The 230,686-nt window shown below is 54.9% G+C and carries 207 protein-coding genes, 2 pseudogenes and 1 other annotated feature (1 of these 210 cut by a window edge); of the genes and pseudogenes, 97 read left to right on the forward strand and 112 right to left on the reverse strand.

The features are described 5' to 3' along the window. Positions 1 to 81: 81 nt before the first annotated feature. The 3 genes and pseudogenes from C8D90_RS14745 to C8D90_RS14755 form a co-directional block, all read right to left on the reverse strand. Positions 82 to 198: pseudogene (locus C8D90_RS14745) on the reverse strand (transposase); the annotation flags it as partial. Positions 199 to 364: 166 nt separating this feature from the next. Next, the gene (locus C8D90_RS14750) at positions 365 to 742 is read right to left on the reverse strand and encodes a putative T6SS immunity periplasmic lipoprotein (RefSeq protein WP_115459232.1); all 378 of its coding nucleotides are present in this window, start codon (positions 740 to 742) and stop codon (positions 365 to 367) included. An 84-nt stretch (positions 743 to 826) separates the two neighbouring features. Continuing rightward, positions 827 to 1,267: a type IV secretion protein Rhs gene (locus C8D90_RS14755; protein WP_115459233.1), complete on the reverse strand. Its 441-nt coding sequence runs from the start codon at positions 1,265 to 1,267 to the stop codon at positions 827 to 829. Positions 1,268 to 1,914: 647 nt separating this feature from the next. Here C8D90_RS14755 and C8D90_RS14760 point away from each other — a divergent pair. Further along, entirely contained in the window at positions 1,915 to 2,457 is a 543-nt protein-coding gene (locus C8D90_RS14760) for a hypothetical protein (RefSeq protein ID WP_115459234.1), read from the forward strand. 188 nt (positions 2,458 to 2,645) lie between these two features. Here C8D90_RS14760 and C8D90_RS14765 read toward each other — a convergent pair whose 3' ends face one another. Beyond that, positions 2,646 to 3,824, reverse strand: coding sequence for a sugar efflux transporter (locus C8D90_RS14765; RefSeq protein ID WP_115459235.1), 1,179 nt, complete (start codon positions 3,822 to 3,824; stop codon positions 2,646 to 2,648). A 315-nt stretch (positions 3,825 to 4,139) separates the two neighbouring features. Between C8D90_RS14765 and C8D90_RS14770 the strand changes: the two genes are divergently transcribed. Together C8D90_RS14770 and C8D90_RS14775 are read left to right on the forward strand one after the other, a co-directional pair. Beyond that, complete coding sequence (locus C8D90_RS14770; protein ID WP_162844409.1) at positions 4,140 to 5,336, forward strand: PAAR-like domain-containing protein; 1,197 nt, start codon at positions 4,140 to 4,142, stop codon at positions 5,334 to 5,336. A gap of 22 nt (positions 5,337 to 5,358) precedes the next feature. Further along, a complete protein-coding gene (locus C8D90_RS14775) occupies positions 5,359 to 6,315 on the forward strand; it encodes a hypothetical protein (RefSeq protein ID WP_115459237.1) in 957 nt (318 codons plus the stop codon). Between the two features lie 82 nt (positions 6,316 to 6,397). Here C8D90_RS14775 and C8D90_RS14780 read toward each other — a convergent pair whose 3' ends face one another. Genes C8D90_RS14780 through ttdA form a run of 3 tightly spaced genes read right to left on the reverse strand, consistent with a single transcriptional unit; the run spans position 6,398 to position 9,416 of the window. Then, the gene (locus C8D90_RS14780; RefSeq protein ID WP_115459238.1) at positions 6,398 to 7,861 is read right to left on the reverse strand and encodes an anion permease; all 1,464 of its coding nucleotides are present in this window, start codon (positions 7,859 to 7,861) and stop codon (positions 6,398 to 6,400) included. Positions 7,862 to 7,905: 44 nt separating this feature from the next. Beyond that, positions 7,906 to 8,511, reverse strand: a complete 606-nt coding sequence (ttdB, locus tag C8D90_RS14785; RefSeq protein ID WP_115459239.1) for a L(+)-tartrate dehydratase subunit beta — start codon at positions 8,509 to 8,511, stop codon at positions 7,906 to 7,908. Then, positions 8,508 to 9,416 (reverse strand): L(+)-tartrate dehydratase subunit alpha, encoded by a 909-nt coding sequence (gene ttdA, locus C8D90_RS14790; protein WP_115459240.1) that lies wholly within the window; start codon positions 9,414 to 9,416, stop codon positions 8,508 to 8,510. Before ttdA ends, ttdB begins: the two co-directional genes overlap by 4 nt. Before the next feature lie 257 nt (positions 9,417 to 9,673). Here ttdA and ttdR point away from each other — a divergent pair, with 257 nt between their 5' ends. Further along, positions 9,674 to 10,615, forward strand: coding sequence for an L-tartrate utilization transcriptional activator TtdR (gene ttdR, locus C8D90_RS14795; RefSeq protein ID WP_115459241.1), 942 nt, complete (start codon positions 9,674 to 9,676; stop codon positions 10,613 to 10,615). A 68-nt stretch (positions 10,616 to 10,683) separates the two neighbouring features. Here the strand turns inward: ttdR and torA are convergent, their stop codons facing one another. The 11 genes from torA to hisG all read right to left on the reverse strand — a co-directional run bounded on the left by torA (position 10,684) and on the right by hisG (position 22,192). Then, complete coding sequence (gene torA, locus C8D90_RS14800) at positions 10,684 to 13,233, reverse strand: trimethylamine-N-oxide reductase TorA (RefSeq protein ID WP_115459242.1); 2,550 nt, start codon at positions 13,231 to 13,233, stop codon at positions 10,684 to 10,686. Positions 13,234 to 13,245: 12 nt separating this feature from the next. Then, entirely contained in the window at positions 13,246 to 14,406 is a 1,161-nt protein-coding gene (locus C8D90_RS14805) for a NapC/NirT family cytochrome c (protein ID WP_115459243.1), read from the reverse strand. Positions 14,407 to 14,700: 294 nt separating this feature from the next. Continuing rightward, on the reverse strand, positions 14,701 to 14,967 hold the full coding sequence (locus C8D90_RS14810; RefSeq protein WP_115459244.1) for a DksA/TraR family C4-type zinc finger protein: 267 nt from the start codon (positions 14,965 to 14,967) through the stop codon (positions 14,701 to 14,703). Between the two features lie 117 nt (positions 14,968 to 15,084). Beyond that, positions 15,085 to 15,696, reverse strand: coding sequence for a bifunctional phosphoribosyl-AMP cyclohydrolase/phosphoribosyl-ATP diphosphatase HisIE (gene hisIE, locus C8D90_RS14815; RefSeq protein ID WP_115459245.1), 612 nt, complete (start codon positions 15,694 to 15,696; stop codon positions 15,085 to 15,087). Then, positions 15,690 to 16,466, reverse strand: coding sequence for an imidazole glycerol phosphate synthase subunit HisF (hisF, locus tag C8D90_RS14820; RefSeq protein WP_115459246.1), 777 nt, complete (start codon positions 16,464 to 16,466; stop codon positions 15,690 to 15,692). Before hisF ends, hisIE begins: the two co-directional genes overlap by 7 nt. Beyond that, positions 16,448 to 17,185 (reverse strand): 1-(5-phosphoribosyl)-5-[(5-phosphoribosylamino)methylideneamino]imidazole-4-carboxamide isomerase, encoded by a 738-nt coding sequence (gene hisA, locus C8D90_RS14825; RefSeq protein WP_115459247.1) that lies wholly within the window; start codon positions 17,183 to 17,185, stop codon positions 16,448 to 16,450. The genes hisF and hisA overlap by 19 nt, the downstream gene beginning before the upstream one ends. A gap of 6 nt (positions 17,186 to 17,191) precedes the next feature. Continuing rightward, positions 17,192 to 17,794 carry an imidazole glycerol phosphate synthase subunit HisH gene (gene hisH / locus C8D90_RS14830; protein WP_115459248.1) on the reverse strand — a complete coding sequence of 201 codons (603 nt, stop codon included), beginning with the start codon at positions 17,792 to 17,794 and terminating at the stop codon, positions 17,192 to 17,194. After that, entirely contained in the window at positions 17,794 to 18,861 is a 1,068-nt protein-coding gene (gene hisB, locus C8D90_RS14835) for a bifunctional histidinol-phosphatase/imidazoleglycerol-phosphate dehydratase HisB (protein WP_115459249.1), read from the reverse strand. Before hisB ends, hisH begins: the two co-directional genes overlap by 1 nt. After that, a complete protein-coding gene (hisC, locus tag C8D90_RS14840; RefSeq protein ID WP_115459250.1) occupies positions 18,858 to 19,967 on the reverse strand; it encodes a histidinol-phosphate transaminase in 1,110 nt (369 codons plus the stop codon). The genes hisB and hisC overlap by 4 nt, the downstream gene beginning before the upstream one ends. After that, on the reverse strand, positions 19,964 to 21,286 hold the full coding sequence (gene hisD / locus C8D90_RS14845; protein ID WP_115459251.1) for a histidinol dehydrogenase: 1,323 nt from the start codon (positions 21,284 to 21,286) through the stop codon (positions 19,964 to 19,966). Before hisD ends, hisC begins: the two co-directional genes overlap by 4 nt. 6 nt (positions 21,287 to 21,292) lie before the next feature. Then, entirely contained in the window at positions 21,293 to 22,192 is a 900-nt protein-coding gene (gene hisG / locus C8D90_RS14850; protein ID WP_115459252.1) for an ATP phosphoribosyltransferase, read from the reverse strand. Positions 22,193 to 22,261: 69 nt separating this feature from the next. Next, positions 22,262 to 22,393: a sequence feature (His leader region), on the reverse strand. A 315-nt stretch (positions 22,394 to 22,708) separates the two neighbouring features. Between hisG and C8D90_RS14855 the strand changes: the two genes are divergently transcribed. After that, a complete protein-coding gene (locus C8D90_RS14855; protein ID WP_115459253.1) occupies positions 22,709 to 23,536 on the forward strand; it encodes an SDR family oxidoreductase in 828 nt (275 codons plus the stop codon). Positions 23,537 to 23,594: 58 nt separating this feature from the next. Here C8D90_RS14855 and rimO read toward each other — a convergent pair whose 3' ends face one another. Next, positions 23,595 to 24,905, reverse strand: a complete 1,311-nt coding sequence (gene rimO / locus C8D90_RS14860; protein WP_115459254.1) for a 30S ribosomal protein S12 methylthiotransferase RimO — start codon at positions 24,903 to 24,905, stop codon at positions 23,595 to 23,597. A gap of 299 nt (positions 24,906 to 25,204) precedes the next feature. Here rimO and C8D90_RS14865 point away from each other — a divergent pair, with 299 nt between their 5' ends. The 3 genes from C8D90_RS14865 to C8D90_RS14875 all read left to right on the forward strand — a co-directional run bounded on the left by C8D90_RS14865 (position 25,205) and on the right by C8D90_RS14875 (position 27,955). Then, positions 25,205 to 25,864 (forward strand): hypothetical protein, encoded by a 660-nt coding sequence (locus C8D90_RS14865; protein WP_115459255.1) that lies wholly within the window; start codon positions 25,205 to 25,207, stop codon positions 25,862 to 25,864. Continuing rightward, positions 25,861 to 26,262, forward strand: a complete 402-nt coding sequence (locus tag C8D90_RS14870) for a hypothetical protein (RefSeq protein WP_115459256.1) — start codon at positions 25,861 to 25,863, stop codon at positions 26,260 to 26,262. The genes C8D90_RS14865 and C8D90_RS14870 overlap by 4 nt, the downstream gene beginning before the upstream one ends. A 421-nt stretch (positions 26,263 to 26,683) precedes the next feature. Continuing rightward, positions 26,684 to 27,955, forward strand: coding sequence for a RidA family protein (locus tag C8D90_RS14875; RefSeq protein WP_115459257.1), 1,272 nt, complete (start codon positions 26,684 to 26,686; stop codon positions 27,953 to 27,955). An 83-nt stretch (positions 27,956 to 28,038) separates the two neighbouring features. Here C8D90_RS14875 and C8D90_RS14880 read toward each other — a convergent pair whose 3' ends face one another. Beyond that, positions 28,039 to 28,491, reverse strand: coding sequence for a hypothetical protein (locus tag C8D90_RS14880; protein ID WP_147291371.1), 453 nt, complete (start codon positions 28,489 to 28,491; stop codon positions 28,039 to 28,041). Positions 28,492 to 28,922: 431 nt separating this feature from the next. Here C8D90_RS14880 and C8D90_RS14885 point away from each other — a divergent pair, with 431 nt between their 5' ends. Genes C8D90_RS14885 through C8D90_RS14895 form a run of 3 tightly spaced genes read left to right on the forward strand, consistent with a single transcriptional unit; the run spans position 28,923 to position 32,780 of the window. Beyond that, the gene (locus C8D90_RS14885; RefSeq protein WP_115459487.1) at positions 28,923 to 29,660 is read left to right on the forward strand and encodes a gluconate 2-dehydrogenase subunit 3 family protein; all 738 of its coding nucleotides are present in this window, start codon (positions 28,923 to 28,925) and stop codon (positions 29,658 to 29,660) included. 3 nt (positions 29,661 to 29,663) lie between these two features. After that, positions 29,664 to 31,448, forward strand: a complete 1,785-nt coding sequence (locus C8D90_RS14890; protein WP_115459259.1) for a GMC family oxidoreductase — start codon at positions 29,664 to 29,666, stop codon at positions 31,446 to 31,448. Between the two features lie 9 nt (positions 31,449 to 31,457). Beyond that, entirely contained in the window at positions 31,458 to 32,780 is a 1,323-nt protein-coding gene (locus tag C8D90_RS14895; RefSeq protein ID WP_196238517.1) for a c-type cytochrome, read from the forward strand. A gap of 66 nt (positions 32,781 to 32,846) precedes the next feature. Here C8D90_RS14895 and sanA read toward each other — a convergent pair whose 3' ends face one another. Both sanA and C8D90_RS14905 read right to left on the reverse strand, forming a co-directional pair. Further along, positions 32,847 to 33,581, reverse strand: coding sequence for an outer membrane permeability protein SanA (sanA, locus tag C8D90_RS14900; RefSeq protein WP_115459260.1), 735 nt, complete (start codon positions 33,579 to 33,581; stop codon positions 32,847 to 32,849). 147 nt (positions 33,582 to 33,728) lie between these two features. Continuing rightward, positions 33,729 to 35,426 (reverse strand): NAD-dependent malic enzyme, encoded by a 1,698-nt coding sequence (locus C8D90_RS14905; RefSeq protein ID WP_115459261.1) that lies wholly within the window; start codon positions 35,424 to 35,426, stop codon positions 33,729 to 33,731. Between the two features lie 396 nt (positions 35,427 to 35,822). Between C8D90_RS14905 and C8D90_RS14915 the strand changes: the two genes are divergently transcribed. The 8 genes from C8D90_RS14915 (at position 35,823) to C8D90_RS14950 (ending at position 44,667) form a co-directional block, all read left to right on the forward strand. Next, entirely contained in the window at positions 35,823 to 36,899 is a 1,077-nt protein-coding gene (locus tag C8D90_RS14915; protein ID WP_115459263.1) for a zinc-binding dehydrogenase, read from the forward strand. A 59-nt stretch (positions 36,900 to 36,958) separates the two neighbouring features. Then, on the forward strand, positions 36,959 to 38,335 hold the full coding sequence (locus tag C8D90_RS14920) for an MFS transporter (protein WP_115459264.1): 1,377 nt from the start codon (positions 36,959 to 36,961) through the stop codon (positions 38,333 to 38,335). Positions 38,336 to 38,360: 25 nt separating this feature from the next. Beyond that, entirely contained in the window at positions 38,361 to 39,404 is a 1,044-nt protein-coding gene (locus C8D90_RS14925) for an NAD(P)-dependent alcohol dehydrogenase (protein WP_115459265.1), read from the forward strand. A gap of 21 nt (positions 39,405 to 39,425) precedes the next feature. Continuing rightward, a complete protein-coding gene (locus C8D90_RS14930) occupies positions 39,426 to 40,262 on the forward strand; it encodes a ketose-bisphosphate aldolase (protein WP_115459266.1) in 837 nt (278 codons plus the stop codon). 5 nt (positions 40,263 to 40,267) lie between these two features. Beyond that, complete coding sequence (locus C8D90_RS14935; protein WP_115459267.1) at positions 40,268 to 41,227, forward strand: carbohydrate kinase family protein; 960 nt, start codon at positions 40,268 to 40,270, stop codon at positions 41,225 to 41,227. Further along, positions 41,224 to 42,204, forward strand: a complete 981-nt coding sequence (ydjG, locus tag C8D90_RS14940) for an NADH-dependent methylglyoxal reductase (RefSeq protein ID WP_115459268.1) — start codon at positions 41,224 to 41,226, stop codon at positions 42,202 to 42,204. The genes C8D90_RS14935 and ydjG overlap by 4 nt, the downstream gene beginning before the upstream one ends. 138 nt (positions 42,205 to 42,342) lie before the next feature. Continuing rightward, on the forward strand, positions 42,343 to 43,101 hold the full coding sequence (locus tag C8D90_RS14945; RefSeq protein WP_115459269.1) for a DeoR/GlpR family DNA-binding transcription regulator: 759 nt from the start codon (positions 42,343 to 42,345) through the stop codon (positions 43,099 to 43,101). Positions 43,102 to 43,311: 210 nt separating this feature from the next. Next, on the forward strand, positions 43,312 to 44,667 hold the full coding sequence (locus C8D90_RS14950) for an MFS transporter (RefSeq protein ID WP_115459270.1): 1,356 nt from the start codon (positions 43,312 to 43,314) through the stop codon (positions 44,665 to 44,667). Between the two features lie 65 nt (positions 44,668 to 44,732). Here the strand turns inward: C8D90_RS14950 and cdd are convergent, their stop codons facing one another. From cdd to C8D90_RS22000, 5 genes are all read right to left on the reverse strand, one after another. Beyond that, positions 44,733 to 45,617, reverse strand: a complete 885-nt coding sequence (cdd, locus tag C8D90_RS14955) for a cytidine deaminase (RefSeq protein ID WP_115459271.1) — start codon at positions 45,615 to 45,617, stop codon at positions 44,733 to 44,735. 223 nt (positions 45,618 to 45,840) lie between these two features. Then, positions 45,841 to 46,533 carry a CidB/LrgB family autolysis modulator gene (locus C8D90_RS14960; protein ID WP_162844410.1) on the reverse strand — a complete coding sequence of 231 codons (693 nt, stop codon included), beginning with the start codon at positions 46,531 to 46,533 and terminating at the stop codon, positions 45,841 to 45,843. Continuing rightward, on the reverse strand, positions 46,533 to 46,943 hold the full coding sequence (locus C8D90_RS14965) for a CidA/LrgA family protein (protein ID WP_115459273.1): 411 nt from the start codon (positions 46,941 to 46,943) through the stop codon (positions 46,533 to 46,535). Before C8D90_RS14965 ends, C8D90_RS14960 begins: the two co-directional genes overlap by 1 nt. A gap of 108 nt (positions 46,944 to 47,051) precedes the next feature. Beyond that, positions 47,052 to 48,287: an MFS transporter gene (locus tag C8D90_RS14970; protein ID WP_115459489.1), complete on the reverse strand. Its 1,236-nt coding sequence runs from the start codon at positions 48,285 to 48,287 to the stop codon at positions 47,052 to 47,054. Between the two features lie 240 nt (positions 48,288 to 48,527). Further along, complete coding sequence (locus C8D90_RS22000; RefSeq protein WP_147291372.1) at positions 48,528 to 48,785, reverse strand: hypothetical protein; 258 nt, start codon at positions 48,783 to 48,785, stop codon at positions 48,528 to 48,530. Positions 48,786 to 49,241: 456 nt separating this feature from the next. Here C8D90_RS22000 and C8D90_RS14975 point away from each other — a divergent pair, with 456 nt between their 5' ends. Further along, positions 49,242 to 50,063 (forward strand): DsbA family protein, encoded by an 822-nt coding sequence (locus tag C8D90_RS14975; RefSeq protein WP_115459274.1) that lies wholly within the window; start codon positions 49,242 to 49,244, stop codon positions 50,061 to 50,063. A 57-nt stretch (positions 50,064 to 50,120) separates the two neighbouring features. Here the strand turns inward: C8D90_RS14975 and rarD are convergent, their stop codons facing one another. Further along, positions 50,121 to 51,014 (reverse strand): EamA family transporter RarD, encoded by an 894-nt coding sequence (rarD, locus tag C8D90_RS14980; RefSeq protein ID WP_115459275.1) that lies wholly within the window; start codon positions 51,012 to 51,014, stop codon positions 50,121 to 50,123. Between the two features lie 108 nt (positions 51,015 to 51,122). After that, complete coding sequence (sbcB, locus tag C8D90_RS14985; protein WP_115459276.1) at positions 51,123 to 52,565, reverse strand: exodeoxyribonuclease I; 1,443 nt, start codon at positions 52,563 to 52,565, stop codon at positions 51,123 to 51,125. 120 nt (positions 52,566 to 52,685) lie between these two features. On the opposite strand from sbcB, the gene C8D90_RS14990 reads away from it, so the two are divergent. Together C8D90_RS14990 and C8D90_RS14995 are read left to right on the forward strand one after the other, a co-directional pair. Beyond that, entirely contained in the window at positions 52,686 to 53,744 is a 1,059-nt protein-coding gene (locus tag C8D90_RS14990) for an FUSC family protein (RefSeq protein ID WP_115459277.1), read from the forward strand. A gap of 65 nt (positions 53,745 to 53,809) precedes the next feature. After that, a complete protein-coding gene (locus C8D90_RS14995) occupies positions 53,810 to 54,211 on the forward strand; it encodes a YfeK family protein (protein ID WP_196238518.1) in 402 nt (133 codons plus the stop codon). A 51-nt stretch (positions 54,212 to 54,262) separates the two neighbouring features. On the opposite strand, the gene proX is transcribed toward C8D90_RS14995, so the two are convergent. From proX to C8D90_RS22005, 4 genes are all read right to left on the reverse strand, one after another. Next, positions 54,263 to 55,231 (reverse strand): glycine betaine/L-proline ABC transporter substrate-binding protein ProX, encoded by a 969-nt coding sequence (gene proX / locus C8D90_RS15000; protein WP_230473030.1) that lies wholly within the window; start codon positions 55,229 to 55,231, stop codon positions 54,263 to 54,265. Between the two features lie 141 nt (positions 55,232 to 55,372). Further along, positions 55,373 to 56,473 (reverse strand): glycine betaine/L-proline ABC transporter permease ProW, encoded by a 1,101-nt coding sequence (gene proW / locus C8D90_RS15005; RefSeq protein ID WP_115459279.1) that lies wholly within the window; start codon positions 56,471 to 56,473, stop codon positions 55,373 to 55,375. Further along, complete coding sequence (gene proV / locus C8D90_RS15010) at positions 56,470 to 57,669, reverse strand: glycine betaine/L-proline ABC transporter ATP-binding protein ProV (RefSeq protein WP_115459280.1); 1,200 nt, start codon at positions 57,667 to 57,669, stop codon at positions 56,470 to 56,472. Before proV ends, proW begins: the two co-directional genes overlap by 4 nt. Before the next feature lie 123 nt (positions 57,670 to 57,792). After that, positions 57,793 to 58,098 carry a hypothetical protein gene (locus C8D90_RS22005; protein WP_147291373.1) on the reverse strand — a complete coding sequence of 102 codons (306 nt, stop codon included), beginning with the start codon at positions 58,096 to 58,098 and terminating at the stop codon, positions 57,793 to 57,795. Here C8D90_RS22005 and dinG point away from each other — a divergent pair. The 5 genes from dinG to wzz(fepE) all read left to right on the forward strand — a co-directional run bounded on the left by dinG (position 58,098) and on the right by wzz(fepE) (position 64,072). Continuing rightward, the gene (dinG, locus tag C8D90_RS15015) at positions 58,098 to 60,284 is read left to right on the forward strand and encodes an ATP-dependent DNA helicase DinG (protein WP_115459281.1); all 2,187 of its coding nucleotides are present in this window, start codon (positions 58,098 to 58,100) and stop codon (positions 60,282 to 60,284) included. The genes C8D90_RS22005 and dinG overlap by 1 nt on opposite strands. Before the next feature lie 159 nt (positions 60,285 to 60,443). Then, complete coding sequence (locus C8D90_RS15020) at positions 60,444 to 60,761, forward strand: hypothetical protein (RefSeq protein WP_115459282.1); 318 nt, start codon at positions 60,444 to 60,446, stop codon at positions 60,759 to 60,761. A gap of 156 nt (positions 60,762 to 60,917) precedes the next feature. After that, positions 60,918 to 61,550 carry a DUF4225 domain-containing protein gene (locus C8D90_RS15025; protein ID WP_147291374.1) on the forward strand — a complete coding sequence of 211 codons (633 nt, stop codon included), beginning with the start codon at positions 60,918 to 60,920 and terminating at the stop codon, positions 61,548 to 61,550. A gap of 101 nt (positions 61,551 to 61,651) precedes the next feature. After that, complete coding sequence (gene ybiB, locus C8D90_RS15030) at positions 61,652 to 62,602, forward strand: DNA-binding protein YbiB (RefSeq protein WP_115459284.1); 951 nt, start codon at positions 61,652 to 61,654, stop codon at positions 62,600 to 62,602. 354 nt (positions 62,603 to 62,956) lie between these two features. Next, complete coding sequence (gene wzz(fepE), locus C8D90_RS15035) at positions 62,957 to 64,072, forward strand: LPS O-antigen length regulator Wzz(fepE) (protein WP_115459285.1); 1,116 nt, start codon at positions 62,957 to 62,959, stop codon at positions 64,070 to 64,072. 86 nt (positions 64,073 to 64,158) lie between these two features. On the opposite strand, the gene cycA is transcribed toward wzz(fepE), so the two are convergent. From cycA to C8D90_RS15055, 4 genes are all read right to left on the reverse strand, one after another. Then, the gene (cycA, locus tag C8D90_RS15040) at positions 64,159 to 65,559 is read right to left on the reverse strand and encodes a D-serine/D-alanine/glycine transporter (RefSeq protein ID WP_115459286.1); all 1,401 of its coding nucleotides are present in this window, start codon (positions 65,557 to 65,559) and stop codon (positions 64,159 to 64,161) included. Between the two features lie 377 nt (positions 65,560 to 65,936). Continuing rightward, positions 65,937 to 66,518, reverse strand: a complete 582-nt coding sequence (gene mepS, locus C8D90_RS15045; protein ID WP_115459287.1) for a bifunctional murein DD-endopeptidase/murein LD-carboxypeptidase — start codon at positions 66,516 to 66,518, stop codon at positions 65,937 to 65,939. A gap of 404 nt (positions 66,519 to 66,922) precedes the next feature. Beyond that, complete coding sequence (locus tag C8D90_RS15050) at positions 66,923 to 67,624, reverse strand: phosphatase PAP2 family protein (protein WP_115459288.1); 702 nt, start codon at positions 67,622 to 67,624, stop codon at positions 66,923 to 66,925. A 44-nt stretch (positions 67,625 to 67,668) separates the two neighbouring features. Then, positions 67,669 to 68,646 carry a CobW family GTP-binding protein gene (locus tag C8D90_RS15055; protein WP_115459289.1) on the reverse strand — a complete coding sequence of 326 codons (978 nt, stop codon included), beginning with the start codon at positions 68,644 to 68,646 and terminating at the stop codon, positions 67,669 to 67,671. A 401-nt stretch (positions 68,647 to 69,047) separates the two neighbouring features. On the opposite strand from C8D90_RS15055, the gene C8D90_RS15060 reads away from it, so the two are divergent. Both C8D90_RS15060 and C8D90_RS15065 read left to right on the forward strand, forming a co-directional pair. Then, positions 69,048 to 69,308 carry a hypothetical protein gene (locus tag C8D90_RS15060; protein WP_115459290.1) on the forward strand — a complete coding sequence of 87 codons (261 nt, stop codon included), beginning with the start codon at positions 69,048 to 69,050 and terminating at the stop codon, positions 69,306 to 69,308. Positions 69,309 to 69,447: 139 nt separating this feature from the next. Further along, positions 69,448 to 70,191 (forward strand): FCD domain-containing protein, encoded by a 744-nt coding sequence (locus C8D90_RS15065; RefSeq protein WP_115459291.1) that lies wholly within the window; start codon positions 69,448 to 69,450, stop codon positions 70,189 to 70,191. 72 nt (positions 70,192 to 70,263) lie between these two features. Here C8D90_RS15065 and C8D90_RS15070 read toward each other — a convergent pair whose 3' ends face one another. Beyond that, positions 70,264 to 71,730 (reverse strand): mannitol dehydrogenase family protein, encoded by a 1,467-nt coding sequence (locus tag C8D90_RS15070; RefSeq protein WP_115459292.1) that lies wholly within the window; start codon positions 71,728 to 71,730, stop codon positions 70,264 to 70,266. A 390-nt stretch (positions 71,731 to 72,120) separates the two neighbouring features. On the opposite strand from C8D90_RS15070, the gene uxuA reads away from it, so the two are divergent. After that, a complete protein-coding gene (uxuA, locus tag C8D90_RS15075; protein WP_115459293.1) occupies positions 72,121 to 73,311 on the forward strand; it encodes a mannonate dehydratase in 1,191 nt (396 codons plus the stop codon). A gap of 142 nt (positions 73,312 to 73,453) precedes the next feature. Here the strand turns inward: uxuA and fadL are convergent, their stop codons facing one another. After that, complete coding sequence (fadL, locus tag C8D90_RS15080; protein ID WP_115459294.1) at positions 73,454 to 74,737, reverse strand: long-chain fatty acid transporter FadL; 1,284 nt, start codon at positions 74,735 to 74,737, stop codon at positions 73,454 to 73,456. A 401-nt stretch (positions 74,738 to 75,138) separates the two neighbouring features. On the opposite strand from fadL, the gene C8D90_RS15085 reads away from it, so the two are divergent. The 4 genes from C8D90_RS15085 (at position 75,139) to sixA (ending at position 79,895) form a co-directional block, all read left to right on the forward strand. After that, positions 75,139 to 75,435 (forward strand): YfcZ/YiiS family protein, encoded by a 297-nt coding sequence (locus C8D90_RS15085; RefSeq protein WP_115459295.1) that lies wholly within the window; start codon positions 75,139 to 75,141, stop codon positions 75,433 to 75,435. A gap of 210 nt (positions 75,436 to 75,645) precedes the next feature. Continuing rightward, the gene (gene fadI / locus C8D90_RS15090) at positions 75,646 to 76,956 is read left to right on the forward strand and encodes an acetyl-CoA C-acyltransferase FadI (RefSeq protein WP_115459296.1); all 1,311 of its coding nucleotides are present in this window, start codon (positions 75,646 to 75,648) and stop codon (positions 76,954 to 76,956) included. After that, the gene (fadJ, locus tag C8D90_RS15095; RefSeq protein WP_115459297.1) at positions 76,956 to 79,121 is read left to right on the forward strand and encodes a fatty acid oxidation complex subunit alpha FadJ; all 2,166 of its coding nucleotides are present in this window, start codon (positions 76,956 to 76,958) and stop codon (positions 79,119 to 79,121) included. Before fadI ends, fadJ begins: the two co-directional genes overlap by 1 nt. Before the next feature lie 291 nt (positions 79,122 to 79,412). After that, complete coding sequence (sixA, locus tag C8D90_RS15100) at positions 79,413 to 79,895, forward strand: phosphohistidine phosphatase SixA (protein WP_115459298.1); 483 nt, start codon at positions 79,413 to 79,415, stop codon at positions 79,893 to 79,895. 84 nt (positions 79,896 to 79,979) lie between these two features. Here the strand turns inward: sixA and smrB are convergent, their stop codons facing one another. Next, on the reverse strand, positions 79,980 to 80,510 hold the full coding sequence (gene smrB, locus C8D90_RS15105; protein WP_115459299.1) for an endonuclease SmrB: 531 nt from the start codon (positions 80,508 to 80,510) through the stop codon (positions 79,980 to 79,982). A gap of 175 nt (positions 80,511 to 80,685) precedes the next feature. Between smrB and prmB the strand changes: the two genes are divergently transcribed. The 6 genes from prmB to C8D90_RS15135 all read left to right on the forward strand — a co-directional run bounded on the left by prmB (position 80,686) and on the right by C8D90_RS15135 (position 85,551). Beyond that, a complete protein-coding gene (gene prmB / locus C8D90_RS15110) occupies positions 80,686 to 81,618 on the forward strand; it encodes a 50S ribosomal protein L3 N(5)-glutamine methyltransferase (protein WP_115459300.1) in 933 nt (310 codons plus the stop codon). Between the two features lie 86 nt (positions 81,619 to 81,704). Beyond that, positions 81,705 to 82,790, forward strand: a complete 1,086-nt coding sequence (aroC, locus tag C8D90_RS15115) for a chorismate synthase (protein WP_115459301.1) — start codon at positions 81,705 to 81,707, stop codon at positions 82,788 to 82,790. A gap of 26 nt (positions 82,791 to 82,816) precedes the next feature. Next, complete coding sequence (gene mepA / locus C8D90_RS15120) at positions 82,817 to 83,650, forward strand: penicillin-insensitive murein endopeptidase (protein ID WP_170143780.1); 834 nt, start codon at positions 82,817 to 82,819, stop codon at positions 83,648 to 83,650. A gap of 139 nt (positions 83,651 to 83,789) precedes the next feature. After that, a complete protein-coding gene (locus tag C8D90_RS15125) occupies positions 83,790 to 84,590 on the forward strand; it encodes a sulfite exporter TauE/SafE family protein (protein WP_115459303.1) in 801 nt (266 codons plus the stop codon). 107 nt (positions 84,591 to 84,697) lie between these two features. Further along, complete coding sequence (locus C8D90_RS15130; RefSeq protein WP_115459491.1) at positions 84,698 to 85,255, forward strand: elongation factor P hydroxylase; 558 nt, start codon at positions 84,698 to 84,700, stop codon at positions 85,253 to 85,255. Between the two features lie 17 nt (positions 85,256 to 85,272). After that, positions 85,273 to 85,551, forward strand: coding sequence for a YfcL family protein (locus C8D90_RS15135; RefSeq protein ID WP_115459304.1), 279 nt, complete (start codon positions 85,273 to 85,275; stop codon positions 85,549 to 85,551). Positions 85,552 to 85,592: 41 nt separating this feature from the next. Here C8D90_RS15135 and mnmC read toward each other — a convergent pair whose 3' ends face one another. Further along, positions 85,593 to 87,611, reverse strand: coding sequence for a bifunctional tRNA (5-methylaminomethyl-2-thiouridine)(34)-methyltransferase MnmD/FAD-dependent 5-carboxymethylaminomethyl-2-thiouridine(34) oxidoreductase MnmC (mnmC, locus tag C8D90_RS15140; RefSeq protein ID WP_115459305.1), 2,019 nt, complete (start codon positions 87,609 to 87,611; stop codon positions 85,593 to 85,595). A gap of 170 nt (positions 87,612 to 87,781) precedes the next feature. On the opposite strand from mnmC, the gene fabB reads away from it, so the two are divergent. Next, complete coding sequence (gene fabB, locus C8D90_RS15145; protein ID WP_115459306.1) at positions 87,782 to 89,002, forward strand: beta-ketoacyl-ACP synthase I; 1,221 nt, start codon at positions 87,782 to 87,784, stop codon at positions 89,000 to 89,002. Between the two features lie 277 nt (positions 89,003 to 89,279). Here the strand turns inward: fabB and C8D90_RS15150 are convergent, their stop codons facing one another. From C8D90_RS15150 to C8D90_RS15165, 4 genes are all read right to left on the reverse strand, one after another. Continuing rightward, positions 89,280 to 89,783: a hypothetical protein gene (locus C8D90_RS15150; protein WP_115459307.1), complete on the reverse strand. Its 504-nt coding sequence runs from the start codon at positions 89,781 to 89,783 to the stop codon at positions 89,280 to 89,282. 780 nt (positions 89,784 to 90,563) lie between these two features. Next, positions 90,564 to 90,929, reverse strand: a complete 366-nt coding sequence (gene asr / locus C8D90_RS15155; protein ID WP_115459308.1) for an acid resistance repetitive basic protein Asr — start codon at positions 90,927 to 90,929, stop codon at positions 90,564 to 90,566. A 142-nt stretch (positions 90,930 to 91,071) separates the two neighbouring features. Continuing rightward, positions 91,072 to 91,431, reverse strand: coding sequence for a DUF4186 domain-containing protein (locus C8D90_RS15160; RefSeq protein ID WP_115459309.1), 360 nt, complete (start codon positions 91,429 to 91,431; stop codon positions 91,072 to 91,074). 110 nt (positions 91,432 to 91,541) lie between these two features. After that, complete coding sequence (locus C8D90_RS15165; RefSeq protein WP_115459492.1) at positions 91,542 to 92,462, reverse strand: DMT family transporter; 921 nt, start codon at positions 92,460 to 92,462, stop codon at positions 91,542 to 91,544. Between the two features lie 102 nt (positions 92,463 to 92,564). Between C8D90_RS15165 and C8D90_RS15170 the strand changes: the two genes are divergently transcribed. The 10 genes from C8D90_RS15170 (at position 92,565) to purF (ending at position 102,767) form a co-directional block, all read left to right on the forward strand. Then, the gene (locus C8D90_RS15170; RefSeq protein WP_115459310.1) at positions 92,565 to 93,344 is read left to right on the forward strand and encodes an AraC family transcriptional regulator; all 780 of its coding nucleotides are present in this window, start codon (positions 92,565 to 92,567) and stop codon (positions 93,342 to 93,344) included. Between the two features lie 141 nt (positions 93,345 to 93,485). Next, positions 93,486 to 94,613 (forward strand): 4-phosphoerythronate dehydrogenase PdxB, encoded by a 1,128-nt coding sequence (pdxB, locus tag C8D90_RS15175; RefSeq protein ID WP_115459311.1) that lies wholly within the window; start codon positions 93,486 to 93,488, stop codon positions 94,611 to 94,613. 55 nt (positions 94,614 to 94,668) lie between these two features. Continuing rightward, positions 94,669 to 95,679 (forward strand): aspartate-semialdehyde dehydrogenase, encoded by a 1,011-nt coding sequence (locus C8D90_RS15180; protein ID WP_115459312.1) that lies wholly within the window; start codon positions 94,669 to 94,671, stop codon positions 95,677 to 95,679. 20 nt (positions 95,680 to 95,699) lie between these two features. After that, positions 95,700 to 96,488, forward strand: a complete 789-nt coding sequence (truA, locus tag C8D90_RS15185) for a tRNA pseudouridine(38-40) synthase TruA (RefSeq protein WP_230473025.1) — start codon at positions 95,700 to 95,702, stop codon at positions 96,486 to 96,488. 46 nt (positions 96,489 to 96,534) lie between these two features. Beyond that, positions 96,535 to 97,203 (forward strand): DedA family protein, encoded by a 669-nt coding sequence (locus C8D90_RS15190; protein ID WP_115459314.1) that lies wholly within the window; start codon positions 96,535 to 96,537, stop codon positions 97,201 to 97,203. Between the two features lie 249 nt (positions 97,204 to 97,452). Continuing rightward, a complete protein-coding gene (accD, locus tag C8D90_RS15195; protein WP_170143781.1) occupies positions 97,453 to 98,367 on the forward strand; it encodes an acetyl-CoA carboxylase, carboxyltransferase subunit beta in 915 nt (304 codons plus the stop codon). Positions 98,368 to 98,449: 82 nt separating this feature from the next. Beyond that, complete coding sequence (gene folC, locus C8D90_RS15200; protein ID WP_115459316.1) at positions 98,450 to 99,721, forward strand: bifunctional tetrahydrofolate synthase/dihydrofolate synthase; 1,272 nt, start codon at positions 98,450 to 98,452, stop codon at positions 99,719 to 99,721. Further along, the gene (gene dedD, locus C8D90_RS15205) at positions 99,711 to 100,490 is read left to right on the forward strand and encodes a cell division protein DedD (protein ID WP_115459317.1); all 780 of its coding nucleotides are present in this window, start codon (positions 99,711 to 99,713) and stop codon (positions 100,488 to 100,490) included. The genes folC and dedD overlap by 11 nt, the downstream gene beginning before the upstream one ends. Positions 100,491 to 100,724: 234 nt before the next feature. Then, positions 100,725 to 101,228 (forward strand): colicin V production protein, encoded by a 504-nt coding sequence (gene cvpA / locus C8D90_RS15210; protein ID WP_115459493.1) that lies wholly within the window; start codon positions 100,725 to 100,727, stop codon positions 101,226 to 101,228. A 21-nt stretch (positions 101,229 to 101,249) separates the two neighbouring features. Next, positions 101,250 to 102,767, forward strand: coding sequence for an amidophosphoribosyltransferase (gene purF / locus C8D90_RS15215; RefSeq protein WP_115459318.1), 1,518 nt, complete (start codon positions 101,250 to 101,252; stop codon positions 102,765 to 102,767). Between the two features lie 73 nt (positions 102,768 to 102,840). On the opposite strand, the gene C8D90_RS15220 is transcribed toward purF, so the two are convergent. Together C8D90_RS15220 and C8D90_RS15225 are read right to left on the reverse strand one after the other, a co-directional pair. Beyond that, positions 102,841 to 104,289 (reverse strand): FGGY-family carbohydrate kinase, encoded by a 1,449-nt coding sequence (locus tag C8D90_RS15220; RefSeq protein WP_115459319.1) that lies wholly within the window; start codon positions 104,287 to 104,289, stop codon positions 102,841 to 102,843. Between the two features lie 27 nt (positions 104,290 to 104,316). Continuing rightward, positions 104,317 to 105,609 (reverse strand): MFS transporter, encoded by a 1,293-nt coding sequence (locus C8D90_RS15225; protein WP_115459320.1) that lies wholly within the window; start codon positions 105,607 to 105,609, stop codon positions 104,317 to 104,319. Between the two features lie 445 nt (positions 105,610 to 106,054). Here C8D90_RS15225 and C8D90_RS15230 point away from each other — a divergent pair, with 445 nt between their 5' ends. The 5 genes from C8D90_RS15230 (at position 106,055) to C8D90_RS15250 (ending at position 111,645) form a co-directional block, all read left to right on the forward strand. Beyond that, complete coding sequence (locus C8D90_RS15230; protein ID WP_115459321.1) at positions 106,055 to 106,840, forward strand: SDR family oxidoreductase; 786 nt, start codon at positions 106,055 to 106,057, stop codon at positions 106,838 to 106,840. A 109-nt stretch (positions 106,841 to 106,949) separates the two neighbouring features. Continuing rightward, positions 106,950 to 108,404, forward strand: coding sequence for an FAD-binding oxidoreductase (locus tag C8D90_RS15235; RefSeq protein ID WP_115459322.1), 1,455 nt, complete (start codon positions 106,950 to 106,952; stop codon positions 108,402 to 108,404). Between the two features lie 116 nt (positions 108,405 to 108,520). Then, positions 108,521 to 109,882, forward strand: coding sequence for an MFS transporter (locus tag C8D90_RS15240; RefSeq protein ID WP_230473026.1), 1,362 nt, complete (start codon positions 108,521 to 108,523; stop codon positions 109,880 to 109,882). Positions 109,883 to 109,894: 12 nt separating this feature from the next. Next, complete coding sequence (locus tag C8D90_RS15245; RefSeq protein WP_115459323.1) at positions 109,895 to 110,698, forward strand: electron transfer flavoprotein subunit beta/FixA family protein; 804 nt, start codon at positions 109,895 to 109,897, stop codon at positions 110,696 to 110,698. Further along, complete coding sequence (locus C8D90_RS15250; RefSeq protein ID WP_115459324.1) at positions 110,695 to 111,645, forward strand: electron transfer flavoprotein subunit alpha/FixB family protein; 951 nt, start codon at positions 110,695 to 110,697, stop codon at positions 111,643 to 111,645. The genes C8D90_RS15245 and C8D90_RS15250 overlap by 4 nt, the downstream gene beginning before the upstream one ends. Before the next feature lie 22 nt (positions 111,646 to 111,667). Here the strand turns inward: C8D90_RS15250 and C8D90_RS15255 are convergent, their stop codons facing one another. The 3 genes from C8D90_RS15255 to C8D90_RS15265 are packed head-to-tail and all read right to left on the reverse strand — an operon-like array spanning position 111,668 to position 113,859. Then, positions 111,668 to 112,240 (reverse strand): glycerol-3-phosphate responsive antiterminator, encoded by a 573-nt coding sequence (locus C8D90_RS15255; protein WP_115459325.1) that lies wholly within the window; start codon positions 112,238 to 112,240, stop codon positions 111,668 to 111,670. Between the two features lie 48 nt (positions 112,241 to 112,288). Next, positions 112,289 to 112,576, reverse strand: a complete 288-nt coding sequence (locus C8D90_RS15260) for a ferredoxin family protein (RefSeq protein ID WP_115459326.1) — start codon at positions 112,574 to 112,576, stop codon at positions 112,289 to 112,291. Beyond that, positions 112,573 to 113,859 (reverse strand): FAD-dependent oxidoreductase, encoded by a 1,287-nt coding sequence (locus tag C8D90_RS15265; RefSeq protein ID WP_115459327.1) that lies wholly within the window; start codon positions 113,857 to 113,859, stop codon positions 112,573 to 112,575. Before C8D90_RS15265 ends, C8D90_RS15260 begins: the two co-directional genes overlap by 4 nt. 328 nt (positions 113,860 to 114,187) lie before the next feature. Here C8D90_RS15265 and C8D90_RS15270 point away from each other — a divergent pair, with 328 nt between their 5' ends. Then, on the forward strand, positions 114,188 to 115,384 hold the full coding sequence (locus C8D90_RS15270; RefSeq protein ID WP_115459328.1) for a serine hydrolase: 1,197 nt from the start codon (positions 114,188 to 114,190) through the stop codon (positions 115,382 to 115,384). Positions 115,385 to 115,452: 68 nt separating this feature from the next. On the opposite strand, the gene C8D90_RS15275 is transcribed toward C8D90_RS15270, so the two are convergent. The 4 genes from C8D90_RS15275 to ybjG all read right to left on the reverse strand — a co-directional run bounded on the left by C8D90_RS15275 (position 115,453) and on the right by ybjG (position 120,657). Continuing rightward, positions 115,453 to 116,820, reverse strand: a complete 1,368-nt coding sequence (locus tag C8D90_RS15275; RefSeq protein WP_115459329.1) for an L-serine ammonia-lyase — start codon at positions 116,818 to 116,820, stop codon at positions 115,453 to 115,455. 87 nt (positions 116,821 to 116,907) lie between these two features. Beyond that, entirely contained in the window at positions 116,908 to 118,203 is a 1,296-nt protein-coding gene (locus C8D90_RS15280) for an HAAAP family serine/threonine permease (protein WP_115459330.1), read from the reverse strand. A gap of 834 nt (positions 118,204 to 119,037) precedes the next feature. Continuing rightward, complete coding sequence (gene deoR, locus C8D90_RS15285) at positions 119,038 to 119,802, reverse strand: DNA-binding transcriptional repressor DeoR (RefSeq protein ID WP_115459331.1); 765 nt, start codon at positions 119,800 to 119,802, stop codon at positions 119,038 to 119,040. A gap of 246 nt (positions 119,803 to 120,048) precedes the next feature. After that, positions 120,049 to 120,657, reverse strand: a complete 609-nt coding sequence (gene ybjG, locus C8D90_RS15290; protein WP_115459332.1) for an undecaprenyl-diphosphate phosphatase — start codon at positions 120,655 to 120,657, stop codon at positions 120,049 to 120,051. Between the two features lie 313 nt (positions 120,658 to 120,970). Between ybjG and C8D90_RS15295 the strand changes: the two genes are divergently transcribed. Continuing rightward, complete coding sequence (locus C8D90_RS15295; protein WP_115459333.1) at positions 120,971 to 121,594, forward strand: LysE family translocator; 624 nt, start codon at positions 120,971 to 120,973, stop codon at positions 121,592 to 121,594. Between the two features lie 61 nt (positions 121,595 to 121,655). Here the strand turns inward: C8D90_RS15295 and C8D90_RS15300 are convergent, their stop codons facing one another. From C8D90_RS15300 to C8D90_RS22510, 9 genes and pseudogenes are all read right to left on the reverse strand, one after another. Beyond that, a complete protein-coding gene (locus C8D90_RS15300) occupies positions 121,656 to 122,855 on the reverse strand; it encodes an acetyl-CoA C-acetyltransferase (protein ID WP_115459334.1) in 1,200 nt (399 codons plus the stop codon). A 27-nt stretch (positions 122,856 to 122,882) separates the two neighbouring features. Beyond that, positions 122,883 to 124,205 (reverse strand): TIGR00366 family protein, encoded by a 1,323-nt coding sequence (locus C8D90_RS15305; RefSeq protein ID WP_115459335.1) that lies wholly within the window; start codon positions 124,203 to 124,205, stop codon positions 122,883 to 122,885. After that, positions 124,202 to 124,867, reverse strand: coding sequence for a 3-oxoacid CoA-transferase subunit B (locus C8D90_RS15310; protein WP_115459336.1), 666 nt, complete (start codon positions 124,865 to 124,867; stop codon positions 124,202 to 124,204). Before C8D90_RS15310 ends, C8D90_RS15305 begins: the two co-directional genes overlap by 4 nt. A gap of 2 nt (positions 124,868 to 124,869) precedes the next feature. Continuing rightward, a complete protein-coding gene (gene atoD, locus C8D90_RS15315) occupies positions 124,870 to 125,529 on the reverse strand; it encodes an acetate CoA-transferase subunit alpha (RefSeq protein ID WP_115459337.1) in 660 nt (219 codons plus the stop codon). A 225-nt stretch (positions 125,530 to 125,754) separates the two neighbouring features. Next, the gene (gene atoC, locus C8D90_RS15320; protein ID WP_115459338.1) at positions 125,755 to 127,134 is read right to left on the reverse strand and encodes an acetoacetate metabolism transcriptional regulator AtoC; all 1,380 of its coding nucleotides are present in this window, start codon (positions 127,132 to 127,134) and stop codon (positions 125,755 to 125,757) included. After that, positions 127,134 to 128,951 (reverse strand): two-component system sensor histidine kinase AtoS, encoded by a 1,818-nt coding sequence (gene atoS, locus C8D90_RS15325; RefSeq protein ID WP_230473031.1) that lies wholly within the window; start codon positions 128,949 to 128,951, stop codon positions 127,134 to 127,136. Before atoS ends, atoC begins: the two co-directional genes overlap by 1 nt. Positions 128,952 to 129,371: 420 nt before the next feature. After that, entirely contained in the window at positions 129,372 to 129,815 is a 444-nt protein-coding gene (locus C8D90_RS15330) for an acetyltransferase (RefSeq protein WP_115459340.1), read from the reverse strand. 129 nt (positions 129,816 to 129,944) lie between these two features. Beyond that, on the reverse strand, positions 129,945 to 130,244 hold the full coding sequence (locus C8D90_RS15335; protein ID WP_115459341.1) for a DUF1493 family protein: 300 nt from the start codon (positions 130,242 to 130,244) through the stop codon (positions 129,945 to 129,947). Beyond that, a pseudogene (locus tag C8D90_RS22510) lies at positions 130,241 to 130,396 on the reverse strand (STM2901 family protein); the annotation flags it as partial. The pseudogene C8D90_RS22510 and the gene C8D90_RS15335, both read right to left, overlap by 4 nt. A 170-nt stretch (positions 130,397 to 130,566) precedes the next feature. Between C8D90_RS22510 and C8D90_RS15340 the strand changes: the two are divergent. From C8D90_RS15340 to C8D90_RS15350, 3 genes are all read left to right on the forward strand, one after another. Then, on the forward strand, positions 130,567 to 130,935 hold the full coding sequence (locus C8D90_RS15340; protein ID WP_115459342.1) for a tlde1 domain-containing protein: 369 nt from the start codon (positions 130,567 to 130,569) through the stop codon (positions 130,933 to 130,935). After that, positions 130,932 to 131,270, forward strand: coding sequence for a hypothetical protein (locus C8D90_RS15345; protein WP_115459343.1), 339 nt, complete (start codon positions 130,932 to 130,934; stop codon positions 131,268 to 131,270). The genes C8D90_RS15340 and C8D90_RS15345 overlap by 4 nt, the downstream gene beginning before the upstream one ends. 295 nt (positions 131,271 to 131,565) lie before the next feature. After that, positions 131,566 to 133,221, forward strand: a complete 1,656-nt coding sequence (locus C8D90_RS15350; protein WP_115459344.1) for a hypothetical protein — start codon at positions 131,566 to 131,568, stop codon at positions 133,219 to 133,221. A gap of 240 nt (positions 133,222 to 133,461) precedes the next feature. Here C8D90_RS15350 and C8D90_RS15355 read toward each other — a convergent pair whose 3' ends face one another. From C8D90_RS15355 to C8D90_RS15405, 10 genes are all read right to left on the reverse strand, one after another. Next, entirely contained in the window at positions 133,462 to 134,064 is a 603-nt protein-coding gene (locus C8D90_RS15355; protein ID WP_115459345.1) for a hypothetical protein, read from the reverse strand. 46 nt (positions 134,065 to 134,110) lie between these two features. Continuing rightward, a complete protein-coding gene (locus C8D90_RS15360) occupies positions 134,111 to 134,557 on the reverse strand; it encodes a hypothetical protein (RefSeq protein WP_115459346.1) in 447 nt (148 codons plus the stop codon). A 348-nt stretch (positions 134,558 to 134,905) separates the two neighbouring features. Next, positions 134,906 to 135,235: a TA system toxin CbtA family protein gene (locus tag C8D90_RS15365; RefSeq protein ID WP_115459347.1), complete on the reverse strand. Its 330-nt coding sequence runs from the start codon at positions 135,233 to 135,235 to the stop codon at positions 134,906 to 134,908. A 37-nt stretch (positions 135,236 to 135,272) separates the two neighbouring features. Next, on the reverse strand, positions 135,273 to 135,638 hold the full coding sequence (locus tag C8D90_RS15370; protein ID WP_115459348.1) for a type IV toxin-antitoxin system YeeU family antitoxin: 366 nt from the start codon (positions 135,636 to 135,638) through the stop codon (positions 135,273 to 135,275). A gap of 25 nt (positions 135,639 to 135,663) precedes the next feature. Continuing rightward, positions 135,664 to 135,885 (reverse strand): DUF987 domain-containing protein, encoded by a 222-nt coding sequence (locus C8D90_RS15375; protein WP_032680445.1) that lies wholly within the window; start codon positions 135,883 to 135,885, stop codon positions 135,664 to 135,666. Next, positions 135,882 to 136,424: a RadC family protein gene (gene radC / locus C8D90_RS15380; protein WP_115459349.1), complete on the reverse strand. Its 543-nt coding sequence runs from the start codon at positions 136,422 to 136,424 to the stop codon at positions 135,882 to 135,884. The genes C8D90_RS15375 and radC overlap by 4 nt, the downstream gene beginning before the upstream one ends. Positions 136,425 to 136,436: 12 nt before the next feature. Continuing rightward, positions 136,437 to 136,880, reverse strand: coding sequence for an antirestriction protein (locus C8D90_RS15385; RefSeq protein ID WP_115459350.1), 444 nt, complete (start codon positions 136,878 to 136,880; stop codon positions 136,437 to 136,439). Between the two features lie 30 nt (positions 136,881 to 136,910). Further along, a complete protein-coding gene (locus C8D90_RS15390; RefSeq protein ID WP_115459351.1) occupies positions 136,911 to 137,735 on the reverse strand; it encodes a DUF932 domain-containing protein in 825 nt (274 codons plus the stop codon). 674 nt (positions 137,736 to 138,409) lie between these two features. After that, positions 138,410 to 139,291 (reverse strand): hypothetical protein, encoded by an 882-nt coding sequence (locus C8D90_RS15400; protein WP_147291375.1) that lies wholly within the window; start codon positions 139,289 to 139,291, stop codon positions 138,410 to 138,412. 43 nt (positions 139,292 to 139,334) lie between these two features. Continuing rightward, positions 139,335 to 139,748, reverse strand: a complete 414-nt coding sequence (locus C8D90_RS15405; RefSeq protein WP_115459354.1) for a hypothetical protein — start codon at positions 139,746 to 139,748, stop codon at positions 139,335 to 139,337. A 599-nt stretch (positions 139,749 to 140,347) separates the two neighbouring features. On the opposite strand from C8D90_RS15405, the gene C8D90_RS15410 reads away from it, so the two are divergent. Next, positions 140,348 to 140,971, forward strand: coding sequence for an inovirus Gp2 family protein (locus tag C8D90_RS15410; protein ID WP_115459355.1), 624 nt, complete (start codon positions 140,348 to 140,350; stop codon positions 140,969 to 140,971). A gap of 352 nt (positions 140,972 to 141,323) precedes the next feature. On the opposite strand, the gene C8D90_RS15415 is transcribed toward C8D90_RS15410, so the two are convergent. Continuing rightward, positions 141,324 to 142,856: a YfjI family protein gene (locus C8D90_RS15415; protein ID WP_115459356.1), complete on the reverse strand. Its 1,533-nt coding sequence runs from the start codon at positions 142,854 to 142,856 to the stop codon at positions 141,324 to 141,326. Positions 142,857 to 143,002: 146 nt separating this feature from the next. Beyond that, entirely contained in the window at positions 143,003 to 143,215 is a 213-nt protein-coding gene (locus C8D90_RS15420; protein ID WP_115459357.1) for a helix-turn-helix transcriptional regulator, read from the reverse strand. 127 nt (positions 143,216 to 143,342) lie between these two features. On the opposite strand from C8D90_RS15420, the gene C8D90_RS15425 reads away from it, so the two are divergent. After that, entirely contained in the window at positions 143,343 to 144,053 is a 711-nt protein-coding gene (locus C8D90_RS15425; protein WP_115459358.1) for a hypothetical protein, read from the forward strand. A gap of 354 nt (positions 144,054 to 144,407) precedes the next feature. Here the strand turns inward: C8D90_RS15425 and C8D90_RS15430 are convergent, their stop codons facing one another. From C8D90_RS15430 to C8D90_RS15450, 5 genes are all read right to left on the reverse strand, one after another. Then, entirely contained in the window at positions 144,408 to 145,217 is an 810-nt protein-coding gene (locus C8D90_RS15430; RefSeq protein ID WP_115459359.1) for a hypothetical protein, read from the reverse strand. 76 nt (positions 145,218 to 145,293) lie between these two features. Continuing rightward, positions 145,294 to 149,145: a P-loop NTPase family protein gene (locus C8D90_RS15435; protein ID WP_115459360.1), complete on the reverse strand. Its 3,852-nt coding sequence runs from the start codon at positions 149,143 to 149,145 to the stop codon at positions 145,294 to 145,296. A gap of 40 nt (positions 149,146 to 149,185) precedes the next feature. Further along, positions 149,186 to 150,157 (reverse strand): reverse transcriptase family protein, encoded by a 972-nt coding sequence (locus C8D90_RS15440; RefSeq protein WP_115459361.1) that lies wholly within the window; start codon positions 150,155 to 150,157, stop codon positions 149,186 to 149,188. After that, entirely contained in the window at positions 150,138 to 150,428 is a 291-nt protein-coding gene (locus C8D90_RS15445; RefSeq protein WP_115459362.1) for a helix-turn-helix domain-containing protein, read from the reverse strand. Before C8D90_RS15445 ends, C8D90_RS15440 begins: the two co-directional genes overlap by 20 nt. A 51-nt stretch (positions 150,429 to 150,479) precedes the next feature. Further along, positions 150,480 to 150,719, reverse strand: coding sequence for a hypothetical protein (locus tag C8D90_RS15450; RefSeq protein ID WP_055317743.1), 240 nt, complete (start codon positions 150,717 to 150,719; stop codon positions 150,480 to 150,482). Positions 150,720 to 151,336: 617 nt separating this feature from the next. On the opposite strand from C8D90_RS15450, the gene C8D90_RS15455 reads away from it, so the two are divergent. Continuing rightward, on the forward strand, positions 151,337 to 153,676 hold the full coding sequence (locus tag C8D90_RS15455) for a KAP family P-loop NTPase fold protein (protein ID WP_115459363.1): 2,340 nt from the start codon (positions 151,337 to 151,339) through the stop codon (positions 153,674 to 153,676). 497 nt (positions 153,677 to 154,173) lie between these two features. Here C8D90_RS15455 and C8D90_RS15460 read toward each other — a convergent pair whose 3' ends face one another. The 3 genes from C8D90_RS15460 to C8D90_RS15470 form a co-directional block, all read right to left on the reverse strand. Further along, positions 154,174 to 158,691, reverse strand: coding sequence for a hypothetical protein (locus tag C8D90_RS15460; RefSeq protein WP_115459364.1), 4,518 nt, complete (start codon positions 158,689 to 158,691; stop codon positions 154,174 to 154,176). 434 nt (positions 158,692 to 159,125) lie between these two features. Beyond that, complete coding sequence (locus C8D90_RS15465; RefSeq protein WP_115459365.1) at positions 159,126 to 160,367, reverse strand: integrase; 1,242 nt, start codon at positions 160,365 to 160,367, stop codon at positions 159,126 to 159,128. A 542-nt stretch (positions 160,368 to 160,909) separates the two neighbouring features. After that, a complete protein-coding gene (locus tag C8D90_RS15470) occupies positions 160,910 to 162,598 on the reverse strand; it encodes an aspartate:alanine antiporter (RefSeq protein ID WP_115459495.1) in 1,689 nt (562 codons plus the stop codon). Between the two features lie 385 nt (positions 162,599 to 162,983). Here C8D90_RS15470 and ybjM point away from each other — a divergent pair, with 385 nt between their 5' ends. Further along, positions 162,984 to 163,355, forward strand: a complete 372-nt coding sequence (gene ybjM, locus C8D90_RS15475) for an inner membrane protein YbjM (RefSeq protein ID WP_115459366.1) — start codon at positions 162,984 to 162,986, stop codon at positions 163,353 to 163,355. Positions 163,356 to 163,464: 109 nt separating this feature from the next. Here ybjM and C8D90_RS15480 read toward each other — a convergent pair whose 3' ends face one another. Then, entirely contained in the window at positions 163,465 to 163,731 is a 267-nt protein-coding gene (locus C8D90_RS15480; RefSeq protein ID WP_115459367.1) for a GrxA family glutaredoxin, read from the reverse strand. 198 nt (positions 163,732 to 163,929) lie between these two features. Here C8D90_RS15480 and C8D90_RS15485 point away from each other — a divergent pair, with 198 nt between their 5' ends. From C8D90_RS15485 to rimK, 3 genes are read left to right on the forward strand one after another with little or no spacing between them, the layout of a single operon-like run. Beyond that, entirely contained in the window at positions 163,930 to 164,229 is a 300-nt protein-coding gene (locus tag C8D90_RS15485; protein ID WP_115459368.1) for a YbjC family protein, read from the forward strand. Further along, positions 164,213 to 164,935 (forward strand): oxygen-insensitive NADPH nitroreductase, encoded by a 723-nt coding sequence (gene nfsA, locus C8D90_RS15490; protein ID WP_115459369.1) that lies wholly within the window; start codon positions 164,213 to 164,215, stop codon positions 164,933 to 164,935. The genes C8D90_RS15485 and nfsA overlap by 17 nt, the downstream gene beginning before the upstream one ends. 12 nt (positions 164,936 to 164,947) lie before the next feature. Beyond that, complete coding sequence (gene rimK, locus C8D90_RS15495) at positions 164,948 to 165,829, forward strand: 30S ribosomal protein S6--L-glutamate ligase (RefSeq protein WP_115459370.1); 882 nt, start codon at positions 164,948 to 164,950, stop codon at positions 165,827 to 165,829. Between the two features lie 6 nt (positions 165,830 to 165,835). Here the strand turns inward: rimK and C8D90_RS15500 are convergent, their stop codons facing one another. Beyond that, a complete protein-coding gene (locus tag C8D90_RS15500; RefSeq protein ID WP_115459371.1) occupies positions 165,836 to 166,030 on the reverse strand; it encodes a DUF4250 domain-containing protein in 195 nt (64 codons plus the stop codon). A gap of 186 nt (positions 166,031 to 166,216) precedes the next feature. Here C8D90_RS15500 and C8D90_RS15505 point away from each other — a divergent pair, with 186 nt between their 5' ends. From C8D90_RS15505 to rlmC, 7 genes are all read left to right on the forward strand, one after another. Beyond that, positions 166,217 to 166,699 carry a YbjN domain-containing protein gene (locus tag C8D90_RS15505; protein WP_115459372.1) on the forward strand — a complete coding sequence of 161 codons (483 nt, stop codon included), beginning with the start codon at positions 166,217 to 166,219 and terminating at the stop codon, positions 166,697 to 166,699. A 401-nt stretch (positions 166,700 to 167,100) separates the two neighbouring features. Then, entirely contained in the window at positions 167,101 to 168,210 is a 1,110-nt protein-coding gene (gene potF / locus C8D90_RS15510; RefSeq protein WP_115459373.1) for a spermidine/putrescine ABC transporter substrate-binding protein PotF, read from the forward strand. Between the two features lie 190 nt (positions 168,211 to 168,400). Continuing rightward, positions 168,401 to 169,510: a putrescine ABC transporter ATP-binding subunit PotG gene (gene potG, locus C8D90_RS15515; protein ID WP_115459496.1), complete on the forward strand. Its 1,110-nt coding sequence runs from the start codon at positions 168,401 to 168,403 to the stop codon at positions 169,508 to 169,510. Positions 169,511 to 169,523: 13 nt separating this feature from the next. Beyond that, positions 169,524 to 170,486 carry a putrescine ABC transporter permease PotH gene (gene potH / locus C8D90_RS15520; RefSeq protein WP_115459374.1) on the forward strand — a complete coding sequence of 321 codons (963 nt, stop codon included), beginning with the start codon at positions 169,524 to 169,526 and terminating at the stop codon, positions 170,484 to 170,486. Beyond that, positions 170,486 to 171,331, forward strand: a complete 846-nt coding sequence (gene potI / locus C8D90_RS15525) for a putrescine ABC transporter permease PotI (RefSeq protein ID WP_115459375.1) — start codon at positions 170,486 to 170,488, stop codon at positions 171,329 to 171,331. Before potH ends, potI begins: the two co-directional genes overlap by 1 nt. A gap of 73 nt (positions 171,332 to 171,404) precedes the next feature. Then, complete coding sequence (locus C8D90_RS15530) at positions 171,405 to 171,878, forward strand: YbjO family protein (RefSeq protein WP_115459497.1); 474 nt, start codon at positions 171,405 to 171,407, stop codon at positions 171,876 to 171,878. 66 nt (positions 171,879 to 171,944) lie between these two features. Further along, a complete protein-coding gene (rlmC, locus tag C8D90_RS15535; protein ID WP_115459376.1) occupies positions 171,945 to 173,078 on the forward strand; it encodes a 23S rRNA (uracil(747)-C(5))-methyltransferase RlmC in 1,134 nt (377 codons plus the stop codon). Here rlmC and C8D90_RS15540 read toward each other — a convergent pair. Both C8D90_RS15540 and artJ (C8D90_RS15545) read right to left on the reverse strand, forming a co-directional pair. Next, positions 173,066 to 173,554, reverse strand: a complete 489-nt coding sequence (locus C8D90_RS15540; RefSeq protein WP_115459377.1) for a methylated-DNA--[protein]-cysteine S-methyltransferase — start codon at positions 173,552 to 173,554, stop codon at positions 173,066 to 173,068. The two genes, rlmC and C8D90_RS15540, sit on opposite strands and share 13 nt — an antisense overlap. A gap of 133 nt (positions 173,555 to 173,687) precedes the next feature. Further along, positions 173,688 to 174,422, reverse strand: coding sequence for an arginine ABC transporter substrate-binding protein (gene artJ / locus C8D90_RS15545; protein WP_115459378.1), 735 nt, complete (start codon positions 174,420 to 174,422; stop codon positions 173,688 to 173,690). A 264-nt stretch (positions 174,423 to 174,686) separates the two neighbouring features. Here artJ (C8D90_RS15545) and C8D90_RS15550 point away from each other — a divergent pair, with 264 nt between their 5' ends. Then, a complete protein-coding gene (locus C8D90_RS15550) occupies positions 174,687 to 175,643 on the forward strand; it encodes a DMT family transporter (protein ID WP_115459379.1) in 957 nt (318 codons plus the stop codon). A 58-nt stretch (positions 175,644 to 175,701) separates the two neighbouring features. On the opposite strand, the gene artM is transcribed toward C8D90_RS15550, so the two are convergent. The 5 genes from artM to C8D90_RS15575 all read right to left on the reverse strand — a co-directional run bounded on the left by artM (position 175,702) and on the right by C8D90_RS15575 (position 179,937). Beyond that, positions 175,702 to 176,370, reverse strand: coding sequence for an arginine ABC transporter permease ArtM (gene artM, locus C8D90_RS15555; protein ID WP_115459380.1), 669 nt, complete (start codon positions 176,368 to 176,370; stop codon positions 175,702 to 175,704). Beyond that, the gene (artQ, locus tag C8D90_RS15560) at positions 176,370 to 177,086 is read right to left on the reverse strand and encodes an arginine ABC transporter permease ArtQ (protein WP_115459381.1); all 717 of its coding nucleotides are present in this window, start codon (positions 177,084 to 177,086) and stop codon (positions 176,370 to 176,372) included. Before artQ ends, artM begins: the two co-directional genes overlap by 1 nt. Positions 177,087 to 177,243: 157 nt before the next feature. Beyond that, positions 177,244 to 177,975 (reverse strand): arginine ABC transporter substrate-binding protein, encoded by a 732-nt coding sequence (gene artJ / locus C8D90_RS15565; RefSeq protein ID WP_115459382.1) that lies wholly within the window; start codon positions 177,973 to 177,975, stop codon positions 177,244 to 177,246. Positions 177,976 to 178,035: 60 nt separating this feature from the next. After that, positions 178,036 to 178,764, reverse strand: coding sequence for an arginine ABC transporter ATP-binding protein ArtP (gene artP / locus C8D90_RS15570; protein ID WP_115459383.1), 729 nt, complete (start codon positions 178,762 to 178,764; stop codon positions 178,036 to 178,038). A gap of 204 nt (positions 178,765 to 178,968) precedes the next feature. Then, positions 178,969 to 179,937 carry a LysR substrate-binding domain-containing protein gene (locus C8D90_RS15575; RefSeq protein ID WP_115459384.1) on the reverse strand — a complete coding sequence of 323 codons (969 nt, stop codon included), beginning with the start codon at positions 179,935 to 179,937 and terminating at the stop codon, positions 178,969 to 178,971. A gap of 119 nt (positions 179,938 to 180,056) precedes the next feature. Between C8D90_RS15575 and C8D90_RS15580 the strand changes: the two genes are divergently transcribed. Continuing rightward, a complete protein-coding gene (locus tag C8D90_RS15580; RefSeq protein ID WP_230473027.1) occupies positions 180,057 to 180,434 on the forward strand; it encodes a helix-turn-helix domain-containing protein in 378 nt (125 codons plus the stop codon). Positions 180,435 to 180,459: 25 nt separating this feature from the next. Here C8D90_RS15580 and C8D90_RS15585 read toward each other — a convergent pair whose 3' ends face one another. Both C8D90_RS15585 and C8D90_RS15590 read right to left on the reverse strand, forming a co-directional pair. After that, positions 180,460 to 181,071 (reverse strand): DUF3828 domain-containing protein, encoded by a 612-nt coding sequence (locus tag C8D90_RS15585; protein ID WP_115459385.1) that lies wholly within the window; start codon positions 181,069 to 181,071, stop codon positions 180,460 to 180,462. An 11-nt stretch (positions 181,072 to 181,082) separates the two neighbouring features. Beyond that, positions 181,083 to 181,406: a heavy metal-binding domain-containing protein gene (locus tag C8D90_RS15590; RefSeq protein WP_115459386.1), complete on the reverse strand. Its 324-nt coding sequence runs from the start codon at positions 181,404 to 181,406 to the stop codon at positions 181,083 to 181,085. Between the two features lie 107 nt (positions 181,407 to 181,513). Between C8D90_RS15590 and C8D90_RS15595 the strand changes: the two genes are divergently transcribed. Beyond that, a complete protein-coding gene (locus C8D90_RS15595) occupies positions 181,514 to 182,341 on the forward strand; it encodes an N-acetylmuramoyl-L-alanine amidase (RefSeq protein ID WP_115459387.1) in 828 nt (275 codons plus the stop codon). 9 nt (positions 182,342 to 182,350) lie between these two features. On the opposite strand, the gene C8D90_RS15600 is transcribed toward C8D90_RS15595, so the two are convergent. The 3 genes from C8D90_RS15600 to ltaE all read right to left on the reverse strand — a co-directional run bounded on the left by C8D90_RS15600 (position 182,351) and on the right by ltaE (position 186,130). Further along, entirely contained in the window at positions 182,351 to 183,361 is a 1,011-nt protein-coding gene (locus tag C8D90_RS15600; protein WP_115459388.1) for an NAD-dependent epimerase/dehydratase family protein, read from the reverse strand. A 171-nt stretch (positions 183,362 to 183,532) separates the two neighbouring features. Beyond that, entirely contained in the window at positions 183,533 to 184,996 is a 1,464-nt protein-coding gene (locus tag C8D90_RS15605; protein WP_115459389.1) for a DUF2867 domain-containing protein, read from the reverse strand. Between the two features lie 81 nt (positions 184,997 to 185,077). Further along, the gene (gene ltaE / locus C8D90_RS15610) at positions 185,078 to 186,130 is read right to left on the reverse strand and encodes a low-specificity L-threonine aldolase (protein ID WP_115459390.1); all 1,053 of its coding nucleotides are present in this window, start codon (positions 186,128 to 186,130) and stop codon (positions 185,078 to 185,080) included. Between the two features lie 174 nt (positions 186,131 to 186,304). Between ltaE and C8D90_RS15615 the strand changes: the two genes are divergently transcribed. The 4 genes from C8D90_RS15615 (at position 186,305) to C8D90_RS15630 (ending at position 192,514) form a co-directional block, all read left to right on the forward strand. Further along, positions 186,305 to 186,847, forward strand: coding sequence for a LemA family protein (locus C8D90_RS15615; RefSeq protein ID WP_115459391.1), 543 nt, complete (start codon positions 186,305 to 186,307; stop codon positions 186,845 to 186,847). Between the two features lie 15 nt (positions 186,848 to 186,862). Then, positions 186,863 to 188,215: a DUF2207 family protein gene (locus C8D90_RS15620; RefSeq protein ID WP_147291376.1), complete on the forward strand. Its 1,353-nt coding sequence runs from the start codon at positions 186,863 to 186,865 to the stop codon at positions 188,213 to 188,215. A gap of 121 nt (positions 188,216 to 188,336) precedes the next feature. Further along, a complete protein-coding gene (locus C8D90_RS15625; protein WP_230473028.1) occupies positions 188,337 to 190,508 on the forward strand; it encodes a DUF2207 domain-containing protein in 2,172 nt (723 codons plus the stop codon). 104 nt (positions 190,509 to 190,612) lie between these two features. Beyond that, the gene (locus tag C8D90_RS15630; protein WP_162844411.1) at positions 190,613 to 192,514 is read left to right on the forward strand and encodes a DUF2207 domain-containing protein; all 1,902 of its coding nucleotides are present in this window, start codon (positions 190,613 to 190,615) and stop codon (positions 192,512 to 192,514) included. 44 nt (positions 192,515 to 192,558) lie between these two features. Here C8D90_RS15630 and hcr read toward each other — a convergent pair whose 3' ends face one another. The 3 genes from hcr to C8D90_RS15645 form a co-directional block, all read right to left on the reverse strand. Next, positions 192,559 to 193,560 carry an NADH oxidoreductase gene (hcr, locus tag C8D90_RS15635; RefSeq protein WP_115459395.1) on the reverse strand — a complete coding sequence of 334 codons (1,002 nt, stop codon included), beginning with the start codon at positions 193,558 to 193,560 and terminating at the stop codon, positions 192,559 to 192,561. Positions 193,561 to 193,650: 90 nt separating this feature from the next. Further along, positions 193,651 to 195,303 (reverse strand): hydroxylamine reductase, encoded by a 1,653-nt coding sequence (gene hcp / locus C8D90_RS15640; RefSeq protein ID WP_115459396.1) that lies wholly within the window; start codon positions 195,301 to 195,303, stop codon positions 193,651 to 193,653. 191 nt (positions 195,304 to 195,494) lie between these two features. After that, positions 195,495 to 196,394, reverse strand: a complete 900-nt coding sequence (locus C8D90_RS15645; RefSeq protein WP_115459397.1) for a lysine exporter LysO family protein — start codon at positions 196,392 to 196,394, stop codon at positions 195,495 to 195,497. Between the two features lie 149 nt (positions 196,395 to 196,543). Between C8D90_RS15645 and C8D90_RS15650 the strand changes: the two genes are divergently transcribed. Further along, the gene (locus C8D90_RS15650; RefSeq protein ID WP_115459398.1) at positions 196,544 to 198,211 is read left to right on the forward strand and encodes an ATP-dependent endonuclease; all 1,668 of its coding nucleotides are present in this window, start codon (positions 196,544 to 196,546) and stop codon (positions 198,209 to 198,211) included. A gap of 123 nt (positions 198,212 to 198,334) precedes the next feature. Here the strand turns inward: C8D90_RS15650 and cspD are convergent, their stop codons facing one another. Beyond that, entirely contained in the window at positions 198,335 to 198,565 is a 231-nt protein-coding gene (cspD, locus tag C8D90_RS15655) for a cold shock-like protein CspD (protein ID WP_115459399.1), read from the reverse strand. A 504-nt stretch (positions 198,566 to 199,069) separates the two neighbouring features. Between cspD and clpS the strand changes: the two genes are divergently transcribed. Continuing rightward, a complete protein-coding gene (gene clpS, locus C8D90_RS15660) occupies positions 199,070 to 199,390 on the forward strand; it encodes an ATP-dependent Clp protease adapter ClpS (protein ID WP_115459400.1) in 321 nt (106 codons plus the stop codon). A gap of 31 nt (positions 199,391 to 199,421) precedes the next feature. Next, entirely contained in the window at positions 199,422 to 201,698 is a 2,277-nt protein-coding gene (gene clpA, locus C8D90_RS15665) for an ATP-dependent Clp protease ATP-binding subunit ClpA (protein WP_115459401.1), read from the forward strand. A 241-nt stretch (positions 201,699 to 201,939) separates the two neighbouring features. On the opposite strand, the gene infA is transcribed toward clpA, so the two are convergent. From infA to trxB, 5 genes are all read right to left on the reverse strand, one after another. Further along, complete coding sequence (gene infA, locus C8D90_RS15670; protein WP_115459402.1) at positions 201,940 to 202,158, reverse strand: translation initiation factor IF-1; 219 nt, start codon at positions 202,156 to 202,158, stop codon at positions 201,940 to 201,942. Positions 202,159 to 202,277: 119 nt separating this feature from the next. Next, on the reverse strand, positions 202,278 to 202,985 hold the full coding sequence (gene aat, locus C8D90_RS15675; RefSeq protein ID WP_115459403.1) for a leucyl/phenylalanyl-tRNA--protein transferase: 708 nt from the start codon (positions 202,983 to 202,985) through the stop codon (positions 202,278 to 202,280). Positions 202,986 to 203,016: 31 nt separating this feature from the next. After that, positions 203,017 to 204,744, reverse strand: a complete 1,728-nt coding sequence (gene cydC, locus C8D90_RS15680) for a heme ABC transporter ATP-binding protein/permease CydC (protein ID WP_115459404.1) — start codon at positions 204,742 to 204,744, stop codon at positions 203,017 to 203,019. Positions 204,745 to 204,746: 2 nt separating this feature from the next. Beyond that, positions 204,747 to 206,513: a heme ABC transporter permease/ATP-binding protein CydD gene (gene cydD, locus C8D90_RS15685; RefSeq protein ID WP_115459499.1), complete on the reverse strand. Its 1,767-nt coding sequence runs from the start codon at positions 206,511 to 206,513 to the stop codon at positions 204,747 to 204,749. Positions 206,514 to 206,702: 189 nt separating this feature from the next. Continuing rightward, positions 206,703 to 207,653 (reverse strand): thioredoxin-disulfide reductase, encoded by a 951-nt coding sequence (gene trxB / locus C8D90_RS15690; RefSeq protein ID WP_115459405.1) that lies wholly within the window; start codon positions 207,651 to 207,653, stop codon positions 206,703 to 206,705. Between the two features lie 745 nt (positions 207,654 to 208,398). On the opposite strand from trxB, the gene lrp reads away from it, so the two are divergent. The 12 genes from lrp (at position 208,399) to C8D90_RS15750 (ending at position 224,063) form a co-directional block, all read left to right on the forward strand. Then, complete coding sequence (gene lrp / locus C8D90_RS15695) at positions 208,399 to 208,893, forward strand: leucine-responsive transcriptional regulator Lrp (RefSeq protein ID WP_115459406.1); 495 nt, start codon at positions 208,399 to 208,401, stop codon at positions 208,891 to 208,893. Positions 208,894 to 209,050: 157 nt separating this feature from the next. After that, positions 209,051 to 212,485 carry a DNA translocase FtsK 4TM domain-containing protein gene (locus C8D90_RS15700; RefSeq protein ID WP_230473029.1) on the forward strand — a complete coding sequence of 1,145 codons (3,435 nt, stop codon included), beginning with the start codon at positions 209,051 to 209,053 and terminating at the stop codon, positions 212,483 to 212,485. Between the two features lie 254 nt (positions 212,486 to 212,739). Then, positions 212,740 to 213,351 carry an outer membrane lipoprotein chaperone LolA gene (lolA, locus tag C8D90_RS15705; RefSeq protein WP_115459408.1) on the forward strand — a complete coding sequence of 204 codons (612 nt, stop codon included), beginning with the start codon at positions 212,740 to 212,742 and terminating at the stop codon, positions 213,349 to 213,351. 9 nt (positions 213,352 to 213,360) lie between these two features. Beyond that, positions 213,361 to 214,704, forward strand: a complete 1,344-nt coding sequence (locus tag C8D90_RS15710) for a replication-associated recombination protein A (protein WP_115459409.1) — start codon at positions 213,361 to 213,363, stop codon at positions 214,702 to 214,704. A gap of 112 nt (positions 214,705 to 214,816) precedes the next feature. After that, positions 214,817 to 216,109, forward strand: a complete 1,293-nt coding sequence (serS, locus tag C8D90_RS15715; RefSeq protein ID WP_115459410.1) for a serine--tRNA ligase — start codon at positions 214,817 to 214,819, stop codon at positions 216,107 to 216,109. A 556-nt stretch (positions 216,110 to 216,665) separates the two neighbouring features. Beyond that, positions 216,666 to 219,107, forward strand: a complete 2,442-nt coding sequence (gene dmsA, locus C8D90_RS15720) for a dimethylsulfoxide reductase subunit A (protein WP_115459411.1) — start codon at positions 216,666 to 216,668, stop codon at positions 219,105 to 219,107. A gap of 10 nt (positions 219,108 to 219,117) precedes the next feature. Then, on the forward strand, positions 219,118 to 219,735 hold the full coding sequence (locus C8D90_RS15725; RefSeq protein ID WP_115459412.1) for a DMSO/selenate family reductase complex B subunit: 618 nt from the start codon (positions 219,118 to 219,120) through the stop codon (positions 219,733 to 219,735). Between the two features lies 1 nt (position 219,736). Beyond that, positions 219,737 to 220,597, forward strand: a complete 861-nt coding sequence (locus C8D90_RS15730; protein WP_115459413.1) for a DmsC/YnfH family molybdoenzyme membrane anchor subunit — start codon at positions 219,737 to 219,739, stop codon at positions 220,595 to 220,597. Positions 220,598 to 220,690: 93 nt separating this feature from the next. Beyond that, a complete protein-coding gene (gene dmsD, locus C8D90_RS15735; RefSeq protein WP_115459414.1) occupies positions 220,691 to 221,305 on the forward strand; it encodes a Tat proofreading chaperone DmsD in 615 nt (204 codons plus the stop codon). Then, positions 221,305 to 221,883 carry a 4Fe-4S dicluster domain-containing protein gene (locus C8D90_RS15740; protein WP_115459415.1) on the forward strand — a complete coding sequence of 193 codons (579 nt, stop codon included), beginning with the start codon at positions 221,305 to 221,307 and terminating at the stop codon, positions 221,881 to 221,883. The genes dmsD and C8D90_RS15740 overlap by 1 nt, the downstream gene beginning before the upstream one ends. Positions 221,884 to 221,999: 116 nt before the next feature. Then, complete coding sequence (locus C8D90_RS15745) at positions 222,000 to 223,139, forward strand: MFS transporter (protein ID WP_115459416.1); 1,140 nt, start codon at positions 222,000 to 222,002, stop codon at positions 223,137 to 223,139. A 138-nt stretch (positions 223,140 to 223,277) separates the two neighbouring features. Further along, a complete protein-coding gene (locus C8D90_RS15750; protein ID WP_115459417.1) occupies positions 223,278 to 224,063 on the forward strand; it encodes a YaeF family permuted papain-like enzyme in 786 nt (261 codons plus the stop codon). 5 nt (positions 224,064 to 224,068) lie between these two features. Here C8D90_RS15750 and C8D90_RS15755 read toward each other — a convergent pair whose 3' ends face one another. From C8D90_RS15755 to pflB, 6 genes are all read right to left on the reverse strand, one after another. Beyond that, entirely contained in the window at positions 224,069 to 224,971 is a 903-nt protein-coding gene (locus C8D90_RS15755) for a LysR family transcriptional regulator (protein ID WP_115459418.1), read from the reverse strand. A gap of 144 nt (positions 224,972 to 225,115) precedes the next feature. Continuing rightward, positions 225,116 to 226,372 carry a nucleoside permease gene (locus tag C8D90_RS15760; protein WP_115459419.1) on the reverse strand — a complete coding sequence of 419 codons (1,257 nt, stop codon included), beginning with the start codon at positions 226,370 to 226,372 and terminating at the stop codon, positions 225,116 to 225,118. Between the two features lie 51 nt (positions 226,373 to 226,423). Further along, positions 226,424 to 227,257 carry a xanthosine phosphorylase gene (xapA, locus tag C8D90_RS15765; protein WP_115459420.1) on the reverse strand — a complete coding sequence of 278 codons (834 nt, stop codon included), beginning with the start codon at positions 227,255 to 227,257 and terminating at the stop codon, positions 226,424 to 226,426. 344 nt (positions 227,258 to 227,601) lie between these two features. Then, on the reverse strand, positions 227,602 to 228,060 hold the full coding sequence (locus C8D90_RS15770) for a PTS sugar transporter subunit IIA (RefSeq protein ID WP_115459421.1): 459 nt from the start codon (positions 228,058 to 228,060) through the stop codon (positions 227,602 to 227,604). Positions 228,061 to 228,527: 467 nt separating this feature from the next. Next, positions 228,528 to 229,271, reverse strand: coding sequence for a pyruvate formate lyase 1-activating protein (gene pflA, locus C8D90_RS15775; protein WP_115459422.1), 744 nt, complete (start codon positions 229,269 to 229,271; stop codon positions 228,528 to 228,530). A gap of 204 nt (positions 229,272 to 229,475) precedes the next feature. After that, a protein-coding gene (gene pflB / locus C8D90_RS15780; RefSeq protein ID WP_115459423.1) for a formate C-acetyltransferase crosses the window boundary here: on the reverse strand, positions 229,476 to 230,686 show its 3' portion. 1,072 nt of this gene lie beyond the right edge of the window; the window shows 1,211 of its 2,283 coding nt (coding positions 1,073-2,283); its start codon lies beyond the right edge, outside the window — the gene reads right to left on this strand; its stop codon occupies positions 229,476 to 229,478.

The following is a 230,686-nucleotide window of genomic DNA, read 5'->3' on the forward strand; positions in this document are numbered from 1 at the left end:
AGGTTTTCCTGATGCCGGATAGATGTAAGCAACAACCCAAAACCAGAATCAGTGCTTGCAAAACGGAGGTAGTCCATAGATGTAGTAGCTAGCTTTAGAAATACCGTTTTCACGGCAAATATCCTTCACATGCCGGCCACCTTCGACTTCTTTCAGAACTCTCTGAATCTTTAATTTTTGCTCCTCGCGGACTTTCAGATTTAACCGAGCCACCGTTAGACCTGGCCCGCAGCAATAGATTTGCCAGTCATCAGACCCGTCCTGATGTTTACCATGCCTGAGATACAACATATGCTGCTCACTGCATCCCCTGATATAGATAAAAAACGGACGGGATTGACTGGTCATTAATTGTACTATATTACTATTTCTCTAACCTGACTTCATCGCCGTCTTTGTTAAAGATAAACTTGGTTTTATATGGGTTTAGAGGTGTTTGGATGGTGATGCTATATATAGCTCCTGATACAAAATTAAAATCACTGATTTCTGGTATACATTTTCCAGCTTCTAAAGGAATTGGATTCATAGCATATGATTTATCATAAACATATTTGTTATTTCCGCCCTTCCAGATTCGTACATTTAGTATATTTTCATTTTTTACAACATTTTTCTGGTTAACAAATACACAGAGCTTACCGTTAATAACCTCTGCTTGTGCTGGATGTTGATTAATTCTATCTCCCATCGGGCAACCAGATAAGAATAAAGGAACAAAAAGGAGTAAATGTTTTTTCATAATGGCAGCCCTGCACTTTTTATAATTGGTTGAAATTTGGATAAAGTAGTTTTATCTACGACCCCAATATACCGTCTTTCAGGATTAGCAAAAAAAAACATTCACGCCATATGTTTTCAAATACCAATAATCGGCGATGATACTTGCCTGTTGTTCCATTCCATAATCGTTCAAACGTGTTTTTTCGAGTTTATAGTAGTAACTGACAAGTCCGCTAAAAAGGCCGCGTGTACGTACCCATATACCTTTTTGATGTTGCCATACATGAGCCATTTCATGAATGAATGTGTGTTGGTCTTCCTTATCTGCAAATGCAAAATCTTTCCAATACAGCTCTTTTCTAAACCAAAGTTCACCATTAGGTGCCATTGCTGTGTATTTTGGTTGTGCTCCAAATGGAAAATAGGAATCACAATGAACAACTATTTTGGTGTAGTTGATTATGTTGCCATATACAGACCGAGCCATTGTAATCTCGCCAAGTGTTAGCGCTCTTTTGATCCCTTCTTCTTGTTCCTGTCTCATCAATGTATCTCTCAATCCAGAACAATTGGTAATCAGACCGCTTTTTGACCAACAAATCAATAGGGTGCTTCTTAAACATAACTAATGGAATCAACTACTGGGAGCAGCTTCTCAAATTGCACGTGTGTGGATTTGCACGGCTTTACGGGATAAATGCAACACAGTATATGGATGGTAGATATCGATTGCTGACGCGATGACGAGTTGACCTCGCATAAAAGCCATATGAACGTGTTGATGTCGACACAATAATCTTTTTGTAATCAATTAGTTATCGTGGCATGATCTTTAGCTATCGCACAGGGTTACTTAGATCCTTATTCGGAATATTTAACACTGGGGCTGACGATTAATTAATGATGGCTGATGAGATGGGCCTTAGAGGAAAGGAGAACTATAAAATCTGATTATTGCGAATGGCTGCTTTGACGCCCATTTTTCGTTCTAAGATGTCTGATCGGGTTTCAGTCGACTATTTCGTGTCAAAAGAGTACTACAGAGGTATCTGTATTGTGATTAATGTTTTTGCAGAAAGCTATTTTCATTTTTTTAGTGAGAGAAATTATATTTATTAGCTCGCTAGAAGCATTTGTGGTATTGTTTCAGATCCATTGGTTTTATATGTAACTTTTACAAGGATTGAAATAATGCCATTGCCCGAAAGAATGAGACCAACCAAAGTCGGTAGCGAAATAATTAATGAGCTTGCAAAAAAAGCCGAGATGATACTTTCAAAAATTGATGAGGGTTCGGATCAAGAAGACCCTGTTTTAGTAGCCATGATGGCTGAATGGAACAGCCAGGTTACATGCCCCTATGCGTTTTCTGATTTCAGCGATTTCTCCTCCTGGACTTGTGCGAGGGAATTTACCAAAATGGCCTTTAATGTGGAGAAGTTTTATCCAGATTTTACATGGAATGAATTGATTCAAACAATCAAGTTTCTATGCGACTGCGAGGGCAACGAATCCGAACAAAATTTTGCGCTTTCATTGCTTAAGAAAAATTTTGATGGTAACCCTTCAGACCTTATTTTTTGGCCCAATAGCTGGTTCCAGAATCCTGAAATGTTGCATATTAATCTATCAGCTGAAGAAATTGCCGGGTATTTAATGGCCCGATCAGGCAGGGTTTTAACAGATGCTCCTGAGGTTGAGTTAAAATATCCAATGCCAGATACTGACTCTTAATAAAATATGCATCGTCATACTTTGGGGCGGATACATTTCGTTAAAGCTATGTGTAAGAATTAACTTCCGCTCCTCGCTCTCAGCGGACTTTCAGATTTAACCGAGCCACCGCCAGACCTGGTCCGCAGCAGATACAAATTACGCAGTTAGCGTGACCACCACTCACAACGCGTAAAACCATTCCCCCTTCACACATCTTTGATCTTCCACATACATCCCAACCCGGCAGCGATTAACCCCACTGACACGAAAAACACGCCATGATAGCTCCAGAACTCCGCTACCACCCCGGCGATCGACCCGGCAATAATCCACCCGACGCGGGTCGAGTTAGTAAACAGCGTAGTCGCTGCTCCAGCCTGCCCGGGCATTAAATCCTGAAAATAAAGCATTCCGATCCCGGCCAGAATGCCAATAAACACAGCGTTCATCGCCTGCAGGATCAGTAACTGCCAGGGCGCGGTGAACATCAGCATACCGACATAAAACACGATGCCTGCCACCAAAGCGATACGCATCATCAGGCGCTTACCGAAGCGCTGAGCGTAATAACCGGCGATCAGCATCGTCGGGATTTCCAACCCGGCAGCCGTTCCCATCATGACCCCGGCCAGTTTCTCCGGCAGTTGCAGTTCTCGCACCAGGTACAGCGGCATATTGATGATGTACATGCTGTTGCTGGTCCACATCAGGGAACAGGCGGCGAACAGCAACAGGGTATCGCGCCGGTTGCGGCGCGGGGCTTCAAGCGCCTCTGTGGTGCGGACTTTAGGCTTGGGCATGGAGGGCAGCAGATACCAGACGATCACGCCGCAGCCGAGGAACGTCACCGTAGCTGCAAGGTACATAAACGGAAAGCCGAAGCCCAGCGCCAGCGCAAAGGCGATAGGCGGGCCGATCACCCAGGCCAGGGAGACCTGCGCACGCAGGATGGAGCTGAACATCACCGCTTCTTTGCCGGTTTTTTCGGCGTATTCCCGCGCCAGGGCGAACATTTGCGGGTTGGCGGTGGAGCCGAAGCTGGTCAGGATCACCCCGATAAACAACAAAATGTAGTAATTACGGTTATAGGCATACAGCAGGCACCCGGCGGCGCCCAGCAGGCAGCAGAGCAGGATCAGACGTTTGCGGTCGCCGGCCCGGTCGGAGTAGGTCGCCAGCAGTTGGCTGACGATAATCCCGATCACCGCGCTGCCGGTGTAGAACAACCCCACCATAAACGGGCTGTCGATGACTTCTGTGGAAAGGAACAGGCTCAGGGTCGGCGTTTGCAATGCGCCGGCGATGCCGGTGAGGAACGCGACGATCAAAAACGCTGAGGAAGTGGTGTCCGGCAAGCGGCGGACTGCCGCAGAATGGATGCGCATAAACGTAATGACAACAATATAATAACAACAACGTTGTTAAGGATAAATTTTAAACAGAGGCGGAATAGTACGCCTGAATATGATAAATGAAAAGGTGTTTCAGACGGCTGGACGTAAAAATGTTATACAAGGAGTGACAAAGGAAAAGAAGGCTTTACTGGCGTTTGAAGGGATAAAAATCAGTTCAAGAAAACTTACTTCATGTTTCAGTTATAGCTGATTGCTTATTTTATTGAGTTATGATTCCATCAAGAATGGATCTTTATAAGGATTAAATAGCAATTTTCTATTTGGTAGATGGGCAGGAGAGAAGGAATGTCGACGCATGTGTATGCAAATGGAAATGAAGTTAGCTGTAAAGCCGCTGATGGAAAAACGTCAAGTGCATTTCCGGATCCTTGCTGGAGTCCGCCTCCCCCACCTACAGGGCCGATTGTTGTACCTTATCCAAATTTCGCCAAGCCTTCCTCTTTAAAGAAGGGGAGTTCAACGGTCTTGATAAAACGTAGCGCCGTTGCGTTGACTGACCGCTCCTATTTCTCTACGAGCACAGGGAACGAACCTGCGACTCCGGCATTTATGAAGGGGGTTCTTACCAAGAAAATTAAAGGTAAGACTTATTATAATCAGTGGTCAATGAACGTGAAGTTTGAAGGAAAGGGGGTATGCCGCAACTTTGATATCATGACACATAATCATGGTAGCTTCACGGGGAATACCCCACCTTTTCCATTCCTGGATGATAGAGCGAAGGGATCAACTGCAGGCGATCCTTGCGAGACAGAAAGGAAAAATATTAGGGATAGTTGTGACACACCAGATGAGGGAAAAAACTGGAATGAAACTAATTGTCCTCCTGTATTTGATGGTTATACGGAGGATGAGGGGAGGTTAAGTCAACAGATGAGGGCTGCAAAAGAAGAAGGATCTTGTGTTAAAGCTCTAAAGTGTCGACTAATACCTTATGATAATGGCGGAGAACAGGATGGTACAGGGTGTTGTAATGGTCAGACACCTCATCACCTTTTAGCTGATTCTATGTTTAAACCATGTGGCGTTAAGAGAACGCAGTCATCTCCATTCAGTTCTAAGTACAGTATAGGTGCGGCACCTAATATATGTATGGAAGGGAAAAGGCAACATATGGGCTCTCATCAGGAAATACATCATGATATAGCTAAAGAGTTTCTGAACTATATGACTGATAATATGGATCCTATGGGAAGTCCAAAATATCCGACAAAAATTCCACTAGATAAGTCAATAGAGTTGTCTTCGCGTTTTGTTGCGGCTGAATATGGATGTGAGCCGGATTGTATTCAGCAGCAATTAAAGAGTTATTATAATGAAGAATGCGGGATGGATCCAAAAACAGAAGTATATACCGTTGATCAGAGTGGTCATAAATATGCATGCAAAGGAGACAGTGATAGCTATGTAACGGCCAACCAAAATAAATTAGGCGTTAGCAGTAATAGCTCTGGCTCTTCAATGTCGGGTATTTTTGATTAATATTCTCTGAGGGGTATTATTTATGCAGGCAATGATCTCTAAACAATTTTGGTCTGAATTCTGTGAAGGCTATTCATTCAAAGACTGTGCGATTCATGGAGAAAATAAAATCTACCTTCTGGCCGAAGAAGACAGGAAGCATGAAGAGCAAATCGCCAAAATGCGGGTATTAATACTGGCGCAGGTCAATGAGAAAATAGAATACGGCTATGTGAATTTCGATGAGTCATTCTGGGCGACAATCGGCATTTCGGAACAACCGCTGAAGCAAGGCGTCATCATTCAGGTTTTAGGCGGCTCGGTTGTTCCTGTCGGTGGAGGCAGGAGCGTTTGGCCTACGGAGTCCATTAAGCGCGATGAGATGTGCGTCATTACGAAGTCAAAAAATATTGGTGGCTATATATGGGCGACGGGAAGTAAAAGGGAGATTTTCAAACGGACGGGTATCGATCAGTGGATCGCTGTAGATGCCGGGCTGGTTAAGAACCCTTCGTCCCCGCATCATGATGAGGTCGGTTTTCTCGGCATTGATGGTTTCAGCCAGAATGACATCTACGCGGTGGGTGGCCTGGGCGATATATGGCATTACGACGGCACTCTGTGGCATCAGTGCGGTTTCCCGACCAACGACAAACTGACCGCCGTATGCTGTGCAGAAGAGGGGTTTGTCTATGTGGCATCACGATACAAACTGTGGAAAGGGCGTCTTAATCAATGGGAAGCCGTTCATGAACTCAGTCTGGCGAATTACATCCATGATTTATGTTGGTTTGATAACCGGCTTTGGGGCTGCGGACCTTTTGATTTTTTCTGCTGGGACGGAAAGACGCTGGAAGAGAATGTCACCAGCCAGGATAGTGAGCTGACCCTGATGGGAAGTATGGACTGCAGCGCCGGTTTTTTATTGGTCGCGGGCAGTAAAAGCGTCAGGACCTTTGATGGACGACAGTGGCATACCATCGTACCCGGCCGTATGTAGCCCGATGGCGGGGAAGAGATAGCTGCGCGAATATCGAAATATAAAAAAACAGGCCGGTAACTCCGGCCCGTTACGGTAAAACTCACCCCAGCACCCACGGCATCCAAAACAGCCCGGTCAATATCAACAGGATCAAAAACAACCCGCCGAAAATCGCGCCCAGCCGCCAGTAATCGGCGGTGGGTAAGTAGCCACTACCATAGTAAATCGGGCTGGGGCCGGTAGCGTAGGGCGTCAGGATGCTGCCCAGGCCGATAGCTGCGCCGACCATCAGGCAGAAGACGGGCAGCGAAATACCCGGTATCGCCATCGCAGCAGCGATCATCATCGGCGCCAGAGCCGAGGTGTATGCAGTGGCGCTGGCGAAGAAGTAGCGCAGCAGGTAAAACACCGCAATCAGCGCTATCATCACCATCAGCGGCGGGAAACCTGCCAGCCCGTGTGCCAGTCGTTCGCCGAACCAGACGATAAAGCCGGTATTATTCAGGCCGGTTGCCAGCGTAATCAACGACGCCAGCCAGAAGAACACGTTCCAGGCAGACTTGTTGCTGACAATATCGTCCCAGCGAATGATTTTGGTCACCAGCATCAGCGCCACGACGCTATAGCCCACCATCGCTGCATCAATGTACTCCCCGCCGAATATCCACAACAACAGGGCGCCGACCATCAGCACCAGCATGCGCTTTTCACGGCCGCTGAGCGGCCCCATTGCGCTGAGCTCTTCCCGCGCCCACTTCGGCACCTGTTCCCCGGCTTTCAGCGTGGGCGGATACAACACGTAAGCCAGCCACGGCACCAGCAGAATCAGCAGAATGCTTAGCGGCAGCATGCCGAGAAACCACTCTCCCCAACTCAGGGCGCTGCCGGAGGCGCTTTTCATCAGCCCGACCAGCAGCAGGTTGGGCGCCATCGCGGTGAGGAAGACTGCGCTGGTAACGCAGTCGGCGGTGATGCCCATCCACATGATGTACGAGCCGATGCTGCGCGCGCTCGGTCCGTTGGGCTGAGAATCATACAGCGGTGGCAGGTTGCGGATGATGGGGTAGATGATCCCGGCCCCGCGCGCCGAGTTGGACGGCGTGACCGGCGCCAGCACTAGTTCGGACAGCATGACCGCGTAGCCGAGAAACAGCGTCTTGTGCCCCATCTTGCGCACCAGGTGCAGCGCGATGCGCCGGCCCAGTCCGGTTTTCTCATAACCGGTGCCGAACATGAAGGCGGCGAAAATCAGCCAGATGACGGAGTTGGAAAAGCCGGAAACCGCCCAGGAAAGGGCCTTTGAGGTAAATCTGAAGCCGTCCTGGGCCAGCTGCTGCGGGCTGAACAACAGCCAGGGTGAGAGAATGGCGATGATGGAAATGCCGATCATCGCCACCACGGCGCCGGGCAGCGGTTCGAGAATCAGGCCGACGATAACGCCCATAAAGACGGCGAAATAGAGCCAGGCGTGTGGTTCCAGGCCGGCGGGAGCCGGTATCAGCGCGATGACGATAATCACCGCGAGCGGCGCCAGATACCGCCAGACGTGACGAAGGGTATCCATGGTGACATCCTGTAAAAACGGGAGGCGAACCGCCTCCCGGCGGGCTACTTGATGTAATGCACGTGTTGGCAGATCTCTTCGACGATCGGCTCACGGCGTTCGGCAAACAGTTTTTTGTTTTCGGCGATCAGGTTGTTGCCTTGCGTATCGATAGAAACGATCAGCGGCCCGAACTCTTTAACCCGGCATACCCACAGTGATTCCGGCATGCCCAGTTCGGTCCAGTGCACTTCTTCGATCTCCTCTACCTGCGTGGCCGCCAGCACCGCGCAGCCGGCGGGGAAAATAACGTGCAGCGCCTTATGCTCGCGGCAGCCCGCTTCGGTCAGCGGCCCCATGCCGCCCTTGCCGACGATCAGGCGTACGCCGGTTTGCCCGATAAACTCTTTCTCAAACGCTTCCATACGCATGCTGGTGGTCGGGCCGATGGACACCATTTCCCACTTATCGCCGTTTTTACGCACGATGGGGCCGGCGTGGAAAATGGCTTTGCCGCGCAGGTCGTAGGGGATGGGGCGTTTAAGTTCTATCAGGCGGCGGTGGCACACGTCGCGGCAGGTCACCAGCGTGCCGGTCAGGTAAATCACATCGCCGGCGCGGATGTCGGCCAGATCGTCGGCGCTGATTGGGGTAGTCAGGATCTTTTTCATAACGCGCTCCGGGTGTGGGAAATGTTTTCGAAGGACAGATCGGCATGCACCAGCAGGGTGCCGCGGCGGTGCGCCCAGCAGCCGGTCGAAACCGCGACGCCGATGGTGGAAGGGTGGCGGGCGGCGGATTCGATATGCACCCCCATCACCGAGCTGTTGCCGGTCAACCCCTGCGGGCCGATTCCCAGGCGGTTCAGCCCCTCTTCCAGGCGCAGCTCAAGCTCCGCAGCTTTGGGGTTGGGATGGCGGCTGCCGATGGGGCGCAGCACGGCCTTGCGTGACAACACCGCCGCGGTTTCCACCGAGGTGGCGATACCCACGCCGACCAGCACCGGCGGGCAGGCATTGACCGCCAGCGTGGAGATATTTTCGAACACGAACTTCACCACGCCTTCATAGCCTTCCGAGGGCATCAGCACCTTCGAACGGCCGGGCAGGGTGCAGCCGCCCCCGGCCATATACACCTCGATTTCCGCTTCTTCGCCATCGGGGATGATATCCCAGGTCACCCAGGGCACGCCGCTGCCGGTATTCTTGCCGGTGTTAACCTCGTCAAAGATCTCCACGGCGTTGTGGCGCAGCGGCGCTTTCACCGTTGCGTCCTCAACGGCCTGCTTCAGCACGGCCTGCAGCTCGCCCAGATAGGGGAAGCGCGACCCTACCTTGACGAAAAACATGATTTCACCGGTGTCCTGACAGGCGGGGCGGTTCAAATCAATGGCTTTCTGCATGTTGTCGAACATCGTGTGATAGATGATCTTTCCCATTGCCGATGTTTCTGCCTCGCGTAGCGCTTTTAGCTTGTCCACCACATCGTCCGGCATGCGGGTGGATATCATGGCGGTGAAATCGGCGACGATCTGCGTCAGTTTGCCAATCTCTTCCTGTTTATTGAATTTGCTCATGGGGATGACTCCAGTATTTAATTGAATCTGGATAGGGCGAAAAATAAATAAAAGGTTCAAATTCAAACTAACACAAAGCGTGTGGTTTTATTCCGCTGGGCGGCGTGAATATTAAATTAACGATTCGTGAATTTAATATTTGAATAACGGGGTAAGAAAACAGATGCCGCTAACTTCATTACGGATTGTGTTTAATCAAAGTTAACGTCCGGAAAGTCGTTACACTGGCGGGAAATGGCTGCCGGAGTAAATCTATTATGCTGAACCTTTACCCTCTTCCCAAGGATCTTCAGGTCCTGGTGGAGATCGTGCACTGCGGCAGCTTCAGCGGTGCGGCGGAGAAGCTGGGGCAAACGCCGGCGTTCGTGACCAAGCGGATACACATTCTGGAATCGGCGCTGGGCACCACGCTGCTGAGCCGATCCGCGCACGGCATTGCGCTGACGGAGAGCGGGCGCTGTTGTTATGAGCATGGCCTGGAGATCCTCACCCGTTTACAGACGCTGATGGACGACGTCACGCTGATGAAAACCCGCCCGGCGGGGATGATTCGCATCGGTTGCAGCTTCGGATTCGGGCGGGCGCATATCGCGCCGGCGATCACGGAACTTATGCGTTTGTATCCGGAATTACAGATTCATTTTGAGTTGTTTGACCGGCAAATAGATTTAAGCCGTGACGAAATCGATCTCGATATCCGAATTAATGATGATATCCCGGAAAATTACATTGCCCGTCTGCTGGCGAAAAATCGCCGGATATTATGTGCCGCGCCGGCATATATAGAAAAACGCGGAATACCCGATTCACTGAATAAGCTGTCGGAGCATGATTGTTTAATTACCAAAGAACGGGATATGACGCAGGGCGTATGGGAATTAGATAATGGAAAAGAGAAAAGGTCGGTAAAAATATCCGGGCATCTTTCCTCCAACAGCGGCGAGATCGTTCTGCGCTGGGCGCTGGAAGGTAAGGGCATCATGCTGCGTTCGCAATGGGATGTGTTGCCGTTTCTGGAACGGGGTGAACTGGTGCCGGTGCTGCCGGAGTACGGGCAAAGCGCCAATATCTGGGCGGTGTATCAGGAGCCGTTGTACCAAAGCGTAAAGCTGCGGGTGTGCGTGGAGTTTTTGACGGAATATTGCCGGCGGGTGTTTGGCGCGCCGGAGGAAAAACAGCCTGCGGGTGAAACTCCGTAGAGATTGTCTTAAACCCAACAAAAAAGCCCCGCCATTGCATGACGGGGCTGCGTGTTTCAGCGGAAGGATTATCCTCCGGCCGGCACCGAGTGCGCGGTATTGGTTAATGCCGGCCCGGTGTATTTCTCTATTTCAAGCTGCGCCATCTGACCGCAGTTCCCCTGCGCCAGGCTGGACGAACCGATATCAAACGTTAAGCAGTTCACGTTGCCGTTTTTACACAGCGAACCGGGCTGAGACGGATCGGCCGGGTCAAACCATGCCCCCTCGCTGATACGCACCACGCCCTGACGCACGTTCTCCGTGACCACCGCGCCGACCAGAATCTGCCCGCGATCGTTAAATGCGCGTACCAGATCGCCATCCCCGATACCCCGTTGTTTGGCGTCCGCCGGATGCAGCCAAATCGCTTCGCGATCCGCAACGGCGTATTTCTTACGCAGCGGCGTATTGTCCAGCTGAGAGTGCAGGCGGTTAATCGGATGCCCGGTGTTGAGCGACAGCGGATACTTCTCCGCTTCCGGCCCTTTATACCACTCGTGGGGCGGCATCCAGGTCGGAATGGCTTTGCAGTCGTCGTAGCCCATTTTAGCGATGGTGTCGGAGTAGATCTCAATCTTGCCCGACGGCGTTCCCAGCGGGTTCAGCAGCGGGTTTTCGCGGAAGTCGGCGAAGCGCACCCACTGCTTGTTGGTTTCCGGCACCGGGAAACGCACGTAGTTATTGGAGGCCCAGAACATGTCGAACGGCGGCAGGGCCACCTTGGCGTTGCGCGCCTGAGACTTCAGATCGTCGTACATGCCCTTCAGCCACTGGGTTTCATCCTTGCCTTCGGTAAACTCCTGCAGGAAGCCCAGTTTTTCCGCCAGCCCGGCGAAAATGTCGAAGTCATTACGTGATTCATGCTGCGGCGGGACGCACTGATGCAGCGGGAACACGTAAAGCTGGGAGTAGTCGCCGCCCATGTCCATGTCGTTACGTTCATAGGTGGTGGTGGCCGGTAAAACGATGTCCGCATGTTTAGCGGTGGCGGTCCAGTAAGGCTCGTTGACGACGATGGTTTCCGGACGCTGCCATGCCTTCACCAGATTATTGATGTCCTGATGCTGGTGGAAGGTGTTGCCGCCGGCGACGTACACCATTTTCACATCAGGGTAGGTGATTTTGCTGCCGTTGAAATCGATGGTTTTGCCGGGGTTTGCCAGGCAGTCGGCGATGCGCGCTACCGGGAACGGCGTCAGGGCGCCGGTGCCGGTTGAGGCGGCCAGCCAGTCTTTGTCGCCGACTGAGTTCTGCCCGGCGGAAATACCGGCCAGAATACCGCCTTTGGCCGTCGGGCTGCCGCCGGAAGAGTAGTGATAGCTGAAGCCGAAGCCGCCGCCCGGCAGGCCGATCTGGCCCAGCATGGCCGCCAGCGTGACCAGCATCCAGTGCTGCTGTTCCCCGTGATGCTGGCGCTGGATGCCCCAGCCGCCCATCAGCATGGTGCGCTGTTTGGCCATATCGCGCGCCAGCTTACGCAGGGTTTCCGCGTCGACTTCGCAAATCTGCGCCGCCCATTCGGCGTCTTTTACCACGCCGTCGTTCTGGCCCGTCAGGTAGGCTTCGAACTTGTCGAAACCAACGGTGTAGTTCTTCAGGAACTCCGGATTGTGCAGGTTTTCCGTCAGCAGGGTGTGAGCGATACCGATCATCATCGCGCTGTCGGTATAGGGGCGCGGGGCGATCCACTCGGCGCCGAGGTGGCGGGCGCTGTCGTTATGCACCGGATCGATGCTGATCATGCGCGTGCCTTTCTTCTTCAGCGCTTCAAAGCCGGTCTGGCCGACGTGATCCGGCAGGTTCCAGCTGTTTTTCAGTGTGATCATCGGGTTACATCCCCACATGATCACCAGGGTGCTGTTGTCGATGACGTTCGGCCAGGCGGTTTGCTGTTCGTAAACTTCTACGGAGCCAACCACGTGCGGCATGATGACCTGCGCCGCGCCGGTGGAGTAGTCGCCGGAGTAGTTGAGGAAACCGCCCGCCAGGTTCAGGCAGCGCTGCAACAGGGTACGGCTGTTATGCAGCATACCGACGCTTTTCCAGCCGTAAGACCCCGCATAAATTGACTGCGGGCCGTGATCTTTTTCCAGACGGCGGATTTGATCAGCGACCAGCGTCAGTGCTTTATCCCAGCTGACCCGCACCCACTCATCGCGGCCGCGCAGTTCCGGGTGGCTGCCCGGCCCGCCTTCCAGCCAGCTTTTGCGCACCATCGGATATTTTATCCGGTTGTCCGCATGCACCTGATACGGCGCCATGGTGATCAGTTCGTTCGGATAGGGATCGTCGGCGATGGGCTGGACGTCGACCATTTTGCCGTCTTTCACGATGGCTTCAAACGCGCCCCAGTGGGCGCCGGTCAGGATGCCTTTTTGCGCCGGGCGCAGCGCGGTAAACTGCGGCAGGGCCTGGCTGATGGCTTCTGCCAGCGCGGATTTTGGCCACAGTCCGGCCAGCAATGGTGCGCCGGCCATCGCGCCGGCGCCGAGCAAAAAGCGGCGACGGCTAACGTACAGCGGCTGCTGTTCATAGGATTCGGAGTCCGCCGGCAGTGAAACAGGATGTTTTTTCATTATTTTTCTCCCTTAAAGAGCAGCTGCAGGTTGAGAAGGCATATCACTGGCGTGCTTCTGCACGTACTGCGTCAGGATGCGCAGTTGCTCCTCCGTCATGGAGGTGCGGGGCGCCATGCCTTTCACTACGCCGATCCACTGGTTGGCGTTAAAACGCTTCAGCTCGGTCAGACCGTGGCAGCCGGTGCAGTTGGCGGCCATCATGTCTGAGGCGTAATGCCAGATTTGCTGCTGATCGTCGATCAGCTGCTTTTTCGGCAACCACACCTGCAGGGAGACCTGATGCCAGGTCAGGCCGGTTTCGGCGTCTTTCGCCGCTGCGCCGGTTTTAAGCTGTTTACGTGCGTCTTCGCCCAGCAGCACGCTGAGAATACGCTTGCCCTGTGCGGCGTAGAAGACTTCGGTCACGCCGTCCTGCTGCCAGCCGCTGACGGTCGCCAGCACGCGATCGCCTTCGCGTTTATCGACTTTCACTTCGGTGGAGGGCATCAGGTTGCCGGCAGGGTGTTTATCGTCTGTGCCGAGGTAGAACGGCTCGGTACCGATGGTGTACAGGGTAGTGGCGGTGTCCGGCGTTTTGGCGGCAGCGCTGGCGAGTTGGCTGGCGCCTGCGGCGGCCAGTCCGCTCATGTCGGGCAGAATGTGGGCGACGCCTTTATGGCAGTCGATACAGGTTTCACCGTTTTTGATGGCGACCGGGTGCTGAATCCGGGCTTCCGGCGTCTGAGCAATAATATCCATCGCATTATAGTTATGGCATGAGCGGCAGGTGGCTGAATCATTTTTCTTCAGGTCATCCCAAACGCTTTGCGCCATGGCCAGTTTATGTGCGGCAAACTTTTCCGGCGTATCTATTTTTCCGGTCATTTCACCGTAAACATCTTTTAATGCGCCGATCTTGGTTAATAAGTAATCCACCGGTTCATGGGGAACATGGCAATCAGAACATTCTGCACGGATGCCTTTGGTGTTCTGGAAATGAACGCTGCCCTGATATTCCGCCAGCGGCTGTTCCATGGTGTGACAGGAAATACAGAACTCGGTGCTGCTGGTTTTATGCATCACGGTCGCAGTGCCCGCCAGCCCTGCCGCACCAATGATGATGCCCAGTAACAACAGCCACAGCCATCCTCTGCGACGACGTTTACCGTCGTGTTGATAATTATTGCTCATAGGTTTTGCCCGTTTAATTATAAATTAATATATATGTCCGCTTGCCTAAAACCCCATGATTCCGTCAGGAAAGTCCTTGTCGGAACAATACGATAAGAGTCGGAATGAGGTCGGTAGAAGTATAAGAAACTAATTGCAGATTTTCCTGCTTCTGTTCAAGGAAGAATATGGTATTTATTTGCTTTATGATTTAACGCAATAAAAAACATAATAAAAATAAGGTTAATTGTGAGGGAATATTTGTTAGGTCTATGATTGGGCCTTTTACCTGGGGAATACGTCTGATGGGGTAAGCTATCTCAGCTGACTGTCTTTACTTCCGCGGCGGTTATACCCGCTGTGGGCAGACTGCTTTTTGTCGAGCTTCTCCTGACAATTGACGCAAAACTGCACGCCGGGAAGCGCCTTGCGCCGGGCTTCGGGGATTGGCTCGCCGCACTCTTCGCAGAATTCGGCGCTTTCGCCCTGATGGAGCTGGCTGCGGGCGCGGGAGATGGCATCGTCGATGGTGGCGTCGATTTGATCCTGTACCGCGTTGTCGTTGGCCCAGCCGCTTGCCATAACGCACTCCGGAGATGAAGGGGGGATAAGGGTATTATTGGGGCAAACAGCAGGAAATCAAGCGGTGTACGCCGGGGTGTGAAGCCCGCCGCCCGGCGGGGCGGCGGGAGAGCGTGGTTATTTATGGCGCGCGCGCAGGTTGGCGATGACTTTGCTCAGGTCAAGATCCTGATCCTGTAACAGCACCAGGAGATGATAAATGAGGTCGGAGGCCTCATTCACCAGCTCATCACGGTCGCGCACCGTTGCCGCCAGCGCGGTTTCCACGCCTTCTTCGCCCACCTTCTGGGCGATGCGCTTGGTGCCGCTGGCGTACAGGCGTGCGGTGTAAGAGCTTTGCGGGTCCGCGCTTTTACGCGCGGCCAACAACTGCTCTAACTGATACAGAAACGTCCAGTCGCTGGCCGCCGGGGAGAAGCAACTGTCGGTGCCGCGGTGGCAGGTCGGGCCGTCGGGATGCGCCAGCACCAGCAGCGTGTCGTTATCGCAGTCGGGCGTGATGCTGACCGCGTTCAGGAAGTGGCCGGAGCTTTCCCCTTTGGTCCACAACCGCTGTTTGGTACGGGAGAAGAAGGTGACGTGCCCGCTGCGCTCGGTTTCCGCCAGCGCGTCCTGATTCATGTAACCCATCATCAGCACTTCGCCGGAAACGGCGTGCTGAACGATGGCCGGCATCAGGTTGTCGACTTTCTGCCAGTCCAGTTGCTGTTTCTGTTGCTCTGTTAACACACCCGTATCTCCACACCCTGTTCAGACAAATAGCGTTTCAGCTCGCCGATATTAATGATTTGCTTATGGAACACCGAGGCCGCCAGCGCGCCGTCAACGTCGGCGTCACGGAAGGCGGCAAGGAAGTGTTCCGGCGTACCGGCGCCGCCGGAGGCGATCAGCGGCACGTTGCAGACTTCGCGCACCATGCGCAGCTGACGGATATCATACCCGTTGCGTACGCCGTCCTGATTCATCATGTTCAGCACGATTTCACCTGCGCCGCGCTTTTGCACTTCCTCCACCCACTCCAGCGTTTGCCAGGTCGTGGCCTTGGTGCGCTTTTCGTCGCCGGTAAACTGATAGACCTGATAGCTGTCGCTTTCCGCGTCGTGCCAGGTGTCGATACCGACCACGATGCACTGCACGCCGTAGCGGTCCGCCAGGCGGGAAATCAGCGTGGGATCGGCCAGCGCCGGCGAGTTGATGGAAATCTTATCCGCGCCGAAGGAGAGGATCTGCCCGGCATCCTCCACGCTTTTGATCCCGCCAGCCACGCAGAAGGGGATGTCGATCACTTCGGCGACGCGGGATACCCAGCTTTTATCCACCACGCGTCCGTCGGAGGAGGCGGTGATGTCGTAAAACACCAGTTCGTCCGCGCCTTCCTGCGCGTAGCGCTGGGCGAGGGGCACGATGTCGCCGATGATTTCATGATTACGGAACTGAACCCCTTTAACCACCTGGCCGTCACGGACGTCCAGGCAGGGAATTATGCGTTTTGCCAGCATGCGATGGCCTCCCTGACGGTGAATTTACCTTCCAGCAGCGCGCGGCCGACGATTACGCCCTGCACGCCGCTGCCGCGCAGGCCGGCGATATCATCCAGGCTGCCGATGCCGCCGGAGGACTGGAACGCCACCTGCGGATACGCCGGGCAAACTTCCTGATACAGCGCCACATTGGAACCGCTGAGGGTGCCGTCGCGCGAAATGTCGGTACACAGCACGTGCTTCAGCCCGTACGGTTCAAAGTTGGCGATGACCTGCTCCAGCGTTACGCCGGAGTCTTCCTGCCAGCCGCTGACGGCGACGTTTTTACGGCCGTCGGCGTGGATGCGGACATCCAGCGCCAGCACCAGCGCGTCGGCGCCGAAGCGGGTGAACCACTGCTGAACGGTTTGCGGATCGCGCACCGCGGTAGAGCCGACCACCACGCGCGCGGCGCCGGCGTCGAGCAGGGCGCTGACGTCGTCGGCGCTGCGGATGCCGCCGCCGACCTGCACCGGCACCGACACGCCGGCCAGCAACTTACGCAGCAGCGGGATCTGGCGTTTGGCCGGATCTTTCGCGCCGGTGAGATCGACCAGGTGCAGCACTTCCGCCCCTTGTTGCTGGTAATCCTGCAAACGCGGCAGCGGATCGCTGCCGTAGTCGCGCTGTTGGCCGTAGTCTCCCTGGTGCAGGCGCACTACCTTGCCGTCAATTAAATCGAGAGCGGGAATAATCATCGTCGCTTACATCTCCAGGAAATTTTTCAACAGGCGCGCACCCGCGGCGCCGGAGCGTTCCGGGTGAAACTGAACGCCGAAAAAGTTATCTTGCTGCACCGCGGCGGTGAACGGCTCGCCGTAATTCGCTTCGGCGATGGTCGCGGCGCACAACGGCATGGCGTAACCGTGGACGAAATAGAAGTAACTGCCCTCGTCAATGCCGCGGAACAGATGGTTGTCGCGCTTGGGCGTGACCTGGTTCCAGCCCATGTGCGGCAGCGGCAGGCCGACGTCCGTCATCTGCTTAACCGGCGCGTCGATAATGCCGAGGGTTTTGGTGCGGCCTTCGTCGCTGCGGGTCGCGAGCAGTTGCATGCCGAGGCAGATGCCCAGCACCGGCTGGGTGCAGGCTTTAATCAGCGCGATCAGATCGCGTTCGTGCAGCTGCGCCATTGCCGCCTGGGCGGTGCCGACGCCCGGCAGAAACAGTTTGTCGGCGGTCAGGACGATGTCGGGATCGCGGCTGACCACCGGCTTATAACCCAGGCGCTGCACGGCATACATCACCGAGGAGAGATTGGCGCAGCCGGTGTCCAGAATGACGACGTTAGGTTTGGCTCCGCTCATCACAACACTCCTTTGGAACTGGGCAGGGTGTCGCCTTCCACGCGGATAGCCTGACGCAGGGTGCGGCCAAACGCTTTGAACAGGCTTTCTACCCGGTGGTGGTCATTCTTGCCCTTGGTTTTCAGGTGCAGGGTGCAGGCCATGGCGTAGGAGAGTGACTGGAAAAAGTGCTCTACCATTTCGGTGCTCAGATCGCCCACGCGCTGATAGTGGAAGTCGGCTTTGTACACCAGATAGGGGCGGCCGGAGATGTCCAGCGCACAGCGGGCCAGGCACTCGTCCATCGGCAGCACGAAGCCGAAACGCGCGATGCCGCGTTTGTCGCCCAGCGCTTTTTTCAGCGCTTCGCCCAGCGCCAGCCCGGTGTCTTCCACCGTGTGGTGATCGTCGATGTGCAGGTCGCCTTTGACTTCAACCTTCAGCCGGAAGCCGCCGTGAGTGGCGATCTGATCCAGCATGTGATCGAAAAAGCCCACGCCGGTGCGGATGTAGCTTTCGCCTTCGCGATCCAGCCAGACGTCGACGGCGATCTGCGTTTCGCGCGTGACGCGTTCCACGCGGGCATGGCGATCGCGGCGCGTCAGGTCGGCGGCGATCGTTTCCCAGCCCAGGGCGTTGCGATCGTAACGCAGGCCGCGGATGCCCATGTTCTCCGCCAGTTGCAGGTCGGTTTCGCGATCGCCGATCACCCAGGCGTTGGCGGGGTCGATGACGCCGGGGACCAGCCAGGGCTGCACCAGTTTGGTTTTGGGCTTGCGGCAGTCGCAGTTGTCCGCCGGCAAGTGGGGGCAAATCAGCACGTCGTCGAACACCACGCCCTGCGAGGTGAAAATCTGCATCATCAGGTTATGCGGACCGTCGAAGTCGGCCTGCGGAAAACTGCCGGTGCCCAGACCGTCCTGATTGGTGATCATCACCAGACGGTAACCGGCCTGTTGCAGCCTGAGCAGAGCCGGAATGACGCCCGGCTCCAGCGCCAGCTTGTCCATACGATCGACCTGAAAGTCTTCCGGCGGTTCGGCGATCAACGTGCCGTCGCGATCGATGAATAATGTTTTCTGGTTCACGGGGTCTCCTTGCTGAACGACGGGGCGGAAGCGGGCGTCAGGCCCGGCTGGGCGCGCAGCGCATCAATCACCTTCTGGTTTTCCTCACGGGTGCCGATAGTGATGCGCAGGCAGTTGGACAAGCCGGGTTGTTTACTTTGATCACGTAAAATAATGCCTTGATCCCACAACGATTTAAAGACCGAACTGGCTGCGGTGCAGCGGAAGATCATGTAATTGCCTTCGCCGGGGTAAACCGCCTCCACACAGGGGCAGGTCAGCAGCGCCTTTTGCAGTTCGGCGCGGTTTTCCAGCAGGGTTTGCACCCGCTGACGCATCGTGGCGATGCCCTGCGGGGAGAGCGCCTGCGCGGCGATGTCGGCGACCGGGGCGGAGAGCGGATAGGGCGCGATAATCTTCAGCAGCAGTTCAATCACCTCCGCGCTGGCCAGGGTAAAACCGCAGCGCAGGCCGGCCAGGGCGAAAGCCTTGGACAGGGTGCGCAGGACCACCAGGTGCGGAAACTCCTCCAGCCAGCTGACCACGCTGGCGTGCGGGCAGAATTCGATGTAGGCCTCGTCGGCCACGACGACGGCTTTACCGGCGGTCATCGCCAGCAGTTCGCGCAGGTCGGACGGATTGATCAGGTTGCCGGTCGGGTTGTTGGGGCTGCACACGTAAACCAGCTTCACGTTGGCAAGGTTGCGGGCGATGGCGGGCAGGTCCAGCTGCCAGTCCTCGCGCAGCGCTACGGTGCGGCGTTCCACGCCGTAGGCTTCGGCGCTGACGCCGTACATGCCGTAGGTCGGCGGGCAGAACAGCACGGCGTCCCGGCCGGGTTCGCAAAACGCGCGGATCAGCAGTTCGATGCCTTCATCCGCGCCGCGGCTGGTCAGTACCTGTTCCGGCTTAAGCCCGGCGTAGTCGGCGTAGGCGTTAATCACCGCTTTGGGCTGGCACTCCGGGTAACGGTTGAACGTTTCCTGGCTGAGCTGATAGGCGCTGCCGGTGGGGTATTCGTTGGCGTTGAGCCAGACATCCCCTTTGCCGCCCAGGCGGCGCGCGGACTGGTAGGGCGTCAGCTGGCGCACGTTGGCGCGGGCCAGATCGGTAATCGCTTTACTCATCGGGCATTCTCCTCGGCGGCGTTGCGCAGTTGTTCGACGCGCAGGGTAACGGCATTTTTGTGGGCGGTCAGCTGTTCGGCCTGCGCCAGGGTTTCAATCACCGGCGCCAGTTGCAGGAAGCCCTGCGCGCTCAGTTGCTGCACCGTCATGCGTTTCTGGAAATCCGCCAGCCCCAGGCTGGAGTAAGTGGCGGTGTAACCGTAGGTCGGCAGGACGTGGTTGGTGCCGGAAGCGTAATCACCGGCGGATTCCGGCGACCAGTCGCCGAGGAATACGGAACCGGCGCTGGTGATGGCGTCTACCCAGGCGCGCGGATCGCGGGTCTGGATAATCAGGTGCTCCGGTCCGTAGCGGTTGCTGATCTCGATGCACTGTTCAAGATCGCGCGTGACGATCAGACGGCTGGCGTCCAGCGCCTGACGGGCAATGTCGGCACGTGATAACTGGGCCAGTTGGCTTTCCACTTCGGCGGCGACGCGCTTGGCGATTTCCGCGTCGGGGGTCAGCAAAATCACCTGGGAGTCCGGCCCGTGCTCCGCCTGAGAAAGCAGATCGGCGGCGATAAACGCCGGGGTGGCGCCGGAGTCGGCGATCACCAGCACTTCGGACGGCCCGGCGGGCATGTCGATGGCCGCACCGTCCAGCCGTTGACTGATCTGACGTTTGGCTTCGGTAACGTAAGCGTTGCCCGGCCCGAAAATTTTGTCTACCCGCGGCACGGACTCGGTGCCGAACGCCAGCGCGGCTACCGCCTGCGCGCCGCCGATCTGGAAGACTTCGCTGATGCCGCACAGGGAGGCGGCGTAGAGGATTTCATCGGCAATGGGCGGCGGTGAACAGAGCACCACGCGGCGGCAACCGGCCACGCGGGCGGGAATGCCGAGCATCAGCACCGTGGAAAGCAGCGGCGCAGAGCCGCCGGGAATGTACAGCCCGACCGACTCCAGCGGACGGGTGACCTGCTGACAACGCACGCCCGGCTGGGTTTCGATATCGATAACCGGCAACTGCTGGGCGCGGTGAAAGGTTTCGATGTTGCGCGCCGCCTGCTGCATGGCCTGCTTCACCTCTTCTCCCAGGCGTTGACCGGCCAGCTCAATGTCGCGGGCGCCGACGCGCAGCGTGGTGAGCTCGGTTTTGTCGAAGCGCAGGCTCAGTTCGCGCAGGGCGGCATCGCCCTGTTCTTTCACCTGAGCGAGGATGGCGGCTACGCTGGCGCTGATGCGATCTGAAGCGCCGATCGCCGGGCGTTGCAGAATGTCCGCCTGTTGTTGCGGCGAGCACGTCTGCCAGAACGTAATGGTGTCAAATCGGCTCATGACGCGTTACTCCATCATCTTTTCAATCGGTAACACCAGGATTGAGCTGGCGCCCAGCGCTTTCAGTTTTTCCATTGTTTCCCAGAACAGGGTTTCGCTGCTGACCATGTGCATCGCGACGCGGTTTTGATCGCCCGCCAGCGGCAGAATGGTGGGGCGCTCGGCGCCCGGCAGCAACTGAACGATCTGATCCAGTTTGTCGCCCGGCGCGTGCAGCATGATGTATTTGGATTCGCGCGCCTGAATAACGCCCTGAATACGGGTCATCAGCTTGTCGATCAACTGCTGTTTTTCCGCAGGCATTTCGCCGTCGCGCTGAATCAGGCACGCCTTGGAGCGGTAAATCACTTCAACTTCGCGCAGGCCGTTGGCTTCCAGCGTTGCGCCGGTGGAGACCAGATCGCAGATGGAATCCGCCAGCCCGGCGCGCGGCGCGACTTCTACCGAGCCGTTGAGCAGGCAGGGTTTGAAACGGATGTTTTGCTTATCGAGATACTGTTTGAGCAGGTGCGGGTAAGAGGTGGCGATGCGGGAATCCTGGAGACACTGCGGGCCATCGTAGGGGACGTCCAGCGGCATCGCCAGCGACAGGCGGCAACTGCCGAAGTCGAGGCGGCGCAGGGTGAAATAGCGGGGATCTTCGCCCTGTGCGCGGCGGTTCAGCAGTTCTTCTTCCAGAACGTTTTCGCCGATGATGCCGAGGTCAACCACGCCGTCCATCACCAGGCCGGGAATATCGTCGTCACGGACGCGCAGAATGTCGATGGGCATATTTTCCGCGAAGGCGATCAGGCGCTGCTGTTGCAGGTTGATTTTAATACCGCAGCGCGCCAGCAGTTCCTGCGAGTCCTCGCTCAGGCGACCTGATTTTTGCATAGCGATGCGTAAACGATTTTTGTCCAACATGTGCTTCCCCTTTCCTTTACCTGTCTGTCGCCTGCTCGGCGTTGATTATCAGATGTAAAACATGCGCCAATAAAAAAGCCCCCGGAAGATATCTTCCGGGGGCTCTCTTGGATTACTGCGTTCCGCGCCGCTGGAAGATTCGTTACCCGTCTCCCAGCACTCATCGGCCTGAAAGACTAGTCAGGATGATGGTGATGATGGTGGCTGAACTGAACGCAAATAAACATGTTTGTGTGTTCCTGAATTCTTTGATAATTCCGGCAGGCGCTTCGCCTGCTGTCGTCTGTGGTTTAACCTAAACCAAAAATCACCCTGAAGGCAACCTCTTTTTTCCCCGGCGATATGAATATTTATTCAATAAACGGAACGCTTTGAGAGCGTTATTGGTTTTTTGAAACAATACAGCGGCAGAATTTAGTCTCTCTGACAATACTTTACCCTGATAGATAGCGCTCAAATTGTATAACGGTGAGGACTGGCGTAGCCTGATAACGAAAGGGTTACGAGGGGGTAAAAATGAAAAAAGTGGCCATTGTCGGACTCGGTTGGTTAGGTATGCCGTTAGCGCTTTCGCTGATGGCGCGCGGATATCATGTGGTTGGCAGCAAGACGACGCCGGACGGCGTGGAGGCGGCCAGAATGAGCGGCATCGAGTGCTACCCCCTGCTACTGGCGCCGGAGCTGCAATGCGAGCCTGATGACCTGGTGCAACTGTTGTCGGTGGACGTCCTGATCATCATTCTGCCGGCCAGCCGCGGGGCGGAGGATGGGGAACGTTATTTTCACGCGATACAGCTGCTGGTGGACAGCGCGCTGGCGCACTATGTTCCGCGCATTATCTTTACCAGCTCGACGTCGGTTTACGGCAAGCAGCCGGGCACGGTGACCGAACGTTCGCCGCTGAAGCCGGTTACGGCGGCGGGCAAGACTCTGGCGGAGCTGGAGAGCTGGCTGCACGATCTGCCGAATACGTCGGTGGATATTCTGCGCCTGGCCGGGCTGGTCGGGGCATCCCGCCATCCGGGGCGTTTTCTGGCGGGAAAACGCGGGCTGAAGGACGGGCATCACGGCGTGAATCTGGTGCATCAGGCGGACGTGGTGGCCGCTATCCAACTGTTGTTGCAACTGCCGAAAGGGGGGCATGTCTTTAATTTATGCGCAGCCCGGCATCCGGCGAAACGGGATTTTTATCCGCCGCTGGCGAAGTCCCTGGGGTTGGAGGCGCCGCAGTTTGCGTTGGATGATGACGCGACGGAAGGCTGCGTGATCGACGGATCGCGCATCTGCAAAGAGCTGGGATTCGAATATCAGTACGAGGACCCGGCGCGCATGCCGTGGAACTAAGAAAACGCCCCGCAGCCGGGTTTCCGGCGCACGGGGCGTTAATGCAGGATGATGCGGGTTATTTTACCCGGCTGCCCCACAGATCGTATTCGTCGGCATTTTCAATGACAACGTTGATGACGTCGCCGGCTTTCACCCCGGTTTCACCGTTCAGGTAAACCACACCGTCGATTTCCGGTGCGTCGGCCATGCTGCGGCCGATGGCGCCTTCTTCATCGACTTCATCGATAATGACCGGCAGCGTATGACCCACTTTTTCCTGCAGGCGTTCGGCGGAGATTTGCTGCTGCAGCTGCATGAAACGATGGAAACGCTCTTCTTTGACCTCTTCCGGCACCTGATCCGGCAGCGCGTTGGCGGCGGCGCCTTCAACCGGGCTGTATTTGAAGCAGCCGACGCGATCCAGACGGGCTTCGCGCAGGAAGTCGAGCAGCATCTGGAACTCTTCCTCGGTTTCACCGGGGAAACCGACGATAAAGGTTGAGCGCAGGGTCAGCTGCGGGCAGATTTCACGCCAGCGCTTGATGCGCTCCAGCGTGCGTTCCACTGCGCCAGGGCGCTTCATCAGCTTAAGAATGCGCGGGCTGGCGTGTTGCAGGGGAATGTCCAGGTAGGGCAGCACTTTCCCTGCGGCCATCAGCGGGATGACGTCATCGACGTGCGGATAAGGGTAGACGTAGTGCAGGCGTACCCAGACGCCCAGCGTAGCCAGTTGTTCGCACAGGCTGACCATACTGGTTTTCACCGGCTGGCCGTTCCAGAAACCGGTGCGCTGTTTGACGTCTTCGCCGTAAGCAGAGGTGTCCTGGGAGATCACCAGCAGCTCTTTTACCCCGGAATCGACCAGGCGCTTGGCTTCGTCCAGCACGGAGCCGATCGGGCGACTGTCGAGATCGCCGCGCATCGACGGAATAATGCAGAAGGTGCAACGGTGGTTGCAGCCTTCGGAAATTTTCAGGTAAGCGTAGTGACGCGGCGTTAACTTCACGCCCTGCGCCGGCACCAGGCTGGTGAACGGGTTGTGTTCCGGCTTGGGCACGTATTGATGAACATGGTTCAGCACCTGCTCATAGCTGTGCGGACCGGTGATTTCCAGCACTTTGGGATGTACTTCGCGAATTTGGTTCTCTTTGGCGCCCAGGCAACCGGTGACGATCACCTTGCCGTTTTCGTTCAGGGCTTCGCCGATAGCTTCCAGCGACTCTTGCACCGCGCTGTCGATAAAGCCGCAGGTGTTGACGATCACCAGTTCGGCGTCGTCGTAACGGGGCACGACCTGATAACCTTCGGTGCGCAGTTCCGTCAGGATGCGTTCGGAGTCCACCAGGTTTTTCGGGCAGCCCAATGATATAAATCCAATCTTAGTCATTTATCTTCGTACAATGCATTGCTCAGGGATCGGGAGAGTATACACAGGGTTCAGTGGTACAGCCATATCAGGCGGTCATCGGAAGAGCAGCCCAAAAGAGTGATGCAGTTGATGAACGTTCGGAGCTGCAAGGCCGCTTGTCCTGGGTTTGGGGTGGATCTTATTGATATTACAGATTCTGTCGTGAGGGCTTTTAGCCAGCTTATTTATGCAAGTAGAGCAAAGCGCCAGTTCTTCTGATAATATCAGCCATGAAATTTTTTCCTTCTGTATACGGTACATATGCAAAGGTAAATGGAATGACCAGCAGAATTAGTATCGAAAGAGGCAATCTCATATACACGCAGGATTTGGGATGGATCGATCAAGGCCATGCCAAAGGTGATGACGCCAGATTGTTATGGCGACAATTTACTGAAGAAAAAGAGTACGCTTTGCTTAAAGGGTATTTCTCTGTAAATTACGTTCAAAGTATGTCTAAGTATCGTGTTGCCAGTGGAGTTCAAACGCAGTGGTTTGTAAAAAGAGGACTGCCACTGAATATGAAACAGTCACTTGCGATGACGATTATGTATCATACGTCTCTGCGCTTTGAAACGCTGCAATCCAATCTTTTCTTAAATAGTGGTTTTAGCTGTGAGGATTTAATTTCCAATCTGCTGGGGTTTTACAAAACACTTATACCCCGAGATTATATGACGTTGATTAAACCTAAGGGAAAAGATTATTCATATAAAATATGGGATTATTATGGCGATGTGGGGAAGTATAAAAACAGTGAACTGAAGCCTTTGATCTTTCCTGATCCAGAACGCTTCCCTAACAATGCCCGACCTTATAGCAAACCGCTTCCTTTTTATATGTCATCAATCAAACCCTACCCCTTAAACATGGCGTTAAAAGATAAAGTTTTAATCAGAAATATTGACAGGTTTATGGGAGGTTTGTACATAAAATGATTAGGAAAATCTTAGCGGGTTTCATGGTGTTAATCCTTATAGGCTGGGTTTCTGTGTTTTTTATACCCGAAATGAATTATCGTGAAAGTGACTTTATCAGATATAATTTTTTTACACCTTCAGAGATAAAAAATATTCCCCGTATTTCTGATGAATATCATTTTGAGTATGTGCCTGAAGGCGTTGATCGGAAATCTTCGAGCAGTATCATTCGATTTTGTAACGTCGGGAATAAAGAAAAGGCATACGAAACATTGCAGGCATATGCGAGTAAACTCTCTATTCCAATGAAATATGATTACTCCCCGGAGGATGAACAGTCAGAGTCTGTCTTTTATGTCGTTAATGGCAGCGGTGTCTACTGGGCGTCATGTGTTAGTGTCATCTTTGATAAGTGATCGCTGATATATTATGGCTCCCATCTTTTCCCGGTATCGGACTAAACCGGAGAGCGGGGGAGAGAACAAAAAATGCAAATTTCGAAAGTGTGTGGAACTGAATCTCTGGTTGAGCATCGACTCACTGAGTCACGCATCCACTGCTGCAGGGTAAGATCATCACGATAAGCCTGCGGAGGAAGCGCCGGTAGGTTTGGCATCATTCCGTAACCTCTTGTTTATACCTCAATAACCCTGATTCTGTTTTGGAACCGTTACTGCGGGAGGAGACGGGTTCAGAACCTGATATCAGCGCGTCAGAATTAATGGCCTGCATTGTGCATATTACAACGCCGGGGACACCCGCATAACATCCCGGTTATTGGGATAGCGCTCATTTTATCATGCGATTCATTAAACTCTGATTCAAGGAAATATCATTATGAGAGGCTACAACGCCGTCTTAGCAAGGAATACGGAAAAAGCGCCGCGTAATACAGGGATTTGCTCACAAACCGTCGCTTTTTCTCATTATAATAATTTCTCAGCACAATTACCGATTGATCCAACATCAGGCAAGTTGGTGGCAGGCGGCGTCAAAAAGCAGGCTGAACAGTGTTTTAACAATATTAACGCCATCGTGGAGAGTATCGGCCATGTGATGAGCGATGTGATTCGAATCACCGTATTTGTTAAGAACATTAAAGATGTTGATGCCGTTGATGAAGTCTATAAAACCTTTTTCCCTACCTATGTCCCGGCACGGACGACAGCCGCCGTGGCGGATTTGCCGATGGGGGCTTTGGTGCAGGTAGAGGCGTTGATTTCAAACGGAGAAGGGACGATTCCGGACGCGCCGCAGGCAGGCGATCTGATTAAGCTGATAAATAATACGATAAATGCGCCACTCAGCCCGTTGTCCGCGCAGACGGTCTCTTTCTCCCACTATAATAATATTTCAGCGCAGTTGCCGGTTGATCCCCAAACGGGCAGGGTGGTTGAAGGAGGAGTAAAAGCGCAGGCGGCGCAGTGCCTGAAAAATATTAAGGCTATCCTGGCAAGTATCGACGTTCCTCTTGATGACATTGTTAAAATTAACATTTTCCTTAAGGATCTTGCGGATATTGACGCCGTAAACCAGGTATACACCACGTTTTTCCCGGATTCCGGCGTTGCCAGAACCCTGGGGTATCTTCCCGCACGCACGGTAATTGCTGCTGCTGCGTTGCCCATGGATGCGCTGGTGCAAATTGAGGCGGTGGTTTCCCATGGCGATGGCACGCCGCCACAGTTGGTTGAAGATCGTCACGGGCTGATTATCAAACCCGCCAATACCCCGAAAGCGCCCAAATGTTCCTTATCGACGCAAACCGTCGCGTTTTCTCATTACAACCACCTTTCCGCACAGCTGCCGCTTGACCCCAAATCGGGCAAGATCGTTGCGATGGGTATTAAAGAGCAAACCGGGCAGTGCTTACAAAATATGAAGGAAATTGTGGAAAGCATCGATCACGCCATGGCCGATGTGGTCAAGGTTAATATCTTCCTGAAAAATATTGCCGATATTGCCGCCGTGGATGAGGTTTACACGACCTTCTTTCCGGGCGGCGTTCCTGCACGCCGGGTTGTCGGCGTGTCGGCGTTACCCGGCGATGCGTTAATCCAGATTGATGCTGTGGTATCCAACGCGGAAGGCACGCCGCCGGAGGCGTAATATTTAAACGTTATGAGGGTAGGTACATAACGGCGGAGGCCGATCGCGGAAAAGGAAGTTGCGTATTACTGCCAACTTCCTTTTTAAAACTTACTCAAACACTCATCCAGATCTTTATTGATACTTTTGGCGTCGCGCAAATCAAACTTAATCGTCTGTCCAGCCGGTTCAGACAGCTTCACCGTCAGCGTTTTTCCCTGCGCGGTTTTGGCGAAAAATTCTTTTTTCTCCATCGGTAAGGTTACGGCGGGTCCGTTGAAGGTAAAGGAACCGTTGATAGTTTCCGCTTTGCTCCAGCTGATTTCACCGCCGACCTCTTTCCCTTTCAACTGATCGAAGACGGAAGAGAACATCATCACCTGTAAGCCGCTGCTTTTATCTTTCACTACCATCAGAATCACGGCGGGTACGCTGGAGGGCAGCATTGCGACGCAACGGTTTTGGCTCGGCAGGGGGCGGATTTCCGGCTTGGCGGCAAGTGCCTGAGCGGAGAGGGCTAAGCCGAGTACGAGCGGCAATACATTCATAACTCGCATGAGAATATCCTTATCAACAGATCCGTTGGCAGCACTGTAATCGCTTACTCCGTCGTAAACAAGCACATAGGCCATCTCTCCGGAATCAATCCGAATTTTCCTGTCTGCTTTGCGCCATTTCTTAATTACGTCATGTATCACCGCAAAGATGAATTGTTGACTATGCTTTTAACAGCGTATTCGTTGTCAGGCTGGTGTTTTTTCACTCACTCATCGGGCAAATCGTGCTATCCGCTTTTTGCCATTGGCAAAGAATGCGTGGCGAGAGTCCTGCAAAAATATCAGATAGTTACCGGTAACAAAGTGCGCTGATTCCCCAATCCATCAGTGTTTCTGGTTAATTTAACAAGTAACTGAATGTTTCAATTCAACACATTAATCAGGGGAATAGTGTTAAATGTGTGATAATTTTTTGTGAGATGGGCAATGTTATGGCAAATCAATCTAGTGGTAATTCCCGTCGGGAATTCCTTCTGAAAACCATTACCCTGGTGCCGGCAGTGGCTATCGGCAGCACGGGAATCGGTGCGTTGACGGCGTCTTCCGGCGCCATTGCGCAATCTGACAGCAAAACCCCGCCGCAGACAGCGAAAGAATACACGCCGGCCTTTTTCACCGCGGAAGAGTTTACCTTTCTCAAAGCGGCAGTGGCCCGGTTGATCCCTAATGACGCACGCGGTCCGGGCGCGCTGGAAGCGGGCGTGCCGGAATTTATCGATCGTCAGATGAACACCCCTTATGCAACGGGCGCGCAGTGGTACATGCAGGGGCCGTTCCACCCGGAAGCGGAGCGGGAGCTGGGCTATCAGCTGCCGCTGTCGCCGCGGGAAATCTACCGCTTGGGCATTCAGGATGCCAATAAGTTCGCCAATGCACAGGAAGGAAAAGCGTTTTCTGAACTGCCGTCGGACAAGCAGGATGACCTGCTGAGCCAGATGGAGGGCGGCAAAGCGGCGTTTACGCAGGTGCCGTCGAAGGTCTTTTTCTCCTTCCTGCTGCAAAACACCCGCGAAGGCTTTTTCAGCGATCCGATTCACGGCGGCAATCAGGGGATGGTGGGCTGGAAACTGATCAACTTCCCCGGCGCACGCGCCGATTTTATGGACTGGGTAGAGCGGGGGGAACGCTATCCTTTTCCGCCGGTTTCCATTCGCGGAGAGAGGGGATAACTCATGGCGACGACAATGAAAAAAGCGGATGCCGTGATCGTCGGATTCGGCTGGGCGGGCGCCATTATGGCGAAGGAACTGACCGAGGCGGGGCTGAACGTGGTCGCGCTGGAACGCGGCCCGCTGCGTGATACTTATCCTGACGGCGCTTACCCGCAGGTGATCGACGAGCTGACCTACAACATCCGGCGCAAGCTGTTCCAGGATCTGTCCAAAAGCACGGTCACCATTCGTCACAATGTGGCGCAAACCGCCGTGCCGTACCGGCAGCTGGCGGCGTTTCTGCCCGGCACCGGCACCGGCGGCGCCGGGCTGCACTGGTCCGGCGTACACTTCCGTATCGATCCGATGGAACTGCGTATGCGCAGCCACTATGAAGAACGCTACGGCAAAAACTTTATTCCGGAAGGCATGACTATCCAGGATTTCGGCGTGACCTACGAAGAACTTGAACCCTTCTTCGACAAGGCGGAGAAAGTGTTCGGCACTTCCGGCACCGCGTGGAGCGTGAAAGGCCAGGTGGTGGGCAAAGGCAAGGGCGGCAACCCGTTCGCGCCGGATCGTTCTGACGACTTCCCGCTGCCGGCGCAAAAACGTACCTTCTCGGCCCAGCTATTCTCCAAAGCGGCGGAGTCGGTCGGCTATCATCCTTACGACCTGCCGTCGGCCAACACTTCCGGCCCATACACCAACCCGTACGGCGCACAGATGGGGCCGTGTAACTTCTGCGGCTATTGCAGCGGTTACGCCTGTTACATGTATTCCAAGGCATCGCCGAACGTGAATATCTGGCCGGCGCTGCGCCAGGAGCCGAAGTTTGAGCTGCGCGCCAATTCTCACGTGCTGCGCGTTAATCTGACGGACGACAAGAAGCGCGCGACCGGTGTTACCTACATCGATGCGCAGGGGCGGGAAGTGGAGCAGCCGGCGGATCTGGTGATTCTGGCTGCGTTCCAGTTCCATAACGTCCACCTGATGCTGCTGTCGGGCATCGGCAAGCCTTACGACCCGGTGACCAACGAAGGCGTGGTCGGGCGTAACTTCGCTTACCAGAACATTTCCACCATCAAGGCGTTCTTCAATAAAGACGTATACACCAACACCTTTATCGGCGCGGGCGGCGCGGGCGTCGGGGTTGATGATTTCAACGGCGACAACTTCGATCACGCGCGTTACGGCTTTGTCGGCGGCTCGCCATTCTGGGTCAACCAGGCGGGCACCAAGCCGATTTCCGGCCTGCCGACCCGTCCGGGCACGCCGGCCTGGGGCAGCAAATGGAAAGCAGAGGTGGCTGACGTTTACACCCACCATGTCTCCATGGACGCCCACGGCGCGCACCAGTCATACCGTGCGAACTATCTGGATCTCGACCCTAACTATAAAGACGTTTACGGTCAGCCGCTGCTGCGCATGACCTTCGACTGGCAGGACAACGACATCCGCATGTCGCAGTTTATGCACGAAAAAATGCACAAGATCGCGGAGGCGATGAATCCGGTCGCCATCAGCGGCTCGCCCAAAATGCCGGGCACGCATTTCGACACCACGGTGTATCAGACCACGCATATGAACGGCGGGGCGATCATGGGGGAAGATCCCAAAACCAGCGCAGTAAACCGTTATCTGCAAAGCTGGGACGTGCCTAACGTCTTCGTTCCCGGCGCGTCGGCGTTCCCGCAGGGGCTGGGTTATAACCCGACCGGCACGCTGGCGGCGCTGACGTACTGGTCGGCGCGCGCCATCCGTGATCAATACCTGAAAAGTCCGGGTCCGTTGGTGCAGGCATAAGGAATGACGATGATGAAATATACAATTCCCGCCCTGCTGCTGGGGGCGCTGAGCGTTAATGCGATGGCGCAGGATTCCGCCGGCGTTGATCTGATCAAGCGCGGCGAGTATCTGGCGCGCGCCGGCGACTGCGTGGCCTGCCATACCAGCAAGGGCGGCACGGCGTTTGCCGGCGGGCTGCCGATGGCGACGCCGATCGGTACGATTTATTCCACCAACATTACGCCGGACAAGAAAACCGGCATCGGCGAGTACACCTTTGAGGACTTCGACAACGCCGTGCGTCACGGTATCGCCAAAAACGGCGACACCCTGTACCCGGCCATGCCGTACCCTTCCTACTCGGTGGTGACCGAAACGGACATGCGCGCCCTGTATGCCTACTTCATGAATGGCGTGAAGCCGGTGGAGCAGGCCAACAAAGAGAGCGATATTCCGTGGCCGCTGTCTATGCGCTGGCCGCTGGCGATTTGGCGCGGGATGTTTGCGCCGGACGTGCGCGACTTCAAACCGGCGCAGGGCGAAGATGCGGTGCTGGCGCGCGGTCGCTACCTGGTTGAAGGGCTGGGGCACTGCGGCGCCTGCCATACGCCGCGCAGCATCACCATGCAGGAGAAGGCGCTGAATGACGGCGAAGGGAGTGAATACTTGTCCGGCAGCGCGCCGATAGACGGCTGGATCGCCACCAACCTGCGCGGCGACTTCCGCGATGGCCTGGGAAGCTGGAGCGAACAGGATCTGACAGAGTTTCTGCGCACCGGCCGCAACCACAAAACGGCAGTGTTTGGCGGCATGACCGACGTTGTGGAACACAGCCTGCAATACCTGACGCCGGACGACGCCGCTGCCATCGCCCGCTACCTGAAATCCCTGCCGGCGGTGGATAAAAACCAAACGCCGTTCAAGGAAGATGACAGCGTAGCCAAAGCGTTGTGGAAGGGCGACGACAGCAAACCAGGCGCGGCGCTGTACGTCGACAACTGTGCCGCCTGTCACCGCACCGACGGCAGCGGTTATGCCCGTTTCTTCCCGGAACTGCGCGGCAATCCGGTGGTGATGAGCGACGATGCTACCTCGTTGATTCACATCGTGCTGACCGGCAATACGCTGCCGGGCGTACGGGGCGCGCCGTCTTCCATTACGATGCCGCCGTTCGGCTGGCGTTTGAATGACCAGCAGGTCGCGGACGTCGTCAACTTCATCCGCTCCAGCTGGGGCAACAGCGCACCGGCCGTCACGGCAAAAGACGTGGCGGAAGTCCGTGAAGATAAGGAATTAATTCCGGACCCCAAACTGCTGGGCAGCGCGGACATCGGTAAGCTGGCGCCTTGAGAACGGACGGCCCGGCGCCGTCAGACAGCACGTACGGCGGGAAGGGATTTCCCGCCGGTGAACGATTTACTCCTGGCTTTTTTCCTGCCCGAGCCTTTTTTCCATCTCATTTAACTGCTCCGGCGTTACGGCGGGGTAACTCTGCGCGTCCGTCGCAACCTTATGCACCGGCGGAATGGGGATCATCGGCCCGAGAAAGCGCGGCTGGCGCTTCAGGATATACAGATCGGTTAATGCGCCCACGCGCGCCACGATTTCCCGCATCCTCACCATCATCATGTTCTTCGGCGAAGGCACTGCCAGGCACTGCGCCTGAATGCCCATATGCATAGCGATGAACAGCGCGCGTTCACAGTGGAAACGCTGGGTGATAATGGTGAAATCGTTGGTGTCGAACACTTTGCGGGTGCGGACGATGGAGTCAAGGGTACGGAATCCGGCGTAGTCGAGCACGATGTCGCCGTTGGGGACGCCGGCATCGATCAGGTCGCGGCGCATGGTGACAGGCTCGTTGTAACTTTGCAGCGCATTGTCGCCGCTCAGCAGCAGGTAGCTGACCTTATTGCTGTTATAGGCGTTTTGCGCGCCCTGAATGCGGTAACGGTAATACTGGTTGATCCGGCCGGCGGCGACGTATTTGGCGGTGCCGAGCACCACGCCGACCTGGCGGTGGGGCAGATCCTGAACGTCTTCGTAAATGAACGGCGCGGTTTTCCAGCTTATCCAGCGGTCCAATGCAATAGCGGCCACCGTCAGCAGGAGAGCGACGATCAATAAACCGTAAATTGCTTTTTTCCACATAAGTCGGGGTCCGCCAGATGCCAGTAAATCCATTATTATGCTGAGGCTACTTTACCCGCTCCGGTGAAGCAAGATATTGGCAGGGGGATCGGTATCTGGCTGATGAAAATTTAGGCGCCGGATAGTCCGGCGCCTTTTTTCGGCGGATCAGAAGGATGTTCGCTTGTAGACCCGGTACTGCGGCTGCCAGAAGTTATTTTCAATCGCCTGCTGCAACGCTTCATCGGAGGTCAGCACCGCCACGCCCTGCAGCTGCGCTTCTTTGGCGACCTGGAACGCAATGATGCGCGACACGCGCTGAATGTCATTAACGTCGGGCAGCAAAGCGCCCTGACCTTCCTGCGCCAGCGGGGAACATGACGCCAGCGCGCGGCTGGCCGCCATCAGCATGCCGTCGGTGACGCGTTTGGCGCCGGAGGCCAGTACGCCCAGCCCGATGCCGGGGAAGATGTAGGAGTTATTGCACTGGGCGATCGGATACTGACGGTCTTTGTAGACCACCGGTGTGAACGGGCTGCCGGTCGCGACCAGCGCCGCGCCGTCGGTCCAGGTGATAATGTCCTCCGGGCGCGCTTCCACCCGCGATGTCGGGTTGGACAGCGGCATCACGATGGGGCGCGGGCAGTGGCTGTGCATCTCGCGGATGATCTCTTCGGTGAACAGCCCCGGCTGGCCGGAAACGCCGATCAGCACCGTGGGTTTGGCGTTGTGCACCACTTCCAGCAGCGAAATGGCGTCGCTGGCTACCTGCCAGTGGCTGAGCGCCTCGCTCTTTTGCACCAGCTTGCTCTGGAAGTCGAGCAGGTTGGGCAGCTTGTCGGTCAACAGGCCGAAGCGGTCAACCATAAAGATGCGCGCGCGGGCTTCTTCATCGCTCAGCCCCTCGGCCTTCATCTGGGCGATGATCTGCTCGGCGATGCCGCAACCGGCGGACCCGGCGCCCAGGAAGGTGATGGTTTGCTCGCTCAGCTTGCTGCCGGCGGCGTGGCTGGCGGCAATCAGGCTGCCCAGCGTGACGGCGGCGGTGCCCTGAATGTCGTCATTGAAGCAGCACAGTTCGTCGCGGTAGCGGGTGAGCAACGGCATGGCGTTTTTCTGCGCGAAATCTTCGAACTGCAACAGGACGTTAGGCCAGCGGCGCTTCACCGCCTGAATGAATTCGTCAACGAAGGCATAGTATTCGTCGCCGGAAATGCGCGGGTGACGCCAGCCCATATACAGCGGATCGTTCAGGCGCTGCGGGTTGTTGGTGCCGACATCCAGCACCACCGGCAGGGTATAGGCCGGGCTGATGCCGCCGCAGGAGGTATACAGGGAAAGCTTGCCGATAGGAATGCCCATTCCGCCGATGCCCTGATCGCCCAGTCCGAGAATGCGCTCGCCGTCGGTCACCACAATTACCTTCACGTTCTGCTTGGTGGCGTTTTGCAGCATGTCGTCGATGCGGTCGCGGTTGGGGTAGGAGATGAACAGACCGCGCGCACGGCGGTAAATGTCAGAGAAATGCTCGCAGGCTTCGCCCACCGTCGGGGTATAGATGATGGGCATCATTTCGCTCAGGTGAGCGTCCAGCAGGCGGTAGAACAGGGTTTCGTTGGTGTCCTGAATGTTGCGCAGGTAAATGTGCTTGTCGCTGTCGCTTTTGAAGTCGAGATACTGACGATAAGCGCGTTCGGTCTGTTCCTCGATGGTTTCCACCGCTTCAGGCAGCAACCCGTGCAGGTTAAAGTTGCTGCGCTCCTCTTCGGTGAAGGCGCTTCCCTTGTTCAGCAGGGGAAACTCAAGCAGGATCGGGCCGGCGTAGGGGATGTACAAAGGGCGTTTACTTTCGTATTCCAGTTCCATGAACGACACTCTTTTTATTTTATCGGTTTATGGTCTGCCATGCAGGTATGGCGGGGGGATCGTAAGAGATACTACGAGGTTGTTCAACGCTTATTCACGAATATCACTTTATCTTTCAGAAGATGCCGGTGATTTTGCCGGGGAAGATCCCGCTTTCCCGATATCTTTTCTTTGTTTGGAAAATCCACATTTCATCCTGATTTTTCTCTTTGTTTTTAAATTGTTGATATTCATTGATTTAATTATTATTCAATTTACCTTCATCATGAATTTTTGTGATCTGGTTAGCCTATCTTACACTTAAATCTGTGTTTCACAGATTTATCGTTGACTTCAAAATGCGTGTGTAGAATTATTGTGCTCAGTGAATCAAAAATAACCACCAGGAGAAATTCTATGAAAGCGTTGGCGCGGTTCGGAAAGCCATTCGGCGGTTACAAGATGATTGATATCCCTGAGCCGGTATGCGGGCCTGATGACGTGGTCGTCGAGATTAAGGCAGCGGCAATCTGCGGGGCTGATATGAAGCACTACAAGGTCGAGAACGGATCTGATGAGCTGAACTCCGTGCGCGGGCATGAATTCGCCGGCGAGATCGTCAGCGTCGGGCAGAACGTAAAAGACTGGAAGGTCGGGCAGCGCGTGGTTTCCGACAACAGCGGTCATGTGTGCGGCGTATGTCCGGCCTGCGAACAGGGTGATTTTCTGTGTTGTGCAGAAAAAGTGAATCTCGGGCTGGATAACAACACCTGGGGCGGCGGTTTTTCCAAATACTGCCTGATCCCCGGTGAAATCCTCAAAATTCACCGCCACGCCCTGTGGGAAATTCCCGCCAACGTGAAGTATGAAGAGGCTGCGGTGCTGGACCCCATCTGTAATGCCTACAAGTCGATAGCCCAGCAGTCGAAGTTTTTGCCGGGACAGGACGTGGTCGTGATCGGCACCGGGCCGCTGGGGCTGTTTTCCGTACAGATGGCCCGCATCATGGGCGCGGTCAATATCGTGGTCGTCGGCCTGGATGATGACGTCCGGGTGCGCTTCGGCGTGGCGAAAGCACTGGGAGCAACGGCAACGGTCAATGCGTCGAAGGAAGACGTGGTCGCCACCTGCCGGCAAATATGCGGCAAGGACAACCTGGGGCTGGTTATCGAATGCTCCGGCGCCAACATCGCGCTCAAGCAGGCGATCGAAATGCTGCGCCCCAACGGCGAGGTCGTGCGCGTCGGCATGGGGTTCAGCCCGCTGGACTTCTCCATCAATGACATTACCGCCTGGAACAAAAGCATCATCGGCCATATGGCCTATGACTCCACCTCCTGGCGTCACGCCATCAGGCTGCTCGCCTCAGGTGCGATTCAGGTGCAGCCGATGATCACGCACCGCATCGGCCTTTCTCAGTGGGAAAAAGGGTTTGATGCCATGGCGGATAAAAGCGCCATCAAAGTCATCATGACTTACGACTTCGACGAATAAAAACGCCGGAAAGACTTCTGCAAAGAAGGAAGCACACCGTAAAGAAGGAAGCAAATGTCATGGAACAAACACAAAAGCCCAACTGCGGCGCCAGGCTCGACCGCCTGCCGGACAGCAGCTGGCATTACAGTATGTTCGGTATGGTGGCGTTCGGGTTGCTGGTCTGCTGGAGCAACGCGGTCGGGGGGCTGATCCTCGCGCAACTGAAAGAACTGGGATGGACCGATAACAGTACCAGTGCGGCGTTTTCCGCCATCACGACGGCGGGCATGTTCGCCGGTGCGCTGATCGGCGGCATCATCGGCGATAAAATCGGCAGGCGCAACGGGTTCATTCTGTATGAACTGATTCATATTGCCGCGATGGTCGCGGGGGCGTTTTCGCCCAATATGGATTTCCTGATCGGCGCCCGTTTCGTGATGGGCTTCGGGCTGGGCGCATTATTAGTGACGTTGTTCGCCGGCTTTACGGAATATATGCCGGGGCGCAACCGGGGAACCTGGTCGAGCCGGGTTTCATTTATCGGTAACTGGTCTTATCCCGTCTGTTCGTTAATTGCGATGATGCTGACGATGTGGATTTCCGCCGAATGGAACTGGCGCGTGCAGTTATTAATTCCCGCCGTGCTGTCCGTGATCGCCACTTATATCGCGTATAAAAAGTTTCCGGAATCTCCCCGCTGGCTTGAAACGCAGGGGCGTTATGCAGAAGCGGAAGCGGTGATGGCGGAGATTGAAAAGAAGGTTGCCGAAAGCACGGGGAAAGCATTATCGCCGGTGATGAACGTCACACAGACGCCGCCGCGCAGCGTGCCTTATTCCGCCCTGCTCAAAGGCGCGCTGCTGAAAAGGGTTATCCTGGGCTCGTTCGTTCTGATTGCCATGAACGTGGTGCAATACACGCTGATTAACTGGCTGCCGACCATTTTCATGACACAGGGAATTAATTTAAAAGATTCCATTGTGCTGAATACGATGAGCATGTTTGGCGCACCGTTCGGCATTTTTATCGCCATGCTGATCATGGACAAAATTTCCCGTAAAGCGATGGGAATCGGACTGCTGCTGCTTATTGCCGCCCTGGGCTATGTTTATTCCCTGCAAAGCAGCATGTTTATGATTTCGTTAATCGGGTTCTTTCTGATTACCTTCGTTTATATGTATGTCTGCTATGCCTCGGCGGTGTATGTTCCCGAAATCTGGCCGACCGAAGCCAAGCTGAGAGGCGCGGGGCTGGCGAACGCCGTCGGGCGCATCAGCGGTATCGCCGCGCCATATGCCGTCGCCGTGCTGCTGGACGGTTACGGCGCACCGGGGGTGTTCGCGCTGCTTGGCACCGTCTCCGTCATCGTCGCCGCTGCCATATTCTTTATCGGTATTGAAACCAAAGGGGCCTCCGTAGAGAGCATCGCCCAGGGTGTCGTTGCCGGGAAATAACGGATAACTGTTCTGGAGAAATAGAATGAATAATTCCAAAGCTATATTGAAAACGCCGGGAACCATGAAAATTATTCCGGCTGATATTCCCGTGCCGAAAGATGATGAAGTCCTGATTAATATTGAATACGTGGGTATTTGCGGCTCTGACGTTCATGGCTTCGAGTCCGGCCCTTTTATTCCGCCGAAAGATCCCAATCAGGAAATTGGCCTGGGGCATGAATGTGCGGGAACCGTCGTTGCCGTCGGGCGCGGCGTTAAGAAATTTAAAATCGGGGATAAGGTCAATATTGAACCGGGCGTTCCCTGCGGTAAATGCCGTTATTGCCTGGAAGGCAAATACAATATTTGCCCCGACGTTGATTTTATGGCGACCCAGCCGAATTACCGCGGCGCGTTAACCCATTATTTATGTCATCCGGAAAGCTTCACTTACAAACTGCCGGAAAATATGGACACGATGGAAGGGGCGCTGGTGGAGCCTGCGGCGGTGGGCATTCATGCGGCGATGCTGGCAGATGTGAAACCGGGGAAAAAGATCGTGATCCTGGGCGCGGGCTGTATCGGCCTCATGACGCTACAGGCCTGCCGCTGCATGGGCGCGACTGACATTGTCGTTGTCGATGTGCTGGCAAAACGGCTGGAGATGGCGCTTAAGCTCGGCGCACGTCACGTTATCGACGGCGCTGCGGCGGATGTGGCGAGCCGGTGCCAGGAGCTGCTGGGCGACGCCGGCGCGGACATCGTGTTTGAAAGCGCGGGCGCGCAGGCGACGGTCAAACTGGCGCCTTATCTGGTAATGCGCGGCGGGAAAATTATGATTGTCGGGACGGTGCCGGGCGACACGCCGATCAATTTCCTGAAAATAAACCGGGAAGTTTCCATTCAGACCGTATTCCGCTACGCCAACCGCTTTCCCGTTACCATTGAGGCGATTTCCTCAGGCCGGTTCGACGTGAAATCCATGGTGACCAATATCTATGACTATGAAGACGTACAGCGTGCGTTTGAAGAGTCTGTGAATAACAAGAAAGACATTATCAAGGGCGTCATTAAAGTCGCCGGTTAATTTAAATTGAGGAGCTGTACTATGTTGGCGAGTATTCAATATTGGGAAACACAGGCACAGGAAAAGTATTACGCGATCCCTCATTTTAATGTCTGGAATGCGGAAATGCTGATGGGGACGATTGACGCGGCCGAAGAAGCGCGTTCACCGGTAATTATTTCTTTCGGCACCGGGTTCGTCGGTAATACCTCATTTGAAGATTTCTCTCACATGATGGTTTCTATGGCCGAAAAAGCGAGCGTGCCGGTGATTACGCATTGGGATCACGGCCGTAACCTGGAGATTATTCAAAATGCGTGGCGGCACGGCATGAATTCTCTGATGCGCGACGCCTCGGCATTTGATTTTGAAGAGAACATCCGCCTGACCAAAGAAGCCGTGGATTATTTCCACCCGCTCGGCATTCCCATTGAGGCGGAGCTGGGCCACGTCGGCAATGAAACCGTCTATGAAGAAGCGCTGGCCTCGTACCATTATACCGATCCGGCGCAGGCGGCGGAGTTTGTTGAAAGAACCCGCTGTGATTCGCTGGCGGTGGCAATTGGCAATCAGCACGGCGTTTATACCTCGGAACCGAAGCTGAATTTCGACGTGATTGAAAAAGTGCGCGCCGCCGTCTCCGTTCCGCTGGTGCTGCATGGCGCATCGGGGATCAGCGATGAGGATATCCGGGTCGCGATTTCCCTTGGAATAACCAAGATTAATATTCACACGGAGCTTTGTCAGGCCGCGATGGCTGCCGTTAATGAAAACTGCGGGCAGCCCTTCCTGCACCTGGAGCGGGAAGTCAGAAAAGCGGTGAAAGAGCGGGCGTTGGAAAAAATCCGTCTGTTTGGCTCCGACGGAAGGGCGGAATAGCGGCCATGAAAACGATAGACGTAATCTGCATTGGCGCCGCCATTGTCGATATTCCGTTACAGCCGGTGAGTAAGAACATTTTCGACATTGACTCTTACCCGCTGGAGCGGATTGCCATGACTATCGGCGGCGATGCGATCAATGAAGCGACGATTATTTCCCGGCTGGGCCATAAGGTTGCGTTGATGAGCCGGATTGGCCGGGATGCGCCGGGGCATTTTATTCTGGAGGCCTGCCGGCGCGAGGGGATCGATATTCAGAACCTGATCTGCGATGAGCATATCGATACCTCAATCAACGTCGGCCTGGTCACTGAAGACGGGGAACGCACGTTCGTTACCAACCGCAACGGCAGCCTGTGGAAACTCAATATTAACGATATCGACTTTTCCCGTTTCGGTGAGGCGCGGCTGCTATCGCTGGCCAGTATTTTTAACAGCCCGCTGCTGGATGGCCCGGCGCTGGTGCAGATTTTTACCCGCGCAAAGGCCGGGGGGCTGATTATCTGTGCCGACATGATTAAACCCCGGCTGAATGAAACTCTGGAAGATATTCGCGAAGCGCTGAGCTATGTCGATTACCTGTTTCCCAACTTCGATGAAGCCCGCACGTTAACCGGTGAAACGGAGCCGGAGGCCATCGTCGATGCGTTTTTACGCTGCGGGGTAAAAACGGTGGTAATGAAAACGGGCAAAAACGGGTGTTACATCAAAAATGCCCGCGAGACGTTGGCCGTTCCGGCGGTGCCGGGTATCCGGCCCGTGGACACGATTGGCGCCGGCGATAACTTCGCCTCCGGTTTTATTACCGGACTGCTGGAGGGCAAAACGCTGGATGAATGCGCCCGCTTTGCCAACGCCACCGCGGCGATTTCCGTGCAAAGCCTTGGCGCCACGACCGGGGTGCAGAACCGGTTGCAGGTTGAAACACTGTTGAAAAATAACGGGGAAGGGAAAGCAAAATGAAAATGATACCGCTGGGTAAAACGGGCCTGCAGGTATCCCAAATGGGATTGGGCACCTGGGCGATTGGCGGCGGTCCGGCGTGGAACGGCGATTTGGATACGCAGGTTTGTATCGACACCATCCGCGAGGCTTGCCGGTGCGGTATTAACCTGATTGATACCGCGCCCGGCTATAACTTCGGCAACAGCGAGGTGATCGTCGGCAAAGCGCTGAAAACGCTGCCGCGCGAAAAGATCGTGGTTGAAACCAAGTGCGGCATCGTTTGGGAACGTGAAGGCAGCCTGTTTAATAAGGTCGGCGATCGCCAGTTGTATAAAAATCTTTCTCCTGAATCGATCAGGGAAGAAATCGAGGCCAGCCTGGCGCGCCTTAACATCAGCCACATCGATATTTACATGACGCACTGGCAGTCCGTTCCACCTTTTTTCACACCGGTGGCGGAAACGATGGCAGTGCTGAACGAACTGAAGAAAAAGGGCAAGATTAAGGCGATCGGCGCGGCCAACGTCGATATTCATCATGTTGAAAGCTACCTGCAATACGGCGATCTGGATATCGTGCAGGCCAAATACAGCCTGCTGGATCGGGGTGTGGAACACGACTTGCTGCCGCTCTGCGCCAGGCATGGCATCGTTTTGCAGGTTTATTCGCCGCTGGAGCAGGGGCTGCTGACGGGAACCATCACCCCGGACTATGTCCCCGTTGGCGCGCAGGCGAACAAGGTTTGGTTCCAAAAGGAAAATATGCCCCGGGTGATTGATATGCTGGCGCGCTGGAAGCCCCTGTGCGACAAATATCAATGCTCCGTTCCGGCCCTGGCGCTGGCGTGGATCCTGGCGCAGGGGGAGAATATCTCCATTCTCAGCGGCGCAACGTCACCGCAGCAGGTGCGGGAAAACGTTGCTGCGGCGGCGCTGCGCATCAGCGATGCTGACTTGCGGTTAATGCGGGAAATGGCGCAGGCGCTGGATCGTTAAAGCTGCGGTGAAGAATACATCCGTTTGCCTAAAACACAGGTCAAATAATCTGTTTCGGATAGGATTTTTTGAAAACAAAGATGGCGTATGACATACTCGTTATCTGTTATCTAACGGACGTAAACAGGGGATAAGCACGTGTCAGCCAGAGATCGTCTTCAGGCCATCAAGCAGATGGTAACCAATGACAAAAAAGTTACCGTCGCGAATTTGAGTCAGATTTTCCAGGTCACTGAGGAGACCATTCGGCGCGATCTGGAAAAGCTCGAAGGAGAAGGCTTCGTGACCAGGACCTATGGCGGCGCGGTGCTTAATTCCGACACGCTTTCTGAGAACCTGCACTTTTATAAAAGAGCGAAGTCTTTTCTGGAAGAGAAAAAGGCCATCGCGTTAAAGGCATTGCCGTTCCTTAAAAATAAAACGACCATGTCCGCCGATTCCAGTACGACGGTTATGGCGTTGTTAAGGATGCTCAAAGATCGCGGCGAACTGACGGTGTTAACGAACTCGGCGGAGGCTTTTCACGAACTGGCGCATTCCGACGTGAACGTTGTTTCCACCGGCGGTGAATTTAATAAGAACACCCTTTCTTTGCAGGGAATACTGACGAAAGAGGTGATCGGTAAATATCACGTCGACATTATGGTGATGAGCTGTAAAGGGCTGGATATTGAAAGCGGCGCACTGGACTCCAACGAAGCCGAAGCGGAAATTAAGAAGGCGATGATCGGCCAGGCGACGGAGGTTGCTTTGCTTGTCGATCATTCCAAGTTTAATCGTAAGGCCTTCGTGCGTCTGGTCGAGCTGGATCACATTAATTATATCATTACCGATAAAAAACCGGAGGCGAAATGGATTTCATTATGCGAGCAAAAAGGGATTCAGTTAATATTTTAACGGATATTATCCGGCGCAGGTAAAGAAAGTATTTTCAGGAATCTTTTTATGATCCGGACGGCAGCATATTTATACTGCCGTTTATGACGTTTACCCTGATTCTGTCCTGAATAATTATAAATATATTACGTGAAGTTTTTGACGTTCGCCTGTTAATCGCAATGCGGCATCGCTCTGCTTAATGTCGGGTTAACCCATGGGACAACAGTAATGAATGATAATGATAATATTGGAGCAAGACTGGATCGATTACCTCTTTCGTCCTTTCACTATAAAATATTCGGCATAACCGGCATGAGCCTGCTGGTAACCGGCTTCCTCAGTTATTCCGGTAACGTCGTGCTGGCTAAGTTGGTGAGCAACGGCTGGTCGGATAACTATCTGAATGCGGCTTTCACCTCGGCGATGATGTTCGGGTATTTTATCGGTTCTCTGCTGGGCGGGTTTATCGGCGACAGCCTGGGGCGCCGTAAAGCCTTTCGCCTGAATCTGCTGATTGTCACCGTGGCGGCCATTGCGGCGTCTTTTTCTCCGAACATGTATTGGCTTATCTTTTTCCGCTGCCTGATGGGCACCGGAATGGGGGCGCTGATCATGATCGGATACGCCTCTTTTACCGAATTTATCCCGGCCAACGTCCGGGGAACCTGGTCCGCCAGGCTCTCTTTCGTTGGTAACTGGGCGCCGTTACTGTCGGCAGGTATCGGCGTTGTCGTCATTACCTTTCTCAGCTGGCGCATCATGTTTCTTTTGGGCGGCTGCGCCATGCTGATTCTATGGTTTCTTTCTTCCGGTTACTTTATCGAGTCGCCGCGCTGGCTGGCAAAGAAAGGACGAAAAACGCAGGCGGAAGAGAGCATCAGGGAAATTGAAGCAAGCATTGAGCAGGAAAAAAATATCCGCCTTACCGCGCCGTTGATCTCCGCAGAGAAAAAAGCGGATGCTGAAGAATCGGATTCTTTCTGGTTGCTGTTTAAGGGCAAAATGTTACGCAAAACGCTGGTGGCTATAACCGTGCTGATTGCGATGAATATTTCGCTGTATACGATTACCGTCTGGATCCCGACCATATTTGTTAACTCCGGTATTGACGTCACCCAGTCTATTTTAATGACGGCGATTATCATGATTGGCGCGCCGGCAGGAATATTTGTCGCGACGCTGGTGATTGACCGTTTTCCGCGTAAATGGTTTGGTTCCGGCCTGCTGATTATTATTGCCGCGCTGGGGTATTGCTATTCCATTCAGCAAACTGAACTCGGTATTATCCTGTATGGTCTGATCATGATCTTTTTCCTGTATATGTACGTGTGCTTTTCATCTGCGGTTTATATTCCGGAGCTGTGGCCGACGCATATGCGTCTGCGGGGTTCCGGATTCGTGAATTCCGTCGGGCGGATTATTGCCGTATTTACGCCGTATGGCGTTGCAGCGCTGCTGACGCATTATGGATCGATCACGGTGTTTATTACGCTGGGCGTGCTGCTGGTGTTTTGCGCGCTGGTCATATTGTTGCTGGGCGTGGAAACCCGGATGGTTTCGCTGGAAGAAATTGCCGGTCTGTAAGACGAATGGAAAAGGTTGGGGGAGAAAGAAACAGGCCGCTCTGGGAGCGGCCTGTTTCTTTGCTATCAAAGAAGATGATGTTCGCTGTTTTTGCAGCCCAGCGCCAGCAACGTAGCCTGCGTAGCGGGCCATTGGGTAAGGAGGGAGCCCTGGGTTTCCGCCAGCACCGCGCGGCGGATATGGCGAAGGTCGCGCCCTGACAGGTTCATCAGAATCAGGGCCGCCTGCAGCGGCGGCAGGCTGGGGTTGAACGCTGCGTTTTCGGCATAACGGCCGGTGAACACGGCGCCGTCTTCCGCTTCCAGCGCCACGCCGCTGTAGGAGCGGCTGTAAGGCGCATGGCTTTGGTCTGCGGCGGCAACGGCTTGCTGCGTCAGCGGGTCTTGGTTGCTGCTGCTCAAACCGTGGCGGGTTTCGTCCATCAGCAGGGTGGTGATGTTCAGGTCGCGCGGGCCAAAGGCATCCGGCAGGTAGTCGCCCAGCGTTGCCGGCGCCCGCCCCGGCAGACGGATCGTCAGCCCGGTGCCGCTGTTCAGTTCGTTCATAAACTGGCGGCAGTGTCCGCAGGGCGTGTAATTCACCGTGATTGACGCCAGGCCGCGCTCACCGCGCATCCAGGCGTGGGTGACGGCGCACTGTTCGGCATGAATGGTTTGTTGCAGCGGCGTACCGGCGAACTCCATATTGGCGCCGAAGTAGAGGTTGCCGCTAAGGCCGCGCGCAACGGCGCCGACGAAAAATTCAGACACCGGCGCCAGCGAACAGGCGGCGGCGAGAGGCAACAGGGCAAACGCCAGTGCGTCGTCGTCAAGCCCGGAGGCCTGTTTTACGGCTTCTGCCTGCGCGGCGGTTAAGAAGGCAGGGAATTCATCCTGCTCCAGCAGAGGAGCTAATGCGGTTTGCAAAGCGGCGGAAAGCTGGCTGAAGGCCGCAGTAAAACGTGCGTGCATGGAAAAGCCTCTGGTTGATAACGGACTGGTAGTTTAGGAAGGATTTCGAAGTTTTTTTGTGAAAATAGTCACTATTTTGATGTAATTAATGTAATGAAAATGACATTTTTGCGATTAGCCGCATATTTTTGGCCTGATGAGACAAATGTCTGAGCGACAGGCGATAAGAAAATGATAGCAACGCCGTTGCCTGAATGCCCGCAACGGCGTGGTATAACCCTGCTTATCCAAACATCTGCATCAGGAGCGGAAAAATAAACGGCGCCAGCAGCGATGTGATGATCCCGCAAATGACCAACGCCAGTGAACTGAACGCGCCTTCCTGATAATCCATCTCGGCGCAGCGTGCCGTACCCAGCGCATGGGAAGCCGTACCCATCGCCAATCCGCGTGAGGCCTTGGTTTTTATCTTCAGCGTATTAAACAGCGTATGACCGAACACGGCGCCAAGAATGCCGACGAAAATCACGCATACGGCGCTGATGGCCGGAATACCGTTAATCGACTGAGCGACGGCCATCGCGATTGGCGTCGTGACGGACTTCGGCAGCACTGAGGCTGCGATCTGCTCCGTCGCGCCGAGCCACAGCGCAATCGCAGTGCCGGTCACCATAGCGGTAACGCTGCCGATAAAGCAGATGGAGATGATGGACTTCCAGCGCGCGCGAATTTGATGCAGCTGTTCGTACAATGGAAAAGCCAACGCGACCACGGCGGGTTGCAGCAGGTCGTTAAGGATTTTGCTGCCGCTGAAGTAGTGCTCGTAAGGCGTATGGGTCAGCAGCAGGATGGGAATGATCACCACCATCGACACCAGCAGCGGATTCAGCAGCGGCATATTCAGCTTCTGCGCCAGACGACGGGCGGCGAAGAACACCAGCAGCGTCAGGGGCAGGGACCACCAGATGTAAGCCATCACTCTTTTCCTCCCGTTTCCTCATCCGCCGGCGCGCCGATGATGCGTTCGCGATGCACCATATGCGAGCTGTAGACCACGACCAACATAGTAATGAACGTACTGACCACGCAGGAAACCACCAGCGGGCCGAACTGACTGGTGAGTTCATCGTAATAGCTCATGACGCCCACGCCGATGGGAACGAACAGCAGCGCCATGTAACGAATCAGTACATGGCAACCGGGTTTTACCCAATGGGCCGGCAGGATCTGCGAAGCCAGCAGGGCGAACAGCAGCAGCATGCCGAGGATACTGCCGGGGATGGTGATCGGCAGTAATGCGGAGATCGCATTGCCGACGAACAGGCAGAGATAGATCAGCACGAAGGCTCTCAGATACTGCCAGCAAGCGGAAATGATAGTGGACATGAGGTTTTACCTAAGGAAGAAAACGTATTCATCATACAATTAAAGTCAAAAATGTGCTACCGATCACATCATGAAAAGAATACATACTGTTCATGCCATTCGCGATGGTTATCGGACGTCTTTGTTATCGTCACGCGCGCTGAGCGCAGGTACGCCGGGATGCGCCAGATGATAGCCGTAATAAAAAAATGCCAGGCTAAACAGGCACAGCGCGATCAGCACGTAAAACATGGTGGCCGGCGGCGTCACGGAAAGCAGAAAGCCGCACAGCACGGGGTTAACTGCGCCACCCAGGTTACCGAGGTTCTGAACGCCGTAGTAGCTGCCCTTGAGGTGCGGCGGCGCGATGAAATCGATAAACAGGTATTCCACCGGCACGACGATAATTTCACCCAGGGTGAAGATAGCCATGGCGATCATCCATATCGGTATGGAGTGACCGGCCAGCGCAAAACCCAGCAGGCCGCAGGCAAAAAACAGCGTACCGAATGCCAGCCAGCGCAGCAGGTTATCTTTGTTCATATTGCGGCTGAGCAAGTATTGCAGGGTGATCACCACCACGGCGTTTACCGTCATGACCGCGCCGATAACCTGATAAGCAAACGCCGCATTGCTGACGGTAATCAGGTACTGGGAAAGGTAGCCGGTGAACTGACCGGCTACCATCGCGCCCAACGTGCTACCCAGTGTAAAGTAAATCAGACGGCGGTCATGACTCAGAATGCGGAATGTCTCACGGAAGTTCAGCCGCTGTACGGGGGCCTGCGCCTCTTCAGGTTCCGGCGGCGTGCCGTAATGGCCTAGCCGGCAGGCCAGTACGCCCATCACGCTGAATGCCAGCAACCCTGAAAGAATGAAGGGCAGCATGGGAAAAAAAGAGGCGGAAAAAACGCCCAGCGCCGGACCGATCGCCCAACCGACGTTGACCAGGGTGTAGTTGAGTGAAAACCCGCGTATGCGCTGCTTTACCGGCAGCCACTCGGCGAAACAGGCTTTCAGGGCGATGCTGAATACGGAGTAAGCGGCATGCAACAGCGCCAGAACCGGTATGATCCACAGCGCATGGTTGAGCCAGGGCATGATGAAAAACGTACTGCCGAAGGCGGCGATACTGAGCAGAATAAGAGAGTGCTTGTTGAAGCGATCGACCAGATAACCGCCGTAAAAACTGCATACAATGCCGACACCCAGGCTGATACCGAGGATCAGGCCCACGGAGGCCGGCACCAGGCGAAAATGCTCCGTCATGTAAATGGTAATAAAAGGGAGCGTGATGGCTCGGCCAACGGTCAGCACCAGCGACGAGCATAATAAAGCCACAACCAGCGGCGGGAATCCTTTCAGTATCATAAGTTAGTTTTTCTGAATGAGGCGTAACGGAAGCACCGGTGCGTACCGGCAAAGCACGCATCTTATTGAGTGTAAACTAACCGTATAATATTGCTATGTTTATCAAGAAAAATGGACATGAAAAATTTAGCCTGGTGATAAAGGCATTTAATATAATTACCCGGTGAAAAAAATGGCATTAAGACAGACTTATTTTTATAGGAAAACTCCGTCCTGCAAGGGGTGCTGTATCGGCTATATCCTTGCCTCCTGTAATGTTTTTGCCCATTCGTTGATTTGATTTCTATAGATAAAAAGAATGGAATACGAGGAAATAAAAACCGGCCCCGGTGTAGCCAGGCAAACGCAAGGATAATCCAAAGGATGAGTTTGGGTGATGAAGTTATCAATATCGGCATCGTCAATAAGTTCGCTGCAGTCATTACTGGTGCTATTGAAACAGACCGCAATTATCCATTTTTTATATTCATCTATATTATAAATTAGTTCCATATAAATTCTCCGAATATATTGGCAAATGAAGTAGATAATATTTCTGCTGATTTATACCAGTATTATGGCGAAAGGGAAATATCAGATTGCAAAGACGATGAAAATTAAAGCGGGGATTAATTTAAATAATGTAACTACAAAAATATAAGCGCGTTTTTATTTAGGCCGACGTTGAGTAGGGATTTTCCATATTACTTAAGCAGTTGTGAAGTGAATCCTGCCATACTAGATTGATTAAGTACCCGCCGGCAGAAAAAACTCCAGACTATTCGTATTGATAGGATATTTCCTGTCTGACCTGTGAAGGCGTCTGTATTTGCTAAACTCAATAGTCAGTGAGGGTCAGAGCGTTCTTAAAGATACGTTAATACACGGTAATCGGTAGCAGGAATCCATCGTGTCCCGGCCGTAACGGAATGTCTGAATTGTTAACCTATTGATAGGGCTGAATATCCTATGAAAACGAGTTTTGCGGTTTCTTTTTTGTGCTTTGCGTTGTCCGCAGGCACCTTTCCTGCGCATGCCGAAACGTCAAAGACGTTGACCGACGAGCAGTTAGGGCAGATGGCGGAGCGCTACTTTGAACAGCACCCGGATAAACTCGGGCGCATTATGGCAACCTGGCTGAGCGAACATCCGGAGTTTCTGGTTACCGCCAGCCAGAACCTGCAGCAAAAGCAGGAGATGGAACAACGGCAGGTGATGCAGTCTTTAGCCTGGAAAGAGCGGGCCACGCTGCTGGACCCGGCCACGCCGTCGGTCGGGCCGAAAGACGCCAAAGTGGCGCTGGTGATGTTCTTCGACTACCAGTGCATTTATTGCAGCAAAATCAATCCGGTGCTGGAGCAGGTAATAAAAGCGAATCCGAAGGTGCGTTTCGTATTTAAAGATTTCCCGATTTTTGCCTCGCGCTGGCCGGTTTCCGGTTATGCGGCCGCTGTCGGGGAAACCATCTGGCAGCAAAAGGGCGCGCAAGCCTACCTGGCCTACCATAATGCCGTTTTCTCTACGGGGAAAAATGAAGGCGCGCTAACGGCGCAGGACGTTAATCAGGCCGCCGATAAATGGCTGTCTGCGCAACAGCGTAAAACGGTGGACAAAGCTCAGCCGGCAATTCAGGCCAATATGGATTTGGGGCAGCGGTTGCAGATCGCCGGTACGCCCGCCTTCATCATAATGCCGCAGAATGCCGGGGACGCGCAGGCCGTCACCGTTATTCCGGGCAGTACGACGCAGGATATATTACAGAAGGCAATTTCACAGGCTGAAAAAGGGTAACCCGGTTATTTATACAGGCCGGTTAATGCGTTATTTCCGGCCCGTACCTTACCTGCGTTAACGCATTTTCATATGACGGAAGCGCCAATGCTGGCGCAACATTTCATAAATGCAAAACAGCAATCCCAGCCAGATCAACGAAAAGCTGACCAGCTTCGCGTTTTGCAGCGGTTCGCCGAATAACACCACGGCCAGCAAGAACTGCAGCGAAGGCTCGACGTATTGCGCCAGCCCGATCACGGTGAGCGTGGTGCGTTTGAGCGCCGCGGCGAACAGCACCAGCGGAGCGAAAGTGACCGGCGCGCTCAGGGCGTAGAGCAGGTGCGTGGTCGTATCGGCTCCGGCCAGCGCGCTCTGGCCGCTGAGATGCAGCCAGACGGTGATAACAATCCCCAGCGGGAGCATCCACAGGGTTTCCAGCGTCAGCGCTGTCATGATGTCGTAGCGGATGAATTTGCGCACCAGGCCGTAAAAGGCAAAGGCGCTGCCCATCACCAGGGCCAGCACCGGAACATCGCCGGCAAGAATGATTTGATACGCCAGACCACAGATTGCCAGCACGACGGCGATGCGCTGAAAACGGCTCAGGCGGTCATGGAGAAAGATCACGCCGAGCGCGATGGAGAACAGCGGATTGGTGAAGTAACCCAGGCTGGCCTCGATTACCTGACCATGGGTCAGGGCATAGATAAACGAGGTCCACGACAGGCTCATGATGGCGCCGGCCAACAGGCAGAAAAAGAGCGACCCCTTATCCCGCCAGACATCGCGCCAGGGCGTGCGCTGTTTAAACAACAGGCGTAACAGCAGCAGCAACGGCACCGACCAGAACAGGCGCTGGGCCAGCAGTTCGAGGGCGTTGGCGCCGGGCAGCAATTGGTAGAACAGCGGGGTGATACCCCACAAAATAAACGCCAGAACCGCCAGCAGCGGTCCGTTGATAAACAACATGGTTGGCCTTTCTTGCAGAGGAATACCCGGTTACGGTAACAGGGATATATATGACATAAGATGATTCAGGTCATGCCCCGGCAACGCCGGGGCTGAAAAAGAGAAGACTTATCCCACCAATTTTCTGGCGTAATCAAACAGCGCCTTCAGCAGGGTGATTTTGTCCTGCTCGCCTTCATACTGGTTGTAGAGTTGCTCCAGCGTCATGATGTAATCCTGCACCCGCTGCGGGTTGAGCGCTTCCTGACGATGCTGATGCCAGCGGCGCTGTTCGGCGTCGGTAAGCGTTGCAGGGTAGTTACGCGCGCGGTAGCGAAACAGCAGCGGCGCCATGCGTTTATCGTTAAACGCCAGATCCAGCGCCGGCAGGTTCTGCGGTTTGGTTTCACGGATAATTTGCATGGCGGCTTTGTCCGCGTCGCTGAAGAAGCCGTCGTAAAGCTGGGCGTCGACGTCATCCGCCGCCTGAAACGGCTCGGCTTCCGCGTACACCGCCACGACTTTGTCGCGGATGCCGGGATGATCGCGCAGCAATTGCAGGTTGGCCAGGCAACGGGCGCGGTCGATGCCGAGGCGATCGGCGTTCTCCGGCAGCAGGGTTTTGGCCGGCGCCAGCACCGGGCATTTATTGATGTGCACCAGCTTGAGCGGCACCGGCGCTTCATCTTCTGCCAGCGCGTCGCGCCGAGTGTACAGGCGTTCGCGCAGGGCGTCGGCCTCCAGCGTCAGCAGCGGCGTCATGTCGCCGGCCAGGTCGCACATAATGACCGCGTTGCGGTTTTCCGGATGCCAGGCCAGCGGCGCAACCCAACTGGTGTTGCCGCGCAGCGCGCCGAACATACCGGAGACGTGCACCAGCGGCTTCATTTCCGCGATATCGATCAGTGCCGAGACTTTATGCTTGTTGCGCAGTTGATACAGGTAGTCGAACAGCTTGGGCTGCGCCTGTTTGACCTGCTTCGCCATCGCGATGGTGGCGTACACGTCGGCCATCGCGTCGTGGGCGTTTTCGTGTTCGATGCCGTTGGCTTTGGTTAAATGCTCAAGGCGAAAGCTGGGCAGTCCGTCCTCGTTTTCCGGCCAGTTAATGCCGTCCGGGCGCAGGGCGTAGCAGGTGCGCATCACGTCCAGCAAGTCCCAGCGCGAATTGCCGTTTTGCCAGCTGTAGGCGTAAGGATCGTAGAAATTACGGTAAAACACGTTGCGGGTGACTTCGTCGTCAAAACGAATGTTGTTGTAACCCATGATGCAGGTGCCCGGCTGGCTGAACAGCGCGTGGATGCGGGTGGCGAACTCCTCCTCGCACCCCCCCTGCGCCAATGCCTGCTGGGGCGTGATGCCGGTGATCATCACCGCTTCGGGGTCGGGCAAATAATCATCGGCGGGTTTACAGAAGATCACCACCGGATCGTCGATGATATTGAAGTCCGCGTCGGTGCGAATCGCGGCGAACTGCGCCGGGCGATCGCGGGCCGGGTGTTTGCCGAAGGTTTCATAGTCGTGGATGAGGAACGTGGGCGCGGCCTTGCTGCTCAAAATATCATCTCTCATGCGGGTTCGGATGGCGTTAGTGTAACCGCGATGGCGCGTAAACCCAACGGCGGCCTGAAACTTGTTATATCTCGTTCTATACTATGGCGCGTTGTTTGGTGTGGTTTTTGAAGGTGCCCGGTGCGTCTCGACAGAAAAATTTCCCGTCCGGAAAGGCTGATTTACGGCCATTATCGCGTTACTCATGCCGTGCGTATGGCGCTGGCTTTTGTGCTGACTTTTTTGATTATCCGCCTGCTTGAGGTGCCGGAAGGCACCTGGCCGCTGATCACGCTGGTGGTGGTGATGGGGCCGATTTCGTTCTGGGGCAACGTCACCGTGCGGGCGTTCCAGCGGGTGATGGGAACGGTGTTCGGCGCCGCTTCCGGGCTGGTGGCGCTGTACCTGGAGGTGTATTCGCTGCCGCTGATGTTGCTCTGGTGCGGGGCGGCGATGTTCGTGTGCGGCTATATGGCGCTGGGCAAGCGGCCGTATATGGGGCTGCTGATCGGCATTACCCTCGGCGTGGTGACCGGCGCCGGCCCCGGCGATCTGTATACCGCGCTGTGGCGCAGCGGCGACGTGATCATCGGTTCCCTGCTGGCGCTGCTGTTCACCAGTATTTATCCGCAAAAGGCCTTTATTCACTGGCGTCTGAAGATGAGCGAAAACCTGGCGGAGATGGCCCGGATTTACGCGGCTTACGTTTCGCCGAACATCGTGGAGCGTCCACCGCTTAACGCCCGGCATCAGCGGATTTTGAACGACGTGGTGAAGATTCGCGCCTTCGTCGGCCCGTCGGCGCAGGAAGCGCATCTGGATAAAGCGGTGTTCGAAGCGATTCAGGTAATGACGCGCAACGTAGTGACTACGCTGGAATTGCTGACCGACGCCTACTGGGCCAGCCGCGAAAGCCACTTTATTATGCTCAACGCCTCGCGCCTGCGCGCCTTTCAGCGGCTGACGGTGGATACCCTGAATCAGCTTTCCGCGCTGTTGCTGGAGGGCGACGTGGCGCTGGAGGAACGAAGCGAGCGCGGTCTGCAAGAGATTTCCGGCGAGCTGAAACTGCTGTTGGAGCAGGTAAAGGCCCGTCAGGACGTAGAAGCGCCGATCTTCGGCTATGTCTGGCTGAATCTGGAGCTGGCGAGGCAGTTGGATGAATTGCGCGATCTGATTAAGATGGCGATGGGCCGCTGAGGCGGTTATAGTGCAGCAATGAATGGCCTGTCAGCCTGATTCCGAGACATAAGGATATGATTATTATGCGTTCATCATTGATTACGGCTTTGCGCCGTGCCGTATTGCTTTTCCCTCTGCTGCTTGGCCTGACTTTGGCGCCCGGCGCGCAGGCGGCGTTAGACGCAACGCAGGAAGCGCGCGTTGACGCCATGCTGACCGAGCTGGGAAAACAGACTTCGTTAGTCTTCGTGCGTAACGGCAGCGAGCATACGGCCGCTGAGGCGGCGTCTCATTTACGGCTGAAGCTGAGCAAAACCCGCAAGCGGGTGGATACCGCCGAGCAATTCATTGATCACGTGGCGTCGAAATCGTCCATCAGCGGAAAGCCGTATGAAGTGAAGATTCCGGAGAAAGGAACGGAAAGGGCGGATGTATTTCTGCACGCATTGCTGAAGAAGGTGGATGCGGAAGGCGTGAAGCCTTAATCGTTAGTTCCTCTCCCGCGCCGGGAGGCGCAGGAGAGGGGGATCATCGCGTTATTTTTTTGCGGCGTTGACCGCTTCTTTTATCCAGCCATCGAACGTGGCCTGATGGGCTTTGATCCAGCCATCGGTATGGCGTTCGATGTCGGCCTCTGAGTTTTCCCCGTCATGCATGCGCAGGTTCTGGGCGTTGATGTCCGCTACCGGCAGTTTCATGATGGCAAACAGTTTGGCGGCTGCCGGGTTTTTCTCGGCGAAGTCTTTGTTGGCGACAATCTTCATGTTATTGACCGGGAAACCGTAGTTGGCGCCGTTGGGCAGCTTGGTGTCCAGTTTCTGGTTTTCTCCCGGCAGGGCGGAGAACGGCACCTGTAACCAGACGACGTCGCGGCCCGGCTTCAGCACGTCGCTGACCCAGTAAGGCGTCCAGGTGTAATACAGGATCGGTTTGCCTTCTTTATAACGGGTGATGGTGTCGGCGATCAGGGCGGAATAGTTGCCCTGGTTATGCTCCACCGTGTTATTCAGATCGTAGGCTTTCAACTGATAGTTGATCGCCGCTTCGCATCCCCAGCCCGGCGCACAGCCGGTCAGGTCGGCTTTTCCATCGCCGTTGGCGTCAAACAGTTTGGCGATGGCCGGATCTTTCAGCTGCGCGATGTTGGTAATGTGGTACTGATCGGCGGTTTTCTTGTCGATCAGATAACCCTGTGCCGCGCCGGAAGAGTAGGTGCCTTCGCGGTAGAATTTTTTGTCGCCGCCTGCGCCCTGATACATATCGGCGTGCAACTGATCCCAGTTTACCGCCAGGAACGTGGCGTCGCCGGCGGCAACGGAGGTATAGGCGACGTTGTAATCCACCTCTTTGATCGGCTGGACGTCATAGCCCAGTTTTTCCAACGCTTTACTCACCAGCCGGGTCTGGAAAGTCTCTTCGGCAATGCTGCTCTGAAGTGGCTGTACAGACACGCCTTTCCCGGGTAAATCGGCTGCGCCGGCGGAAAATACGCTCAGGGAACCCATGGCAAGCGCGCCGACGGCCAGAATGGCAGAGATGCGCTGGCGGACGGTAGGGGAAGTCAGGTTCTTGTTATCGGTCATGAATACTCCTTGGTTAAAATCGTGCGTTCCGGGCAACGCCGCGCAGGTTGCCCGGATGAGTGGTCAGGCCCGTTTGCCGAACAAACGGCTAATCAGGCCGGCGGGGCCGCGATGATACCAGCGCTGCATGCCGCGGCTGCGGTTGTCGCGTCCGACGGACTGTGTCAGGCGATCGAGGATGATGGCCAGAATTACGATACCCACGCCGCCGATGGCGGCCAGGCCCATGTCCAGACGGCCGATGCCGCGCAGTACCATCTGGCCCAGGCCGCCGACGGCGATCATCGAGGCGATGACGACCATCGACAGGGCGAGCATCAGCGTTTGGTTTACCCCGGCCATGATCGTAGGCATCGCCAGCGGTAACTGGACGCGGAACAGCATCTGACGCGGATTGGCGCCGAAAGATTTGGCAGCCTCAATCAAATCCGCCGGTACCTGACGGATGCCCAGGCTGGTCAGGCGTACGATGGGCGGCAGGGCGAAAATAATGGTCACCACCACGCCAGGTACGTTGCCGATGCCGAACAGCATGACGATCGGCACCAGATACACGAACGCCGGCGTTGTTTGCATGGCGTCCAGCAGCGGACGGATGATCCGCGACGCCGCGTTGCTGCGCGCCAGCCAAATTCCCAGCGGCAGGCCGATCAACAGGCAGAAGAACAACGAGGTCAGCACCAGCGCCAACGTCACCATCGCCTGCGACCAGGCGCCGATAGCGCCGATCACGATCAGCGAAAGCAGGGTGGCGACGCCCATGCCCAGCCCTGAGCACTGCCAGGCGATCAGCGCGAACAGCAGGATCGCCAGCGGCGAAGGCAGGCCGGTCAGCGCCTGCTGGAACGCGCTGAGGATGAAATCCACCGGCAGGCGGACGGCCTGAAACAGCGGGCGGCCGTGGCTGACCAGCCAGTCGATGCCGTGCGTCACCCAGCTATCCAGCGGAATCAGCGTATGCTGGAACGGGTCCAGCCAGTTGAAATGCTCCGGCTGTGCGGCGGAGGCGCCGCTCAGCCAGTCGGAGCCGGAAGACGCGGCCTGATGGGCGGCATCGCCGGTCGCCCAGGGATCGGCGGCCGGCGCTGCGTTAGCACCGGCATCTGCGGCGGCATTGCCGGCATCAGCCGCGGTTTCCCACGGGTTGGTTGCGGAATCGCTCATGCGTTACCTCCTTCTTTATCCAATGCCTGCAACAGCGTGCCTTTATTGATGGCGCCGAGGAAAATACCCCCGTCGTCGATAACCGGAATACGGTAGGGCGATTGTGCGACCAACGAAATTAATTCGTTAAGCTGCGTTCCGGCAGATACCGGCTGCGGGTCCGGTAATAAGGCATCTTCCAACCCTTGCTGGCGGGATAATGTTTGCTTGAGGGATTCAATACTGACCAGCCCGATATATTTATGGCCGCGTTCGATGACGTAACCATAATCGCTCTCTTCATCGCGTAATAATTTCAGCGCTGAGCGCGGCCCAAATCCGGGGGTTTTGCGGATTAAGGTTAATCCGCGGCGATGAACAATATCTTTGGCGCTGAAGACCTGACTGAGATCGACGCCCTTAAAGAAGGTGCGTACATAATCATTGGCCGGATTATTTAATATCTCCTCCGGCGTGCCGACCTGCACGACCTCGCCACCCTGCATAATGGCGATACGGTCGCCGATACGCATGGCTTCATCGAGGTCATGAGAAATAAATATAATGGTGCGTTGTTGCTGCGCCTGTAAATTAATTAATTCATCCTGCATTTCGCTGCGGATTAATGGATCAAGCGCGGAGAACGCTTCATCCATTAGTAATATCTCCGGATTAATCGCCAGCGCGCGCGCCAGTCCCACACGCTGGCGCATACCGCCGGAGAGTTCATCCGGCCAGGAATTGGCGTAGTTTTCCAGCCCGACCTGACGCAGGGCGTCCAGCGCTTTCTGCCGGCGTTCCTGCGGGCTTACGCCGGCCAGCTCCAGACCGAACGCGGTGTTCTCCAGCACGCTGAGGTGCGGCATCAGCGCGAATGACTGAAATACCATGCTGATTTTACTGCGGCGCAGGGTAAGCAATTCGGCTTCAGACATCCGGCCGATATCCCGGCCATCAATCAATACTTCCCCGCGGGTGGGGGTTATCAGACGATTGAGAAGGCGAACCATGGTGGATTTCCCCGAACCGGAGAGTCCCATAATGACGAAGATCTCGCCTTCTTCAATGGCCAGACTGGCATTATTAATGCCGACGGTAAGTCCTGTTTTTTTGAATATCTGGTCTTTGTTCAATCCTTTCCCGATAAGCTTAAATGCCCGTTCGGGATTCTCACCGAATATCTTATATAGATTCTTTATCTCGACTTTATTTGCCATGCGATAATAAGGTTCCCCATAAAAATAATTAATTAGTAAAGATGTTATTGTCAGGATTATATGCAGGGTATTGCTGTACTGAGGCGATTTATACCCTAGCATAATCAGGAGGTGAGGCAACCCTTAATTTCCCGATTCAGGGTTTACAGGGCAAATAATATTGGTTATGGTATAATGCCGCCGCACGTTTACCTGAATTCTGTTATTTCCCTGATTTTTAACTATTCGTGCCTTATTGGCATTAATCATTCTCCGGATATTTTCCGCAAAAATCAGCCGAAATTCGGCGAATTCTGAATTTATGAAAAACGGAATATCGGTAAATTTTCCTGCCCAATAATGGCATTGCTCCCCGGTATATTTCGGCTGATTTTTTCGGGCGATTGTGGCAAAATAAGTGCCTGTCAGTATCTCGTCACCGGATGTCAATGCCTCTCTCCTCCGCCACCAAAGAAAAGATCAGCCAATGGTATAAAGCCCTGGCCAGCCACGTGCCAGATTTCATTGCGCGCCCGCAACAGCGCGTGATGATCGCGGAGGTGGCCCGCACGCTGGCCGGGGATGAGACGCGCCACCTGGTGATTGAGGCGCCGACCGGCGTCGGGAAAACCCTCTCTTACCTGATACCGGGCATCGCCGTCAGCCGGGCGCAGGAAAAACCGCTGGTGGTCAGCACGGCGAACGTGGCGTTGCAGGACCAGATCTACGGCAAAGACCTTCCTTTATTACGCAAGATTATTCCGGATCTGAAGTTTACCGCGGCGTTCGGCCGCGGGCGTTATGTATGCCCGCGCAACCTGGCGGCGATGAGCGACGCGCAGGGTATGCAGGGCGATCTGAAGTTTTTTCTCGATGACGACCTTCAGCCGGACAGCGGCGCGGAAAAAGCGCTGTGCCAGAAGTTGCAGAAGTCGTTTGACGCTCATGCCTGGGACGGCATGCGCGATCACCTGAAAGAGAGCCTGGACGACACGCTGTGGGCCAAGCTGAGCACCGACCGGGCCAACTGCCTGGCGCGTAACTGCCACTATTTCCGCGAATGTCCGTTCTTCCTGGCGCGGCGGGAGATCGAAAGCGCTGATGTGGTGGTCGCCAACCATGCGTTGGTGATGGCGGCGCTGGAGAATGAATCGGTGCTGCCGAACCCCAAGGATCTGCTGCTGGTGCTGGACGAAGGCCACCATCTGCCGGACGTGGCGCGTAGCGCGCTGGAGATGGACGGTGAAATCACGGCTATTTTCGTTAATGGTCAGAACGATGCCATCGCCCGCAACGTTGAGCAATTTATGGCGCAGTATCGCCCGAAAAATCCGCCACGCCTGAGTAACCCGGAGCGGTTGCAGTCTCACTGCGAGGAAATGCGCGAGCTGACGCGCGAGTTTGACCGCATGGCGTCGATTCTGCTGCCGCCGGGGAGCGAGTCGCCGAACTACCGCTTTGAGATGGGTCAGTTGCCGGAGGAGATGACGTCGCTGGCGCAGCGGCTGTATAAACTGACGGACGGGCTGCGCGGGCTGGTGGAGTTCATGCTTAATGAGCTGAACGATAAAACCGGCAGCCATGACATCGTGCGCCTGCACAATGCCATTCTGCAAATGAGCCGCTCCTTAAGTTACCTGGAGGCAATGACCCGGCTTTGGCAACTGGCGGCGACGGAGAAAGTCTCTAACGCGCCGGTGTCCAAGTGGCTGACGCGCGAGGTGTTTGACAACGTTAACCATATTTACCTGCACTGCGCGGGGATCCGGGTGTGCGATCAGTTGGAAAGCCTGCTGTGGCGCCGCATCCCCCATGCGGTGGTGACCTCGGCGACCCTGCGCTCCCTCAATAGCTTTAATCGCATCAGCGAGCTGTCCGGGCTGGATGAGAAAGCCGGCGACCGCTTTGTGGCGCTGGATTCGCCGTTCGATCATCCGCGTCAGGGAACGCTGGTGATCCCGCAGATGAGCGTCGAACCCGCGCTGGCGAACGAACTGGCGCACTTACAGCAGATGGCGCATTTTTTCCGTCACGAGTGGGAGAGTGCGCGCCATACCGGCATGCTGGTGTTGTTTGCCAGCCAGCGCGCCTTGCAGGCTTTCGTCAGCCTGTTGCCCGAATTACGGCTGGGGCTGCTGGTGCAGGGGGATCAACCGCGTTACCGTCTGGTTGAGGAACACTGCCGCCGGGTGAAGGCCGGGCAGCGCAGCGCGCTGATTGGGTTGCAGTCTTTTGCTGAAGGGCTGGACCTGAAAGGGGAGTTGCTGACGCAGGTTCATATTCACAAGGTGGCTTTTCCGCCGGTGGACAGCCCGGTGATTCTTACCGAAGGCGAATGGCTGAAAACGCTGAAGCGCTATCCGTTTGAGGTTCAGAGCCTGCCCGGCGCGTCGTTTACCCTGATTCAGCAGGTAGGGCGGCTAATCCGTAGCCATGCGTGTCATGGCGAGATTGTGATTTACGACCGGCGACTGCTCAGTAAAAGCTATGGTAAACGGTTGCTGGCCGCGTTACCGGTCTTTCCTATCGAGCAGCGCCCGCTGCCGGATGGGGAGCTGCCATCGTATCCGGCGGCGGGGAAAAATGACAATAAGCGGGGAGCTTCCCGGCAGAGGCGCGGGGTTCGGCGCAGGTAGCTATTCGGCGCAGGTAGCTATGATGTAGTTATGAGGTAGCGTGACCTTATCAGGTACATTAGCATCATTATGCAGGAAACCTGTTGTCTGTTCATGGAAACGGATTTTGATTAAACTCCGGACTTGATCAGATATTGACACCATAAAAAGGATTAAATTATGGATGACAGCAAAGTAAAAGAACAGCTTATTTTCCTTGGCATGACCAGCATTGATGCTGATATTTTAATAAAAAAGGCTAAAAATCAAAATAGCAGCCTTAGCAAGGCTTTTGTTATGAGCTTGCTTGGGTTATATATGGGGGTATTTTTCATGCTCCTTATTTATATTTCATTTTCCTTTAACATGAATGGTGAGGAATTTTTTGTGTTTAATCTTATATATATTCCCATGGTCCTGTTGGCATTGTATTTTACCTCGTCAATTAAAAAACTAATTTGGAGTGTTAAGGTGTTGCTTAGTTTAAATGGGCGCTAAAATGAATAGCTTTACGCTGAATGTATTAAATAGAAAGAAGAGATTCACGTTCATGTTACGAAGTTAGCTAATCTTTATTTGTCAGATGTCAGGCTATACAATGATGTTATCAATCATGAGGTCCAGTTGTCTGATAAGTATTTGAATGATTTCAAAATGAGTAATATTACTTTCTCGGAAGCCAGTAATGCACTGAATGAACAGTATAACACATTGAATAGTGTTTATTTTTCATTAATGAGTGGCAGCGTAAAGCTTTATGCGATTGCTAAAAGAGAAAAAGAAAGGAATTCAAGGTTAACAATAACGCTAAAACAAATTGGATTTGTGGGTGGTGCATTGCAATATATGGGAGGCTTTGGAATATGTGAGGCCAGTCTCGGAGCAGCCTGTTCTTCTTTAGGTCTGGGATTAATGTCCCATGGGGCAGAAAATGCATGGGAGAATGGCTACTATCTTGTATATCGTAAAGAGCCCAATCTGACGCCGCTTAGAAATGCTTATCGCTACTCTGCAACGTTACTCGGCGGAGGTGAAACTAGCGGTGATATTGTCTATTCTGTCGGTGATATATCTTTATCGCTAGGCTCGGCATTCCGGTTGGGGCTGAAGCCGGAAGCCTGGCGGCTTTTCTATTATATCCGGGAAGATTATATTATCGGTTGGAAAGCAATGGGCGCTGCCGGACTTGTTGGCGAAGCGGTAGGGAATTCGGCTTCTGGTTTTACAATCCATCAATTAATGCATGCAAGAGCGGGTAGCAATGACTGGGAGGAACTATCAAAATAATAAACATTATTGGCTTATTGTACTGTTACAACATTGTTACCTCCTCCCGTTTTGCGTATCCTGAGTAATAACGCCCTACATTCCATTACGGAGCAAAAAACATGTCATCATTCGCCCACATCATTAAAGAGATTGGCCGCGGTAAGCAACACGCACGCGATATGGATACCGGGCAGGCCCGCGCGCTGTTTGACGCCATGCTGGGCGATGAGGTGCCGGGGCTGGAGCTGGGGGGCATTTTGATCGCCCTGCGTATTAAAGGAGAAGCGCCGGAGGAAATGCTGGGCTTCTACCAGTCAATGCAGGCCGGGGCCGTCCGGTTGACGCCGCCGCCGGGCGGGCGTTTGCCGGTGGTCATTCCCAGCTATAACGGCGCGCGCAAACAGGCCAACCTGACGCCGCTTCTGACGATGATGTTGTGTCGCGCCGGTTTGCCGGTGCTGGTGCATGGCGTCAGCAGCGATCCCGGACGCGTGACCAGCGCGGAAATCTTTGCCCGGATGGGCATTCCGCCTTCAGCGCCGGACGGGGTGCGCTGGGAGGCCGGGCTGCCGGTTTTCATGCCGGTAGAACAGCTGGCGCCGGAGATGGCGCGCCTGCTCGCGCTACGCTGGCGTATGGGCGTGCGCAACAGTGCGCACACGCTGATTAAGCTGCTCGATCCGTTTGCCGGAGATTCCGTACGCATTACCAGCGTGTCGCACCCGGACTATATTTCCCGCATGGCGAGCCTGTTTAATCATACCGGAGCGACCGCGCTGTTGCTGAACGGCACGGAGGGCGAGCCGTACGCCAACCCACTGCGTTGCCCGCCGATGCATTTATGCCGGCAGGGGGAGCTGAATACGCTGGTTGAACGTGAAGCAGGGAAAGACTGTACGCCGGAGGCGCTGGCGGCGGCGAAGGATGCAGAAACCACGGCACTCTGGATCCAGGATTGCCTCGATGGCCGTGCGGCGATCCCGTATAACCTGCGTTTACAGGCGGCGGCGTGCCTGGTGGCGGCCGGGGAGGTCCGGACGCTGGAACAAGGGTTGGATTACCTTGCCTGATCGCCTGCCGGCAACGGCGGGAAGACCAGGATCGTTAATTTCAGCAAAATGTTCTGAGATAATGGAAATTTATTTCCTCCCTTTGCCCTGAGGCCGGTTATTTGCTGTTTTCAGGGCAATATCATCCTGCTAATTTTTGTCTTTTCCATTTGTAACACATTAATATACCGACATTTATAGTTGTTGGGAAAATCGTTTTATGGTTTTATCGCCAAGAAATTTCTTACCTTGTACGGCCAGTGCGAGAAATACGCCACGCCAGGATGGTATTCGTCGCGGCGTGTGAGTATCTCGGACTGCTGCTGATGACAAAGGGCAGGGATGCGCATACGTTGATCCGACGGAAAGATTTTAATGAGCACACTAAATATTCCCCAGCCACAGTCGGTTACTGACTTTCCCCTTACTCGTCGCGTTCGGCATCATGATGATGAAATTGACCTGTTTGAGCTTCTCCGGGTCTTTTTGCATCAATGGAAGCTGATTGCCATCGTGCCCGTGCTGTGCGCGTTGGCCGGCCTTGCCGTCAGTCATTTTCTGCCGCAAAAGTGGACCAGCAACGCGGTGATCGTCCGGGCGGAATCGCCGCAGATGATGTCGCTGGATCAGCTGCTGACCTCGCTGGCGATTCTGGATATCAATCCCGGCATTACGCCGGATTCGCTGCTCACGCGCTTTATCGTGGATTTTGATTCACAGAACCTGCGGGAAGCTTATCTTTCCGGCACGGAATATTTTAAACGCCAGCTCGGAGAGAATAAGGATCCGCAGGCGGCGAAACGGCTGTTGAGCACCATCGCCGGGAAGGATATTTCGGTGTACAGCGGCGAGCAGGATAAGGCCGCCGATAAGAAGAATTATGACTATTTGCGGCTGAGCTTTACGGCTTCCGGCGCGCAGGACGCCAGCGCGTTGTTGAGCGGCTACATCGGGTACGTGAGCAGGGAAATTCAGGAGAGCGTGCGTCATAAAATTCAGCACCAGATCGACTTTCGCCGCAGTCAGGAACAAAAACGTTATCAGTTGGATCTACAGCGCCAGAAAATCGCCCATGAGGTGAATATCACCCGCTTAAAGTATGCGTTGTCTATTGCTACGGCGGCGGGCGTGAAAACGCCGGTATACAGCAACGGGGCGACGATAAAGGATGACCCGGATTTCTCGATTGCGCTCGGCGCGCACGGCCTGAGCCGTAAGCTGGAAATTGAGCAGGCGATTACCGATTTATCGACGATAAATGCGGAACTGCAGAACCGTCGTCTCTATCTGCAGCAACTGGAGGCGTTAGACGTCAATACGGTGGACGTTCAGCCCTTCCGGTACCTGCAATCGCCGTCGGAGCCGATAAAGCGCGATGCGCCGAAACGGGCGCTGATCGTGGCGCTGTTTGCCCTGATCGGGCTGATCGGCGTTACGGCTGCGGTTTTACTCCGGCATTACTGGCGTGAACGGATGAAAGAGAGCTATTAACCGACAAAACGCATTACGTTAAACGGCGCCGGGAACCATGATGATTCCCGGCGCCGTTGTTTACAGCGGAGTCAGGCGAAGCGGCCTTACTTCAGCGAAAATCTCCGCCAGTAGAACCACATTCCCCCCAGCACGATAAACCACAGCGGCGTGACCATCAGCGCCTGGCGGGTGTCTTCCTGCAACGTCAGCAGCACCAGCACGAAGGCGAAGAACACCATGCATACCCAGCACATCAGCCGTCCCAGCGGCATCTTGTAAACAGACTTCGCGTGGCGCTCCGGATGCTTCCGGCGGTAGGCCAGGTAGGAGCACAGAATGATGGTCCAGACGAACATGAACAGGATGGCGGATACGGTCGTGACCATCGTGAACACGGTAATGACGTTCGGGATCAGATAGATCAGCACCACGCCGCCCAGCAAGCAGATACAGGAGAACGTCAGGCCGGAAGAGGGCACCGCGCGGCGGGACAGCAAGCCGAAGCGCTTGGGCGCCACGCCGTCCTGCGCCAGTCCGTACAGCATGCGGCTGGTGGAGAAGACGCCGCTGTTGGCGGAGGAGGCGGCGGAGGTCAGCACCACGAAGTTGATGATGCTGGCCGCAGCGGGCAGACCTGCCAGAACGAAAAGCTCAACGAAGGGGCTTTTATCCGGCACGATGGAGCTCCACGGCGTCACGGACATAATCATGATCAACGAAAAGACGTAAAACATGATGATACGGATAGGAATGGAGTTAATCGCCCGCGGCAGGGACTTCTCCGGGTCCTTGGTTTCCGCCGCCGTGGTGCCGACCAGCTCAATGCCGACGAAGGCGAACACGGCTATCTGAAACCCGGCGAAGAAGCCGCTGATGCCTTTCGGGAACCAGCCTCCGTCGTTCCAGAGGTGACTGAAAGAGGCGACGTGGCCTGAGGGCGCCTGGAAGTGGAACAACACCATGCCCAGCCCGATCAGAATCAGCGCCACGATGGCGACGATTTTAATCATGGCGAACCAGAACTCCATCTCGCCAAACATCTTGACCGTTGCCAGGTTCAGCGCCAGCAGCAACAGTACGCAGGCCAGAGACGCGACCCATTGCGACAGATCGGGGAACCAGAACTGTGCGTAGGCGGTGATGGCCACTACGTCGGCGATGCCGGTCACGACCCAGCAAAACCAATAGGTCCAGCCGGTGAAATAGCCGGCCCAGGGGCCGAGCAAGTCGGAGGCGAAGTCGCTGAAGGATTTGTATTCCAGGTTGGATAACAGCAGCTCTCCCATCGCGCGCATCACGAAAAACAGCATGAAGCCGATAATCATGTACACAAAGATGATCGAGGGACCGGCCAGGCTGATGGTTTTTCCCGAACCCATAAACAGGCCGGTACCAATAGCGCCGCCGATAGCAATTAACTGAATATGTCGGTTGGTTAGGTTTCGTCGCAGGTGTTCTTCATGCCCGCTGGCTTGTTCAGCCGCTAGTTTGACCTGATCTACCATTGTTTCTTTCCTTTAATTACCTGTCTGTGAATTGTCGGGTTCTGACGACCCGTTTTTCTGAACGCCCTTCCGGCGGGGCGCGTGCGCAACGTCGCCGGGATGTTTCTTTCCTGACAATCAAAGATATGCGCAAACGCATCCCGGCGTGAAGCTTATTTAATGAATTTATCGTTGTTTTATTGTTTATAGAATGTAAATTTCATCATCCTGTGACGTGAAGCAGATCAAGCTAATGACGTGATATGCAGTGTAGCGATGACGTGTGCAGGCTGAAAGGGAAGGAAAAGAAGCAGAGAAGGGGACGGATGGAAAACAAAAACGCCGCCCTGAGGCAGCGTTTTATCAATGGCATTTAAGGATAACCATAACGGCGTAGATCAGCTGTGCTTCTCTGCGCTCAGCACGCGACGGGCTTCCCGGTAGCGCGCTTTCCAATAGTTTTCGTTCAGATCGGAGATCATGACGCCACTGCTGGTGGAGGCGTGAACGAACTTATCATTACCTAAATAAATACCAACATGGCGTCCGGTTGAACCCGCGCGGAACAGGACCAAATCACCAACGCGCAGTTTGCTGCGCTGGATCTGACGCCCCATATCCTGCTGCTCATAGGTTGAGCGGGGTAATTCAAGGCCGAACTGATCGCGGAAGGTGCGCTGTACGAATGCGGAACAGTCGATGCCGCGCTTGCTGTCGCCGCCTAAACGGTAGCGGACGCCTTTCCATGATGCATATTGATCCATGAGCTTGGACTTAACGTCCGTATTGCGCACCATGGTCTCGAACTCATCCTGAGAGGCTTGCAGTAAAAAACCGTTGTTACTCTGAACTGCATGCGTCTCAGTCTGCGTGTTGCGTGCGTTATTGCCTGTAGTCGTACAAGCCGACAGAAGAACTGCGGCGGCGATGGCAGGTGCCAATCGCAAAAAGTATCTCAGGACTGGTTGAGATTTGACCATTGTAGTTGGTGTCCCTTAGTTATCCTTAACGACAGAAGTCGCCATCTAAAAAAATGCCATCACAGAGACTAATTATGCGGATATCGTGCGACAACCTTGTCTGAATAAAACTGTGCGACAGTCCGCAATTTTTGTTCCAGTTATACTCTGTGGTCTGGAATCAATGCACAAACGCGGGAAGGTTACCGGATTAAATATCCTAATGCGAGAGTTTTTATCGATTTTTTTGCTGCAACTCACGGCAGTAATGGGATGTAACACAAAATTATTACATTCAATTTACCGTTAGGATCTTTTTTGGGAATGATCCTATTCAATATGTTAAGGGAGATAAAAATGCACGTTTATGCATATGGGGGAAATCTCCGCTGTCGCGTGACAGCGGAGGCTTGCTAAAGGCGGGATCAGGGGCGGTGTTTACCGGGCAGGTTGCGGTCCAGCAAATCGACCATCCGGTCCGAGGCCGGCGTCATCAGCCACCAGCTCATGCCGATCAGCACGATGGATAAAGAGCCGACGATGATATCGGTTACCCAATGCGCGCCGATCATGATGCGCGGCAGAATAAAAATCACGAAGATCGCCAGGGCGATAAAGAAGGAACGCACGGTGAAATAGCGCAGCATATAGCAGGCGAAAATAAGCAGCATCATGCCGTGATCGCCGGGAAAACTGTCGGTTGAGCCGTCTTTGGTGTTAAAGCCGGTCATTTCGCTGACCAGGTTAACGTTGTCGAACAGGCGGGTCGGGCTGGGGCGCGACACCGGCAGCAGATGGCCGAGTTGATTAAGCACCACGGCGCTGAACAGGATAACGACGCCGAGCAGCAACATCCGTCGTCTGCCCCGGCCATCCTCATGAATAAAGAAGGAGAGGTAGAGTAATCCCATACACAACAGGGAAGCCGCATCAAACGCCCGGTTGTTGGTAATGGCAACCAGATAAAGGAAGAATCTGCTGCTTCCGAGATGCTGATTAAAGAAAAAGAAAATCTGGGAATCCGGGCCGAACCAAAAACCGTGGTTTTCCGGCAGATACCAGGACAAAAACAGTGCGATGCCCAGCACATTGCAAAACAGAATCCATGGCAAATTTTTGCGCGTCATAACGAATAACCTAATACCGGGTCAAAATTAAAAAAACAGGCGGATCATTTCAGGCGGGCGCGGAGTAAATCGCTTTGCAGCGTATTCCATGCGGCTTCCCGATCGTTAATGATCTCGATGCGGCTGTCCAGTGGCGCTCCCTGACGGGTTTCGATCTGAAAGTCCATTCCCTGACGGTTGACGACCAGCGTTCCCTCCGGGATGCGCAGGGTGCCTTTGACCCTCACCACCGGCGCAAGGCGCACCCATTCCAGCAGTTGTACCGTATCAAAGCAGGTTTCGGCGCTGAATATCCAGCCGCAGCTGAAGTAACCCTGCCCCTGGTTCAGGGCGCGGCGCCATCCTTGCCCGTCGCGCAGGCGCATCGCGGCAATGCCGGAAGCGGGCGCGGCGTGCCCGTGATGATGCTGACCGTCGGGCAGCTCCGCGTAATTGGTGCGCGGCGTGTTCAGCAGGTTGACGTCCAGCCCGCCCTGACGGGTGACGATGATTTGTCGCCCCGCGGCGTGCTGTTCCTGCCAGGCGTCCAGATTCGCGCGATCTTCATCGCCGTAGGTGTCTTCCTTATTGGCGATGATGATGTCGGCGCAGGCCAGCTGATCTCGAAAGTTTTCATTACCGGTATATTTTTCATCCGCCAGCTGACGGGCATCGAGCAGGCAAAAGGTGGCCTGCAACGTCAGCCATGCCTGATAGGTGTCGGAGGCCAGCAAGGCCATAATCTGCTTGGGATGGCCCAGACCGGTCGGCTCCACCAGCAGCCGGTCCGGCTTCGCCTGTTGCAGCAACATATTCAGCCCTACCTGCATGGGCAGCCCGTTGACGCAGCACATGCAGCCGCCGGGGATCTCCTTGAGCACCGCGCCGGTATCAGCCAACAGCGCGCCGTCGATGCCGATTTCGCCGAATTCGTTCACCAGCACCGCCCATTTTTCGTTTTCAGGCTTATGTGCCAGTAAATGGCGCAGCGTCGTGGTTTTGCCGCTGCCGAGAAAGCCGGTAATCAGATTCACTTTTGTCATTGGTGTTATCTATTAAAGTCGCCCGAAAAGAAGAAGGAATTATGATATCACGCTCACAAAAAAGATGGGTATGCTTCTTATATTTCAGTATGGCGATGTTTTGACCTGTATTCACAATTAAATTAAGGTTTTTATTTGGTTTAAAAGCCCAGAAGTTTCTTGGATGTCAGCGTTAATTATCGTGATTTCCGTTTTTCATGCCTTATATCCTGAATATCGAACTTTCTTAGAAAACCTCTAATTATTTTGCGTTATCAGCCGCTTATGTAGTCATACATCTGCTATTTTTAAGGAGCGGTTACGCAAAAAATTATTTTTACTTAAATATAACGAGGTTCATCATGAACGCATTCAAGCTAACTTTAGCTGTTTTTGGAATGCTTATGTCAGGGATGATGAACATGGCAGAAGCTGCCCCTTCTCCCAGCACTGGTATTATTCGGTTTGAGGGAATGATTGTTGAAGATGGCTGCGAGGTCGTCTATCAGGGGCAGAATCTGCAGTCCAGTTGCTACCGTAACGGACAAACGTTAACCGCACAGCACAGCATAGCATCGACGGCCGCTTCGCCGCAGTCCCTGCCACAGAATCTGGGTTCTACCCATATGAACTGGCTGGATGACTCACGCAAGCTCGGCATCCTGACCGTCAGCTATAATTAACACGGAAACCAGGTGAAAAAGGGGGCCGACTTTTCCTGGTGAGCCTGCCAATTTCTGCGGGAGGCTGTGATACAATCAGACCAAACGGAGTTAATCATGCCGTTTGGTCAGACCAAACGCAGCGTTCTGAAGGTATTGTATGAGGCTGTATCAGGAAATAGGAAACGCGTTGCGCGCATCCATCATCAGCGGGGAATACCCGGTCGGCGAACGCCTGCCGCCGGAACGCGATATCGCGACCCAGTTTGATGTCAGCCGCAGCGTGGTGCGCGAGGCGTTGATCATGCTTGAGCTGGAAAAGCTGATCGACGTGCGCAAGGGGTCTGGCGTATATGTTATTGCCCGGCCGCAGGACGTGCCGGGCCATACGCCGCGAACGCTGGATGAAAATACGTTCGGTCCCTTTGAATTACTGCAGGCGCGGCAGTTGCTGGAAAGTGAAATTGCCGCGTTTGCCGCTACCCGGGCCACGAAGGCCGACATCCTGAAAATGCGTCAGGCGATTGAGCAAGAGCGTCGTTCGCTGGCATCAGGCAGCGTGGATGAAAGCGCAGATGAGCAATTTCATTGTTTACTGGCGCAGTCCACGCAAAACAGCGTGCTGGCAAATATGGTGGCGGAAGCCTGGCAAGCCCGAAAGCGTAACCCACTCTGGGCCGGGCTCCATCTCCATACCCAGGATTTCAGTTATCACTGGAACTGGCTGGAGGACCATCAGAAAATTTTGCAGGCCGTGCTTAAGCGCGATGCCAAAGCAGCGAAACAGGCGATGTGGCAGCATCTGGAAAATGTAAAAACCAAGCTGCTGGAAATTTCGGATCCGGACGATCCCGCCTTTGACGGCTTTTTGTTTGACTCAACGCCGGCATTACTGGATGAATAAGACACACTGAAAATATAGCCAGGCCGGTCAGGTAACCCTGACCGGCCTTTTCTTTGCCTGTGATGGCGATGATCAGGCCATCAGCATGGCGCAGGCCTGTGCCGCGCCGTGTCGTTGCAGCGTCAGGTAAGCGTCGCAAACCGCACGTACGAAGGTTTCCTGTTGCGGCAGTTCGTCGCCGAATACCGTCCGCAGGCTCAGCAGGGCTTTCACCCGCGGGATTCCGTCCTCACTGGCGGCGACGGTCTGTTTCAGCGTGTCCAGCATCGGATCGCGGATATCAATGGGCTGTTGCCGATCGTCGATGCCGCCGACGTAGCGCATCCAGCCCGCCACGCCCAATGCCAGGCAGGGAAAGTCATTGCCGTGCGCCAGATGCCAGCGGATGGAGTCCAGCATGCGCTGCGGCAATTTCTGCGTGCCGTCCATGGCGATCTGCCAGGTGCGGTGCTTCAGCGACGGATTGCTGTAGCGCTCAATCAGCCGATCGGCGTACTGTTTCAGATCCACGCCGGTGACGCGCAGCGTCGGCGCCTGCTCGTTGAGCATCAGGCGGTGGGCGGCGGCACGGTAAGCGGGATCCTCCATGCAGTCGTTAATGTGTTGGTAACCGGCCAGATAGCCCAGATAGGCCAGGAAGGAGTGGCTGCCGTTCAGCATGCGCAGCTTCATTTCTTCATACGGCAAAACGTCTTTCACCAGCTCCGCGCCGGCGACTTCCCACTGCGGACGGCCGGCGACGAAATTATCTTCCACTACCCACTGGATAAACGGTTCGCAGGCGATGCCGCAGGGATCGGCTACGCCGACGGCCTGCGCCACTTCATTCAGGGTTTCGTCGGTCGCTGCCGGTACGATGCGGTCAACCATGGTGCTGGGGAAGGTGACGTGTTGTGCAATCCAGGCAGCCAGCTGCGGATCGCGCGTTTCAGCCAGGCCCAGAACCGCATTTTTCACCACGTGGCCGTTTTCCGGAATGTTGTCGCAGGAGAGGACGGTAAACGGCGGCAGGCCGCGTTCGCGGCGCAGGCGCAGGGCTTCGACGATAACGCCCGCCGCCGTCTGCGGCGCATGCGGCTGGGCCAGATCGGCCTGTACCGCGGGGTTATTGAGGTCCAGCTTACCGCTGCCCGGTTCGATGCAATACCCTTTTTCCGTGATGGTCAGCGAGACGATAGCAACCTGAGGCTCGGCCATTTTTTCCAGCACGGCATTGATGCCGTCGAACGTCGGGTGCAGCGATTCATGCACCGAACCGATGACGATCGCCTGGTTTGCCTGCGCGCCTTTTTCCAGCACGGTATACAGGTGATCCTGCTCACGTAGCTGCGTTATCAATGCCTCGCCGCCAAACAGATTCACTTCGCAATAGCCCCAGTCGCCGCCGCTCTGGTTAAGAACCCGGTCGGTCAGCAGCGCCTGATGGGCGCGGTGGAAGGCGCCGAAGCCTAAATGCACGATGCGGCTTTTCAGCAAGCGGCGGTCGTAACGGGGGCGGCGGACATCATCCGGCAATGCGTGGGTGGCGAGATTGTTCATGCTTAGCTCCGTTATAGAAAACAGCCATGGCGGGCCGGCGCAATCCGGCGGCATGGCATGAAGATATTAGACCACTTACGCCGGGAAATCCCTTTTCAGTCTCAGTGAGCGGAAAAACGATCGCTTCTGACGTATATGGTGCGCTTGCAGTCTAAAGTGATATGACAGAAAATAGAATTGGTAGGTCCAAAAATATCGTCTGATCGTGAGTTGGATCAACCAATGAAAACGAAGGCTTTGACAGCAACGGCGCAAACCGTGAAGGTGGCAAAGCAACTATACCGGTGATGATTTGGTATGACAGCATACAGGCAGTATATTTCCGTGTGGCAATGCTGTCTGACAACCTCCGGTAAACCAACAAAACTACCCACTGAGGGGGAAACACAGATGGAACAAACATGGCGTTGGTACGGCCCGAACGATCCCGTATCACTTGACGATGTGCGTCAGGCCGGGGCGACCGGGGTGGTGACCGCACTGCACCACATCCCCAACGGGGAAGTCTGGACGGTAGAAGAAATTGAGAAGCGCAAGGCGCTGCTGGCGGCCAAAAAACTGACGTGGTCGGTGGTGGAAAGCGTACCGGTGCATGAAGAGATCAAAACCCAGACGGGCGACTACCAGCGGCATATCGACAACTACAAGCAATCCCTGCGTAACCTGGGCGCCTGCGGCATCGACACCGTATGCTACAACTTCATGCCGGTGCTGGACTGGACGCGTACCGATCTGGAATACGAACTGCCGGACGGCTCCAAAGCCCTGCGTTTCGATCAAATCGCCTTTGCCGCGTTTGAGCTGCATATCCTGAAGCGCCCCGGCGCGCAGGCGGACTATTCCGCGCAGGAGCAGCAACAGGCGCAGGCCTACTTCGACGCGATGAGCGAGGCGGATGTCGCCAGGCTGACGGGCAATATCATCGCCGGCCTGCCGGGCGCGGAAGAGGGGTATACCCTGGATCAGTTCCGCGCGCGTTTGGCGGAGTACGACGGCATCGACAAAGCGCAGCTGCGCGCGCACATGGCGCACTTCCTGCGTGAAATCGTGCCGGTGGCGGAAGAAGCCGGCGTCCGGCTGGCGGTTCATCCGGACGATCCGCCGCGCCCGATCCTCGGCCTGCCGCGCATTGTCTCGACGATTGAAGACATGCAGTGGCTGAAAGAAACGGTAGACAGCATCAACAACGGCTTCACCATGTGTACCGGTTCTTACGGCGTGCGCGCCGACAACGATCTGGTACGGATGATCGAAACCTTCGGCGATCGTATTCACTTCACGCACCTGCGCGCCACCTGCCGTGAGGAAAACCCGAAAACTTTCCATGAAGGCGATCACCTGATGGGCGACGTGGACATGTACTCGGTGGTGAAGGCGATCCTGAGCGAAGAAGATCGCCGTCAGCGCGCCGGCGATACGCGGCCGATCCCGATGCGTCCGGATCACGGGCACCAGATGCTGGACGACCTGAAGAAAAAGACCAATCCGGGCTACTCTGCAATCGGACGCCTGCGCGGCCTGGCGGAAGTCCGCGGCGTGGAGCTGGCGCTGAAGCGCGCTTTCTTTCCTGAGCTGAAGTAACGGCGAACGGAAGTAAACATGAAACCCTGCCTTTGCGGCGGGGTTTTTTATTGGCAGTGAAAATGAAACGTCCCGGGCAGAGCCGGGACGTTGTAATGATCGTTGCTGATATCCGTCGGAGCGTTATCAGAAGGCGTCATTATCAGAAGGCATAGTTAAAGCCGACGCCATACAGCCATGCAATACCTTCAGAACGGAAGGTGTAAGGGCCTTCGTTAACGGTGACGTGCTTACCGTGCATGTAAGAGACGCCGACATCGACAGAAGCGTCTTTATTGAAGGCGTAAGAGGCACCGGCGCTCAGCCACAGACGATCCTGATCCGGAATCGAGATCGAACGGGTCGAGGCGGGAACCGGGCTGTCATCGAACGCGATACCGCTGCGGAAGGTCCAGTTATCGTCATAGAAGTAAGTGGTACCCAGCGCGATGCGGTAAGCATCTTTGAAGCCTTCATCTTTATAGAACAGCGTTTGGCCGTTGCCGGTCGCTTTCAGCTCCTGGAACTGGCTCCAACTGGTGTAGGCCAGACTGTAATGTACCGCCCACTGTGGTGCGACGCGGTGGTAACCGGAGACTTCCCACATTTCAGGCAGGTTCAGGGTCAGAGAACCGCCCATGGTGTTACCGTCGGTGCCGTATGGCAGGCCGGCGGGTTTATAAGCCGGTGGCAGGTTGTTGATCATGGAAGGCAGATCGCTGCGGTAGTTACCGTCAAAATCAACCTTCACTTCGGAACGGTAGGTCAGGCCGAAGCGGTTTTTCTCATCCACCTCATACAGAATGCCCGCATTCCAGCCATAACCCCAGGCGTTACCGTTCAGGTGGGCAATTTTGGTGTTATTGGGCAGGCCCAGCGCTGCGCCGCTTTCGCCGGCGTAACGCTCAATTTTGGCTTTGGCGTAAACGGCATCGAACCCAACGCCGAAGCTGAAGTGATCGTTGAGGCGATAAGCCGTGCTCAGGTTAAAGTTACCGGTGGTCAGGTCGGTGGTGCCGCCATAAGGACCGGCGGTGTAATGGTTGGAGAAATCCGTCGCCAGGCCGTAGTTGGACGTTATAGAGGCGCCCAGCGCCCACTGATCGTTAACCGGATAGATAAAGTGCAGGTTAGGCACAACGGCGCTGTCCGCGATGTTATCCGCGTTCAGGCTGGCGCCGCTGGGGGATCTGCCGCTGATGTCTACGTTCGGGGCGATGAATACCACGCCGCCGGAGAAAGAAGGACGATCAAACATCATCATGGTAGCCGGGTTACGGCTGCCGGAGGCTGCTGTGTCTGCCATGGCTCCTTCACCGGAATAAGCACGGCCTAACCCAATGGCCGAAAATTCATTCAACTGGAAGCCCGCCGCATGGACGTTTGCTGAAACGATTGCCACTGCAATGGCTAATGCCGACTTTGTAAACAGGTTTTTCTGGCGCATGACCGAAACCTCATGTGTCTATTTTATAAACTATGTTACGCGCTGTAACAAAAGAAGCGCGGATTGTAGAGTCCGTGAGTGATCCGACAAATCAGACCAGTGAGAAGAGTATAGGTCCGAGCCTTGTAGTTGTTGCAAGAATGTTTCATAAATTAATCAACTTTGATCTAAAAAAAGAGATCGGGGTAACAAAAATACGCACAATAGCAAAGTTCGTATTACATATCGGCAGCATTATTCATGCGTAAATGTGATTTTACTCACTTAATGGGGTTCGTTTGCGTTGAAGCTAGTCTCTGAACCGGGAGAGGCGTAAAATACGTACGGAATTTATATTTTTTGAGCCGGATCATAAATTGGCAACTATTCAGGCCAATTTGACCAGCGAGGAGAGAGTTGAAATGACTGATGCAATCAAAACATGTAACGCACAGGAAACTGCCGCCTGCTGCTGCGTGGACGTAGGCACCGTAATGGATAACAGCGACTGCACTGCTTCCTATCATCATGTTTTTGAAACAGAAAATGAAGCGAAAGCGATGCTGGAAATGCTGACGACGAAGGCGCGCGCAGTGGAATCAGAGCCGTGCAAAATTACCAGCACCATCGCCAAAGAAGCCGACGGCTATGCATTAACCGCGGATTTTCTTTTTGACTGCCAGGCTGAAACGCTGATTTTCCAATTAGGTCTGCGTTAATTTCCGCAAATTAACGAATAAACGCGGTCTTTATGGCCGCGTTTTTTATTTCCTGCTTCCGCCACTTATTTTCCTTTCCGGGTCTGTGCGACCGCCCGCATATTTTCGCTTTCTCTGTTTGCCAGATGTAAAAAAATAGTTAATGATTCTGTTATCAGGTCTGACCTGTTCAACAATGATGATTTTTTCTTTTTTTAGCAGGAGCGAATGATGAGTCAATCACATTCTCTGGTGACGCGGGCCGGTGACAGGATCGCCATCGTTGAGGGGCTGAGGACGCCTTTTGCCCGCCAGGCGACGGCATACCGGGGGATCCCCGCGGTGGATCTGGGGAAGATGGTGGTCAGCGAGCTTCTGGTGCGCAGCGGCGTGGCGCCTGAACAGATCGACCAGGTGGTCTTCGGGCAGGTGATCCAGATGCCGGAGGCGCCCAATATTGCGCGTGAAATCGTGCTGGGAACCGGCATGAGCGTGCATACCGATGCCTACAGCGTATCGCGTGCCTGCGCCACCAGCTTTCAGGCCGTTGCCAGCGCGGCGGAGAGTATCGCTGCCGGAACGGTGAACGTGGCGATTGCCGGCGGCGCGGATTCCTCATCAGTGCTGCCTATCGGCGTGAGCAGGGCGCTGGCCCTGACGTTGGTAGACATGAATAAGGCCCGCACGCTCGGGCAGCGGCTTAAATTGCTGAGCCGCCTGAAGCTGCGCGACCTGCTGCCGGTTTCACCGGCGGTGGCGGAATACTCCACCGGACTGCGCATGGGCGACAGCGCGGAGCAAATGGCCAAGAGCCATCATATTTCCCGTGAGGCGCAGGATGCCCTGGCGCACCGTTCTCATCAGCGCGCGGCGCAGGCCTGGCGTGAAGGGCTGTTGCGCGATGAGGTGATGACGGCGTTTGTTCCGCCATACCGGCAATCGTTGGATCAGGATAACAACGTGCGTCTGGATTCGGAGCTGGCGTCATACGCCCGCCTCAAACCGGCGTTCGATCGCCGCCACGGCACCGTTACCGCGGCCAACAGCACGCCGCTGACCGACGGCGCGGCGGCGGTGCTGATGATGAGTGAATCGCGTGCGGCGGCGCTGGGGCTGACGCCGCTGGGGTATTTGCGCAGCTTTGCCTTCAGCGCCATCGACGTGTGGCAGGACATGCTGCTGGGGCCGGCCTATGCGACGCCGCGGGCGCTGGCGCGCGCGGGCATTACGCTGGCGGATCTGACGTTGATCGACATGCATGAGGCCTTCGCCGCACAAACGCTGGCGAATGTGAAAATGTTCGCCAGTGAGCGCTTTGCCCGCGAGAAGCTGGGGCAGGACGCGGCGATCGGCGAAATTGATATGGAAAAATTTAACGTATTGGGCGGCTCGATTGCCTACGGGCATCCCTTCGCTGCGACCGGGGCGCGAATGATCACCCAAACGCTGCGCGAACTGCGCCGCCGGGGCGGCGGCCTGGGGCTGACGACCGCCTGTGCGGCCGGCGGACTGGGCGCGGCGATGATTCTGGAGGTGGAGTGATGTCAGCAGCAGAGCATTCTGTGCAAGCACAGCAGCCATCCGTTGAAAACGGCGGAGCGTTTCAGCTTGAGGTGCGTCCCGATGGCATTGGCATCATCACCATCGACGTACCCGGAGAGCGGGTGAATACCCTGAAAGCGGAGTTTGGCGGGCAGGTTGAGGCGATTTTGCAGCAGGTGGCGCAAAGTAACCTGGAAGGGCTGGTGATTATTTCGGGGAAACCGGATTCGTTTATCGCCGGCGCGGACATCACCATGTTGGCCGCCTGCACCTCTGAACAAGAGGCCAGAACGCTGGCGCAGAAAGGGCAGGTTATCTTTTCGCGCCTGGCCGGGCTTTCCATTCCCGTGGTCGCCGCCATTCACGGCGCCTGCCTCGGCGGCGGGCTGGAGCTGGCGCTGGCGTGTCACCGCCGGGTTTGTTCCCTCGACGATCACACCGTGCTCGGCTTGCCGGAGGTACAGCTCGGGTTGTTGCCGGGCTCCGGCGGCACCCAGCGTTTGCCGCGCCTGATCGGGGCGTCGCGGGCGCTGGATCTGATTCTGACAGGCCGCCACCTGCGGGCGCGTCAGGCGCTGAAATCAGGATTGGTGGACGACGCGGTGCCGCAGTCGATTTTGCTGGAAACGGCAATCGCCATGGCAAAACAGGGCTGGTATACCCGGCCCCGCTTACCGGCAATGGAGCGCCTGCTCAGCGGCCCGCTCGGCCGCAGCCTGCTGTTCTCTATGGTGCGTAAAAAAACGCTGGCGAAAACGCACGGCAACTACCCGGCGGCGGAAAAAATTATCCACGTGGTGCGTCAGGGGCTGGAGTACGGCAGCACGCAGGGCTATGAAGAGGAAGCCCGTGCGTTCGGGGAATTGGTGATGACGCCGGAATCCGCCGCGCTGCGCAGCCTGTTTTTTGCGTCTACCGCGCTGAAGAAAGAACGCGGCGCACAGGCGGAACCCGGCCCGCTCAAGCTGGCCGGCGTGCTCGGCGGCGGCCTGATGGGCGGCGGTATTGCCGCCATCACGGCGACCCGGGCGGGAATTCCGGTACGCATCAAGGACATCAGCGAGCAGGGGATTAACCACGCGCTGAAATATTGCTGGGATCTGCTGAGCAAGCGCGTCGCCAAAAAGCGAATGAGCAACGCGCAGCGTCAGAAGCAGATGCAACTGTTGTCAGGCACGCTGGATTACAGCGGCTTCAGCCACCTCGATATCGTGATTGAAGCGGTATTCGAAGATTTGGCGCTGAAGCAGCGAATGGTGGCGGACGTTGAGCAATACGCCGCGCCGCGGACGGTATTCGCTTCCAATACCTCTTCGTTGCCGATTCATCAGATTGCGCACGGCGCCCGGCATCCGGAGAAGGTCATCGGGCTGCACTATTTCAGCCCGGTGGACAAGATGCCGTTGGTGGAAATTATTCCCCACGCCGGCACCAGCGAACAGACCATCGCCACGACGGTGGCGCTGGCGCAGCGGCAGGGGAAAACGGCCATCGTCGTGGCCGACCGGGCCGGATTCTACGTGAACCGCATTCTGGCGCCTTATATGAGCGAGGCGGCCCGCTGCCTGCTGGAAGGCGAGCCGGTGGAGACGGTCGATCGCGCGCTGGTCAAATTCGGTTTCCCGGTGGGGCCGTTTGCGTTGCTGGACGAGGTCGGTATTGACGTCGGCACCAAAATATTGCCGGTGCTGGTGAAAGAGCTGGGCGACCGCTTTGCCGCGCCGGAGGCATTCGAGCGTCTGTTGCAGGACGATCGCAAAGGCCGCAAGAATGGCCGGGGCTTTTATTTATACGGCAAGGGGAAACGGGACAAGGCGAAAAAAGCCGATGCGGGTGTCTATCGCCTGCTCAACGTATCGCCTTCCGCCCGTATGGGCGAGGAGGCGATCGTGCAGCGTTGCGTGATGCTGATGCTGAACGAAGCGGCCCGCTGCGTGGAAGAAGGCGTGGTGCGCAATGCCCGCGACGGGGATATCGGCGCGGTGTTCGGCATCGGTTTTCCGCCTTTCCTGGGCGGGCCGCTGCGCTACATCGACACGCTGGGCGTCAGCCGGGTGGTAGAGACGCTGCGGGCGCTGGAGCAGCGCTATGGCGAACGTTTCGCGCCCTGCGGGCGGCTGTTGGATATGCAGCGGGAGGGGCGTAAGTTTCACGTGGAAACGTAAATATTCCGGCAGGAGTGTGACCCGGATCACCGCCCTGGATTCCTGACGAAGCGGGGTTCTGTACACGCCGGCAAGGTCACGGTAGTTTAGCCGCAAGTGCGTTCAGGGCGAATTGAGAGTATAGTTCGTCACCATGGACAAAAGTTAATCAACGGGCTTCCGACGTTGACGATCCGGTGTTGTGCGCGCCCGCAGGGGATGCGCGGTTGATGCGGAAAAGCGCATTAATTGAATGTGAAATCAGGCCGAACGCCCCGTTTACGGGGCGTTCGCCACGAATAGCGGTGTTCTATGCAAGTTTTGATAATGCGTCACGGCGAGGCGGCGATCGCAGCCGCCAGCGATGCGGCCAGGCCCCTGACCGTTCGCGGGCATGATGAGTCAGTGCAGATGGCGACCTGGCTGCGCGCGCAGTCTTACGCGATCGATCGCGTACTGGTCAGCCCCTACCTGCGGGCTCAGCAAACGCTTTCTGCCGTGCACGAAGTATTAACCCTGCCGGAAACGGCGGTGACCCTTCCCGAACTGACGCCCGGCGGCGATGCTGGCATGGTGGCCGGTTATCTGGAAATGCTGGCGCGCGAAGGGGCGGAAACGGTGCTGGTGGTTTCGCACCTGCCGCTGGTCGGGTATCTGGTTTCCGCGCTGTGTCCGCAGGAAACGCCCCCGATGTTCGCGACCTCGGCGATTGCCGAAGTGACGCTGGATAACGAAGGGGAAAACGGCGCGCTGGAGTGGCAGGTCAGCCCGGCGCACCTGTTGCTGAAAGCCTGAAAAACGCCGCGTAAAAAATAACGCCTGTCGCCCGACAATCTCTCCGGAGCCGCGCCCTGAAGCGGCTCCGGCGCGTTTACGCGGTTACCGCTCGTCCTGTTCCACCAGGATCAGCAGCGCCGCATCTCCCCCCCATTCCCGCGAAGCCTGATGGAAGGCGATCACGTCCGGATGCTGCGCCAGCCACAGCGGCGTTTGCTGCTTCAGCACGTGTTTGCCGTGCCCGTGCATCACGCAGGCGCAGTAAACATGCTCGCGCCGGCAGGCGGCGATCATTGCGCCAAGCTCCTGCTTGGCCTGCATCTGCGTCAGCCCGTGCAGATCAAGGAACAGATCGGGCACGTAATCTCCGCGGCGCAGCTTTTTCAGCTCAAAGTGACTGGTTCCCGGCCGGACGTAGCGGGTCGGTCCTTCGTCGTCCAATTGCGGCTGGAATTCATCGGAAAAATAAAACGTCGCGTCGATTTGTTCCTGCAACAGCTTGCGCGGCGCGATCTGGCGCACCGGCCGGCGGGGAGGATGAGTGATGGTATCCTGCTTCAGCCTGCGCACCCGGCCTACGGACTCCCTGAACAGGGCGGCATCTTCAGGAGTAATGGTTTTGCGGTTTTTCATCGTTTGAAATAAGAAATTACGGGCTATTTCCTCAGTGTACCCTTATCCGGCGCTCCGGCTAAACAGAAAAGTCGCGGATCGCATGCGTGACGGGCTGATTTGTTGCCGGCTTCATGGCAAACTACCGGATTATTTTCCCCGATTTACAGATACAGTCATCCCGCCGGAGGGTAATTTGGATAAGATTTTCGTCGATGAAGCGGTCAATGAGCTGCACACCATTCAGGATATGTTGCGCTGGGCGGTCAGCCGGTTTAATGCGGCGAACATCTATTACGGGCACGGCACCGACAACTCCTGGGATGAAGCGGTGCAACTGGTGTTGCCGACGCTCTACCTGCCGATGGATATTCCCGAAGATATGCGCACCGCGCGCCTGACCCTCAGCGAGCGCCACCGCATCGTGGAACTGGTTATCCGCCGGGTCAATGAGCGTATTCCGGTCGCCTACCTGACCAACAAGGCCTGGTTTTGCGGGCATGAGTTTTACGTGGATGAGCGCGTGCTGGTGCCACGTTCGCCCATCGGCGAGCTGATTGACAACCGTTTCAGCGGCCTGATTCAGCACGAGCCGGCGCATATCCTGGATATGTGCACCGGCAGCGGCTGCATCGCCATTGCCTGTGCTTACGCCTTTCCGGAGGCCGAGGTGGACGCGGTGGATATCTCCACCGACGTACTGGCGGTGACCGAGCAAAACATTCAGGCCCACGGCATGGAGCATCAGGTTACGCCCATCCGTTCTGATCTGTTCCGCGACTTAACGGCGTTGCGTTACGACCTGATCGTCACCAACCCGCCTTATGTCGATGCGGAAGACATGTCCGACTTGCCGCAGGAATACCGCTTTGAGCCGGAGCTTGGCCTGGCGGCGGGCACCGATGGCCTGAAGCTGGCGCGCCGTATCCTGGCCTGCGCGCCGGATTACCTGACGGACGACGGCGTGCTGATCTGCGAGGTTGGCAACAGCATGGTGCACCTGATTGAAGAATATCCCGATATCCCCTTCACCTGGCTGGAGTTCGACAACGGCGGCGACGGCGTTTTCATGCTGACCCGTCAGCAACTGGTGGATTGCGCGGCGCATTTTTCCCTGTACCGGACCTGATCCGCACGCATCACATTGAAAAAAATAACTAACGGTATTGCAAACAACGACATCGTAAACGACAGAATAACGGTAAGGAGCCGTGCATGGCAGGTAACAGCATCGGGCAGTTTTTTCGGGTCACCACGTTCGGCGAATCGCACGGCGTCGCGCTGGGTTGCATCGTGGACGGCGTTCCGCCGGGCATTGCGCTGACGGAGGAGGACCTGCAACACGATCTCGATCGTCGTCGTCCGGGAACGTCGCGCTATACCACGCAGCGGCGCGAACCGGATCGGGTGCGCATTCTTTCCGGCGTATTTGAAGGAAAAACCACCGGCACCAGCATCGGCCTGTTGATTGAGAATACCGATCAGCGCTCTCAGGATTACGGCGAGATCAAGGATCTGTTCCGTCCGGGGCATGCGGATTATACCTACGAGCAAAAATACGGCGTGCGTGACTACCGCGGCGGCGGCCGTTCTTCGGCGCGTGAAACCGCGATGCGGGTGGCGGCGGGCGCTATCGCCAAAAAATATCTGGCGGAGCGTTTCGGCGTGCGGGTGCGCGGCTATCTGGCGCAGATCGGCGATGTCCGCTGCGAACTGAAGGATTGGGATCAGGTGGAACAGAATCCTTTCTTCTGCCCCGATCCGGATAAGCTGGAGGCGCTGGACGAGCTGATGCGCGCGCTGAAAAAAGAGGGCGACTCCATCGGCGCGAAGGTCACCGTCGTGGCGGAACGCGTGCCGGCCGGTTTGGGCGAGCCGGTGTTCGACCGGCTGGATGCCGATCTGGCCCACGCGCTGATGAGCATCAACGCGGTGAAAGGGGTAGAGATCGGCGATGGCTTTGCCGTGGTGAACAAGCGCGGAAGCGAGAACCGGGACGAAATTACCCCGCAAGGCTTTCTGAGCAATCACGCCGGCGGCGTTCTGGGCGGCATCAGCAGCGGGCAGGACGTTGTTGCGCATCTGGCGCTGAAGCCGACGTCCAGCATTATGGTGCCCGGCCGGACGATCAACCGCCGGGGCGAGGCGGTGGAAATGGTAACCCGCGGGCGACACGATCCCTGTGTCGGGATCCGCGCGGTGCCGATTGCCGAAGCCATGATGGCGATCGTCTTGATGGATCATTTGCTGCGCCAGCGGGCGCAGTGCGCCGACGTTGTGTGCGACGTACCGCGTTGGTAAAGGGAATAATAAAAGGAGCGGTGAGAATGAAGAAAGCCTGGTGGGCAGGAGCATTGATGCTGGCGGCATCGGCATCATCAGGGGCATTAACGCCCTGGCAAAAGATTGATCATCCGGTCGCCGGCGCGCCGCAGGCCATCGGCGGCTTTGCCAACGGCTGCATCGTTGGCGCGAATCCGCTGCCGTTGCAGTCGGCGACGTATCAGGTGATGCGTGCTGACAAACGCCGTTATTTCGGCCACCCGGATCTGCTGGCTTTTATTGATCGCCTGGGGCAGGAAACCAGCCAGCGCGGAATGGGGCAATTGCTGATCGGCGATATGGCGATGCCGGCCGGCGGGCGCTTCAGCAGCGGCCACGCCAGCCATCAGTCCGGGCTGGACGTAGATATCTGGCTGCAACTGCCGAAACAGCGCTGGACCCAGCAGCAACTGCTGAAACCCCAGCCGGTGGATCTGGTGGCGGTAAACGGGCGCAACGTGATTGCGCGCCTGTGGCAACCGGAAATCGGCGAGCTGATTAAGCTGGCGGCGAAAGATAAAGATGTGACGCGTATTTTCGTCAATGCGGCCATCAAGCAGCAACTGTGCGATACCGCCGGCGCCGACCGGGAGTGGCTGCGTAAGGTTCGCCCCTGGTTCGCTCACCGGGCGCACATGCACGTTCGCCTGCGCTGCCCGGCAGACAGCGCGAGCTGTGAAGATCAAACGCCGCCGCCGGCCGGCGATGGCTGCGGCGCCGAGCTGGCCAGCTGGTTCCAGCCGCCGCCTCCGGGCAGCAAACCGACGCGGCCTTCCACGCCGCCGCCGTTGCCGGCCGGTTGCCAGGTGCTGTTGGATACCCACTTTAACGGCGGTTGAGTTTTCTGTCTGACGCATGATTAACCCCGGCAGGATGCCGGGGTTTTTTACGTTTCGGAAGAGTTTATTTTTAGCGCATGAAAGCGTAGTCTGTGCGACGATTTTTCACCTTTCTTGCGTCATTTTTCAGGCTGGGAACATGGACTTACTGTCGTTAACGCCCTCATTGCTGGGGATCCTGTTTGCCGTCGCCATTGTGGCCGGTTTTATCGATTCCATCGCCGGCGGCGGCGGTCTGCTCACCGTTCCCGCCCTGCTGGCCGCCGGGCTTCCGCCGGCGCAGGCGCTGGCGACCAATAAGCTTCAGTCCGTCGGCGGTTCGTTTTCCGCCAGCCTCTACTTCGTGCGGCGCAAAGTGGTCAATCTGGCCGATCAAAAGCTGGTGATTGCGCTGACGTTTGCCGGATCAGTCATCGGTTCGCTGATGGTGCAGCATTTACAAGCCGATATTCTGCGTCAGTTGCTGCCGTTGCTGGTGATCGGCGTCGGGATCTATTTTCTGCTGACGCCGCGCCTGGGCGAGTCCGATCGCCAGCGCCGCCTGTCGTGGGTGCCGTTTGCGATTATCGCGGGCGGGGGCGTCGGGTTTTATGACGGTTTTTTCGGGCCGGGCGCCGGTTCCTTCTATGCGCTGGCTTACGTGACGCTGTGCGGCTTCAATCTGGCAAAATCCACCGCCCATGCCAAAGTGCTCAATTTCACTTCTAACCTCGCGGCGCTGCTCTGCTTTGCCCTCGGCGGGCATATGGTCTGGTCCGTTGGATTGGTGATGCTGGTTGGTCAGGTGATCGGCGCACGTATGGGCGCGCGTATGGTGCTGAGTAAGGGGCAGCGCCTGATTCGTCCGATGATTGTGGTGGTTTCGTTTGCGGTGAGCTGCAAGCTGCTGTATGACAATCACGGCAGCGAGATCGCCGCCTGGTTCGCGAACTTTTTCTAGCCACGCCTGACGGGGTTGTCCCGGCTGATGGCCCGTGCGACAATCCATACAGGTAAGCAGCGCCGGGAGTGGCGCTGTTTTTGATTTTACTCACATGTCGTAACGCTATGCAGCCCACAGAGAACACGCATCACTATCAGGACCTGATTGATATCTTCGGCCGGTGCTTTGCCGATGATTACCACACCCGGCTGGAGAAGGGAGAAGATGAACCTGTCTACCTGCCGGCGGATGACGAATTTCCCTATCACCGCATCATTTTCGCCCACGGATTTTATGCCAGCGCGTTGCACGAAATTTCACACTGGTGCATTGCGGGCGCGGAGCGCCGTAAGCTGGTTGATTTCGGCTACTGGTATTGCCCGGACGGACGCGATGCGCAAACTCAGGCGCAGTTTGAGGTGGTGGAGATTAAGCCACAGGCGTTTGACTGGCTGTTTTGCGTCGCGGCGGGATATCCGTTCAACGTCAGCTGTGACAATCTGAACGGGGATTTCGAACCCGATCGCATTGCCTTTCAACGCAAAGTGCATGCGCAGGTGATGGCGTATCTGGCGGAGGGCATCCCGCCCCGGCCCGCGCGCTTTATTCAGGCGCTGCAATCGTTTTACAATACGCCGCCTTTGACGGCAGACATGTTTCCGTATCCGCAAGATTTACATTAACAGTAAGAGGACTCCCGATGATCGCAGAGTTTGAAGCCCGCATTCTGGCGCGGATTGACGATATGGTAGAACACGCCAGTGATGATGAGCTGTTTGCCGGCGGTTATCTGCGCGGGCATTTAACGCTGGCGGTGGCGGAGCTGGAAGGCGGAACCGGGCACGGCGCCGCCGAGCTGGACGCGGCGGTACAGGAGAGCCTGGCGAAAGCGATTAATGCCGGCGAGCTTTCTCCGCCGGACCAGGCGTTGGTTCAGAATCTGTGGGCGCGCCTGTATCAGGATGCCGTTCAGGCCTGACCCTCTCTTTAACGCGGCGCATCTTCCGATGCGCCGTTGGCTTATGCCGGTTTCCCCTTCAGCAATTTTCTGACCCACATCCGGTTAGGGTTGAGCGCATCCAGAACGGGCTGCGCCAGCGGCAGCGGTTCGCCGCAAATCTGCGCCGCCAGCACTTCCGCACACAGCGGGGCGCTGCACAGGCCGCGTGAGCCCAGGCCGCCGATCATAAAAAGATCCGGATAGACCGGCGCGGGCGCGACGTTCTGCGGCTCCCGGCTGAGTTTTTTCAACTGTGCATAATGTGTCAGCGTCGCGGCGTAATCCGGCACCGCGCCCACCATCGGCAGATGATCGCGTACCGCGCAGCGCACGCCGGCACGGGCCTGATCCGCGCTGATATCCACCTCCTGCGCCCATGCCGCCTCTGGCAGGCAGTCCAGCAAGCGGGTGCGGTTTTCCTCTTGATCGGAACGCCGGTACGCTGTGTCTGTCTGGTTGCGCTGGTAGCTGGCACCGATGCAGTGCAGGCCGGTGGCGGGATTCACCGGCGTAAGATAGCCGTCGTAGCACAGTACCTGCCGCAGGCGGCTCAGGGCCGGCGTGTCGGGAATATGGCTGACCTGACCGCGCACGGCGTAGAGCGGCAGCGGAGCCGTTACGTCAAACCCGGTAATTTCATGGCCGTTCGCCAATACCACGCAGGGAGCGGCATGGCGCCCGCCGCTTTCCGTTTCCAGAAGCCAGCATTCATCCCGGCGTTGCAGCGCCCGGATTCGGGTTGCCGGGTAAACAACGGCGCCGTTGCGTTGTGCCAGCGTAACGGCCGCGCGGGTTAACTGCGCCGGGCAAAGCCAGCCGCCGTCCGGATAACAAACGCCGTCATGAAAAACGGGTAAACCGCACAATGGCTCCAGCGTTTGCGCATCGGCCGGAAAACACAGCGTTTCCGGCCAGTTACCCGTCGTGATGCTGTGCAGCTTTTGCGTGCTTTTTTCATCCCATCCTAACTGCGTGACGCCGCACCACTGGTGGTCGAATGCGCATCCTTCCTGCGCCAGTTGGTCGTAACGGCGGCGGGCAAAGGAAAATGCGGCGGTGAAGAACTGCTCCAGCGCGTCATTCTTCCCGTTTAGCAATGGGTACAGCGCGCCTTGCCGGTTGCCGGACGCGCCTTGCCCCGGCTCATTGTCGGCATAGTAGAGGGTGACTCTGGCACCGCGGCGCAGCAGGGCGAGGGCGGTCAGTGCGCCGGCGATGCCGCCGCCGATAACGGCGACGTCATGCGGGTTGCCGGCGGCAGGGCGGCTGAACCAGGGGGCGGGATCGGGACGGGCTTCATCATACTGTTTTACGCCGGCCAGCATTTCGCGCTTGTGGCCGAATCCTTTGATTCTTTCCACCAGGAACCCCGCCTGCTGCAACCCGCGGCGCACAAAGCCGGCGGCGGTAAACGTGGCGAACGTGCCGCCGGGCGCAGCCAGTGACGCCATGGCCCGGAACAGGGCGTCGGTCCACATATCCGGATTTTTCGCCGGGGCGAAGCCGTCGAGGAACCAGGTATCGATTTTACCGTGCAATGCGGCGGGCAGGGCGGGAATGCATTCATTGACGTCGCCGAACCACAAATCCAGCGTGATGTGTTCTTCCGCCAGCAATACCCGGTGGCAGCCGGGCAGAAGCATCGGCCAGCGGGCGCGTAATTCGGCGCTGAAAGCGGCAAGTTCCGGCCAATGCTGGTGCGCAGCCGTTAAATCATCCACCCTGAGCGGAAATTTTTCAAAACTGATGAAATGCAGGCGCTTTAATACCGAATCCGGATTTTCGCGGCGAAAATCGATAAATGCCTGCCAGAGCGCCAGGAAATTCAAGCCGGTACCGAATCCGGTTTCCGCGACAATAAAGACGCTTTCCTGCCAGGTTTTCCAGCGTGATTCCAGCCGGTTTCCCTGCAAAAAGACATAGCGGGTTTCCAACAGGCCGTTTTGATTAGAGAAGTAAACGTCGTCGAACTGTTGGGATACAGGTGTACCCTGTTCATTCCAGCTCAGCGTGGCGCTTTGGATGGCAGAGTGGCTCACGGTAGATTACTCCTGATTCAAGTCTGTAGCGATTTTAACGGGCATTTATCGGGGCGGCAAATGGCGTGCCATCTGGTTCAACCACATCTGATCGGACTTGCTCAGCGTACATCTGTACGCTAAAGTGCGAATCAAAATCGTGAATGGTTTAACGCTTAACGAGGTAATAGATGAAACGTGCAGTGATTACCGGCCTGGGGATCGTCTCGAGCATCGGCAATAACAAGCAGGAAGTACTGTCCTCTCTGCGGGAAGGGCGCTCGGGGATCACCTTTTCCCAGGAACTGAAAGATTCCGGGATGCGTAGTCACGTATGGGGTAACGTCAAGCTGGATACGACGGGACTGATCGATCGCAAGGTCGTGCGTTTTATGAGTGATGCGTCTATTTACGCTTATTTATCTATGGAACAGGCGATTGCAGACGCCGGCCTGCCTGCTGAGGTGTATCAGAATAACCCGCGCGTTGGCCTGATTGCCGGCTCCGGCGGCGGCTCTCCGCGTTTTCAGGTGTTCGGCGCCGATGCAATGCGCAGCCCGCGCGGTCTGAAGGCGGTCGGTCCGTACGTTGTCACAAAGTCCATGGCTTCCGGCGTTTCCGCCTGCCTGGCGACGCCGTTTAAAATTCACGGCGTGAACTATTCCATCAGCTCTGCCTGCGCAACCTCCGCGCACTGTATTGGCAATGCGGTTGAACAAATTCAGATGGGCAAGCAGGACATCGTGTTTGCCGGCGGCGGCGAAGAGCTGTGCTGGGAAATGGCCTGTGAGTTTGACGCGATGGGCGCGCTTTCCACCAAGTTTAACGATACGCCGGAAAAAGCTTCCCGTACCTATGACGCCAGCCGTGACGGCTTCGTTATCGCCGGCGGCGGCGGTATGGTGGTAGTTGAAGAACTGGAGCATGCGCTGGCGCGCGGCGCGCACATTTATGCCGAAATCGTCGGCTATGGTGCGACCTCCGACGGCGCTGATATGGTTGCGCCTTCGGGTGAAGGTGCTGCGCGCTGCATGCGTATGGCGATGCAGGGCGTCGAGACCCCGATCGATTACATCAACGTGCACGGTACTTCAACGCCGATCGGCGACGTGAAAGAACTGGGCGCTATTCGTGAAGTGTTTGGCGACACCACGCCGGCGCTCTCTTCGACGAAAGCAATGACGGGTCACTCGCTGGGTGCTGCCGGGGTGCAGGAAGCCATCTATACCCTGCTGATGGCGGAGCATGACTTTATTGCCCCGAGCATTAATATCGAAGAACTGGATGAACATGCTGCGGGAATGAACATTGTTACCGAACCGACTGAACGTAAGCTGACAACGGTAATGTCTAACAGCTTTGGTTTCGGCGGCACCAACGCAACATTGGTGATGCGTAAATATACCCAATAATGTTCTGATGTGAATGAACTACCGATAAAGACCCGCTTTAAGCGGGTCTTTTAATTGATATCGCTGAAGAGTCGATTATCCGGAAGTAAGTGATTGGATAAAACGGAGTATTACCCTCAGACCCTTATACTATTACAGATGATGAATACTTGGGCTGAGTAATATTTATAGAGTTGTAATAAAAATATTTTAGTTATGTAATTGTCAGGAAGTGTTCAATATTAAAACAACGATCAGGTGAACGTTTCACCGTTTGTTCGTTTTCACACCGTTATAATCAACCTCCCCGGCACTTATCAATTAACAAGCGCTTAATGAACTCACATACGTTTGCGTACTTCTCCGCCTTGGTTTTACTGCGCTGAGCGGTGAAGCGTTCATTATCTACGTAAATGAGGTAGTTGTTGTCTTCAATGATGAAGCGCAGCGGGATGTCGAAGAACGCAGAAGGCGTTTGGATAGGATCCTCAGAAATACCTGTGCGAATTAGGAAGTCTATTCCCATATCATCACCCAGGCTTTGATTAAGCTTCATTTTAGCGATGGGGTGGGGGATGTTTTCAGGAATGCCTATAACGACGCGCGGCGTCTTTTCTGTTTGCCAACTACCGCCAAGAAAGAGTGATTTCTTGTATTCATTGAATAAATGCTCGATTTCACGGATGATTTCGCCTTCAATAGCTTTATGACGATTCACCGTGCTTTTTAGCGTGTTACACAAATCGCTATAGGTAATGCTCTTAATGTTCTTCCGTAAATGCCGATTATTATTCACTTCCATTATTCATTGCCTGTTTAGATTACCCAATGATCTGATTGAACTGAAACCACAGACATGCGGCAGGAAAGGCTATCCTGCTTGCGCCTGTCGGAGCTAAAAAGATGCTAGGTTAAGAACTTTACTAATCATAGCTGAATTTAGCCTTACGTCAATTGCCAGATACTTAATGGATCATTATAAAACCTTTCAATATGGTTCTTACGCTTGCGCCTTTTCATTAGGAATTAATCACCTAATATGGAGATAATTCTTATTAAGAATTTTCTTATCATTGTAAAAATAGGACTTTACCTAAAAAGAAGATGCCTATGAATGTTAATAAATGGTTTCCATACGAATTTAGGCTTTTTTTCTCTCCGGGTTGGCGCCGGCAAGATCGCCGTATCGCCCGTCTGTCATACGTTAGAGGGGAGGCCGGCGGTGCAGCGCCGGGCAGGCGGCAACAAAAAACCCGCCGAAGCGGGTGGATGAGGTAAGGCTAACAATTAAGGAAATAGTATGAAAAATGCATTGTCAGTCAATGATAGGTATCTTGAATGTACCCGGCAAATGTAAAGAATGCATTTGCGTGTTAGTTAACATATTGATGGGGATGTATCAGGAATCATCATCAATACGCATTCGCTGAATAGTCTGATGAGTGTAAAAATGGTGGTTTTTTCTTCTGATAATCACCCCAATGGGCAATATTCTGAATTTAATGGCACCGCGCCATAAAAAATAAAAAAGAAACCGCGCAAATCGCGGTTTCTTGATTAATGACGGAATTAATTATCGCTATTAAGCTTTCGGCGCCGGTGCTGCTGATTTTTTAGCCTTTTGGTGCTTTTTAGCCGCCTGGGCTTTCTGAGCTACCGGTTTTTTAGTGTGTTTAGCTTTTTTGGCTGCCTGAGCTTTCTGTTCTGCGGCCGGTTTAGCGCTTTTCTTCTGATGTTTCTTTGCTGCCTGAGCTTTTTGCTCGGTAGCTGCTTTTTTGTGGTGCTTGGCCTTCTTACTGTGTTTGGTGGTTGCCGGTGCTTTGGCAGGCGCAGCAGCAGACTGCGTGGCAGCCGCCGTGTTGGCAGGCGCAGCGGCGGTATCCGCGGCGAAAGCGACGGAAGACAGACCCATGGTGGCGGCAACGATCAGAGCTAAGACTTTTTTCATTTTCAACTTCCTCAAAGGATTCGTTTTTCAGTAAGCCCCGTTGGTGGAGCCGTTGAAATAGATACTAAGAGGAAGCGGGCGCGTTTTCCGTATGTGTTTGGTGTCGGTACGTAACAGCATGTACAAGCCGTACAAACCGCCGTCAGGGCTGGGTTTCCGCTTGCAGCCAGCGGGCAATCACGCTGATGATATACCGCTTTTCTTCTTCATTCAGCGCCTTTCCCTGCGCAATGCCGTGCCATTTCGCCAGGCAGCCGCGGCAGCAGGTGGCGGTGGCGTGTTGTGCGACGAATACCGGGTGGCCGCGCATCGGCGTCTGTTTGCCGTCGTTGGCAGGCACAGGTGGGGCAAGGCGGGCTTCAATGAAGTCGCGGGCATGCGACAAAATGACGTCCGTTCCTTTATTGTCAAAATAGGCGCGATCTTTGGCGTTGAGATGAAACTTCATCCGGAAGGGCGAACATTGCAGGCGCGCCCAGACCCTATCGATATTTGTGTTCACGGTTCATTCATCGTGTGCGTTGTGTTGCTCCGCGCGTTGCCGCGCGGGAGGGGGGGAAACCGTAACACGATCCCGCATTCACCGCGGGAAAGCAAGGCGCAATGCGGCGTTTATTCTTCCTGACCGCAGGCGTGCGCCTGCGGAACGGGCGCTTTACGACGCAATTTCAGCGGGGTACGCAGGCGTTGAGCTAAAACCACGCCCAGCAATGCAATGCCGCCGCCGACCAGGTGATAAGCATGTATCTGCTCGTGCAGGAACAGCACGGCAATAATCGCGGTGAAGATCGGCGTCAGGTTCATAAATATCGAGGCCGTGTTGGCGCCGAGCCGGATAACGCCCTGAATCCACAGAAACGGCGCCAGAATGGAGGCCGGAATGCCGGCGAATGCGACCAGGGGAATATTGCGCTCATTCAGCGTAACGTCCGGCGCCAGCAGAAAGCCCGGCAGCAGAAATATCACACCAAACAAAATCTGCACATACAGGGACTGCCAGTTAGACAGCGGAATTTGCCAGCGCTTGGTTAACACGCCATATAACGCATATGAGGCGGAGGCGGCAAACATCATCAGTTCACCGCGGCCGATCCCCTGCTCCAGCAAGCGGTACGGATTTCCCTGACTGATCAGCCACACCAACCCGCAGAACGACAACACGCCGCCGACGGCAATGCCCAGCGTGGGCGTTACGCGCAGCGCCACGATGCTCAGCAGCACCGTCATCAGCGGGATCAGCGAACTGATGATGCCCATCAGCAGGGCGCTGACGGTATGCGCGGCGTAATAGGCCAGGCTTTGATAAAGCACCATTCCCAGCAGGCCCAGAATCAATAATTTTCCCAAGTGGGGGTAAATTTCCCGGCGGTTGCGTATCACGCCCGGCAGCAATAATGGGGTTAACACCAGGAGCGCCAGCAGCCAGCGGTAAAATGAAATGGCGGCGGGGTCGATGGCGCCGGCGGAAATTTTACTGACGATGGCGTTGACGGACCAAATCAGGACCGCCAGCAGCGGGAAAAATGCATTCATGATAATAATTCTCATCTTTATGTACGGCACCGGTAGTGTAGCGTTGTCCGGTTTGTTATAAATAGCGATAATCAGACAAAATACGGTGAAATCCAGACAATCATGCCCCGAACATCCGCGCGTCTTCCCAACGATGAAGACATTATTATCCGTAACGTGCAGTTTCGCAGCGAGGCCGTGAACGCAGGAACGGAATACCTGGCCCATAATCACCCGTGGGGGCAGGTGATCTGCGTGAAAAGCGGCGTATTGGCGCTCAGCGTGGCCGGTCAGCGTTTTCTGGCGCCGCCGGAATTTGCCGTCTGGCTGCCTGCCGGGGTGGAGCACTCCAGCTATAACCGCCGCCCGTCGCTGTTTCGCACCATCAACATCGCGCATCATTTATGCGCCGGTATGCCGGCGCAGGTGTGCCTGCTGAACGTGGGGCCGCTGTTTTACGCCATCACCGAAAACTGTTTTTCCCGCCATCTGGTGGAGCCGCAAACCAGGCAGGATCTGCGCATGTGCCGCGTGCTGGTGGACCAACTGAAGGCCGCGCCGGTTTATCAAACCTATTTACCTTCAACGGAAGACAAATTTCTCGCGCCGATTCTGGATGAACTGGAACGCTGCCCGGCCGACAACACGCCGCTGGCGGAGTGGGCCAAACGTGTGTACACCACGGAGCGCACGCTGTCGCGCCGTTGTCAGCAGGAACTGGGGATGGCGTTCAGCGAATGGCGTCAGCGGCTGCGTTTCCTTCACTCCCTGACGCTGCTGGAGCAGGGGAAAACCGTACAGGAGGTGGCGCTGGAGGTCGGCTACAGCTCTTCATCGGCATTTATCGTCATGTTTCAGCAAATTTCGGGCACCACGCCGGAACGCTATCGCCGCCAGCAATAAGTGACCGTTAACGATGCTGAAGCAACCTTTATTACGCCAGAAACCTGGGACGCGGGGGATGTTCAGTGGCAGAATAGCTCCCTTGCGAATGATTTCCGGCCTGATGTCCAGCATAAAAGAAGGCCTTATCGGGAGAACGCAGTGAAAATTCTGGTTGATGAAAATATGCCTTACGCTGAACGGTTGTTCAGCCGCCTTGGTGAGGTTCGGGCCGTTTCCGGACGTCCTGTTCCGCCTGACGCCCTGAACGATGCCGACGCGCTGATGGTGCGCTCGGTAACCAAAGTGAATGCGGAATTGCTGGCGGGAACGCCGGTGCGTTTCGTCGGTACGGCCACCGCCGGGACCGATCACGTTGATGAGGAGTGGCTGGCGCAGCAGGGCATTGGTTTTTCCGCCGCGCCGGGGTGTAATGCGATCGCTGTGGTGGAGTACGTGTTCTCTGCGCTGATGCTGCTGGCCGAACGCGACGGCTTCGATTTACGGGAGAAAACCGTTGGTATCGTCGGCGTGGGCAACGTCGGCGGGCGGTTGGATCAGCGGCTGCGCGCACTGGGCGTAAAAACGTTGTTGTGCGATCCGCCGCGTGCGGAGCGTGGTGATGACGGCGCGTTTTATCCGCTGGAAACCCTGGTAAAAGACGCGGATGTTTTGACGTTCCACACGCCGCTGAATAAAAGCGGCCCTTATCAGAGTTTGCATCTGGCGGATGCGGAGCTGCTGGCGGCTTTGCCGGACAACCGTATTCTGATCAATGCGTCGCGCGGGCCGGTGGTGGATAACGCGGCGCTGTTACAGGCGCTGGAAGGCGGGAAAACGCTGAGCGCGGTGCTTGACGTATGGGAACCGGAGCCGGCGCTTTCCCTGCCGTTGCTGGCGCGCGCCGACATCGGCACGCCGCACATCGCCGGGTACAGCCTTGAGGGCAAGGCGCGCGGCACCACCCAGGTGTTTGAGGCATTCGGCGCGTTTCTCGGGGAGCCGGCACAGGCCTCGCTCAGCGAACTTTTGCCGCCGCCGGAAATGGCTTCCGTACGCCTGCGCGGTAAATTGAATCAGGACGTGCTCAAACGTCTGATTCATCTGGTGTATGATGTGCGCCGCGATGACGCCCCTTTGCGCAGGGTCGCGGGCGAAGCTGGTGGTTTTGATCGCCTGCGCAAGCACTATCCCGAACGGCGCGAATGGTCTTCGCTGAACGTTGTGTGTGACGACGGCGAGACGGCGGCATTGCTTACCGCACTGGGCTTCAGCGCCAGCGCGGCGTAATTACGATTTTCACGCCGGGTGGTAATGCCGCCCGGCGCTTTATTGGGAGACGATCATGACTGACGGCTGGAATATTGCCCTGTTGGGCGCTACCGGCGCGGTAGGGGAAGCGTTACTGGAACTGCTTCAGGAACGCGGTTTCCCGGCAGGGGAAATTTACCCGCTGGCCAGCGAACGCGGCGCCGGGGAGGCGGTACGCTTCAACGGGAAAACGGTGCTGGTGGAAGATGCCGCGACGTTTGACTGGTCGCAGGCGCAACTGGCGTTTTTCGTCGCCGGGCGCGAAGCGTCCCTGAGTTATGCGGAGGATGCCGGCAATGCGGGCTGTCTGGTGATCGACAGCAGCGACGCTTTTGCGCTGGAGCCGGACGTGCCGCTGGTGGTGCCGGGCGTGAATCCGCAGGCGCTGGCGGAATACCGCAACCGCAATATCGTCGCGGTGGCGGACAGCCTGACCAGCCAACTGCTGCGCGTTATTCGTCCGCTGAGCGAAGAGGCCGGGCTGGGGCGTTTGCAGGTGACCTGTCTGCTGTCCGCCTCCGCCCACGGCAAGGCCGCGGTGGATGAGCTGGCGGGGCAGAGCGCCCGCCTGCTGAACGGCATTCCGGCCGAGCCGGGCCTGTTCGCCAAACAGCTGGCGTTTAACCTGCTGCCGTTAACCGAAGACGCAGAAGGCAGCGTGCGCGAAGAACGCCGGCTGGTGGAGCAGGTACGTAAGGTCTTACAAGACCCGAATCTGCCGCTGTCGGTCGCCTGCGTGCAGTCGCCGGTGTTTTACGGCCATGCGCAGGTGGTGCAGTTTGAAGGGTTGCGCCCGGTATCCGCCGGCGAGGCGCGCGAAGCGCTGGAGCGGAGCGGGGACATCCGCGTCAGCGAAGAGAACGATTACCCGACTCAGGTCGAAGATGCCTCCGGGAATCCGCACCTGAGCGTGGGCTGTCTGCGCAACGACTACGGCATGCCGGATACCCTGCAATATTGGTCGGTGGCGGATAACGTCCGTTTCGGCGGCGCCCTGATGGCGCTGGAAACGGCGGAAAGTTTGATTCAGGAGCTGACGTATTGATGGCAGGGCAAGAACGGGGCATGACGAAGATCGCCCTGGGGATTGAATACGACGGCAGCCGTTATGCGGGCTGGCAGCGCCAGCAAGAGGTGCCCAGCGTGCAGCAGTGCCTGGAAACCGCGCTGACGACGGTGGCGAACGAACCGATCACGGTTTTTTGCGCCGGACGTACCGACGCCGGCGTACACGCGACTGGTCAGGTGGTGCATTTCGAAACGGCGATGACGCGTCAGGACGCGGCCTGGACGATGGGCGTGAATGCCAACTTGCCGAAAGACATCGCCGTGCGCTGGATGAAGACCGTCAGCGAAGACTTTCATGCCCGTTTCAGTGCAACCGCCCGGCGTTATCGTTATGTGATTTATAATCATCGCTACCGGCCGGCGATTTTGCAGCAGGGCGTGACGCACTTTTACCACCCGCTGGATGCTGACAGCATGCAGCGCGCCGGGCAGGCGCTGCTGGGCGAGAACGACTTTACTTCGTTCCGCGCGGCGCAATGCCAGTCCCGTACGCCGTGGCGTAATGTCTCCCACCTGCGGGTCAGCCGCCACGGTGCTTATGTGGTGGTGGACATCAAGGCGAACGCCTTTGTGCATCATATGGTGCGCAACATCGTCGGCAGCCTGATGGAAGTGGGATGCGGCAATCAGCCGGAGACATGGATCGCTGAACTGCTGGCGGCGCGGGATCGCACCGCTGCGGCAGCGACGGCCAAGGCGGAAGGGTTGTACCTGGTTGCGGTTGACTATCCGGCCGCGTTTGCCTTGCCGCAAACGCCTCCCGGACCGCTGTTTCTGGCCGACTGATTTTTTCTATTTTTGATTTTCGCCCGCGGGCTCTGAAGGAGTTTTTATGGAGTACATTCAGTGGATCATCGATTTTATTCTGCATATCGATGTCCATTTGGCGGAACTGGTGGCGCAATACGGCATCTGGATTTACGGGATTTTATTCCTGATCCTGTTTTGCGAAACCGGCCTGGTCGTTACGCCGTTTCTTCCGGGCGATTCGCTGCTGTTTGTCGCAGGCGCGCTGGCGTCTCTGCCGACTAATGACGTCAACGTCCATCTGATGGTGGGCCTGATGATTGCCGCGGCAATTATCGGCGATGCGGTGAACTACACCATCGGCCGGTTGTTCGGCGAGCGCCTGTTCAGCAACCCGGACTCTAAAATTTTCCGGCGCAGCTACCTGGATAAAACGCATGCGTTCTATGAAAAGCATGGCGGAAAAACCATTATCCTGGCACGTTTTGTTCCGATTGTGCGTACTTTTGCGCCTTTCGTGGCCGGTATGGGACACATGAGCTACCGCCATTTCGCCCTGTTTAACGTGGTTGGCGCGATTCTGTGGGTGGTGCTGTTTACCTATGCGGGCTATCTTTTCGGAAACGTCCCCGTAGTGCAGAACAACCTGAAGCTGCTGATCGTGGCGATCATCGTTCTGTCGGTGATGCCCGGCGTGATTGAAGTGTGGCGTCACCGGCGCGCGGCGAAGAAACTGGCCGGCGGCGGGGAATAATCGCACTGCGCTATATTAACGCAGGATTTATTGCGTGTCCGTCTGCGCAATAAATGTAAACTCCTCACGGTCCGGCTATTTTTTTGTCCACAGAGCCGGATCGTTGTGGTTTAATGGACGGCATTTATGGTCTGTCCCTGAGAAAGTATCGGTTTGGCGACGCCTCCGCACGGCGGATGGCGACGGCAAGAAAATGAAACAACGGGGCAGCGGACTGGCATCCGCCTGGTTCAAACAGAAAGGTCATCGATGAGCTGGATTGAACGAATTCTTAACAAAAACAATATCTCGCAAACCCGTAAGGCAAGCATTCCCGAAGGCGTCTGGACCAAATGCGACAGCTGCGGTCAGGTGCTGTACCGCGCTGAGCTGGAACGCAATCTGGAAGTTTGTCCGAAGTGCGATCATCACATGCGTATTTCAGCGCGTGCGCGCCTGTTCACCCTGTTGGACGAAGGCAGCGAAGTCGAGCTGGGCAGTGAGCTGGAACCTAAGGATATTCTGAAATTCAGGGATTCCAAAAAATATAAAGACCGTCTGGCCGCCGCGCAGAAAGAAACCGGCGAGAAAGACGCGATGGTGGTCATGAAGGGAACGTTATACGGCATGCCGGTCGTCGCGGCAGCGTTTGAGTTCTCCTTTATGGGCGGTTCTATGGCGTCGGTGGTGGGCGCGCGTTTCGTGCGTGCCGTTGAGCAGGCGCTGGAAGACAACTGCGCCCTGATCTGTTTCTCCGCCAGCGGCGGCGCGCGTATGCAGGAAGCCCTGTTCTCGCTGATGCAGATGGCGAAGACCAGCGCGGCGCTGGCGAAGCTGCGTGAGCGCGGCCTGCCGTACATTTCGGTAATGACCGACCCGACCATGGGCGGCGTTTCCGCCAGCCTGGCGATGCTGGGCGATATCAACGCGGCGGAGCCGAAGGCGTTGATCGGTTTTGCCGGTCCGCGCGTTATCGAACAGACCGTACGCGAGAAACTGCCGCCGGGATTCCAGCGCAGTGAGTTCCTGATCGAGAAAGGCGCCATTGATATGATCATCCGCCGTCCGGACATGCGCAGGAAGCTGGCCAGCATGATCGCGAAGATGACCGGGCAGCCGGAGCCTGACGAAGTCATTGCGCCTGAGGTTGAGGTGATTGCGTCCGCGGACGACGCCGAAGAGTAATCTTTTATCCCGCAGCCCCCTTTTCAGGGGGCTTCGTTGACTTCCTGAACCGTAAAACGGGACTCATGAACGAACGCGCACTATGAACAGTCACTCTATTCCTCAAGCCACGTCGCCCTTAGCCGCGTGGCTTGATTATCTGGAACACCTGCACAGTAAAAGCATTGAACTGGGGCTTGAACGCGTCAGGCGGGTGGCGGAACGGCTTAATTTGCTCAAACCTGCGCCCGTCGTATTTACCGTTGCCGGCACTAACGGCAAAGGCACCACCTGCCGCACGCTGGAGGCAATTTTGCTGGCCTCCGGTTTTCGCGTCGGGGTTTACAGCTCTCCGCATCTGCTGCGTTATACCGAACGGGTGCGGATTCAGGGCGCTGAACTGAGCGAAGAGGCGCACAGCGCGTCGCTGGCTGCGATTGAAGCGGGCAGGGGAGAGACGTCGCTGACCTATTTTGAATTCGGCACGCTTTCCGCTCTGGAGTTGTTCAAACAGGCCAATCTGGACGTTGTGATTTTGGAGGTCGGGTTGGGGGGCCGTCTCGACGCCACCAATATCGTCGACCCCAGCGTGGCCGTCATTACCAGCATCGCCCTCGATCATACCGACTGGCTGGGGCCGGACCGGGAAAGCATCGGCCGCGAGAAGGCCGGGATTTTCCGTGCCGGCAAACCGGCGGTAGTCGGCGAGCCGGATATGCCGCAAAGCGTGGCGCAGGTGGCGGTGGATTCGGGAGCGAAGCTCTACCGCATCGGCGTTGCGTGGAATTATGAAAGTACGGCGCAGGTCTGGCGCTGGCGGGACGGCGATTTAGCCTGGGATCATCTTCCGCTGCCGAATGTGCCTCTGCCCAACGCCGCGACGGCGCTGGCCGCGTTGCGTTATTCCCCGCTGGTGGTAGAGGAAGAGGCGATTCGTCTGGGGTTGTTGCGGGCTTCGCTGCCGGGACGTTTTCAGATCGTCAGCGAATCGCCGCTGCTGATCCTCGACGTGGCGCACAACCCGCATGCGGCATCTTATCTGGCTTCGCGCCTGAGCGCATTGCCGCCGCGCGCGGGGCGCGTGCGCGCCGTGGTAGGGATGCTGGCGGACAAAGACATCAGTGGCACGCTGGCGCAACTGACGCCGCTGGTGCAGGACTGGTACTGCGCGCCGCTGGAAGGGCCGCGCGGCGCGACGGCGGCGCAGCTGGCGGCACATTTGCCGTCGCCGCGTGCGTTTGACGACGTCGGAGCGGCATGGCGTCAGGCGATGCAGGACGCGTCTCCTCAGGATACCGTGATCGTCTGCGGTTCGTTCCACACGGTCGCTCACGTGATGGCGGCGTTAGATGCGGGGAAGACGCGTGGCGAGTAAGTTTCAAAACCGCTTGGTCGGTACGATCGTAATCGTTGCACTTGGCGTTATCGTGCTGCCCGGCGTGCTGGACGGACAAAAGAAACATTATCAGGATGAGTTCGCGGCTATTCCGCTGGTGCCGAAGCCCGGCGAAGTGGACGAGGGGGATGTGATCCCGCCGGTTACCCAGCCGCTGAGCGAAACGCCCCAGGCGGCGGCGCCTGAGCCGGAAGTGCCGGCGCAGGGCGGGGCGGGAGGACAGCAGAATAACGCTGCCGCCCAGCCGCCGCAGGATGTCACGGTCGCGCCGGTTACGCCGCCCGTGAGCCAACCGCCGCCGGCACAGCAGCCGGCGGCGAAGCCGAAACCAGCGCCCAAGCCCGTTGAACCGCCGCGCGTGGTCGAGCCGAAGCCCAAACCGGAAAGCAAGCCGAAGCCGGCCGAACCGGTCGCGGCCAAGCCGGCTAAACCGGTTGAACCTCCGGCGCCGAAGCCGGCGCCGCAGCCGCAAAAACCGGCGGCTACGCCGGAGAAAGCGCCGGCCGGGCAGGCCTACGTGGTGCAACTGGGCGCGCTGCGCAATGCGGCCAGGGTGAACGAAATCGTCGCCAAGCTGCGCTTGTCGGGATATCGCGCTTATACCGTACCGGCAACGCCGGTGCAGGGCGAGATCACCCGGCTGTTCGTGGGGCCGGATGCCTCCAGGCAGAAGCTGGAAGCTTCGCTGGGGGAACTGAACAGCATCAGCGGACTTAACGGACAGGTGCGCAGTTACGGCGCTAAGTAAGTGAGTGTAAAACTGAGCAGGTGTGTCATAAATCACCGGCCTGATTGACCAGACAGCCTGATTTCCGTGCGGAAACCAGGCTGTCGTCGCATCAGGCCAGGGTTAACGCGGCAAGCGCAATATGCCGCTTTATTTGCGTAAAGGAAGGGAAAATCCGCTACGCAAACGTTTTCTTTTTCTGTTAGAATGCGCCCCGAACTGGACGCCGGGGCGATTCGTGAATGTGGAATGGTCATGGTTTGGATTGATTGGGTCATTATTGGCATTATTGGGTTTTCGGCGCTGGTCAGCCTGGTGCGGGGATTCGTACGGGAAGCGCTGTCGTTGGTTACCTGGGGCGCGGCTTTTTTCGTCGCCAGCCATTTTTATACCTATCTTGCCGTCTACTTCACGCGTTTCGACGATCAACTGGTGCGTAACGGCATCGCCATTGCGATTTTATTCATCGCGACGCTGATCGTCGGGGCCATCGTGAACTACGTCATCGGCTCCCTGGTGGAGCGGACGGGCCTGAGCGGAACGGACCGGGTGCTGGGCATCTGTTTCGGCGGAGTGCGCGGGGTGTTGATTGTTGCCGCCATTCTGTTCTTTCTGGACACGTTTACCGCGATGTCGCAGAGCGATGACTGGAAACGCTCGCAGTTGATCCCGCAGTTCAGTTACATCATCAGGTGGTTTTTTGACTACCTACAGAGTACGTCGAGTTTCTTGCCGGAGCATTTACCCTCGCTCCGGTAACGCTGATGAGGAAATGACAACATGTGCGGTATTGTCGGTATCGCCGGTTTTACGCCGGTAAATCAGTCTATCTATGATGCATTGATGGTGTTGCAGCACCGCGGGCAGGATGCTGCCGGCATCATGACCATCGACGGCAACAACGGATTTCGTCTGCGTAAGGCGAACGGACTGGTGAAGGACGTATTCGAAGCGCGGCATATGCAGCGCCTGCAGGGAAATATGGGCATCGGACATGTCCGCTATCCTACCGCGGGCAGCTCCAGCGCTTCCGAGGCACAACCGTTTTATGTTAACTCTCCGTTCGGCATCACGCTGGCGCATAACGGTAATCTGACCAACGCCCATGAGCTTAAGCAGAGGCTGTTTGAGCAGGCGCGCCGCCACGTGAACACCACCTCCGACTCCGAAATCTTACTGAACGTTTTCGCGCACGAGCTGGACCACTTTAAGCATTATCCGCTGGAAGCTGATAACGTTTTCGCCGCCGTGACGGCGACGCATCAGCAGATCCGCGGCGCCTATGCCTGCGTGGCGATGATTATCGGCCACGGCCTGGTTGCTTTCCGCGATCCCAACGGCATCCGCCCGTTGGTGATTGGCAAACGCGCGCTGGACGACGGCCGCATTGAGTATATGGTGGCCTCGGAAAGCGTGGCGCTGGATACCCTGGGCTTTGAATTTATTCGTGACGTGGCGCCGGGAGAGGCGATTTACGTGACGCAACAAGGCCAGTTGTTCACCCGTCAGTGCGCCGAGAACCCGAAAAGCAATCCCTGCCTGTTTGAATACGTCTATTTTGCCCGCCCGGACTCCTTCATCGACAAAATTTCGGTGTACAGCGCCCGCGTACGCATGGGGCAGAAGCTGGGGGATAAAATTGCGCGCGAATGGGAAGATTTTGATATCGACGTGGTCATCCCGATTCCGGAAACCTCCTGCGATATCGCGCTTGAGATTGCCCGCATCCTGAACAAGCCATACCGCCAGGGTTTCGTAAAAAACCGCTACGTGGGCCGTACCTTCATCATGCCGGGGCAGCAGTTGCGCCGTAAATCGGTGCGTCGCAAGCTGAACGCGAACCGGGCGGAGTTCCGTGATAAGAACGTCCTGTTGGTGGACGACTCCATCGTACGCGGCACGACGTCTGAGCAGATTATCGAAATGGCGCGCGAAGCCGGCGCCAAAAAAGTCTACCTGGCCTCCGCCGCGCCGGAAATCCGCTTCCCCAACGTTTACGGCATCGACATGCCGAGCGCCAACGAACTGATCGCCCATGGCCGGGAAGTTAACGAAATTGCGCAGCTGATCGGTGCCGATGCGCTGGTGTTCCAGGATCTCGATGACCTGATCGACGCAGTACGTGAAGAGAATCCGGATATTGAGCAGTTCGAATGTTCGGTCTTTAACGGCGTGTACGTTACCAAAGACGTTGATCAGGGGTATCTGGAGTATCTGGAAACCCTGCGTAATGACGACGCCAAAGCGGTGCGTGACCAGCAGGAAGTGGAAAACCTGGAGTTACATAACGAAGGCTGAGTTCATCAGCCTGTGGTTCCGGCCCTGCGCATCCGTGCACGGGGCCGGAAGTTAGCCCGCGTAGTTAACGGATTCAGTCAACCAGCGGGCTTAACGCTTGCAGCAGCGGATCGAGATGGCGGTTTACCTTCTGGTACACCTGTTCATTCAGGGCATTGTAGAATTGGTGATGCTCCAGATTCGGGGTAAATTTATCGCCCATCTTCACCAGTTTGCCGATCGCCTGCTCATAACTGTCAAAAGCCTTCACCGCCATTCCCGCATTTATAGCGCAGCCCACCGACGCAGAGCCTTTCATCACGTTGCGGCTGGTCGGCACGCCGAACACGTCGGCGAAGATCTGCATGAACAAATCGCTGTTCGCGCCGCCGCCGGAAATAATCAGATGTTTAAACGGCACCTTCAGCTCTTCTGCCATCTTATCCATGTGATTCTTCATGGTGAACGCAATCCCCTCCAGCACCGAACGGTACATGTGCGCGCGGGTATGCCGCCCGTCGAAGCCGATCATCGCGCCCTTGCGGAACTCCGCCTCTGACGGCGGCGCCCAGTCGTGCACGGTGATTAGCCCCTCGCAGCCGGCGGGAACGGCGGAGGCTTCCCGGTTGAGCAACTCTTCAATGCTGACGCCCTGATCGTTGGCGTCCGCCAGCGCCGCCGCGCCGAACTGATCGCGGAACCAACTGATGGTCCACATGCCGCGGCGTACGCCCATGCATTCATACAGGTAGCGTCCGGGAATCGATGCCTGAAACGGCCAGAAATTCCGGGCGTCTTTGACGTTGGCATGGCCGTGTACCATTGCACCGATGTAGGTGCCCAGCGAAATCAGCGCGACCCCTTCATCCAGCGAACCGGCGCCGAGCGCCTCTACTGCCTTGTCATGGGCGGTGGCGACCACCGGAATCCCGGCAGGAACGCCAATCTGCCGTGCGGCCTGTTCCGTGACGTAGCCGAGGATTTCGCCCGGCTTCACCACGTCCAGCACCTGTTCGCGCGTCAGGTTGCAGCTCTTCCAGGCTTCGGGATCGGTGCTCCAGTCCAGCGTGTCGTTGTCCATCGGCCACCAGCCGATGTAGTTGGCGCAGGTATCCTTAAATTCACCGGTCAGCCGGTGAGTGATATAGCCGGACGTGGTGGTTACGTAACGAACGCCCTGGTAAGCATCGATATACTCATAGGGCTTGTTCAGGCGTTTATCCATCCAGTTGATTACCGGGTAGGCCAGCTCGCCGTTTTCCTTCAGCAGCACACGACAGCAGCGGATGATGCAAACGCCCATCGCTAAAATTTCACTCCCTTTGCCGCCGCGTTGGGCAAAGCGCGTCATGGCCTGATGAAAGGCGACCTTCAGGGAATCCCACAGGTCGTCGTCGGGGTGTTCCGCCAACAAGGGGGCGGGAATATCCATCTTGCGCAGGCTTTGCTTACCTTCACAAACAACGTTGCCGTCCAGATCAAAAATCACTACCTTGGCGCTTTGGGTGCCGACATCGACCCCCATCAGATACTGATTGCTCATGTTTTTGCCTCATCACCGGAAGAAAATTTACTGCGCCGCCTGTTCCGCCGTCATTGCCTCATTCTGGGCGGTACGGCGGATATTGCGGAACAGCTGGAAAGTAAAGACGATCACCAGACAGCTGGCCGCCAGCCCCATCATGTACATGTTGCGGTAGGCCTCCGCCGGCGGCAGGGTGTCCTGCCAGTAGCCGACGATCGGGTAGACGAAGACGTCAGGCAAAAAGCCGATAACCGAGCAGATGCCGACGGTGGTGCCCATGATGTAAGTGGGCGTGCGCGCTTCGCCGATGCAGGCGAAGTAAAGCCCGCGCGAGGCATAGCAGGTAAAGGCCAGCAGCAGGATCAGGCCGATGCCGACCGCAACGGAGGTCGGGTTGCGGTTGGTCGCCAGAATCACACCCAGCGCGACGACGCTGACCAACGCCAGGAATTGCACCACCCGCGTAGGGGATTTGTAGCGGCTGTAGGTGGTGATTAAGCCGCCGATTGGCCCGCACATCGCGCGGAATATCTTGTTGATCACCACGCCCATGTAACTGGCCGCCACCAGGCTCAGGCCGTACATTTCCGTCAGGTAGTTGGTGGAGTAGCTCAGGATGGCGTAAATGGTGTACACGCCGAAAATAATCATGCTGCAATACCAGGTGGTGCTGATACGCAGCACCGACAAAATATCTTTCAGGCTGAACGTGCGTTTGTCGCCGGCAGAGTCCGCCTGCGCCTGTGCGCCGTTGCCGTCGCTGACGAAAAACCAGCACAGAATGCCCAGTGCGATATAGACGCCGCTGTAAATCAGGATCACCGACTTCAGGCTGTTGGGATCTTCCGGCGCGAAGCGGGAGAAAACCCACATGGTAAACACCGCGAGCGACATCACGCCCACGCCGCGCAGCCCTTCCATCCAGCCCATGATTTTGCCCTGCTCGTCGTGCCCGCCCAGCAGGGAAGCCGCCTTGATGGAAACCGACCACAGCATCAGGATGGTCGTGATGGCGAACGCTACCTGAATGCACAGCATCACCCACAGCGGTGGGTAAACGGACATTAATAACCCCAGCAGACCGGTGGCTATCATCGCGGAAGTCATCATCTTTTTATGTGAAAATTTATCAGCGATAATTCCGCTTGGCGCATAAAGCACAATGGCCGTAATACCGAAGGTACTCATGATTAAGCCGATTTCGGTATTTGTGAATCCCATAAACTTAGCCATAGGGATTTGGTAAATATAACGCAGATAGGCCAAGTCAAAGCTTACGCCCCCGCTGATGCTTATTATGGCCAGCGTCAGCCACCGGCGAATGGAAGTGTTATGCATGGTGTTATCTCAGCCGTCGCCTGATTTTCAGGCAAAAAAAAAGAGAAAAGCAAACTCCCCGGTACGGGAAGTTACTTTTCTCAGTATCTCTGTCAGTAACGGATACGATTATTAGCATGAATTTGGAAATACTTTCCGTGAGAATTATCACAGAATGATTTTGTTGTGCGGAATGAATTTATTTATCGCCCTATTTATTTTGTCTGTATATAAGATTTCACTTTGTATATTTAATTACGTCACACTGTTAAATGAATGATTAAGTATCGTCTTAAAGTAAATGCGCTGAAAACAGGTTTTGTGAGAGTTGTCACGGAAAAGACGGTTTAAGCTGTGTTACTTATTTTAGCCAGTTACTAGAGACGATGAGAAAAGTAACTTCCCGTACCGGGGAGTCTACTTTTCTCTTTTTTTTTGCGTTTTTTCTGAATCAAGGGGCCACATCATGTCATTAAGCGCGTTAAATGCGTTCTCGCTGGACTTCTTTTCCCTCAAAGGTAAAACCGCGATCGTCACCGGCGGCAACAGTGGCCTGGGGCAGGCGTTTGCCGTTGCGCTGGCAAAAGCGGGGGCCGATCTGTTCATTCCCAGTTTTATCAAAGACAACGGTGAAACACGCGAGCTGATTGAGCAGGCCGGCTCACGGGTCGAGTTCATGCAGGTGGACATCACGGAGAAAGGCGCGCCGGCAAAAATCATCGCCCGTTGCCAGGACGTGTTTGGCGCCGTGGATATTCTGGTCAATAACGCCGGTATTTGTAAACTGAATAAGGTGCTGGATTTCGGGCGCGAAGACTGGGACCCGATGATCGATATTAACCTGACCGCCGCCTTTGAATTAAGCTATGAAGCTGCCAAAATCATGATTCCGCAGCGTCACGGGAAAATCATTAATATCTGCTCGCTGTTCTCTTACCTGGGCGGGCAATGGTCACCGGCCTATTCGGCAACCAAACATGCGCTGGCCGGATTTACTAAAGCTTATTGTGATGAATTGGGGCAATACAATATTCAGGTAAATGGCATCGCGCCTGGCTATTATGCAACGGAAATTACTACCGAAACCCGTAAGAATCCGGAAACCAATAAACGTGTGTTAGATCATATTCCGGCCAATCGCTGGGGGGAAACGCAGGATTTAATGGGGGCGATGGTTTATTTGGCCAGCCGTGCTTCTGATTATGTGAATGGTCATTTATTAGTTGTCGATGGCGGCTATTTAGTGCGCTAAGTAAAAGAGGTGGTTCCTTTTCTATTTTCAGATATCAATCCGGAATCATCGGATTGATATAAAAACAGGTTTACTATTATTTTATTTGCCCAACGCGGAAGGATACGTCATGTCCCTGACAAGAGAAGCCATTGTTGAACAGTTGAAAGAAATCGTGAGCCCGGGCCGGGTAATTACCGATGAAAAAGTGCTGCAAAAAAACAGCGTGGATCGTTTCAGAAAATATGCCGATATTCACGGCGTATTTCCTCTGCCGTTGCCGGCTGCGGTGGTCATGCTGGAGAATACGCAGCAGGTTTCCGCGGTGCTGGCTTTCTGTAACCGTCACGGGATTAACTGCGTGCCGCGCACCGGCGCTTCCGCCACCGAGGGCGGGCTGGAAACCGTGGTGGAGAATTCGGTGGTGCTGGACGGCTCCGGCCTGAACCGGGTGCTCAGCATCGACCCACAAAATATGCAGGCCACGGCGCAGTGCGGGGTGCCGCTGGAGGTGCTGGAAAATAAACTGCGCGCCCAGGGGTACACTACCGGGCACTCGCCGCAGTCCAAACCGCTGGCGCAGATGGGCGGCCTGGTCGCCACCCGCAGTATCGGCCAGTTTTCCACGCTGTATGGCGCCATTGAAGATATGGTGGTTGGCCTGGAGGCGGTCTTCCCGGACGGAACGGTAACGCGCATCAAAAACGTACCGCGCCGCGCCGCCGGGCCGGACATCCGCCACGTGATCATCGGCAACGAAGGCGCGCTGTGCTTTATCACGGAAGTGACGGTGAAGATTTTCAAGTTCATGCCGGAGAACAACCTCTATTACGGCTACATTCTGGACGACATGAAAACCGGCTTTGAGGTTCTGCGTGAAGTGATGGTGGAAGGTTATCGTCCCTCCATCGCCCGCCTGTATGATGCGGAGGACGGTACCCAGCACTTCACCCATTTCGCCGACGGCAAATGCGTCATGATTTTTATGGCTGAGGGCAACAAGGGCATCGCCCGCGCCACCGGTGACGGTATCGAAGCTATCGTGGCGCGCTATCCGCAATGCCGCAAGGTCGACAGCAAGCTGATCGAAACCTGGTTCAATAACCTGAACTGGGGGCCGGATAAGGTGGCGGCCGAGCGGGTTCAGATTCAGAAAACCGGCAATATGGGCTTCACCACGGAGGTTTCCGGCGAGTGGAGCTGTATCCACGCGATTTACGAGAACGTGATCCGCCGCCTGCGCAATGAATTCCCCCATGCCGACGATATCACTATGCTGGGTGGTCACTCTTCGCACAGCTATATCAACGGCACCAACATGTATTTCGTGTATGACTACAACGTGGTGGACTGTAAGCCGGAGGAAGAAATCGAGAAATACCACAATCCGATCAACAAGATCATCGTTGAAGAAACCATCCGGTTGGGCGGTTCGATGGTACATCACCACGGTATCGGCAAACACCGTACGCACTGGACGAAGGATGAACACGGCACGGCTTACTACATCCTGAAAGGGCTGAAAGACGTGTATGACCCGAAAGGCATCATGAACGCGGGAACGATATATCCGATTGAAAAATAAACGGCAGCACTCTTCGTCATGATGTCCCCCTGTTCCTCCCCTGTGGGGCGGGAGCAGGGGGCGTTTGTGGCTTTCCTGTCAGGGCCGGAACCGCCCGTTCGTGAGTGAGGGACACCATGACACAGCAGCACACGATCCGTATGGATGATATTCCGCTTAACCGATTCCATCTGAAGATTGCCGGGCTGACGTTTGGCGCGCACCTGACGGATGGCTACGCGCTGGGCGTCATCGGTTTCGCGCTGGCGCAGATAAGCCCGCAAATGGGGCTGACCCCGTTCTGGGAAGGGCTGATCGGCAGCTCGGCGCTCATTGGCTTATTCCTCGGCAGCCTGGTTCTGGGCTGGGTTTCCGACTATATCGGGCGACAGAAAATCTTCACCCTCAGCTTCGTGATCATCACGCTGGCCTCATTCCTGCAATTTTTCGTCACTTCCCCGGAGCAGCTTTTTTGGCTGCGCGTGCTGGTGGGCATCGGCCTGGGCGGCGACTATTCGGTGGGGCATACTATGCTGGCGGAGTTTGCTCCGCGCAAACATCGCGGCATGTTGTTGGGATCGTTCAGCGTGATTTGGACGCTGGGGTATATTTCGGCCAGTTTTATGGGGCATCTGCTGATAGGGTACGGCGATGATGCCTGGCGTTGGTTGCTGGCTTCGGCTTCGTTGCCCGCGTTGTTGATTATGCTGATGCGCATCGGTACGCCGGAATCGCCGCGCTGGCTGATGCGCAAGGGGCGCATTAAGGAAGCGCATCAGGTGGTGCGCCGCTGCTTCGGCGATTCCGTGGTGCTGCATGATGAGATCGCTCAGGAAACTTCCCGCCATTTGCGTACGCTGTTTTCCGCCCGTTATTGGCGGCGGACGGCGTTTAACAGCCTGTTTTTTGTCTGCCTGGTGATGCCCTATTTTGCGATTTACACCTTTCTGCCTTCCATTCTGGGCATCATGGGGCTGGCGCAGGATTTTGCCTCCGATTTGCTGCTCAACGGCCTGTTGATGCTCGGCGCGCTGATTGGCATCGGCCTGACGATTTTCTGTTCCCGGCGCGGTTTCCTCATCTCGTCCTTCTTTATTCTGGCGATCTGCCTGGGCACGCTGGCGTTCGTGCCGGAAAGCCAGCCGGGCGCGATGCTGCTGCTGTTTGCGGTGTTTACCCTGACGATTTCCGCGGTCAGTAATCTGGTGGGCGTCTTCCCGGCGGAAAGTTTCCCGACGGATATCCGTTCGTTGGGCGTTGGTTTCGCGACGGCGATGAGTCGCCTGGGGTCGGCGATCAGTACCGGGTTGTTGCCGCTGGCGCTGCTGTGGCTGGGGCTGCAGAACACTATGCTGCTGCTGGCCGGCGTACTGTTGCTGGGCGGTGTGGTGTCAGTGATGTGGGCGCCGGAAACCAAAGGGCTGACGCTGGTGAATGCGTCACAGGTCAAGGCGCGCAACGGTCATGGGCAGCAGGTGGCGCCTTCGCAGGGGCATTAAGGGAGAACGGTGATGCGGATACTGGTTGCGGTAAAAACGGTGGCGGATTTCGGCATGTTGGCGGAAAAGGATTGGACGCCCGGAGAGGCGTGGCGGGTTGACGTCAGTTTCGCCAAAAGCGTGCTGAACTGCTTTGATGAAAGCGCGGCCGAGCTGGCGTTAACGCTGGGCGAGGCGCAATTGACGGCGCTGACCGTCGGCGGTAGCCAGGCAGACTTCTACCTGAAGCAACTGCTGGCGCTGGGGTATCAGGATGTGGTGCGCATTGCTGCGCCGGAATGGGTGGATCTGCGATTTAATCCGCAGGCCATCGCCCGGCTGATCGCCGGCTATCACCGCCACGTAGCGCCGCAGGATGTGCTGTTGCTGGGAGAGCAAAGCCCGGAAGGGCATAACATGCAGACGGCTTTCCTGCTGGCGGAACATCTCGGCTGGCCTTGCCTGAGCGGGGTGACAGGCATTGAGGATGCCGGCGACGGGATGTTGCGCGTTACCCGGCTGGCCGCAGGGCGCATTCAGCATGTTACCGTGCGCCCGCCGTTGGTGCTGGCGGTAGGGAATGCCGCCGGCGCGGGCGTATTGAGGGTTCCGACGCTGAAACAAAAGCTGGCGGCAGGGCAAAAGGGCATCACGGCCTGTACGCCGGAAATGCTGCAATTGAGTTGGGATACGCTGGCCGGAGAAGGCGCGGCGCAACTGCGGCATTTGGCGCGTCGCCGCAGCCAGCGTGCGGGAATACGGATTGAAGGCGCGGATGCGCAGGAGAAAGCGTGCCGCCTGTATCACGAACACCTGAAGGAGCGGCTGGGAAGATGAACGTCACGTTGATACTGGACGCAGCAGCGCCCTCATTTTTAACCCAGGCGCAGGATCTGCGCGCTTTTCTGCGCGCCGGCGATATCGGCGCGGAAAGCTGTGCGCTGTGGCTGTTTTTCCGTACGCAGAAACCTGGGCGGCTTCCCGCCTTTGATCTGCCTGTCCGGCAGGTAATTTGGCTGCGCTTGCCCGATGAACCGGACGTTGCGGAACAGCGGCTGGTATTACTGGAACAGGCCTGGCAGGCGGACCCTGCGCAACTGTTGTTGTTTACCGATCGCGCCGCCGGGGCTGAACTGGCTGCGCGGCTGGCTTACCGCCTGAACGGCAGCGCCTGTGCGGGCGTGGAGCGGGGGCGCGTTTCGGCGCAGGTGTGTGAAGCGGATAAAACGGTATATGCCAACAACATGGACGCGACGTTGGCGCCGGGGCCGGCCCCGTGGTGTTTGTCCGTGATGCGGACCGGCGGCGGCAGCGTGGCGGTTTCCTCCCACGATGCGCCGCAGTGGGAAATTTCGCTGACGGAACCCCGTCCGGGCTGGCTGGTGGCGATCGATGAAGAAGCGCCGCAGACGGAGAATGCGCTGTTACGGGCCGACAGAGTGCTGGCGATCGGGCAGGGCGTCGGTAGCGCGGAAAGCCTGCAACATCTGCAACCGCTGGCCGAACGGCTGCGTGCCGAAATCGGCGTCAGCCGCCCGGTGGCGATGAATCATTGGTGCGGCATGGAAAAGATGCTGGGGATGTCCGGCGCGGTGGTCGCGCCGGAAATCTGCATCGTTGCCGGGGCTTCCGGCGCGGCGGCGTTTGAGGAAGGCATCCGCCGCAGCCGGTTTATCGTGGCGATAAACCGCGATCCGGAGGCCGCCGTTTTTGCCGGGGCCGACGTCAGCATCGTCGATGATATGCATGCGGTGCTTGACGGGCTGGCGCAATACCTGGAGTGAGGAGAAGGAGTCGCCCGGCGGCTCACTTCCCGGCTTTAAACGCCCAGACATCCCGGTTGGTCGTTGAAATCGCAATGGCCCCGGCCTTCAGCGCCGCTGCCGCATCTTCATGGTCGCACACCAGCCCGCCGGCGATAATCGGCAAGTCGACTTTCTCCGCAACCCATCCCAGCACCTTTGGCATACAGCCCGGCAAAATTTCAATGCAGTCGGGCGCAGACTGCGCCGCCTGTTTTCCCACGTTATGAAAAGAGATGGAGTCGAGTAAAAACATGCGGTGAATGCAGTAGAACCCCTGTGCCTTCGCCGCTTTCACCATTGATGCCTTAGTGCTGATGATACCGTCGGCAGCGGTGACGATCTTGAGGAAGTTGATGACGATTTCTTTGTTGGACGTGCCGTCCAGCAGGTCAACATGAATGAAGGCATACTTCTCCGCCTTTTTGATGCGTTGCACAATAGTGCCGATGTTGCAGATGTTGCCGTATAGCACAGAGATGATTTTGCAGTCGGATTGCAGGGCGGCGTCAAGGCTCTCAGTGTCTTTCACCGCGGCGATAATCGGGTGTTGGGCCAATATTTGATTAAGGGACAAAGGTAATCTCCGTTTAGTGTTTTTTTATCGTCGTTAAGGTTTGTCTCGTTAGCCGAAGCGGAATTCCACGCCGCAACCGGCTTCGGGGTAACGCCATGAGGCGATGACCGTGCCTTCGCCGAGCAGACGACAGGCGCCGCATTCCAGGCAGCCGTGAAACTCCGCGTGCAGGCTGCCGTCCTCATCCAGCCGGTACAATCCCGCCGGGCAGGCGCCGACCAGCGCCAGCAGGCGCTCGTGATCCGGATGCCCGGCGTTCAGGCGGATATGCGGCTCTCCCTGAGTGATAACGTAATGATTTTTGCTGAGTTTACTTTCTGTAGATGTGGATGTCATAGGCTGCGCAGCCCCCGGATGACGTCGTTGAACAGGTTGCGCCATCCTGCCTGACGGGCATGGCGCCATAAAATCCGGCGCAGCGGCTGCGGCGCGTCGCCGTTTACCCGAAACAGGTCGCGGAGCAGGTCGTTGGTCAACTGTGGGTAGCGGCGGAAAAAGTGCGGCGAGGCAAGCAGGGTTTCCGGTAATCGCCGGTACTGACGTAAGACGGCGCCCAGCGCGCCCTGATGCAGCAGGTCCGTGTAGCCGCGTAATCCGGCGGCGCTGACGTCGTCATTGCTCAGCGCATCCATAACGGCCTGTGCCGCCGCTTGTGCGGATAACACCGCCAGATCCATGCCGCGCACGGTGTGACCGGCGTTGACGCACAGGCGGGCCGCATCGCCGACGATCAGGTAGCCAGCCCCGGACGGCGCCGGCATGCTGTCCAACCCGCCCTCAGGGATCAGGCGTGCGCCGTATTCCAGCAGTTCTCCGCCGCGCAGCAGCGGACGTACGGCGGGGTGGCGCTTGAAATTCTCCAGCATGGCGGGCAGGTTTCGCGCGTTTGCATTGAAAGCGGCGAGGTTGCAGACGACGCCGAGGGACAGCGTGTCGCGGTTGGTATACAGAAAACCGCCGCCGACTTCGCCCGCGCTGGCATCGCCGGCGAACAGCCAGGCGGCGCCCTGGTTCTCCTCAAGGCCGAAACGATCTTCGATACATTGGCGGGGAAGGGATATCACTTCCTTAACGCCGATAGCCATCGTGCGCGGCGCTGGTTTGGCGATCAGGCCGTGCTTTTCGCCCAGCAGCGTGTTGGCGCCCTCCGCCAGAATCACCACCCGCGCCCGCAGTATGTCATCTCCGGTGCGGATGCCGCGCACGCACCCCTGTTCCGTCACTAACTCATCGACCCGGATGCCGCACAGGCATTGGGCGCCCGCGTGTTCCGCCTGCGCCATCAGCCAGGGATCGAAACGGGAGCGGAGGACGCTGTAGGAGGACGTACCGTCCGGCCCAGGGGCGTGGTGATAGTCAAGGGTGGCGGCGCTGTCTGCGTTCATCAGGGTGAGTTTTTCGCGCGTGATTTTGCGCTCAAGCGGGGCGTGCTCGCTGAATCCCGGCAGGATGGCTTCCAGCGCGTGGGCATACAGGCGTCCGCCGCTGAGGCTTTTGCCGCCCGGCGTCGCCGCGCGCTCCAGCAGCGCGACGTTCAGGCCCGCGCGCGCCAGCAGCAGGGCGCTGGCGCAACCGGCAAAACCGCCGCCGACTACGATGACGTCAAAATCGTCCTCCATTCCCTTTCTCCCTCTGAACGTTACGCCGGACAGCATAGCATCCGGTATCGTCAGTACCTTGATGCTACACGGTATTCTTCCTGTTTTATCCATAGAGAATAAATCTGTTTTACCCGGTCAGAGCGCGGAAAAATCTTATAGACGCGAAGTCGGCCGTCGCGCACAGTAATCTAAAGAAGCGTATAGATGGCCGCTTCAGGGTTTATTCTTAGAATTAAAGCCGTTAAGGTTATATAACTATTAATAATGATACCGATATCGACGTTTTCCGACGCTTTTTGACATGCGCCGGACAAACGCGATATCTGAACGGATACGCTGGCGACATATGAAAAAGAACGCACTCTCATCCCTGATTAAAACACTCACGTTAGGCGCCGGGCTTACCCTGGTCGCGGTGCCTGTCCTTCAGGCCGCGGAAGCTCCCGCGGCGCCGGAAATCAACGCTAAAGCCTGGGTCCTGATGGACTACGACAGCGGCAAAATCCTGACCGAGTCGAACGCCGACGCCCGTCTTGATCCCGCCAGCCTGACCAAAATCATGGCCAGCTACGTGATTGGTCAGTCAATCAAGAGCGGTAAAATTACGCCCAACGATATGGTCGTGGTCGGGAAGGACGCCTGGGCAACGGGAAACCCGGTGCTGCGCGGCTCCTCGCTGATGTTTTTGAAACCGGGCGATCGGGTGCCGGTTTCCGAGCTGAACAAAGGCATGGTCATTCAGTCGGGGAATGATGCCAGCATCGCGCTGGCGGATTACGTGGCGGGCAGTCAGGACGCCTTCGTTAACCTGATGAACAAGTACGTGGCGGCCTGGGGGCTGAAAAACACCACGTTCAAAACGGTACACGGCCTGGATTCCGCCGGGCAGTACAGCTCCGCGCGTGATATGGCGCTGATTAGCCAGAGGCTGATTGCCGACACGCCGGAAGAGTACGCGATCCATAAAGAGAAAGAATTTACGTTCAACAAGATCCGCCAGGTGAACCGTAACCGCCTGCTGTGGGATACCAGCCTGAACGTGGACGGCATTAAAACCGGTTATACCAACGGCGCCGGGCATAACCTGGTGGCGTCTGCGACGGACGGCCCGATGCGCCTGATTTCCGTGGTGCTGGGCGCGCCGTCTGACCGTATCCGCTTTGATGAGAGCAAGAAGCTGTTGACCTGGGGTTTTCGTTTTTATGAGACGGTGACGCCGGTGAAGGCGGGGCAGCCGTTCGTCACGCAAAAGGTCTGGTTCGGCGATGAGAATGAGATCGCGCTGGGCATGGATAAAAATGCCAGCATCACCATCCCGCGTGGGCAGATGAAGAACCTGAAAGCCAGCTATAACCTGAGCCAGAAGGTGCTGGAAGCGCCGCTGAGCAAAGGCCAGGTGGTTGGCACCATCGATTTTCAGCTTGATGGCAAAACGATAGATCAGAAGCCGCTGGTTGTACTGGCGGATGTGCAGGAAGCCGGCTTCTTCGGCCGGATCTGGGATTTCATTTTACTGAAGATTAATCAGCTGTTCGGCCTGTGATCGGACGGCGATAAAAAAGCCTGCCGGGCGTTAACCCGGCAGGCTTTTTTGATCCGCGCCTTACGGCATCAGCCGCAGCTCAGTACCTTGATAGCCAAACCGCCGCGTGAGGTTTCGCGGTATTTGGCATTCATGTCCTTGCCCGTTTCGTACATGGTTTCGATCACTTTATCCAGTGAAACGCGCGGGTCTGACGTGCGGCGCAGCGCCATGCGGGCGGCGTTGATCGCTTTCACGGCAGAGATGGCGTTACGCTCGATGCATGGCACCTGCACCTGGCCGGCGACCGGGTCGCAGGTCAGGCCCAGGTTATGTTCCATCGCGATTTCCGCTGCCATGCAGACGTGATCCGGGCTGCCGCCCAGCAGCTCCGTCAGCCCGGCCGCCGCCATGGAGCAGGCGACGCCGACTTCACCCTGGCAGCCGACTTCCGCGCCGGAAATGGAGGCGTTCATTTTGTACAGCGCGCCAATCACGCCGGAGGCCAGGAAATAGCGTGAATAGGAGTTGGTGTTCACTTCGCGGATGAACTTATCGTAGTACGCCAGCACCGCAGGGATGATGCCGCAGGCGCCGTTGGTCGGCGCAGTGACGACACGGCCGCCGGCGGCGTTTTCCTCGCTCACCGCCAGGGCGAACATGTTGATCCAGTCCACCACGTTCATCGGATCGGAAGTGACTTTGTCGCCGCTGACCAACTGACGGCGCAGGGCGGCCGCGCGGCGCGGCACCCGCATCGGGCCGGGCAGCAAGCCTTCCGTATTCATGCCGCGCTCGATGCCGGAACGCATGACGTCCCAAACGCGGGAGAAGTGGCCTTCGATTTCCTGGCGGCTGCGCAGAGCCAGCTCGTTTTGCATCACCAGGCCGGAGAGGGAAAGTCCGCTCTCTTTACAGTGGCGCTGCAGGTCGGCGGCGCTGTTAAACGGGTAGGGCACACTGACGCTCTGCGCGTCCTGCTTGCCGAAGTTTTCCTCGTCGACGATAAAACCGCCGCCGATGGAGTAATAGGTTTTGCTGTACAGCACGTTGTTGCCGGCCAGCGCGGTAATGCGCATGCCGTTTTCGTGCAGCGACAGGTTTTCATCGTGGAAATTCATGCTGGTCGCCAGCGGGAAGTCCACTTCGTGGTTGCCGCCGGCCATCGGCAGGCGACCGCGCTGCTCGACGTCGTTTACGAAGCCCGGAATGGCGTCGATGTCCACGCTGTCAGGCAGGTTTCCGGCCAGGCCCATGATGATGGCGATGTCGGTATGGTGGCCTTTCCCGGTCAGGGAAAGCGAGCCGTATACATCGACCACGATCCGGGTGATGTCGGACAGAATACACTGCGCAATCAGGTCGTCAGCGAACTGTTTGCCGGCTTTCATCGGACCCACGGTGTGGGAGCTGGAAGGGCCGATACCAATCTTATAAATATCGAATACGCTAACCATTATTGACTCCGTACTTATTCCAGAGAAGAACCGGCGTGTGGCCAGGGCTTAGAAAAAAGCCGGCGGGGTGCGCCGGCCTGAAAACAATTAACCGAACAACGTGTACAGGATGGCCGAGATGGCGATCAGGCCCATGACAACAACGAAGACGTTGCTGATGTGGCCGCTGTATTTGCGCATGGCCGGTACTTTATGAATCGCGTACATCGGCATCAGGAACAGGATTGTGGCGATAACCGGGCCGCCCAGGGTTTCAATCATACCCAGGATAGACGGGTTCAGGGTTGCGACGATCCAGGTGGTCACCAGCATGAACAGCGCGGTGATTTTGTTCAGTTTGCCGATTTCGATGGACTTGCCGCGGCCGCGCAGTGATTTGATCACCAGACCGTTGAAGCCTTCACGGGCGCCCAGGTAGTGGCCCAGGAACGATTTGGTGATGGCGACGAAGGCGATTAACGGCGCGACCAGCGCCAGAACCGGCGTATTAAAGTGGTTAGCCAGGTAAGACAGAATGGAAATGTTCTGTGCCTTGGCTTCCGCCAGATCTGCCGGAGAGAGGCTCAGCGCGCAGCTGAACACGAAGAACATCACGGTCAGCACCATCATGATGTGCGCATAGGCCAGGATTTTGGAACACTTCTTCTCGGCCAGTTCATCACCGTACTCTTCGCGTTTGGCAACGGCGAAAGCGGAGATGATCGGGGAGTGGTTGAAGGAGAACACCATAACCGGAATGGCCAGCCACAGGGTCATCCACAGGCCGCTGCCGGAGGCAGAGCTGGCGATGGCGGCGGAGTCGAAAATCGCACCATTCCAGTTCGGGATCAGGTACAGGGCCAGCAGCATCAGCACTGCGACGAACGGGTAAACCAGGATGCTCATTACCTTAACGATCAGATGCTCGCCGAAACGCACGATAGTCATCAGGCCGAGGATCAGGATCAGCGAGAGCAGGGCGCGCGGCGGCGATGCCAGGCCCATCTGGTGGGTGATGAAGCTGTCGACGGTATTGGTGATCGCCACGCTGTAAACCAGCAGGATCGGATAGATGGCGAAGAAGTACAGCAGGGTAATGATTTTACCCGCGCCGACGCCGAAATGCTCTTCCACGACTTCGGTAATATCTTCACCCGGATTTTTCCCCGACAGCACGAAGCGGGTCAGACCGCGGTGCGCAAAAAAGGTCATGGGGAATGCGATGATAGCCATGATGATCATGGGGATCAGGCCGCCAACGCCCGCATTGATCGGTAAGAACAATACGCCGGCGCCGATGGCAGTGCCATACAGTCCCAGCATCCACATGGTGTCTGACTTACGCCAGCGGGTTGCCGGCACGGAAGCCGTTGAAGCGATGGTACCTGCTTGGGTGGTGTCCATAGGTGTCTCCTAAAAGCGAACACGATAGATAAGCGGATGCGTTAACCTGAATTGTGTTGTTATAGCCGCCAGGCTAAAAATGACATCCGCAGAGCTAAATAAACTGAGTTTGTGCACTGAAAATAGCGTTTGCCTGCGATATCCCGGCAAACAAAAAAACGCCGCTCCGCCTGTACGCAACGGTAAGGCCGAAGAGGTTTCTATTCACAACGGATTATTCATAACGGATGTTTTCATAATATTCGGTTACCACATTTTTCGCCGTGGAATATAGTTTTTTACAGATAAAACGTCCGTGATCTTGCTCGCAATTGCGATGATGACTTGGTTTTACCGTTGAAAAGCCGAAGTTTTGCGCGAGAAACAGCACAATGCCGCAACATCGGAGCGCCTGTTATTTAACACAGGGCGGGGAAAGAGTAAAAAATTATTTCATTGTTATAAAGAAATAGATTTGTTTATCATTTTAGTAACGTTATGGTTGGACAGGATTATCAAAAAAAGATGGAGATAAAATCCATTAATTTCATGTGGTTAAATTTATTTCTTGCCGGAATGAAATTCTTTTCCAGATATTTAAAATGGCGCAAAAATAACCCTGCATAAGATATGCAATTAGAGAAATAAGAATAAAAGAGGGCAGCGTTCATTTTTACAACATTATATAGAACGTGGCTGGTCATTAAGTATGATGAATTAACGTTATGACACTGAAGAAAATAACGGCAGAGCAAAAGACGAATGGTAATAAAACGCTTAAATAACGTGCGTTTTATTCACGGCGGACGGCGTGCCGGGGTAAAACGCCCGGCAACGGGCATTCTGCCGCGCAGACTAACTCAATATATCAATGCCTTTTGCGCTAAGGTGTTGCTTTAGCTCGCCTTCCGGCGCCTGGTCGGTAATCAGGACGGAGAAATGATCCAGCGGCGCAATCCAGGCCGGCCTGATCTCGCCAAACTTACTGGCGTCAGCAACCAGCACCGAGCGGCGGGCCTGGGAGATGGCTTTCTGCTTAACAGCAATTTCATCCAGGTTATAGCAGGTCGCTCCCTGACGAATGGTGATGCCCGCAGCGGAGATAAAGGCCAGCGTAGGGCAGATGTTGTGCAGTTCGCTGGTGGCGCCGTTCGGCACAAAAATGGCGCTGTCCGGGTTGAATGAGCCGCCGCACAAGATCACGTGGCAGTTGGGCTTGTTGCGCAGAGCCATAAAGGTGTTGAGCGAATAGCATACGGCGGTAAAGCTGAGCGCGTCGTCCAGCTCGTCGATAATAAAGGGAACGGTGGTGCCGCAGTCAAAAAACACCACGTCGTCCGGCGCGATCAGGCTGGACGCCAGCGCGCCGATGTGGCGTTTCTCCCTGACCCGCTTTTCCTGCTGATCGGAAATGAAATAACGCACGCTCTGATTGATTTTAGGATCGAGCACCACGTACCCGCCCAGCAAGACCACGTCGCATGGCTGGGCGGCGAGATCGCGGCGGATAGTCATTTCGGAAACCCGGAGCAATTCGGCAGCGTCTTTCAGGTGGAGTTTGTCGGTGCGACGTAAGGCCTGTGCCAGACGGTTGATACGATCGGAACGCCGGGTTTCCATAGCTTCTCTCAGTTCATTTCCGGTTGATGGGAGGGAAGCCGCGGCTTCCGGAGGCGGAATGATTACGTCAATCCGGCCGGGCTCATGGCCGTATCTCAACGAATTCAGTGTGTTCCAACCACCAGGTAATATTACATTTCGTGCCGGATGCGCGCAAATGCCATTACCACGCTTTCATTTAAAACGGGAAGAAAACGGCCTGCGCGCTTGCCGCAGGCCGCGAAAGAGGTTCCGGAACGGATAACGTTAAGGCTTCACCCACCCTTTACGGATAGGAAAGGCAAAGCTGAAACGGTAAAGACGGAGCAGCTGGGTCTGAAGAACGGAGCCCCACAGTTCCCAGATAAGCTGCGACGTCAGGCATCCCAGCAACGCGACCAGCAGGGCGCCGACCATGTCCATCGGCCAGTGTACGCCCAGATAAACACGCGACCAGGCGATGGCGACGCCAGAAATCAACAGCGTGACGCCCGCCCAGCGGCGCGGATACCAAAACAGAAAGGCCAGGGCGAAGGTGAAAATCGCGGTGCCGTGATCGCTGGGGAACGAGGCATCCGGCGCATGCGGGATAAAGCTATAGCCGATTCCCTCCACGAAGGGGCGGGCATGGGGATATAAAATGCCGATGACTTTTGAGCTGAGCATGGCATAAGCCAGCGCCATCACGCCGCGGATAATCAGCTGGCGGTTCTCTTCAACGGCCCGCTGCGGACTCCAGAGCCACAAAATGACGATCAACAGGGGAACGATGGCGATCAGGTCATTGGCGAGAAATCTGGCGATGGCGATCGCCCATGCCGGTGACGCCGGCGTGGCGTTAATCAGCAGAAATATGAGGTGGTTAAAATGTTCCATACATCTCTTTCCGTTTACAAAGTCTCAGGACGAAAACCCGCCCGAACCGGTAAGTGCGCAGCGACGCGGCTTTTACGCGTTGTGCGGGAAAAGCGTGGGCGACAGAATTAAGCATCCCACCGGGGCGAGTAAAGAAGATTCACCTTAATTCACGCTCCCGTTGAGGAATTCTTTACTTAATGGCTTGCCGTCGCGCGTGTGAACGGAGATATTTTATGGGCGGGAACTTAAGAGAACATTAATTGACGGCGAAAATGGATGTCAGACGTGTTCCTATAAGATGAAAAAATAATAAGGCAAACAGGGGTAACGGATGGACAGCAGCATACTGGCGCTAATCAGCGTGGCGGGCGTTATTGCCCTGGGGGCGATGGCGCCGGGGCCGAGTTTTATTCTGGTCGCGCGCACCACGATGTCATCATCATTGCGTGACGGGTTGGCCGCGGCGATGGGGATGGGCGTAGGGTGTGCGTTTTTTGCGGTGCTGGCCTTGTTCGGCCTGCAATCGTTGCTGCTGGCGGTGCCGTGGCTGTATGCCTCGCTGAAAGTGGTGGGCGGTTTTTATCTGATTTATCTGGCGGTTAAAATGTTTCGCAGCGCGACGACGCCGCTGACGGTGCTGGCAGGGGAACGGCAGCAGACGCACTGGCGGCGGTCGTTTTGTACCGGCCTGATTACCCAGCTCAGCAACCCCAATACCGCCTTGGTGTTCGGCGGGATCTTCGCCGCGTTGCTGACGCAGCACATTGCGTCCTGGATGTATGTGGCGTTGCCGCTGATGTCGTTCACTATTGATATGGTGTGGTATGCCTTCGTTGCGTTTGTGCTTTCGGCGTCGGGGCCGAGGGCGGTATATCTGCGCTTTAAAGCCTGGTTCGACAGAATGGGCGGGGCGATGATGGCGTTGCTGGGGCTTAAACTTATCGTTCAGCGCTGAGTGCATGATTAACGGCGCCGCAGGACGGCGCCGTGGTTTCAGGCCGTTAGGCTGATGATGCTCAGTTCAGCCGTTCGACGATCATCGCGGTGCCCTGACCGCCGCCGATGCACAGCGTCGCCAGGCCGAGGGTTTTGTCCCTGGCGCGCAGGGCATGCAGCAGAGTCACCAGAATGCGTGCGCCGCTGGCGCCGATGGGATGCCCCAGGGCGATAGCGCCGCCGTTGACGTTAACCCGCGCGGGATCGAACCCCAGCTCTTTACCGACGGCCAGAAACTGAGAGGCGAATGCCTCGTTGGCCTCGATCAAATCAATGTCGGACAACGCCATGCCGGTTTTTTTCAGCACGTTGCGCGTGGCGGGCACCGGTCCCATCCCCATCAGCTCGGGCAGTACGCCGCCGCCGGCATAGCCGCGGATGCGCGCCAGCGGTGCAAGGCCAAGCGCTCTGGCCCGGCTTTCCGTCATAATCACCAGCGCCGCCGCGCCGTCGTTGATGCCGGAGGCGTTGCCCGCCGTTACCGAGCCTTCTTTACTGAATGCCGGGCGCAGTTTCGCCAGGCCTTCGGCCGTGGAGTCCGCCTTGGGGAATTCGTCGGTGTCGATGACGCTCTCCCCTTTACGGGTTTTCACCGTAACGGGCACGATCTCTGCGCGGAATGCCCCGCTGGCAATGGCGGCCGTGGCTTTCTGCTGGGAAGCCAGGGCGAGCGCGTCCTGTTCTTCGCGGCTGATGCCGTATTTTGCGGCCACGTTTTCCGCCGTGATGCCCATATGATAGCCGTGGGTGGCGCACATCAGGCCGTCGCGCAGGATAACGTCCATCAATTTGCCGTCGCCGAGCCGGTGGCCCCAGCGCGCTTTGGCGTCAAGCAGGTAAGGCGCCAGGCTCATGTTTTCCATGCCGCCGGCAACGAGAATTTCCGCATCACCGGCGGCGATGGCCTGCGCCGCCAGCGCGACGCTTTTCAGCCCGGAACCGCAAACTTTATTGACGGTGTAAGCACATACCTGCTCGCTGATGCCGGCGTTTAGCGCTGCCTGGCGGGCAGGGTTCTGCCCCAGACCGGCCTGCAAAACGTTGCCCATGATGACTTCATCAATCTGGCTGCTTTCAATGCGGGCGCGCTCCAGAGCGGCGCGGATCACCGTTGCGCCCAGCTCAACGGCGGAAACGGACGATAACGCGCCGTTGAAGTTGCCGATGGCGGTACGCGCGGCGCTGACGATCACTATGCTGTTGTTGGTCACGTTACTCATTGTCACTCCTTGATTCTTTGGGGATGCTTAAAGCAGGGTCAGGCCGATGACGAAGATGAAGCCGGAGAACACCAGGGCGGTGACGCAGTAGCCCATGATGTCCCGGACCCCCAGGCCGGCGATGGCAAGGGCGGGAAGCGCCCAGAAGGGTTGCGCCATGTTCATCCACTGTTCACCGTAGGCGATGGCCATGGCCGACTTGCCCAGGTCGGCGCCGAGCGCCTGTGCGGCTGACATCACGTACGGCCCCTGAATCACCCAGTGTCCGCCGCCTGACGGCACGGCGAAGTTGATCAGCGCGGAGCTGAAGAAGGTCATGATCGGGAAGGTTTCTTTGTTGGCGACGTTGATGAAAAACTCAGTGATCAGCCCGCCCAGTCCGGAGTGCTCCATCATGAGCTGGATACCGGCATAGAACGGGAATTGCACCAGAATACCGGCGGTGCTGCGGGCGCCGGCGGTGATGGCGCGCATGTACGCCATCGGGGTTTTGTGCAACAGCAGGCCGGCAATCATGAAAATCATGTTGACGGTGTTGATGGTGATGTTGAATCCCTTTTGATAGAAGTACATGCCGAGATAGGCGATGCCCAGCGCGCCGATAATGAGCGCAAGAATGCGGCTTTCCTCCAGCTTGAGCGCGACCGAAGCGTCCGCCGGCAGCTTTTTCTGGAAGTCGGGTTCCTCTTCCAGCAGCACCGGGTCAACGGTGACCACGTCGCCGGGTTTCGGCATCATCAGGCGGGTGACGAAGGGCATGACGGCAATCAGCCCGATCGTAATGAAGGCGTTGTAGCCGGTGAAGATGGTCTGGGAAACCGGGATCAGCCCGGCGATGTGCTCAACCGGGTTGCCCGGCGTTGCGGCCAGCAGCGGCATCGAGCCGGACAGCCCGCCTCCCCAGGTCAGGAAGCCGATGTAGGCGCAGGCGATCAGCAGCGGATAGTCGGAGCCTTTGACGCGGCGGGCCACTTCGCGCGCGAACATGGCGCCGACGACCAGCCCGAATCCCCAGTTGATAACACAGGCGACGGAGCCGAAAAACGTTACCAGCATCACCCCTTGCGCCGGGGTTTTTGCGGCGGACGCAGTCAGTTTCAGGATGCGTTTAACCGGGCCGGAACTGGCCAGCGCATGGCCGGTGACGATGATTAACGCCATCTGCATGCCGAAGCCCAGCAGGTTCCAGAAGCCGTCCCCCCACATTTGCACCATGTCGAGCGGCGTGTGCGGCGTAAGCGCCAGCGCGATGAGGAACGTGAGCAACGTCAGCAGCATGGCGAAAATCAGCGGGTCCGGCAGATACCGGCTGACAAAGCCGGTTAAGACACGGGAGAGACGGCCGATCATATGACGTTCTCCTCAAGGCCGATCGGCATGGCTTTGAAATCGGGGGATACGGTAAATTCCGCCTCCGTTTTTTCCCTGATTTGTTCCAGGGTGACGCCGGGAGCGTGCTCTTTCAGCACTAACTGGCCTTTTTCGAAGCTGAAGACCGCCATTTCCGTTACGATCATGGAAACCTTGTTCAGCGCGGTCAGGGGCAGGGTGCATTTGCGCAGGATTTTGGCCGAGCCGTCTTTGGCGCTGTGCTCCATGGCGATGATCACCTTACGCGCGCCGGTGACCAGATCCATCGCGCCGCCCATACCGGGAACCATTTTTCCGGGGATCATCCAGTTTGCCAGGCTGGCGCTTTGGTCGACCTGCAATCCGCCCAGCACGCTGGCGTCTACGTGGCCGCCGCGGATCAGGGCGAAGGAGAGCGCGCTGTCGAACATGGCGGCGCCCGGCAGCAAACCGCACGGCTGACCACCGGCGTTAACCAGATCCGGGTGCGCGTCGGTGACCGGGCCAAGGCCCAGAAAACCGTTTTCCGACTGAAGGGTGATGTGGATGTCCGGCGGGAGGTAGTTAACCACCTGCGTTGGCAGACCGATGCCCAGGTTTACGATGTCACCGTCGCGGAATTCGAGGGCGACGCGGCGTGCGATCAATTCTTTGGCGTTCATGATTAGGCCTCCTGGGGATTAACGATGTAGTCGACGACGGCGCCCGGCGTCATGATGTGGTCCGGCGCAATGCTGCCGACGTCGGTCAGCACGTGCGGTTCGGCAATGACGATGTCGGCGGCCAGGGCGATAACCGGGTTAAAGTTACGGGCGCTGAGCTGGTAAACCAGGTTGCCCGCGCGATCGGCGGTGTGTGCCTGAACCAGCGCCAGATCGGCGCGCAGGGGGAGTTCCAGAAGGTATTCGGTGCCGTCGAGCGTGATTTTTTGTTTGCCTTCTTCGACAACGGTGCCGACGCCGGTCGGCGTGAGGAAGCCGCCTAATCCGGCTCCGCCGCAGCGGATACGTTCGATCAGGGTGCCCTGGGGAATCAGCTCAACCTCCATTTCGCCGCTGATCATGCGGCGGCCGGTTTCCGGGTTGGTGCCGATGTGGGATGCGATCACTTTTTTGACGCGGTCGTTCACGACCAGCAGGCCGATACCGGTGTCGACGAAGGCGGTATCGTTGGCGATAATCGTCAGATCGCGCACGCCGGACTCCAGCAGGGCTTCAATCAGGCGCGGCGGCGTGCCGACGCCCATAAATCCGCCCACCATAATGGTCATGCCGTCGCGGAAATAACCGGCGGCGTCTTGCACATTGATACATTTATTTTTCATTGTCATTCCCTGTAGTGTGACGTCTGAAAACGGGTTCATACCGGGAATAGCAAAGGGTGTGCCAGAACGGGGATTTGCGGTTATTGTGTTGATACTAATGGGTTTTTTAACGTTTTAATACAAGGCTGAGACCGGCGGGGAAGTGCAAGTTTTTGCACAGGTGTGCACGTTTTGTTTCACCGGATGCGCGGGATAGGCGCCGGGGATTGCCCCGGCGGCGCGGGGTTAATCGATGTTGTATTCCTGGAGTTTGTACATCAGCGCCCTGCGGCTGATACCCAGCGCTTTGGCGGTTTGTACCCGGTTTCCCTGATTGGCGGACAGGGCGGCGCAAATAAGTTCACGCTCGTAAGCCTTCATGCGGGTTTTAAGGGAGCCGGAGGCATCGGCTTCCTGCCCGGTTTCCGTCATCGGCAGCGACCGGGCGAAATGCGTGATGGTTTCCGGCAGGTCGTCGGGGAAAATGACGAAGCCGGTACTCATGATGACCGCGCGCTCCATGGCGTTGGACAGTTCGCGGATATTGCCCGGCCACGGGTAGGCCTCCAGCTGCGCCAGCGCAGAGGGGTCGAGTTCGACGATCTCTTTGCCGTTCTCTTCACTGAACTTTTGCAGAAAGTGACCGGCCAGCAGGGCGATATCCTCCGGACGTTCACGCAGCGGCGGCAGCGACAGGTGCACGACGTTGAGGCGGTAGAACAGATCGCGCCGGAAGGTGCCCTGCTCAACCATTTCCGTCAGGTTGCGGTTGGTGGCGGCGATCAGGCGGATATCCGTTTTGATGGTCTGGCTGCCGCCGATACGTTCAAACTCCCGCTCCTGCAACACGCGCAGCAGTTTAACCTGGAGGTTGTGCGGCATTTCACCCACTTCGTCCAGCAGCAGGGTGCCCTGGTTGGCGCGTTCGAACAACCCCTGCCGCTGCACCAGCGCTCCGGTAAAAGCGCCTTTTTCGTGACCGAACAGCTCGCTTTCCAGCAGGGATTCCGGCAGCGCGCCGCAGTTAATTTTGATAAACGGCCCCTTGGCGCGCGGGCTGTTGTAGTGGACGGCACGGGCGATCAGCTCCTTGCCGGTTCCGCTTTCGCCGGTAACCAGCACGCTGGCGGTGCTGGCGGCGATTTTCGCCATGTCCCGGCACAGCGCGATCATGGCCGGGCTGTTGGTCAGGATTTTGTCCCACTGATAACTGGCGGAGAGGGCGCGGTGCAGCAGGCTGATTTCGCGCTTCATCTCATTAAGCTGCATGGCCCGGTCAACGATCATCCGGATTTCATCCAGATCAAACGGCTTGATGATGTAGTCGAAGGCGCCGAGGCGCAGCGCTTCCACCGCCGTTTCGATTGCGGCGTAGGCGGTCATCAGAATCACGGGAACATTTTGCCGCTGCTGACGCATCGCCTGCAGCGCTTCCATGCCGTTCAGGCGCGGCATGCGGATGTCCATCAGCACGACGTCCGGCGCATGCTGTCCGAATAAGGTGAGCGCTTGCTCGCCGTCGTGGGCAACGATGGGGTGATGGCCGTCGCGGGTAAAGACCGTGCTCAACAGACGGCGTACGTTCTCTTCATCGTCAACGATCAGAATGCGATACGATTTTTTCATCAGGATACCTCCGCCGCGCCGTGATGAACCGGCAGCAGGATAATAAACGTCGTGCCATGACCCGGGCGGCTTTCCAGCCGGATATCGCCGTCGTGCAGGGCGATGATGCGCTGACAGATCGGTAAGCCCAGCCCGGTTCCGGAGGGCTTGGTGGTGTAAAAAGGATCGAAAATCCGCGATATGGATTCTTCGCTGATACCCTGTCCGCTGTCGCGGATCGTGATTTCCTGATGCCGCTCGCCGCTGCGGCGGGTGGTGATGGTGATGTTCCCTTTGCAGGGAATTGCCTGGACTGCGTTGATCAGCAGGTTAAGCAACACTTGCTTAAGCTGTTCGCCGTCCGCGTCGATGTCGGGCAATCCCTCTTCCAGACAGACGTTAAAATCAATGCGCGCTTCGCTGCCGCCGGTTTTTATCAGGATCAGCGTTTCCGTGATCAACTGATTGAGCGAAACCTGCTGCATGCGGCCGCAGCGCGGGCGGGCGAAGTCGAGCAACTGCTGAATCACCTTATTGATCGAGTTCACTTCGTTGAGAATGATGTGGGTATATTCCCGTTTCCGCGCATCTTCTTCGCCGTCTTTCAGCAACTGGACGAAGCCGCTGATGGCGGTCAGCGGATTGCGTACCTCGTGGGCGACGCCCGCCATCAGTTCGCCGAGGGCGGCGAGTCTTTCCGCCTGGGCGATACGGTGCTGCACCTCTTTTTTCTCCGTCAGATCGGAGAAGATAACCAGCGCGCCGATGGTTTCTCCCCGCGCGTTGTGGATCCGGCTGGTGCTGACGCTGATTTGAATGGTGCGGTTCTTGCCCGGATAGTTGACCTCCAGCGCCATCTGTTCGATGCCGTGCTCCAGCGTGTCGAGGATCGGACTGTGGAAGTTGGTGTTTTCGAAGACCACGGCGTAAGGACGGCCGAGCAATTCTTTACGCTGGTAGCCGGTAATTTTTTCCGCGGCAGGGTTGATCATGGTGACGCGTCCGTCGATATCCACGGAAATCACGCCGTCGGCAGCGCTTTCGATAATCAGCTCATTCAGGGTTTTGGCCTCGCGCAAGGCTCTGGAGAGGTGATTGACGCTGTCTGAGATTTCCCCCATCTCGCCCTTCATCGGCGGAATAACGGTATGGAGGTTGTAAGGCAGTTCGTTAAGGCCGCTTTTGATGGTGTCGATATCCGCGCTGAAACGGCGCGAGAAGAAGATGATGATCCACACGCTGAGCAGAATGCTGATGCCGGTCGCTGCCATGATGCGGATGTCCATCGCCAGCGCCTGCTGATCGATATCGCTGGAAAGCTCGTTCGCCCAGATATAGCCGATGACCTGATTCTCCCGGACGATGGGGATCATGGCGTTCATGATGTTGCCGCGCACCTGGGTGCCCCAGCCGACGACGGGTTCACCGCTCTCCATCACTTCGCGGCCGGGGTGGTTGGGGCTGATGGTGATGCCGACGGAGGCGCCGTGCTGCGCCTGCGGACCGTAGGTGACGATGGCGTCCAGCCCGCGGTGATAATAGCCGGCGCCGACGCCGGAGAAGGCCTGGGTGATTTTGTCCGTTACCGGCGCCAGCAGCGCATTAAGGGCTTTCAGACGCTGTTCGCGCGGGAGGTCGGGATAGCGGCTGAAGCTGTCCCCCAGCGCGTTATCCAGTAACCGGGTGACGGCGAACAGTTTGATCCTTTTTTCTTCCAGCAGCGCGTTGCGCCCTTCGACCTCGACCGTAAAGCCGATTGTCAGCGTGGGCAGAGAAACCAGAATAGCCAGCAATACCATTTTCTGGCGCAGGGTCTGCGGCCAGTGAAGCTTGTTCAGCAGGCGTTTTACCCGCGATTGCACATGAAGCATGAAGTACATCCTTGAATAACGGCGGCGCAAACGCCCGCTTTGAGGTGACTATAGGCGGACGGAGGTGCGACTCAAGGAGGAGGGCGAAAAAATGTGATATACGCTGAAAGGGAAATGCAATATCAACTGATTTATTGGGGGGATTTAACGGTGATATCAGAAAATACGCTGAATTAGAATAGCTGGCGCTTTACCTTCCGTTCATCAACGTAACATGGTTGTTTAATGGCTAGAATGCAGAAGAAAACTGAGAAGGCTTGCATTTTTATTATAATTATTTTCAATATATTAAATATTACTATTGTTTTTTTCAGGTGATACAAGCAGGAATGGTATGCTACATCATATAAAACCTCCACACGTTATATCACCCAGGAAAAACCGAGATTATGCCTGTGCTTTCAGGCGCATATGCAGCAAGGGAAAGGGGTTGCCCTGGCCGTCTAATTCTGAGCGGGCGAACGTTTCGAACCCCATATGTTGGTAGAAAGCTACCGCCTGATCGTTTTGTTCATTAACGTCGACTTCATTGGCGCTTAGCGTTCCGGTTGCGAATGCCAGCAGTTGTTTACCGATGCCTTGACCGCGGACGTGCGGTGAAATGAATAACATTTCTATGCGATGACCATCGACACCGATAAAGCCCTGGGCTTCGTTGTTGGTGTTCACGGCTTTATAGACGGGAAGCCCGGAGAGTAAGGCTTCTGCCACAAAAGGGCGTAAGGCGACGATGTCTGCGGCGGTCAGAAAATGATGTGTTGCGCGAACCGATGCTTCCCACAGATCGGTCAGGGCAGGGAGATCGTTTGGGGTGATTTTTTGAATTTGCATGGCGCAGTTCCTGGTTAGTGGGGTTGGGGGACATCTAAACAAGGATGATAGCATGGATAGCGGAGGGGGCATGCGCTGCGGGTGATTGCCGTGGGGTTGCCCATTAAAAATACACATTAAATTAGTGTGTTAGTAAATCCACCGCCCCGCCTTGGCGGAGTTAATCAGCATTTCTAGAGTAAAATCGGGAACCTGGGATAGCTCATGTCTATCTGGGTAATAGGTATCGATACTGAAGCTCCCTCGTTCCACATCGAATTGATGGAAAAAGTCTTCCATTAGAGCCTCTGCTTCTTCACGTTCGAAATGTAAATCGCTGTCTATATCTGTTTTGGGGGTCCATGCTTTCTTAAAGAATGGAATGAACGACCAGCCATCATGTTTTTTGACCAGAGCAAATACAGCCTGCCGCACTTCGTTCGTGGTCATAATCTGTCCTCTAAGCGAGCAATTTTATTGTAGGCTGTCATGGCATTGATCGTGATGATTGATACATCCGCTGCCAGGATTATCCAGCCAATGACAGGAATTGCCCTTCCGGCAAAAGTGCCAATATTAGCGACCATCCTGATCTTGAATGTTTTAAGGTATCTTAGTAGTTAATTTTGCATCAGATAATTGATAGTATCGTAATTCAGCGTTAGGCGATGTTATCAATGGAAAGTATGCATTCATAATCTTAGTCACTTGATATAACAAGCTAAAGTGATAATTTCTTACACCATCATTGGTGCAAGACATGGAGAATGTGATGGCGTGGGTATATCAGCAGGGTACTGGTCGACTATATAGGAATGGACGATTGGTTGCTACGGGATATGCAGGAAAAGGAAATGGAAAGAACAACCCTGAAATGCAAAACGTCCAGATGGTTGGCCCGTTACCACGCGGAACCTATTCGATCACTGGTGCGCCATTTAGACATCCTACTACGGGTGTTTACTCAATACGTCTGGAACCGAACTCAGGTAATGCAATGCATGGCCGGTCGGGATTTCTTATTCATGGGGATAGTCGCCAACGGCCCGGTGATGCGTCAAATGGTTGCATTATTCTACCAAGGAATATCAGGGAAACGATTTGGAACAGTGGTGATCGGCAAGTGGAGGTAACACGGTGAAGAAAATATTTTATGCAATCTTACTGCTTCTTCCGCTGTCAGGGTTCGCGGCAGAGAATGATTGCCGATCATGGCCTGAAAACATAGCCGAAGTCTGGTTGAAAAATCAAAACATCGTTGATATTCCGCAATTAGATAAAGCGAAAACAGAAGCGACACTTTTGGCTTCAGAAAAGAAAGAGAATGATATTTATACCCAGGTATTTCATTTTGTTTTCCATGATAGATATGGGAAAAAGTATGAAGTGATCACTCAAAATGATGCATCAGATGATGAGTGTTCAGTGAGTGAGGTCAATATATTCTTGATTTCAAGGAAAGAAGTTAACCACTGATTTAAGCTGGTACCGATATTGGGAGGAGGTCAATGCCGGAAGATCTCTAAATGTGAATGGCACGATTATGCGGGATACTTACAATGCCACGGGAAAGAATACTCGGGCAGTACGTAAGGGAGTGGGGAGGAGGTATTGTTTTGTGAAAAAATGTATATAATATAAGCGATTATACGCTATGTAGTGCCAGTCAATTAACTGGCACTTTTTGGAAATGAGTGCTAATGATTTTACTGGTTACTATCACTTTCCTCAGTATGATTAAAATTTTCTGGTACTTGTAGGATGGGTTTCTATGTTATTGAATTTATTAAAATTTAATAAGTCTTCGAAAGAATTAAAGATCAACCAGTCAAATGTATTTTATAACTACACCTTAGGATTCGAATCATCAAATATTGATTTATTGAAAACAGCTGGAAAGCTATTGAAAACAGGTATTGCTAAGTCAGTTTTCTTTTCGGATTTTAAATGTGTATACCTTGATAATTTGGGTAATACACAAGTAGAGTTTTTAAAGCCAGAGGGTAGGCAATGGGATTCGAGTTGGGAGTTAGAATTTAATCAGAAAATGCCTGAATCTGTTGCAGCAGATGCAATTGGTTTTTTCGAGGTTTTATTTCATGAAAATAGAATTTCCCTTAATAATGATTTATACCTGCGAGCATCACTGCCTCCTTTAGTATTGGAGGATGAAGATAATGAAATATCTTTATTTTCTTCAGTAAAAATTTATAAAAGTGGAATTGCGATACTTAGTTTTCAATTTGATGCTACTTGGCAGGGAATAGATGAAAACGAATTTATAGCCCGCGTTGTAAATATTTTTCAAATATATTTTAAATCTATATGGGTTGATTCAAAAATTCAGAAATTAGATGCAGATGTCGTGTTGATAAATGCATTTGAAGATACATTTTCAGTTGCTGGGGAATATATCAAGAATAAGGAAGTAAAAAAAACAATAAAAGAGATGAAGAAAGACAGTCAAAGAGTAATTAATGATGCTTTTCAAATTGATGGTAAAAAATTCCATCTTGGCGGTGACGATTGGTCATTGCATGAAATCGCTGGTTCAAAAAATGATGATTCTTGGGAATCTACATTAGATTTATGCCGTTCAATATACAGTAATGCTGTTAGTAATATTTTGGTTTTTGGGCAAAGGTCTAAAAATAATGATTTTAGAAAATATATGTGGGAGGGACGTCCATCTATATGCTTACTTCGTTTTGATAATCAGCCACAAAATAAAAATGATCTCATTAAACAATTTTCATCCTCAATGTCAAAAATTTTGCTTAGAGCCAATTTCAGAGGGCAAACTCCTGACTTACCGATAGATTTAAGAATGTTTGACGATTATTGTTTGCATGCTCAAAGGTCAGCTCTTCTTTGGACATGGTTAAGATCTGATGGTGATTCTGACAATGTATGGGATGAACCTCATACTCGCGGGAAAATATTTGAAAATCAGGCAAGAGCAGAACAAATAGAATACTATAATATGCGGATTGCTCGAGCATGTTCTTGGGCGCATGACCCTCTATCAGATATTCATTTATTTCATGCTTATGAAACACTCGTAAACTCAGAAAGACTGACTCACCATAGTAGCCAAGCAGGTGAGGTGTCGGCGGCCCTTTCATATATCATTAATGAATTTGGTACAGCAAGTTTAATTCCTTCAGCAAAAGAAGCTGCTAGGTATCATCTTGAGGAACTAAGGTATAAGTCTGACTCAATTCGAAATCGTAGAGATCGCGGGCTAACTTTTGTTTTTGGCTTAGTAGGTGCTGCAACTTTGGCCGAATTTGTTGTTCATCCTTTTATTCAGGAAATATGGCCAAAATTGAGTAAGGTAATAACGCCAATTTTGTCATTTGGCATTTCAGGAGCTTTAATATTATCTGTTGTAATAGTTGTTTTGATCATAAATAAAGATGAGTGATTTTTTATTTCAGAATTAATTGAATATAGGTGATTTCAATATTTATTAGTCGCGAATTGAACTGCCTTTATTCTATTTTTATTCAAATTTAACCGTGGGCTAAGATCGATAAGTTGATATATCAGTGAGATATATGATGCGAAATAATATTTCTCTCACTGATGAGAAATATAATAAAAACTTAACTTTAATCGTTTTTACTGATCAAAGTCGTAGGGGAGTTATCACGTTATGCGCCATTTAACGATGCTCTTTTTCATTTAACCATTCAATGGAATCATTATCTGAATTATAGTGCACAAAGATTATATTAGAGAGAGGTCTCTGCCCTTCCGATATATAGCCTATAGATTCTAAGGTCTTAAGACCTGCATGATAGTCTGAAAGAAAATCCATAAATCGATTAGCAATTAAGCCATAGTCATCATTGCTATTTAATTTCGGTATTAGTAGCTTGAATGTGTATCCATCCTCAGCCTCAGCAAGAATTGAAAAAGCAAGAGAAAATGGATTGTGAGTAGCTATTTTCCCTTTAGTACTAAACAAAACTGGCTCAATTCTAGGGGTATGTATGACTTTCTTTGTTAATTTTGACAAACTTTCTTTCACCAATTGATAGTGATCTTTTCCCATTTCTTTTAGAAAACCATCAAAATAACTTTTACTAATAAAAGCAGCAACAACGGGAAGTAAAAACCACTCTATACATGCCATCGGGCCACTTGGTTCCCTAGACTCAACAACTAGCTTCAATCCCTCTTTTTTTACGTTATTTTCGAAATCTTCAAACAACTCACTGGAAATACTTTCTTCAAAAAGCACACAAATATCTGGTTTTTTCATGTTCTCTCCGAAAATATATTAATTTTATATTTAGCTACTTTGAGATTCAAAATCCATATTCTTTAAGGCTAATCTCAAAATATGGCTGTAGGATAGTTTCTTCGAAAAGGGCCATTTCATCATGAGGAACTTGTACAAAAGTTGAATTATGGTTTGGTGTCCACCACTTTTCAGGCCCAATATAAGGGTTTTGATGGATCGCACGTGCGATGACTCTAAAGGGCCTGTCTATCCAACCAGGTTCATAGGAAAAATAGTTAGCTGGACCAGTAAATTGACCAAGAAGATATATACCACCAACATTGCCGTGAGTTAAATAAAAGTAATCACCAATGTTTGCGTTGATAAAGTTTTCCCCTTGGGGAGTTTCAGAGCGTCCTTTTGCGGCAGTATCTCGATGTACATAGACTAAACGTTCTTCTATCGAATTAAGCAAATCTTCAAAGTTGAATACACCATATCCTTGAGATAGCTTCCAAAACTTAGGTTTCATATGTGTTTTCGCCAGAGGTTGTTATGTTGGTTTAACCTCTGAGGATATCCAATATCACTTTTTGAGTCTAGCTATAACCATTTGTTGTTATTTGTTTTTTATGGGAGGTTTCCTCCACAAACTCCCCCCACCAATCCATCATTTCACGAGCTGGCGGAGTCTGAATTGGTTGCGTAACTTGTTGTTTAATAGTTTGTAATCTTTAATTCAATTTTCAATTTGGTCCCATTGTTGGTCCTAAAAGAAAATGTCAGGTTTTTTGCAGGGGAGGGGAGGTTACAGTAGAAGTCTCTTCGTCTGTGACGATTAGCATTTTGCTTTCCTTTAGTCTGCTCTGTATTTAAGCGTTTATTTCACATTAGTTTTTAGCAAGCCGGTAGAGCGCCTTGCTCGCAGAATATCCACTATGGAAATATAAGGGGTTTGTTCTTGCCACGAAAATCCCTTTCGGTCGATACGGACAAGCCCGTATTTTTCGACAAGAAAGTTCACCGCATCGCTGAGCGATACTCCAGCATCAATATGTTCTCGTATGGTGGTTTCATTACTGAACGGTGTGTCATTCAACGTCAGGCCATAGTGCTGCGATAACAGATGAGTCAGCAGCCGTTGCCAGGTTTCAACGGGTGACAGATTGGGCTGAGTCGCCCGTGTCGGGTGTGATGATAAGGTTTGCATGATGTTTGCTCTATGAGTTTAAGAGATAAGCGTAGAGTTAATGGGGTTCAGGCTGGTCGGGATAAATAGCGATGTAGACATAGCCACAGGAGCCGAGTGTGTCAGCTTCGCAAGTCAGTCCATTGTGATATAGCGTGACGCAGTGCTGATGCAGGGGAGAGAGTTCTCCGCTGGTGAGCATCAATTCCAGTTGTTTGAGTATCAACGGAAAGGCTTGGTCGAGGCGCAATGCATCGTTGTCGCTGAAAGCACCGTTGAATCCGGCCCTGTCAGCGAGAAAATGCACCCGGTTGCCTTCCTGCACCAGACGAGCGCCAAAACAGGGTGTGATTGTGCGCTTTAGTCCCCACTGCTGGCAGGTAAGATTCTCCGGTTTGGTACCGGATTCTGAGTGATTGTTCATTATTGTTCCTGATTAAAGGGAAGGATTAATTAAGAGTGACACTTCGAAGAATTACATAGGGACCATTGCGATCCTGACGGCGCTCAGCAAAGACGGCCAGAACGCCGCGTATGTCCTGAACTTCCCGGCCAGCATAATGGCAGATACTGCCAGACCATTTATATTTGCCGGTACAGAAGCGAAACAGTCGGGAGCCAGGATGTTGCCGGTACAGAGCCATGGCCTGGCGCTTACTGATGATTTTCATATCCAGCCTCGTTCTGCAAACGACACAATGCCATCCTGACCGACAACCAGGTGATCGAGCGTTTTTACATCAACCAGTCCCAGCACCTCCTTCAGTTTGTCAGTCATCTGGCGATCTGCTTTGCTGGGCTCCGGATCGCCGGATGGATGGTTATGCGCGAGCACGACAGCAGCAGCATTGAAGCGAAGCGCTGACTTCACTACCTCACGGGGATGGACCTGCACATGATTAACTGAACCGGCAAACAGTGTTTCGCTTTCCAGTAAACAGTGTTGGTTATTGAGATACAGCACCATAAACACTTCCCGTTCTTGTCCTGCCAGCTGTAGCCGAAGCCAGTCACGGGCACCAGTGCTTGAAGTAAAGGGTATACCGGGCTGGCGCAGATATTTATCCAGCAGATTGATCGCGCGGCGAATGGTGCGTTGGGCATAGGGTGTTAATCCGGAAGTCGCTGGAAACAGGCAACCATTTGGAGCCATAACCGTCAGCGGAAAGAGTTCAGGCTGCGTTGACACTGGGAATAACGCGGTACTCATGCTCAGGTCTCCTTAGTCAATGAGATGCATAATGGTGTTGCACTCTGGATGGCTCAGCGCGAAGTCGCGTAAGCGATAATAGTGCTCAGTCATCGCATCACATTCGGTACGACAGGCGTGGTGGCTATAAGCCATCAGGCAGACCGCAATACCTGCAGCATCTCCGCTCATCTCCGCGCCGTTGCCATTCATCGGGTTGAACAACGTCCACTTCTCATCGCTCTCTGCCTCAGGAGCCATAAATGCGCCGCCGTTGGCGAGCGTCGAGAAGTTCCAGATACCGCCGTGATAATCGACACACAGCAGGACCATCCAGGCGAAAATGCGAGGTTCAAGGGTTATCCATTGTGGGATGGAGCCAAAGTGCTGCGGCCAGAAGCCGATGCGTAACTCGTCCGGGAGCACTGAAGCAGTAATTGTTGCCTGCTCAGCAAACTCAAGGTTTTGTGTATTCATTAAACTATCTCCTTATGCCGGAACGGTTGTTTAACGCCCGAAAAATTCGAGCATGTTTTCTGCCATAACCCACAGGGCGCGATTGAGCTTCACATCGCCGTCAATGCCGGTAACAGCACGGGTGCGGCTCCTTTTCCCCTGAGCGGTTCGCCCTGACAGACCCCCTTTCATCAGGTTCTCCTGCACGCGCTGGTATACGGTCCACAGGTCATCGCTGTAGTCCTCCCGGCGACGAGGGGTCAGCAACTGCGATACCGTGACCGGCTGGTGTTCCTCACCAAATCGATACTTCAGTGCGGCATTCGCCAGCGCGTGACGGGCCGGGGCTGGCAGCGCCAGCGACTGCATTGCATCGCGCTTTTCTTCCACCCGCTCAAACACACCGAGTACTTCGTAAGCCCCGTCAATCACCTTCTCAACAACATTCCCTTTATGTGGTACCCGCACTTCTCCGAATGACTGACCACAGACCAGGCCGTTAGTACAGACGCCACGAAACAGCCCCGGCAGCATCTGGTAGCTCGAGGACCCGTCATGACTGTTAAGCAAAATGATTTCCGGCACCTGATGGCCGGTCAGTTGACCGGCACGACGCAGGCGAAGCATGTGTTTGGTGTGCCCCCTCTTGCTCTGGTCGCGAACCTTTGTCTGGCAGGCAAAGAACGGCTCAAAGCCTTCACGCAGCAGGCTTTCGAGGATGGTGATGGTCGGGATGTAGGTATAACGGTCTGAGCGTGACTCATGTTTATCATTCCCGAATACGCTGGGGACATGGTTCATCAGCTCTTCATGGGTAAGCGCTCGGTCACGCCGTATCTGGTTGATACGGCCGAAGCGGCTTTCTAAACGGGTCATAGCAGGTTCCTTAAATAGACAGAAAAAGCCACTCCGGAGAGTGGCCTGGTCGGAAGATAAAATGTCCAGGGTGAAGCAGGTGGCTATGTCTCATTGTCTTGAGACGGCAGTGAAGCGGGGGACGGGGAATCCCAGATTTGACGTAAACGTACAAGGATAATAGGCAGATGCTGCCTCAAAAAACGGAGGTACTGTTCCTGGGGATACCTTCGTCGGATGAATGAGGGAAAATGCCGGTATGCTTTACTGCATACAGAAAAAGCAAATGCGTCATCCCTGAGCCTTGCCTCTGCCAGCACCGCCAGATCATGGATAACAATACGCCTGACTAATTGTTGGTATGTTTTGCCAGGGTTTTTTATCAGGGGAGGAGTGTCTTCTGGTCCCGTCTCAGGTGCACATTTGGCTTTGCCAGGTAGCGAACCCCTCAGACCAGAGTGGCGAGTTTTTTTATCAGCGTTACCAGGCACAGTGTGGTCAGGCTGGCCCCTATCGTCTGACACACGACAGACTTGCTTCGCAGAAGTGTTATTCCGGCGACGCAGAAGACTACAGGCCAGGTAAGACCGGGTGATGTGGTCAGGGGAATTTTATCATCTTGAAGGTGATTAGCTTTCATGGGAATTCCATAATGACCGGTATAGAAGAATGTCTATACCGGGTCAGGTGAGTGATTAAGGGAGATCGGCAGTCGCTATTTCTTCAGAGGTATTGGTGGTACCGCTGTAAACGCTCACGTATTCATTAACCGGATAGATAACCACAGCGTTCTTTTTCGGATTAAATGTGCACCCGTTGACACCTGTGATCGCAGCAGTTTTCCCTGTGCTGATATTTTTAACGGTGAGTCTGCTGTCAGAACAGTTGTTGCTTCGGGAAAAGTGAACCGCATATCCATCCTGTTCAGCGACAATTTCGTCAGCGGGTACTTTATTCTGAGTTTTATTGGGCACCGTCTCAGAACGGTGAGCGCTGCTGTATGGCACATACTGTGCGGAGTCGTTGCGCAGGGTGGGTGGATCATTTTTCAGGCTCAGATAGACCGGGCAGTCAGATGCACCCACCCCACAGCTTTTGTCGAATATTGTGCGTGACGGCCAGCCTTGGGTGCCAATGTAAGCTGCACCGGTTTCATCCAGACAGTAGGTTTCCTCCCATGAATAATTCTTGTTGGTGCCCGGCATATTACGGGAAGTGATAAGGCAGGTCAGGGCCTTAACGGGTTTACTGTCGTAGCGGATAAAGTTTTCTTCAAGCGGCGATGCGGCATAAAGCAAAGGCGAAATATTCGCTGCAGCGGCCATTCTTTGCGCCTCAACAGCGAAGCCTGCTTTATTGTTGAGCTTGACGCTCACTGCAGCATCGTTCATATCGCGCAGCATTTCGCCACCTTCCTCTGTCAGAAAGAACGTGTAACGTCCGTGGTGTATATTTCCGGGGATAACCACTGCAGAGCTTAAAGCGGGAAATAGCAGAGCTGAAATGACGGTGAGTCGTGAAATTAGTGCCTTCATTTTTACATCCTGAATCGTGAGTTGTGAGGTTGTCGCAATCATCGATAGCCCAGTGAGTCTTTATGACCAAGGCCTCTCATGAGCCTTAATGGGTGATACAGTCCTGCCAGCTCAGGTCATTCAACGCTTCGCGCAACCCCGCGGTTTTAAAGGTTCCCGGAAGGGGCTTATCTTTCATCGTGATCTCTATCTGCTGCTGATCATTGGTATTTTTGAGCGCAATAAAGGCCGTTTCGCCTGTAGCGTATGAGGTTCCGTTAATGCTAATACCGGTGGCTGAGGCCCGATAGTCCTTTGCAGGCACACTGTAGGAGAGGGTCATATGCTCGTCTGAGCAGGTCAGCGTCAGGCGCTCTCCGGTGGTATTATCTGTGCTAATTTCAAACTCCATTGCATTGATGTAGCCATACCAGTCACCCCACTGTTGCTCGGGAGTAACGGCCTGTGCAGCAGTCGCTGTCAGTGATGAGCAGAGAAAAAAAACTGTGCGAATGTTCAATTAAATCTTTCCTTTACTGTGTGATTTATACGGTGAAAAGCCACTTCCCTGTATGCTGGAAGCGGCCTGATCGTATGCAATCGTGGTCTGTTGGGATAATCGTTAATACAGATCGGTTATCAGAAATTGATCGTTATTATCTATTGCGAAATCGATCGATATAGTTAAATTGATAGTTGTGGGCTATCATTGTGTCAGCATCGATCGGCATGACAGATCAATAAGCCATAGAGAGGGAATCTGAATCCTTTGCCATTCGCTTAAGTGATATAGGTACGAAAATATCTGAAATATAAATTTAACTAAATTTGGATCCAAACATCCGTAATAATGAGAACTTTCACCTTCCCACATGTACCTAACTTCAGAGTGGTTATTGACTATATTATGTAATTTAATTGTTTGAAGTTAATGGTTCTTTCTTCTATAGCAAAAATATCTATTAGTTAATGTTGCATGTCTGATTGGTATTAAAATAATAAAGATGGGCTAATACTACTACAACAATAGTATTGATTATTGTTCTGTATATGAACTTAAATGTATTAATTAACTCTCTATCCTAATTGTATTGAGATGAATAACACAAGGATTAAAGTATGAGCAACGAAATGGGTTATAATCAGCATCACATTAATCGCATTCATGAAACGCTGCAGAATTCCTTACGTGAATACCCAAGGACGTTTATCCTGAATATTATCCTGAGGTTTCCTGATGCCAATTACGAAAGTTATAAAACAGATCATCAATTGATAACCCGCTTTATTGAGTCGTTAAAATCACAGATTAAATTCACACAGAAGAGAAAGATAAAACAGGGAAAGCGAGTTCATCTCAGTAGAGTTCGCTATGTATGGGCCAGAGAGTTTGGTGAAGAAAAGGGGAAGAAACATTATCATGTGGCATTGATACTGAATAACGATGCCTGGTACGCAGCTGGTACCTATTATCCGAAGCAGGGACAATACGTTCACTGCCTGGGAGTGATGATTATGGATGCATGGATCAGAGCGTTGAAACTGCACGCGCAGCAGGATTATCAAAATAAATATTATCCCCTGATAGAGTTTGTACATGAAGGTGATTTTAATCTTAATGCCAATGGAGAACATTTCGCCTGGTATTACGATACCATCATGAGAAGACTGTCCTATCTGGCTAAGCGCTTTAGCAAAGATAATTCTGATGCACATCGGAATTTTGGTTGCAGCCAGTCCTGAATTATTGAGAGGCCCAATCAAAGCAACAATCAGACACGGCTGTAGCAGCGTTGTAGCAACACAGGCGATAACACGAGGCAACATTTCTGAGCTGTAGTGCTACATCGGCAGAGTGTAGTGAAGTGAATCCGTCTCTTCCGGGTTGAACGATTTGTGAGCAAAGGAGAATGTTTCATTTGTGGGTACTTTCCAGAATGCCGCTACAGTCCGCTACAGTAGCGGTTGTAGCAGAGGTAGAGGGTATCACAATGTATTTTTCAGATGGATAAGGCTCGCGATCTCCTCCGGACCACGAGCCTGTGTATTGTTGTGTTATCCAAAATAGTGCTCAGGTATGAGGTAGCTATTCTGGCTAAGCGAGGTTCTGAGGCGAAGGCGGCTGTTTATCATCATAAAATGGCATATAGCGACCATCGTTCATGAGCCAGGTAATATAAATCGCCGGGTTCTCAGGGGATTTAACAATATAAGTGAAAACACCTGTGTTCATGATGGCATTCAGCAACGGTTCCAATCTTTCGCTGCGGCGAAATTTGTTCGGACCATATTTAATGACATCGTTCTTTTTGAACGGTAAGCCATTAGTGGATCTGAATTTATGATAGATCCACTGAGTTAGTATTTGCACGTCCTGCTGGAATTTATACTCATCCGTGAACTGATAAAACCAGGCCGCGGTATGGTTGAGATACCAGGTCATAATCGCTGATGCCTGGGAAATAACATTAAGAGAAATAATGTCCTCCTCCTGGTTGCCGACGTAATTCAGCAGCGCAGCGATACGCAACGCATTCGTACTGGCTTTCAGTACCATGGGTTTGATATATGACCAGGCGCATCCCGGCAATGTGTATGCCAGCCAGTGCTCACGCATCGTCTCCCAGTGGGCTTCAGCTTCAGGTGAAAGCTTAAGAACCTTCTTCTTACCTTCACCTGAATTAATTTTTTTAAGCTGCTGCCCGAGTAATTTACCAATAAGGTCGTGAAAGTAGATTAAAGCACTTTCATCACGGTAAGCGGTATCCGGACGATAATGGTAGCTCAACATACAGGAACTTAGCGTGTTATTCGGGGTGATATTTGAAAAGAGGAAGCGGGATAAAAAACCGCTCTCTAATGCTTTATCACCATCTTTTTTCATGTAATCGAAAAAAAGCGAAGGCTGTAACATCAAGGACACCGTCAGCGTCGGTTTAAAGCATTGGGTGGCACGCTGATGACGATTATGCTCATACACATCGCCATCCCAGGCTTTATTGTAGAACGCCAGATTATCTTTAAGACGTGCGTCAAAGAAGTTGCTGGCTTCATCAGAAATCAGACCTGCGCAGGGATAGGCATTCAGGCCAGCGATGAGCGCGGCAAGCGAGGTGTCATTGTAGACCAGCGTGGGTAGTAAGGGCTTGCGGGGTTCAATCGATGCGTGAGATTTCAGGGCTGCCTGGGCCTCGTCTGTGCACAGGTCTTTTTTAATTGTATCGCGCAGCTTACTTTCCAGTGCCTTTAAACTGGTTTTCCATACGACATAATCTTCGCGCCAGACAGCCTGGTTAACCCGATGTGATTCGGCCAACTCAGCCCTGAAAGCATCAAAGGGCTTCATTACCTGTTTGCTGACGGACGATTTGCCCGTCCCTGAATCAGCGAGCGTCAGGATGTTGAGTGAACAATGCTCCTCTATGTCCGTGTAAGGATTGAGTACATTGATATGCGAATGGCAGGCCAATGATACTGCCGCTAAAACAGCGTTCACGGCAAGTACAGTTGGTACTTTTCCACCATCCTGAAGATAGTTGATGGCGTTCTGCATTATCAATGGCAATGCATCAACGGGGAAGGGACTGGCAGAATTAACCAGTGGAAGTGCAGGGGGGAAATATGACATTTCAATTTCCTTTTTTTCAATCCAAATAACTCAGGGATGACATCACAGATGCGATTAACCCTGCCGGGTAAGGGCATGCGGTGAATGTTTTTAATGTGGTGATTCAGAATGCTCCTTCGACAGTTGCCTGTTGAAGGGAGAGGAGATCAGAGTATGGCCTGTTTGCGTTGCAATACCCATTCATCCAGCTCTGACTCAAGCCAGCCAACAGACTGTTTGCCCAGCGGATAAGGCTTCGGGAACGCCGGGTCGTGGCGCGGTGATTTGGCATTAAGCCAGTCGTAGATGGTGGAACGGGCGATCCCCAGTTTGCTGACAACTGCGGGTAAACGTAGTACTTTTACTGTTGATGTGGTCATTTTTGCATTGCCTCTGTTTGGGTTAATTTGAACAAGACAGAGACTAACCGCGAAAAAAATGCTGTGTAAGACGTAAGGTAAAGTATAAAAAAACATTAGCTCACGTATTGACATCCGGGAGGATATTTTGAGAGGAAATGATGTTAGTGCCCTATTTAATAAGTTGAAAGACGCTTATGAACTCAAGCTTGATGAATTGAAAAAAGATGGGAAAATATCGACTAAAAAATACCAAGAGGATGTTCAAAGATTTTGTGAAGAGAGAGAAAAGGAATATGATGGGGTTGAATATTTTCTGGCTGAAAGTACACAGTTGTTGAAAAGTGAATCTGCATCTGTTTGGGTTGATGCAGTTTTGCAGGGCAGGTTTGATAAGTATCTATATATATCGTTATGTTATTACCATCTGGCCTTTCTCGTGTCAGGCAGAGAGCGTATAATCGATGCGTGCAATTATATTCAAGATGCCATGTATTTTTATGGAAAATGGCATGGAAGTCGAGAACATAAGGAATGGGCAGAAAATGAAGAAAAAAAAGAAAAGGATCGTCTTGATAATGCCAAGGAGAGTATGAATGAAAAATACGTACCTATAAAAGTTGAAATAATACGACTTTTACATTCAAAAATGCCTTTGGATAAATGGGCGTCAGTGCCAAAAGCGATTGAAGGCATTCGGCGAGAATTAGTATTGTTCCTTGAGAATGAGCCGCAAAATAAGGCTTCTAATTTGGATTGCAATAACCTGGAGAGAACAATAAAAGGCTGGGTAAAGAAGGATAGCATTTTGGAGTTTGCATTTTCTGAAGCGGTTTTGAAAAAAATAAAGAGGCCATGAAACATCTAAACTTCATGTTTCTTATGTAGTGAGACATGAAATGGAGATAATCTAGAGCAGTAAGAATGTTCAGAATACTAGTATGATCTTTCTGATATTAATGCGCCAGAATGTTCTTAGGATCTGTCTCCGTGGAGTCTAACTCATTATCTCATCCCAGAGGTATGGTGTTAGTTGGTCAGAAGAGTGCGTTAATGTTTGCTTAACGCTCAAAGCAAGCATTGGCGCTGCACTTTATGGAAAGTTTGTCCAACAGTAGTGCTTTGTTGAATGCCTGGATATCAAGAGTTTGAGATTAAATCCCTTACTATCTCTTACCTAATTGGAGTCACCAAAGTGGTCTTTGCAGAAAATTCATCCTCCCAATGACTGTGCTGCCTTTTTTATTAAATTTTCCCGGCACTTATAACAAACTACGAACAAAAAAAACGATAATACTGTGCTAAGTATTTTACGAATTATTTCATTTCTTTCTGAATAAACTTGATAAGTATCCGCAAGCGTACTATATGTTCTGGATAGCAACTGTACCGAAGAGAAGTATGACACCATCGCACTATCGCATTCTTCTGATAAAGAATTTTTATTTTGAGTGATATTACGCATTATTACCCGGGTTTGTGCAACCAGCGCATCAGATAATTTATCCTCAGATGGTGCGGTAAGTCCCGAAACCAATGCCATGTAATCATTAATTGCATTTTGATTACATTCAGCAAGTTTTGGATAAATCGAGTGCAAATTATCTGCTATGTTCTTAACTAACTTTTGAGTTTCTGGGGGAAGATTTAAATACCAACTAAGATATTTTTTCTCTTCAAATGGCTTTAACATACCAATGATAATTGGTTTTTCTGCTAACCAAAAATCCAAATATCTAGATTCTGCAATGTTCAACTTTAGTGCTATTTGCGCAGCTTCTAAGAAAGTATGCTTTTTGGACATCAATTCATCCCTCATTTCAGTTCGCTGATTTTGATATTCACTTCGCAGCTTTGTGAGTAATCGGGTATGTTCAATAACGATATTTTCATAATATCCTGGCGGCGTTTCTGGAATTCTCTTCAAACTCAACCATCCTAAATTGATCAGTCCGATGCTAACCATGAGTAGTACCGCAATAATTTCATATTTATTTTTATTTATATTGTGAAGGAAGGTCATTGAATAATTCCATTGTTGATTTCATTTATATATGAGATAGCTTACTATTATTTTTGAATTAGCCTTCAACCAGCCCTTATTCAAATCGTTGTTCCCGTTCACTATCTTCCCGTTGTTCACGCTCTTTTTGGCGAACGACCCACAGACTCATTTTTTCACAAACTATTTTAACAGCCTCGGCGAGATCTGGACGTTCATGTTTACTTAGCGCACCGATGGCGCTTGCTCTAGCTTGCATTAAGTTGGCCAAGCTACCAGTCCAGGATGATGGAGTGATCCGCTCAGCAAAAGACTCCAGCACAGTTAATGGCTCAGGAGAGGCCTCTAACAGTTCTATAGCAGCTTCGTGTAGGGTTAGTACATTCTGTTCATCATCCTTTGACCAGAGAGTTACACCAGCCGCAATGGCAGCCCAAACGCTGGGATCATTTCTGGCACGGCACCATTCAATCAAGACGCTAGTACTTACATCAGCAAGAGGAGAACGGCGTAAACCGCCACGTCGAATAAAGAACTGTCTTCTCTGCTGCTGTTCCTCGGTGCATTCAAAAATGCAATTGAGAAATGATTCAGGCATTAACGCAACAGTTGTTGCTATAGTCTTCTCGAATCCCAAAAAATATCCATAGTGTTCATCAATGACATTGAAAATTGCGTCCAACCACTCAATTTTTTTGGCCTCATTACCATCGAAACGCAATGCGGCATCGATAACTCGTTCCATGTAAAAATCAATTGTCCCTCTTTGGCCTCTGTCGCTGTTTTTAACCCGCTGGATTGCAGCAGCAAGACCAATCAACCGAAAGTCTGCGCCAAGCATATCTGTCGATTTGTCTTTACCATGCAGTCTCATGGAGAGCGCATGCAAAATGACATTATCTCCGCTTGCTTTACTCAGGAGTTGCTCAGCAAGCTCGAGAAGACGAATTCTCGGCAAATTGGCGTATTGTTCTCGCCATAAAATCGACTCATACATGAAAGGGCGAATGTCTGGATCTTCCAAATGCTTCATGCAGCGATCCAAATCATTTACTGTAAATTTCCCCCAAGGATGCAAGCCAACCAATACCTGTCGAAGTTCAGGATGCTGCGCACATTGGTCGAGAAACTTCTGTGCTAATGATGGATCGACAGAGTCAACTTCTTCGATGAATCCCCCAATAACTCCAAAGTCTTTGTTAGCATCTGGCTGTTTTTCAATTTGTTCAACAAGTCGCTGCCAGCCAATACTTAGATCATGTGCCCCTCGAGCAAGTCCTCGACCAAAGACAGCGCGATAAGGCATTCCACCGATGGAGAACAGATCTGCTCCTAACTCCTCAAGAACATGATTTGATAAGGCAAAGTCCTGTCCCAATTGAAGTGCTTTAGCTTCAAGTCGTTTTCCGGCTGCGGTATATTTATCGGAGTCCTCATGATCAAAATCCGCATCCAGTGCCCAATAATCATCATTTATACTCAACACGTATGTCTTTATTGTTGGAATTAACGCAATGGGCTCCAACTCCTTCTCTAAGGCAGCAAGACTATCCGGCAACTGCTCAACATCATCTCCATCGCTACGCTTGGTATAGTCATAATAGACCGTTGAACGAACGGCTTTCCAACCTTCCCCCCAAGGACTTAAAGCATTTAATGTACGGGCAGCATCGACGAGTTTGTCTCGCATTGCTTCTTGAAACCAAATTCCCCTGAATTTGTCAGCTAGGATTGATCTTGCAGGCCTTTCAAGCTCAGGAGCTCCGGATGCCGCTAAATGGATAATTACGTCAATAAAGGCGCTGCGCCATTCGACAAGTTCATCATAGTTGGGTTCGTATCCATAGTCTCTTGGTCGAGCTCCAAACTCACCAACCCCAAACCCTGACCACGGTGGGCCATCCAGGGCGGTTGACAGCATCTTGAAGGCCAAAGATCTACGCGTAATAATGTTTGATGCAATGCATTCGTTCATTAAAGCAATACGCTGGCTTAGTGATGCATGAGTACCAGACAGATACGCCTGGAAAAACCTTGGGACCATGTTTCGAGCAGAGTCCAGGTCATTATTATCGGCTTCGTCCTCTGCCATTTGAATAAGAAGCCTGGCGCATCGTTCAAAGGCGTTCGGTTCGTATGCCATCATTTGTAAAAGACGCAGAATACTACGTCGCTGCGGATTGTAGCCCGGTTCCATACCTTTGAAATCAGATGATGAGAGTACGGCCTCAATTCTGTTGAGCAATGCTTCAGGTGCAACCGGTCCGATATACCCAAGTATTCGTAACGAAATATCATTTAACTCGGCTATTCTTCCTAGCATTCCTTCAGGCTGAAGCCAGGCTTCTACAATTTCTTTCGCAACAAGATGGTCATGCAACAACCCCAAGCGATGCGAAAAAGACATTAATAAACGCCCACAACCCGGAGCTTCAAAAGTCGCCCTAAGTTGATCGACGGGAATACTGTCGAGTGCGGATGCTGCCAATCTGTTAGCAATGGCATGAGGTAAGATAGCTCTCCAGTGAGATCTTTTCTGAACGATATGACGTTCCATCAGCTTCGTAACGGCTTTAAATAACTGGGTTCTGGAATACCCAAAGAGCGCCCCTAATATTTCCAGTTCGTCGGTAGCAGCATCTGTACTAGATACCGAGAATGAATATACCAGTGACAATATTTCAGCTTGCTCCCGTAAATTACCATCAGGATGATTACGCTGTTCAAACAAGCGATTAAACAACTGCGCATCAGAAAGTAGAGCCAAACTCTCGCCTTCCTCCCCTCTCTCAGCTATAGCTAAAGCAACTCTTGCATTCCCATCTGCAAACTCAGCAATACGACGGGCATTATTCTGACCAATAGAAGGGAAGCGACGGATAAGAAGTTGCTCTGCCACCTCTGGACCATCTGTCTCAATATGGATGACCTCGGTTGTCTGTGGTTTGTCATCCCTAATGTCGTACTCGATTGTGATGAGGCTTACTTCTTTTCCTGTGGCTGATACCTTGCTGGCAAGCGAAGCATGGAGTTCTGATGGACAATTATCAAGGATCATAATTGCTCGTCGGTCCTCAGCGATAAGCTTATCAAGCATTGCTGTAGCCGACGGTACTGGCTCAGAGCCAGTATCAACATAAATAGCTACTGTCCGGTCAAGCGCATCTGTTCCAACAGTTTCATCAAAGAGCGCCTGAACGATCCGAGTTTTCCCGACACCAGACAATCCTGTAATACGAACTGCCTTATTCGTCGAACGAATAAGGGCTCGCATTGGGCTAATTGCTTCATCAATTTTAAGTTTTTGCCCCTTTCCCGACGGTAAAGTAATGGTTACACCTGGGGCTGAGATTAAAGTGTCTGTAACACCTTGGGGTGGATTGCTCCAGGCTCCATAGGGTTGCCAACCGGAATACCCTTGCCCAAGCTTCCCTTTTACCCACAGCATGACTGATGAATGTTGGCGTAGCCATTGAATGAGTTTGGAACGGTCGTAGAAATCGAGATGAAGATTGCTTTTGTTAGGATCATCTTTTACTGCATCCCTCATCGCTTTGAGACGATCCGCCTTTCCTGACGGCGAGCAATCATCACCCAGGCTGACAATGATGTAGCTACCTTGCTTTCTGGCTTGTTCAGAGATTATGGGTGAAAGCGCGTTGCCGGTGCCCATTTCCTTCTCAATTGTAGCCTTTGGCATTTTATGTTTCTTTGCCTGAAAGACCGTATTAGGCCTTATAAGAAAGCCTGGTTTCAGTTGATCAACTGGAACCTGAACATGGATATCAATTCCTCCGTCAGGGGCTGTAATTGAGCCAGACCAATTTACACATGCAGGGCTATGACCATGTATTGCCACTTCAGCTTCTGCTAGACGAGCTATCAGCTCTTCTAGCTGAGTATCGGAGAGCCGAAGTAATTCATCCTTTTCAATGTCAAAGATTGCCACGCATTCACCTTAGTAAAAATTTTTTGCCCTGGTTCTTACACTATGTATACATATTCATGCGCCCCGAACTCTTAAGAGCAAGCAAGCGCTGTTTAAGTTTTTTTGCTTTGCCAGGATGGAATCTGGCTAATAAATGAACTAGTCCCAATGTTTGTGCATAAGGGCCCTTATCGAACTCGAGAATTTCGCCCCTAAGAATGGCTTGCTCCAAATGATGGACTGCCGATCGTATCTGACTTTGCTTGGCGGAAGAGAGACCAGGTTTTGAATTCACCGAAAGCTTGGTAACTTCCATCCGTTGCCCAGATGTTCTGATTTCATGTTTAGCTCGTTTAGGCTGGTAACCGTGCCTGGAAAGCATGCCATAAATCGAGGCTATCACATTCGTTTTAGTTGGTTTATCAAGAAAGTTTACTGACGAGACGGCGATATCATCAACGTATCGGGAATAAATTATTCCTCTTGCTCGTAAACTGGCTTGCAGTGCCGGTTCATGTTTCCAAAACGCCAAGTTAGCCAGAAATGAACTAGTGATGGCACCCTGAGGTAGCTCCCCTTGTCGGGTCGTCAGCTTGGTTAAACATTCAGCTACTTCATTATCGAAGCCAAAGAAATGTTGCCATATGTTATGCACTATTGTGTCTGAAGTTGACGGGAAAAAACGCGTGATATCTTCATTAATAACAATCGTAGAACCAGCGTGTAAAGTTGCATTGGTTTTATAATCACAACCTTTCAGACTACCTGTCAAATATGCTGGATAAACAACGTAATCAAGAATATTGCGCCTGATATTGCGTTGTACTTTTTTTAGAGGTGCATATGCATCCCAAGTCTGGCGCGTACTTCCGTCAGGCTTAGTGATCGTGCTGGCGAGACGGTACATATGGTCCGCACGATTGGCTAGATTAAGTAGTTCGATATGAGAGATGTTCAGCGCTTTTGATAGCGCTGTCATACTGCTGATGCGTCGTTTGCTATAGAAGGGGGAGTCAGACGGAATGTGAATCATTAAGCAGCTCCAACGCAGTACGCGCAAGTTCTCCCTGGAGTCCTTTATCAATACCGTTAAGATCACCGGCCTCTGCTGCAATAAAGAAAATAATGCTGACAGGAATGTTGAGAGCAGAAGCAATGCTGTTAAGGGTTGAAAGCGTCGGATCTCGCTTATTGTTTTCGAGCATTGAAAGATAAGAAACAGAACATTCTGCCTTCAGAGCTAAATCCGTCTGTGATATTCCCCTTCTGGTTCGGCATAACTTGATAGCCTGTCCGATATTCATAATTAACTCCGCAAATAAATATTGGGCCTGCTGCGTCTTGGCTCTGTTGCATTATTTCATCCAATCATCAATGTTTGTGATCAAACGAACTACAACGTCAATAATACGCAGTGCCCGGAAGACGATATCGTCAAACCGGAACCCGCTTCTTACCGGGCTGTCAAGATGTATGCGTAACTGACGCAATACATCTTCCAGCTCTGCCAGAGCGCCAGCATCGAGTTGGCTGCAGTGAGCATCGCGCAGCTTTTCAAGCGTTGCGATGGTGTTCTTTAAAGTATCGTGATTCATGTTGCTCTCCTTTGAATCGGCAAAACGCCGAAGCCCCGTAACAAGGCGATGGCCGAAAGGAGCCAACCCGATGCGCAAGCCCAACACCAGTCTTCGCGACGATGAAGCCCCGTTAATTCCGATAGTGCAGTTGCCTAGTAGTCGCGTATCGCGACTGGCTACAAATCACCATCATGACGAACGTGCTTCAGACTGACCGATGACGCTAGTCTGCCCGTCAAAATCTCCAACACCGGATGAAGGAGCGGCCTGATAAGCAGGCAATTACGCTAGACCTTCGCTGTTACGATGAGAACAATCATTTTAAAGAACACAGCTCAGGCGGAACGCCTGACCTGTGATAAGTAAAGCATTCCTTTCGGTATTTGGCAATAGAATTTTACTGTCAGTGAAATTCTATTGCCAAATCAGTACACCTTTTATCTGCGGCTTCATGTTGAGTAGACAGAACCGCTATACTGGTTTGCGTTTGCAGCAGGTCCCCTTCAGTTTGCTAACGTAATAAGTTGAACTTGTGCAGACAAGGCTCGCACGGGCTTTAACTTGCTCTGTCTGTGAACCAGTGAAGCTTCTAACAATAGGTCGATTGATACATGCATTTTGGGAGATGGTGTGCGATGAGTAAGCTGTTGTTCCGTCTGGCGGCATGGCGTGCTCGCCGTCGCGCGAAGCCTAATGCTGATATGGTAAGGAACGAACAGCCGGACGGAGGGATTGGGGCTGAAGCGCCGATTCGGACAGCATCCGAAGATCGCCTTAGAAGGTCCGGATTCGCGGCTCGTATAGCCGACGTTCTTTCGGAGCTTAGTTTGCGCGAAGGCCGAGTGTTCGCTATTCGTGGGGGATGGGGCTTCGGCAAATCATCACTGAAAAACCTTATCACCGAACGGCTCGATGCCAAGAGCAGTGGAGCGGACTGGCTCGACTTTAACCCATGGCAATGGGGAGACGGCGATGCAATCGCCCGCGCGCTATTTGGCCAAATAGCAGATCGATTGGGAGGCGAGCATTCGAAGGCTGCACTCGATCGTGCCGAAGCACTGCGACGCTACGGAGCGATCCTTACCGGGGTCAGTAAGCCTCTTAAAGAGGCTGGGAGTTCAGGCCTTCTAATCTCGACGGTGCTAACAAATGCTTCGGTTATAGCGATCGCGTCGGCTATTGGATATGACCTTCCGACAGTTGCAAAGGTTGCGGCTGTTCTTGCCTTTCTCTCGGTCGGAGTACCTCTTCTCGGACGAGTACTATCGTATCTCGGGCGTGACCATAGCGGCGAGTCTCTCGACAAGGTACGCAGAGCACTTGAGGCTCGTCTTCGCGAACTTGACCGGCCGCTGGTTGTCTTCGTCGACGACATTGACCGGCTCGAGCCTGAGCAGATTAGGATGCTGCTTCGGCAGGTAAAGGCGAATGCTAATCTACCGAATATTGTTTTTGTGCTCCTGTTCCAGCCCAGTATCGTAGAGCGAGCGCTAGATCCGGTTGCCGACAACGACGGTCGAGCCTTCCTTGAAAAGATCGTGCAGGCTAACTTTGATTTACCAGCCGTACCGACATCTTTCGTGCATCGTATGTTCGAGGAAGAACTCTCTGAAATAGCGGGCCCATACGCGACTGAGGCCAACGGGTTCTCTCAGAGACGCTGGGGTAACGCTTGCATTGGCTGCATCCAGCCCCTGCTTCGCAACATGCGTGATGCACGTCGTCTCATCTCGTCTATTGCTGTACACATGCCACTGCATGTGGTCGGCAACGTATTCGAGGTGAACATTGTAGATTTCTTGCTTCTGGAAACACTCCGGGTCTTCGAACCAGACCTCCACGATGCACTGTTCCGTGAGAGAGGATTGGTTCTCCAGGAAGGGCGCTTCTTCCGTGATGGCCGTCGGGAGGTGGACCAAACAGCAGCTAAGGAACTTCTTGAGATCGTCTCAGAAGAGCGCCGTAATATCATTCGTGATGCGCTTAAAGACTTATTTCCTCCCCTTGAATGGGCATATGGGGGGACGAACTATGCAGACGGTTTCCATCGCCGGTGGTTGATGGAGAAAAGAGTATGTACTTCGCGCTACTTCCCACGTTACTTTGAACTTCAAACGTCGGTTGGAGAAATGTCTGAGCGCCGTTTCGTTGATTTTCTCGATGCAACAGCGACAGAGGACGAGCTCCTTGCTGCAATCGCAGCCGTCGAAGCTGACGGGCTGCTGAATTCGCTCGTTGCGAGGCTCGACGAATCCGTCGATCGATTACCGTCCGAGAACGCAGCTGTTCTACTCCCTGGAATGTTCAGAATCGCTGAAAAATTAGCAGGCACGAACATTGGCACTTTCAATTCTTCATATATGGCAGCGTGGCGAGCGACAAATTGGTACCTGAAGGGGATTCCTGAAGATGTTCGAGGCAGTTTGGCTCTTGAAGCACTCCGTAAAACTGAAGCACTATCCGTTGCTTCAATCCTGATCCATCTTAGCGATCCCAACGATCGGGATGAGGGCGAGAGTAGAGCCTTCGAGCCAGCGTTAGATCTCAACACCGTTGGGGCAATGAAAGCTGAATGGTTGCGGTTAATAAGGAGCCGCGCAGCAGACGGCGATGCGCTGATTGCTGAACCGGATCTCATATCACTGCTCTATCGCTGGAAAAACTATACAGATTCAATGGACGAACCTCGAGAGTGGGTGAGGAAAGCCATTCAAACCAACCAAGGCTTTGCAACTATGGTCACACGCCTGATGAGCCGAGGTACGACCCATACTTACGGTGATCGCGTCTCCACTCAGCACAACAGTTTCAATAAAGAGACAATTGACGACTTTATTGGCATTGATGTGGCGAAGGCTAAGTGTGATGCGATTAATCCCGCCCAGTTCCCTGAGCATGAAGAGGCTCTGAGAACTCTGCTTAGATATCTCGAAAAGTGGCTCGGATTGAGGACAAACGACATTTCCGATTTCTAGTAGGAAGTTGCTGCTGACATCAAAATTTCAATTTGAGTATTAAACGCAACTGAGAATTAAGCCTAAACATGGGCTGGCAAAAGTATAGCGGTATTAGGCGCGCTATTTAGCTGAGTATCAGAGAGTCGAAGTAATTCGTCTTTTTCTATGTCAAAGATTGCCACGCCTCACCTTAGTGAAAATTTATGTCATGGTTCAAAAACTATGGGCAATTATTAGTTCGTTCATCGCTCTTAAGAGCAAGTAAGTGTTGTCTTAGTTTTTTCGCTATGCTGGGCCCAGCCAATAAATGAACCTAGCTCAATGTTTGTATAAAAGGGGCTTTATCGAACTCGATTATTTCGCCCCTTTGAAAGGGTAACTCCGAGCATAGCTATATCATGGCATACTCAGTATAAAGGCATACTACACCCCTAGAATTTATCCCGAACTGAGTGTGCACGGCACCCTAAAAAAACATAAAATTCGCCATTAAAACAGACCTTTTGTCATGGATGTTAAAGCCCGTGTACGGTGTCCTCCTCATCATGCCGACGGCTTAAATTTGGGCATGTAAGAAAACCTGGCCACGGTGCTTTTCCTCCAAACAAATTCTCCATTCGTTTATTGCTAGGCTTCTGGAAACGGGAATTCAGCTTCGACAAAACAATAGGCCAGTATTGCAGAAAAATATCACTGCTATCAGTATGTTCATGCCCGATTGTCAAAAATCTTTCGTCGACGACTTGCAAAAATATAACTGAATTACACCAGAAAGATTCTGCGGTGGACGCCTGCTGCATCAATTTGAACCAGTGAAGCGTCCATAAATGACGCTGATAGGAGTCACTGGCGCTTTTGAAGGATTTTTGGAGAAGACCCGAACACGTATTTGCCTTAAGCGTGTTGTCCGAAAGTTCATTCTGACCTAAATACCCCGCCATCATGATGCCCCTGGCTTTGAGCACAGGCCAGGATGATTTACAACACTTCCGAGTGTATTGCAGTAATTTTTCACTCTGCTGACAGAACAGGGCTGCCCAAACTTCATGGGCAAGCCGATTGTTATTTTCCGCTAGAGCTAATCGACGCCAGCGCAATGCCTCAATCTCAGGGCTGTCGAACGAAGACCAGACCGCAACAGCACAAAGATCAAGTTCGGCCTCGGTAAACACAACGCGACAGAAAGGAACAACGTGCTCAAGGCGTTCAAAAAGACGAACTGACACTTCTGGATGCTGAGCCGAGATGGCCTGTGCAAGTGTTAGTCCTATATGTCTGACCTGGTGGAGAACATCCACATTTTTGTTTTCAAGGAATAGGTTTGCCCATGCAAGTGAACGCTCAGGTTCAGCCCTCACCAGAGCTGCAATGTCGTCAGGATAATAATGGTTAGTCAGATCAGATAGATTTAATTTGGTAAGTATGTCTTTGATGTCATGATAATTATGTTGAATACGTTGCTGTTGCTTTTCGAAGTTATCCATCTCCTGAAGTGCCATTAGTGATCTCATGTCCTCACCATCCTCTCGCTTAGGAACGGCAACCTCACTAAGATGGTGAAATGTATAAGCCCTATCATCTGTCGACCTCAGAAACAGTTTAAGCTGCAGGGTCCCCACATCAACTGTCTGCTGAAAGGCATTATTCAAGAGTACGTCAAAATACTGCGCAGCATCTCTAGCAATTTCTCCGTTATAAATGCCTGCCAATTGAGCAATATGGAAATAGGTTAAGTGCGTTTTCCCTTCTTCCCAACTGATGATGTTTTGATTAATTGCCTTGAGCAGCAAGGCTGAGAAGTGCCACTGCTCGTACTGATGTGATGATGTGATTGATTCAGACATCACGATCTCGGCACCGCAACGTAACGCAATCGGGTCATTCACGTTTATCAGCATCTTCAGCGTAAGATGTCGGACGCTTTGCGATGCACTACTGAGCAGTTGCGGAAGGGCATTTACTAGGCTCGCAGGTAACGGGCCAGTCTTAGGATGAAACAGTAACGATGTTAGTTGCTCATCCGTATCGCCATTAGCTAACGCCGCAAGTACGTTCTTTTCAGTATCCTGCCAGTCCAGTGTTTTTAAGCTGTCACTGAGCGACATAATAAGTTTATCTCCATAGCGGAGTGTCCTTAAAACGGAGATTTGTTCATTAGCACTCAATTGATGAAAAGCCAGAATCAATTGGAACTGCTGCATCAGTTCCGATTCCTCGTCTAGAGATGACCATGCTGACCGGTCGTCTCTGGTGCTGCTGGTCACTCGTCTAACGAGTTTTCTTGCGATATCAGGAGTTATTAATGCCCTATGCGGTAAGAGGGCAAAAATACCCTGTCGTAGTGGGAGGCCGCTTCGGCACAGAATATCTTCAACAAGTTTGAGGTGATTATCGATAGCTATCTGAGGTTGGTAACGGGCAAGAGAGGTGGTTGCCCCCGTAAAGAATGTTTCTTGATAACCGATGCCGAAGGAATTGAAGAGCTTGCTTACATCCAATTTACTGTGTTTATCTGCCGTTTGGCTGACATTGCTGGATTCTGGATTAGCCGGGTTACAGGGGTCAGCTTCACACCATGATTCATTGATATGCCAACCTTTGATGTCCGAACTATTGTCACGTAACTGATGTGCAAGCATCTCGGCGAGTTGCGCATCGTCAGAATTACCTGTCGCCATCAAAAGATTAATAGCTGTCCATTTACCTGTACATGAACTTTTGTTATGTACAAAAAACGTCCATTGTTCCCGCAAGTGGGAACGGACGTTTTGCCAGTCAATTGAGTTAAACGCGATCAAGTCGCGGAATGTCTGCCAGGGAGCGCCATAATCCTGATTTATATTAGAAGCAAAATTCCATTTAACTAACGCATTAATATGCGGCATTAAAGCCTTTCCTGCAAAAAGCTTCATTGCTAGTGAATGCAGTGCCGATAAACTATCTGTGTCTTTTAAGACTAATGTTCTGAATATTTCTTTTTCTTCAGCTGACAATAGGACAATTTTATGCTCACGTTCTTTTTGTCGTTTTTCACTTTCAGCCTGTATGTCAGCATCACGCTGAACGACCCCCACTGACCATCGAGGGATTAGAGTTGGACTCCATACAAGCCAGTTATTAGCTGCTGTCAGAATTTTTTCCGCAGATGAGGTGTGTCGGGAGGCGTGCAGGAGCGCATCTTCAATCCAGTAATGCTGTGGGAGATTGATATCACGTAGTGCAAGATGTTCACAGGCATTGATGAATATTTCAGGCCGACGTCGCGCTAGAGCCATAAATGCAGGGGTAAGTAGCGCGTCGGGATTTTGCAGCCCGGCAAAACTAACTAGTATGGCAACGCCGCTTGCAACAGGATACTGCCTTTCCAGGCTGGCAATGGTGAGGGCTGCAAAGAGAGTATCCGACGTCTTATCAAGCGCGATGATGGGCTCGACGACGGAGGCCATTACCTCATCAAGATCTTTATGATTTCTGGCTGCTTTATTGACAATATCAAGGATAGCCATCCCAAGAGCTAGGCTAAGCCCTTCAGGATGAATACGATAGCGCGTTGTGTCTTCAGGCAAGGGGGTAAAAAAACGCCCGTCAATAACCGCCTGCAACCCTCCCTCAAAAACACTGTTAAGTTCAGCATTGAAAATATCAATATCTTCATTGTCTTTGATTTCGATCCGCTCAAGCACTTCCTGTCCGAACGAGCGCAGCTTATTACTGAATAGCTCTGCAGAGAGTTCATAGCTTTCTCGTTGGCTGACTTTAATGTGCTCAAACAACATCAACGATACACTTAGCTCTGCTAAATCATGCAATTGTTCTGCACTAAATAGTTCTAATGCAATTCCAAGCATGCGTGGATTAAGCAGGCTGGTTGCTACGCTCTCACTAAGTTTTCTTCCTGCAATGCTGATATGGCGTAAAGCGAGTATTGAGTCTCGTTCTTCTGCCGACCATTCCGGGACTGGCCTTTTTATAATGGGTGTTGCCAGTCTGGATTCAACATTTTGAGTAAAATAATGCTTTCTGGACGTCACGATCAGCTTGCCACCCAGACCCTGAAGAAATTCACTCAGCCTGTCGATGAAATGTGCCCAGCGGATCGCTGGACGTTGGTTTATACCGTCAAGTATGACAATAAATCCACATGCGGGGCGTTTTGTGCTATCGGACCAAGTCCTGAATTGTTCCTGCCAGAATTTGGTGTGAAGTGATAGATCTCCCTGACAACTATGACACAGGGCGTTAACGACGACAGCAGAGATATCATTACAAGGTTCCTCTATGTCTTCGGCCCTAATAAACGCTGTAAGTGGCTTTACAGAAACGGACAGCCAGTGTTGTGCTACCAGCCATGACTTACCATTACCCTCTGCTCCCGTTACGACGATTACTCCGCCCTCAGGTAAGGTTGATAGTTCGTCGGAAAATTGCTTCATGAGCGCAGTGCGTGTAAGTACGAACCCTGAGGCACCCGGACATAGCACTTGCCCAAGTCTTGTTTTTGAGCGGATTTTATTTGACAGTGTCTCCTTCAACCATTGTTCATTAACAGAGCAAAGTTGCTGAACCGAGAACATTTGTTCTGGAAAAAGCCGTTGCTTTAATTCTTCGAAACGTTCATGCATTGTTTGAGATTGCATTCTCATCAAGTTGCCCAACTCCGGATCTTTAAGTCCGCTGAGCGTGCCTTCCGTAATGGCCGTGACAGCTTGATATATAATATCTTTTGCTCTGTTTTCAGTTTCCCCTGTTTTAGCTACGTAGCTTTCAATTAATACCTGCTCACTCTCAAAGGGATTTATGTTTCCAGTTAATTTTTGTACTGCAAGGTTTTTGAGGTGTTCCTGAACCTCAGCGACATTAAGCCACTCCTTAACGTGAGGCATTGCAAATGTTTCCGTGGCTACAATCTTACTCTCCAGTAGTAAAACCCAACGCTTCCAGTTCGGCTGTAATGCTGAAGGTTCTACGCCAAGATGTACCAGTGTTACTTCCATGACACTGTAGAGTGAATGTTTTTCTTGTTCTGGGTGCATCAGAGCCTTCCGCTCTGCTAACGGACGTTGTATTCGGGTCCAGATGCCTTTGCAAATTGACAAAAAGGGGCGAATTAAAATGGAATACTTCACGTCCTTATGCTCCAAAGATAAATAAAGGTCACTGTATAGATGGCGATACTAGCTTCTAAAGTACACCTAATCTGTCGGGGAAATGCGCACTTCATGAGGTTCAAGTTGTCGTGTCATCTCATCGTTTATGTGCTGAATATTTTTTCTATCGTTGGTTGATACAAAATCACATATGCCATTGAACAAAAAATGAAATAGAAAAGGTATCATATCACTATGCTGAGTTCATTTTTCAATCACAACTGCCCTTTAGGGCCATGCTCACTTGTCACATATTAGACGGAAATATGGATTTTTATCCAGAGGAGCCCAAATGCTTGGGCTACCTTGGTTCACATAAGTCACCCAACCAACCGCATTCCCCTTGTCCCACCTTCAATCATACTTCCATTATCTGCAACTTTCACAAAGTCAGCCCACCACTGCATCATCGGGCGTCGTTGCTCAATATAGTCGCTGCGGTTGTAAGCGCGACGTACTTCATTTTTGTCTACATGAGCCAGTGCTGCTTCAATGACATCAGGCGGGAATCCTTCCTCATTGAGTGCCGTACTAGCGATAGAGCGTAAACCGTGTGATACGAGTACGCCTCCTAATCCAGCACGCTTAAGTGCGGCATTAACTGTTTGGCTGTTCATTGGCTGGGTTGGTTTGATGCGACTGGGAAAGATAAACTCTCGGCCACCACTGAGTGACTTCATCATTTCCAGAATAGAAAGAGCCTCATCGGAAAGTGGAACCGTATGGTCCCGGTTCATCTTCATTCGAGCTGCAGGAATTTTCCATTCGCTAGCATTGAAATCGATCTCATCCCATCGAGCCTCAGCAGCTTCGGCAGGGCGGGTGATGGTGAGAAGTTGCCACATGAACAGGCATCTTGTGGACATGCTGATACTTGCCGTACGCATGGTCTGCATTAGCTGCGGAAGTTGATCCGGCCGGATGCTTGGCATGTTTTTCTTTTGCGGTTTCTCAAAAGCTTTTCCGATGTTTACACTAGGAACAGCATCAATCAGGCCTGTGTTCTGCGCATAAATCATGACTTCGTTAATACGCTGACAAAGGCGGCGAACAGTCTCTAATGCACCTCTGGCCTGAACCGGCTGTACTGCTTTAACCAGAGTATGAGCCTTAATCTCAGTGACACTGATATCACCGATTGCCGGGAAAACATCTCTCTCAAGCGAGCGCCAGATATCGTCGGCATAGTCCTCTGTTATGCTGGCTTTCTTTACATTCCACCAACGCTCGGCAACTACCAAGAAGGTGTTTGTTTTGGCCTCTTGAGAATTCCTCACCTGTTCTTTCTGATGTTCCTGAGGATCAATATCTTTTGCCAATAAAACTCGAGATTCGGCTCTGAGTTTACGTGCATCAGAAAGTGAGACGGCAGGGTAGGCACCGAAGCTCTGCTTGGTTCGCTGCTTTGTCAGAGGTCGATAATAACGGAACTGCCAGAGCTTACTACCACTGGACTTGATTAACAGAGTAAGCCCGTCACCATCATACAGCTGGTAATCGGCATCTTTAGGTTTGGCGGCTTTGATTTCCGTATCGGTTAACGGCTTGGTTTTTCTTGCCATGGGGAGTCTCCATGCGTTTAGGCCCAACGAAAACAATAGAGCTTTTCGTTGGGCCTATCAATGGGCCTAAAAGGTTCGGATTTAATTAGTTCTCTTCAGACTTCGCAGGACAAATTGAAGGCACAAAAAAGCCCGCAGGGCTTGCGCCGTGCGGGCTCTTAGGACTTCATCGGATGACTCTGGTAATCACCGATGGAGAATTTTGGTGGAGCTGGCGGGAGTTGAACCCGAGTCCGAAATTTCTACATCCAGGGTAGCTGGGCAACTAATTTAGGACTGAAACAAAAAAATTAGCCGCCAACTCATCGCCGCTTCCGTTTCAACGTCATCATAATCACTTGATCAATAATAAATTTTATTACAGGCAACAAAAAACCCGATAACCTTGAACCTAAAACGGCGGGGCTATCGGGCTCCTCAATATGGGGACATCAAAGAAAAGCAGTGGCATAAGGTATGACTGTGACCTGATGCAAAAGTTTCGCATACGGAGAAAAAATTTTAGTTTTTTTCTCAGGCCACATCGATTCCCACAGGCCGCGCTACCCTCCAATCCCCGGCCAGATTATGACGATTAACGTACCGGCCAGCGTTAATAAGACGTTAGCGATCGCATAGGTTCCGGCGTACCCCAGTGCAGGGATGTTGCTGCGGGCGGTATCGCTGATGATTTCCATCGCCGGTGCGCAGGTGCGGGCGCCCATGATGGCGCCGAACAGCAGGGCGCGGTTCATGCGTAAAATGTAAGCGCCGAATAAAAAGCAGATGATGACCGGCAGCAGGCTGACGATTAACCCGGCGATCAACATCTGCCCGCCGACCTGGCCCAATCCGTTGTTAATCCCCGCGCCCGCACTGAGGCCGACGCCGGCCATGAACACCATCAGCCCGAACTCTTTCACCATAATCAGCGCGCCCTGCGGGATGTAACCGAATGTCGGGTGGTTGGCCCGCAGGAAGCCCAGCATAATGCCGGAAAACAGCAGCCCGGCGGCGTTACCGATGCCGAAGGAGAAGCTGCCGAATTTAAACGTAATCAGGCCGATCATCAGCCCGATAATAAAGAAGGCGCAAAACGCCAGCAGGTCGGTCACCTGGCTGTGGATGGAGATAAAGCCGATCTTATCCGCCACGCTTTTTACCCGGCGCGCGTCGCCGCTGACCTGTAAGACATCGCCTTTATTGAGCACCACGTTGTCGTCGATGGGCATCTCTATTTGGCTGCGGATAACGCGGTTAAGGAAACAGCCGTGGTCGGTCAGCTTGAGCTGGCTCAGGCGTTTGCCGACCGCATTGTTATTTTTAACCACGATCTCTTCCGTGACGATGCGCATGTCCAGCAGGTCGCGATCGAACACCTCTTTTCCGTTACGGAAACTGGGGTCCAGGCGTGCATGCGCGTCCGGATACCCCACCAGGGAAATTTCGTCGCCGACCTGCAACACCGCATCGCCGTCGGGGCTGGCCAGAATGCCGTTGCGGCGGATGCGTTCGATGTAGCAACCCGTCTGGCGGTAAATGCCCAGCTCGCGCAGGTTTTTGCCGTCGGCCCAGGCGACCAGTTCCGGCCCGACGCGATAGGCGCGGATTACCGGCAGAAAGACTTTGCGCTGCGCATCGCTGTCGAGTCCGCGTTCGCGGGCGATTTGCTGGGCGGAGGTGGATAAGTCCTGATGCTGAAGTTTCGGCAGGTAGCGGGCGCCGAAAATCAGGCTGACCAGGCCGATAAGGTAGGTCAGCGCATAGCCGAGGCTGAGGTGATCCTGCGCCTGCCCCAGTGAGGGGTTGTCGGCCATACTTTGGCGCAACGTATCGCCGGCGCCCACCAGGACCGGCGTCGAGGTCATAGAACCGGCCAGCATGCCGGCGGTCAGGCCGATATCCCAGCGGAACAGTTTTCCCAGCCCCAGGGCGATCAGCATCGCGCTGCCGACCATCACGGTCGCCAGCGCCAGATAGTTTTTACCGTCACGGAAGAAGATTGAGAAGAAGTTCGGCCCGGCTTCCACCCCGACGCAAAAAATAAACAACATAAAGCCGAGGCTCAGGGCGTCGGTGTTCATGGTGAAGTGTTGTTGTCCCAACAGCAGGGAAACCACCAGCACCCCGATGGAATTTCCCAGCTGAACCGAACCCAACCGTAGCTTGCCCAGGCACAGCCCCAGCGCCAGAACCACGAACAGCAGCAGGATATCATTTCCTGTCAACAAACTTGCAACATCTATATTCACGGCGAATAACTTATCGTTTACCAGCTTACGCTTGATATGAATGACGGTTAAGGATAAATTCAACCATATAATGTAGGGTTTTTCATCCGAATAAGTTCGATAACATTTCATACCCGGTGTTTTGCCGACGCAAACGGAGAAGTGCGTCGCGAAGTCTGCAGGGTATTAGGATGAGTCCGGTCTTGTCACATGGTGATATTGGCCGTTCATTTTAGACGTTCGCCCGGTTTTCGGCCAGTAAAAGCCGTTCCGGCGCTGCTTGCGTCACAATAGCACTTTTTTTGCCAGGGAACGATTTGGCTTGTGGACAATAGCCCTTATATGGGAGTGGGTATATTGCGTAAAACACAGGCCCGTTAATGGAGTCGTTACCGTGGAGGTTTCTATGTCGGATTACCGGCGTTGGCTGGGTGCATTGGTGTGTTTTATTCTGGTTAGCGTGGTATTCATCGCCCTGAAGGGGGACGGAATGCCGAACGCGGAGTACAAGCTTCCTGCCAACAGTGGGGAAACGTCGCTGTTATTGTATATCGTGCCGGGCCTGGTTGCCTGCAGTCTGTCGCGCGGCCGGCGGGTGCTGAATCCTTTTCTTGGGGCAATGGCCGCCATGGCGGTGTGCATGACGCTGCGTTATCACGCTAACGCGTCGCTATGGCAGGAGGCGGCTTACGGTGTCAGTGCGGTTTGCTGGTGCGTATTCGGCGCGTTTATTTACCTTTTTGCTTTGGCCTGCATGCGCAGGCGTTCCCTGTTCTGATTCCCGAATCAAAATAAATACTAATTACATACAGCTAACCGTACAAACAACGTTTGGTACAAACAAAGAGAGCGCCATTTGGCGCTCTCGTCATTTCATCTGCCGCAACTTACTGTTGGTACAGGCTCAGGTTTTCTTTCGCGTAGGCTTCGAAGTCGGTGCAGCCGCCGATGTGCTGCTGATCGATAAAGATCTGCGGTACGGTTTCAACCGGCTTACCCACGGTTTTTTCCAGATCGGCCTTGGAGATGCCTTCTTCGTGGATATCAACGTAACGGAAGTTGAAATCATCACGTTCTGCGGTCAGTTTTTCAGCCAACTCTTTCGCACGGACACAATAAGGGCAGCCCGGACGCCCGAAAATAACTGCAAACATGGAATAACTCCTTGATTATTTAGTAGTATCTCTATGCCTTATATTACTTTTGGCGCAATACGTACTTTCACTGCGATTACTATGCCTGTAGTCGCAGTTAAAAAAAAGCAGGAATTACCTGTTGGTTTGATTAATATTACCTATTTAGTTTACCGGGCCGTTGCGGAAGGGCGCATGTGGCCGAAAAGGAGGTGCATGATGCGGGCATTGGGAGATATGCCGAAATCCGTGCTGGCGCTGGAAGCGTTGGGCATGCTGTTGCTGATCGCGGCATACCTGAGCATCAACGGTTACGTTGCCCTGCCGGGCTGGCTGGCGACGCCGGCCGCCGCCGTCATTATGGTTTTTGGCGGCGTTGCGCTGATGGTGCCGGCTGCCGTGGTGCTGATACTGCGCGCTACGCGCGGCGGCATTCAACTGCTGGGCGCCACGCCGTCATCCCGGGCGAAAGAGACGCAGACACAACATGAGGACTCCAAACATGACGCCGACCATTGATCTACTGCGCGCGCACCGTTCAATCCGTGCCTTTACCCAAGAGGCGATCGCCGCCGATCAGCGGGAGGCTATTCTCGCCGCCGCCAGGGCGACGTCCAGCTCCAGCTTCCTGCAATGCAGCTCGATTATCCGTATTACCGACAGCGCCATGCGGGAACAATTGGTGGAACTGACCGGCGGCCAGCAGCACGTGGCGGATGCGGCGGAATTCTGGGTTTTCTGCGCCGATTTCCATCGTCATTATGAAATTTTCCCTGAAGCGCAGCTGGAGCTGGCGGAGCAGCTGTTGCTCGGCAGCGTGGACACGGCGCTGATGGCGCAAAACGCCCTGACGGCCGCGGAGTCGCTCGGGCTGGGCGGCGTTTTTATCGGCGGTATCCGCAACAATATAGAAGAAGTAACGCAACTGCTGGCGCTGCCGCGCTACGTACTGCCGCTGATCGGGCTGTGCCTGGGGCATCCCGCCTCGCTGCCGGGTCAGAAGCCGCGCCTGCCGGAGGCGCTGGTGGTGCACGAAAATCGCTACCAGCCGCTGGACCGGGAACTGCTGGCGCAGTACGACGCCCATATCGCGGATTATTATCTGCACCGCGACAGCAATACGCGCGCCGATACCTGGAGCGATCAGATTAAGCGTACACTGGCCAAAGAACGGCGCCCGTTTATGCTGGACTACCTGCACAAGCAGGGATGGGCGACACGTTAAGCCGGAGGCTGTGTGAATTTCGTCATTTTATCGCGCGACAGCGCGTTGTATTCCTGCCGGCGTCTGAAAGAGGCGGCGGAGGCGCGCGGTCACCGGATTGAAATCCTCGATCCGCTTTCCTGCTATATGAACATCAGTTGCGCCGCGCCGGCCATTCACGCCAAGGGTCATCAGCTGGCGCGCTTCGACGCCGTTATTCCGCGCATCGGTTCGGCAATCACTTTTTACGGCACGGCGGTACTGCGGCAGTTCGAAATGCTGGGCTGCTATGCGCTCAATGATTCCGCCGCCATCGCCCGTGCGCGTGACAAGCTGCATTCGCTGCAACTGCTGGCCCGGCAGGGGATCGACCTGCCGATCACCGGCTTCGCCCATCGTCCGGACGACACCGGGGATTTGATCGAAATGGTCGGCGGCGCGCCGCTGGTGGTTAAGCTGGTCGAAGGCACCCAGGGGATAGGCGTGGTGCTGGCGGAAACCCGTCAGGCGGCAGAGAGCGTGATCGATGCGTTTCGCGGGCTGAATGCGCACATTTTGGTGCAGGAATACATCCGCGAGGCGCAAGGGGCCGATATTCGTTGCCTGGTCATCGGCAACCGGGTGGTGGCGGCCATTGAGCGTAAGGCAAAGCCGGGAGAGTTCCGCTCCAATCTGCATCGCGGCGGCAGCGCGCGCAAGGTGGAAATCAGCGCCAGGGAGCGTGAAACCGCCATTCTGGCGGCGTCGACGCTCGGATTATGCGTCGCCGGCGTGGACATCCTGCGCTCAGCGCGCGGCCCGCTGGTTATGGAGGTGAATGCCTCTCCGGGGCTGGAGGGCGTTGAAACCACCACCGGCAAAGATATCGCCGGCATGATGATTGAATTCATCGAACAGCGATTGCGCGGGGGCTGAGTTCGTTCAGTCCGGCGAAAATTGATTGCTTGCAGGCCGGTAGTGATAGCCGGCCTGTGCTAATCTTTCTTCCAGGACTTCCCGCGCCAGATCGTAGCGGGCCAGCAGGTCGTCAAGCGAAGCGCATTCGTCGCGCAGTTTCATATTGACGATGCTCATCAGCATAACAGGGTCCATAGTTTTATAATGGGTTAGCGACATCCCGGCCTCCTGTGGAAAGGGGATTTGACTTCGAAGGAAGAATTAATTACTTCAGGGCATAGCTAAATGAAATATTATTCCGTAAGCTATGCGCCTTTGTTTGTGTTCGTTGCTTGTTCGGCTCATTGCCCGTTCAACAGATTGTCTTCCGTTTTTCCTGTTTTGTCATCGTAAGGTAGGCCACTTATGGATTCGCTGATCGTCCCGGATCTGGAACTTATGCGGCGCTGGCTGGATCAGTTGGGCACCACCTTTTTTGAGTGCGACTCCTGCCAGGCGCTCCATTTACCGCATATGCAGAATTTTGACGGTATTTTCGATGCGAAAGTCGACATTGTTGATAACGTGATCCTGTTTTCCGCGATGGCGGAAGTGCGTCCGACCGCGCTGATCCCCCTGGTAAGCGAACTGAGCCAAATCAACGCCAGCACCCTGGCCGTGAAAGCGTTCCTTGATATTCAGGATGATAACTTACCCAAACTGATTGCCTGCCAGTCGATCAACATCACCGCCGGCATCAGCTTTGGGCAGTTCGCCGCCTTTATGCAGCAGGGTGAAGAGCAGCTCTCGATGGTGATTCTGGAGGCAAGGGCTAACGATATGTTGTTCCTCGGCGAAGAAGAGGAAGAGCGCAAACCTCCCCAGATTGTCGTGCCTTTGTTGCACTGAATATCTCTTGCGGCGTCCGTTTCGGGCGCCGTTTTGTTATAGGCCGCATTGCGCCATCTTTCATGTTAATCTGCTGTTAATTTTGTTTTTTACCTTATATTCCCCTTATCTTGCCGCGCGATTGGCGCATGTTGTAAACCATATTGCATAAAAAATCGATAATTGGTGTTTTTTCTCTCAGCTTATAGCCCTGTCCTTCATCTGGGAGTATTCTTCTGTTGCAGCGTACAGCCTAGATTTTCCACGGGAATTATCCGGACTTCGTGGTTCCGGTATGAATAAATAATGGTGAATATTTATTCATTATATGTGCTGTCGTATGTCAAAAATCGCTGGGACAATGCCATTGGGTATTCGTCCCATTATTTTGATTTTTCACTGATTCCCGGAGGAATTATCGGATGTTCACCCCACGTGCTAAGTGGTTTTCAGGTGCTTTGACCGGCGTTATGCTGGCGGCAAGCGCGACGGCGATGGCGGAAGAAAAGACGCTGCATGTCTATAACTGGTCCGATTATATCGCGCCGGATACGCTGGCGAACTTTACTAAAGAAACCGGTATTAAGGTCGTGTATGACGTGTTTGACTCCAACGAAGTGTTGGAAGGCAAACTGATGGCGGGCAGCACGGGCTTTGACCTGGTCGTGCCGTCGGCCAGTTTCCTGGAGCGCCAGATCGGCGCCGGCGTCTTTAAGCCGCTGGATAAAAGCCAACTGAGCAACTACAAAAACCTGGATCCTGAGCTGCTGAAGCTGGTCGCCCGTCACGATCCGGACAACAAATACGCGATTCCTTATATGTGGGCCACCACCGGCATCGGCTACAACCCGGATAAAGTGAAAGCGGCGCTGGGCGCCGACGCGCCGGTAGACAGCTGGGATCTGGTGCTCAAGCCGGAGAATCTGGAAAAGCTGAAGAGCTGCGGCGTGGCGATGCTGGATGCGCCAGCGGAGATTTACGCCACCGTGCTGAACTATCAGGGTAAAGACCCCAACAGCACTGACGCTGCGGACTACACCGGCGCGGCGACCGAGCTGCTGACGAAGCTGCGGCCGAACGTGCGTTATTTCCACTCTTCACAGTACATCAATGACCTGGCAAACGGGGATATCTGCGTCGCCATCGGCTGGGCCGGTGACGTCATGCAGGCCGCCAACCGCGCCAAAGAAGCGAAAAACGGCGTAAAAGTTGCCTACAGCATCCCGAAAGAGGGCGCGCTGGCGTTCTTCGACGTGTTCGCCATGCCGGCGGACGCCAAAAACAGCGCCGAAGCCTACCAGTTCCTGAACTACCTGATGCGTCCGGACGTGATTGCCAACGTCAGCAACCACGTTTACTACGCGAATGCCAACAAGGAGGCGACCCCGCTGGTGAACGCCGACGTGCGCGACAACCCCGGCATTTATCCGCCGGCCGACGTGCGCGCCAAAATGTTTACCCTGAAGGTTCAGTCTCCCAAGATCGATCGCGTGATTACGCGCTCATGGACCAAGGTTAAGTCAGGCAAATAACCTGAATACGGAGGCGTCCGGCGCCTCTTCTCAGACGGCCGCAGGCGAAGGGAAACCTTTGCCTGTTCTGCCATTTGGGCTGCTGAAACGGCAGTCAATACATTGATGTGAAAGGAACGTCACATCAGGTACCTGAGGATTTTGCTGAGTGAACGAGACTATTTCCCGTCAGTCCCCCGACGTCGCGAAAATGAAAAAAGTGCAGAAGGCGTTCAGCCCGCTGCTGGAGATCCGCAACCTGAACAAGACGTTTGACGGCCAGTTGGCGGTGGATGACGTCAGCCTGACGATTTATAAAGGCGAAATATTTGCGCTGCTGGGCGCTTCCGGCTGTGGCAAGTCAACGTTGCTGCGCATGCTGGCCGGGTTTGAAACGCCGACCAGCGGCCAAATCCTGCTGGACGGGCAGGATCTGGCGCACGTGCCGCCGTATCAGCGCCCGATTAACATGATGTTCCAGTCTTATGCGCTGTTCCCCCATATGACGGTGGAACAGAACATCGCCTTCGGCCTGAAGCAGGACCGGCTGGCAAGCGCGGAGATTAAACAGCGGGTGGCAGAAATGCTGGCCCTGGTGCATATGCAGGAGTACGCCAAACGCAAACCGCACCAGCTTTCCGGCGGGCAGCGTCAGCGCGTGGCGTTGGCGCGCAGCCTGGCGAAACGCCCCAAGTTGCTGCTGCTGGACGAACCGATGGGCGCGCTGGACAAAAAGCTGCGTGAGCGGATGCAACTGGAAGTTGCCGATATTCTGGAGCGCGTAGGCGTAACCTGCGTCATGGTGACGCACGATCAGGAAGAAGCGATGACCATGGCCGGGCGTATTGCCATCATGAACCGTGGCCGGTTCGTGCAGATCGGCGAGCCGGAAGAGATTTATGAGCACCCCAACAGCCGTTTCAGCGCGGAGTTTATCGGCTCGGTCAACGTGTTCGAAGGGCTGTTGCAGGAGCGGCGCGACGATGCGCTGCTGATTCAAAGTCCGGGCCTGGTATCGCCGCTGCGCGTCGATCTGGATGCCGCCGTGGTGGAGGGCGTGCCGGTTCAGGTCGCTCTGCGCCCAGAGAAGATCATGCTGTGCGAACAACCGCCGGAAGATGGCTGTAACTACGCGGTGGGCGAGGTGGTGCATATCGCTTATCTGGGGGATTTGTCGATCTATCACGTCAAGCTGCACAGCGGCCAGATGATCAGCGCACAGTTGCAGAACGGCCACCGTTTCCGCAAAGGGATGCCGACCTGGGGCGATGAAATTCAGCTGTGCTGGGAAACCGACAGCTGTGTGGTTCTGACGGTGTAACGGAGGGCCGGCGATGTCTTCTCTTTTTTCCGGACGCAGCGAGCATCCCCCGTCCCGCCGGGAAAGCGGCGTGGTTGTCTGGCTGAAGCGTCAGCGCGGGGCGCACGGGCGCAAGCTGGTGATCGCGCTGCCGTATCTGTGGCTGCTGTGCCTGTTTATGCTGCCGTTCCTGACGGTGTTCAAAATCAGTCTGGCGGAGATGGCGCGGGCGATCCCGCCGTTTACCGACCTGATCGTCTGGGCGGATGACAAGCTGGATATCTCGCTGAATCTGGCGAACTACTTTCAGCTGTTTGACGATCCGCTGTATATCGATGCTTACCTGCAATCCTTACAGGTTGCGGCGGTGTCGACCTTTTTCTGCCTGCTGATCGGCTATCCGCTGGCCTGGGCGGTGGCGCACAGCGCGCCCTCTACGCGCAATATCCTGTTGCTGCTGGTGATCCTGCCGTCGTGGACGTCATTTCTGATCCGGGTTTATGCCTGGATGGGCATTCTGAAAGAAAACGGCGTGCTGAATAACGTGCTGCTGTGGCTTGGGGTGATCGATCAACCCCTGGTGATTCTGCACACCAATCTGGCGGTATACATTGGCGTGGTCTATTCCTACCTGCCGTTTATGGTGCTGCCGATTTATACCGCGCTGATCCGTATGGACTACACCCTGGTGGAAGCGGCGCTCGATCTTGGCGCGCGACCGCTGAAGACGTTCTTCCGCGTGATTGTGCCGCTGACCAAAGGGGGGATCATCGCCGGCTCGATGCTGGTGTTTATTCCCGCAGTGGGAGAATACGTGATCCCGGAACTGTTGGGCGGGCCGGACAGCATCATGATCGGCCGCGTGCTGTGGCAGGAGTTCTTCAATAACCGCGACTGGCCGGTGGCGTCTGCGGTAGCGACCATTATGTTGCTGCTGTTGATCGTGCCGATCATCTGGTTCCATAAACATCAGAACAAAGAGCTGGGAGGCCGCTGATGAACAGTTTACCGGTTGTACGCTCTCCCTGGCGTTGGGTGATTCTGGTAGTGGGGTTCTTCTTTCTCTATGCGCCGATGGTGTTGCTGGTCATTTACTCTTTCAACAGCTCCAAGCTGGTGACGGTGTGGGCAGGCTGGTCAACCAAATGGTATACCGTGCTGTTTCAGGATACGGCGATGATCAGCGCTGTCAGTATGAGCCTGGGGATTGCGGCGATGTCGGCCACCATGGCGACGATTCTCGGCACACTGGCCGCGGTGGTGATGGTGCGTTTCGGTAAATTCCGTGGTTCAAACGGGTTTGCTTTTATGCTGACCGCGCCGTTGGTCATGCCGGACGTGATCACCGGCCTTTCCTTGCTGCTGCTGTTTGTGGCGATGGGGCACCTGATCGGCTGGCCGGCGGAGCGGGGCATGCTGACCATCTGGATGGCGCATGTGACGTTTTGCACCGCCTATGTGGCGGTGGTGATCAGCGCCCGGCTGCGCGAGCTGGATCGGTCGCTGGAAGAAGCGGCGATGGACCTGGGCGCGACGCCGCTGAAGGTGTTTTTCGTTATTACCGTGCCGATGATTGCGCCGGCGCTGGTTTCCGGCTGGCTGCTGGCCTTTACCCTGTCGCTGGACGACCTGGTGATCGCCAGCTTCGTGGCGGGGCCGGGGTCGACTACGCTGCCGATGCTGGTGTTTGCCAGCGTGCGCATGGGCGTTAATCCGGAAATTAACGCGCTGGCATCGTTGATTCTGCTGGTGGTTGGCCTTATCGGGCTGGTGGCATGGTGGTTTATGTCGCGGGCAGAAAAGCAGCGAATGCGCGAGATGCGTAAAGCAGCGGGTAGCTGAGATCCCTCAAAGCTGGTAGTCTTATGCGCTCAAGGCGTCACGTTGGCATGTGACGCCGTTGCGTATGGGAAATATGTCAGAAAGAATGGAACCCCGGTCGACTAAGCTTAGAAACGGAATTTCTCCGCCTGTCTCCATCCTGATCGCCGGCACGGCGATCATCGGTATTCGGGCGCTGGGTTTTCTGTTGTTATTACATGAGTTGGGAATAGAAGGGATCTGGCTTTTCGTGCTGGAAAGTATCCGGGGATGGGATGCCACGTTGTTGTGCCTGGGCAGCATGATTGTGCTGCTGGTTGAGCTGGGCTGCGGGTTTGCCGTTATGCGCGGGCGTGACGCCGGGCGCTGGTGGTACTTGTGGTGTCAGGTCGTGGTATTCCTGGTTTGCCTGGCGGCCGCGCTGGCGGACTGGCATCCGGAGTTCTTCGGCGTGGAAGGCGAGACGGCGGTGGAGATTATCCGCGCGGTCATCCTGCAAAAGCTGCCTGAAATGATTATTCTGGCCTTACTGTTCCTGCCACACTCCAGCCGCAATTATTTGCGCTGATATTCCACTGCGGGCGCCTGTGTTAAAATCGGCGCCCTTTGCTTCGTTATTTCAAGAGACCGAACCATGCAATGCGCCTTGTATCAGGCCGGTGTCTGCCGTTCCTGTCAGTGGCTGGAAAAAGCCTATCCTCAGCAAATCGCCGACAAGCAGCGCGAACTGGAACAGTTGTTGTCCGGCTTCGCCGTGGAAAGCTGGCTTCCGGCGCAGGAGAGCGGGCAGGCGCAGTTCCGCAACAAGGCGAAAATGGTGGTCAGCGGCAGCGTAGAGCGTCCGGTGCTGGGCATTCTGAACCGCGATGGCAGCACGGCGGATCTCTGTGATTGCCCGCTGTACCCTTCCTCATTCCGCCCGGTGTTCGACGTGCTGAAAACCTTCATCGCCAGGGCGGGGCTAACGCCGTACAACGTGGCGCGCCGGCGCGGCGAACTGAAATACCTGTTGCTGACGGAGAGCCGGGCCAACGGCCAGATGATGCTGCGTTTTGTACTGCGCTCGGAAACCAAGCTGACGCAGCTGCGTGACGCGCTGCCCTGGCTGTGTGAACGGCTGCCGCAGCTGGCGGTGATTTCCGCCAATATTCAGCCGGTACATATGGCGATCCTGGAAGGCGAACGGGAAATTGCGCTGACGGAGCAGCAAACGCTGGAGGAAACCTTCAATCAGGTGCCCCTGTTTATTCGCCCGCGCAGCTTTTTCCAGACGAATCCCGGCGTGGCGTCGGCGCTGTATGCCGCCGCGCGTGACTGGTGCCGGGAATTGCCGCTGAAAAGCATGTGGGATTTGTTCTGCGGCGTGGGCGGCTTCGGTTTGCACTGCGCCACGCCGGAGATGTCGCTGACCGGCATTGAAATCAGCGCCGAGGCCATCGCCTGCGCGCAGGAATCGGCGCAGCGTATCGGGCTGCGCCACGTTCGCTTTGAAGCGCTCGATTCCGCCCGTTTCGCGGCGTCGGAGGCGGGCGCGCCCGATCTGGTGCTGGTTAATCCGCCGCGGCGCGGCATCGGCAGCGCGTTGTGCGCGGACCTGCGGGAAATGGCACCGCCTTATATCCTCTACTCCAGCTGCAATGCGCACTCCATGGCGCAGGATATTGCGTTACTGGCGGACTACCGCGTCGCACGCGTGCAGCTTTTCGACATGTTCCCGCACACCGCACACTATGAAGTACTGACGTTGCTGGTGCGTCAGGGCCTGTAGGCAATTTTTTCCAGCGCCAGCAGGGCGCGTTTGATCGGCAATCCGCCGGAATAGCCGGTCAGCGACATGTCGCGCCCCAGTACGCGATGGCACGGGATCAGGATGGAAATCGGGTTACGTCCGACCGCGCCGCCGACCGCGCGTACCGCCTTTGGCTTGCCCATCTGCTGGGCAATAATGGAGTAGTGGCTGATTTCGCCATAAGGAATCGTCAGCAACCGTTGCCAGACGGCCTGCTGAAACGGCGTACCGTGCGGCGCCAGCGGTAAATCGTCGAACGCAACGCGCCGGCCGGCAAAGTAATCATCCAGCCGCGCGGCAATCAGACGGTTGATGCTGAAATCCGCGTCCTCTTTCCAGCCCTGCGGGCAGATTTTCTCTTCGATTTCATTCGGCAGCCATAGCTGGCGCAGGCCGCCCTCATCGGAAACCAGGCGCAACGGTCCGATGGGGGAGATATAAATGGTGTGGTACATGCATTTCTCCTTTGCTGTATGGGGCGCAGGGTAACGGAATTTTTCTCCCCGCGGTATTCCCCTGAAGGAGAAGAGGGTTAAAAAGCATCAGGCCGGATATACCGGCCTGATGCTGATGCAGGAGAAAGGGGAATCAGCTTTCCGGGAACCATTTGTCGTTGATGGCTTTGTAGGTGCCGTTAGCCTTGATCTCATCAAGCGCGGTGTTCAGCTTTTCCACCAGGGCTTTGTCTTCCGGGCGGACGGCGATGCCGAGGCCGATGCCGAAATATTGCGGATCGGTGATGTGTTCGCCGACGGAAGCCAGATCCGGGTTGGTTTTCAGCCACTCATTCACCACCGCCGTGTCGCCGAAAACGCCGTCGATACGGCCGTTCTTCAGGTCGAGAATAGCGGTTTGGTAGCTGTCATAAGAAACGGTTTTGATATCCGGCTGTTTGTCCTGCAAATACTTTTGGTGCGTGGTGCCGTTTTCCATGCCGACGCGCAGCCCCTTCATGTCCGCAAAGCTCTGGTACTTACCTTTGTGAGCGATGATGATTGCAGAGTTGGCGTAATACGGTTTGGTAAAGGTAACCTGCTTCTGGCGCTCAGGCGTGATGTCCATACCGGAAATCACGGCGTCGTAGCGTTTGAATTTCAGCGCCGGGATCAGGCTGTCGAAGGCCTGGTTAGTAAAGGTGCAGGTAGCTTTCATCTGGGCGCATAATGCTTTCGCCAGGTCCATGTCATAACCCACGATTTGGTTATTGGCGTCCAGCGACTCAAAAGGCGGATAGGTCGCCGATGAGGCAAAACGGATGGTGTCTGCCGCGCTGGCAGTAAAGGTCATCCCGGCGAGTAATGCGCATGCCAAAAGCTTTTTCATCGTTCACTCCTGTCTTGAATCCAAAAGTAAAACCGCCTTGTTATTGTTGCTCCGCCGCTGAAGCAAGCGGGCCGGAAGTTGTACGCCAGCGGTTATGTTCACGCACTTACCTTGCCATTAAGTGAATTTTTATGCAATAGATATGAGTAATTATTTGTTGGTTGAGATTCCGGCGCGTAACCGCATTGCTTATTTCGCCGGGGAAGGCATAATTGCGGAAAAGAAAATATCGAAACGCTGTTTCACTCCTTTTCAGAGGTCTTTATGTCGGTCAATAATGCGGCAGAGGTATTCACCGGGAAGAAATTTGTCTTTCTGGGAGCGACCCTTTGCTGTTTGCTGTGGGGAAGCGCTTATCCGGCGATTAAAAGCGGATATGAAATTTTTCAGATAGCCGGGGATGATATTCCTTCCAAGATCATCTTTGCCGGATACCGTTTCATGCTGGCCGGGCTATTTTTGCTGGTGTTTGCCGCGTTGACGGGCAAGCCGCTGTTTAACTTTCAGTGCCGGCAATACGGACAAATGGCGTTGCTCGGCCTGTTGCAGACGACGCTGCAGTATACGTTTTTCTACATCGGGCTGGCGTATACCACGGGGGTGAAAGGGTCGATCATGAACGCCACCGGCGTATTTTTCAGCGTGCTGCTGGCGCATTTTGTTTATCAGAATGACAGAACGAATGCGAATAAGCTTATTGGCTGCCTGATTGGGTTTATCGGCGTGATGGTGGTGAACCTGAATGAAGACATGATGAACTTCACCTTTGTCTGGCAGGGCGATGGCTTTGTGATTCTCGCTGCGTTTGTGCTGTCGGCGACCACGTTATACGGGAAGCATCTTTCCCAGTCTATCGATCCGGGCGTGATGACCGGCTATCAGCTGTTTTTCGGCGGCGTACTTCTGACCCTGAGCGGGATACTGACCGGCGGCAGCCTGTCGTTCCACGGCGGCGCTTCGGTGGCGATTCTGGGCTATCTGGCTGTGCTGTCATCCGTTGCTTTCGCGCTCTGGAGCCTGTTGCTGAAATATAACCGGGTGAGCATGGTGGCGCCGTTCAACTTCCTGATCCCGGTTTCCGGCGTGGTGTTGTCCGCGGTCTTCCTTAATGAAAACATATTTGAATGGAAGAATGTGGTTGCGCTGGTGCTGGTATGTATCGGTATCGGCTGGGTCAACAAAACCCGCGGTGTGCGGGTGATAAACACCCGTCAGGCGTAACGCACGGAGATAAAAAAGCCCCGGTCGAATCTCGGCCGGGGCTTTTTTTTACGCAGAATTAATTGCGGCGTTCAAAGGCCAGCGCGCGGCGCTCAACAACCCGCATCAGCAGCGTCAGCAGCCCGTTGACGCACAGATAAACCACGCCGGCGGCGCCGAATACCATGACGTCATAGGTGCGGCCGTACATCTGCTGGCTGTAGCCCATCACTTCCATCAGCGTAATGGTGTACGCCAGTGAGGTACTTTTGAAGATCAGCACCACTTCGTTGGAATAGGATGATAAGGCCCGCTTGAATGCATAGGGCAGCAGGATACGCAGTGTCTGGCTGCGTGACATGCCCAATGCTTCGCACGACTGCCACTGCCCGGCGGGAATGGCCCGCATCGCGCCGTGAAACAGTTGGGTGGTATAGGCCGCACTGTTCAGCGCCAGGGCGATCATGGCGCACAGCCAGGGCTGCGACAGCAGGCTCCACAGCCAGGGGATCTGTTTGATCGTTTCAAACTGGCCGGGGCCGTAGTAAATCAGGAAGATCTGCACCAGCAGCGGCGTGCCGGTGAACAGGGTGATATAGACCTTGACCAGCGGCGTCAGCACCGGGGTTTTCAGCGTCAGAACCACGGTAAACAGCAGCGCCAGCACCAGCGCCACCAGCAGGGAAACTACGGTAAGGCTCAGGCTGGTGTGCAATCCCTGAAGGATGTCCGGAATATACGAAAACATCAGGACGGCCTCCGTTCAAAGCGGGTGGTGCGCAGCTCGATGCGTTTGAGTACGTACTGGCTGAACAGGGTGATAAGCAGGTAAATTGCGGCGGCAATGACGTACCAGGTAAAGGGCTCCTGCGTCCGCGTGGCGATGCTTTTGGTTTGCAGCATCAGATCGTTAACGCTGATTAACGACACCAGCGCGGTGTCCTTCAGCAATACCAGCCACTGGTTGCCCAGCCCCGGCAGCGCGTGACGCCACATCTGCGGCATCACCAGGCGGAAGAAGATCTGGCTTTTGCTCAGGCCCAACGCCTGCCCGGACTCGCGTTGCCCTTCCGGCACCGCCTTCAGCGCGCCGCGCAGCGTTTGCGACGCGTAGGCGGCATACAGCAGCGCCAGCGCGATAACCCCGCACAGGAAAGGACTGACTTCGAAGCTTTCGATATTCAGCTGTACCGGAATGCGGACAACCAGCAGGTTCAGCTCAAAGCCGTCCGACAATAGCAGCAACAGCTGGGATGAGCCGAAGTAGATAAACAGCACCACCAGAATTTCCGGCAAACCGCGAAACAGCGTCACGATCACGGTAGCCAGCCAGGCCATCGGCTTCCAGCGGGCGGACTCCCAGACGGCAAAAAGCATTGCCAGAATCAGCCCGAGCACCAGCGCGCAAATCGCCAGTGCGAGGGTCATGCCAGCGGCGCTGGCCAGGGGTTGGAATTCATTCATTGCGTTCAGCGCCCGGCGGCCGGGCTGTTTTCCTTTACGGAAACGAAACAGGGCAGAAATCCCGCATCACATCATGCGCCGGACTTTTGCCCCTGAGTCATATCCTGATGCATCACACCATCAGTGAACAAGGCCGCCCGCGGACGGCCCGGTTCGATTACTGCTGGAACCATTTGTTGTAGATGGTCTGATAAGTGCCATCCTGTTTGATCTTATTCAGCGCGTCATTGAACTGCTTGAGCAGGTCGGCGTTGTTCTGACGCACTGCGATGCCGAGGCCGGTGCCGAAGTAGTTCGGGTCGGTCACTTTATCGCCGACGGCGGCCAGGTTCGGGTTCTGCTTCAGCCATTCGTTAACCACGGCGGTGTCGCCGAACACGGCGTCCAGACGACCGTTTTTCAGGTCAAGCACCGCGTTCTGGTAGCTGTCGTAAGGCACCGGCGTGATTTCCGGATGCTTTTCCGTCAGGTACTTCTGGTGCGTGGTGCCGTTCTGCATGCCCACGCGCTTGCCTTTCAGCGCGGCGATATCAGCGACTTTGTCTTTGGTGGCGATGAACAGCGCGGAGTTGTCGTAGTAGGGCGCGGTGAACGCAACCTGCTTCTGGCGCTCCGGCGTGATGTCCATACCGGAAATAACCGCGTCGAAACGCTTGAACTTCAGGCTGGGGATCAGGCTGTCGAACGCCTGATTGGTAAAGGTACAGGTAGCCTGCATTTCTTTGCACAGCGCATTAGCCAGATCGATATCAAACCCCTGAATCTGGTTGTTGGCGTCAATGAACTCAAACGGGGGATAAGAGGCTTCCAGCGCGAAACGCACCGTTTCCGCCGCTGAGACGGAAGCACTGAGACTGGCTAATGCCGCGGCAATTATGATTTTTTTCATCGCAGACTCCAACGGTTGTGTGTGTAACTCGACATCGGTGTTAAAAAAGAAAATTTGCCATCAATGAGACAGATAGCCCGCGAACGCTTCGGTTTGCGGGTGGGTGAAATGCCCCGCGTCGCCTTGCTCGACGATCCGGCCCTGTTCCATATACACGACGCGGCTGGCGGTTTTACGCGCCACTTCGACTTCGTGGGTGACGATTACCTGCGTAATGCCGGTTTCCGCCAGTTCGCGGATGATGCCCACCACCTGTGCGGTGATCTCCGGATCGAGCGCGGCAGTCGGTTCGTCAAACAGCAATACCTGCGGTTCCATCATCAGGGCGCGGGCAATCGCGACGCGCTGCTGCTGGCCGCCGGAAAGGTGCAACGGAAAACGATCGGCGAAATCGGTCAGGCGTAAACGGGTAAGCAACTTTTTCGCCCGCTCTTCCGCCTGCTGACGGCTCAGGCCGAGCACTTTGCAGGGCGCTTCGATCAGGTTTTGCAATACGGTCAGGTGCGGCCACAGATTATATTGCTGGAATACCATGCCAACGTTGCGACGCAGCTCACGAATAGCTTTCTCGCCCGGCTTCTGACTGAAGTCAAACTGGTTGCCGGCAATGTTCAGGTGCCCCGAACGCGGCATTTCCAGCAGGTTAAGCACCCGCAGGAGAGAACTCTTCCCGGCGCCGCTCGGCCCCAGCAACACCAGGGTTTCGCCTGCCGGGCAGGATAATGTTATGTCGAACAGCGCCTGATGCGCGCCGTAAAAGCAGTTAATGCCGTTTAGTTGAATACTCATGCGCGAGAATTGAATAGCAATTGATTCCGCAAAGGGTAACTTTATCAGAATAGTTATGCAATCTTTGTGAGTTAAAATTTATAGCAGCGTGGCATTTTACCGAAAGCATAGCACAATATGCGTTTTATGCAGGAAAATGCGCGGGAATGTCGCGTTCAGCTGAAATTTGGTAGCGATATTGCACGGCAGACATCCGTACGTCCGTCAGGAGTGGCACGTATTGCTGCCAGTTTCCGGCGGGGGTTTAAGGCTCATGATGGGTGGGAACGGCGCTTTCAGATTATCCAGGGCCTGATTGATGTAGCCGAGGAACGTTTTGAACAGCAATGTCTGACCGCGGCGTGATTCATACACGGCATAAAGTGCATAAGGCTCGCTGCTCCATTCCGGGAAGAGATGACAGAGATCGCCTTTCTCAATGTAAGGCATGCAGATTTTTGAGGGGAGAAAGCCGACGCCGACGCCGGCCATCGCGGCATACATCAGGCTGCGCATGCTGTTGGTGATCAGTCGCGCCGTCAGCGGCAGGATGAACTTTTCTTTTTGTGCGTTTACCAGACGCCACTGGCGGCGGGCATCCTCACCCCGGCGCAGCAGTGCGGGGCAGTGCGATAACTGCTGCAAATCGCGCAGGGGGGCGTAGTGGGCCTGGAGGCCGGGGCTGCACACCATAATATGCTTTTCAAGGCTCAGCTGGCGGGCGTGGAGGCCAGAGTCCGGCAACAGCAGGGCAGAAGGGCGGAAGGCGATGTCAACGCCTTCGTTTATCAGATCGACTTCACGACTGACGGCCAGCACTTCGATAACCACGTCCGGATACTGTTTCAGGAATTCGCTGACCAGCGGAGAAAGCAGTTCTTCCGCCATCATAACCGGTGCGGAAATGCGCAGCCGGCCGCGCGGATGGGCCAGCGCGTTATTGACCAGATCGATGGCCGCCTGCCCCTGCTGAATGGCGAGGCGGCACTGTTCGGCAAACTGCTGCCCAAGCTCGGTCACGGTGAAACGGCGGGTGGAGCGCTGCACCAGCCGCACGCCCAATGACTCTTCCAGCGCGGCGATACGGCGGCTGAGCAGGGACTTCGACACGCCAAGAACCTGGGCTGCGGCAGTATATCCCTGATAATCAACGGAGTAGACGAAGTACAGCATGTCGTTCAGGTCGTATTTCATTCCTGTTGTCCTGATTTTGCAACAATCTTTCTCTTTTTTAGCTATTTCAGGTTGGAAGTGCAACAGATAATCTATTCCTGACTAACGCACTGGTTAAGTTAAAGCATTCAGGGAGCAAAATGATGACGATGACAACGCACGATCAACGCTTGGTTTCGGCATTGGTGGACTGGATTGAGAAGAATATCGACGGCAAGCTACAGATTGACGACGTGTCGCGTAAATCGGGCTATTCAAAATGGCATATACAGCGCAAATTTAAATCCGTGGTCGGGGTATCGGTTGCCAGCTATATCCGCAACCGTAAGCTGACGCGTGCGGCGATTGCGCTGAAAGTCACCGAAATGAAGATTATCGACATCGCCATGTCTTATGGTTTCGATAATCAACAGACGTTCACCCGGACCTTCAGTCGTCACTTCGGCGTTTCTCCCGGCGGATACCGCCACGACACCGGCTGGACGGAAGGAAAGATGCTGCCGCGCGCACGGGTGTAGACCCGGCACGCGGCTCAGGCGGGCATCATGGTATCGACAGCACCTGGCGCAGGGTGCCGTCGGAGGATGATGTCCAGTTTCCGCCATAGCGGATATCATCAATCACCCAGCAACCGCGCTCTTGCACCAGTACGACGGCATCTTCCCATTTATTGACATGCTCGGTTTCCTGGCGGTAGAAATCCACCGGCAATGTGACGACGCCCGGCGTATCCGCACTTTTGTTCTCCGGAATGACAACGGCCCTTTCCGGGCCTTCGAACAGGCTTGAGAACAGGTCGCCTTCGGTGAAGTCGGGTTTTTCTCCCGGATTGGCGGCAATCTGCGCGCGCTGGCGTTGTTTAGCCTGGTCGAGCGCCCGGTACAGCGCATCACTGATATAGGGACGTATGGCGAATAGCAGCGATTCATCGGGCAACCCGCCGCCGTAACGGCGAGGGATGTAGATATTATAAAATCCCTGCGCCGTGCCTTGTGTGCTGGCGGAGGGGCAGGTCATGTCGGGCCGGACCTCGTAAGCCAGTTCCGGCGTGCGCGCTTCCGTACCGAAGAAGTCGCCAAATACGCGATCCAGCACCGTACAGCCGGTGAGGCATAATGGCAGGACGATGATCAACATCCTTGTTAACTGTAACATGTCATTCCTTTCTATTTTCTTATTTTAACGGCGGTGCCTGATACGCTGACCATCAGCATGCTGCTGTCTTTCCCGACGGTTTCATAGTCTATGTCAATACCGACGACGGCATCGGCACCCACAGATTTCGCCTGTTCCTTCAGCTCTTCAAAGGCGATTTCACGCGCTTTGCGCAGCTCTTTCTCATAAGCGCCGGAGCGCCCGCCGACGATGTCGCGGATGCCAGCGAAGAAATCTTTGAAAATATTGGCACCCAGGATGGCTTCGCCGGTTACGACGCCGCAATATTCGACGATAATATACCCCTCGAGCGAAGGCGTAGTGGAAAGTTGCATGGAAAGCTCCTCGTATAAGCGGACCGGAAGCCGCTAGTATAGCGAATACGGTATATCCGCGTGTCTGAATTTGTTACGGAGCAAAATCGTTGGAAAGGAGAAAGGGTATGTTCAGGCCGGGAGCGATCGTGCTGGCTTTGCTGCTGGCCGGGTGTCATACGCAGGCGCCGGAAGAGGTGATTGACCGGGGAAGCTATCAGGCTGACGTCAGCCGCACTGCGCTGGGAATGGATCAGCGTATCCGCTTCGTGGTGTTGCACTATACCGCGGAGAACGACGCCGATTCGCTGCGCATCCTGACGCAGGAAGCGGTCAGCGCGCACTATCTGATTCCTTCCCGGCCGGACGTAAAACGGGGTAAGCCCGTGGCGCTGCAACTGGTGCCGGAATCCCGGCGCGCCTGGCACGCCGGCGCCAGTTTTTGGCAGGGGCGCACCAACCTAAATGACACCTCGCTGGGGATTGAAATTGTTAACGCCGGGCCGCGTGACGACGACTGGGCGCCGTTCAGCGATGCACAGATAGATTTGGTGATTGCGCTGCTTAAAGATGTCACTGCGCGTTACAATATTCCGCCGCAAAACGTGCTGGGGCATATGGACGTCGCGCCCGGACGCAAAAAAGATCCCGGCCCGGCCTTTCCGTGGCGTCGTCTGGCGCAGGCCGGCGTCGGCGCCTGGCCTGACGAGGCCGCCGTGCAGCGTTATCAGGCCGGTCGCCCTGATGATATGCCCGTAAACATTGCCCGCCTGCAGCAAAAGCTGGCGCGCTACGGTTACAACATCGGGGTCAACGGCGTAAATGATGACGCATCACGCGCGGCCATCGCCGCGTTTCAGATGCACTTCCGCCCGGCGGATTACCGGGGGAATGCCGATGCGGGGAGTGAGGCGATTATTGATGCCCTGCTGGAAAAATATGGCGGCCGTGAATAAACGAACGGGCTAGAACTGGCAAATTTTACCGTGGTCCTTCAGCCAGGCCGCGGTACGGCGAATGCCGTCGTCCAGGGAGATAACCGGCTGGTAGTTCAGCTCCTGGCGCGCGCGTTCGTTGTCCAGCGTCATGTCGAAGTTCAGCTTGGACACGCCATAGTGGGTGAGCGCCGGTTCTTTATCACTGTGCGCGCCCAGTTTTTCCATGCCGCGCGCCATCATGTCGAGCATCGCGTAGGGCACGGAGCGGATGCGGCATTTAACCCCCAGCTCATCAATAAGCTGTTGCAGGATCAAACGCAGCTTGCGCGGTTCCTGATTGGTGATGTTATAGGCCCGGCCGGACGGCGTGTCCGGGGATTCGGTTGCCAGCCACATGGCGTGAACGGCATTTTCCTCGTAGGTCATATCCGCCAGCGCGTCGCCGCCGCGCGGCAGCAGCAGGGTGCCGTGGCGTTTCATCATGTTCAGCAAGCGCGGAAGCAGAACCTTATCGTGCGGGCCGAACAGCCCCTGCGGGCGCAAGATGGTGAAGTGGGTTTGCGGGTTGGACAGCGCCAGATTTTGCACCACTTCTTCCGCGGAGGCCTTACTGCGTGCGAAATAGTTGGCGTAGCGAACCGGACGGTAATCCTCACGGATATTCAGGTGGTGGCGGTAATCAAAATAGACCGACGGCGACGAAATATGGATAAACTGACGTACGCCGTACGCAGCGGCCCATTCGCCCAGGCGGCGGGTAGCGCGGACGTTGGCTTTCTCAAACAATTCTTCGGCGCCCCAGGGCGAGGTGAAACCGGAGCAGTGCCAGAGCGTATCGACATCGTTCAGCATCGCCCTGGCCTGAGATGACACCAGGTTGGTCAGATCGGCGTGAATAAACTCCGCGCCCAGCTTTTGCAGCAGGTTGCCCATTGCCGCGTTGTCGCCGGTCGCCCGTACGCCGATCCCGCGCTGGCGCAGGTACTCCACCGCATTACGTCCGAGGCCGCTGGTCGCGCCGGTCACCAATACCTTCATAGTTGTTAAATCCCCGGCCGGGCGTACTGTCGCCTGCCTTTGTTGTCATTCATTCCGCACGCGGGTGCGTTTGTGGCCGGAAATAGCGCCCGACAGTCAATAAAGATGCCATTCTTCCGTGAAATCAGGCGCTATGCAATCAGATTACTGGCGCGGAGCGTCACAAAAACACTATCTGCTTACGTCGTCGTCAACCTCCGGGTGCTCACGATCGTAATCCAGCGCCAGTGCGGCGATGCGCGAAGCCATGCCGCGGAAAATGAACAGATGGGCGGGCATCATGACGAACCAGTAAAGCAGGCCGCTGAATCCGGCGGGGTGCCACCAGGCGCGGACGTCCAGCGTACGCTTCCCGTCACGCTCCCCGATGGTGAAGGCCAGGCGGCCCAGCCCCGGCGCTTTCATCCCAAACAAGAGCGCCAGAAGTTTTTCCGGCTTGAGGGTGATGACTTTCCAGCCGTCAATCAGATCGCCGGGTTGCAGGGTGTCCCGCGCCGGGCGGCCGTAGGTGACGCCGCCGCCGGCCAGGTCGTCCATCCGTGCGCGGATGGCCCAGAGATAGTTGGCGTAAAAGTAGCCTTCCTTGCCGCCCAACTGCTGGACCACGTGCCACAGCGCCCGGCGGGAAGCGGTAGTGCTCACTTCATGCCCGGCGTGCTTCGGGTAGAAACCGTAACCGGGCCGCCAGCGCGCCCGGACTTCAGGATCGTAGCCCCAGTCCGCCGAGTTCACCACCTCCTGTTCCCGCTTCAGCGTTTCGGTCACCGCCTGCTCGAACGGGATCAGGGTTTGCGGCACCAGGCGCGCGATTTCCGTGCCATCGGCGGGAAGGTCGTGCCTGAGCCCTTCGATCAGGGCGCGGGAAATGGTGGTGGGCACCGAGGTAATCATGCTGAGGAAGTAAACCGAAATTAAGCGGGTAGGGATTGGCAGCGGAATGATCCAGCGCTTTTTGCCGCTCAGGCGGATAAAACGCTCGAACATGGTCTGGTAACTGATGTACTCCGGCCCGGCGACGTCAAACATCCGGCTTTCCTCCGCCGGATGCTGCGGTAGCTCCGTGAGGTAAACCAGCAGGTTTTCCAGCGCGACAGGGGAGGATTTGGAGCGTACCCAGCGCGGCGGCGTCAGCAGCGGCAGGTTGTAAACCATGTCGCGCATCACTTCGAACGCGGCGGAACCCGGACCGATGATGATGCCGGCGCGCAGTTCGGTGACCGGAATACCGCTTTCGCGCAGGATCTCCCCGGTGCGCCGGCGTGCCAGCAGATGCGGGCTGACGTCGTCCTTCGGTTGCAGGGCGCCGAGAAACAGCACCTCACGCACTTTGCTGCCGCGCAGCGCCTGGCTGGTGTTGCGCGCAGCCAGCAGTTCCCGCTCCAGAAAGTCGTGCCCGTCTCCCATACCGTGGACCAGGTAGTAAACGACGTCGATATCTTCCGTTAACGAAGTGAGTGTATCCGGCTGATACAGATCGGCATAGCGGCACTCCACGTTGGGCCATGCCTGCTCTTTCAGCCATTCAATGCGGCGGGCGGCGGCCCGGATGGTGTGCCCCTGCGCGCACAGGCGGGGAATAAGATTTTGACCGACGTAACCGCTGGCGCCCAGCACCAGAATACGTAATGACGTCATGCGATGTTCCTGAACTGTTTCTGAACTCTGGAGGCAGATGAATAAACGTGAGGCCGGCGCCGGGCCGGCCTCACGTGAGTTTTAACCGTAAAGCGCGCGCTGTGCGGCGCCGGATGATGACGGCGCGCAGCTTTCCTGAAATTCACGCCACAGTTCAACGACGCGGGTCAGATCGGCGCGCGTGATGTTAATGTGGGTCACCAGGCGGGTAACGGGGCCGGCGCTGAGCAACACGCCGCGTTCCCGCATCCAGGGGCCGAGCCGCGCCGCCTGCTCGTCGGGCAGGGAGACGAACAGCATGTTGGTCTGCGCGCCAGGCGGCAGAATGGTGACGCCGAGATCCGCCAGTTGTTGCGCCATCCAGGCCGCGTTGTCGTGATCCTCACGCAGGCGATCGACGTTGTGCGCCAGCGCGTAGCGGACGCCTTCCGCCAGAATGCCCGCCTGGCGCATGCCGCCGCCGACCATCTTACGCCAGCGACGGGCCCGCTGAATGTATTCCGCGCTGCCGCACAACGCGGAGCCGACCGGCGCGCCCAGCCCTTTGGAGAAGCAGACGGTCAGCGTGTCGCAATATTGGCTCAGGGCGCTCAGCGGTACGTTCAGCGCCACCGCGGCGTTGAAGATGCGCGCGCCGTCGATGTGCAGCGCCAGCTTGCGGGCGCGGGTGAACTCCCAGGCCTGGCGCAGGTACTCCAGGGGCAACACCTTACCGTTGTGGGTATTTTCCAGGCTCAGCAGGCGGGTGCGGGCAAAGTGGACGTCATCGGCCTTGATGACGGCGGCGACTATATCAAGGGGCAGGGTGCCGTCCGGGGCGGCGTCGATGGGTTGGGGCTGGATGCTGCCCAACACCGCCGCGCCGCCTGCTTCGAATAAATAGTTATGGGCTTTTTGCCCCGCGATATATTCTTCGCCGCGCTGGCAGTGGGTTAACAACGCCACCAGGTTGGCCTGCGTACCGGTGGGCAAAAACAGCGCCGCTTCTTTGCCCGCCCGTTCGGCGATTTCCCGCTCCAGCAGGTTAACGCTGGGATCATCGCCGTAAACATCGTCCCCGACCGGTGCCGCCGCCATTGCGCGGCGCATGCCTTCATCAGGCCGGGTGACGGTATCACTACGCAGATCGATCATGTGAAGCTCCTTGGTCATCGAGATATGAGGGCGTATGCCCGCCGGCGCCGGAGACCGGGCCGATAGAAATCATGCCAATATATGTAGCATGATTTCCTTCCGCCGTAAGAGTGGGATATCATTGTTCTTAAATACAGGACGAGATGTTGTCCTGCCTCTTAGGGATGAGAAAAAATGGAACTTTATCTGATTCTGGCCGCTGTTGCCGTTGTCATTCTCTGGATTATCGTCACTTATAACCGTTTTATCCGGCTGCGCCGCTTTAAGGACGAAGCCTGGAGCGGTATTGCCGTGCAGCTCAAACGCCGCCACGATCTGGCGCCCAACCTGCTTAACGTAGTAAAACGTTATGCCCAGCATGAGAAAGACCTGCTGGAAGAAATTGCGCGCCAGCGCGTGAATCTGACGGGAAGCACCCGTGATATTGCACAAAATGAGCGGAATTACTCCGGTTTGCTCGGCCGTATTTTCGCGCTGGCGGAGGCGTATCCCGATCTGAAGGCCAGCGAGAGCTTCCTTTCGCTGCAAAACGCCCTGGGCGAGATCGAAGAACAACTGCAGATGGCGCGCCGCTATTTCAACGGTACGGTGCGCGATTTGAATATTCTGGTGGAGTCTTTCCCCAGCCTGATTATCGCGCGTCTTTTCGCGTTCAGGACGGAAGCCTTTTTTGAACTTGAGAACCCGGATGAAGCCGCCGTTCCGCGGATGGACTAGCCCGTGTTGCGCCTGATGCCTTTACTGATATTGCCGCTGTCGGGGCTCTCTGCGGCGGCAACGGACACGATCTCAGCCAGTATCACCCGTGAGCGGATGATCCTCCGGAGCATTTCCCCTGCCCGGGAGATGCCGGTCAGCGAACCTGCCGTCTCCTGGGGCGATCTGCTGTTGCCGACGCAGGAAACCTGGGGGCTGTGGGTACCCGTACTGCTGCTGGCGCTGTATTACTTCGGCTGGTGGTTGATTAACGTGGTCAAACCGGGCCTGAGAATGCCGGCCGTGGTGCCGCGCCATGACGTTCCGGACGGCATGACGCCGGGTTTTATCCGCTATATCAGTAAGCGCAGGTACGATAACGTCGGGTTTAGCGGCGATCTGCTGGATTTGGTCGCCCGGCAGGTGATGACGTACAGCGTGCAGGCGCGGCAGGGCCCGTCCGGGAAAGGCGGGCGCTATGAAAAATGGATTGCGCCGGGACCGCGGGAGCGGGCGAACCGGCAAAGCGAGGGCGACAAACGGTTACTTGGGATTCTGTTTTCCGGAACTCAGAAGCGCATCAACCTGAGCGTGCCTTTCCAGAAACCGATGCAGGATGCGTTGGCGATGCTGGAGAATCACTACGGCGGGCAACGCGACGGATTGTTTAAACGGCGGTTTGGCGCGCTGTGGCGCGGAATCGGCCTATTGGTACTGATTCCGGTCATCTGCGGGATTTTCTTTGACGCGCCGGGCGTGTGGGCCGCTGTATTAACGTGCCTGCTTTTTCTGGCGGGAACGTGGATCATTATTTTAGTCGTCAACATGCTGCGCGCGATGTGGCGGCGGCGTAAAGGCCCGGCATTGTTTGCCTCGCTGCTTATCCTCTCTGCTCTGGTCTGGCTTGGCGTTGTGTTCATGCCCGGATCGCTGCCCCGGCTGCCGGCGGGATACTACGGCGCGCTGCTGTCCGGTATGTTGATCATCACTTTTTATATGATCCGGGCGCCGCGTTATACCCAGGCAGGACTTGATGCCCAGGCGGTGGCGCAGGGGCTGAAAATGTATCTCGGCACGGCGGAAGAACGCCGGTTTGAGACGCTCTATCCGCCGGATCAACGAATTACGCATTTCGAAAGAATGCTGCCTTATGCGCTGGTGCTGGGCGTTGGCAAGACGTGGGCGGATACGTTCGCCCGCTACCTGGCTGAAAATGGCTGCGCATCTAAAGTTTTCGCCGATGCGAGCTGGAGTGATATCCACAGCTTCGGCGACTCCTGCCACTCCGCCTCCATGTCAGGCTCCGACGATCACGACGGCGGGCATTCCCATCATGACGCCAGCGATTCCGGTTCATCGGACGGGGGTTCTGACGGCGGAGGAGATTAACGGTATGTGTTCGCTTTAGGGAAATTTGGCGATACCACATTGAACTAAAAGATAATTATCTTGGTCAAAAAAGTGTTCATACTTTGCTTTTGAACAGAGGAACCCGAATCAGAGGGACTGAATGACGTCGATATTCCACGGATGGATTAGCGCAGCCGCGCGCTTGCTTCGTCTGACACCGTTATTGTGGCTGCTGGGGGGGCTGGCGCTCTCTGCATCTCCGTACGTCCGGGCCGCGGATAGGTGGGCTGCGCCGCAAATGGCCGCGCTGCCGGCCGCGGAAGAAAGCGAAGGGTATGACATCCTTGTGAGCACCGCCGCGCCGGGGATTTCGGTTCCCGATGTCGCGCGGCATGACGATATTCCGCGTAACCCCCGCTATGAGCGCATTCTCTCCTTTGACGCGCTGGGCAGTATCAACCCGAACGGCACGATGGCGGTGGAGGAAACCATCAAGGTTTATGCCACCGGCGATCAGATCCGCCGCGGTATTTTTCGTACCTTGCCGCTGAGCTGGAACCGTCAGGACGGCAAAATTTTTCGCGTTGATTATCAGGTTGAACAGATTTTACGTGACGGGCATCCGGAAGCGTACAGCGAAAAGCAGCAGGGTAATACGCTCACCATCCGTATCGGCAGCGCAGACCGGCTGCTCGACGCGGGGGAATACACTTACGTTATCCGCTATCAGGTCAGTAATCATTTCAGCCGTTTCCCCGAGTGGGACGAGCTTTACTGGAACGTGACGGGCAACGGCTGGCCGTATGACATTGACCACGCCAGTTTCCGGCTGAAACTGCCGGATGCGGCCTCTTATCTCAACGAGAACGGGCTGGATTCCCGCCTGCGGACTATCGACACTTACACCGGCTATGAGGGCGATAAAGGTACTCAGGCCGAAATTTTGCCGGACGGCAGCGTCAGAACCCTTTCCCGGCTGGCGGCGGAGCAGGGGCTGACGGTCGTCTACACCTGGCCGCGTGATATTTTGGCCAGCGCGCCGGCGCCTGCGGCATCTTCTCCCTGGGCGCATTTTTTCTTACCGACGGAAAAAACGATGGTGCTGTGGGTGCCCGTACTGTTGATGGTGCTCTATTACCTGTCATGGTGGTGGCGGAATGTCGTGAAGCCGGGCCTGAAAATGCCGGCGGTGATCCCGCTTTATGATACGCCGGAGGGTATGACGCCGGGATTCGTGCGTTATGTCAGCAAACGCAGTTATGATGACATCGCCTTCAGCAGCGATCTGCTGGATATGGTTGCCAGACGCGTGCTGTCGCTCAGCTCGCGCAAGCAGGAGAAGGCATCGGGCGGGTTCCTGGCTTCATTGGTGCAGAAGCGGGAAGCGCATTGGCTTTCCCCGGCGACGGGGGGGCGTACCGTGCGGTTGAGCGACACGGACAGAACGTTATTGAAGATTCTGTTTTCCGGCAAACGGCAAAAAATCAATCTTGGCACGGCGCATCAGAAGCCGATGCAAAATGCCCTGTCAACGCTGGAAAAACGCTGCACCGATCAACGGAGCGCGTTGTTTATGCGCCGGGCCAGGCCGTTGTGGTGCGGTGTTGGCCTGTTGTTGCTGATTCCCATTCTGTGCGCGATCTTTATCAATGTCCCGATGGGGTTGATTACCGTTTTGCTGTCGTTGTTTGTCTTGTTCGGCCTGGGTATTATCGGGGGCGTACTGCACGCGATATTTAATGCGCGTGGGCAGGTGATGCGTTGGGGCTGTATGCCGGTTTTTCTGTTTCTGATAGCGGCGCCGATAGTGGGCGGGTTCAGTTCGGTATTGGTGTCGCTGCCTCTTTCCCGGCTGCCGGCGGGGTATCCGGGCGCATTGTTGATTTGCTTTTTGGTGCTTGTTTTTTATACGATAAAAGCGCCGAGGTACACGCAGGCAGGGCTTAACGCCCTGGCGACGGCGAAAGGGCTGAAAAGATACCTGAGCGCGGCGGAGGAGCATCGGTTTGAAACACTGTATCCGCCGGACAAGCGGGTGGAGCATTTTGAAAAAATGCTGCCCTATGCGCTGGCGCTGGGCGTAGGGAAAACCTGGGCGGATACCTTCTCTCAGTACCTGATTACCAGCGGCAGCATGTCTGAGGTTTTTGCGAACGGCGATTGGGGGCAGGTGCGCAGTTTCAGCGACTCGTGCCGTTCATCGTCCAGCGCCGAGCCAAGCCGCAGCAGCGGGGGAAGTTCAGGTTCTGGTTCAGGCTACAGCGGCTCCGGTTCGTCCGGGGGAGGCTCTTCCGGCGGTGGCTCCGGCGGAGGGGGAGGCGGCGGTTGGTAACGGATGCCAAAACGTCGCGACATTTGTCCATGGAATGGGTGGGAAGTATGTTAAAACGGATTTTTTTCTGTTTAGCGTTGTTGCTTACCAGTGTGAATAGCGCAGTGGCAAACGGAAATGCCAGTGCTGAGATCGCCAGGATGGCTATCGCTTTTTGTCCGGGACCGGCCTGCAATCAGGACATCCCGGAGCGTATCTTGTTATTTGACGTCGACGCCGCGCTGAATCCCGACGGCAGTATGGACGTTACGGAGAAAATCAGGGTGTTGGTGCGTGGCGAACTGATGCGCCACGGTATTTACCGTTCCCTGCCGTTGCAGTGGAACCGCCGGGACGGCCAGCTTTATCAGGCCGAGTACCGGCTCCAGCAGATCCTGCGTGACGGCCAGCCGGAGTTTTATCAGAAAGACGGCGACGATAAGTCTCTGACGCTGTACATCGGCGATCCCAACCGCACCCTCTTGCCGGGCGTGCATGAGTACGTTATCCGCTATCAGGTCAGCAACCATTTCAGCCGTTATAAAAGCTGGGATGAGCTGTACTGGAACGTAACCGGCAGCGACTGGACCTTCACCATCGACAAAGTCCGCTTCAGCCTGACGCTGCCTGACAACGGCGGCGTGATTCGTATCGGTCACGATCCCCGCATCAACAGCGTTGATTATTATACCGGCGAAAGCAACAGCCGCGGCGGCAGCGCGGAAATTCTGTATGACGACAGCATCGTCACGACAGAGCCTTTGCCGCCCCTGCACGGCCTGACCGTTGTGTACACCTGGCCCCGTTCCGTGTTGCCGCTGGTTGCTGAATCCGCGGCGGACGTTGCGCCCGGCGCGCAGTTGCTGTACGCGCTGTTGCCCGAACGCGGGCATTGGCTGCACTGGGTGCCTTTCCTGCTGTTATGTCTTTACGCACTGGGTAAGTTTTTCACCCGTCCGCGTCCCGCGCCGGCGAGAGAAAGCTTCCGGAGCGGGCGCCCGCCGGAAATGTCGCCGGGTTATATGCGCTATGTCATGCAGCGTACCTGCGATGAGAAGGTCTTTGCGGCCGACGTGCTGAATACCGTGGTGAAACAGGCGGTGGAAGTGCGGGAAAATGCGGATAACCCGCAAGAACAGGCGCTGCATGCGATTAACGGGCGCAATTCGTTCGGCCCGCAGATGCAGGATTCCGATTGCCTGCTGCGCGATGCGCTGTTTGGCGACGATCGCCGGCCGGTCGTGCTGCGCGGCGAACATTCTCCGCGTCTGGCCCGTATTCGTTCGCTGCTGGCCGCGTTTTACCACGGGTCGCGGGAAAAATTACTGTATCGCACCGGATGGCCGTTGTTTTGGGGGCATGTGGCGATCCTGCTTACCTTTCTGACCTGCGCGATGGCTTATGACCTGAACGAAATGTTCCGGGTGTTCGTGCTTTATCTGTCTACCCTGCTGTTCCTCCGGCCGTTCATGCGGATCGTCTCCCGCTTCATTCCGGGAGAGCAGGAAGAAAAACACTGGCGGGCATTGCCGTTCCTGTTGGGAATTGTTTTATTTCAGACCGCCGTTATCGTGGCGCTTTACTGGCTGATGGGAAGTATTGATTTTCTGCTGCTTCCCGCCGGGTTTGTCGGCGCGCTAATCGGGTGCCTGGTGCTCAGCTACGCCTACTATGCCTTTATGCCGGTTTATACGCGGGAAGGTGAGGACCAGCTGGCGCAGGTCATGGAGATGAAAGGGTATCTGCTTGACGCCGCGGACAATCCGGAAAGCCTGGCGCATGACGCGGATGAACTGATGGCGCTGAGCCGCCGGATTTTACCTTATGCGCTGGCGCTGAACTGCGGAACACAGTGGGAAAATGCCGTTGAACAGTGCGCGCGCCGGCTGGACGGTGACGCCGCCGGGGTTATTCAGGCCAACGATCGTTGCGTCAGTCTGTTCCTGAATTTGTGCAGCGCGGTACGTACGGAGACGGAAACGGAGAGAAAGCGGCACAAAGTCACAATTGCCACGGGAACGGCCTGAGAAAGCGGAGACGACGAAGGTTCGTCATCTCCGTTGGGGGCCAGTCAGGCCAGGATGGTGTCGCCCTGCAAACGGCAGCTACAGGCCAGTACGTAACCTTGTTCGATTTCCTGCGCGGTTAAGGTCATCAGGCTGTCGGTGACATAGTCGCCGCTCACAATGCGGGTCTTGCAGGAGCCGCATACCCCGGCGCGGCAGGCCGCCTGAACCGGGATCTTGTTCTGCTCCATCGCATACAACAGCGTTGCGCCAACCGGCGCGCGATATTCGTTCATCGGCGTCATCGTGGTGAGCTTCAGCGTATCGCCATCCTCTGCATTTTCCTCAACGACGTGGAACTGTTCCTGATAAAAATGCTGCGCCGGAACGCCCAGTTCCCCGGCTAACTGCTTAACCTGTTTCATATAGGGCGCGGGGCCGCAGGTCATGACGGTGCGGGAAGCGATGTCAGGTACTTGTTGCGTAAGAATCTCCCGTGAAATCCGTCCGCTGAGGAATCCTTCCGTTGCGCCGTTTTCCGCCATCAGCGTCAGGTGCAGATTGGGAAAGCGTTGCGTCAGCGTGCGCCACTCTTCGGCGAAAATGACGTCATCGGGTGAACGGACATTGAAAATCACCCGGATATCCGCCCCGGGCCGGTTGGCGGTCAGCCAGCGGCTCATCGACATGATTGGCGTGACGCCACAACCGGCCGCCAGCATCAGGTAGCGATCCGCCGGCGCGTTGGCGCAGGTGAACTCACCCCGGGCGTCGGACAGCCAAATCCGGTCGCCGGGTTTTACCTCGCGGGTCAGCCACTGCGAGCCTTGCCCGTCGGGCAGGCGGCGTATGCTGAGCGTCAGGAAGCGGCTGAGGCCGGGCGATGATGAAAGCGTGTAGGCGCGCAGGGTTTCCGCGCTGTTACGGATGCTCACCAGCGCGTACTGGCCCGGTTGGTATGGGTAGAAATCGTGGCAGATTAAAGAGAGCGTCCAGACGTCAGGCGTTTCCTGCCGTACGGAGTGAACCTGCATGGCATTGGGGCAAAGCGGCGTAGGCATGGTCATAACGAAATCTCTGAATGAATAACTGCCCCGCGGGCGGGGCAGGAATATCCCCGGCTGAAACGCCGGGTTTGTCCGTTGCGTGCGTGGCCGTCAGGCCGCCAGAATTTCACGCATGTCGTTTTCCACCGTCGTGATGGCGCGCATGCCGAACTTCTCGTTAAGGATATTCAGCAGGTTTTCGGTCAGGAAGCCCGGCGCGGTCGGGCCGGTATAGATATTCTTCACGCCCAGCGACAGCAGGGTCAGCAGAATGACGATCGCTTTCTGCTCAAACCAGGAGAGCGTCAGGCTGAGCGGCAGGTCGTTCACCCCGCAACCCAGTTTTTCCGCCAGTTTGACCGCCAGGATAATGGCGGAATAAGCGTCGTTGCACTGGCCGACGTCCAGCAAACGCGGCAGGCCTTCCAGCGTGCCGAAGTCCAGCTTGTTGAAGCGGTACTTGCCGCAGGCCAGCGTCATGATCAGGCAATCCTGCGGGACGCTGCGGGCAAAATCGGTGAAGTAGCTGCGCTCGTCGCGGCTGCCGTCGCAGCCGCCGACCAGAAATACGTGACGCAGTTTACCGGCGGAAACCAGGTCGATCACGCTGTCAGCGGCGCTGAGCAGGGTTTCACGGCCGAAGCCGACGGTGATCAGATGTTCGATCTCACTGTACGGGAAACCGGACATGGACTGCGCCTGCGCGATGACGGCGCCGAAGTCATCGCCTTCCAGGTGCTTGGCGCCCGGCCAGCCGACGATGCTGCGGGTCCAGATGCGGTCGGTGTAGTTACCCGGATTCGGATCGATGATGCAGTTGGAGGTCATGAGGATCGGACCGGGGAATTTGGCGAATTCTGTTTGCTGGTTCTGCCAGCCGCTGCCGTAGTTACCGACCAGATGTTTGAATTTTTTCAGCTCCGGATAGCCGTGCGCCGGCAGCATTTCACCGTGGGTGTAGATATTAACGCCGGTGCCTTCGGTTTGTTCCAGCAGCATGCGCAGGTCTTTCAGGTCATGACCGGAGATCAGGATGGCTTTACCGGCAACCGGGCTGACGTTCACCTGCGTCGGCACCGGATTGCCGTAGGCGGTGGTTTCGCCGCGATCGAGGATCGCCATGACGTTGAAGTTCATCGTGCCGATGCCCATGGCGTTGTTCAGCAGGGTATCGACGTCGCGCGGCTGGGTGCCCAGCCAGGCCATGTAATGGTGGAATTCGGCGTAGATTTCATCGCTGTATTCGCCCAGTACGTGCGCGTGCTCCATATAGGCGGCGGCGCCTTTCAGGCCATACAGGCACAGCATGCGCAGGCCGTGGATGTCATCGCCGATGTCGGCTTTGTCGGCGTTCAGGGCGAAGTCTGCGGCCTGGGCGCGCAGGGTGGAGAGATCTTCGCCGGCCAACAGCAGCTCCGCCATCGGGTGATCAACACGAACGGCGGAATCAGTTTGCCGGCAGCGGGCGGCCAGCGCGCTGCGCATGGCGATGGCTTCACGGGCGTAGCCCACGATGCGCACGGATTCGAAGTTGACGTTGGTCAGGGTAGAGAAAAAAGCACGGGGCACAAAGCTGTCGATGGCGTGATCGATGATGTTCAGTTCGCGGGCTTTCAGCGCCCAGGCGGACAGACCTTGCAATACGGCGACCAGCAGGTCTTGCAGATCGGAGGTTTCAGCGGTTTTGCCACACATGCCCTGAGCGTAGGAACAGCCATTGCCGGCAGGGGTACGGATGGTTTGCTCACATTGAACGCAGTACATAGTCGCTTCCTTTTAAAGTTGCATTTATTATGAATCTTTAAAAGATTAAGACTGACGACGTCATTTAAAAAGGCTTTTTTAATGCAACAATTGCTTTGTTTGATATAGCGCAATTTATGATGGAGAAAGTGAATCATTCTCACTTTTCGGCGGGAGAAAACCGGCACGCATGATGCGCGCCGGTCAACGTATCAGGAGGAGAAGACGGCCATTAAAACCGGGGCGATCAGGCTCAGTACGAAGCCGTGCACAATTGCCGCCGGTATAACTTCCAGCCCGCCGCTGCGCTGCAGGACCGGCAGGGTGAAGTCCATCGAGGTGGCGCCGCACAGGCCGAGGGCCGCGCTCCGGCTGCGGCGCACCAGCGTGGGGATCATCATGATGGCGAAAAGCTCCCTGGCGAGGTCGTTGAAGAATGCGGCGCTGCCGATCACCGGGCCGAAGGCGTCGGTCATCATGATGCCTGAGAGGGAGTACCAGCCGTAGGCGGAGGCGATCGCCATGCCGGTGCGCAGCGGCAAACCGAGCAGCAGGGCGGCCAGCGCGCCGCCTGCCAGCGCGCTCAGGCACACGACGATCGCAATGATCATGCCGCGGCGGTTGAGCGCGATTTGCGCCAGCGTCATGCCGCCGTTGCGCAGTTGCAGGCCGACCAGCAGCAGCAAAAAGATCAGGGCGTATTCGCTGCCTGCGGAGGCATGGCGCAGCCAGCTCCATTGGGTCAGTCCGAGCAGAAAACCGCCGACCACCACGCCGCACAGCTTCAGTGATTCCAGCGCCATATGCAGACGGGACGGAAGCGTTTCCTGCTGATGCTTGCTGCGCCAGGGGCGACGGCGCTCAAGCAGGAGCAGCGCCAGTAAATTTGCGCCGATGATGCAGACGAAACACACCGAAGCGTATTGAAATATCAGCCACAGGTTGGCACTCAGGTTGTCCAGAAAAGCCAGGCTGATCCCCATGAAAAACAGAATGACGTACACCATCCAGCTCAAAAGGCGATTGATAAGGATAATCAGACTTTTTTGTCGTAAGGGAATGAGATAACCGATAATCAAAGGAACGAGAATAATTAAAAGACCTGAGTACATGGTAAACCTGGATATGTTGTGACGTGGGTAACACGCTAACCAAAAGGCGGCGGAGAGTAAAGTTAAAGCTAATGCTTGACCTGTAAGCCCTTTTTTTATCATGCTGCGGTAAAGCCAGAGAAAATCCGGGCAGGTGAAGGAGATAACATATGTATCTTGAGCGTATCGAGATAGTAGGATTCCGCGGGATTAACCGGCTTTCGTTGACGCTGGACGACAATACGGTGTTGATTGGCGAAAATGCCTGGGGGAAATCCAGCCTGCTGGACGCCATGACGCTGGCCCTGTCGCCGTCGCCGGAGCTGTATCACTTCGAGGAAAGTGACTTCTACCATCCGCCCGGCGATGAAAACGCCAAAGAGCGTTCGCTGCAAATCGTATTTACTTTCTGTGAAACCGATATCGGGCATCACCGTTCCCCGCGCTATCAGCATCTTTCCCCGCTCTGGCAAAAGGGGGAGGATCGTTTTCACCGCATCTATTTCCGTCAGGTCGGCGAATTAACGGACGACGGCTCGGTATGCACCTGGCGTTCCTTCCTTGATGAGGAGGGAAATCCGTTGGCTTTCCACCATGTGGATAAGCTGGCGCGTGAGATTATCCGTCTGCATCCGGTACTGCGCCTGCGCGACACCCGTTTTATCCGCCGTTTGCGCCCGAACATGCTGTCGCAGCATGCGGAGCTGGATAATGAGGCGATCGCGAAACAACTGGACGTGCTGACGCGCGAACTGGTGCGCAACCCGCAGAAGCTGAGCAACACCGATCTGCGCCACGGGCTTGATGCGATGAGGCAACTGCTGGAGCACTATTTTTCCGAGCAGAGCGCGGATAGCTATGTGCGCCATCGCCGGCGCCGCATAGAAAGCCTGCAAAGCAAGCAGGCGTGGCGCTCGCTGGAAAATATCAACCGCCTCATCGCCGAGTCTGGCAGCCGCAGTATGCGGATGATTCTGCTGGGCCTGTTTTCCACCTTGTTGCAGGCGAAAGGCTCTCTGATCCTCGATCCGCATGCCCGTCCGTTGCTGCTGGTAGAGGACCCGGAAACCCGCCTGCATCCCATTATGCTTTCCGTCGCCTGGGGGTTGCTGAATCAGTTGCCGCTGCAAAAAGTGACCACGACCAACTCCGGCGAATTGCTTTCCCTGATGCCGGTGGAGCGTGTCTGTCGGCTGGTGCGGCAGTCGGCCAGGGTCGCGACCTATCGCATCGGGCCGCGCGGCATGTCGCCGGAAGACAGCCGGCGCATCGCCTTTCATATTCGTTTTAACCGCGCCTCGTCGCTGTTTGCCCGTTGCTGGCTGCTGGTCGAGGGGGAAACGGAGGTCTGGCTGCTGAATGAGATGGCGCGCCAGTGCGGCTACCATTTCGAGGCGGAGGGGATTAAGGTGATTGAGTTCGCGCAGTGTGGCATCCGCCCCCTGGTTAAGTTCGCCCGGCGTATGGGTATTGAGTGGCACGTATTGGTCGATGGCGATGATGCGGGGAAAAAGTATGCGATGACCGTGCGTTCGCTTAACGAAAGCACGCAGGAAAACGATCGCGACCGGCTGACGGCGCTGCCTGCGCCGGACATGGAACACTATATGTACCGCGAAGGGTTTGCTCCGGTGTATCACCAGGTGGCGGGGCTGCCCGGTAATGTGCCGATGTCGATGCGTAAGGTGATCGACAAGGCGATACACCGCACTTCGAAGCCGGATTTGGCGATTGCCGTCGCCACGCAGGCGCAGGAGTGGGGCGTGGAATCTATCCCTTTGCTGCTGAAAGGAATGTTTTCCCGGGTGCTGTGGCTGGCGCGCGGCAAGGCAGATTAATCGCCGTGGCTTGAATTACGGCATTCCGCCTTCATATATCAACAGCGCCCGGTAAAACAAAAAATGCCGGGCGATGCCGGCATTGAGTATCATGATGGTTATCCGTGACGAGGATGGGACGATTCAGGGGGCCAGCTCTGGCTGACGTTGTGCAACCGGGACGATAGTGTCGGCATGATTGCCTTTCGGTCCCTGGTGTACGTTGAACTGCACAACCTGCCCGGCTTTAAGCGTACGGTAACCCTCCATCTGAATGGAGGAGTAGTGGGCGAATATGTCCTCGCCACCGTTTTGCGGGCAAATGAAGCCAAAGCCTTTAGCATTGTTGAACCATTTTACGGTACCCGTCTCCATGCTTAAACATCCCTCGCAAGACTTGTAGTAGGGGAAACTTGCGGTGACGGCGTGTCAACCTTCAAGCCCCGTCAGTTAATGAGATAAGATTGATACAGGACGTGCGCCTAACATGTTCGCCATGAGAGGGAACAGCGTGAACATCTTAGGGACACGCCCTACGGGCAACGATTGAGAAGGCATTCCGGATTGATTGTGACGTCGCCGCCAATCGTTCGTTATGGCAGCGTTTTGTACAAAACGACGCCAATTAACACGTTTACACTCTAGTGCATGCGGGCCTCACGTCAAGCGTGGTCCGTTTGAAATTACAGGGAATATTGCCAAACTTTGAAGCAGATAACGCTATTGTTGTAGATTGTCTGAAAAACCGTTGTCAGATGGGCGTGAGACGACACTTTAGCCGCGATCTGTGTCACAGTAATAAACGGACGCAGACGCCAATGACAGGATTTGCCTCCCGTAAACCACGGGCCGGCCGCAGCAAAAAATGATGGACAGGACATGGCAGATAACAATGATTGGCTGAATTTTGAACATTTAGTCGAAAATGAACAAATCAGTGAGGTAAAACCCCCGTCGATGTATAAAGTTATTCTAAACAACGATGACTATACGCCGATGGATTTTGTTATTGACGTTCTGCAAAAGTTCTTTTCTTATGATATTGAACGTGCAACGCAGTTGATGCTCACCGTGCATTATAAGGGAAAGGCGATTTGCGGCGTGTTTACCGCGGAGGTTGCTGAAACCAAGGTAGCCCATGTTAATCGCTATGCGCGGGAGAATGAACATCCGCTGCTGTGTACGTTAGAAAAAGCCTGATAAGGCCATCTTAAAGGGGGAGGTGCCTACTATGCTCAATCAAGAACTGGAACTCAGTCTCAACATGGCTTTCGCCAGAGCGCGTGAGCACCGCCACGAGTTTATGACAGTGGAGCATCTGCTGCTCGCGTTGTTGAGTAACCCCGCCGCGCGTGAGGCGCTTGAGGCCTGTTCGGTCGACATGGCGGCGTTGCGGCAGGAACTTGAAACCTTTATTGAACAAACCACGCCGACGTTGCCGAGCGGAGAGAGCGAGCGCGATACCCAGCCGACGCTGAGTTTTCAGCGCGTGCTGCAGCGGGCGGTGTTTCACGTTCAGTCATCCGGCCGCAGCGAAGTCAGCGGCGCAAACGTGCTGGTCGCCATCTTCAGCGAACAGGAGTCTCAGGCGGCCTATCTGCTGCGCAAACATGATGTCAGCCGTCTGGACGTGGTGAACTTTATTTCTCACGGTACCCGTAAGGATGAAAGCGGTCCGTCATCCAGCCCGGAAAATCAGCCCAGTGAAGAGCCGTCAGGCGGGGAGGATCGGATGGAGAACTTTACCACTAACCTGAACCAACTGGCGCGGGTAGGGGGGATCGATCCCCTTATCGGTCGTGAGCGTGAACTGGAGCGCACCATTCAGGTACTGTGCCGCCGCCGTAAAAACAACCCGCTGCTGGTGGGAGAATCCGGCGTGGGCAAAACGGCGATTGCGGAAGGGCTGGCATGGCGCATCGTGCGCGGCGACGTGCCGGAAGTGATGGCGGATTGCACCATTTACTCGCTGGATATCGGTTCGCTGCTGGCCGGTACCAAATATCGCGGCGACTTTGAAAAACGCTTTAAGGCGTTGCTGAAGCAGCTGGAACAGGATAAAAGCAGCATCCTGTTCATTGATGAAATCCATACTATCATCGGCGCCGGTGCGGCGTCCGGCGGGCAGGTGGATGCGGCGAACCTGATTAAACCGCTGCTGTCCAGCGGGAAAATCCGCGTCATCGGGTCAACGACGTATCAGGAGTTCAGCAACATCTTTGAAAAAGACCGCGCCCTGGCGCGCCGCTTCCAGAAGATCGACATCACCGAACCTTCGGTAGAAGAGACGGTGCAGATCCTGAACGGGCTGAAGGCGAAATACGAGGCGCATCACGACGTGCGTTATACCGCCAAGGCTATTCGTGCTGCGGTTGAGCTGTCGGTGAAATACATCAACGACCGCCACCTGCCGGACAAAGCCATTGACGTAATTGACGAAGTCGGCGCGCGCAGTCGCCTGATGCCGGTGAGCAAGCGTAAGAAAACGGTTAACGTGGCGGACATTGAGTCCGTGGTGGCGCGCATCGCGCGTATCCCGGAGAAAACGGTCTCCGCCAGCGATCGTGACGTACTGCGCAGCCTGGGCGATCGTCTGAAAATGCTGGTGTTCGGCCAGGATAAAGCCATCAGCGTGCTGACCGAGGCTATCAAGATGAGCCGCGCTGGTTTGGGCCATGAGCACAAGCCTGTGGGGTCTTTCCTGTTCGCCGGGCCGACCGGGGTGGGGAAAACCGAAGTCACCGTGCAGTTGGCGAGGGCGCTGGACATCGAACTGCTGCGCTTCGATATGTCGGAATACATGGAACGCCACACGGTAAGCCGCCTGATTGGCGCGCCTCCGGGCTATGTCGGGTTCGATCAGGGCGGGCTGCTGACCGATGCGGTCATTAAGCATCCGCATGCGGTGCTGCTGCTTGATGAAATCGAGAAAGCGCACCCGGACGTATTCAACCTGTTGTTGCAGGTGATGGATAACGGCACCCTGACCGACAACAACGGCCGCAAGGCGGATTTCCGCAATGTGATCCTGGTGATGACCACCAACGCCGGCGTACGCGAGATTCAGCGTAAGTCTATCGGCTTCCAGCAGCAGGATAACAGCACCGATGCGATGGAAGAAATCAAGAAGGTGTTTACGCCGGAGTTCCGTAACCGGCTGGATAACATCATCTGGTTCAACCATTTGTCGCCTGCGGTGATCCAACAGGTGGTCGATAAGTTCATCGTCGAGCTTCAGGCGCAACTGGATGCCAAAGGCGTGTCGCTGGAGGTCAGCGACGATGCGCGTAACTGGCTGGCAGAGAAAGGTTACGATAACGCTATGGGCGCACGCCCGATGACCCGCGTGATTCAGGAGAACCTCAAGAAGCCGCTGGCGAATGAGCTGTTGTTCGGTTCGCTGGTGGACGGGGGCTCCGTTACGGTGGGGCTGGATGCGGATAAGCAGCAACTGACCTACCAATTCCTCAGCGCGGAGAAACGCAAGGCGGAGGGGGCGGTGCATTAATGCCGTGTGCTGCAGGTTAACATGAAGCAAAAAGCGCGCCTGAAGGCGCGCTTTTTAATGCCCGGAATTCAGCAAAGGGGAGACAGATAAAAGATGTGCGAAACCGATCCGTCAAACGCGGACAGCCCTCCGTGAACCCTTTATGGCATGACCTACCCGCCGTGTGACCGGTTACCGGAATCCATGACGGGGAGAATGCTTACAATAACCGCGCGGCGATGCGCGCAGCTACGGGAGCCAATCAGCGGCTACGGAAGACAATGCGGCCTTTGCTCAGGTCGTACGGGGTCAGCTCTACAGTGACTTTGTCGCCCGTCAGGATGCGGATGTAGTTTTTACGCATTTTACCGGAGATATGAGCGGTAACGACGTGTCCGTTTTCCAGTTCAACGCGGAACATCGTGTTGGGCAGCGTATCCAGTACGGTGCCTTGCATTTCAATATTGTCTTCTTTGGACATCGAATCCTCTGAGTGTGAGTGCATCGTTTTTTAACCGGCAAGATAATGCCGAAAAACCCCGGTTATGTAAAGGCGTGTAAGTCGTTCTTCGCCGATAACAGGATCTTCTGACCGGGATTTCAGGTCGGAATGTAGGGATACAGCATTTTAGGTTGCCAGCAATAGGGGGACAACCGTTGTTTCTGATAATCCAGCAAATGGCGCAGATAATCCCGCCGCGAAATTTCACGCGCGCCGAGGGAGGCCGTATGATCGTTCAGCACCTGGCAATCGAATAATTCGCCGCCGTGGGTGACGAAATGGTGGGTGAACAGGATCAGGGCGGTTTTGGAGGCGTTGCTGACCCGGCTGAACATCGACTCGCCGCAAAACAACGAGCCCTGCGCCAGGCCGTACAGGCCGCCGACCAGTTCGCCATCCAGCCAGACTTCAATGGAATGGGCATAGCCGAGCTGGTGCAACTGAATATAGGCCTGTTGCACGTCTTCCCCGATCCAGGTGCCTTCGGCGCGCTGTTGGGCGCATCCGGCGACCACGTCGGCAAATGCCTGGTTCAGCGTGACCTGAAACGGATTGCGGCGCAGAAATTTATGCATGCTGCGGCTAATGTGCAGTTCTGCGGGATACAGCACCGCCCGCGGATCCGGAGACCACCAGAGAATGACGTCCCCTGGCGTAAACCAGGGGAAAATGCCGCGCTGGTAGGCCGCCAGCAGGCGCTCCGGGCGCAGGTCGCCGCCGATAGCCAGTAACCCGTTTGGCTCACGTAGCGCACTTTCCGGGGAAGGGAACGCAACGTTTTGTCGATCAAGTTGCATTAAACGCATGAATGTCTCTCTGTGAAACCACCAGACTTAACTATAGTCGTTGACATAGCTGATAGTAACGCCCGTGTTGTTGCAATAATGCGTCATGAGTACCCTGTTCGATAATTTTTCCGTCATCCATCACCGCGATGCGATCAAATAACGACAGGCCGTGCAGGCGATGGGTAATCAGCAACAGCGTCTTGTCATGGCAATGTTCCAGAATCAGGCGCAGGATTTGTTGTTCCGTATCTGCATCCAGTCCTTCCGTCGGCTCATCCAGCAGCAGCAGCGGCGCACGGTGCAGCAGCGCGCGTGCGATGCCGAGCCGGCGCTGTTCCCCGCCCGACAGCGGGCGGCCGCCTTCGCCCAGCCAGGCGTTCAGCCCGGCATCATTCAGCAGCTTTTCCAGCCCAACCTGTTGCAGGACGCGGGTTAACGCGTAGTCATCCGCCGCATCGTCGGCGATGCGCAGGTTGTCACGCAGCGTGGCGCTGAACACGTGCACCCGCTGGCCGACGACGCTCATGCTGGCGCGCAGGGTCGCTTCGTCGAACTGCGTCAGCGGGACGCCGTTCAGCATAATACGGCCTTGCTGCGGATCCCAGGCGCGGGTGATCAGCTGCATCAGCGTTGATTTACCGCAGCCGGTGCGCCCCAGTAAGGCGACCTTCTCTCCGGGCGTCAGGGTAAGGGAAATGTCCCGCAACGCCGCTACGGGCTGCTCAGGGTAGCTGAACGTCATGTTTTCCACTGACAGCGAGACGGACTCCCCGTGTGTACCGCAAGCGCCCTGCGCCGGGAAGGTCACTTCGGGTTGCTGGCCGATAATCTGCGCGACCCGCTGTGCCGAAGCGGTAACCTGGCCGAGGTGCTGAAATGCGCCGGCGACGGGCGCCAGCGCTTCAAAAGCGGCGAGGGCAGCAAAGACGAACAGGGCGATTAAGGCGCCTGGTTGTGATGACGCGCCGATGCCGCCGGCGGCCAGCCAGAGGATCAGGGTGAAGGTCAGCCCTGACGCCAGGATCATCAGCGCCTGTGAGAGCGCCATCAGGCGGGTCTGGCGGCGCTGATTTTCCTGCCAGTTTTGCTCTTTTTCATCCAACTGACGGCGGAACGTGGTGATGGCGCCGTAAATCACCAGCTCGGCATGTCCCTGCAGCCACATCATCAATTGGGTGCGGTAGTCTGCGCGCAGGGCGGTCAGCGCGATGCCGATCGGCTTTCCGGCGCGGTAGAACACCAGCGGGAGCAGCAACAGCAGCGCCAGCATGATGCCGCCTAACGTCAGCGCCAGCGTGACGTCCAGCCAGGCGAGGCCGAACGTCGCTACGGCAATCACCACCGCGGCGCTGAGCAGCGGTGATAATACCCGCAGATAGAGGTGATCCAGGGTATCGACGTCGGCCACCAGGCGGTTGAGCAACTCAGCATGACGGAAACGCGCGATGCCGCCCGGCGACAGCGGCAGGATCTTGCTGAAGGTGAACACCCGCAGATGAGACAACACGCGGAAGGTGGCGTCGTGGCTGACCACGCGTTCAGCATAACGGCTGGCGGTACGGATGATGGCCGCACCGCGTACGCCGCCGGCAGGCAGCATATAGTTGAAGGTATACAGCCCGGCAAATCCGGCCAGCGCAGAGGCGGCGAGAAACCAGCCGGACAGCGTCAGCAGGCCGATGCTGGCCAGCAGGGTGACGATCGCCAGCACCATACCGAGCGAAAGCCGGAACCAATGACGGCGGTAGAGCGCCAGAAAGGGCAGAAGTACGCGCATGATCACAGCTCCTTTTGGCGGGTGGCGAGCAGGGCGGAAAAGGGTCCGCCGTCGGCGCTCAGTTGTTGGTAAGTGCCTTGCTGCACCAGCTTGCCGTCGTCCATCATCCACACCACGTCAAACGATGCGGTGTCGCTGAGTTGATGCGTCACCAGCAGCGTGGTTTGTTGTAATGAGGCTTCCTGCAGCGCCTGCATCACCAGGCGTTCGCTGTGCGCATCCAGGCTGGCGGTGGGTTCGTCCAGCAGTAACAGGCGGCAGGGGCGCAGCAGGGCGCGCGCTACGGCAACACGCTGAGCCTGACCGACGGAGAGCCGTGCGGCGCCTTCGCCGACTTCGGTATCTACGCCGTGGGGCAGGGCGGGCAGGAATTCGGTGACGTAAGCGCGTTCCAGAGCCTGGGTGAGCTGCGCATCGTCGGCGTCCGGCGCGCCCAGGGTGACGTTGGCGCGCAGCGTGCTCTCCGGCAGGTTCGGGTTCTGCCCAATCCAGCCCAGATGCGCGCGCCATGCCGCCGGTGATAAATCACGCAGCTCGGTGCCGTTGACCATCAGCGAACCCCGGTAGGGCAGGAATCCCAGAATGGCGTTGATTAGCGAGCTTTTTCCCGCGCCGCTGAAACCGACGACCGCAACGCGGGTGCCGGCAGGCAGCGTGAAGTCCAGCGGCCCGGCAAGGACGCCTCCCTGCGGGGAAAGGATCTCCAGCCCCCGGGCTTCCAGCGTAACTGCGCCATCGCCTGACAGCGTTTCCCGGCCTTTTTCACGGGTTTCTCCCTCTTCAGACAGAAACGTAACCAGCGACTCGGCCGCGCCGACGGCCTGAGCCTTCGCGTGATAGAAAGTACCCAGATCGCGCAGCGGCTGGAAAAACTCCGGCGCCATAATCAACACCAGAAACCCGGCGAACAGGGTGACGCCGGCGCTGTAGTGGCCGAAGTCCAGCTCGCCGAGATAAGAGAAACCGAAATAGACGGCGACAACCGCGATGGAAACCGAGGCAAAAAACTCCAGCACCGCGGAAGAGAGGAAAGCCATACGCAGAACTTCCATGGTGCGGCTGCGGAAGTCTTCGGAGGCATGCTGGATGTTGGCGGTTTCCGCGCTGGCGCGATGAAACAGACGCAGGGTGTCCAGCCCGCGCAGGCGATCGAGGAAGTTGCCGCTCAGGCGGCCAAGGGCCAGAAAGTTGCGGCGGTTGGCGTCCGCCGCGCCCATGCCGACCAGCGCCATAAACAGCGGGATCAGCGGCGCGGTGGCGAACAGGATGAGCCCCGCCGCCCAGTTGATCGGGAAGACGGCGATTAATATCAGCAAGGGGATCATCACGGCCAGGTACATCTGCGGCAGGTAACGGGCGTAGAAATCCTGCATGTCTTCGATTTGTTCGATGATCAGCGTAGCCCAGCTTCCGGCGGGTTTGCCGTGGATCCAGGCCGGCCCCAGTTCCTCAAGGCGATCCAGCACCATTGCGCGGATTTGCCGGCGCACAGCCTGGCCGCCGCGGAAACCCACCTGTTCGCGAACCCAGCTCAGCGCGGCGCGTAACACGATGAACAGCAGTAATAACAAAAACGGGGGTTCCAGCGCCTGGCGGGGAGCCTGTTCGATAATCAGCTGGTGCAGCAGCGTTGCCAGCAACCATGACTGGGCGACGATAAAAAGTCCCGAAATAAAACCGAGCAGCATGGAGAGGCGGAGCCAGCGCCGGGCGATGACGCTGCGTTGCTTAAGCCACTGGGTTAACTCGCGTTGTCTGTCTTTATTCATATGTGCGATGGATTCTGGTGCAGAAAATACCTGACGGAATGCCCCGCGGAACATTAGCTATCTTATTGTTTTCTGGCTGGTGTCCGGGAAAGGCGTAAACAGGGATATTACAACGGCAGAGGGAGGCAGGGAACCGGAGGGAGTGAATTCTATGATAAGGGCCACCCTGAGGCGGCCCTGACTGGCGATTTATTGCGCGTCCAGATAGCGTTCGGCATCCAGCGCGGCCATACAACCGGTGCCGGCGGAGGTGATGGCCTGGCGATAGATATGGTCCATAACGTCGCCGGCGGCGAACACGCCCGGAATGCTGGTTTGGGTGGCGTTACCGTTCAGACCGGACTGCACCTTGATGTAACCGTTCTCCAGTTCCAACTGCCCCTGGAAAATCGCGGTGTTCGGGCTGTGGCCGATGGCGACGAACAGGCCGGTGACGTCCAGCGTTTCCGTGCTGCCATCCTGCGTGTTGCGCAGGCGCAAACAGGTGACGCCCATGTCGTCGCCCTGAACCTCGTCAAGCGTGCGGTTGGTGTGCAGGATGATGTTGCCGTTGCGGACTTTGTCCATCAGGCGGTCAATCAGGATTTTTTCCGAGCGGAACGAATCCCGGCGGTGGATCAGGTGCACTTCCGCGGCGATGTTGGCCAGATAGAGCGCTTCTTCCACCGCGGTGTTGCCGCCGCCGATCACCGCGACTTTCTGCTGACGGTAGAAAAAGCCGTCACAGGTGGCGCAGGCGGAAACGCCGCGGCCTTTAAACGCCTCTTCGGACGGCAGGCCCAGATAACGGGCGGAGGCGCCGGTGGCGATGATCAGTGCGTCACAGGTGTACTCCTGAGAGTCGCCGAACAGGCGGAAAGGCCGGTTTTGCAGATCCACACGCTGGATGTGATCGAAAATGATCTCCGTGTTGAACTTTTTGGCGTGCGCTTCCATCCGTTCCATCAGCAGGGGGCCGGTTAACTCTTCCGCGTCGCCCGGCCAGTTTTCAACTTCGGTGGTGGTGGTCAACTGACCGCCTTTTTCAACCCCGGTGATCAGGACCGGATTCAGGTTGGCGCGCGCTGCATATACCGCAGCGGTGTAACCCGCCGGGCCTGAGCCCAGAATCAGAAGTTTACTGTGTTTGACTGTGCTCATGAAATCCTCTTAGTTTCATACATAGCTGACCTCTGATTGTAGGGAAGTTGACGAACTAAAAAAAGCGGATGAAAAAGTTGTTATCAATTTGTTTGATAGAAAATGACTATGAATGAATATTTATAATACCTGTGGACGCAGTCAGGGAGCATTCCTATAGGCGGGCGCGGAAGATAGGCGACAATAGGGGGACGATCGCGGACGATAATCGTGTCGTCGGGAGCAGATCAAAAAACGGTGCAATAGTCACCGGCTTGGCATGTTCATCTGATTTTGCTTCTTTTGCTTTGACAATCGGCTGAGCTTTTGCGAAAACATGGTAATGGAGAAGGAATTTTAATAGATTGCCGTGCGATATCCGGCGCTCTCCGTTGCGTACAGGACTGAAAGTACGGCATTTATTCGATTAAGGTGACTTCTTCTTTTCCATTCCAGAGCAGTGCGGTCTGCCAGGGGAGTTCATTGGCTGACGTTTGCAGAAAAAACCTTCGTGGCAGTTGCGCTGCCGGGGGGCAGAAATTTTTCACGGCGCAGGGTTCGTTGCGCTGTAGTACAAAATATCGGCTCTGGTTGTTGTATGTTTATATGTTTATAAGACGCGTCAACGGAACGTCTGCGCTGTCGCAAGGCGCTCGGAACGTTGATTTATAAGGCATCGGATCTTCGTTTGAAGCAAAACCCAGTCAAAAATGAGTTTGGCCGGGGGATGGCGAGCACGGAAGAATATAAAAGAGAGACAATAAGAATGGCAGACAATAAAAAGCGCCCTGGTAAAGACCTCGATCGTATCGACCGTAATATCCTGAATGAGCTTCAGAAAGACGGACGAATTTCTAACGTTGAACTTTCAAAGCGTGTAGGACTTTCGCCGACACCTTGCCTGGAGCGTGTGCGCCGCTTGGAACGGCAGGGGTTCATCCAGGGGTACACCGCATTACTTAACCCGCATTACCTTGATGCGTCGCTGCTGGTTTTCGTTGAGATTACCCTTAACCGCGGCGCGCCTGACGTTTTTGAACAGTTTAACGCAGCTGTGCAAAAACTTGAGGAAATTCAGGAGTGTCATCTGGTTTCCGGCGATTTCGACTATTTGTTGAAAACCCGCGTGCCTGACATGTCCGCTTACCGTAAACTGCTGGGTGAAACCTTGCTGCGCCTGCCTGGCGTGAACGATACCCGGACATACGTGGTAATGGAAGAGGTGAAACAGAGCAACCGTCTGGTCATCAAGACCCGATAAGATGTGCAAAGTTTCCATGAATTAGTTACACTCCTGTGTATCTATACAGCAACAGCGCCGGGCCAAGCTCTCGGCGCTGTTGTTATGGCAGGCGTTATGGCAGATGCTATGGCTGAAAAGTTGTTATGACAGATAACAGGAACCTGGAGAGCCTTTCTTGAGCCAGGAATATACAGAAGATAAAGACGTTACGTTGCGCCATATGAGCAGCGGCCGTCGGTTGTACGAAGCGTTGCTGATCGTGGCGGCGTTGTTTGCCGTGTATCTCATGGCGTCATTGGTCAGTTTCGACCCTTCCGACCCCAGTTGGTCGCAAACCGCCTGGCATGAACCCATCCATAACATCGGCGGCAAGGCCGGCGCATGGCTGGCGGATACCCTCTTTTTTGTTTTCGGCGTGCTGGCTTACGCCATTCCCCCCGTTATTGTCGCGTTGTGCTGGTTCAGCTACCGGAACCGTGACGGCAGCGACGGCGTTGACTATTTTGCCATCGGGTTACGTCTGATCGGGCTGCTGGCGCTGATTCTGTCATCATGCGGCCTGGCTTCGCTTAACGTGGACGACCTGTACTACTTCGCTTCCGGCGGGGTGATCGGCAGCCTGCTGAGCAGTGCGCTGATCCCCATGGTCAGCGGCGTGGGTTCGACGCTGCTGCTGCTGGCGGTGTGGGCCGTCGGGCTGACGCTGTTTACGGGGTGGTCATGGCTGACCATCGCGGAGAAAATCGGCGCCGTGATGATGGGCGCCCTGACGTTCATGAGCAACCGCTCGCGGCGTGGGCGTGATGAAAAAGAAGATGATGAATATTACGATTACCGTGACGAAGCGCGGGAAGCGGATGACGTTGTAGCCGTTGGCGCGGCGGATGACGATGATGACGTACTGCTTTCTGCTGCACCATCCTTACTTCCGGACGAAGACGATGCTCTTCCGCCGGTTCTCCGCAAGCTGCCGGAAGCGCCGGTTGTCGTACACAATGCTGAAACGGAAGCGGCGGCGCAGGCGCCGGATGATGAGGCGGGCGAAGATAACGCTGCCGGACATCCGGAACGGGTGCAGGCGCAGGCTGAGACGCCGGCGCCTGTCGTTCCGCCGCTGTATTCCTTTGAAGTCGATGATGACGTTCCTGCGTCAACGGCTCAACGCGCAACGCCGGATGACGATGAAGGCCCGCGTCTGGGAAGCCTGGACCTGCAGCCGCATAAAACAACGCCGGGCGCGCTTGATTTCTCCGCCACTCCCCGCGATGACAACATCAACCCGACGCCTTATATGAATCCCGGCATTGCGCCGGGCGTCACGGTATTCGGCGGCGCGTCGCGCAATGACGCCGCGACAACCGTCATTGCGACGGGCGCAGCCGGCGCAGTGACGTTTACGCCTGCATTTACCGCTGACAGCGATTCTCAGGTGAAACAGGGCATCGGCCCTGAATTGCCACGCCCGAACCGGGTACGCGTGCCAACCCGCCGTGAGCTGGCCGCCAACGGCATCAAACTGCCTTCGCAGCGCCTGGCTGAACAGCAGGCCAGAAGAGAGGCGATGGATGCGCACGCCGCCGGATCGCTGTATGAGTCAGACGAAGAAAATGAAATTAACGATCAATACGTAGATGACGCGTTCGCCGGGGAGCCTCTGGAAGGCTATAGCGAGGAACGCAGCGACGAAGATCCGGAAGATGAGCGTCTGCGGCGCGAGTTCGCCGCGCAGCAGCAGGTGCGTTACCAGCAACAGCCTCAGGCTCCGCAACAGGTCGCGCCGCAGGACACCACAATGCGGGGCGTGACCGCTACGCACAATAATCTGATGGATTTTGATCCGGCCGAAGCGCTGCGGCGCTCAGCGCGCGGAGAACAAATTCTTGATTTTACGCCGGTTGATGATTTGGTGAATGATGGCCCCGCGGAGCCGCTGTTTACCCTGTCACAGCAGGAAGAAGAAGTGATTGCGCGTGAAGAGGTGAAGAACGACGTGCCTTTCGGCCACTATGATCATGCCGCCGCGCGTCCTCAGCCTCCCTCACCGCCGCAACCGGCTCCCGCGCCGGTCCAGGACAGCCTGTTCCATCCCTTCCTGGTGCGCGACGATCAGCCGCTGGAGAAACCGACTACGCCGTTGCCGACGCTGGATTTGCTGGCTCAGGCGCCGAAAGAGGTTGAGCCGGTGGATATGTTCGCGCTGGAACAGAAAGCGCGTCTGGTTGAAGCCAGCCTGGCGGACTATCGCGTGAAGGCCGACGTGGTGGATATTCTGCCGGGGCCGGTTATCACCCGTTTCGATCTTGACCTGGCGCCGGGTGTGAAGGCTGCACGTATTTCCAACCTGTCGCGCGACCTGGCCCGTTCGCTCTCCGCTTCCGCTGTGCGTGTGGTGGAGGTGATTCCGGGCCGGCCGTACGTCGGGCTTGAGTTGCCGAATATCAAACGTCAGACGGTTTATCTGCGGGAAGTGCTGGACTGCCCGGCGTTTCGTGATAATCCGTCTCCGCTGACCGTAGTGCTGGGCAAAGATATTGCCGGTGAGCCGGTGGTTGCCGATTTGGGTAAAATGCCTCACCTGCTGGTGGCGGGGACGACCGGTTCCGGTAAGTCGGTCGGGGTCAACGCGATGATCCTGAGCATCCTGTTTAAGGCGACGCCGAAAGAAGTGCGCTTTATCATGATCGACCCCAAAATGCTGGAGCTGTCGGTATATGAGGGGATCCCGCATCTGCTGACGGACGTGGTTACGGACATGAAAGACGCCGCCAACGCCCTGCGCTGGTGCGTGGGGGAGATGGAGCGGCGCTACAAGCTGATGTCGGCGCTCGGCGTGCGTAATATCGCCGGCTATAACGAGCGTGTCGATCAGGCCGAAGCGATGGGCCGACCGATCCCCGATCCCTTCTGGAAGCCGGGCGACAGCATGGACATGACGCCGCCGGTGCTGGAGAAAGAACCTTATATCGTCGTGATGGTAGATGAATTTGCCGATTTGATCATGACGGTTGGCAAGAAGGTGGAGGAGCTGATCGCCCGTCTGGCGCAGAAGGCGCGTGCCGCGGGGATTCACCTGGTGCTGGCGACCCAGCGCCCGTCGGTAGACGTCATTACCGGTTTGATTAAGGCCAACATTCCGACGCGTATCGCGTTTACCGTATCCAGCAAAATTGACTCACGTACCATTCTCGATCAGGGCGGCGCTGAATCTCTGCTGGGGATGGGCGATATGCTTTACCTGCCGCCGAACTCTTCCTTGCCGGTACGCGTTCACGGCGCGTTCGTCCGCGATCAGGAAGTGCATGCGGTTGTGAAGGACTGGAAAGCGCGTGAGCGTCCCCAGTACAAAGAGGGCATCCTCAACGCGGGCGATGACGGCGAAGGCGGTGGTGGCGGTTTTGACGGTGACGAAGAGCTGGACCCGTTGTTCGACCAGGCCGTGGCCTTTGTGGTCGATAAGCGTCGCGCCTCGATTTCCGGCGTTCAGCGCCAGTTCCGCATCGGTTATAACCGCGCCGCGCGTATCGTTGAACAGATGGAGATGCAGGGCATCGTCAGTGCGCCGGGCCATAACGGCAACCGGGAAGTGCTGGCGCCGCCGTCTCATGAATAGCGTCAGTGACGACGGGGCGGCTTTCTGCCGCTTCGTCGTTTAAGTACCTTTGCTCTGTCGTGCGCGAAGAAATAGTGCAGAAGTAGCGCGCGGAGTTTAAGAACGCGCAAAGATGTGTAAACCACGGTGAATCAGAGTATTTCCTGATGCCGTGGATAAGGCGATTAGCTAGAGTGATTCCGGTTATCGCGGGTATCCGGCATTTTGCCCGGCCCGCGCTCCGGGCAACGAGTGATAAAAGGTACGGAATACAAATGAAAAAACTGTTAATAGCGTGCTGTTTAGTATCTGGTTTGACTTCCGTTGTTGCTCAGGCGACGCCGGCAGGAGATTTGCAGGAACGTCTGAATAAGGTTAACAGTTTTCATGCCAGCTTTACCCAAAGCGTTACCAGCGCCGACGGCGCTGCGGCTCAGCAGGGGGAAGGCGAGCTGTGGGTGAAGCGTCCTAACCTGTTCAACTGGCACATGACGTCACCGGACGAGAGCGTGCTGGTTTCCGACGGTAAAACCCTGTGGTTCTATAACCCGTTTGTCGAGCAGGTTACAGCGACCTGGCTGAACAGCGCCACCAGCAATACCCCTTTTATGCTGATTACGCGTAACGATGCCAAAGAGTGGGCCAGGTATAACGTGGCGCAAAAAGGGGACAGCTTCGACCTGACGCCGAAAGAGGGTAAAGGTAATCTGAAGCAGTTCTCTATCACGGTAACGCCGTCAGGTACGATTCAGGGCTTTACTGCAATTGAGCAGGACGGTCAGCGCAGCGCGTATGTTCTGAAGAGCCAGCAAAATGGCGCGGTAGACAGCGCTAAGTTCCAGTTCACGCCACCCAAAGGGGTTACGGTGGACGATCAGCGTCAATAAGAGGTCAGTGTGAGCAATCTGTCCCTGGATTTTTCCCAGAATGAGTTCCAGCCGCTGGCCGCGCGGATGCGGCCGGTGACGCTGGAGCAATATATCGGTCAGAGGCATCTGCTGGCGCCGGGCAAGCCTTTGCCGCGCGCCATTGAAGCAGGGCATCTGCACTCGATGATCCTCTGGGGGCCGCCGGGGACGGGAAAAACTACGCTGGCGGAAATTATCGGCCATTACGGCCATGCGGACGTTGAACGCATTTCTGCCGTGACGTCGGGCATCAAGGAAATCCGTGAGGCCATCGAACGGGCGCGACATAACCGTGATGCCGGGCGTCGCACGATCTTGTTTGTTGATGAAGTCCATCGTTTCAATAAAAGCCAGCAGGATGCCTTTCTGCCGCATATTGAGGACGGAACGGTTACCTTTATCGGCGCGACGACGGAAAACCCCTCGTTTGAATTGAATTCGGCCTTGTTGTCCCGGGCGCGTGTTTATCTCCTGAAAGGGCTGGGCGCGGATGAGATCGCGCAGGTGCTGGATCAGGCGATGAATGACAGCGAGCGTGGCTACGGCGGGCAGAACGTGGTGCTGCCGAATGAAACCCGCGACATGGTTGCCGAGCTGGTTAACGGCGACGCCCGCCGGGCGTTGAATACGCTGGAAATGATGGCGGACATGGCGGAAGTGGACGCTCAGGGCAAGCGTGTGCTGACTCCCGCGCTGCTTAAAGAGGTTTCCGGCGAACGCAGCGTGCGCTTTGATAACAAAGGCGACCGCTATTACGATTTGATTTCCGCGCTGCATAAATCCGTGCGCGGTTCCTCCCCGGATGCTGCGCTGTATTGGTATGCGCGCATCATCACCGCCGGCGGCGATCCCCTTTACGTGGCGCGCCGTTTACTTGCCATCGCGTCGGAAGACGTCGGCAATGCCGATCCGCGCGGTATGCAGGTCGCCATCGCCGCCTGGGATTGTTTCACCCGCGTCGGACCCGCCGAAGGCGAGCGGGCGATTGCGCAGGCTATCGTCTACCTGGCCTGTGCGCCGAAGAGCAACGCGGTTTACACCGCATTCAAGGCCGCGATGCGGGACGCTAAAGAGCGCCCGGATTATGACGTGCCGGAACATTTGCGTAACGCGCCGACCAAGCTGATGAAAGAGATGGGGCTGGGGGCCGAGTATCGTTACGCCCATGATGAACCGAACGCTTACGCTGCCGGCGAGGTCTATTTCCCGACCGAAATGGCCGGAACCCACTATTACGCGCCCTCTCCCCGGGGCCTGGAAGGCAAAATCGGCGAAAAGCTGGCATGGCTGGCTGAGCAGGATCAAAATAGCCCGATAAAACGCTATCGCTGATGTAAAGCTTGGGGTAAGGTTGTCCAGGTATATCCGCTCGTCGGGTCTTGCCTCTCTGTGCGCTACCCGACGGGTAAAATAAAACCCTTTAATAACAAATTACAGGATTAGCATGCTCGATCCCAATCTGCTGCGTAATGAGCTAGACGCAGTCGCCGAAAAACTGGCTCGCCGAGGCTATAAACTGGATGTTGATACCCTGCGTAAACAGGAAGAACGCCGTAAGGTATTGCAGGTAGAAACTGAATCCCTGCAGGCTGAACGTAACTCGCGATCCAAATCGATCGGTGCGGCTAAGGCCCGTGGTGAGGACATTGAGCCGCTGCGTCTCGAAGTAAATACGCTGGGTGATAAACTGGATGCGGCCAAAGCCGAGCTGGACCAGTTGCAAAATGAAATCCGTGATTTGGCACTGTCTATTCCCAACATTCCGGATGACTCCGTGCCGCTGGGCAAAGACGACAGCGAAAACCAGGAGATCCTCCGCTGGGGTGAGCCGCGTAAATTTGATTTCCCGATCCGCGATCACGTCTCTCTGGGCGAGATGGCCGATGGTCTGGACTTTGCGTCCGCCGTTAAACTGACCGGCGCGCGCTTCGTGGTGATGAAAGGGCAGATGGCCCGCATGCACCGTGCGCTGGCGCAATTTATGCTGGATCTGCATACCAAAGAACATGGCTATCTGGAAATGTATGTTCCGTATCTGGTCAACCACGCCACGCTGTACGGTACCGGACAACTGCCGAAATTCGGCGGCGATCTGTTCCATACCAAACCGCTGGAAGAAGAAGCAGATACCAGCAGCTACGCTCTGATTCCGACCGCGGAAGTGCCGGTAACGAATATGGTGCGTGATGAGATTCTGGAAGAAGAATCCCTGCCGCTGAAGATGACTTCCCATACGCCGTGCTTCCGTTCTGAAGCCGGGTCGTATGGCCGTGATACCCGTGGCCTGATCCGTATGCACCAGTTTGATAAAGTTGAGCTGGTACAGATCGTTGCGCCTGAGCATTCCATGGATGCTCTGGAAGAGCTGACCGGTCATGCAGAAAAGGTTCTGCAACTGCTCAAGCTCCCGTACCGTAAAGTGCTGCTGTGCACCGGCGATATGGGCTTTGGTTCGCGCAAAACCTACGATCTTGAGGTTTGGGTTCCGGCGCAGGACACCTACCGTGAAATCTCTTCCTGCTCCAACATGTGGGATTTCCAGGCTCGTCGCATGCAGGCGCGTTGCCGCAATAAGAGCGACAAGAAAACCCGCCTGGTGCATACCCTGAACGGTTCCGGTTTGGCTGTGGGTCGTACCCTGGTAGCGGTGCTGGAGAATTACCAGCAGGCTGATGGCCGCATTGAAGTGCCGGAAGTGCTGCGTCCTTATATGGATGGTTTGGAGTATATCGGTTAATCGCGTGTTATATCGATTCATCGTTATATTGTGTAAAAGCGCCTGCGGGCGCTTTTTTTATATATGTACAACGATAGTGGCGGAAATAAAAAATAAGTTCTGATTTTAATCACGAAAATATACAGCATGTTATTTTTCAGTAAATGAGTATATTCATCTGCAATTGATATTCATTTTCATCCGAAAGCTGTTTCTTTTGATCCTAACCCGGGTTGTAGCATAAACATACGGTTACTCAGCCGACAGACGCCTTTTTTGACACGAAGCAATATCCGGATGTACCAAAAAAGTATTATACCCCCAGCGGGGGAGTATTTATTAGTCCTACTGCATGGCAAATAAATTTCGATTAAATATATATTTTGCATGCATTAAATGTCGTGACTATTGATTCTTCCGGACACGGCATCACAGATAAAACTGATCGTTTCGCGTTACTTCCCCCCATTTTACCCAACGATCGGGCAGCTATTTCCGGGCAATTTTGCTGTTTATCGGAAATATCCACCCGATTGTCCGGTATTTTAATTCTGTAAGCAAAAAGAGTGGGTATTATATGAAAAAAACAGAAGGAACGACTTTATTGTCGACCCCTGTCAGCCGGCGCAAATTGGTGAAAACCAGTGCGATTGGCGGATTGGCGGCGGCTTCGGGGAGCCTCTCTTTACCTTTTGCGCGTCAGGCGGCGGCAGAGCCAGCGCCTGCGGCCTCAGCCGATGAGAAGGTCGTCTGGAGCGCCTGTACTGTAAACTGCGGTAGCCGTTGCCCCTTACGCATGCATGTCGTGGGCGGCGAAATCAAATACGTTGAAACGGACAATACCGGCGACGACGATTACGAAGGGCTTCATCAGGTCAGGGCCTGTTTGCGCGGACGCTCTATGCGCCGCCGGGTCTATAATCCTGACCGTCTGAAGTATCCGATGAAGCGCGTAGGCGCTCGCGGCGAAGGAAAATTTAAGCAGATCTCCTGGGAAGAAGCGTTCGATACCATTGCCGGCAGCATGAAAAAGATCATCGGCGAATACGGTAACGAAGCGATCTATCTGAACTACGGCACCGGTACGCTGGGCGGCACCATGACCCGTTCCTGGCCGCCCGGTTCCACCCTGATCGCCCGGCTGATGAACTGCTGCGGCGGTTACCTGAATCACTACGGCGACTACAGCACCGCGCAAATCGCCATGGGCCTGAACTATACCTACGGCGGCTGGGCCGGCGGCAACAGTCCGTCAGACATCGAAAACAGCAAGCTCGTGGTGCTGTTCGGCAATAACCCCGGCGAAACGCGGATGAGCGGCGGCGGGGTGACTTACTACCTGGAACAGGCCCGTGAGAAATCCAATGCCCGCATGATCATTATCGATCCGCGCTATACCGATACCGGGGCGGGGCGTGAAGATGAGTGGGTGCCGATCCGTCCGGGCACCGATGCGGCGCTGGCGTCGGCGCTGGCCTATGTCATGATTACCGAAAATCTGGTCGATCAGCCGTTCCTGGACAAATACTGCGTCGGTTACGACGAGAAGACCATGCCGGCCGGCGCGCCTGCCAACGGCCACTATAAAGCCTATATTCTGGGCCAGGGCAACGACGGCATCGCCAAGACGCCGGCGTGGGCGGCCAAAATCACCGGCATTCCCGAAGCGAAGATCATTCAGTTGGGGCGTGAAATCGGCTCAACCAAACCGGCCTACATTTCTCAGGGATGGGGGCCGCAGCGCCACTCCAACGGGGAAACGGTATCGCGCGCCATCGCCATGCTGGCGATCCTGACCGGCAACGTCGGTATTCACGGCGGCAATACGGGGGCGCGTGAAGGCTCCTACGGTACGCCTTTCGTGCGTATGCCGACGCTGGAAAACCCGGTGAAGACCAGCATTTCAATGTTTATGTGGACCGACGCCATTTTCCGCGCCAAAGAAATGACCGCCACGCGTGACGGCGTTCAGGGCAAGGAACGGCTGGATGTGCCGATTAAGTTCATCTGGAACTATGCGGGGAATTGCCTGATTAACCAGCATTCCGAAATCAACCGCACCCATGAGATTCTGCAAAACGACAAAGATTGCGAGATGATCGTGGTGATCGACAACCACATGACCTCCTCGGCGAAGTACGCCGATATCTTGCTGCCTGACTGTACCGCGTCGGAACAGATGGATTTCTGCCTCGATGCATCCTGCGGCAACATGGCCTACGTTATTTTTGCCGATCAGGCGATCAAGCCGCGCTTCGAGTGCAAAACGATTTATGAGATGACCAGCGAGATAGCGAAGCGCATGGGCGTCGAACAGCGTTTCACTGAAGGGCGTACTCAGGAAGAGTGGATGCGCCATCTCTACCAGCAGTCGCAGCAGGTGATGCCGGGTCTGCCGTCCTTCGAGGAGTTCCGCAAGCAGGGCATTTACAAGCAACGCGATCCCAATGGTCATGTTGTGGCGTATAAGGCGTTCCGTGAGGACCCGATTGCTAATCCGCTGACTACCCCGTCCGGCAAAATCGAGATTTACTCCGCCGCGCTGGCTGAAATCGCCCGTACCTGGGAACTGCCCGAAGGGGACGTGATCGATCCGCTGCCGATTCATGCCGACGGCTTTGAGAGTTACAACGATCCGCTGCGTGAAAAATATCCGCTGCAACTGACAGGTTTTCACTACAAGGCCCGTACCCACTCGACCTACGGCAACGTTGACGTGCTGAAAGCCGCCTGCCGCCAGGAAATGTGGATTAACCCGCTGGATGCCAAATCCCGTGGCATTAATAACGGCGACAGCGTGCGCATCTTCAACGGCCGCGGTGAAGTGGTGATCAATGCCAAGGTGACGCCGCGTATCATTCCGGGCGTTGTGGCGCTGGGTGAAGGCGCCTGGTACAGCCCGGACGGAAAACGCGTGGACCATGCGGGCAGCATCAACGTGCTGACCACTCAGCGTCCGTCGCCGCTGGCGAAAGGGAACCCGTCGCACAGTAACCTTGTACAAGTCGTGAAAGCCTGAGGAGTAGCTGATGACAACGCAATATGGTTTTTATATTGATTCGAGTCGTTGCACCGGCTGCAAAACCTGTGAGCTGGCCTGTAAAGACTTCAAAAATTTATCGCCTGACGTAAGTTTCCGTCGCATTTATGAGTATGCCGGCGGTGACTGGCAGGAAGATAACGGCGTCTGGAACCAGAACGTCTTTGCATACTATCTTTCCATTGCCTGCAACCACTGCGACGATCCAGCCTGTACCAAGGTCTGCCCGAGCGGTGCGATGCACAAACGGGAAGACGGTTTCGTCGTGGTGAACGAGGAAGTCTGTATCGGGTGCCGTTATTGCCACATGGCCTGCCCGTACGGCGCGCCGCAATATGATGCGCAGAAAGGGCACATGACCAAGTGCGACGGCTGCTTCAGCCGTGTCGCGCAGGGGCAGAAGCCGGTCTGCGTGGAGTCCTGCCCGCTGCGGGCGCTGGATATGGGGCCGATCGAAGAGCTGCGCGCCAAATACGGCGACCTGGCTGAGGTGGCGCCGCTGCCGGCGGCACACTTCACCAAACCCAATATCGTAGTAAAACCCAATGCCAACAGCCGCCCGGTCGGAGATACCACCGGTTACCTGGCAAATCCGAAGGAGGTCTGAGATGGGGACGGGATGGCATGAATGGCCGTTAATGATTTTTACGGTGCTGGGCCAGTGTGTGGCCGGCGGTTTTATCGTTCTGGCGCTGGCTTTGATCGGCGGAGGGCTGAATCAGAACCAGCAACGCAGCGTACATGTGAACATGCTGGTACTCTGGATACTGATGGGGATTGCGTTTATCGCATCTACTCTGCATCTCGGCAGTCCGCTGCGCGCCTTTAACTCGCTTAACCGGGTGGGTGCTTCCGCGTTGAGTAATGAAATCGCCAGCGGCGCGTTGTTCTTCGCCGTGGGCGGTTTTTACTGGCTGCTGGCGGTGATGAAAAAGATGCCGGCAGGGCTGGGGAAAATCTGGTTGTTCGTCGCGATGGTGCTTGGCGTCGTGTTCGTTTACGCCATGTGCAAGGTGTATGAAATTGATACTGTGCCGACCTGGTATAATGGCTACACCATGACGGGCTTTTTCCTGACAATGTTGATTGGCGGTCCGCTGTTGGGCTTCCTGCTGCTGCGCGCTGCCGGTGTTTGTGGCTGGGCAATGCGGATATTGCCGGTGATCAGCCTGCTGGCGCTGGTGGTCAGCGTGGCAAGCGTAGTGATGCAGTCGTCATCGCTGGCGCAGATCCACAGCTCGGTGCAACAGGCGGTAGCGCTGGTGCCGGACTACGGCATGCTGATGGCGGCTCGTCTGGTCTTGCTGGCCGCGGCGCTGGGATGCTGGATTGTTCCGATGGTTAAAGGCAAGGCGCCCGGCGTGCCCGGATTGGCGCTGGGGTTCATCCTGGTCGTTGCCGGAGAGCTGATTGGTCGCGGCGTCTTCTATGGCCTGCATATGACGGTCGGCATGGCGATTGCCGGTTAACGTCGCCGGGGCCTGTTCACCGGCCCCGTTGTTTACATGAAATTTCCGCCGCTTTTACGTGTGAAAGCGGCGGAAAAACCCGGGTATTAATGTATGTCTGAATCAGCCTTGTACCAGAATATTTCCCTGAGCGCCCGTCTGCTGGGGGCGTTGTTCTATTATCCGCCTTCCGGCGAGCAGTGTACGACGCTGGTTTCCGCGCTGTCTTCGCTCGACTGGCGTAACGAATGGCCGTACGGTACGGATGAAGAATTAAACAGCATCGCGGCGCTGATACGTACAGCATCGGCGGAACCGCTGGATGAGGCCTATCAGCGCCTGTTTATTGGCCCGTATGCGTTACCGGCGCCGCCTTGGGGGTCTGTCTATCTGGATAAGGAAAACGTGTTGTTCGGTGACTCCACGCTGGCCTTGCGCGAATGGATGAGCGAACGCCGTATTGATGTGCTGCTGCGTCAGAACGAGCCGGAAGATCATTTCGGCCTGATGATGATGATGGCTGCCTGGCTGGCGGAGCTACAGCCGGAAGAGCTGGCTGAATTTCTGGAGATTCATCTGCTGCCCTGGGCGTTCCGCTATCTTGAACTGATGGAGCAGGGGGCTGAACATCCTTTCTACCAGGGGATTGCCCGCCTGGCTACCCTTGCGCTGCGTGGCTGGCAACAGACGCTTGATCTGGATGTGCCGCCGCGGGAGCTGTTTCGCTGATGAATGGTAAGCGTGACGAAGGGTATTACCGTGCCTGGATGAGCAGCCGCCAGGTCAGCCGGCGGGGATTATTCCGCGGGCTGCTGGGCGGCGGCAAACAGGTACGTGATATCGCTGATCACGAAAACCATGGGCGTGCCGCCGGACGGCCGCCGCAGGCGGTGGCGGAAAGCCTGTTTTTGCATTTGTGTACGGGATGCGGCGAGTGTGCGCAGGCGTGTCCTTATGGCCTGATCGAAATAGCCGGCGGCGCGGCGCGCCTGCAAATCGACTTTTCCGCTTGCGATACGTCGCGCTGTCTGGCGTGTACGGCGGCTTGTCAGCAGGGTGCGCTGAATTCACACATTTCCCCGGATACGGCGTTACGGCCATCGATTGCGACAGGATGCCTGGGGCGGCGTGATGATGAATGCCGTCTGTGCGTGTATGCCTGTGCAAAACAAGTGCTAAGCTTTAACGCCGGCGGAGAGGTGCTGTTTGACGAAAGCCGTTGCGACGGATGCGGGGAGTGTAAAACCGCCTGTTATCATGGCTATATTTCTCTGGTTGCCGGTATTCCCCGGCTGACGATCAGTTGACGTTTATCAGGCTGGCGAACAAATAATGCGGTGGCTATATATGAGGTGATTGACTTTTATTTAGCCAGTGGCATGATGCGCATCACATACCTTCGTTGTTCGGTTTTATATCTTAAATGTCCCCATACTCCCGCCCAGTGCTGTTGCTGCTCTGTGGCTTGTTATTGTTGACGGTTTCCATGGCCGTTCTCAATACGCTGGTGCCGCTCTGGTTGACGCACGATCGACTGGCGACCTGGCAAATCGGTTTTATCAGTTCCTCTTATTTCTTCGGTAATTTATGCGGTACGTTGCTGGCCGGTAAGCTGATTGCATCCAGCGGTTTTAACCGCGACTATCAATATGCCTGCGTGCTGTTTGCGTTATCGACCGCGGCGCTGGGGATTTCCACCGATTTCTGGAGCTGGATGGGGCTGCGTTTTCTGGCCGGTATGGCCTGTGCCATGATTTGGGTCGTGGTGGAAAGCGCGCTGTTGCACAGCGGCAGCAACGCCAATCGCGGTCGCCTGCTGGCGGCTTATATGATTATTTACTACCTGGGCACGGTGCTGGGGCAATTGCTGCTTGGCGTGGTGCCGACCGACGTTCTGCGCGTGCTGCCGTGGGTAACGGCGCTGATGATCATCGCCATGATGCCGCTGTGGCTGGTGCGAATTTCCCGCCCGGCAATGGAAAGTCATCATGTGTCAATGCGCGCTATGTTTATGCGGCGTGACGCACGCTTAGGGATTAACGGCTGTATTATTTCCGGCGCGGTATTGGGTGTCCTGTACGGCTTGTTGCCGCTGTATCTTACTCATCTCGGCATGAGCGATGCCCGCGTTGGTTACTGGATGGCGCTGCTGGTGAGCGCCGGGATTATCGGCCAGTGGCCGGCAGGGCGCCTGGCCGATCGGTACGGGCGTCTGTTGGTGCTGCGGGTGCAGGTTTCGCTGGTGATTGTCGGCAGCGCGATGATGTTGGGTAACTACGCCATGGTTCCGGCGCTGTTTACGCTGGGATGCGCCGGCTTTACGCTCTACCCGGTGGCGATGTCATGGGCCTGTGAGAAAGTGGATACCGGCGAACTGGTGGCAATGAACCAGACGCTGTTGCTGAGCTATACCGTAGGCAGCCTGGCCGGCCCGGCGGTCACCGTAATGCTGATGCAGCGCTACTCCGACAACGCCCTGTTTGCCGTTATCGCCGCCATTGCGTTCGTTTACCTGCTGATGCTGTGCAAAAAAGCGGATCATCATCAACCCCTTCCCGCATGATAATCAGGCCTCGCACTGGCATGGCCTGATTTGCCAATAATGCGTGCAATGCCACGCGTCATTTGTCATTATTGCCCCACCATTTATCAACGGACTGCGATATAAGTCCGTTATTACATCGCTTTATACAGGACGAAAATGCGAGCAGGGATACTGGCGATATCATTTTTGCTGGTGGGGTGCTCAACCCAAATTTCCACGAATAAAGAGCGCACCGTACCTATTTCATTACAGCTTCAGCATTCAAGCACGGCACTGGCGGAGTCCCGGCAGCTTTTGCCGGTGTCTGAATTGCGGCCGGGCGACATTTTGCTCTCTTCCTCCCGCGGTATTAATTCTCTCGGCATCCGGCTGTTCAGCGTTGCCGGCGTTAGCCATGCGTCTGTTTATCTGGGTGACGAGCAGGTTGCGGAGGCCGTGGGCAGCGGCGTGCGGATTATTCCGCTGGCGCAGGCGGTAAAGGAGTCGAATAACATGCTGGCGCTGCGTTATCCGGATTTGACGGAGCAGCAGGCGGCGCAGATCCGGGATTTCTCCCTGCAGCAGCAGGGCAGGAAGTATAACTACAAAGGGATTGTGATGATCGCGCCCTGGATGCTGACTAAACGGGTATGCGAGATCCCGTTGCTGGGGGCCAAACAGCGCAATTTCTGCCTCAGCACGCTGGCGAAAATCCAGCTTGGGGATGAGCAGGAACAAGAGCAAGTACAGAGCTTCTTCTGCTCTCAGTTCGTGACGGAGGCTTATGCGCAGGCCGGGTATCCTATCGTTCAGGGGAACTCGGCATGGATCACGCCGGCGGATTTGCTGCATATGCGTGAAGGCGATGTTTCATCGTTCAGCCCGCAGGAGCGCCTCAGCTATGTCGGGCACCTGAAAAACTGGAATCTGGCGAATAACGTTCTGCCGGGAAGGGAGCCCTGAGCCGCTCAGGGCGCAGATGATTGAATTGCTTCTGCCAGCCGTAATGCGGTGGGCGGGATTTTATGCGGATCGTAGACGACGTATAAATCAGCGGGAATACCGTCCTGAAGCGGCCGGAACGTGATGTCCGGCCAGTGGATATCCGCATAACTGCCAGCAATCATAGTGACCCCCATTCCCATCCCGACCAACGCCAGCACCGTTTGCGGCTCTACGGCCTCGCGTACGATGCGCGGCGTAAAACCGGCCTGGTGACAGGCCTGCTGCAGAAAACGCCAGTCAGAATGGGCCATCGGCAACGTAATAAAATCCTCATGTTTTAAATCGCTCAGCGCCAGGGACTCCCGCCCGGCAAAAGGATGGTCGGCGGGCAGGGCAACGTAGAATGTATCCCTGCATACCAACTTTCCCGTCAATGTCGCCGGCAAGGCCGTTGCCATACGCCATATTCCCGCATCGATTTCATGCTGTTCCAGCGCGGTGATTTGCGCCCCCGGCGACTGCTCATTAAACATCACGTCGATGCAGGGATTCTCGCGCAGAAAACGGTGCAGAGGCTGACGTAATCCGCTCCATAGCGCCGTCCCGATAACCCCGAGGGTGATGCATCCCCGCTCTCCGCGCCCGATTTGCGTCACCCGCGACAATGCCAGATGAGTGGATGACAGCAACGTACGGGCTTCCTGCATCAGGATGCGGCCGGCATGGGTCAGCGCGACGCTGCGCGAATGGCGAATAAAAAGCGGTGTTCCTAACTGTGTTTCCAGTTCTTTTATATGGAGGCTGAGCGGCGGCTGCGTCATGTTCAGCCGCGCGGCGGCACGGCCGAAATGCAGTTCTTCCGCTACGGCCAAAAAATAGCGCAGTAGCTTCAAATCAATATTGCCGTGACGTTCGTGCTGGCTCATTCGTCGTTCCCGTGGCTGAAATATCCCAAATAAAGCAGGGGGTAACAGTATCTCAACCGGGAAGCGGCGGCGCCTGCTTTCCGGTTGAGAATTGTGATATGTCGCGCGCGGGAGTCGTTAAACGTGGCGGAATGCAACGAAATATCAATGGCTGTTTTGCAGAATGGGCGGCTTCTCCGGCTGATGGTGGTAGCGAAAGGCGAATGTAAAAATCAGCGCCAGCAGCAGGGCATAAGCGGCGAAAATCAGCCAGATAGTTTGCCAGTCCTTCAGTCCGTCAACCGTGTAGTAATCCACGACCATGCCGCTCAGAATCGAGCCGACATAAGCGCCTATTCCGTTGACCATCGTCATGAACAGCCCTTGCGCGCTGGCGCGGATACGCGGGCTGACCTCCTGCTCCACAAAGACCGAACCGGAAATATTGAAGAAGTCGAAAGCGCAGCCGTAGACGATCATCGACATCAACAGCAGGGTGAAGCCAAAGGGCGTCGGATCGCCGAAGGCGAACAGGCCGAAACGCAGCGTCCAGGCCAGCATGCTGATCAACATGACCCGCTTGATGCCGAAGCGTTTAAGAAAAAACGGAATGGCCAGAATAAATACCACTTCGGCTATTTGCGAAACCGACAGCAGCATGGAGGGATAGCGGACGATTACGCTGTCCTGAAACGCGGGATTGCGGGCGAAATCATGCAGAAAAGGGTTGCCGAAGGTGTTGGTAATTTGCAGCACCGCGCCCAGCAGCATGGCGAACAGAAAAAAGATCGCCATACGCGGCTGTTTGAACAACACGAACGCATCCAGCCCGACCCGGCTGGCCCAGCTTTTTTCCTGAGACTGGCGTGCGGTCGGGATCGACGGCAGCGTCAGCGCGTATAACGCCAGCAATAGTGAACAGGCGGAAGCGAGGTAAAGCTGTATGTTGCTCAGTTCAAAACGCAGCAGGCTTACCGACCACATGGCAAGAATAAAGCCGACGGTACCGAAAACCCGGATCGGCGGGAAATGCGTGACGGTATCCAACCCCTCCTTTTCCAGGCAGTAGTAGGAAATGGTGTTAGACAGGGCGATAGTCGGCATAAAGGCCATGGCGTTAATCAGCATGGCCCAGAACATCAGGGAAGGAGTATTTACCTGAGCCGCATAAAAAAGCGCGGCGGCGCAGCTCAGGTGGCACAAAGCATACAGGCGGTTCGCTCTGAGCCACTTATCCGCCAGGATCCCCACCAGACCCGGCATAATGACGGCGGCGATGCCTTTGGTGCTGTACACCCAGCCGACATCCGCGCCGCTGAAGCTGAGCGTGTTGATCATGTAAGAACCGAGGGTAGTCAGCCAGCATCCCCAAATGAAATATTGCAGAAACGCCATCACTTTTAAACGGACTTTTATCGTCATGGTGCTTACTCCGTGATGAGGTGGCCGTATGGCCACCGGGAGGTTTCAGCGTTACGCCAGCTTACTCAGGAAGCGGTAAATCAGGGTGATGAAGTTTTGCTGAGAAAGTTTGGCCGCAGCCAGGGTTTGCTCGTGCGAAAGCGCGACATCGCCCAGCCCTTCCGCCATATTGGTGATGGCCGAAACCGCGACGGCCTTCATACCGCAATGGCAGGCGCTGATCACTTCGGGAACGACTGACATACCGACCACGTCGCCGCCGATCAGTTGCATCATGCGAATTTCCGCTGCGGTTTCGAAATTAGGGCCGGGATAAGAAACGAAAACGCCTTCGCTCAGCGGGAATCCGGCATCCTGCGCCACATCCTGCAACAGGGCGCGATAGTCTGCGTCATACGCGTTCGCCAGCGAGAAAAAACGCTCCCCGAAGCGATCGTCGTTGATGCCGGTCATCGGCGTTCCCGGCATCATGTTGATGTGATCGCGCAGGGAAACCAGGCTTCCGGGGCCGACCTCCGGACGCAGGGAGCCTGCTGCATTGGTGGAGAAAAGCAGCTCGCAGCCCAGCAGCCTGAAGGTGCGGATTGCGTCGGTCATGACACTCATTCCCCGTCCTTCGTAGAAATGGCCGCGGCCTTTCATGCAGACTACCGGGACGCCGGCAAGCATGCCGAGCACCAGCTCGCCTGCGTGCCCGTGCACCGTGCTGACCGGGAAACCGGGGAGTGCTTCATAAGAGATTGTTACGGCGTCTTCGATTTGTTCCGCCAATGGCCCTAATCCTGAACCGAGGATCAATGCAACGCGCGGCGTGAAACCGGGCTTGTGACCGCGGATGATGTCCGCGGCATAAAAGGGGGCTTGCGATAACTCACCTTGTTTCATAGTCGATTTTCCAATGCAATAAAAGCCGGTACGCAGGGGTTCAACGGGTGTGTTGAATGTGAACTGTGTTGAATAAGGCGGTTATAGCGGTCTTGCGGGGCGGGGAACCAATACCGTTTCACGCCGCTATCCATATTTTTTCAAAATGAATGGCGTTACCGGTTGTTATTACAGGGTTTTATTGGCGGGTGCAGGCGTTTTGGTAAAACAATGACTTTCTCTGTTTATGAGAAATATCACACTTTCACCTTTGCGGGAAATGAGTATAACGGGGCAGTAACGCGGAAATAAATAAGACCGCGCGGACAGATTATCCGCACGGTTTTTATATTAATGGCGGCAGGTTAATATGCAGCGTGTAAATCAGCGGTCATGCGTTTATGCAGCATCGGCTGGCTGGTGGTTTGCAGCAAGCGTTCAGAGCGCTGCTTTTCCGACAACCAGGAAATAACCTGGCGGCGCAGTTCATTCTGCTCCTGAATATCACCGGCGGAAATAGTAATAATCATTCTGATTTTATTGCCATCCGGTAAAACCACCGGTTTTTCGCACTTCAAAACGGCCGCTTCTCCTTGCTTGCTGATAACGCCGTGCTCCGGTTTGGCATAGACCACCAGGGTCGCTGTACCGGCGACAAACGCGCTGCTGTCCTGCTTCAGGGCATCAATGATGTGCAGCGGATAATGGGCGTTAACTTTATGTTCGTTGATCAGCGGCTGGCAGGCCATATGAATTGCATTGCGCCAGGTCAGGGGCTGATGACAGAATTGCCAGCGTTGATTGAGAAGGGCATTAATTGACATAAATATCTCCGGTAACAGTGCGCTTAATATATCCCTGATCCTTCCGGCTGCCGTATTTATTAATAGTTCGCAACCCGGATATATCGGATGTGGATCTTTCGTTTATCAGTTGACTTATCGCGTGCGGTGGCAAGCGCATGTCTCTTAATTACACCCGTAATAAAGACGTTTTCATTTAAGGTGTATGGGCAGTATATCGGGCTGAAATAGCATTGTCTTTCTTTAGAAGAACTTCTAATGATCGACTAAATGCCATCACATTATTTAAACTCTGGCGGATAAACCAGAGAATGCGTTTGTTTTATCTCTGTAAACTGAAATTTAATTTTGAATGTTAATTATGTTTATAGCGTGCATATAATGGCGCACAGTCTGACCATTTTATGAATAATTATTGAACGAAAGCGCAGGGAGGAGGGTGGGAAAACAAAAACGCCCCGCATTGCATACGGGGCGTGGGGGAAACGTCAGTAAATGACTTTGTGACCGTAGCCTTCAAGGATGGATTTCACGTTTTCCATGATTTCATGCGTAGGCGGCTTCACGCCGTCCAGCTTGTACTCTTCACCCATGGCGATCCATTTGTGTTTGCCCAGCTCGTGATAGGGGAGGAGTTCGATTTTTTCGATATTGGTCATATCTTTGGTGAACTCGCCCAGCAGACGCGCAGAGGCTTCGTCATCGGACCAACCGGGCACTACCACGTAACGTATCCAGGTTTTTTGGTTACGCTTGGCCAGATAGCGGGCAAATTCCAGTGTACGGTGGTTGGAGACGCCGACCAGGTTCTGGTGAATGTCATCGTTCATCTGCTTGAGGTCAAGCATGACCAGATCGGTCACATCCAGCAATTCATCAATAACCGGGTCATAGCGGCGTACGAAACCGTTGGTGTCCAGGCAGGTATGAATGCCTTCTTCGCGGCAGGCGCGAAACCAGTCCCGGACGAACTCCGCCTGCAAAATCGCTTCGCCGCCGGAGGCCGTCACCCCGCCGCCGGAGGCGTTCATGAAGTGACGGTAAGTGACGACGTCCTTCATCAGCTCCTCAACGGTAATTTCTTTACCGCCATGCGTATCCCAGGTATCGCGGTTATGGCAATACAGACAGCGCATCAGGCAGCCCTGGAAGAAAGTGATAAACCGGATTCCGGGTCCGTCGACGGTTCCGCAGGATTCAAAAGAGTGGATGCGACCTATAACTGCTGACATTGCGTGGTTTTCTCCAAAATTGACCGGCTAAATCCGGTCGAAAGGGCAACTTGGGCGACTGATGCGGGCAGGTTGCTGGATAACTGTTTTGCCCGGCGGTCGCCTGAAGCGGGAAACGCCGGGCAAAGCAGTCATAAGTGTAATAATAAAAAGGCTCCACCGGAGTGGAGCCTTCATTTTAAGCCATTTTACGCTGGCAGGGAATTACATGGACTGTGTGAAGGTCCGGGTAATCACATCCTGCTGCTGCTCTTTGGTCAGAGAGTTGAAGCGTACGGCATAGCCAGAAACGCGGATGGTCAGCTGCGGATATTTTTCCGGGTGTTCCATCGCATCCAGCAGCATTTCGCGGTTCATGACGTTCACGTTCAGGTGCTGGCCGCCTTCGATGCTGGCTTCGTGATGGAAGTAACCGTCCATCAGACCGGCCAGGTTGGCTTTACGCACTTCGTCATCTTTACCCAACGCGTTCGGTACGATAGAGAAGGTATAGGAAATACCATCTTTCGCGTAGGCGAACGGCAGTTTGGCAACGGACGTCAGCGACGCTACAGCACCTTTCTGGTCACGACCGTGCATCGGGTTAGCACCCGGTCCGAACGGCGCGCCGGCGCGACGACCATCCGGGGTGTTACCGGTTTTCTTACCGTACACCACGTTAGAGGTGATGGTCAGAACGGACTGCGTCGGGGTAGCGCCACGGTAGGTGTTCAGCTTCTGAATTTTCTTCATGAAGCGTTCTACCAGGTCACAAGCCATGTCATCAACACGCGGATCGTTGTTACCGAACTGCGGGTATTCGCCTTCGATTTCGAAGTCGACAGCCAGGCCGTCTTCGTCACGAATCGGTTTAACCTTCGCGTATTTGATTGCAGACAGGGAGTCAGCGGCCACGGACAGACCGGCGATACCGCAAGCCATGGTGCGGAACACATCACGATCGTGCAGCGCCATCAGCGATGCTTCGTAGCTGTACTTGTCGTGCATGTAGTGAATGATGTTCAGCGCGGTGACGTATTGCTTAGCCAGCCAATCCATGAAGTGATCCATACGATCCATTACTTCATCGAAGTTCAGCACGTCGCCTTTGATCGGCTCGGATTTCGGGCCAACCTGCATTTTCAGTTTTTCGTCAACGCCGCCGTTGATTGCGTACAGCATGGTTTTCGCCAGGTTTGCACGCGCGCCGAAGAACTGCATTTGTTTGCCGACAACCATCGGGCTTACGCAGCAAGCAATGGCGTAATCGTCGTTGTTGAAGTCCGGACGCATCAGGTCATCGTTCTCATACTGTACGGATGAGGTGTCGATGGAGACTTTTGCAGCGTATTTCTTGAACGCGATCGGCAGTTTTTCAGACCACAGAATGGTCATGTTCGGTTCCGGAGACGGCCCCATAGTGTACAGGGTGTTCA

Source organism: Enterobacillus tribolii (assembly GCF_003363015.1).
Lineage (GTDB): Bacteria > Pseudomonadota > Gammaproteobacteria > Enterobacterales > Enterobacteriaceae > Enterobacillus > Enterobacillus tribolii.

Coding starts and splice junctions, on each gene's coding strand:
- C8D90_RS14750 (WP_115459232.1), bottom strand. CDS start 742: ATGAAAAAACATTTACTCCTTTTTGTTCCTTTATTCTTATCTGGTTGC.
- C8D90_RS14755 (WP_115459233.1), bottom strand. CDS start 1,267: ATGAGACAGGAACAAGAAGAAGGGATCAAAAGAGCGCTAACACTTGGC.
- C8D90_RS14760 (WP_115459234.1), top strand. CDS start 1,915: ATGCCATTGCCCGAAAGAATGAGACCAACCAAAGTCGGTAGCGAAATA.
- C8D90_RS14765 (WP_115459235.1), bottom strand. CDS start 3,824: ATGCGCATCCATTCTGCGGCAGTCCGCCGCTTGCCGGACACCACTTCC.
- C8D90_RS14770 (WP_162844409.1), top strand. CDS start 4,140: ATGTCGACGCATGTGTATGCAAATGGAAATGAAGTTAGCTGTAAAGCC.
- C8D90_RS14775 (WP_115459237.1), top strand. CDS start 5,359: ATGCAGGCAATGATCTCTAAACAATTTTGGTCTGAATTCTGTGAAGGC.
- C8D90_RS14780 (WP_115459238.1), bottom strand. CDS start 7,861: ATGGATACCCTTCGTCACGTCTGGCGGTATCTGGCGCCGCTCGCGGTG.
- ttdB (WP_115459239.1), bottom strand. CDS start 8,511: ATGAAAAAGATCCTGACTACCCCAATCAGCGCCGACGATCTGGCCGAC.
- ttdA (WP_115459240.1), bottom strand. CDS start 9,416: ATGAGCAAATTCAATAAACAGGAAGAGATTGGCAAACTGACGCAGATC.
- ttdR (WP_115459241.1), top strand. CDS start 9,674: ATGCTGAACCTTTACCCTCTTCCCAAGGATCTTCAGGTCCTGGTGGAG.
- torA (WP_115459242.1), bottom strand. CDS start 13,233: ATGAAAAAACATCCTGTTTCACTGCCGGCGGACTCCGAATCCTATGAA.
- C8D90_RS14805 (WP_115459243.1), bottom strand. CDS start 14,406: ATGAGCAATAATTATCAACACGACGGTAAACGTCGTCGCAGAGGATGG.
- C8D90_RS14810 (WP_115459244.1), bottom strand. CDS start 14,967: ATGGCAAGCGGCTGGGCCAACGACAACGCGGTACAGGATCAAATCGAC.
- hisF (WP_115459246.1), bottom strand. CDS start 16,466: ATGCTGGCAAAACGCATAATTCCCTGCCTGGACGTCCGTGACGGCCAG.
- hisA (WP_115459247.1), bottom strand. CDS start 17,185: ATGATTATTCCCGCTCTCGATTTAATTGACGGCAAGGTAGTGCGCCTG.
- hisH (WP_115459248.1), bottom strand. CDS start 17,794: ATGAGCGGAGCCAAACCTAACGTCGTCATTCTGGACACCGGCTGCGCC.
- hisC (WP_115459250.1), bottom strand. CDS start 19,967: ATGAGTAAAGCGATTACCGATCTGGCCCGCGCCAACGTGCGCCAGCTG.
- hisD (WP_115459251.1), bottom strand. CDS start 21,286: ATGAGCCGATTTGACACCATTACGTTCTGGCAGACGTGCTCGCCGCAA.
- hisG (WP_115459252.1), bottom strand. CDS start 22,192: ATGTTGGACAAAAATCGTTTACGCATCGCTATGCAAAAATCAGGTCGC.
- C8D90_RS14855 (WP_115459253.1), top strand. CDS start 22,709: ATGAAAAAAGTGGCCATTGTCGGACTCGGTTGGTTAGGTATGCCGTTA.
- rimO (WP_115459254.1), bottom strand. CDS start 24,905: ATGACTAAGATTGGATTTATATCATTGGGCTGCCCGAAAAACCTGGTG.
- C8D90_RS14865 (WP_115459255.1), top strand. CDS start 25,205: ATGACCAGCAGAATTAGTATCGAAAGAGGCAATCTCATATACACGCAG.
- C8D90_RS14870 (WP_115459256.1), top strand. CDS start 25,861: ATGATTAGGAAAATCTTAGCGGGTTTCATGGTGTTAATCCTTATAGGC.
- C8D90_RS14875 (WP_115459257.1), top strand. CDS start 26,684: ATGAGAGGCTACAACGCCGTCTTAGCAAGGAATACGGAAAAAGCGCCG.
- C8D90_RS14880 (WP_147291371.1), bottom strand. CDS start 28,491: ATGCGAGTTATGAATGTATTGCCGCTCGTACTCGGCTTAGCCCTCTCC.
- C8D90_RS14885 (WP_115459487.1), top strand. CDS start 28,923: ATGGCAAATCAATCTAGTGGTAATTCCCGTCGGGAATTCCTTCTGAAA.
- C8D90_RS14890 (WP_115459259.1), top strand. CDS start 29,664: ATGGCGACGACAATGAAAAAAGCGGATGCCGTGATCGTCGGATTCGGC.
- C8D90_RS14895 (WP_196238517.1), top strand. CDS start 31,458: ATGATGAAATATACAATTCCCGCCCTGCTGCTGGGGGCGCTGAGCGTT.
- sanA (WP_115459260.1), bottom strand. CDS start 33,581: ATGTGGAAAAAAGCAATTTACGGTTTATTGATCGTCGCTCTCCTGCTG.
- C8D90_RS14905 (WP_115459261.1), bottom strand. CDS start 35,426: ATGGAACTGGAATACGAAAGTAAACGCCCTTTGTACATCCCCTACGCC.
- C8D90_RS14915 (WP_115459263.1), top strand. CDS start 35,823: ATGAAAGCGTTGGCGCGGTTCGGAAAGCCATTCGGCGGTTACAAGATG.
- C8D90_RS14920 (WP_115459264.1), top strand. CDS start 36,959: ATGGAACAAACACAAAAGCCCAACTGCGGCGCCAGGCTCGACCGCCTG.
- C8D90_RS14925 (WP_115459265.1), top strand. CDS start 38,361: ATGAATAATTCCAAAGCTATATTGAAAACGCCGGGAACCATGAAAATT.
- C8D90_RS14930 (WP_115459266.1), top strand. CDS start 39,426: ATGTTGGCGAGTATTCAATATTGGGAAACACAGGCACAGGAAAAGTAT.
- C8D90_RS14935 (WP_115459267.1), top strand. CDS start 40,268: ATGAAAACGATAGACGTAATCTGCATTGGCGCCGCCATTGTCGATATT.
- ydjG (WP_115459268.1), top strand. CDS start 41,224: ATGAAAATGATACCGCTGGGTAAAACGGGCCTGCAGGTATCCCAAATG.
- C8D90_RS14950 (WP_115459270.1), top strand. CDS start 43,312: ATGAATGATAATGATAATATTGGAGCAAGACTGGATCGATTACCTCTT.
- cdd (WP_115459271.1), bottom strand. CDS start 45,617: ATGCACGCACGTTTTACTGCGGCCTTCAGCCAGCTTTCCGCCGCTTTG.
- C8D90_RS14960 (WP_162844410.1), bottom strand. CDS start 46,533: ATGGCTTACATCTGGTGGTCCCTGCCCCTGACGCTGCTGGTGTTCTTC.
- C8D90_RS14965 (WP_115459273.1), bottom strand. CDS start 46,943: ATGTCCACTATCATTTCCGCTTGCTGGCAGTATCTGAGAGCCTTCGTG.
- C8D90_RS22000 (WP_147291372.1), bottom strand. CDS start 48,785: ATGGAACTAATTTATAATATAGATGAATATAAAAAATGGATAATTGCG.
- C8D90_RS14975 (WP_115459274.1), top strand. CDS start 49,242: ATGAAAACGAGTTTTGCGGTTTCTTTTTTGTGCTTTGCGTTGTCCGCA.
- rarD (WP_115459275.1), bottom strand. CDS start 51,014: ATGTTGTTTATCAACGGACCGCTGCTGGCGGTTCTGGCGTTTATTTTG.
- sbcB (WP_115459276.1), bottom strand. CDS start 52,565: ATGAGAGATGATATTTTGAGCAGCAAGGCCGCGCCCACGTTCCTCATC.
- C8D90_RS14995 (WP_196238518.1), top strand. CDS start 53,810: ATGCGTTCATCATTGATTACGGCTTTGCGCCGTGCCGTATTGCTTTTC.
- proX (WP_230473030.1), bottom strand. CDS start 55,231: ATGGGTTCCCTGAGCGTATTTTCCGCCGGCGCAGCCGATTTACCCGGG.
- proW (WP_115459279.1), bottom strand. CDS start 56,473: ATGAGCGATTCCGCAACCAACCCGTGGGAAACCGCGGCTGATGCCGGC.
- proV (WP_115459280.1), bottom strand. CDS start 57,669: ATGGCAAATAAAGTCGAGATAAAGAATCTATATAAGATATTCGGTGAG.
- dinG (WP_115459281.1), top strand. CDS start 58,098: ATGCCTCTCTCCTCCGCCACCAAAGAAAAGATCAGCCAATGGTATAAA.
- C8D90_RS15020 (WP_115459282.1), top strand. CDS start 60,444: ATGGATGACAGCAAAGTAAAAGAACAGCTTATTTTCCTTGGCATGACC.
- C8D90_RS15025 (WP_147291374.1), top strand. CDS start 60,918: ATGAGTAATATTACTTTCTCGGAAGCCAGTAATGCACTGAATGAACAG.
- ybiB (WP_115459284.1), top strand. CDS start 61,652: ATGTCATCATTCGCCCACATCATTAAAGAGATTGGCCGCGGTAAGCAA.
- cycA (WP_115459286.1), bottom strand. CDS start 65,559: ATGGTAGATCAGGTCAAACTAGCGGCTGAACAAGCCAGCGGGCATGAA.
- mepS (WP_115459287.1), bottom strand. CDS start 66,518: ATGGTCAAATCTCAACCAGTCCTGAGATACTTTTTGCGATTGGCACCT.
- C8D90_RS15050 (WP_115459288.1), bottom strand. CDS start 67,624: ATGACGCGCAAAAATTTGCCATGGATTCTGTTTTGCAATGTGCTGGGC.
- C8D90_RS15055 (WP_115459289.1), bottom strand. CDS start 68,646: ATGACAAAAGTGAATCTGATTACCGGCTTTCTCGGCAGCGGCAAAACC.
- C8D90_RS15060 (WP_115459290.1), top strand. CDS start 69,048: ATGGCAGAAGCTGCCCCTTCTCCCAGCACTGGTATTATTCGGTTTGAG.
- C8D90_RS15065 (WP_115459291.1), top strand. CDS start 69,448: ATGAGGCTGTATCAGGAAATAGGAAACGCGTTGCGCGCATCCATCATC.
- C8D90_RS15070 (WP_115459292.1), bottom strand. CDS start 71,730: ATGAACAATCTCGCCACCCACGCATTGCCGGATGATGTCCGCCGCCCC.
- uxuA (WP_115459293.1), top strand. CDS start 72,121: ATGGAACAAACATGGCGTTGGTACGGCCCGAACGATCCCGTATCACTT.
- fadL (WP_115459294.1), bottom strand. CDS start 74,737: ATGCGCCAGAAAAACCTGTTTACAAAGTCGGCATTAGCCATTGCAGTG.
- C8D90_RS15085 (WP_115459295.1), top strand. CDS start 75,139: ATGACTGATGCAATCAAAACATGTAACGCACAGGAAACTGCCGCCTGC.
- fadI (WP_115459296.1), top strand. CDS start 75,646: ATGAGTCAATCACATTCTCTGGTGACGCGGGCCGGTGACAGGATCGCC.
- fadJ (WP_115459297.1), top strand. CDS start 76,956: ATGTCAGCAGCAGAGCATTCTGTGCAAGCACAGCAGCCATCCGTTGAA.
- sixA (WP_115459298.1), top strand. CDS start 79,413: ATGCAAGTTTTGATAATGCGTCACGGCGAGGCGGCGATCGCAGCCGCC.
- smrB (WP_115459299.1), bottom strand. CDS start 80,510: ATGAAAAACCGCAAAACCATTACTCCTGAAGATGCCGCCCTGTTCAGG.
- aroC (WP_115459301.1), top strand. CDS start 81,705: ATGGCAGGTAACAGCATCGGGCAGTTTTTTCGGGTCACCACGTTCGGC.
- mepA (WP_170143780.1), top strand. CDS start 82,817: ATGAAGAAAGCCTGGTGGGCAGGAGCATTGATGCTGGCGGCATCGGCA.
- C8D90_RS15125 (WP_115459303.1), top strand. CDS start 83,790: ATGGACTTACTGTCGTTAACGCCCTCATTGCTGGGGATCCTGTTTGCC.
- C8D90_RS15130 (WP_115459491.1), top strand. CDS start 84,698: ATGCAGCCCACAGAGAACACGCATCACTATCAGGACCTGATTGATATC.
- C8D90_RS15135 (WP_115459304.1), top strand. CDS start 85,273: ATGATCGCAGAGTTTGAAGCCCGCATTCTGGCGCGGATTGACGATATG.
- fabB (WP_115459306.1), top strand. CDS start 87,782: ATGAAACGTGCAGTGATTACCGGCCTGGGGATCGTCTCGAGCATCGGC.
- C8D90_RS15150 (WP_115459307.1), bottom strand. CDS start 89,783: ATGGAAGTGAATAATAATCGGCATTTACGGAAGAACATTAAGAGCATT.
- asr (WP_115459308.1), bottom strand. CDS start 90,929: ATGAAAAAAGTCTTAGCTCTGATCGTTGCCGCCACCATGGGTCTGTCT.
- C8D90_RS15165 (WP_115459492.1), bottom strand. CDS start 92,462: ATGAATGCATTTTTCCCGCTGCTGGCGGTCCTGATTTGGTCCGTCAAC.
- C8D90_RS15170 (WP_115459310.1), top strand. CDS start 92,565: ATGCCCCGAACATCCGCGCGTCTTCCCAACGATGAAGACATTATTATC.
- C8D90_RS15180 (WP_115459312.1), top strand. CDS start 94,669: ATGACTGACGGCTGGAATATTGCCCTGTTGGGCGCTACCGGCGCGGTA.
- truA (WP_230473025.1), top strand. CDS start 95,700: ATGACGAAGATCGCCCTGGGGATTGAATACGACGGCAGCCGTTATGCG.
- C8D90_RS15190 (WP_115459314.1), top strand. CDS start 96,535: ATGGAGTACATTCAGTGGATCATCGATTTTATTCTGCATATCGATGTC.
- accD (WP_170143781.1), top strand. CDS start 97,453: ATGAGCTGGATTGAACGAATTCTTAACAAAAACAATATCTCGCAAACC.
- folC (WP_115459316.1), top strand. CDS start 98,450: ATGAACAGTCACTCTATTCCTCAAGCCACGTCGCCCTTAGCCGCGTGG.
- cvpA (WP_115459493.1), top strand. CDS start 100,725: ATGGTTTGGATTGATTGGGTCATTATTGGCATTATTGGGTTTTCGGCG.
- purF (WP_115459318.1), top strand. CDS start 101,250: ATGTGCGGTATTGTCGGTATCGCCGGTTTTACGCCGGTAAATCAGTCT.
- C8D90_RS15220 (WP_115459319.1), bottom strand. CDS start 104,289: ATGAGCAATCAGTATCTGATGGGGGTCGATGTCGGCACCCAAAGCGCC.
- C8D90_RS15225 (WP_115459320.1), bottom strand. CDS start 105,609: ATGCATAACACTTCCATTCGCCGGTGGCTGACGCTGGCCATAATAAGC.
- C8D90_RS15230 (WP_115459321.1), top strand. CDS start 106,055: ATGTCATTAAGCGCGTTAAATGCGTTCTCGCTGGACTTCTTTTCCCTC.
- C8D90_RS15235 (WP_115459322.1), top strand. CDS start 106,950: ATGTCCCTGACAAGAGAAGCCATTGTTGAACAGTTGAAAGAAATCGTG.
- C8D90_RS15240 (WP_230473026.1), top strand. CDS start 108,521: ATGACACAGCAGCACACGATCCGTATGGATGATATTCCGCTTAACCGA.
- C8D90_RS15245 (WP_115459323.1), top strand. CDS start 109,895: ATGCGGATACTGGTTGCGGTAAAAACGGTGGCGGATTTCGGCATGTTG.
- C8D90_RS15250 (WP_115459324.1), top strand. CDS start 110,695: ATGAACGTCACGTTGATACTGGACGCAGCAGCGCCCTCATTTTTAACC.
- C8D90_RS15260 (WP_115459326.1), bottom strand. CDS start 112,576: ATGACATCCACATCTACAGAAAGTAAACTCAGCAAAAATCATTACGTT.
- C8D90_RS15265 (WP_115459327.1), bottom strand. CDS start 113,859: ATGGAGGACGATTTTGACGTCATCGTAGTCGGCGGCGGTTTTGCCGGT.
- C8D90_RS15270 (WP_115459328.1), top strand. CDS start 114,188: ATGAAAAAGAACGCACTCTCATCCCTGATTAAAACACTCACGTTAGGC.
- C8D90_RS15275 (WP_115459329.1), bottom strand. CDS start 116,820: ATGGTTAGCGTATTCGATATTTATAAGATTGGTATCGGCCCTTCCAGC.
- C8D90_RS15280 (WP_115459330.1), bottom strand. CDS start 118,203: ATGGACACCACCCAAGCAGGTACCATCGCTTCAACGGCTTCCGTGCCG.
- deoR (WP_115459331.1), bottom strand. CDS start 119,802: ATGGAAACCCGGCGTTCCGATCGTATCAACCGTCTGGCACAGGCCTTA.
- ybjG (WP_115459332.1), bottom strand. CDS start 120,657: ATGGAACATTTTAACCACCTCATATTTCTGCTGATTAACGCCACGCCG.
- C8D90_RS15295 (WP_115459333.1), top strand. CDS start 120,971: ATGGACAGCAGCATACTGGCGCTAATCAGCGTGGCGGGCGTTATTGCC.
- C8D90_RS15300 (WP_115459334.1), bottom strand. CDS start 122,855: ATGAGTAACGTGACCAACAACAGCATAGTGATCGTCAGCGCCGCGCGT.
- C8D90_RS15305 (WP_115459335.1), bottom strand. CDS start 124,205: ATGATCGGCCGTCTCTCCCGTGTCTTAACCGGCTTTGTCAGCCGGTAT.
- C8D90_RS15310 (WP_115459336.1), bottom strand. CDS start 124,867: ATGAACGCCAAAGAATTGATCGCACGCCGCGTCGCCCTCGAATTCCGC.
- atoD (WP_115459337.1), bottom strand. CDS start 125,529: ATGAAAAATAAATGTATCAATGTGCAAGACGCCGCCGGTTATTTCCGC.
- atoC (WP_115459338.1), bottom strand. CDS start 127,134: ATGAAAAAATCGTATCGCATTCTGATCGTTGACGATGAAGAGAACGTA.
- C8D90_RS15330 (WP_115459340.1), bottom strand. CDS start 129,815: ATGCAAATTCAAAAAATCACCCCAAACGATCTCCCTGCCCTGACCGAT.
- C8D90_RS15335 (WP_115459341.1), bottom strand. CDS start 130,244: ATGACCACGAACGAAGTGCGGCAGGCTGTATTTGCTCTGGTCAAAAAA.
- C8D90_RS15340 (WP_115459342.1), top strand. CDS start 130,567: ATGGCGTGGGTATATCAGCAGGGTACTGGTCGACTATATAGGAATGGA.
- C8D90_RS15350 (WP_115459344.1), top strand. CDS start 131,566: ATGTTATTGAATTTATTAAAATTTAATAAGTCTTCGAAAGAATTAAAG.
- C8D90_RS15355 (WP_115459345.1), bottom strand. CDS start 134,064: ATGAAAAAACCAGATATTTGTGTGCTTTTTGAAGAAAGTATTTCCAGT.
- C8D90_RS15360 (WP_115459346.1), bottom strand. CDS start 134,557: ATGAAACCTAAGTTTTGGAAGCTATCTCAAGGATATGGTGTATTCAAC.
- C8D90_RS15365 (WP_115459347.1), bottom strand. CDS start 135,235: ATGCAAACCTTATCATCACACCCGACACGGGCGACTCAGCCCAATCTG.
- C8D90_RS15370 (WP_115459348.1), bottom strand. CDS start 135,638: ATGAACAATCACTCAGAATCCGGTACCAAACCGGAGAATCTTACCTGC.
- C8D90_RS15375 (WP_032680445.1), bottom strand. CDS start 135,885: ATGAAAATCATCAGTAAGCGCCAGGCCATGGCTCTGTACCGGCAACAT.
- radC (WP_115459349.1), bottom strand. CDS start 136,424: ATGAGTACCGCGTTATTCCCAGTGTCAACGCAGCCTGAACTCTTTCCG.
- C8D90_RS15385 (WP_115459350.1), bottom strand. CDS start 136,880: ATGAATACACAAAACCTTGAGTTTGCTGAGCAGGCAACAATTACTGCT.
- C8D90_RS15390 (WP_115459351.1), bottom strand. CDS start 137,735: ATGACCCGTTTAGAAAGCCGCTTCGGCCGTATCAACCAGATACGGCGT.
- C8D90_RS15400 (WP_147291375.1), bottom strand. CDS start 139,291: ATGATTGCGACAACCTCACAACTCACGATTCAGGATGTAAAAATGAAG.
- C8D90_RS15410 (WP_115459355.1), top strand. CDS start 140,348: ATGAGCAACGAAATGGGTTATAATCAGCATCACATTAATCGCATTCAT.
- C8D90_RS15415 (WP_115459356.1), bottom strand. CDS start 142,856: ATGTCATATTTCCCCCCTGCACTTCCACTGGTTAATTCTGCCAGTCCC.
- C8D90_RS15420 (WP_115459357.1), bottom strand. CDS start 143,215: ATGACCACATCAACAGTAAAAGTACTACGTTTACCCGCAGTTGTCAGC.
- C8D90_RS15430 (WP_115459359.1), bottom strand. CDS start 145,217: ATGACCTTCCTTCACAATATAAATAAAAATAAATATGAAATTATTGCG.
- C8D90_RS15440 (WP_115459361.1), bottom strand. CDS start 150,157: ATGATTCACATTCCGTCTGACTCCCCCTTCTATAGCAAACGACGCATC.
- C8D90_RS15445 (WP_115459362.1), bottom strand. CDS start 150,428: ATGAATATCGGACAGGCTATCAAGTTATGCCGAACCAGAAGGGGAATA.
- C8D90_RS15450 (WP_055317743.1), bottom strand. CDS start 150,719: ATGAATCACGATACTTTAAAGAACACCATCGCAACGCTTGAAAAGCTG.
- C8D90_RS15455 (WP_115459363.1), top strand. CDS start 151,337: ATGAGTAAGCTGTTGTTCCGTCTGGCGGCATGGCGTGCTCGCCGTCGC.
- C8D90_RS15460 (WP_115459364.1), bottom strand. CDS start 158,691: ATGCACCCAGAACAAGAAAAACATTCACTCTACAGTGTCATGGAAGTA.
- C8D90_RS15465 (WP_115459365.1), bottom strand. CDS start 160,367: ATGGCAAGAAAAACCAAGCCGTTAACCGATACGGAAATCAAAGCCGCC.
- ybjM (WP_115459366.1), top strand. CDS start 162,984: ATGTCGGATTACCGGCGTTGGCTGGGTGCATTGGTGTGTTTTATTCTG.
- C8D90_RS15480 (WP_115459367.1), bottom strand. CDS start 163,731: ATGTTTGCAGTTATTTTCGGGCGTCCGGGCTGCCCTTATTGTGTCCGT.
- C8D90_RS15485 (WP_115459368.1), top strand. CDS start 163,930: ATGCGGGCATTGGGAGATATGCCGAAATCCGTGCTGGCGCTGGAAGCG.
- nfsA (WP_115459369.1), top strand. CDS start 164,213: ATGACGCCGACCATTGATCTACTGCGCGCGCACCGTTCAATCCGTGCC.
- C8D90_RS15500 (WP_115459371.1), bottom strand. CDS start 166,030: ATGTCGCTAACCCATTATAAAACTATGGACCCTGTTATGCTGATGAGC.
- C8D90_RS15505 (WP_115459372.1), top strand. CDS start 166,217: ATGGATTCGCTGATCGTCCCGGATCTGGAACTTATGCGGCGCTGGCTG.
- potF (WP_115459373.1), top strand. CDS start 167,101: ATGTTCACCCCACGTGCTAAGTGGTTTTCAGGTGCTTTGACCGGCGTT.
- potG (WP_115459496.1), top strand. CDS start 168,401: ATGAAAAAAGTGCAGAAGGCGTTCAGCCCGCTGCTGGAGATCCGCAAC.
- potH (WP_115459374.1), top strand. CDS start 169,524: ATGTCTTCTCTTTTTTCCGGACGCAGCGAGCATCCCCCGTCCCGCCGG.
- potI (WP_115459375.1), top strand. CDS start 170,486: ATGAACAGTTTACCGGTTGTACGCTCTCCCTGGCGTTGGGTGATTCTG.
- C8D90_RS15530 (WP_115459497.1), top strand. CDS start 171,405: ATGTCAGAAAGAATGGAACCCCGGTCGACTAAGCTTAGAAACGGAATT.
- rlmC (WP_115459376.1), top strand. CDS start 171,945: ATGCAATGCGCCTTGTATCAGGCCGGTGTCTGCCGTTCCTGTCAGTGG.
- C8D90_RS15540 (WP_115459377.1), bottom strand. CDS start 173,554: ATGTACCACACCATTTATATCTCCCCCATCGGACCGTTGCGCCTGGTT.
- artJ (WP_115459378.1), bottom strand. CDS start 174,422: ATGAAAAAGCTTTTGGCATGCGCATTACTCGCCGGGATGACCTTTACT.
- C8D90_RS15550 (WP_115459379.1), top strand. CDS start 174,687: ATGTCGGTCAATAATGCGGCAGAGGTATTCACCGGGAAGAAATTTGTC.
- artM (WP_115459380.1), bottom strand. CDS start 176,370: ATGTTTTCGTATATTCCGGACATCCTTCAGGGATTGCACACCAGCCTG.
- artQ (WP_115459381.1), bottom strand. CDS start 177,086: ATGAATGAATTCCAACCCCTGGCCAGCGCCGCTGGCATGACCCTCGCA.
- artJ (WP_115459382.1), bottom strand. CDS start 177,975: ATGAAAAAAATCATAATTGCCGCGGCATTAGCCAGTCTCAGTGCTTCC.
- artP (WP_115459383.1), bottom strand. CDS start 178,764: ATGAGTATTCAACTAAACGGCATTAACTGCTTTTACGGCGCGCATCAG.
- C8D90_RS15575 (WP_115459384.1), bottom strand. CDS start 179,937: ATGAAATACGACCTGAACGACATGCTGTACTTCGTCTACTCCGTTGAT.
- C8D90_RS15580 (WP_230473027.1), top strand. CDS start 180,057: ATGATGACGATGACAACGCACGATCAACGCTTGGTTTCGGCATTGGTG.
- C8D90_RS15585 (WP_115459385.1), bottom strand. CDS start 181,071: ATGTTACAGTTAACAAGGATGTTGATCATCGTCCTGCCATTATGCCTC.
- C8D90_RS15590 (WP_115459386.1), bottom strand. CDS start 181,406: ATGCAACTTTCCACTACGCCTTCGCTCGAGGGGTATATTATCGTCGAA.
- C8D90_RS15595 (WP_115459387.1), top strand. CDS start 181,514: ATGTTCAGGCCGGGAGCGATCGTGCTGGCTTTGCTGCTGGCCGGGTGT.
- C8D90_RS15600 (WP_115459388.1), bottom strand. CDS start 183,361: ATGAAGGTATTGGTGACCGGCGCGACCAGCGGCCTCGGACGTAATGCG.
- C8D90_RS15605 (WP_115459389.1), bottom strand. CDS start 184,996: ATGACGTCATTACGTATTCTGGTGCTGGGCGCCAGCGGTTACGTCGGT.
- ltaE (WP_115459390.1), bottom strand. CDS start 186,130: ATGATCGATCTGCGTAGTGATACCGTCACCCGGCCTGATGAAGGCATG.
- C8D90_RS15615 (WP_115459391.1), top strand. CDS start 186,305: ATGGAACTTTATCTGATTCTGGCCGCTGTTGCCGTTGTCATTCTCTGG.
- C8D90_RS15620 (WP_147291376.1), top strand. CDS start 186,863: ATGCCTTTACTGATATTGCCGCTGTCGGGGCTCTCTGCGGCGGCAACG.
- C8D90_RS15625 (WP_230473028.1), top strand. CDS start 188,337: ATGACGTCGATATTCCACGGATGGATTAGCGCAGCCGCGCGCTTGCTT.
- hcr (WP_115459395.1), bottom strand. CDS start 193,560: ATGACCATGCCTACGCCGCTTTGCCCCAATGCCATGCAGGTTCACTCC.
- hcp (WP_115459396.1), bottom strand. CDS start 195,303: ATGTACTGCGTTCAATGTGAGCAAACCATCCGTACCCCTGCCGGCAAT.
- C8D90_RS15645 (WP_115459397.1), bottom strand. CDS start 196,394: ATGTACTCAGGTCTTTTAATTATTCTCGTTCCTTTGATTATCGGTTAT.
- C8D90_RS15650 (WP_115459398.1), top strand. CDS start 196,544: ATGTATCTTGAGCGTATCGAGATAGTAGGATTCCGCGGGATTAACCGG.
- cspD (WP_115459399.1), bottom strand. CDS start 198,565: ATGGAGACGGGTACCGTAAAATGGTTCAACAATGCTAAAGGCTTTGGC.
- clpS (WP_115459400.1), top strand. CDS start 199,070: ATGGCAGATAACAATGATTGGCTGAATTTTGAACATTTAGTCGAAAAT.
- clpA (WP_115459401.1), top strand. CDS start 199,422: ATGCTCAATCAAGAACTGGAACTCAGTCTCAACATGGCTTTCGCCAGA.
- infA (WP_115459402.1), bottom strand. CDS start 202,158: ATGTCCAAAGAAGACAATATTGAAATGCAAGGCACCGTACTGGATACG.
- aat (WP_115459403.1), bottom strand. CDS start 202,985: ATGCGTTTAATGCAACTTGATCGACAAAACGTTGCGTTCCCTTCCCCG.
- cydC (WP_115459404.1), bottom strand. CDS start 204,744: ATGCGCGTACTTCTGCCCTTTCTGGCGCTCTACCGCCGTCATTGGTTC.
- cydD (WP_115459499.1), bottom strand. CDS start 206,513: ATGAATAAAGACAGACAACGCGAGTTAACCCAGTGGCTTAAGCAACGC.
- trxB (WP_115459405.1), bottom strand. CDS start 207,653: ATGAGCACAGTCAAACACAGTAAACTTCTGATTCTGGGCTCAGGCCCG.
- lrp (WP_115459406.1), top strand. CDS start 208,399: ATGGCAGACAATAAAAAGCGCCCTGGTAAAGACCTCGATCGTATCGAC.
- lolA (WP_115459408.1), top strand. CDS start 212,740: ATGAAAAAACTGTTAATAGCGTGCTGTTTAGTATCTGGTTTGACTTCC.
- serS (WP_115459410.1), top strand. CDS start 214,817: ATGCTCGATCCCAATCTGCTGCGTAATGAGCTAGACGCAGTCGCCGAA.
- dmsA (WP_115459411.1), top strand. CDS start 216,666: ATGAAAAAAACAGAAGGAACGACTTTATTGTCGACCCCTGTCAGCCGG.
- C8D90_RS15725 (WP_115459412.1), top strand. CDS start 219,118: ATGACAACGCAATATGGTTTTTATATTGATTCGAGTCGTTGCACCGGC.
- C8D90_RS15730 (WP_115459413.1), top strand. CDS start 219,737: ATGGGGACGGGATGGCATGAATGGCCGTTAATGATTTTTACGGTGCTG.
- dmsD (WP_115459414.1), top strand. CDS start 220,691: ATGTCTGAATCAGCCTTGTACCAGAATATTTCCCTGAGCGCCCGTCTG.
- C8D90_RS15740 (WP_115459415.1), top strand. CDS start 221,305: ATGAATGGTAAGCGTGACGAAGGGTATTACCGTGCCTGGATGAGCAGC.
- C8D90_RS15745 (WP_115459416.1), top strand. CDS start 222,000: ATGTCCCCATACTCCCGCCCAGTGCTGTTGCTGCTCTGTGGCTTGTTA.
- C8D90_RS15750 (WP_115459417.1), top strand. CDS start 223,278: ATGCGAGCAGGGATACTGGCGATATCATTTTTGCTGGTGGGGTGCTCA.
- C8D90_RS15755 (WP_115459418.1), bottom strand. CDS start 224,971: ATGAGCCAGCACGAACGTCACGGCAATATTGATTTGAAGCTACTGCGC.
- C8D90_RS15760 (WP_115459419.1), bottom strand. CDS start 226,372: ATGACGATAAAAGTCCGTTTAAAAGTGATGGCGTTTCTGCAATATTTC.
- xapA (WP_115459420.1), bottom strand. CDS start 227,257: ATGAAACAAGGTGAGTTATCGCAAGCCCCCTTTTATGCCGCGGACATC.
- C8D90_RS15770 (WP_115459421.1), bottom strand. CDS start 228,060: ATGTCAATTAATGCCCTTCTCAATCAACGCTGGCAATTCTGTCATCAG.
- pflA (WP_115459422.1), bottom strand. CDS start 229,271: ATGTCAGCAGTTATAGGTCGCATCCACTCTTTTGAATCCTGCGGAACC.